The sequence below is a fragment of the Brachybacterium halotolerans subsp. kimchii genome, assembly GCF_020792675.1.
Classification (GTDB): Bacteria; Actinomycetota; Actinomycetes; order Actinomycetales; family Dermabacteraceae; genus Brachybacterium; species Brachybacterium halotolerans.
Window position 1 is genome coordinate 682610 of the sequence record NZ_CP086254.1, and the last position, 227850, is coordinate 910459.

Annotated in this window: 199 protein-coding genes, 8 tRNA genes and 3 rRNA genes (2 of these 210 only partly in view); 64 read left to right on the forward strand and 146 right to left on the reverse strand. The window is 71.8% G+C overall.

Annotated features, from left to right (window positions below; genetic code table 11):
- Both Bra3105_RS03085 and Bra3105_RS03090 read right to left on the reverse strand, forming a co-directional pair.
- Positions 1 to 462, reverse strand: the start of a protein-coding gene (locus Bra3105_RS03085) for an APC family permease (RefSeq protein WP_228358554.1). The gene continues 1749 nt to the left of window position 1, outside the view; the window shows 462 of its 2211 coding nt (coding positions 1-462); it begins with the start codon at positions 460 to 462; the stop codon falls past the left edge of the window.
- Positions 463 to 528: 66 nt separating this feature from the next.
- Entirely contained in the window at positions 529 to 1287 is a 759-nt protein-coding gene (locus Bra3105_RS03090) for an SDR family NAD(P)-dependent oxidoreductase (protein ID WP_228358555.1), read from the reverse strand.
- Between the two features lie 145 nt (positions 1288 to 1432).
- Here Bra3105_RS03090 and Bra3105_RS03095 point away from each other — a divergent pair, with 145 nt between their 5' ends.
- From Bra3105_RS03095 to Bra3105_RS03105, 3 genes are all read left to right on the forward strand, one after another.
- Complete coding sequence (locus Bra3105_RS03095; RefSeq protein ID WP_228358556.1) at positions 1433 to 2056, forward strand: TetR/AcrR family transcriptional regulator; 624 nt, start codon at positions 1433 to 1435, stop codon at positions 2054 to 2056.
- A 173-nt stretch (positions 2057 to 2229) separates the two neighbouring features.
- Positions 2230 to 2952 (forward strand): potassium channel family protein, encoded by a 723-nt coding sequence (locus tag Bra3105_RS03100; RefSeq protein ID WP_228358557.1) that lies wholly within the window; start codon positions 2230 to 2232, stop codon positions 2950 to 2952.
- Entirely contained in the window at positions 2949 to 3683 is a 735-nt protein-coding gene (locus tag Bra3105_RS03105) for a potassium channel family protein (RefSeq protein ID WP_228358558.1), read from the forward strand. Before Bra3105_RS03100 ends, Bra3105_RS03105 begins: the two co-directional genes overlap by 4 nt.
- 8 nt (positions 3684 to 3691) lie before the next feature.
- On the opposite strand, the gene Bra3105_RS03110 is transcribed toward Bra3105_RS03105, so the two are convergent.
- Genes Bra3105_RS03110 through dut form a run of 4 tightly spaced genes read right to left on the reverse strand, consistent with a single transcriptional unit; the run spans position 3692 to position 6315 of the window.
- Positions 3692 to 4432, reverse strand: coding sequence for a DUF3159 domain-containing protein (locus tag Bra3105_RS03110; protein WP_228358559.1), 741 nt, complete (start codon positions 4430 to 4432; stop codon positions 3692 to 3694).
- On the reverse strand, positions 4429 to 4887 hold the full coding sequence (locus Bra3105_RS03115) for a single stranded DNA-binding domain-containing protein (protein WP_214650966.1): 459 nt from the start codon (positions 4885 to 4887) through the stop codon (positions 4429 to 4431). The genes Bra3105_RS03110 and Bra3105_RS03115 overlap by 4 nt, the downstream gene beginning before the upstream one ends.
- 10 nt (positions 4888 to 4897) lie before the next feature.
- The gene (locus Bra3105_RS03120; RefSeq protein WP_228358560.1) at positions 4898 to 5758 is read right to left on the reverse strand and encodes a DUF3710 domain-containing protein; all 861 of its coding nucleotides are present in this window, start codon (positions 5756 to 5758) and stop codon (positions 4898 to 4900) included.
- A gap of 2 nt (positions 5759 to 5760) precedes the next feature.
- On the reverse strand, positions 5761 to 6315 hold the full coding sequence (gene dut, locus Bra3105_RS03125; RefSeq protein ID WP_200500575.1) for a dUTP diphosphatase: 555 nt from the start codon (positions 6313 to 6315) through the stop codon (positions 5761 to 5763).
- A 65-nt stretch (positions 6316 to 6380) separates the two neighbouring features.
- Here dut and Bra3105_RS03130 point away from each other — a divergent pair, with 65 nt between their 5' ends.
- Positions 6381 to 6881, forward strand: coding sequence for a DUF3093 domain-containing protein (locus tag Bra3105_RS03130; protein ID WP_228358561.1), 501 nt, complete (start codon positions 6381 to 6383; stop codon positions 6879 to 6881).
- Between the two features lie 155 nt (positions 6882 to 7036).
- Here the strand turns inward: Bra3105_RS03130 and Bra3105_RS03135 are convergent, their stop codons facing one another.
- Positions 7037 to 7333 carry a DUF4193 domain-containing protein gene (locus Bra3105_RS03135; protein ID WP_152353089.1) on the reverse strand — a complete coding sequence of 99 codons (297 nt, stop codon included), beginning with the start codon at positions 7331 to 7333 and terminating at the stop codon, positions 7037 to 7039.
- A gap of 261 nt (positions 7334 to 7594) precedes the next feature.
- Here Bra3105_RS03135 and sepH point away from each other — a divergent pair, with 261 nt between their 5' ends.
- A complete protein-coding gene (gene sepH, locus Bra3105_RS03140; protein ID WP_228358562.1) occupies positions 7595 to 9028 on the forward strand; it encodes a septation protein SepH in 1434 nt (477 codons plus the stop codon).
- A 75-nt stretch (positions 9029 to 9103) separates the two neighbouring features.
- Here the strand turns inward: sepH and Bra3105_RS03145 are convergent, their stop codons facing one another.
- The 3 genes from Bra3105_RS03145 to Bra3105_RS03155 form a co-directional block, all read right to left on the reverse strand.
- Positions 9104 to 10279: an alkaline phosphatase family protein gene (locus Bra3105_RS03145; protein WP_228358563.1), complete on the reverse strand. Its 1176-nt coding sequence runs from the start codon at positions 10277 to 10279 to the stop codon at positions 9104 to 9106.
- Positions 10276 to 10848 carry a DUF5998 family protein gene (locus tag Bra3105_RS03150; RefSeq protein ID WP_228358564.1) on the reverse strand — a complete coding sequence of 191 codons (573 nt, stop codon included), beginning with the start codon at positions 10846 to 10848 and terminating at the stop codon, positions 10276 to 10278. The genes Bra3105_RS03145 and Bra3105_RS03150 overlap by 4 nt, the downstream gene beginning before the upstream one ends.
- Positions 10849 to 10950: 102 nt before the next feature.
- Positions 10951 to 13716: a bifunctional acetate--CoA ligase family protein/GNAT family N-acetyltransferase gene (locus Bra3105_RS03155; protein ID WP_228358565.1), complete on the reverse strand. Its 2766-nt coding sequence runs from the start codon at positions 13714 to 13716 to the stop codon at positions 10951 to 10953.
- Between the two features lie 169 nt (positions 13717 to 13885).
- Between Bra3105_RS03155 and Bra3105_RS03160 the strand changes: the two genes are divergently transcribed.
- Positions 13886 to 16351, forward strand: coding sequence for a DNA gyrase/topoisomerase IV subunit A (locus Bra3105_RS03160; RefSeq protein WP_228358566.1), 2466 nt, complete (start codon positions 13886 to 13888; stop codon positions 16349 to 16351).
- Between the two features lie 136 nt (positions 16352 to 16487).
- A complete protein-coding gene (locus Bra3105_RS03165) occupies positions 16488 to 17399 on the forward strand; it encodes a D-hexose-6-phosphate mutarotase (protein ID WP_228358567.1) in 912 nt (303 codons plus the stop codon).
- Between the two features lie 81 nt (positions 17400 to 17480).
- On the opposite strand, the gene hisF is transcribed toward Bra3105_RS03165, so the two are convergent.
- The gene (hisF, locus tag Bra3105_RS03170) at positions 17481 to 18266 is read right to left on the reverse strand and encodes an imidazole glycerol phosphate synthase subunit HisF (protein ID WP_228358568.1); all 786 of its coding nucleotides are present in this window, start codon (positions 18264 to 18266) and stop codon (positions 17481 to 17483) included.
- Complete coding sequence (locus Bra3105_RS03175; protein WP_407650908.1) at positions 18263 to 20329, reverse strand: DNA gyrase/topoisomerase IV subunit B; 2067 nt, start codon at positions 20327 to 20329, stop codon at positions 18263 to 18265. Before Bra3105_RS03175 ends, hisF begins: the two co-directional genes overlap by 4 nt.
- A 301-nt stretch (positions 20330 to 20630) precedes the next feature.
- On the opposite strand from Bra3105_RS03175, the gene Bra3105_RS03180 reads away from it, so the two are divergent.
- Positions 20631 to 20849: a DUF7455 domain-containing protein gene (locus Bra3105_RS03180; RefSeq protein ID WP_152353098.1), complete on the forward strand. Its 219-nt coding sequence runs from the start codon at positions 20631 to 20633 to the stop codon at positions 20847 to 20849.
- A gap of 76 nt (positions 20850 to 20925) precedes the next feature.
- On the opposite strand, the gene Bra3105_RS03185 is transcribed toward Bra3105_RS03180, so the two are convergent.
- The 10 genes from Bra3105_RS03185 to Bra3105_RS03230 form a co-directional block, all read right to left on the reverse strand.
- A complete protein-coding gene (locus tag Bra3105_RS03185) occupies positions 20926 to 22302 on the reverse strand; it encodes an MBL fold metallo-hydrolase (RefSeq protein ID WP_228358570.1) in 1377 nt (458 codons plus the stop codon).
- A gap of 56 nt (positions 22303 to 22358) precedes the next feature.
- Positions 22359 to 23267, reverse strand: a complete 909-nt coding sequence (locus tag Bra3105_RS03190) for a carbohydrate ABC transporter permease (protein WP_228358571.1) — start codon at positions 23265 to 23267, stop codon at positions 22359 to 22361.
- A 73-nt stretch (positions 23268 to 23340) separates the two neighbouring features.
- Complete coding sequence (locus tag Bra3105_RS03195) at positions 23341 to 24744, reverse strand: ABC transporter substrate-binding protein (RefSeq protein WP_228358572.1); 1404 nt, start codon at positions 24742 to 24744, stop codon at positions 23341 to 23343.
- A 79-nt stretch (positions 24745 to 24823) separates the two neighbouring features.
- A complete protein-coding gene (locus Bra3105_RS03200; RefSeq protein WP_228358573.1) occupies positions 24824 to 25804 on the reverse strand; it encodes a carbohydrate ABC transporter permease in 981 nt (326 codons plus the stop codon).
- Positions 25797 to 26657, reverse strand: a complete 861-nt coding sequence (locus Bra3105_RS03205) for a MurR/RpiR family transcriptional regulator (RefSeq protein WP_228358574.1) — start codon at positions 26655 to 26657, stop codon at positions 25797 to 25799. The genes Bra3105_RS03200 and Bra3105_RS03205 overlap by 8 nt, the downstream gene beginning before the upstream one ends.
- Positions 26654 to 27409 (reverse strand): HAD family hydrolase, encoded by a 756-nt coding sequence (locus tag Bra3105_RS03210; protein ID WP_228358575.1) that lies wholly within the window; start codon positions 27407 to 27409, stop codon positions 26654 to 26656. The genes Bra3105_RS03205 and Bra3105_RS03210 overlap by 4 nt, the downstream gene beginning before the upstream one ends.
- A gap of 199 nt (positions 27410 to 27608) precedes the next feature.
- Positions 27609 to 28994: an RNA polymerase sigma factor gene (locus Bra3105_RS03215; protein WP_407650909.1), complete on the reverse strand. Its 1386-nt coding sequence runs from the start codon at positions 28992 to 28994 to the stop codon at positions 27609 to 27611.
- Between the two features lie 172 nt (positions 28995 to 29166).
- Complete coding sequence (locus tag Bra3105_RS03220) at positions 29167 to 29574, reverse strand: universal stress protein (protein ID WP_228358577.1); 408 nt, start codon at positions 29572 to 29574, stop codon at positions 29167 to 29169.
- Between the two features lie 103 nt (positions 29575 to 29677).
- The gene (gene metX, locus Bra3105_RS03225; RefSeq protein ID WP_228358578.1) at positions 29678 to 30862 is read right to left on the reverse strand and encodes a homoserine O-acetyltransferase MetX; all 1185 of its coding nucleotides are present in this window, start codon (positions 30860 to 30862) and stop codon (positions 29678 to 29680) included.
- Between the two features lie 84 nt (positions 30863 to 30946).
- On the reverse strand, positions 30947 to 32164 hold the full coding sequence (locus Bra3105_RS03230) for a hypothetical protein (protein ID WP_228358579.1): 1218 nt from the start codon (positions 32162 to 32164) through the stop codon (positions 30947 to 30949).
- A gap of 334 nt (positions 32165 to 32498) precedes the next feature.
- Between Bra3105_RS03230 and Bra3105_RS03235 the strand changes: the two genes are divergently transcribed.
- A complete protein-coding gene (locus Bra3105_RS03235) occupies positions 32499 to 33647 on the forward strand; it encodes a polyprenyl synthetase family protein (RefSeq protein WP_228358580.1) in 1149 nt (382 codons plus the stop codon).
- A 77-nt stretch (positions 33648 to 33724) separates the two neighbouring features.
- On the opposite strand, the gene Bra3105_RS03240 is transcribed toward Bra3105_RS03235, so the two are convergent.
- The gene (locus Bra3105_RS03240) at positions 33725 to 34102 is read right to left on the reverse strand and encodes an Rv2175c family DNA-binding protein (RefSeq protein WP_228358581.1); all 378 of its coding nucleotides are present in this window, start codon (positions 34100 to 34102) and stop codon (positions 33725 to 33727) included.
- Positions 34103 to 34209: 107 nt separating this feature from the next.
- Between Bra3105_RS03240 and Bra3105_RS03245 the strand changes: the two genes are divergently transcribed.
- Entirely contained in the window at positions 34210 to 36327 is a 2118-nt protein-coding gene (locus Bra3105_RS03245) for a Stk1 family PASTA domain-containing Ser/Thr kinase (protein WP_228358582.1), read from the forward strand.
- Between the two features lie 85 nt (positions 36328 to 36412).
- Here Bra3105_RS03245 and Bra3105_RS03250 read toward each other — a convergent pair whose 3' ends face one another.
- Positions 36413 to 37765, reverse strand: a complete 1353-nt coding sequence (locus Bra3105_RS03250; RefSeq protein ID WP_407650910.1) for a class II 3-deoxy-7-phosphoheptulonate synthase — start codon at positions 37763 to 37765, stop codon at positions 36413 to 36415.
- A 181-nt stretch (positions 37766 to 37946) separates the two neighbouring features.
- Entirely contained in the window at positions 37947 to 38675 is a 729-nt protein-coding gene (locus tag Bra3105_RS03255; protein WP_200500549.1) for a lysophospholipid acyltransferase family protein, read from the reverse strand.
- 73 nt (positions 38676 to 38748) lie between these two features.
- Here Bra3105_RS03255 and Bra3105_RS03260 point away from each other — a divergent pair, with 73 nt between their 5' ends.
- A complete protein-coding gene (locus tag Bra3105_RS03260; RefSeq protein WP_228358584.1) occupies positions 38749 to 39525 on the forward strand; it encodes an alpha/beta hydrolase in 777 nt (258 codons plus the stop codon).
- Complete coding sequence (locus Bra3105_RS03265) at positions 39522 to 39950, forward strand: hypothetical protein (protein ID WP_228358585.1); 429 nt, start codon at positions 39522 to 39524, stop codon at positions 39948 to 39950. Before Bra3105_RS03260 ends, Bra3105_RS03265 begins: the two co-directional genes overlap by 4 nt.
- A 6-nt stretch (positions 39951 to 39956) precedes the next feature.
- Here the strand turns inward: Bra3105_RS03265 and Bra3105_RS03270 are convergent, their stop codons facing one another.
- Complete coding sequence (locus Bra3105_RS03270) at positions 39957 to 40901, reverse strand: ROK family glucokinase (protein WP_228358586.1); 945 nt, start codon at positions 40899 to 40901, stop codon at positions 39957 to 39959.
- Between the two features lie 252 nt (positions 40902 to 41153).
- On the opposite strand from Bra3105_RS03270, the gene Bra3105_RS03275 reads away from it, so the two are divergent.
- Genes Bra3105_RS03275 through Bra3105_RS03285 form a run of 3 tightly spaced genes read left to right on the forward strand, consistent with a single transcriptional unit; the run spans position 41154 to position 45034 of the window.
- Positions 41154 to 42959 carry an AMP-dependent synthetase/ligase gene (locus Bra3105_RS03275; RefSeq protein WP_228358587.1) on the forward strand — a complete coding sequence of 602 codons (1806 nt, stop codon included), beginning with the start codon at positions 41154 to 41156 and terminating at the stop codon, positions 42957 to 42959.
- Positions 42960 to 43015: 56 nt separating this feature from the next.
- Entirely contained in the window at positions 43016 to 44704 is a 1689-nt protein-coding gene (locus Bra3105_RS03280; protein WP_228358588.1) for a DEDD exonuclease domain-containing protein, read from the forward strand.
- Positions 44705 to 44752: 48 nt separating this feature from the next.
- Entirely contained in the window at positions 44753 to 45034 is a 282-nt protein-coding gene (locus tag Bra3105_RS03285; RefSeq protein WP_152353118.1) for an Lrp/AsnC family transcriptional regulator, read from the forward strand.
- Between the two features lie 67 nt (positions 45035 to 45101).
- On the opposite strand, the gene trpD is transcribed toward Bra3105_RS03285, so the two are convergent.
- A complete protein-coding gene (gene trpD / locus Bra3105_RS03290; protein WP_228358589.1) occupies positions 45102 to 46202 on the reverse strand; it encodes an anthranilate phosphoribosyltransferase in 1101 nt (366 codons plus the stop codon).
- Between the two features lie 215 nt (positions 46203 to 46417).
- On the opposite strand from trpD, the gene ctaE reads away from it, so the two are divergent.
- The 4 genes from ctaE (at position 46418) to qcrB (ending at position 50757) form a co-directional block, all read left to right on the forward strand.
- Positions 46418 to 47134, forward strand: coding sequence for an aa3-type cytochrome oxidase subunit III (ctaE, locus tag Bra3105_RS03295; RefSeq protein WP_228358590.1), 717 nt, complete (start codon positions 46418 to 46420; stop codon positions 47132 to 47134).
- A gap of 68 nt (positions 47135 to 47202) precedes the next feature.
- Entirely contained in the window at positions 47203 to 48003 is an 801-nt protein-coding gene (gene qcrC / locus Bra3105_RS03300) for a cytochrome bc1 complex diheme cytochrome c subunit (protein WP_200500541.1), read from the forward strand.
- Positions 48000 to 49070 (forward strand): cytochrome bc1 complex Rieske iron-sulfur subunit, encoded by a 1071-nt coding sequence (qcrA, locus tag Bra3105_RS03305; protein WP_228358591.1) that lies wholly within the window; start codon positions 48000 to 48002, stop codon positions 49068 to 49070. The genes qcrC and qcrA overlap by 4 nt, the downstream gene beginning before the upstream one ends.
- 4 nt (positions 49071 to 49074) lie before the next feature.
- The gene (qcrB, locus tag Bra3105_RS03310) at positions 49075 to 50757 is read left to right on the forward strand and encodes a cytochrome bc1 complex cytochrome b subunit (protein WP_228358592.1); all 1683 of its coding nucleotides are present in this window, start codon (positions 49075 to 49077) and stop codon (positions 50755 to 50757) included.
- A gap of 561 nt (positions 50758 to 51318) precedes the next feature.
- On the opposite strand, the gene Bra3105_RS03315 is transcribed toward qcrB, so the two are convergent.
- The 11 genes from Bra3105_RS03315 to Bra3105_RS03365 form a co-directional block, all read right to left on the reverse strand.
- A complete protein-coding gene (locus tag Bra3105_RS03315; RefSeq protein ID WP_228358593.1) occupies positions 51319 to 51984 on the reverse strand; it encodes a hypothetical protein in 666 nt (221 codons plus the stop codon).
- Positions 51985 to 51998: 14 nt separating this feature from the next.
- Complete coding sequence (locus Bra3105_RS03320; protein WP_228358594.1) at positions 51999 to 52547, reverse strand: DUF6286 domain-containing protein; 549 nt, start codon at positions 52545 to 52547, stop codon at positions 51999 to 52001.
- Positions 52544 to 53005 (reverse strand): Asp23/Gls24 family envelope stress response protein, encoded by a 462-nt coding sequence (locus tag Bra3105_RS03325; protein ID WP_228358595.1) that lies wholly within the window; start codon positions 53003 to 53005, stop codon positions 52544 to 52546. Before Bra3105_RS03325 ends, Bra3105_RS03320 begins: the two co-directional genes overlap by 4 nt.
- A 2-nt stretch (positions 53006 to 53007) precedes the next feature.
- Positions 53008 to 53184 (reverse strand): hypothetical protein, encoded by a 177-nt coding sequence (locus tag Bra3105_RS03330; protein WP_193636253.1) that lies wholly within the window; start codon positions 53182 to 53184, stop codon positions 53008 to 53010.
- A 93-nt stretch (positions 53185 to 53277) separates the two neighbouring features.
- On the reverse strand, positions 53278 to 53802 hold the full coding sequence (locus tag Bra3105_RS03335; protein ID WP_228358596.1) for an Asp23/Gls24 family envelope stress response protein: 525 nt from the start codon (positions 53800 to 53802) through the stop codon (positions 53278 to 53280).
- 126 nt (positions 53803 to 53928) lie between these two features.
- Positions 53929 to 54225, reverse strand: a complete 297-nt coding sequence (locus Bra3105_RS03340) for a hypothetical protein (RefSeq protein ID WP_228358597.1) — start codon at positions 54223 to 54225, stop codon at positions 53929 to 53931.
- 163 nt (positions 54226 to 54388) lie between these two features.
- Positions 54389 to 54805 (reverse strand): aa3-type cytochrome oxidase subunit IV, encoded by a 417-nt coding sequence (gene ctaF / locus Bra3105_RS03345; RefSeq protein WP_152353128.1) that lies wholly within the window; start codon positions 54803 to 54805, stop codon positions 54389 to 54391.
- 3 nt (positions 54806 to 54808) lie between these two features.
- Positions 54809 to 56518, reverse strand: a complete 1710-nt coding sequence (gene ctaD / locus Bra3105_RS03350) for an aa3-type cytochrome oxidase subunit I (RefSeq protein WP_200500534.1) — start codon at positions 56516 to 56518, stop codon at positions 54809 to 54811.
- Positions 56515 to 57426 carry an aa3-type cytochrome oxidase subunit II gene (ctaC, locus tag Bra3105_RS03355; RefSeq protein ID WP_228358598.1) on the reverse strand — a complete coding sequence of 304 codons (912 nt, stop codon included), beginning with the start codon at positions 57424 to 57426 and terminating at the stop codon, positions 56515 to 56517. Before ctaC ends, ctaD begins: the two co-directional genes overlap by 4 nt.
- Positions 57427 to 57817: 391 nt before the next feature.
- Complete coding sequence (gene erpA / locus Bra3105_RS03360; RefSeq protein ID WP_200500532.1) at positions 57818 to 58174, reverse strand: iron-sulfur cluster insertion protein ErpA; 357 nt, start codon at positions 58172 to 58174, stop codon at positions 57818 to 57820.
- A 92-nt stretch (positions 58175 to 58266) separates the two neighbouring features.
- Complete coding sequence (locus tag Bra3105_RS03365) at positions 58267 to 59760, reverse strand: dipeptidase (protein WP_228358599.1); 1494 nt, start codon at positions 59758 to 59760, stop codon at positions 58267 to 58269.
- A gap of 201 nt (positions 59761 to 59961) precedes the next feature.
- On the opposite strand from Bra3105_RS03365, the gene Bra3105_RS03370 reads away from it, so the two are divergent.
- A complete protein-coding gene (locus tag Bra3105_RS03370; protein WP_228358600.1) occupies positions 59962 to 60528 on the forward strand; it encodes a DUF3043 domain-containing protein in 567 nt (188 codons plus the stop codon).
- 120 nt (positions 60529 to 60648) lie between these two features.
- Here Bra3105_RS03370 and aspS read toward each other — a convergent pair whose 3' ends face one another.
- Complete coding sequence (aspS, locus tag Bra3105_RS03375) at positions 60649 to 62508, reverse strand: aspartate--tRNA ligase (protein WP_228358601.1); 1860 nt, start codon at positions 62506 to 62508, stop codon at positions 60649 to 60651.
- A 166-nt stretch (positions 62509 to 62674) separates the two neighbouring features.
- On the opposite strand from aspS, the gene Bra3105_RS03380 reads away from it, so the two are divergent.
- Positions 62675 to 64597, forward strand: a complete 1923-nt coding sequence (locus Bra3105_RS03380) for a DEAD/DEAH box helicase (RefSeq protein WP_228358602.1) — start codon at positions 62675 to 62677, stop codon at positions 64595 to 64597.
- A 132-nt stretch (positions 64598 to 64729) separates the two neighbouring features.
- Here Bra3105_RS03380 and trxA read toward each other — a convergent pair whose 3' ends face one another.
- Both trxA and hisS read right to left on the reverse strand, forming a co-directional pair.
- The gene (gene trxA / locus Bra3105_RS03385) at positions 64730 to 65098 is read right to left on the reverse strand and encodes a thioredoxin (protein ID WP_152353135.1); all 369 of its coding nucleotides are present in this window, start codon (positions 65096 to 65098) and stop codon (positions 64730 to 64732) included.
- 100 nt (positions 65099 to 65198) lie between these two features.
- Complete coding sequence (gene hisS / locus Bra3105_RS03390; RefSeq protein WP_228358603.1) at positions 65199 to 66554, reverse strand: histidine--tRNA ligase; 1356 nt, start codon at positions 66552 to 66554, stop codon at positions 65199 to 65201.
- A 329-nt stretch (positions 66555 to 66883) separates the two neighbouring features.
- On the opposite strand from hisS, the gene Bra3105_RS03395 reads away from it, so the two are divergent.
- Both Bra3105_RS03395 and Bra3105_RS03400 read left to right on the forward strand, forming a co-directional pair.
- Positions 66884 to 68500: a DUF349 domain-containing protein gene (locus tag Bra3105_RS03395; protein WP_200500527.1), complete on the forward strand. Its 1617-nt coding sequence runs from the start codon at positions 66884 to 66886 to the stop codon at positions 68498 to 68500.
- A gap of 106 nt (positions 68501 to 68606) precedes the next feature.
- Positions 68607 to 69488 (forward strand): hypothetical protein, encoded by an 882-nt coding sequence (locus Bra3105_RS03400; protein ID WP_228358604.1) that lies wholly within the window; start codon positions 68607 to 68609, stop codon positions 69486 to 69488.
- Here the strand turns inward: Bra3105_RS03400 and Bra3105_RS03405 are convergent.
- From Bra3105_RS03405 to Bra3105_RS03485, 17 genes are all read right to left on the reverse strand, one after another.
- On the reverse strand, positions 69431 to 71785 hold the full coding sequence (locus Bra3105_RS03405; protein WP_228358605.1) for a RelA/SpoT family protein: 2355 nt from the start codon (positions 71783 to 71785) through the stop codon (positions 69431 to 69433). The two genes, Bra3105_RS03400 and Bra3105_RS03405, sit on opposite strands and share 58 nt — an antisense overlap.
- Positions 71786 to 71922: 137 nt before the next feature.
- On the reverse strand, positions 71923 to 72435 hold the full coding sequence (locus Bra3105_RS03410; RefSeq protein ID WP_228359592.1) for an adenine phosphoribosyltransferase: 513 nt from the start codon (positions 72433 to 72435) through the stop codon (positions 71923 to 71925).
- A 125-nt stretch (positions 72436 to 72560) separates the two neighbouring features.
- Positions 72561 to 73628 (reverse strand): protein translocase subunit SecF, encoded by a 1068-nt coding sequence (secF, locus tag Bra3105_RS03415; protein ID WP_228358606.1) that lies wholly within the window; start codon positions 73626 to 73628, stop codon positions 72561 to 72563.
- Entirely contained in the window at positions 73625 to 75520 is a 1896-nt protein-coding gene (gene secD, locus Bra3105_RS03420; RefSeq protein WP_228358607.1) for a protein translocase subunit SecD, read from the reverse strand. Before secD ends, secF begins: the two co-directional genes overlap by 4 nt.
- 42 nt (positions 75521 to 75562) lie before the next feature.
- Positions 75563 to 76063: a preprotein translocase subunit YajC gene (gene yajC, locus Bra3105_RS03425; RefSeq protein ID WP_228358608.1), complete on the reverse strand. Its 501-nt coding sequence runs from the start codon at positions 76061 to 76063 to the stop codon at positions 75563 to 75565.
- A gap of 198 nt (positions 76064 to 76261) precedes the next feature.
- Positions 76262 to 77335 carry a Holliday junction branch migration DNA helicase RuvB gene (ruvB, locus tag Bra3105_RS03430; RefSeq protein ID WP_200500521.1) on the reverse strand — a complete coding sequence of 358 codons (1074 nt, stop codon included), beginning with the start codon at positions 77333 to 77335 and terminating at the stop codon, positions 76262 to 76264.
- A complete protein-coding gene (ruvA, locus tag Bra3105_RS03435) occupies positions 77332 to 77952 on the reverse strand; it encodes a Holliday junction branch migration protein RuvA (protein ID WP_228358609.1) in 621 nt (206 codons plus the stop codon). The genes ruvB and ruvA overlap by 4 nt, the downstream gene beginning before the upstream one ends.
- 26 nt (positions 77953 to 77978) lie before the next feature.
- Entirely contained in the window at positions 77979 to 78569 is a 591-nt protein-coding gene (ruvC, locus tag Bra3105_RS03440) for a crossover junction endodeoxyribonuclease RuvC (protein WP_228358610.1), read from the reverse strand.
- A gap of 52 nt (positions 78570 to 78621) precedes the next feature.
- Positions 78622 to 79380, reverse strand: coding sequence for a YebC/PmpR family DNA-binding transcriptional regulator (locus tag Bra3105_RS03445; protein ID WP_200500518.1), 759 nt, complete (start codon positions 79378 to 79380; stop codon positions 78622 to 78624).
- A gap of 62 nt (positions 79381 to 79442) precedes the next feature.
- Positions 79443 to 80714, reverse strand: a complete 1272-nt coding sequence (locus tag Bra3105_RS03450) for a PrsW family intramembrane metalloprotease (protein ID WP_228358611.1) — start codon at positions 80712 to 80714, stop codon at positions 79443 to 79445.
- Positions 80711 to 81358 (reverse strand): HIT family protein, encoded by a 648-nt coding sequence (locus Bra3105_RS03455; RefSeq protein ID WP_407650893.1) that lies wholly within the window; start codon positions 81356 to 81358, stop codon positions 80711 to 80713. The genes Bra3105_RS03450 and Bra3105_RS03455 overlap by 4 nt, the downstream gene beginning before the upstream one ends.
- Positions 81359 to 81367: 9 nt before the next feature.
- A complete protein-coding gene (gene thrS / locus Bra3105_RS03460; protein WP_228358612.1) occupies positions 81368 to 83368 on the reverse strand; it encodes a threonine--tRNA ligase in 2001 nt (666 codons plus the stop codon).
- Positions 83369 to 83569: 201 nt separating this feature from the next.
- Positions 83570 to 85099, reverse strand: a complete 1530-nt coding sequence (locus Bra3105_RS03465) for an OFA family MFS transporter (RefSeq protein WP_228358613.1) — start codon at positions 85097 to 85099, stop codon at positions 83570 to 83572.
- Positions 85100 to 85336: 237 nt separating this feature from the next.
- Positions 85337 to 85408 (reverse strand) — tRNA-Val (locus Bra3105_RS03470).
- Between the two features lie 30 nt (positions 85409 to 85438).
- Positions 85439 to 85509: transfer RNA gene (locus tag Bra3105_RS03475), tRNA-Cys, on the reverse strand.
- A 76-nt stretch (positions 85510 to 85585) separates the two neighbouring features.
- A tRNA-Gly gene (locus tag Bra3105_RS03480) sits at positions 85586 to 85658 on the reverse strand.
- Positions 85659 to 85684: 26 nt separating this feature from the next.
- A tRNA-Val gene (locus Bra3105_RS03485) sits at positions 85685 to 85756 on the reverse strand.
- A gap of 272 nt (positions 85757 to 86028) precedes the next feature.
- On the opposite strand from Bra3105_RS03485, the gene Bra3105_RS03490 reads away from it, so the two are divergent.
- The 6 genes from Bra3105_RS03490 to treZ all read left to right on the forward strand — a co-directional run bounded on the left by Bra3105_RS03490 (position 86029) and on the right by treZ (position 94099).
- Positions 86029 to 86101 (forward strand) — tRNA-Gly (locus Bra3105_RS03490).
- A gap of 25 nt (positions 86102 to 86126) precedes the next feature.
- A tRNA-Val gene (locus Bra3105_RS03495) sits at positions 86127 to 86198 on the forward strand.
- An 88-nt stretch (positions 86199 to 86286) separates the two neighbouring features.
- Positions 86287 to 87075, forward strand: a complete 789-nt coding sequence (locus Bra3105_RS03500) for an NAD-dependent epimerase/dehydratase family protein (RefSeq protein ID WP_228358614.1) — start codon at positions 86287 to 86289, stop codon at positions 87073 to 87075.
- Between the two features lie 61 nt (positions 87076 to 87136).
- A complete protein-coding gene (glgX, locus tag Bra3105_RS03505) occupies positions 87137 to 89407 on the forward strand; it encodes a glycogen debranching protein GlgX (RefSeq protein ID WP_228358615.1) in 2271 nt (756 codons plus the stop codon).
- 58 nt (positions 89408 to 89465) lie between these two features.
- Positions 89466 to 92066 (forward strand): malto-oligosyltrehalose synthase, encoded by a 2601-nt coding sequence (gene treY, locus Bra3105_RS03510; RefSeq protein WP_228358616.1) that lies wholly within the window; start codon positions 89466 to 89468, stop codon positions 92064 to 92066.
- On the forward strand, positions 92063 to 94099 hold the full coding sequence (treZ, locus tag Bra3105_RS03515) for a malto-oligosyltrehalose trehalohydrolase (protein WP_228358617.1): 2037 nt from the start codon (positions 92063 to 92065) through the stop codon (positions 94097 to 94099). The genes treY and treZ overlap by 4 nt, the downstream gene beginning before the upstream one ends.
- On the opposite strand, the gene zapE is transcribed toward treZ, so the two are convergent.
- Positions 94078 to 95124: a cell division protein ZapE gene (gene zapE, locus Bra3105_RS03520; protein ID WP_228358618.1), complete on the reverse strand. Its 1047-nt coding sequence runs from the start codon at positions 95122 to 95124 to the stop codon at positions 94078 to 94080. The genes treZ and zapE overlap by 22 nt on opposite strands.
- Positions 95125 to 95330: 206 nt before the next feature.
- Between zapE and Bra3105_RS03525 the strand changes: the two genes are divergently transcribed.
- Positions 95331 to 96077 carry a dihydrofolate reductase family protein gene (locus tag Bra3105_RS03525; protein WP_228358619.1) on the forward strand — a complete coding sequence of 249 codons (747 nt, stop codon included), beginning with the start codon at positions 95331 to 95333 and terminating at the stop codon, positions 96075 to 96077.
- Positions 96078 to 96141: 64 nt separating this feature from the next.
- On the opposite strand, the gene Bra3105_RS03530 is transcribed toward Bra3105_RS03525, so the two are convergent.
- Entirely contained in the window at positions 96142 to 97575 is a 1434-nt protein-coding gene (locus Bra3105_RS03530) for an alpha/beta hydrolase family protein (RefSeq protein WP_228358620.1), read from the reverse strand.
- A 99-nt stretch (positions 97576 to 97674) separates the two neighbouring features.
- On the opposite strand from Bra3105_RS03530, the gene msrB reads away from it, so the two are divergent.
- The 3 genes from msrB to Bra3105_RS03545 all read left to right on the forward strand — a co-directional run bounded on the left by msrB (position 97675) and on the right by Bra3105_RS03545 (position 100179).
- Entirely contained in the window at positions 97675 to 98097 is a 423-nt protein-coding gene (msrB, locus tag Bra3105_RS03535; protein ID WP_228358621.1) for a peptide-methionine (R)-S-oxide reductase MsrB, read from the forward strand.
- An 89-nt stretch (positions 98098 to 98186) separates the two neighbouring features.
- Positions 98187 to 98795 (forward strand): DUF3000 domain-containing protein, encoded by a 609-nt coding sequence (locus Bra3105_RS03540; RefSeq protein ID WP_200500505.1) that lies wholly within the window; start codon positions 98187 to 98189, stop codon positions 98793 to 98795.
- A gap of 4 nt (positions 98796 to 98799) precedes the next feature.
- The gene (locus Bra3105_RS03545; RefSeq protein WP_228358622.1) at positions 98800 to 100179 is read left to right on the forward strand and encodes an HRDC domain-containing protein; all 1380 of its coding nucleotides are present in this window, start codon (positions 98800 to 98802) and stop codon (positions 100177 to 100179) included.
- Between the two features lie 54 nt (positions 100180 to 100233).
- On the opposite strand, the gene Bra3105_RS03550 is transcribed toward Bra3105_RS03545, so the two are convergent.
- The 16 genes from Bra3105_RS03550 to Bra3105_RS03625 all read right to left on the reverse strand — a co-directional run bounded on the left by Bra3105_RS03550 (position 100234) and on the right by Bra3105_RS03625 (position 121860).
- Positions 100234 to 100812: an NUDIX domain-containing protein gene (locus Bra3105_RS03550; protein ID WP_228358623.1), complete on the reverse strand. Its 579-nt coding sequence runs from the start codon at positions 100810 to 100812 to the stop codon at positions 100234 to 100236.
- A gap of 5 nt (positions 100813 to 100817) precedes the next feature.
- The gene (locus Bra3105_RS03555; protein WP_228359594.1) at positions 100818 to 102536 is read right to left on the reverse strand and encodes a CTP synthase; all 1719 of its coding nucleotides are present in this window, start codon (positions 102534 to 102536) and stop codon (positions 100818 to 100820) included.
- Between the two features lie 211 nt (positions 102537 to 102747).
- Positions 102748 to 103854, reverse strand: a complete 1107-nt coding sequence (locus Bra3105_RS03560) for a glycosyltransferase family 4 protein (protein ID WP_228358624.1) — start codon at positions 103852 to 103854, stop codon at positions 102748 to 102750.
- A complete protein-coding gene (murJ, locus tag Bra3105_RS03565; RefSeq protein WP_228358625.1) occupies positions 103851 to 105491 on the reverse strand; it encodes a murein biosynthesis integral membrane protein MurJ in 1641 nt (546 codons plus the stop codon). Before murJ ends, Bra3105_RS03560 begins: the two co-directional genes overlap by 4 nt.
- Positions 105488 to 106399, reverse strand: coding sequence for a hypothetical protein (locus Bra3105_RS03570; protein WP_228358626.1), 912 nt, complete (start codon positions 106397 to 106399; stop codon positions 105488 to 105490). The genes murJ and Bra3105_RS03570 overlap by 4 nt, the downstream gene beginning before the upstream one ends.
- Entirely contained in the window at positions 106396 to 107445 is a 1050-nt protein-coding gene (locus Bra3105_RS03575; RefSeq protein WP_228358627.1) for a copper transporter, read from the reverse strand. Before Bra3105_RS03575 ends, Bra3105_RS03570 begins: the two co-directional genes overlap by 4 nt.
- Before the next feature lie 12 nt (positions 107446 to 107457).
- Positions 107458 to 108639, reverse strand: coding sequence for a putative cytokinetic ring protein SteA (steA, locus tag Bra3105_RS03580; RefSeq protein WP_200500498.1), 1182 nt, complete (start codon positions 108637 to 108639; stop codon positions 107458 to 107460).
- Complete coding sequence (recN, locus tag Bra3105_RS03585) at positions 108636 to 110366, reverse strand: DNA repair protein RecN (RefSeq protein WP_228358628.1); 1731 nt, start codon at positions 110364 to 110366, stop codon at positions 108636 to 108638. The genes steA and recN overlap by 4 nt, the downstream gene beginning before the upstream one ends.
- Positions 110367 to 110378: 12 nt before the next feature.
- Positions 110379 to 111323, reverse strand: coding sequence for an NAD kinase (locus tag Bra3105_RS03590; RefSeq protein ID WP_228358629.1), 945 nt, complete (start codon positions 111321 to 111323; stop codon positions 110379 to 110381).
- Entirely contained in the window at positions 111320 to 112315 is a 996-nt protein-coding gene (locus tag Bra3105_RS03595; protein ID WP_323188844.1) for a TlyA family RNA methyltransferase, read from the reverse strand. The genes Bra3105_RS03590 and Bra3105_RS03595 overlap by 4 nt, the downstream gene beginning before the upstream one ends.
- A 17-nt stretch (positions 112316 to 112332) precedes the next feature.
- Entirely contained in the window at positions 112333 to 113328 is a 996-nt protein-coding gene (locus Bra3105_RS03600; RefSeq protein WP_228358630.1) for an HAD-IIA family hydrolase, read from the reverse strand.
- Positions 113325 to 113948 (reverse strand): hypothetical protein, encoded by a 624-nt coding sequence (locus Bra3105_RS03605; protein ID WP_228358631.1) that lies wholly within the window; start codon positions 113946 to 113948, stop codon positions 113325 to 113327. Before Bra3105_RS03605 ends, Bra3105_RS03600 begins: the two co-directional genes overlap by 4 nt.
- 1470 nt (positions 113949 to 115418) lie before the next feature.
- Positions 115419 to 115535: ribosomal RNA gene (rrf, locus tag Bra3105_RS03610) — 5S ribosomal RNA — on the reverse strand.
- 114 nt (positions 115536 to 115649) lie between these two features.
- Positions 115650 to 118716, reverse strand: a 23S ribosomal RNA gene (locus Bra3105_RS03615).
- 366 nt (positions 118717 to 119082) lie between these two features.
- Positions 119083 to 120603: ribosomal RNA gene (locus tag Bra3105_RS03620) — 16S ribosomal RNA — on the reverse strand.
- The 16S, 23S and 5S rRNA genes sit together here, the layout of an rRNA operon.
- Before the next feature lie 558 nt (positions 120604 to 121161).
- Entirely contained in the window at positions 121162 to 121860 is a 699-nt protein-coding gene (locus tag Bra3105_RS03625) for a demethylmenaquinone methyltransferase (protein WP_228358632.1), read from the reverse strand.
- A 190-nt stretch (positions 121861 to 122050) separates the two neighbouring features.
- On the opposite strand from Bra3105_RS03625, the gene serC reads away from it, so the two are divergent.
- Positions 122051 to 123187, forward strand: a complete 1137-nt coding sequence (gene serC, locus Bra3105_RS03630) for a phosphoserine transaminase (RefSeq protein ID WP_228358633.1) — start codon at positions 122051 to 122053, stop codon at positions 123185 to 123187.
- A 103-nt stretch (positions 123188 to 123290) separates the two neighbouring features.
- On the opposite strand, the gene Bra3105_RS03635 is transcribed toward serC, so the two are convergent.
- The 15 genes from Bra3105_RS03635 to Bra3105_RS03705 form a co-directional block, all read right to left on the reverse strand.
- Positions 123291 to 123755: a MarR family winged helix-turn-helix transcriptional regulator gene (locus Bra3105_RS03635; RefSeq protein WP_228358634.1), complete on the reverse strand. Its 465-nt coding sequence runs from the start codon at positions 123753 to 123755 to the stop codon at positions 123291 to 123293.
- The gene (locus Bra3105_RS03640) at positions 123752 to 125245 is read right to left on the reverse strand and encodes an NCS2 family permease (RefSeq protein WP_228358635.1); all 1494 of its coding nucleotides are present in this window, start codon (positions 125243 to 125245) and stop codon (positions 123752 to 123754) included. The genes Bra3105_RS03635 and Bra3105_RS03640 overlap by 4 nt, the downstream gene beginning before the upstream one ends.
- A gap of 136 nt (positions 125246 to 125381) precedes the next feature.
- On the reverse strand, positions 125382 to 126167 hold the full coding sequence (gene nagB, locus Bra3105_RS03645; protein WP_228358636.1) for a glucosamine-6-phosphate deaminase: 786 nt from the start codon (positions 126165 to 126167) through the stop codon (positions 125382 to 125384).
- A gap of 277 nt (positions 126168 to 126444) precedes the next feature.
- The gene (locus Bra3105_RS03650) at positions 126445 to 127815 is read right to left on the reverse strand and encodes an NAD(P)/FAD-dependent oxidoreductase (RefSeq protein WP_228358637.1); all 1371 of its coding nucleotides are present in this window, start codon (positions 127813 to 127815) and stop codon (positions 126445 to 126447) included.
- 133 nt (positions 127816 to 127948) lie between these two features.
- Entirely contained in the window at positions 127949 to 128899 is a 951-nt protein-coding gene (locus Bra3105_RS03655; RefSeq protein WP_228358638.1) for a Ppx/GppA phosphatase family protein, read from the reverse strand.
- The gene (locus Bra3105_RS03660; RefSeq protein ID WP_407650894.1) at positions 128899 to 129483 is read right to left on the reverse strand and encodes a DUF501 domain-containing protein; all 585 of its coding nucleotides are present in this window, start codon (positions 129481 to 129483) and stop codon (positions 128899 to 128901) included. Before Bra3105_RS03660 ends, Bra3105_RS03655 begins: the two co-directional genes overlap by 1 nt.
- Entirely contained in the window at positions 129480 to 130184 is a 705-nt protein-coding gene (locus Bra3105_RS03665; protein ID WP_228358639.1) for an FtsB family cell division protein, read from the reverse strand. Before Bra3105_RS03665 ends, Bra3105_RS03660 begins: the two co-directional genes overlap by 4 nt.
- A gap of 19 nt (positions 130185 to 130203) precedes the next feature.
- Positions 130204 to 131484, reverse strand: coding sequence for a phosphopyruvate hydratase (eno, locus tag Bra3105_RS03670; protein WP_228358640.1), 1281 nt, complete (start codon positions 131482 to 131484; stop codon positions 130204 to 130206).
- A gap of 119 nt (positions 131485 to 131603) precedes the next feature.
- Entirely contained in the window at positions 131604 to 132380 is a 777-nt protein-coding gene (locus Bra3105_RS03675) for a MazG nucleotide pyrophosphohydrolase domain-containing protein (protein ID WP_228358641.1), read from the reverse strand.
- Entirely contained in the window at positions 132377 to 135991 is a 3615-nt protein-coding gene (gene mfd, locus Bra3105_RS03680) for a transcription-repair coupling factor (protein ID WP_228358642.1), read from the reverse strand. Before mfd ends, Bra3105_RS03675 begins: the two co-directional genes overlap by 4 nt.
- Positions 135988 to 136593 carry an aminoacyl-tRNA hydrolase gene (pth, locus tag Bra3105_RS03685; RefSeq protein WP_228358643.1) on the reverse strand — a complete coding sequence of 202 codons (606 nt, stop codon included), beginning with the start codon at positions 136591 to 136593 and terminating at the stop codon, positions 135988 to 135990. The genes mfd and pth overlap by 4 nt, the downstream gene beginning before the upstream one ends.
- A gap of 121 nt (positions 136594 to 136714) precedes the next feature.
- Positions 136715 to 137356: a 50S ribosomal protein L25/general stress protein Ctc gene (locus Bra3105_RS03690; RefSeq protein ID WP_228358644.1), complete on the reverse strand. Its 642-nt coding sequence runs from the start codon at positions 137354 to 137356 to the stop codon at positions 136715 to 136717.
- 231 nt (positions 137357 to 137587) lie between these two features.
- On the reverse strand, positions 137588 to 138568 hold the full coding sequence (locus Bra3105_RS03695; protein WP_152353240.1) for a ribose-phosphate diphosphokinase: 981 nt from the start codon (positions 138566 to 138568) through the stop codon (positions 137588 to 137590).
- The gene (gene glmU / locus Bra3105_RS03700; RefSeq protein WP_228358645.1) at positions 138568 to 140049 is read right to left on the reverse strand and encodes a bifunctional UDP-N-acetylglucosamine diphosphorylase/glucosamine-1-phosphate N-acetyltransferase GlmU; all 1482 of its coding nucleotides are present in this window, start codon (positions 140047 to 140049) and stop codon (positions 138568 to 138570) included. The genes Bra3105_RS03695 and glmU overlap by 1 nt, the downstream gene beginning before the upstream one ends.
- Before the next feature lie 76 nt (positions 140050 to 140125).
- Positions 140126 to 140197, reverse strand: a tRNA-Gln gene (locus Bra3105_RS03705).
- Positions 140198 to 140280: 83 nt separating this feature from the next.
- On the opposite strand from Bra3105_RS03705, the gene Bra3105_RS03710 reads away from it, so the two are divergent.
- The 3 genes from Bra3105_RS03710 to Bra3105_RS03720 all read left to right on the forward strand — a co-directional run bounded on the left by Bra3105_RS03710 (position 140281) and on the right by Bra3105_RS03720 (position 143490).
- Positions 140281 to 140943 carry a TetR/AcrR family transcriptional regulator gene (locus Bra3105_RS03710; protein WP_228358646.1) on the forward strand — a complete coding sequence of 221 codons (663 nt, stop codon included), beginning with the start codon at positions 140281 to 140283 and terminating at the stop codon, positions 140941 to 140943.
- A 104-nt stretch (positions 140944 to 141047) separates the two neighbouring features.
- A complete protein-coding gene (locus tag Bra3105_RS03715; protein ID WP_228358647.1) occupies positions 141048 to 141566 on the forward strand; it encodes a MarR family winged helix-turn-helix transcriptional regulator in 519 nt (172 codons plus the stop codon).
- 73 nt (positions 141567 to 141639) lie between these two features.
- Positions 141640 to 143490, forward strand: coding sequence for an ABC-F family ATP-binding cassette domain-containing protein (locus Bra3105_RS03720; protein ID WP_228358648.1), 1851 nt, complete (start codon positions 141640 to 141642; stop codon positions 143488 to 143490).
- A gap of 72 nt (positions 143491 to 143562) precedes the next feature.
- On the opposite strand, the gene Bra3105_RS03725 is transcribed toward Bra3105_RS03720, so the two are convergent.
- From Bra3105_RS03725 to Bra3105_RS03755, 7 genes are all read right to left on the reverse strand, one after another.
- A complete protein-coding gene (locus Bra3105_RS03725; RefSeq protein ID WP_228358649.1) occupies positions 143563 to 143970 on the reverse strand; it encodes an HIT family protein in 408 nt (135 codons plus the stop codon).
- A gap of 155 nt (positions 143971 to 144125) precedes the next feature.
- The gene (locus Bra3105_RS03730) at positions 144126 to 145850 is read right to left on the reverse strand and encodes an HNH endonuclease signature motif containing protein (protein ID WP_228358650.1); all 1725 of its coding nucleotides are present in this window, start codon (positions 145848 to 145850) and stop codon (positions 144126 to 144128) included.
- A 565-nt stretch (positions 145851 to 146415) separates the two neighbouring features.
- Entirely contained in the window at positions 146416 to 147270 is an 855-nt protein-coding gene (locus Bra3105_RS03735) for a PRD domain-containing protein (protein ID WP_228358651.1), read from the reverse strand.
- 221 nt (positions 147271 to 147491) lie between these two features.
- Positions 147492 to 149657, reverse strand: a complete 2166-nt coding sequence (locus tag Bra3105_RS03740; RefSeq protein WP_228358652.1) for a glucose PTS transporter subunit IIA — start codon at positions 149655 to 149657, stop codon at positions 147492 to 147494.
- A 200-nt stretch (positions 149658 to 149857) separates the two neighbouring features.
- Positions 149858 to 151339, reverse strand: coding sequence for an amidophosphoribosyltransferase (gene purF, locus Bra3105_RS03745; RefSeq protein ID WP_228358653.1), 1482 nt, complete (start codon positions 151337 to 151339; stop codon positions 149858 to 149860).
- Between the two features lie 98 nt (positions 151340 to 151437).
- Positions 151438 to 152385, reverse strand: a complete 948-nt coding sequence (gene rsmA, locus Bra3105_RS03750) for a 16S rRNA (adenine(1518)-N(6)/adenine(1519)-N(6))-dimethyltransferase RsmA (RefSeq protein WP_228358654.1) — start codon at positions 152383 to 152385, stop codon at positions 151438 to 151440.
- The gene (locus Bra3105_RS03755) at positions 152382 to 153362 is read right to left on the reverse strand and encodes a TatD family hydrolase (RefSeq protein WP_228358655.1); all 981 of its coding nucleotides are present in this window, start codon (positions 153360 to 153362) and stop codon (positions 152382 to 152384) included. The genes rsmA and Bra3105_RS03755 overlap by 4 nt, the downstream gene beginning before the upstream one ends.
- A gap of 245 nt (positions 153363 to 153607) precedes the next feature.
- On the opposite strand from Bra3105_RS03755, the gene rpmF reads away from it, so the two are divergent.
- Positions 153608 to 153778: a 50S ribosomal protein L32 gene (gene rpmF / locus Bra3105_RS03760; protein ID WP_152353254.1), complete on the forward strand. Its 171-nt coding sequence runs from the start codon at positions 153608 to 153610 to the stop codon at positions 153776 to 153778.
- A gap of 109 nt (positions 153779 to 153887) precedes the next feature.
- On the opposite strand, the gene rsmI is transcribed toward rpmF, so the two are convergent.
- The gene (gene rsmI, locus Bra3105_RS03765) at positions 153888 to 154739 is read right to left on the reverse strand and encodes a 16S rRNA (cytidine(1402)-2'-O)-methyltransferase (RefSeq protein WP_407650895.1); all 852 of its coding nucleotides are present in this window, start codon (positions 154737 to 154739) and stop codon (positions 153888 to 153890) included.
- Between the two features lie 86 nt (positions 154740 to 154825).
- Here rsmI and Bra3105_RS03770 point away from each other — a divergent pair, with 86 nt between their 5' ends.
- Positions 154826 to 156511 carry a dolichyl-phosphate-mannose--protein mannosyltransferase gene (locus Bra3105_RS03770; RefSeq protein ID WP_228358657.1) on the forward strand — a complete coding sequence of 562 codons (1686 nt, stop codon included), beginning with the start codon at positions 154826 to 154828 and terminating at the stop codon, positions 156509 to 156511.
- A 57-nt stretch (positions 156512 to 156568) separates the two neighbouring features.
- Entirely contained in the window at positions 156569 to 158710 is a 2142-nt protein-coding gene (gene malQ, locus Bra3105_RS03775; RefSeq protein WP_228358658.1) for a 4-alpha-glucanotransferase, read from the forward strand.
- Position 158711: 1 nt separating this feature from the next.
- Here the strand turns inward: malQ and Bra3105_RS03780 are convergent, their stop codons facing one another.
- The 3 genes from Bra3105_RS03780 to Bra3105_RS03790 form a co-directional block, all read right to left on the reverse strand.
- Positions 158712 to 159182, reverse strand: coding sequence for an S-ribosylhomocysteine lyase (locus Bra3105_RS03780; protein ID WP_228358659.1), 471 nt, complete (start codon positions 159180 to 159182; stop codon positions 158712 to 158714).
- 95 nt (positions 159183 to 159277) lie between these two features.
- Positions 159278 to 160009 (reverse strand): type 2 periplasmic-binding domain-containing protein, encoded by a 732-nt coding sequence (locus tag Bra3105_RS03785; protein WP_228358660.1) that lies wholly within the window; start codon positions 160007 to 160009, stop codon positions 159278 to 159280.
- Between the two features lie 28 nt (positions 160010 to 160037).
- Positions 160038 to 160643 (reverse strand): TetR/AcrR family transcriptional regulator, encoded by a 606-nt coding sequence (locus Bra3105_RS03790; RefSeq protein ID WP_228358661.1) that lies wholly within the window; start codon positions 160641 to 160643, stop codon positions 160038 to 160040.
- A 157-nt stretch (positions 160644 to 160800) separates the two neighbouring features.
- On the opposite strand from Bra3105_RS03790, the gene Bra3105_RS03795 reads away from it, so the two are divergent.
- Both Bra3105_RS03795 and Bra3105_RS03800 read left to right on the forward strand, forming a co-directional pair.
- A complete protein-coding gene (locus Bra3105_RS03795; RefSeq protein WP_228358662.1) occupies positions 160801 to 161820 on the forward strand; it encodes an aldo/keto reductase in 1020 nt (339 codons plus the stop codon).
- A 188-nt stretch (positions 161821 to 162008) separates the two neighbouring features.
- The gene (locus tag Bra3105_RS03800) at positions 162009 to 162290 is read left to right on the forward strand and encodes a metal-sensitive transcriptional regulator (protein ID WP_200503839.1); all 282 of its coding nucleotides are present in this window, start codon (positions 162009 to 162011) and stop codon (positions 162288 to 162290) included.
- A gap of 21 nt (positions 162291 to 162311) precedes the next feature.
- Here the strand turns inward: Bra3105_RS03800 and Bra3105_RS03805 are convergent, their stop codons facing one another.
- From Bra3105_RS03805 to Bra3105_RS03825, 5 genes are all read right to left on the reverse strand, one after another.
- A complete protein-coding gene (locus Bra3105_RS03805; RefSeq protein ID WP_228358663.1) occupies positions 162312 to 163757 on the reverse strand; it encodes an LLM class flavin-dependent oxidoreductase in 1446 nt (481 codons plus the stop codon).
- A complete protein-coding gene (locus Bra3105_RS03810) occupies positions 163754 to 165031 on the reverse strand; it encodes an acyl-CoA dehydrogenase family protein (RefSeq protein ID WP_228358664.1) in 1278 nt (425 codons plus the stop codon). The genes Bra3105_RS03805 and Bra3105_RS03810 overlap by 4 nt, the downstream gene beginning before the upstream one ends.
- A 183-nt stretch (positions 165032 to 165214) precedes the next feature.
- Positions 165215 to 165580, reverse strand: a complete 366-nt coding sequence (locus Bra3105_RS03815; RefSeq protein WP_228358665.1) for a VOC family protein — start codon at positions 165578 to 165580, stop codon at positions 165215 to 165217.
- A 65-nt stretch (positions 165581 to 165645) separates the two neighbouring features.
- The gene (locus Bra3105_RS03820) at positions 165646 to 166365 is read right to left on the reverse strand and encodes an SOS response-associated peptidase (protein ID WP_228358666.1); all 720 of its coding nucleotides are present in this window, start codon (positions 166363 to 166365) and stop codon (positions 165646 to 165648) included.
- A gap of 385 nt (positions 166366 to 166750) precedes the next feature.
- Positions 166751 to 167725 carry a phosphotransferase family protein gene (locus Bra3105_RS03825; RefSeq protein WP_323188845.1) on the reverse strand — a complete coding sequence of 325 codons (975 nt, stop codon included), beginning with the start codon at positions 167723 to 167725 and terminating at the stop codon, positions 166751 to 166753.
- A 246-nt stretch (positions 167726 to 167971) separates the two neighbouring features.
- On the opposite strand from Bra3105_RS03825, the gene Bra3105_RS03830 reads away from it, so the two are divergent.
- Positions 167972 to 168535: a tyrosine-type recombinase/integrase gene (locus Bra3105_RS03830; protein WP_228358667.1), complete on the forward strand. Its 564-nt coding sequence runs from the start codon at positions 167972 to 167974 to the stop codon at positions 168533 to 168535.
- Between the two features lie 63 nt (positions 168536 to 168598).
- Here the strand turns inward: Bra3105_RS03830 and Bra3105_RS03835 are convergent, their stop codons facing one another.
- Complete coding sequence (locus Bra3105_RS03835; protein ID WP_228358668.1) at positions 168599 to 169369, reverse strand: hypothetical protein; 771 nt, start codon at positions 169367 to 169369, stop codon at positions 168599 to 168601.
- 415 nt (positions 169370 to 169784) lie between these two features.
- Between Bra3105_RS03835 and Bra3105_RS03840 the strand changes: the two genes are divergently transcribed.
- From Bra3105_RS03840 to Bra3105_RS03860, 5 genes are all read left to right on the forward strand, one after another.
- Positions 169785 to 170060 carry a hypothetical protein gene (locus Bra3105_RS03840; RefSeq protein ID WP_228358669.1) on the forward strand — a complete coding sequence of 92 codons (276 nt, stop codon included), beginning with the start codon at positions 169785 to 169787 and terminating at the stop codon, positions 170058 to 170060.
- The gene (locus tag Bra3105_RS03845) at positions 170057 to 170443 is read left to right on the forward strand and encodes a hypothetical protein (protein WP_228358670.1); all 387 of its coding nucleotides are present in this window, start codon (positions 170057 to 170059) and stop codon (positions 170441 to 170443) included. Before Bra3105_RS03840 ends, Bra3105_RS03845 begins: the two co-directional genes overlap by 4 nt.
- Complete coding sequence (locus Bra3105_RS03850; protein WP_228358671.1) at positions 170440 to 170991, forward strand: hypothetical protein; 552 nt, start codon at positions 170440 to 170442, stop codon at positions 170989 to 170991. The genes Bra3105_RS03845 and Bra3105_RS03850 overlap by 4 nt, the downstream gene beginning before the upstream one ends.
- Positions 170992 to 171030: 39 nt before the next feature.
- Positions 171031 to 171186: a hypothetical protein gene (locus Bra3105_RS03855; RefSeq protein WP_228358672.1), complete on the forward strand. Its 156-nt coding sequence runs from the start codon at positions 171031 to 171033 to the stop codon at positions 171184 to 171186.
- A 188-nt stretch (positions 171187 to 171374) separates the two neighbouring features.
- Positions 171375 to 172472 carry a fatty acid desaturase family protein gene (locus Bra3105_RS03860; RefSeq protein WP_228358674.1) on the forward strand — a complete coding sequence of 366 codons (1098 nt, stop codon included), beginning with the start codon at positions 171375 to 171377 and terminating at the stop codon, positions 172470 to 172472.
- A 34-nt stretch (positions 172473 to 172506) separates the two neighbouring features.
- On the opposite strand, the gene Bra3105_RS03865 is transcribed toward Bra3105_RS03860, so the two are convergent.
- The 6 genes from Bra3105_RS03865 to Bra3105_RS03890 all read right to left on the reverse strand — a co-directional run bounded on the left by Bra3105_RS03865 (position 172507) and on the right by Bra3105_RS03890 (position 176204).
- Positions 172507 to 172758: a hypothetical protein gene (locus Bra3105_RS03865; RefSeq protein WP_228358675.1), complete on the reverse strand. Its 252-nt coding sequence runs from the start codon at positions 172756 to 172758 to the stop codon at positions 172507 to 172509.
- Between the two features lie 381 nt (positions 172759 to 173139).
- A complete protein-coding gene (locus tag Bra3105_RS03870) occupies positions 173140 to 173304 on the reverse strand; it encodes a hypothetical protein (RefSeq protein ID WP_228358676.1) in 165 nt (54 codons plus the stop codon).
- 186 nt (positions 173305 to 173490) lie between these two features.
- Positions 173491 to 173563 (reverse strand) — tRNA-Ala (locus Bra3105_RS03875).
- Between the two features lie 133 nt (positions 173564 to 173696).
- Positions 173697 to 174551 (reverse strand): inositol monophosphatase family protein, encoded by an 855-nt coding sequence (locus Bra3105_RS03880; protein WP_228358677.1) that lies wholly within the window; start codon positions 174549 to 174551, stop codon positions 173697 to 173699.
- A 44-nt stretch (positions 174552 to 174595) separates the two neighbouring features.
- Positions 174596 to 175540: a hypothetical protein gene (locus Bra3105_RS03885; RefSeq protein WP_228358678.1), complete on the reverse strand. Its 945-nt coding sequence runs from the start codon at positions 175538 to 175540 to the stop codon at positions 174596 to 174598.
- Positions 175541 to 175577: 37 nt separating this feature from the next.
- Positions 175578 to 176204: a GNAT family N-acetyltransferase gene (locus tag Bra3105_RS03890; protein WP_228358679.1), complete on the reverse strand. Its 627-nt coding sequence runs from the start codon at positions 176202 to 176204 to the stop codon at positions 175578 to 175580.
- Between the two features lie 52 nt (positions 176205 to 176256).
- On the opposite strand from Bra3105_RS03890, the gene Bra3105_RS03895 reads away from it, so the two are divergent.
- The 5 genes from Bra3105_RS03895 (at position 176257) to Bra3105_RS03915 (ending at position 179712) form a co-directional block, all read left to right on the forward strand.
- Entirely contained in the window at positions 176257 to 176871 is a 615-nt protein-coding gene (locus Bra3105_RS03895) for a 5-formyltetrahydrofolate cyclo-ligase (RefSeq protein WP_228358680.1), read from the forward strand.
- Between the two features lie 178 nt (positions 176872 to 177049).
- Positions 177050 to 177391, forward strand: a complete 342-nt coding sequence (locus Bra3105_RS03900; RefSeq protein WP_228358682.1) for an FmdB family zinc ribbon protein — start codon at positions 177050 to 177052, stop codon at positions 177389 to 177391.
- Between the two features lie 91 nt (positions 177392 to 177482).
- A complete protein-coding gene (locus Bra3105_RS03905) occupies positions 177483 to 178118 on the forward strand; it encodes an SAF domain-containing protein (RefSeq protein WP_228358683.1) in 636 nt (211 codons plus the stop codon).
- A 76-nt stretch (positions 178119 to 178194) separates the two neighbouring features.
- Positions 178195 to 178623, forward strand: a complete 429-nt coding sequence (gene mscL, locus Bra3105_RS03910; protein WP_228358684.1) for a large conductance mechanosensitive channel protein MscL — start codon at positions 178195 to 178197, stop codon at positions 178621 to 178623.
- Between the two features lie 177 nt (positions 178624 to 178800).
- On the forward strand, positions 178801 to 179712 hold the full coding sequence (locus tag Bra3105_RS03915) for an HhH-GPD family protein (RefSeq protein WP_228358685.1): 912 nt from the start codon (positions 178801 to 178803) through the stop codon (positions 179710 to 179712).
- Between the two features lie 15 nt (positions 179713 to 179727).
- On the opposite strand, the gene Bra3105_RS03920 is transcribed toward Bra3105_RS03915, so the two are convergent.
- The 4 genes from Bra3105_RS03920 to Bra3105_RS03935 form a co-directional block, all read right to left on the reverse strand.
- A complete protein-coding gene (locus Bra3105_RS03920) occupies positions 179728 to 180243 on the reverse strand; it encodes an amino-acid N-acetyltransferase (RefSeq protein WP_200503855.1) in 516 nt (171 codons plus the stop codon).
- Positions 180240 to 181133 carry a DedA family protein gene (locus Bra3105_RS03925; RefSeq protein ID WP_228358686.1) on the reverse strand — a complete coding sequence of 298 codons (894 nt, stop codon included), beginning with the start codon at positions 181131 to 181133 and terminating at the stop codon, positions 180240 to 180242. The genes Bra3105_RS03920 and Bra3105_RS03925 overlap by 4 nt, the downstream gene beginning before the upstream one ends.
- Before the next feature lie 103 nt (positions 181134 to 181236).
- Positions 181237 to 183876: an ATP-dependent Clp protease ATP-binding subunit gene (locus tag Bra3105_RS03930; protein WP_228358687.1), complete on the reverse strand. Its 2640-nt coding sequence runs from the start codon at positions 183874 to 183876 to the stop codon at positions 181237 to 181239.
- A gap of 138 nt (positions 183877 to 184014) precedes the next feature.
- Positions 184015 to 184929: an alpha-L-fucosidase gene (locus Bra3105_RS03935; protein WP_228358688.1), complete on the reverse strand. Its 915-nt coding sequence runs from the start codon at positions 184927 to 184929 to the stop codon at positions 184015 to 184017.
- Between the two features lie 215 nt (positions 184930 to 185144).
- Here Bra3105_RS03935 and Bra3105_RS03940 point away from each other — a divergent pair, with 215 nt between their 5' ends.
- Together Bra3105_RS03940 and Bra3105_RS03945 are read left to right on the forward strand one after the other, a co-directional pair.
- A complete protein-coding gene (locus Bra3105_RS03940; protein ID WP_228358689.1) occupies positions 185145 to 186632 on the forward strand; it encodes a malate:quinone oxidoreductase in 1488 nt (495 codons plus the stop codon).
- 20 nt (positions 186633 to 186652) lie between these two features.
- A complete protein-coding gene (locus Bra3105_RS03945) occupies positions 186653 to 187591 on the forward strand; it encodes an aldose 1-epimerase family protein (RefSeq protein WP_228358690.1) in 939 nt (312 codons plus the stop codon).
- A 91-nt stretch (positions 187592 to 187682) separates the two neighbouring features.
- Here the strand turns inward: Bra3105_RS03945 and Bra3105_RS03950 are convergent, their stop codons facing one another.
- The 15 genes from Bra3105_RS03950 to Bra3105_RS04020 form a co-directional block, all read right to left on the reverse strand.
- Complete coding sequence (locus Bra3105_RS03950; RefSeq protein WP_200503858.1) at positions 187683 to 188012, reverse strand: histone-like nucleoid-structuring protein Lsr2; 330 nt, start codon at positions 188010 to 188012, stop codon at positions 187683 to 187685.
- Positions 188013 to 188178: 166 nt separating this feature from the next.
- Positions 188179 to 188364 (reverse strand): hypothetical protein, encoded by a 186-nt coding sequence (locus Bra3105_RS03955; RefSeq protein WP_228358691.1) that lies wholly within the window; start codon positions 188362 to 188364, stop codon positions 188179 to 188181.
- A gap of 1 nt (position 188365) precedes the next feature.
- Positions 188366 to 189889 carry a lysine--tRNA ligase gene (gene lysS / locus Bra3105_RS03960; RefSeq protein ID WP_228358692.1) on the reverse strand — a complete coding sequence of 508 codons (1524 nt, stop codon included), beginning with the start codon at positions 189887 to 189889 and terminating at the stop codon, positions 188366 to 188368.
- A 50-nt stretch (positions 189890 to 189939) separates the two neighbouring features.
- Positions 189940 to 190794, reverse strand: coding sequence for a pantoate--beta-alanine ligase (gene panC, locus Bra3105_RS03965; RefSeq protein WP_228358693.1), 855 nt, complete (start codon positions 190792 to 190794; stop codon positions 189940 to 189942).
- A gap of 46 nt (positions 190795 to 190840) precedes the next feature.
- Positions 190841 to 191737: a Rossmann-like and DUF2520 domain-containing protein gene (locus Bra3105_RS03970; RefSeq protein ID WP_200503862.1), complete on the reverse strand. Its 897-nt coding sequence runs from the start codon at positions 191735 to 191737 to the stop codon at positions 190841 to 190843.
- Positions 191734 to 193434: a PH domain-containing protein gene (locus Bra3105_RS03975; RefSeq protein WP_228358694.1), complete on the reverse strand. Its 1701-nt coding sequence runs from the start codon at positions 193432 to 193434 to the stop codon at positions 191734 to 191736. The genes Bra3105_RS03970 and Bra3105_RS03975 overlap by 4 nt, the downstream gene beginning before the upstream one ends.
- Positions 193431 to 193934 (reverse strand): PH domain-containing protein, encoded by a 504-nt coding sequence (locus tag Bra3105_RS03980; protein WP_228358695.1) that lies wholly within the window; start codon positions 193932 to 193934, stop codon positions 193431 to 193433. The genes Bra3105_RS03975 and Bra3105_RS03980 overlap by 4 nt, the downstream gene beginning before the upstream one ends.
- 90 nt (positions 193935 to 194024) lie before the next feature.
- The gene (locus tag Bra3105_RS03985; protein WP_228358696.1) at positions 194025 to 194528 is read right to left on the reverse strand and encodes a DUF3180 domain-containing protein; all 504 of its coding nucleotides are present in this window, start codon (positions 194526 to 194528) and stop codon (positions 194025 to 194027) included.
- Positions 194528 to 195445 carry a 2-amino-4-hydroxy-6-hydroxymethyldihydropteridine diphosphokinase gene (folK, locus tag Bra3105_RS03990; RefSeq protein ID WP_228358697.1) on the reverse strand — a complete coding sequence of 306 codons (918 nt, stop codon included), beginning with the start codon at positions 195443 to 195445 and terminating at the stop codon, positions 194528 to 194530. The genes Bra3105_RS03985 and folK overlap by 1 nt, the downstream gene beginning before the upstream one ends.
- Entirely contained in the window at positions 195442 to 196359 is a 918-nt protein-coding gene (folP, locus tag Bra3105_RS03995; protein WP_228358698.1) for a dihydropteroate synthase, read from the reverse strand. Before folP ends, folK begins: the two co-directional genes overlap by 4 nt.
- A gap of 4 nt (positions 196360 to 196363) precedes the next feature.
- The gene (gene folE / locus Bra3105_RS04000; protein ID WP_200503868.1) at positions 196364 to 196966 is read right to left on the reverse strand and encodes a GTP cyclohydrolase I FolE; all 603 of its coding nucleotides are present in this window, start codon (positions 196964 to 196966) and stop codon (positions 196364 to 196366) included.
- A gap of 1 nt (position 196967) precedes the next feature.
- On the reverse strand, positions 196968 to 199064 hold the full coding sequence (ftsH, locus tag Bra3105_RS04005; RefSeq protein ID WP_200503869.1) for an ATP-dependent zinc metalloprotease FtsH: 2097 nt from the start codon (positions 199062 to 199064) through the stop codon (positions 196968 to 196970).
- 1 nt (position 199065) lies between these two features.
- Complete coding sequence (hpt, locus tag Bra3105_RS04010) at positions 199066 to 199617, reverse strand: hypoxanthine phosphoribosyltransferase (RefSeq protein WP_200503870.1); 552 nt, start codon at positions 199615 to 199617, stop codon at positions 199066 to 199068.
- Between the two features lie 62 nt (positions 199618 to 199679).
- The gene (tilS, locus tag Bra3105_RS04015; protein WP_228358699.1) at positions 199680 to 200780 is read right to left on the reverse strand and encodes a tRNA lysidine(34) synthetase TilS; all 1101 of its coding nucleotides are present in this window, start codon (positions 200778 to 200780) and stop codon (positions 199680 to 199682) included.
- Positions 200781 to 200793: 13 nt separating this feature from the next.
- On the reverse strand, positions 200794 to 202215 hold the full coding sequence (locus tag Bra3105_RS04020) for a D-alanyl-D-alanine carboxypeptidase/D-alanyl-D-alanine-endopeptidase (protein WP_228358700.1): 1422 nt from the start codon (positions 202213 to 202215) through the stop codon (positions 200794 to 200796).
- 100 nt (positions 202216 to 202315) lie between these two features.
- On the opposite strand from Bra3105_RS04020, the gene Bra3105_RS04025 reads away from it, so the two are divergent.
- A complete protein-coding gene (locus Bra3105_RS04025) occupies positions 202316 to 202828 on the forward strand; it encodes an inorganic diphosphatase (RefSeq protein WP_200503873.1) in 513 nt (170 codons plus the stop codon).
- Positions 202829 to 203016: 188 nt separating this feature from the next.
- On the opposite strand, the gene Bra3105_RS04030 is transcribed toward Bra3105_RS04025, so the two are convergent.
- Together Bra3105_RS04030 and Bra3105_RS04035 are read right to left on the reverse strand one after the other, a co-directional pair.
- Positions 203017 to 203808, reverse strand: a complete 792-nt coding sequence (locus tag Bra3105_RS04030) for a hypothetical protein (RefSeq protein ID WP_228358701.1) — start codon at positions 203806 to 203808, stop codon at positions 203017 to 203019.
- Positions 203809 to 203948: 140 nt separating this feature from the next.
- Complete coding sequence (locus Bra3105_RS04035) at positions 203949 to 204629, reverse strand: peptide deformylase (RefSeq protein WP_228358702.1); 681 nt, start codon at positions 204627 to 204629, stop codon at positions 203949 to 203951.
- Between the two features lie 256 nt (positions 204630 to 204885).
- On the opposite strand from Bra3105_RS04035, the gene Bra3105_RS04040 reads away from it, so the two are divergent.
- Entirely contained in the window at positions 204886 to 205965 is a 1080-nt protein-coding gene (locus Bra3105_RS04040; protein WP_228358703.1) for an ABC transporter ATP-binding protein, read from the forward strand.
- Positions 205966 to 206214: 249 nt separating this feature from the next.
- Positions 206215 to 207456, forward strand: a complete 1242-nt coding sequence (locus Bra3105_RS04045; RefSeq protein WP_228358704.1) for a DUF4032 domain-containing protein — start codon at positions 206215 to 206217, stop codon at positions 207454 to 207456.
- Positions 207457 to 207464: 8 nt separating this feature from the next.
- Here Bra3105_RS04045 and rlmB read toward each other — a convergent pair whose 3' ends face one another.
- The 4 genes from rlmB to Bra3105_RS04065 form a co-directional block, all read right to left on the reverse strand.
- Complete coding sequence (gene rlmB / locus Bra3105_RS04050) at positions 207465 to 208481, reverse strand: 23S rRNA (guanosine(2251)-2'-O)-methyltransferase RlmB (RefSeq protein ID WP_228358705.1); 1017 nt, start codon at positions 208479 to 208481, stop codon at positions 207465 to 207467.
- Complete coding sequence (cysS, locus tag Bra3105_RS04055; RefSeq protein WP_228358706.1) at positions 208481 to 209923, reverse strand: cysteine--tRNA ligase; 1443 nt, start codon at positions 209921 to 209923, stop codon at positions 208481 to 208483. The genes rlmB and cysS overlap by 1 nt, the downstream gene beginning before the upstream one ends.
- A gap of 42 nt (positions 209924 to 209965) precedes the next feature.
- Positions 209966 to 210451, reverse strand: coding sequence for a phage holin family protein (locus tag Bra3105_RS04060; RefSeq protein WP_200501295.1), 486 nt, complete (start codon positions 210449 to 210451; stop codon positions 209966 to 209968).
- 106 nt (positions 210452 to 210557) lie between these two features.
- Positions 210558 to 211760 carry a LacI family DNA-binding transcriptional regulator gene (locus tag Bra3105_RS04065; RefSeq protein ID WP_228358707.1) on the reverse strand — a complete coding sequence of 401 codons (1203 nt, stop codon included), beginning with the start codon at positions 211758 to 211760 and terminating at the stop codon, positions 210558 to 210560.
- A gap of 181 nt (positions 211761 to 211941) precedes the next feature.
- On the opposite strand from Bra3105_RS04065, the gene Bra3105_RS04070 reads away from it, so the two are divergent.
- From Bra3105_RS04070 to Bra3105_RS04080, 3 genes are read left to right on the forward strand one after another with little or no spacing between them, the layout of a single operon-like run.
- Positions 211942 to 213366 carry a sensor histidine kinase gene (locus Bra3105_RS04070; RefSeq protein WP_228358708.1) on the forward strand — a complete coding sequence of 475 codons (1425 nt, stop codon included), beginning with the start codon at positions 211942 to 211944 and terminating at the stop codon, positions 213364 to 213366.
- Positions 213367 to 213401: 35 nt separating this feature from the next.
- Entirely contained in the window at positions 213402 to 214055 is a 654-nt protein-coding gene (locus Bra3105_RS04075; RefSeq protein WP_228359597.1) for a response regulator transcription factor, read from the forward strand.
- Positions 214055 to 214879, forward strand: a complete 825-nt coding sequence (locus tag Bra3105_RS04080; RefSeq protein ID WP_228358709.1) for a DUF4097 family beta strand repeat-containing protein — start codon at positions 214055 to 214057, stop codon at positions 214877 to 214879. The genes Bra3105_RS04075 and Bra3105_RS04080 overlap by 1 nt, the downstream gene beginning before the upstream one ends.
- Positions 214880 to 214996: 117 nt before the next feature.
- Here Bra3105_RS04080 and acs read toward each other — a convergent pair whose 3' ends face one another.
- The 7 genes from acs to Bra3105_RS04115 form a co-directional block, all read right to left on the reverse strand.
- On the reverse strand, positions 214997 to 216973 hold the full coding sequence (acs, locus tag Bra3105_RS04085; RefSeq protein WP_228359598.1) for an acetate--CoA ligase: 1977 nt from the start codon (positions 216971 to 216973) through the stop codon (positions 214997 to 214999).
- Positions 216974 to 217135: 162 nt separating this feature from the next.
- Positions 217136 to 218053, reverse strand: a complete 918-nt coding sequence (locus Bra3105_RS04090) for a hypothetical protein (protein WP_228358710.1) — start codon at positions 218051 to 218053, stop codon at positions 217136 to 217138.
- Positions 218031 to 218234 carry a ribbon-helix-helix domain-containing protein gene (locus Bra3105_RS04095; RefSeq protein WP_200501299.1) on the reverse strand — a complete coding sequence of 68 codons (204 nt, stop codon included), beginning with the start codon at positions 218232 to 218234 and terminating at the stop codon, positions 218031 to 218033. Before Bra3105_RS04095 ends, Bra3105_RS04090 begins: the two co-directional genes overlap by 23 nt.
- A 66-nt stretch (positions 218235 to 218300) precedes the next feature.
- On the reverse strand, positions 218301 to 219239 hold the full coding sequence (locus tag Bra3105_RS04100; RefSeq protein WP_228358711.1) for a hypothetical protein: 939 nt from the start codon (positions 219237 to 219239) through the stop codon (positions 218301 to 218303).
- The gene (locus Bra3105_RS04105; protein WP_228358712.1) at positions 219236 to 220258 is read right to left on the reverse strand and encodes a helix-turn-helix domain-containing protein; all 1023 of its coding nucleotides are present in this window, start codon (positions 220256 to 220258) and stop codon (positions 219236 to 219238) included. Before Bra3105_RS04105 ends, Bra3105_RS04100 begins: the two co-directional genes overlap by 4 nt.
- Positions 220259 to 220423: 165 nt before the next feature.
- A complete protein-coding gene (locus Bra3105_RS04110) occupies positions 220424 to 221818 on the reverse strand; it encodes an L-serine ammonia-lyase (protein ID WP_228358713.1) in 1395 nt (464 codons plus the stop codon).
- Positions 221815 to 223530 (reverse strand): DEAD/DEAH box helicase, encoded by a 1716-nt coding sequence (locus Bra3105_RS04115; protein WP_228358714.1) that lies wholly within the window; start codon positions 223528 to 223530, stop codon positions 221815 to 221817. Before Bra3105_RS04115 ends, Bra3105_RS04110 begins: the two co-directional genes overlap by 4 nt.
- A gap of 302 nt (positions 223531 to 223832) precedes the next feature.
- On the opposite strand from Bra3105_RS04115, the gene panD reads away from it, so the two are divergent.
- From panD to leuS, 3 genes are all read left to right on the forward strand, one after another.
- On the forward strand, positions 223833 to 224240 hold the full coding sequence (panD, locus tag Bra3105_RS04120; RefSeq protein WP_200501304.1) for an aspartate 1-decarboxylase: 408 nt from the start codon (positions 223833 to 223835) through the stop codon (positions 224238 to 224240).
- Positions 224241 to 224263: 23 nt separating this feature from the next.
- Positions 224264 to 225190, forward strand: a complete 927-nt coding sequence (locus Bra3105_RS04125; protein WP_228358715.1) for an AEC family transporter — start codon at positions 224264 to 224266, stop codon at positions 225188 to 225190.
- 211 nt (positions 225191 to 225401) lie between these two features.
- A protein-coding gene (gene leuS, locus Bra3105_RS04130; protein WP_228358716.1) for a leucine--tRNA ligase crosses the window boundary here: on the forward strand, positions 225402 to 227850 show its 5' portion. 470 nt of this gene lie beyond the right edge of the window; the window shows 2449 of its 2919 coding nt (coding positions 1-2449); the start codon lies at positions 225402 to 225404; its stop codon lies off the right edge, out of view.

A 227850-nucleotide genomic window follows, 5' to 3' on the forward strand; every position in this document is an offset into this window, starting at 1 on the left:
CAGCACGAGCGCGACCCACATCTCGTGGCTGTGCAGGAACGGCAGGATGCCCGAGGTGTAGTTCGCGGCCTGGGCGACCGAGACCGCGACGGTGAGCGCGTAGTCGACCAGCAGCGCCGATCCCACCAGCCGTCCCGCTCCCCTGTTGAGGTTCGTGCGCACGACCTCGTAGTCGCCGCCGCCCCCCGGGTACTCGCGCACCGTGTTCAGCCCGGTGAGGACCACGACGGCCATCAGCAGCACGACGGCGACGGCGACCCACCAGCTGATGACGTAGCCCGTCACGCCGGCGAGGGCGAGGGTCAGCAGGATCTGGTCGGGGGCATAGGCGACCGAGCTCAGCGCATCCGAGGAGAACGTCGGAAGCGCGAGCCGCTTGGGCAGGCGCTCCCGGGACAGTCGATCCGTCGCGAAGGCGCGCCCGAGGACGAGACGCTTGAACGCGCCGGAGGGGCCAGGCACGACGGCCATTCTACGTGCCCCTTCCACGTGCCCCTTCACGGCGCCCCCAGGCCGCCGACTCCCCTGTCAGGGGTACACCTGGACCTCGCCGCCGTCGACGAAGAGCTCGCTGCCCGTGATGAAGCTGGACTGATCCGATGCGAGGAACAGCACGGCGTCGGCGATCTCCGCCGGGTCGGCGGCACGTCGCAGGGCCGTGCCGTTCGCCAGCTCTCCGACGAACGCGTCCGCTCGGTCCGAGTCCTCGGCGAGGCCGCGGAGTCCCGGGGTGTCGGTGGTACCGGGCACCACCGTGTTCACGCGCACTCCGCGGGGCGCGAGCTCGGCGGCCCATACACGGCCGAACTGGCGGATCGCCGCCTTCGTGGCGGAGTAGACGCCGAAACCTGCCGTGCCGCGGCGCGCCGAGCTGGAGCCGGTGAGCACGATGCTCGCCCCCTCGTTCAGCAGCGGGAGAGCTCGCTGCACCGTGAAGACGGTGCCCCGCACGTTGACCCCGAAGGTGCGATCGAAGGCGTCCGGCTGCAGCGAGTGCAGAGGCTGGTTCGCCTCCCCGCCGCCGGCATTCGCGAAGAGGACGTCGAGCCGATTCCCATCGGCTGCGATGCGTGCGAACAGCGCGTCGAGGTCGTCCAGATCGGAGACGTCGTTCCGGACCGTGATCGCCCGGTCGCCCAGTTCGCCGGCGGCGGCCGCGAGGGCCTCCCTCCGACGTCCGGTGAGGTAGACGCGTGCTCCCTCGGCGATGAAGCGCTGCGCAGTTGCGAGCCCGATGCCCGTGCTCCCTCCGGTGATCAGGGCTGTCCTGCCTGCGAGCTGGCCCATGGCGGTCGTCCTCTCCAATGGTGCGGGTGAGATGCCGGAGCGGCCGAGCACTTCAGTGCCACGAGGGTGGACCGATCATTCTGGACCGCTCGGTCCACCATAAGCGTGGTGGACCGAGCGGTCAAGAACGGGTAACGTGCGGGGCATGGCGAGGCCACGACAGTTCGATGAGGACGCGGTGCTGGACGCCGTCCGCGATCAGTTCTGGAACACGGGTTACGCGGCGACCTCGGTCCAGGACCTCATGCGGGTCAGCGGCCTAGGGAAGGGCAGCCTCTACGCCGCCTTCGGGGACAAGCACGAGCTCTTCCTGCGGATCCTGCGCCGTTACGCGGACTCGCTCGTCCTCGGTGTGCGCGAGTCGATCGATGCGGCGCCCCGAGCGTTCGACGCACTGCGCTCGTTCGTGATAACACCGGTGGCCGGCGACCCCGCGGGCCGCAGCGCCCGCCGTGGATGCCTGCTCGCCAACAGCACCACCGAGCTGGCGTCCGCCGATCGCGCAGTCTCCGCGGAGGCGCGGCGCACCTACGGAGGGATCACCGACGTGCTCGCCGAGGGCGTGGCACGAGCCCGGGCCGAAGGCGACCTCAGCAGCTCCGGCGCCCCTGTCGATCTCGCCCGGGCGCTCCTGGCCGCGCAGCAGGGCCTGACCTTCATGGGGCGCACAGGGATGCGGTTCGAGGAGCTGACGACGACGGCCCGATCGCTGGCGGACCAGCTCCTGCCCACGACGACTCCCACTGATTCCCACGACGACTCCCACTGACGGGATCGTGGACGCACTCCGCGATCCGGGCTCCGGCAGCGGATGGGCGTGACGCACGGGAACCGCGGCGGCGTCGGGAGCCCTCTCGTCGGCTCGTCGAAGCACTTCTCCCCGCCGCCGGCGACGCGTCCTTCGTCTGCGTGCCGAGGGTGTCCGCGGTCTATCGTGGCCCTGTGCACTTCGTGATCATGGGCTGCGGCCGCGTCGGGGCGATGCTCGCCCACAAGACCCTCCGCATCGGGCACGAGGTCACGGTGATCGATCGCGATCCCGTGGCCTTCCAGCGCCTGGGACGGGACTTCCCCGGCCGCTGCGTAACGGGCATCGGCTTCGACCGCGAGACCCTCGAGGAGGCCGAGATCCGCTCCGCCGCGGGCTTCGCGGCAGTCTCCAGCGGCGACAACTCCAACATCATCGCCGCCCGGGTGGTGCGCGAGGAGTACGGTCTGCGCAACGTCGTCGCCCGCATCTACGACCCCCGCCGCGCCGAGGTCTACGAGCGCCTGGGCGTCGCGACGGTGGCGACCGTGCGCTGGACGAGCGCCCAGATGCTCGGGCGCCTGATCCCGGGCGCCGCGAGCCGCGAGTACCAGGACATCTCCGGGAAGGTCACGATGATCGCCGTGGTGCCCGACGAGTCCTGGATGGCCGCACCGCTGGCCAGGATCGAGCAGGAGACCGGGGCGCGCGTGGCGCTGCTCACCCGTCTCGGCGAGGGCGTGCTGCCGGGTCCCGCGACCCGCCTGCAGGAGGGGGACGTGCTGCACCTGATGGTGCCGACCCCGCGGCTGCCCGAGATCGAGAGCACCCTCGCCCATGCGCGCGGCGGCGACGAGGGCGGCCTGGGTCCCGCAGGACGGTCCGGGACGAACGGCGTCGAGGAGGAGACACGATGAGGGTCGTCATCATCGGCGCCGGCAGCGTGGGCCGCTCGATCGCCCGCGAGCTGCTGACCAAGGGCCGCTCGGTCACGCTCGTGGACCGCTCCGTCTCCCCGGAGAAGCGCACCTCGGTCAGCGGGGTGCAGTGGGTCGAGGGCGACGCGGCCGAGCTCGCCGTGCTCTCGGAGGCCGACGTGGCCTCGGCCGACGTGGTCGTCGCCGCGACCGGCGACGACAAGGTCAACCTCGTCGCCTCCATGCTCTCGAAGACAGAGTTCCTGGTGCCGCGCACCGTCGCGCGCGTCTCCCACCCCTCGAACGAGTGGATGTTCGGGGACATGTGGGGCGTGGACGTGGCGGTCTCCACGCCGCGCACGATGACGGCTCTCGTCGAGGAGGCCGTGAGCGTGGGCCGGATCGTGAAGATCTTCAGCTTCTCCGGGTCGCGCACCGACATGGTCGAGATCACCATCCCTCGCCGCAGCCCGATCGTCGGGCGCCTGGTGGGCTCGATGCGATGGCCCGCCTCGTGCGTGCTCGTGGGCATCATCCGCGACGGGCAGCCGATCGCGCCGTCGGCCCATGACGCGCTCGAGGCGCACGATGAGCTCATGTTCCTCGCCGAGTCGGAGCACCTGCGCGCCCTCGAGGAGCTGCTCGCCCCGCCGAGCGCCCCGCAGGATCCCGAGGAGCTGCCGAGCATCCGCACCGAGGAGATGCCCAGCGTGCGCCCCGAGGAGCGCTGAGCGCGGGCTCAGACCGTCGTGCCCGGCGTGCTCTCCGCCTCCGCCTCGAGGCGGGCGCGCACCGAGCGGTGCAGCATCCACACCAGCCACACCACGAGCGCGAACAGCGGCAGCCCCATGACGAGCTTCGCGACGCCGAGAGCGGCGACCTGCCCACTCAGGTACAGCGGGAGCTGCACGGCGAGCTTGAGCACGTAGAGGCCGACGAACAGCCACGTCGCCTGCGTGTAGGCGCGGCGGGCGAGGGGCTTCCCGCGCCAGGCGGAGACGCGCGGGTCCAGGAGGCCGACGACGACGCCGACCAGCGGGTACCGCGCGAGGATCGAGACCACGAGCACGGCGGCGGCCACCGCGTTCGTGATCAGCCCGGGCACGTAGAAGTCGGTGCCCTGTCCCGAGCGCAGCGCCCAGATCGCGCCGACGGCCACCCCGATCAGCCCGCCGAGCACCTGCGAGGGGTTCTGACGCTGCACGAGCCGCACCACGAGCGCCACGAGGACGACGGCCACGGCCGCCCCGCCCGCGATCGGGATCGACCGGGTGACCACGAACAGCACCACGAACAGCGCCGTGGGCAACACGGATTCGAGGATCCCGCGAGGACCTCCCAGGGCATCGCCCACGGAGAACTCCTCGCCCGTGAGCACGGCGCCCATGCCCGAGCGCGGCGCGGCGTGGCCCGGGCGCGCGGCAGCAGGCTCTTCGGCCCGCGGAGCGGCGCCCTCCTCCGGTCGCTGGGCAGAGCTCACGCGTCCTCCTCCTCGCCCGGCAGGCCGGTGATCTCGTAGCGCGGGTTGTACATGACCTTGTGGTGGCCGCGGCGGGCGGCCACGCCCTCGAGGACGAGCCGGGTGCCGGGGCCGACGCCGGGGATCCGCGACTGGCCCAGCCAGATCGCGGTCACGGTGCCGGTGCCGTCGAACACGTCGATCTCGAAGGACTGCGGGGCGCTCGTCGGCGGGATCACCATCGAGCTGACGAAACCGGTCACGCGGACCTCCCGTCGGCGCTCGATGTCCTGCGCGCAGTCGAAGCCGTCCTCACGGGCGCGCCTGCCGGCCTCGCGGGCGTCGAGCACCTCGCTGTCCACGAAGTGGCCGCGCAGGCGCTCGGCGAGCTGCTCGGCGCGGCCGTGGCGCTCCGCCGCGCGGGACCGAGCCTCCGCGGCCCGGTGATCCGGGTTCCGTGCTTCCCTGGTCCTCATCGGGTCCCCCTCAGCCGATCTCCGTGATCTCGGGTCCTCGCTCGAGCGGGTTCAGCGTGGTGTCCTCGGCGGGGACCAGGCCGGGACGCTGCCCGGGGAGGTTCAGCGGGATGAGCTCCTGGGGAGCCATGGCATCGCTCCCCCGCACCACCACGATGCGCGAGATCAGCGTCTCGAAGGCGCGCGAGGCCTCGGCGTCGCCGAGGGCCGGACCGGAGAGGATCGCGCGCAGCATCCAGCGCGGCCCGTCGACCCCGATGAAGCGCGCCGGCCGGTAGCCGACGCGGCCGTCGGACCGCTTGACGGGCAGGCGCGCGATGAGCTCGGTGCCGAAGGGGCCCGGCCGGGTCTCCGCGGTGCCGCCCTGCTCGACCACGGACCCGCGCAGCGAGGTGCGCACCTCGTCCCACAGCGCGCGGGACTTCGGGGCAGCGAACGCCTGGACCTGCAGCGAGGACCCCTCGATGACGAGGTTCGCCCCGGTGACGGCCCGAGTGCGCTGGTCCATCTCCATGCGCAGCTCCATGCCCTCGACCATCGGCACGAGGAGTCCGCCCAGGTCGATGCGGTCCTCCTCGGGGGCATCGGCCGCGTCGAGGGGTCCGTCCTCCAGGTGGTCTCCCCCGAGCGCCTCGTCCGCGGTTGCGGACTCCCGGGCCGACGAGGTCGCCTCGTCGGGATCGCTCGTCGCGTCGCTCGCGGCATCGCCGGACGCCGTCGTCGACGCGTCGTCGTCCGTCGCGTCCGTCGGCCGCGCCTGCGCGGCGACGTCCTCGGCCTTCGCCGCGCCCCTGCCGGTGTCCGCGGCAGTGTCCTCGGTCGTGTCCTCGGCGGTGGCCTTGCTCTTGTCCTTGCGGGAGAACAGTCCCATGCTCACTCCTTCCCGTCGGCGCCGGCCGCGCTCGCGGCGGCGTCCTCGGTCGAGATCACGGTCGCGCCCTGGCCCTCGACGCCCTGCAGGCCGCCGCTCGAGCCGAAGCCGCGGTCGGCGCGCTCGCTCTCCTCGAGGTCGGTGACCACCTCGAGCCGCGGAGCGACGAAGGGCACCACCACGAGCTGCGCGATGCGGTCCCCGCGGTGGACCGTGAAGTCCTGCTCACCATCGAGGTTCACCAGCGGCACCCGCACCTCGCCGCGGTAGCCGGCGTCCACGACGCCGGGCCCGTTGAGGACCGTCACCCCGTGGCGCACGGCGAGGCCGGAGCGCGGGCACACCAGGCCCACGGTGCCCTCCGGCAGGGCGAGGCTCACGCCCGTTCCGACCAGGGCCCTGCCCAGGGCGGGGATCACGAGGTCCTCGGAGCTGATGAGGTCGAAGCCGGCGTCGTGCGCGTGCGCGCGGTAGGGCAGCACGGCCTCCTCCGCGAGCACGACCGGCATGCGGGGCGCTCCCCCGGGCTCGGCCGCGGGCTGTTCGTCGATGGTCATGACTCCAGACTAGGCGCACCCGGGGACCGCAGAATCCTCTCCGGTGCGCGTGAGACGATTGGCGCATGCCCGACGCCTCCGCCGACTCCGCCCGTCCCCGCGCCCTCTCCGATGCCACCGCCCTGCATCGCGAGAGGCTCCTGCCCAGCATCGGCGTCTGGATCGTGGGGATCGCGTTCGGCAGCGTCCTGGGGGTCATCCTGGTGCCGCTGTCCCATGCGCTCTCGCTGGCCGTCGGGATCATCGGCATCGTCGGCGTGTGCGTGATGCTCGCGATGGCGAGCCCCGTCCTCGAGGTCTCGGGCGGCACCCTGCGGGCGGGCCGTGCGCAGATCCCCGTGGACCTGCTGGGCGAGCCCGAGGTCCTCGACAAGGACGGCTGGTCCGTCGCCATGTCCGTGGGCTTCGAGCCGCTCGCCTTCCACCTCACGCGCGGATGGGTGCACACGGGCGTGCGCGTGCCCGTGCTCGACGAGGCGGATCCCACCCCGGCGTGGGTGCTCTCCACGCGTCGGCCCGAGGACCTCGCCCTGGCCCTGCGCAGCGCGCGCTCCCAGCACTCCTGACCCGAGGGGCTCCCGACCCGCGAGGCCCCTGGCCTCCGAGGCGCGTCCCCGATCGCTCGCGCGATCGCGAGCGGACGAGAACGGGGCGGCACACCAGTCGGTGTGCCGCCCCGTTCTCATGAGCGCCCGTGCCGCAGGGCGCGGGATGCGTCCCCTCAGGCGCATTCCTTGCAGATGATGACCGTGCCCTCGACATGGTCGATCTGGCTGCGGTGCTTCACCAGGAAGCAGCTGCCACAGGTGAACTCGTCCGCCTGCCGCGGGAGCACGCGCACGGACAGCTCCTCGCCGGAGAGGTCGGCCCCCGGGAGCTCGTAGCCGTCGGCGACCTCGGCCTCGTCCTCGTCGACCGCGGGAGTCGCGGCCTCGTTCCGGCGGCCCTTCAGCTCCTCGATCGAGTCCTCGGAGGACTCGTCGTCGTTCTTGCGCGGTGCGTCGTAATCAGTGGCCATCGGAAGTGAATACCTCGATCAGGAGAAGTGTCGGGAGTCCGGGCACAAAAGGAGTGTCTGGCCTGCGTGGCTGTCAGCTCCCCCGGCGTGCCCCTCGGTGTTGTCCACGCCGGATGCGGCGCGATTATTGCAGAGCGGGTGCCATATCACAACACGGAGTATCCGACCGGCTCCGGCGGGCGCGTCCGCCGAGGTCGCGAGGCGGGCGCGATCTATGATCTGATCACGTCGCGGACCATGCTGCGACGGGAGAGGACCACGATGCGAGAGCTCGAGCTCGACGGGATCCATGACGACGGCGAGCACATCGTCCTGCGCGACCCCGACGGCGAGCAGTACACGCTGAGGATCGACGAGGCGCTGCGCGCGGCCGTGCGCCGCGACCGACCGGCCCTGGGGCTGATCCAGTCCTCGGAGGCGACGGCGCTGCGCCCGCGGGAGATCCAGGCGCTGCTGCGCGGGGGCCGGACGGCGGACGAGATCTCCGAGATGGCCTCGATCGACGTGGAGCACGTGCGCCGCTACGAGGGCCCCGTTCTCGCCGAGCGCGGCTTCACCGCCGAGCGCGCCCGCGGCTTCAAGGTCGATCGCTCCGGCGGCCCGGTCCTCGACGAGATCGTCACCGAGCGGCTCGCCGCCCGGCAGGCCCTCGAGGGACTGCGGTGGGACGCCTGGCGCCTGCCCGACGGCACCTGGAACCTCGAGCTGGTCTTCCGCTCCGGCGGCCGCGATCGCGAGGCGCACTGGATCGCCGACATGACCCGCCAGGTCGTGGTCGCGGAGGACGACGAGGCCCGCTGGCTGAGCCTCGACGACGACGCGCTCGACCAGCCCGTCGCGGGTCGCGCGCGTCTCACCTCGCTCAAGAGCTCCGTCTACGACCAGGAGTCCGACGCCGACGGCGCCTCGGCGCGTCCCCGCCGCACCGCGCCGCGCAGCCTCGGCCGGCAGGCCCCCGACCGCGGGGACCATCCCTCGCGCGGCGGACGGGGCGATGCCATCGATGAGGACGCCCTGGACGCGCTCAACGCCCGCCGCGGCCTGCGGTCGGTCCCTGCCTCCCTGGACGACGAGCCGACCTGGTCCACCCTCGAGGAGGACGAGGAGCGCAGCACCCGCTCGGCCGACGAGGAAGCGCTGCGCGAACACTCCGACGCCCCTCGCGCGGACCTCCCGGAGGATGTCGACGAGGACGACGTCGACGGCGGCGCCCAGGCCGACGACGACGATCTCGAGGTCACCGGCGGCCCCGAAGGAGACGTCGACGCGGAGCGCTCGGACCCGGATACGGACGGCGCGGGCGCCGAGCCGGAGCCCCTCGTGGTCCCGGGTCGCACGCTCGAGGAGTCCGTCGCCACCGGTGATCGCGCGGCGGACGAGGAGCCCTCCGCAGCCGCGGGATCCGAGGCCGACGACTCGGGCCGGGACACCGGCTTCGCCCCTGCGGCGAACGACACGGTGGACCTCACGCCCCTGCCCGGTTTCGACGATGTCGCGTATTCCCCCGCGGAGGACGCCGAGGCGAAGTCTGCGAAGGACGGCGACGGCGGACAGGCGGGATCCACCGCTCAGCGCTCCGGGGGCAAGGACGCGAAGAAGTCCGGCAAGGGTGACAAGAAGCCCTCGTCCTCGCGGGCGAAGCGCTCGAGCATCCCGAGCTGGGACGAGATCGTCTTCGGCTCGAAGCACGACTGACGTCGAAGCGCGGCTGATACAGGCGCCCGACTGACGTCGCGTCCGGCTCACAGGCGCCGTCGCTGCGGGTTCCGCTCACACCTCCACGGTGAGCAGCGGCACCAGGGACTCGGCACGGGTGAGCGAGCCGTGCACTCCGGTCTCGGGCCGGCGTGAGGGCGCGTGACGACGGGAGTCGTCGACGATCCATCGTCCGCGCGCCAGCACGATCGCATCGCCCAGCCGGCCCTCGAGGTGCGGAGCGATCGGAGCGGACGTCACGGGGCCCAGCAGCCCCGCGACCAGCATCTCCTCGCGCGAGAGCACGACTCCGCGCTCCCCCACCGCCTCCCGCGTCGCCTCGATCAGGTCGGGGGCGTCCTCCGGGCGGCGGGCGAAGAGCACGAGCGCACGCGGCTCCCCCGCGACCATCGCGAGGACGCGGCGCACCGCGGGCACGCGCGCGAGGTCTATCGTGCGTTCCGGGGCGGTGTCCACCATGCCGTGGTCGGCGGTCACGTGGACGCGCGTTCCCCCGGGCGCGCGCCGCAGCAGCGTCCCGATCAGGGAGTCCGCGCCGGCCAGCGCATCGCGCCAGGCGTCCGAGTCGACCCCGTGCTTGTGGCCGGCATGGTCGACGTCGTCCACGTGCAGGTGCACGAGCGCGTCCGGGCCGCCCGCGCGCAGGGCGGCGAGGGCCGCTCCCGCCCGGTCCCCGCGCTCGGCCTGCGCGAAGAACTCCCAGCCGCGGAACGCGCTCCCGGTGAGCAGGCTCCCGGCGTGCTTCGCGGGGGCGACCTGGAGGGCGGGTCGCCGCGCGCTCTCGGCGGGCACGGCGCACGGCATCCACTGCGCGGGATCGATGCCCGCGGCCCCCGTGAGCTGATTGACCGCGCGCCCGGTGCGCGGATCACGGGTGAGGTAGCCCAGGACACCGTGCTCGAGCGGTGCGAGGCCCGTGATCAGGGAGGTCATCGCGGTCGCGGTCGTCGACGGGGCGATGGTGCGCACGGTGCGCACCTGCTCGCGCAGCCGGCGCAGGGTCGGGGTGAGCGCGAGGTGCTCCTCGAGCAGGTCACTGCCCAGCCCGTCCACGAGGACCACGAGGTCGCGCCCGCCGTCGGCCCGCGCGAGCAGGGGCGGGACGATGTCGAGCTGACCGGGCCGGGCGCCGTCCGCGAACGGGGCGACGAGCAGGTCGGGGGCCGACGGGAAGGTCGTCCCGGCCGGATCGCTGCGGCGGGAGGCGGAGTTCTCGCCTGCCGGGGTCATCCGACGGCGTCGATCGCGTCCAGCAGGCGGTCGTGGAAGCGCACGGCCGCGTCGACGGCGTCCTGGCCGTCGGCGAGCGCGCTCACGCGCAGGGCCAGATCGGCGGGTGCGAGCGTGCCGCTCCAGCCATGCTCGGCCTGGCACTCGGGGTCGTCGCACCAGGCCCGCTCGACGTCCAGGCGCCGGCTGCCGCCCCAGGTGACCGCGAGGGTGACCTCGGCCTCGCTGCCGCGCACCCGCGTGCCGTCGGAGTCGAAGACCTGGGACATGCCCGTGGTGTGCACGCGGTCCAGGCGCACGCGCTCGGTGGTGGAGACGACCTGGCTGGGGTTGAGCTCGTCGGCCGGATCATCGTCGAGATGGGTGACCACGAGGTGGCGGTCGGTGATCACGAGGACCGTGAGGTGGCGTCGCACCTCGGGCCCGTCGAAGGTGGTCTCCGGCCGCACCAGGTGGGCGCGCACGGGCGCCGCGCGCAGCGCCCGCTGCACGCAGGCGGCGGCGGTCTGCGGGAAGTACCCGGCGCTCTCGAGCTCACCGAGGAGATCCGTGGGAAGTGCGGTGGACATGGGGTCCATCCTTCCACGCGTACACGGACCCCGTGACCGCGCGGGCCAGGCGAGGGCCGGGTGCGGACCGGGCGCGCGGAGCGAGCGGGGACCGGCGGGCGCTCAGGCGCTCGCGGGCCCGCTCAGGGTGCGGCGCAGGCTGTCGGTGCGGTTGGGCGCCTGGGCGACCTCGGCGCGGGCGCCGATGATCGTGCACCCTCCGCGGCCGACGACCACGGGGTGCAGCACGAGGGAGTGCAGCTCGGGCAGGTCCTCGGCCATGAGGCCCACGCGGATCACGAGGTCCTCGAGCCGCGCGCGGTCGGCGGCGGGGAGTCCCAGGTGGCCGCGGAGCTTCACGGAGGTCGCCGGGCCGTCGATGAGCCGCCTCACGGACTCGTCGTCGAGCGGCGGGATCGCGTAGGCGACGTCGTCGAGCAGGTCGGTCGCGTCCCCCGCCAGGGAGAAGGCGAGCACGGGCCCCAGCGACGGGTCCTCCACGCTGCGCACCACGACCGGGATGCCGGGGGCCGCCATCGCCTGGACGGCGAGGTCGGCGCTCGAGAAGGCGAGGTCGCGGCGCATGGCGGCGAAGGCGTGGCGCAGCTGCACGGCGTCGGGGATGTCCAGGCGCACCCCGCCGAGGTCGCTCCGGTGGCTGAGCACGGGGTCGGTGCTCTTGAGGGCCACGGGGTAGCCGATCTCCGAGGCGGCGCGCACGGCGTCGTCGGCGTCGGAGACGGTGCGGGAGGGCAGCAGGTGCAGGCCGTAGGCCTCGAGCAGGGCCCCGGTGCGCTCCTGGTCGAGCGCTCGCGGCGCGGCGCCCGGGGCTCCGGGCGCGGAGATCTCGGTCTGGCCGATGCGGCGGGCCGCCTCCCGGTCGATGCCCTCGCGCGAGGCGGGCTCGTCCCCGCCGACGGCACCGCGCCGGGCGGCGAGCATGCCCGCGGCCGCGCGCACGGCGAGCACGGGCGTGGGGTGCAGCGGCGGCATCTCGTCACTCCCGCGGGTGGCGCGCTCGAGGGACTCGAAGCGGTCGAGGTCGGTGACCACGCACACCACGAGGCGCACGTCGGCCCCGCGGGCGGTGCGCGCCATCCGCGCGAGGGAGGCGGAGAGGTCCTCGCCCAGGGCGTCGAGCACCGCGAGGACGACCACGTCCACCTCGCCGAGTGCGGCGAGCGAGGTGAAGGCGCGCTCGACGAAGCGGGGGTCCGTGCTCAGCAGCGCGCGGCGCTCGTCGCGCACCACGCGCAGTCCGGCCGCGTCGGCCGCGCCCCGCAGGGACTCCCCGAGCGCCGCCGTGTTCGCGAGCAGCCCGACGCGGTCGCCGGGCGGCACGCCCTGGCGGTCGAGGGCGTCGACGACGTCGGTGAGCTGGTCGACACTGAGGGTCGGCACGACCCCGGCGGAGAGGAGCACCTGGTCCAGCGCTCGTCGGGGCAGCTGGGAGGAGCGCACGTCGTGCCCGGGAGGCGCCGCCGTCGTGGTCCCGGGCGGGCGCAGGACGACGAGCGGCCTCTCGCGCGTGATGCGCCGCGCGATCCGCGTGAACTTGCGGGGGTTGCCCATGGACTCGAGCGAGAGCGCGATGACGCGCACGTCCTCGTCGTCCTGCCAGTGCTGGAGAGTGTCGTTGAGGGAGACGTCGGCGCGGTTGCCGACGGACACGAACTCGTGCACGCCGATGCCGCGGGACTCGACGCCGCCCAGCAGCATCGCCGAGAGCGCCCCGGACTGCCCGGCGAGCGCGACGCCTCCCGCGCGCGGGAGGTGCGGGACGAGGGAGGCGTTCAGGGCGTGCTCCCCGGTGCGCAGGAACCCGAGGGAGCCGGGCCCCAGGACGCGCACGCCCTCCCGGCGCGCCGCGCTGACCAGGCGGCGCTGCAGGGAGGGCCGCTCCGCGGCGCCCAGCGCGGGTGCCCCGCGGCCGCCGGCCGCCGCGGCGCCCGCGGTCTCGGCGAAGGCCTCGGTGGGCAGCAGCACGGCGCGCACCCCGGCGCGCCCGCACTCCTCGACGGCGGCGATGCAGTCCTCGGCGCGCGCGAGGGCGATGACCGCGAGATCCACGGGGCCGGGGACGTCGGCGATCCGGGAATGGGTGCTGTGGCCCTGCAGCTCGAGGGCGTCCCGGGCGACGACGTGCAGCTCTCCGTCGTAGCCGGCCTGCTCGATGTGCCGCAGGATCCGCCCGCCCATCGAGTCGCGATGCGAGGACACCCCGAGCACCGCGATCGAGGCGGGATGCAGCATGCGCTCCATGGCGCGGGCCTCCGCGCGGTGCTCGCGCTCGGCGATCACGGCGCGGAAGCGCTCGGTGGGGTCGATGCTGAACTCGACGACGACCACGCCGTCGTCGTAGGTGCGGCGCACGTCGAAGCCCGCGTCGGTGAAGACGTTGATCATCCGGCTGTTCTGCGGGAGCACGTCCGCCACGAACGTGGCGACGCCGCGCTCCCGGGCGGCGGCGGCCAGGTGCTCCAGGAGCACGGATCCCAGTCCCTTGCCCTGCTGGGAATCGGCCACGTTGAAGGCGACCTCGGCCTCGGCCGTCCCCTCGAGGCGGTCGAAGCGGCCGACGGCCACGATGTCCTCGCCGATCAGCACGATCAGGGCGACGCGGTCGCGGTGGTCCACGACCGTGAAGCGCGTGAGGTCCCGCGGGGAGAGCTCCGGCATCGGGGCGAAGAACCGCAGGTACCGGGAGTGCTCGGACTGCGCGGTGTGGAAGCGCTGGAGCGCGTCGGCGTCGCTCGGGAGGATGGGCCGCAGGTGGGCGGCGCTGCCGTCGCTGAGCGCGATGTCCGCCTCCCAGTGGGCGGGGTAGGCGGCGGAGGCCGCGGTCCCTCCGGCACCCGCGCCGGAGCCCGCGTCGCGTCGTGCTCCCATGCCCCGATCATACTGAGCGCCCGCCGTCCCGGGTGCGGGCCGATGGTCCCGCCGATCCCCGTCGGACGCCCTCGGCCCGCCGCCCGAGCGGCCCCGTGCCCGCGGCGTCGGCGACATCACCGCCCCCGCCTGCACGGTTCCTGGGCACGGATGCGGCAGGATGAACGTCATGGCACGACGCAGCAGCACCGCAGGCAGCGATGAGGACGAGAACATCGACGGCGTCGTCGTCGATGTCGACGTCACCAGTGAGATGGAGACCTCGTACCTCGAGTACGCGTACTCCGTCATCTACGCGCGCGCCCTGCCCGATGCCCGCGACGGCCTGAAGCCGGTGCAGCGCCGGATCCTGTACATGATGGACGACATGGGGCTGCGCCCCGACCGCGGGCACGTCAAGAGCCAGCGCGTGGTCGGCGAGGTGATGGGCAAGCTCCATCCCCACGGCGACAGCGCGATCTACGACGCCCTGGTGCGCATGGCGCAGAGCTTCTCGATGCGCATGCCGCTCGTGGACGGCCACGGCAACTTCGGCTCGCTCGACAACGGCCCGGCCGCCGCCCGCTACACCGAGGCGCGCATGGCCAGGGCCGCGCAGCTCATGACGGCCTCCCTCGACGAGGACGTCGTCGAGATGATCCCGAACTACGACAACCAGCTGCTGCAGCCCTCCGTGCTCCCCGCGCAGTATCCGAACCTCCTGGTCAACGGCGCCTCGGGGATCGCCGTCGGCATGGCCACGAACATGGCCCCGCACAACCTGGTGGAGGTCATCGCGGCGGCCCGCCACCTGATCTCCCACCCCGACGCTGACCTCGAGGACCTCATGCGCCTGGTCCCCGGCCCGGACCTGCCCACGGGCGGGCGAATCGTGGGCCTGGACGGCGTGCGCGACGCGTACCGCACAGGTCGCGGCTCGTTCAAGATGCGCGCGACCACCAAGGTCGAGAACATCACCAGCCGCAAGAAGGGCATCATCGTCACCGAGCTGCCCTACCAGGTGGGGCCCGAGCGCTTCGCCGAGAAGCTGCGCGACGCGGTGCAGTCCAAAAAGGTCCAGGGCATCAGCAACTACCAGGACCTGACCGACCGCCGCCACGGACTGCGCCTCGAGCTCACGGTGAAGTCCGGCTTCAACCCCGAGGCCGTGCTGCAGCAGCTCTACCGCTTCACGCCGATGGAGGAGTCCTTCGGCATCAACAACGTGACGCTCGTCGAGGGGCAGCCGCGCACGCTCGGCCTCAAGCAGCTGCTCGAGGTGTTCATCGCGCACCGTCTGGACGTCGTGCGGCGCCGCACCGCCCACCGACTGGGCAAGCGCAAGGAGCGCCTGCACCTCGTCGAGGGCCTGCTGATCGCGATCCTCGACATCGACGAGGTCATCCAGATCATCCGCGCGGCCGACGACGGCGAGCGCGCCCGCACCGCCCTGATGGCCGCCTTCGACCTCTCCGAGGCGCAGGCCGAGTACATCCTCGAGCTGCGCCTGCGCCGCCTCACGAAGTTCTCCCGCATCGAGCTCGAGACCGAGCGCGACGAGCTGCGCGCCGAGATCGAGCGGCTCGAGGAGATCCTCGCCTCCGAGGAGCTGCTGCGGCAGGTCGTCTCCGACGAGCTCGCGCACGTCGCCGCCGAGCACGGGACCCCGCGCCGCACGGTGCTCCTGGAAGCGGGCTCGCAGCAGGCGACCTCCCAGGCCGCCCCGCTCGAGGTCGCCGACGAGCCCTGCCGCGTGCTGCTCTCCGGCAGCGGGCTCATCGCCCGCACGGGCGACGCCGAGGACGTAGTCCGCGAGGGCGGCCGCTCCTCGCACGACGTGGTGGTCGCCGACGTCCTCACCACCGCCCGCTCGCAGGTAGGCGCGGTGACCAACCTCGGGCGCCTGCTGCACGTCGGCGTCGTGGAGCTGCCCGCGCTCGCCCCGACGGCGGGCCCGCCGAGCCTCGCGGGAGGCACGAAGCTCTCCGACCTGCTGACCCTGGAGAAGGGCGAGCGGGTGATCGGGCTCGTTCGCGCAGCCGGCGCGGATCTCGAGCGCGGTGGCAGCCTCGCGCTCGGCACGCGCCAGGGCGTCGTCAAGCGGGTGACGCTCGACTTCCCGCGCGGCGACGGCTTCGAGATCATCTCGCTCAAGGATCGCGACGAAGTCGCGGGCGTCGTCGACCTGCCCGAGGACTCCGCAGCGGGCGACACCGACCTGGTCCTCATCACCTCCGATGCGCATCTGCTGCACTTCCCCGCCTCGGGGGTGCGGCCGCAGGGCCGCGGCGCGGGCGGCGTCGCCGGGATCAAGCTCGCCGAGGGCGCGCACGTGGTCTCCTTCGGGGCGGTGGACGTCACCCGCGAGGCGGAGGTCGTGACGATCTCCGGGACCTCGGGCGCGCTGCCGATGACCCAGACGGGATCCCTGAAGGTCAGCGCCTTCACCGAGTACCCGGCCAAGGGCCGTGCGACCGGCGGCGTGCGCTGCCACCGCTTCCTGCGGGGCGAGGACGCGCTGATCGGCGCCTGGGCCGTCAACTCCCCCGCCCGTGCCTGCTCGGAGGCCGGCCAGCCCGTGGACCTGCCCGGCCCCGTGGGGCGGCGCGACGGCTCGGGCTCTCCGGTCGCGGTCCCGATCGCCGCCGTCGGCTGACGGGCCGGCCGTCGGGCCGTCGCGGGGGGGGGGGGGGGGGCCGCCGCGCGCGATCGGTCCCGGAGGAGCCGGAGGCCCCGGACCGATTCGTCCCCACCCCTGCACCCACGGGCCGAAACGGTGCGACCATAGGGGCATGAGCACCACGACCAGCCCCGAAGACCTGCCCCAGGGAGTCACCCTCGAGGACCTGCACGGCACGCCCGCGCTCGTGGTGGACATCCCCGCCTGCTCCGCCGTCATCCACCTCGACGGTGCGCACCTGACCTCCTGGGTGCCCGACGGCGAGGACGACGTCCTGTGGACGAGCCCCGACGCGGTCTACGCGGAGGGCGAGCCGATCCGCGGCGGCATCCCGCTGATCGGCCCCTGGTTCGGGCCCGGCCGTGACGGGCGCACCACGCCCTCCCACGGCTGGCTGCGCAATCACCGCTGGGAGGTCGTCGCGGGCGAGCACTTCCACGGCTGGGCCGACGAGGACGCGGACGTGGTGCATTCGGACTCCGTCGCGATCACCCTGGGCCTCGAGGGAGCGGACCCCTCCGGGCAGGGCATCGCCGCGCAGGTGCAGTTCGTGATCGGTGCGGATCACCTCCAGGTGCGTCTGGACGTGACCGCCGGCGACGAGCCCCTCGAGCTCGAGGCCGCCCTGCACACGTATCTCTCCGTGGGCGACGCCGAGGCGGCGCGCTTCACCGGTCTCTCCGGCGCCTCCTACCTCGACAACCTGCGCGACCTCGCCCCGGCCGTGCAGGAGGGCGAGCCCGAGATCGACGGCCCCGTGGACCGGGTGTACGAGGTCTCCGGTCCCGTCACCGTGCACGACCCGGTGCTCGAGCGCGACATCGTGGTGAGCCCGCACGGCTCGAGCCGCACCGTGCTGTGGAACCCGTTCAGCGACGGCGCCGCGCACCTCGACGACATGCCGCTCGATGCGTGGAAGCAGTTCGTGTGCGTGGAGACCGCCGTCGCCAAGGACGGCTTCGTCGCCCTCGCCCCCGGCGCGACCCACTGCCTCAAGGCGCGCTACGAGGTCGCCCGGAGCTGAGCCCGGACGCTCGGAGCGCCTGCTCGGCGGGCGCGGACGACCGGCCGTCGTCGGATCCGCGCGGTCACCCGACGGGTGCCGTCAGCGGACGGGCAGTCCGTCGGCCGCGAGGGCTTCCTTCGCCTGGCCGATGGTGAGGGTGCCGAAGTGGAAGACGCTCGCGGCGAGCACGGCGTCGGCGCCCGCCCGCACTGCCGGCGGGAAGTCCCCCGCGCGGCCCGCACCGCCCGAGGCGATGAGAGGCACGTCCGCCGCAGCACGGGCGGCGCGGATCAGCTCGAGGTCGAAGCCGCTGGTGGTGCCGTCGGCGTCCATCGAGTTCAGCAGGATCTCGCCGGCGCCGCGCTCCGCGGCCTCGGCGATCCAGGCGATCGCGTCGATGCCGGTGCCGCGGCGGCCGCCGTGGGTGGTGACCTCGAAGCCCGAGCCGGAGCGCGCGGGACCGTCGGGCGTCTCCTCGGTGACGCGGCGGACGTCGGCCGAGAGCACGAGCACCTGGTTGCCGAAGCGCTCGGCGATCTCGGTGATGACATCGGGCCTGGCGATGGCGGCGGTGTTCACGCCGACCTTGTCGGCTCCCGCGCGCAGCAGCTGGTCGACGTCCTCCACCGAGCGCACTCCCCCGCCCACGGTGAGCGGGATCAGCACCTGCTCGGCGGTGCGCCGCACGACGTCGAGCATGGTGCCGCGGCCGCTCGCCGAGGCGCTCACGTCGAGGAAGGTGAGCTCGTCGGCCCCCTCCTCGCCGTAGCGGCGGGCGAGCTCGACCGGATCGCCCGCATCGCGCAGGCCCTGGAAGTTCACGCCCTTGACGACGCGGCCGTCGTCGACGTCCAGGCAGGGGATGACGCGGACGGCGAGGCTCATGCGTCGATCCTCTCGCGGTCCAGCTCCTCGGCGCCCTCGATGATGAACTGCTTGCGCGGTGCGACGTCGCTGCCCATGAGCAGGTCGAACATCGAGGCGGCGGCCTCCGCGTCCTCGATGCGCACACGGCGCAGGGTGCGGTGGCGCGGGTCCATCGTGGTGTCGGCGAGCTGGTCGTCGTCCATCTCCCCCAGGCCCTTGTAGCGCTGGATCGGCTCCTTGTACCGCTTGCCGCGCTTGTCCAGGCTCTTCAGCAGGCGGTTCAGCTCGTTCTCCGAGTACGTGTAGACGTACTCGTTCTTCTTCTTGCCGCCGTGGATGATCTCCACGCGGTGCAGAGGCGGCACGGCGGCGAAGATCCGCCCGGCCTCGAGCATCGGACGCATGTAGCGGTGGAAGAGGGTCAGCAGCAGGGTGCGGATGTGGGCGCCGTCGACGTCGGCGTCGCTCATCATGATGATCTTCCCGTAGCGCGCCTGCTCGAGGTCGAAGGTGCGGCCGGACCCCGCGCCGAGCACCTGGATGATCGCGGCGCACTCGGTGTTCTTGAGCATGTCCGTGATGGAGGCCTTCTGGACGTTCAGGATCTTGCCGCGGATCGGCAGCAGCGCCTGGAACTCGGAGTTGCGCGCGTTCTTCGCGGTGCCCAGCGCGCTGTCGCCCTCGACGATGAACAGCTCGGAGCGCTCGACGTCGGTCGAGCGGCAGTCGGCGAGCTTGGTGGGCATCGTCGAGGACTCCAGGGCGTTCTTGCGGCGGGAGACCTCCTTGTGCATGCGCGCGGCGATGCGGGCGCGCATCTCGGAGACCACCTTGTCGACGACGAGCGCTCCCTGCTCCTTCTCCTCCTTCTTCGTGGAGGTGAGGAAGCCGGTGAGCTGCTGCTCGACGACCTTGGAGACGATCTGGCGCACCGCCGGGGTGCCCAGCACCTCCTTCGTCTGGCCCTCGAACTGCGGCTCCTCGAGGCGCACGGTGACCACGGCGGTGAGACCGGCGAGCGCATCGTCCTTCTCGATCTTCTCGTTCTTCGCGTTGAACTTCACGCGGCGCGCCTGGTTCTCGACCTGCTTGCGCAGCGTCCTCAGCAGCGCCTGCTCGAAGCCCGAGGTGTGAGTGCCGCCCTTGGGGGTCGCCACGATGTTCACGAAGGACCGCAGGGTGGTGTCGTAGTCGGCGCCCCAGCGCAGTGCCACGTCGACCTCGCACGTGCGGTCGACCTCCTTGGAGACCATGTGGCCCTTGGAGTCGAGCACGGGGATGGTCTCCGTGTAGTCGCCGCTGCCCTGCAGGCGGATCACGTCGGTGATCTTCTGGTCCTGCGCGAGGTACTCGACGAACTCGGAGATGCCGCCGTCGTAGCGGAAGGACCGCTCCTCGTCCTGATCGGGGCTGCGCTCGGGCCGACGGTCCGAGATCGTGATCCCCAGGCCCGGCACCAGGAACGCGGTCTGGCGCGCGCGGCGCACGAGCTCCTCGCTCGAGAAGTGGGAGCCCTTGATGAAGATCTGGGGATCGGCCCAGTAGCGCACGCGGGTGCCGGAGACGCCGCGCTTGACCTTCCCGACCCTGCGCAGCTCGGCGGGGCCGTCGGCGGCGGTGAACGGGGCGTCGGGCCCCGGGCCGTCGGCGCCGTCGGCGAAGTCGCCCGGGACGCCGCGCTGGAAGCTCATGGCGTATGTGACCCCGGCGCGGTCGACCTCGACGTCCAGGCGGGCAGACAGCGCGTTGACGACGCTCGCGCCCACGCCGTGCAGGCCGCCCGAGGCCGCATAGGAGCCGCCGCCGAACTTCCCGCCGGCGTGCAGCTTCGTGTAGACGACCTCGACGCCCGTCAGGCCCGTGCGCGGCTCGGTGTCCACCGGCACGCCGCGCCCGGAGTCCCGGACCTCGACGGAGGCGTCCTCGTGGAGGATGACCTCGATGCCCTCGCCGTAGCCGCCCAGGGCCTCGTCCACGGAGTTGTCGAGGATCTCCCACAGGCAGTGCATGAGGCCGCGCGAATCGGTCGACCCGATGTACATGCCGGGGCGCTTGCGGACGGCCTCGAGGCCCTCGAGCACCTGCAGATGGCGGGCGTCGTAGGCGGCCTGCTTGGAGGCGGACTTCGCCGGGGCCTTCGTCGAGCGCTTCGCGGCGGGCTTCGCGGATGACGACGCGGAGCCCTCCTGGGACGGGGACTCGGCGGCCGGGGACTCGGAGGACGCGGTGGTGTCTGACACGCGCGTCATTCTACGGCGGCGAGCCCGACGACCAGGGCCGACGGGCGTCCCCGGCGTGGCGGGGCGCACGGGCGTTGCGCGGTGAGCGAACCGGAGGCGCGGATCACGCCGCCGACGCCCGCGCGGTGCTTGAATGTGGGGCATGAACACGACCGTCGAAGCCCCGCGACTGACCGCGCACGACCGCTGCGACCGCTGCGGCGCCCAGGCCTACGTCAAGGTCTCCCTCTCCGCCGGTGGCGAGCTGCTGTTCTGCGGGCACCACGCCCGCGCGCACGAGGACGCCTTCCGTCCGCTCGCCTCGGAGGTCATCGACGAGACCGAGCGCCTGCACGCTCGTCCGGTGCCGGTCGAGGACTGATCCCGCACACTCCCTGACTCACGAGGGCCCCGCATCCGCCGAGGATGCGGGGCCCTCGTGCGTCCGGTGGGTCCGATCAGCGCGTGCCGACCTCGCGCAGCGGGATCGGCACGCCGATCTCGGGGAGGACCGTCCGCACGCCGTCGACCTCGAGGCGCTCGGGGTGGAAGCCGTGCAGGGCGATCACGCGGGCGGGGGCGATCCGCTCGACGATCTCGCGCAGCGCGAGCGGGCCGGCATGTCCCGAGGAGCCGGCCGGCACCGTCGCGAGTCCGAAGCGCTCGAGCCAGTCCTGCCACACGTCCCAGTCACGCATGAACGGCCCCAGCGGCTCGCCCTGCGAATGGATCCAGGCGCTCGTGGGCCCCAGCGGGAGGTCGAGCAGGGAGGTGAAGTCCTCCGGGTCGATCTGGACGAGGAAGCGATCGGGGGATTCCAGGACCTCGTCGATGCCGACCGTCCGCGCCGCGCTCCGCTCGCGACCGGCGGCGAGCTCCCCCGCCCGGCGCTGGCTCCCGGACTGGGGCCGCGTCCCGTCCCAGGTGACGACGCCCCCGATCCCCATCGCGGTGAGCACGGCGGCGTGGCGTCCCGGCCACACGAGCGTGCGCCCGGCGTCGGCGGCGGCGCGGACGAGCAGCGCGGCGCGGTCGACGTCCCGCTCGTACGCACTCAGCAGCATGAGGTCCTCGCTGCCGGCCAGCGCCTCGGTGACCACGCGCGCGATCACCTCCTCGCTGCGGGGCTCGAGGGGCGGCGGGTCGAAGCTCAGCATCGTCGTCTCGCACACGAGCACGTCGGCCCCACGCGCGGCCTCGAGGAAGGCGCGCGTGTGCACCCCGTCCTCACGGTGCAGGTTCACGTCCCCGGTGTAGGCGAGGGCTCCGTCGGGGGCGCGCACGATGGTGCCGATCGCACCGCGCACGTCGTGGTCCACCCGGTGCACAGTGACGGCGAGGTCCGCGACGGCGACCTCCTGCCCCTCCGCGATCGGGGTGAGGCGAGCGGAGGTGCCCGGCGTCGTGGCACCCGCCTCCTCGAGAGCGCGGTGCAGGGCGATGGTGTCGGGATGGGCGAGGACGCGGACCTCGGGCCGCAGGTGCGCCAGCAGTCCGTCGTGGTCGATGTGGGCATGGGAGAGGACGACGACGAGCGGTCGGTCATCCGCGGCCGCGAGCGCGTGCACCTCCTGCGCCCCGGGGCCGACGGCGTGCAGCTCCTCCGGCGCGAACAGCCCCGTGATCCACGGCGCCGCGCCGAGACGCAGGCGATCGGCGAGACCGTGGCCCCCGCGCGCACGGGTGCTGTCGCGAAGCAGGTCCGCCTCGTCCGGGATGTCCTCGCCGATGTCCAGCAGCACCCGGGCGCGCGCGGTGCTGATCAGCACCTTGGTGCCGCCGATGACGCGCACCCCGCCGTGGATCTCGATGCTTGTGCCCGTCGGGTCGTCCATCGGCTCGCTCCTCGTCGTTCCCGTCGGCCGGCTCCCCCACCCGCTCTCCCGCCCGCTCATCCGCGCACCGCCCCATCGGTCGAGAAGGCACCGCGCACGAAGTACTTCTGGAGGAACAGGAAGAGCAGGATCACCGGGATCGTCGTGAAGACGACCGCGGCGCTCATCCCGGTCCAGTCGTTGCCGTTCTCGGACTGGAAGGTCTGCAGTCCCACTTCGATGGGACGCAGCTGATCTGACTTCGTCATGAAGTACGGCCAGACGAACGAGTTCCAGGACCCCATGAAGGCGTTCAGGCCCACCAGGATCATCGTGGGCACGGCGAGCGGCCCGGCGACCTGCGCGAGCATGCGCACCGGGCCCGCACCGTCGAGCTCGGCGGCCTCGAAGATCTCGGCGGGCAGGGTCTGGAAGAACTGCCGCAGCAGGAAGATGCCGAACACGGACGCGCCCCACGGGAGGATCTGGATCGCATAGGTGTCGTAGAGGCCCATCTTCTGGGCGAGCAGGAAGTTCGGCACCAGCAGCACCGTCTGCGGGACCATCATCACGCTCATCACCAGCAGGAACAGCACACCGCGACCGCGGAACCTCATGCGTGCGAAGGCGAAGGCCGCGAGCAGTCCGGTGAGCAGCGTCAGAGCGACGACGCACACCGCGATGAAGACGGTGTTGCCGAAGTAGCGCGGCCAGGGCGCGGCCACCCACGCCCGCGCGTAGTTCTGCGCGGCGGCCTCGATGTAGTGGCCCCATTCGCCGGGCGGTCTGATCCGCGGCGGCAGGGTGTACACGTCGTCGGGCGTGGAGATCGAGGTGTACAGGGTCCACAGCAGGGGGAAGAGGAAGGCGAGCGCCGCGAGGGCGGCGAGGGCCGACAGCACCCGCTGGGCGGGGCGGGTCCGGCGGCGCCTGCGCGGGATCTCCTCCCCCGTGCTGTTGCGCAGCGTCGTGCTCGTGCTGCTCATCGGCTCGCTCGCCTCCTCGTCCCTCGTGTCGCCTGTGGGCCGTGTGGTCCTCGTGGTCCCTGCCCGCGCCGTCTCAGCCCAGCGCCCCGGCCTTCTTCTGCGCGTCGGCGAGGGCGTCGGCCGGCTTCGCCTTGCCCTGCAGGGCGTCCTGCAGGGCGACCGAGAGCAGGCCCGAGGCCTCGGTGACGCTCGTGACCGGCGGCAGGGCGCGCGCGGTGTCGAGCTGCTTGACGGCGTCGGTGATCCACGGGCGCTCCTCGACGACCTTCTTCATGGCGTCCTGCTCGAGGGAGGCGGAGCTGACGGGGAGGTAGCCGGTGGCGGCCGCCCAAGAGGCCTGCTGCTCCGGCGTGGTGATGAACTGCATGAACTCCCAGGCGGCGGCGCGCTCCTGATCGCTCGCATCGGCGAACAGGACGATGTTGGTGCCGGCCAGCTGGTTCGCCGCACCGGAGGGCCCCTCCGGGAGGGCGCTCACGCCCATCTCGAACTTCCCGCCGACAGCCTGCTCGTTGAACGGGAACGAGGCCACGGAGGAGACGTCGAAGGCCCCCTTCTCGGCGCCCAGGGCCTCCTGGCCGGGATAGCCCGAGGCGATCGCGAGCGCGCCCGCGTCCTTGAGGTCCACGAGGTACTCGAGGGCCTTCACGCAGCCGTCCTCGGAGAACTGCGGCGTGCCGTCGTCGGCGAAGACCGTGCTGCCCATGGACTCGGCGAGGATCTCGTAGAGGGCCGTGCCGCCGGCGGGCCCCTTGGCGCTGCCGGGGTCGATGGACAGGGCGACCACGCCGTCCTTCGAGACGTCCTTGCTGACCTTCGCGAAGTCGTCCCAGGTCTTCGGCTCCTCCTTCACCATCTCCGCGTTGCGGTAGACGACCACGACGGACTTGTTGAAGGGCCACATCCAGATCTTGCCGTCGGTGAGCTGCATGTCCTTCTTCACGGCCTCGGCGAAGTCCGCGTAGTCCTCGTTGGCCTTCGCGTACGCGTCCAGGGGCACGATGACCTTCGAGTCGGCGTACTCGCTGGCCCAGTTGCCGTAGGCCTGGGCGATCGTGGGCGCACTGCCGGCGCCGACCTGCGCCTTGGTCTTGGTCTGCAGGGTGCCGTAATCGGGCTGGTCCTGCAGCTCGATGGTGACGTTCGGATGGTCCTTCCCGAAGTCGGAGACGATCTTCTCGAGCGCGGTCTTCTGATCGCCCGAGGCCATGGCGTGCATGAACGTGATGGTGGTCTTCGCGTCGGGGTCGAAGGACGGCACGGCGTCGCTGCCGGAGTCGTCGCCGTCGCCGGAGCCGGAGGATCCGGACGAGCAGGCGGCGAGGGCCAGAGCGCTCGCCGAGGCGGCGGCGCCGGCGAGGACGGTGCGGCGCGTGGGCGCCGATGAGATGCGGGACGAGATGCTGTGTGCGGTGCGGGCGGAGGTGCGGCGCATGGCGGTCATCGGGTTCTCCTGGGTGAGAGTGAGGGTGGGCACGGCGGGGCGATGAGTGGCAGAGGTCGTCGGGAGCGGGGTGGTCGAGGGCACGGCGGGCCGGTCGGCGGAGGACGGCCGATCATCGCGAGAGCCTCGCGGAGATCCGCAGCTGGATGATCGAGAGCACGAGGGTGATGAGGAACAGCACCACCGCGAGCGCCGCCCCGTAGCCGGTGTTCCCGAGCACGAACGCCTGCTGGTAGAGCTGGAAGCCGATCGTGGAGGTCGAGTAGCCGGGGCCGCCGCCGGTGAGCACGAAGAACTGGGTGAAGGCCTGCAGGGACGAGATCGAGGAGATGATCACGACGAACGCCACGTACGGGATGAGCTGCGGAAGGGTGACCCGGCTGAACTCCTGCCAGGGGTTCGCGCCGTCGACCTTCGCCGCTTCGGACAGCTCCCCGCTGGTGGTCATCAGTCCGCCCACGAACACGAGGACCAGGAACCCGACCTCGTGCCAGACGGAGTAGACGATGATCGAGAGCATCGCGTAGCGGGAGTCGCCCAGCCAGTCGATCACCGGCAGGTGCAGGAGCGAGAGGACCCCGTTGGCGAGTCCGAAGCGCGGGTTGAAGATCCACAGCCAGATGAGGGCCGTGGCGACCCCCGGGGCGATGTAGGCGAGGAAGAAGCTGGTGCGGGCGGCCGCCATGAGCTTCGAGCCGCGCCGCACCAGCAGGGCGAGCAGCAGGGCGAGGATCGTGCCGACCACGACGTTGGCGATCACGAAGTAGCAGGAGACCCCGAAGGTCTGCCAGAACGACGGGTTGGTGCTCCCCGAGAGCATGTCCCGGTAGTTGCCCAGCCCGATGAACTCGCTCATCGCGGGGTTCAGCTGGTTCCAGTCGAAGGCCGAGACCCGGAAGGTGTACAGCGTCGGGAAGATCGTCCAGATCCCGAAGATCGCGATCGCAGGGGCGACGAACAGGTAGGCGATCGGAGAGGTCAGGGCGCGGCGGGCACGGCTTCGGCGGCGGGCGGGGCCGGTGCGGGGCGCGGGGTTCCCCGGCCGGCCGGCGCCGGTCCGCGGGAGAGTCTGCGGGAGGGAGCTCTCACTCATCGACATGGCCGCTCACCACCTCGAGGATCCGGTCCTGGACGGCTCCCGCGCCCTCGCCGAGCCGGCGCTCGAGGGCGCCTCCGAGCGCCTCGACGAGGGCATGCTGCGCCAGCCGCGAGGGGCAGTGGAACTCGTCCTGGTAGTGACGGTGCGGGAGCGGCGTGATGTGGGTGCGGCCGACGGCCTGCTCCAGCGGCGTGCCGAGGAAGGCAGTCAGCGCGATGGTGCGCGCACCCGCTCCCGCGGCCGCGCGCACGCAGCGCAGGGTCTGGGCGTTCACGCCGGAGGCGGAGATCGCCATGCAGAGGTCCTCGGGGCCCAGCGCGGCCGCGGCGATCTCCGCGTCCAAGGGGTCGGCCGGCGAGATCACGGTGAGCCCCAGGCGCAGCAGACGGGCGCTGAGCGCCGCGCCCACGGATGCGCTCAGTCCGCCGGCGACCACGAGCACCCGGCGGGCGGCGGCGAGCTCGGCGACGGTGCTCTGCAGCGGCTCCTCCTCGAGCATGTCGGTGGCCTGCACGGTCTGCTCGGCGAGGGCGCGGGCCGCGCCGATCACCGTGTCCGGGGATTCCTGGACGCCGCCTCGCTCGCCGGCGGCGTCGCGCACCGCGAGCACCCGCAGCTGCTGGAAGCCGGTGTAGCCGAGGCGCTGGCAGGTCCGCACGACGCTCGCCCGGGACGTGCCCGAGAGCTCTGCGACCTGTGCGGTGGACAGCTCCGGGAGCTCCTCGGCGTGGGAGACGAGCACGCGCGCCACCTGCTCCTCGGCGGGGCCCAGGGTGGGCGCGGCGGCGGCGAGGCGGGAGGCGAGCGTGGGGGCGCTCGCGCGGTTCGACGGCCGTGCGGTGCTCATCGGGCGAGGTCCCGGCTGGGGGCGAACGCCTCGGCGTCGGCGGCGAAGCGGCGCAGGGCGGGCAGCAGCTCGGACAGATGGTGGCCCCGCTGGACGGCCAGAGCCTGCGGAGGCAGCGTGCTGTCCCCCCACGCGCCGGTGATGAGCATGCCCACAGCGCCGAGCTCGACGGCGGGGGCGACGTCGTTGCGCCAGTTGTCGCCGATCGAGACGAGGTGGTGGGCGGGCTCGTCGCCGAGGAGGACGCGCAGGTGCTCGGGCATCCGGGAGGGCTTCTTCGCGCCGACGACGATCTGGTCGAAGCGTCCGCGCACGCCCAGGTGGACGAGGGTCTCGTCCATGCCGACGGCGGGCGAGTTCGTCAGCAGGGCGCGCCGCACCCCGGCCTCGGCGAGCTCGTCCAGGAGGGCGGTGAGGCCTTCCGGGGGTCGCACGCCCAGGTCGTCGTGGACGAGACGGCGCCGGGAGTCGAGGTAGGCCTCGGAGAGCTCGTCACCGAGGATCGGCCGGGCGAGCGCGGCGAGGGCGACGTAGGCGTCGGCGTGGTGCTCGGACGAGCGGCCCGCCATCCAGTCCTCGAAGCGCGAGCGGACGCTGCGTGCGTCGGCCGCGGGCATGCGTGCGCAGGCCGCCTCGGCGTAGGCGAGGACGGGACCGTCGCCCAGGCACACCGTGCCGTCGAAGTCGAAGACGACGACGGGTCCTGCGGCGGGGTGCAGGGAGGTCGACAGCGGCGGGGTGTCCGGGATCACGGTGCGAGCCTAGGCCGCGCTGGAACGGATGACCAGACTTTCCGGAACATCCGGAACGGATGTTCGTCGGGTGTTCACGCCCCGTCCGCGGTGCCGTGCGTCCGCGGCGTCGTGCCTCCCCGGCGCCGCGCCCGCGCCATGCACGACGGCCCAGCACCTGCGGGAGGTGCCGGGCCGTCGTGCGCTGAGCGGAGGAGTCTCAGTCGAGGTAGTCGCGCAGGACCTGCGAGCGCGAGGGGTGGCGCAGCTTGCTCATGGTCTTCGACTCGATCTGGCGGATCCGCTCGCGGGTCACGCCGTAGACCTTGCCGATCTCGTCGAGGGTCTTGGGCTGGCCGTCCTCGAGGCCGAAGCGCATGGAGACCACACCGGCCTCGCGCTCGGAGAGGGTGTCCAGCACCGAGTGGAGCTGCTCCTGGAGGAGGGTGAAGCTCACCGCGTCCGCAGGCACGATCGCCTCGGAGTCCTCGATCAGGTCACCGAACTCGCTGTCGCCGTCCTCGCCGAGCGGGGTGTGCAGCGAGATGGGCTCGCGCCCGTACTTCTGGACCTCGACGACCTTCTCGGGGGTCATGTCGAGCTCCTTGGCGAGCTCCTCCGGGGTGGGCTCGCGGCCGAGATCCTGGAGCATCTGGCGCTGCACGCGGGCGAGCTTGTTGATGACCTCGACCATGTGCACGGGGATGCGGATGGTGCGGGCCTGGTCGGCCATGGCGCGGGTGATCGCCTGACGGATCCACCAGGTCGCGTAGGTCGAGAACTTGTAGCCCTTGGTGTAGTCGAACTTCTCGACCGCACGGATGAGGCCAAGGTTGCCCTCCTGGATGAGGTCCAGGAAGAGCATACCGCGGCCCGTGTAGCGCTTGGCGAGGGAGACCACGAGTCGCAGGTTCGCCTCGAGCAGGTGGTCCTTGGCGGCGCGGCCGTCCTCGACGATCATGCCGAGCTCGCGGCCCTTCTTGGTGCGCACGATGCTCTCGTCGCGCTTGAGGAGCTGCTCGGCGAAGAGGCCGGCCTCGATGCGCTCGGCGAGCTCGACCTCCTGGGCGGCGTTCAGCAGTGCGACCTTGCCGATCTGCTTCAGGTAGTCCTTGACCGGGTCGGCGGTGGCGCCGGCGGTCACGACCTGCTGGGCCGGGGAGTCATCCTCGGAGGAGTCGATGACCAGGCCGCCGGACTCCTCGTCCGACTTCTGGTTCGCCTTGTGGACGCCCTTGGGGTCCTTCTCCTCGGTCTCCTCGCCCTCCTCCGGCGCCTGCTCGTCCTCCGCGGTCGCCTCGAGGTCCTCCTCGGACGCGGCCTCCGTCGCCTTCGAGGCCGTCTTCTTCTTGCCGGCGGTGCCGCCCGCGGCACTCTTGGCGGCCGTCTTCTTCGCGGCCGTCTTCTTCGCGGGGGCCTTCTTGGTGGACTTCGCGGACGAGGTCGCCGCCTTCCCCTTCACGGGCGCGGCTTCCTTCGCGTCATCGGTCACGGCGGTCTTGTCGTCGACGGTGGTGTGCGAAGCAGTCACTGAGTTCCTTCTTCCGCCGGTCCTTCGCAGGGCCGGACCGGTGTCTCGCGGGCGAACGATGGTGCACGGGCCGATGCACCACCCGACCCGAAGGATACCTGCGTGAGGGCGCACGAAGGGGCGGTGCCGTCAAGCCTCGGGGAGTGCAACGACGCCCCCTCGGGATCTATTCCCGTGTGACGGAGGTCTCCGCCAGGGGCGTGATCCTCGGCGCTCCGGGGCTTCGGTGCTCCGGGGGCTCCCGGACTCAGGCGGCGATCGCGTCGGCGTGCTTCACGGCGAGCACGGGGCACGTGCTCTCGAGGACCACGCGCCGAGCGGACGCCCCGAGGTTGAGCTTGCCGATGCGGGACTTGCGACGCAGCCCGATCACGATCAGGCGGGCGTCGGTCTCGTGCACGACCTGCAGCAGGAAGTCGCCCACGTCGAGGTCCTCCCCCGTGCGGACCTCGACCTGCGGCGGTTCGGCGATGCCCAGGGCGTCGATCGCGGCGCCGACGGCCTCCGCATCGGCGACGGCCCGTCCGGCCTCGGGGTCGTGGTACGCATGGGACGCGACGACGAGGGTGTCCCCGCCCCGCTTCGCCTCCCGGGCCGCGGCGGCGAGCGCCGCGTCCCCCTGGGCTGACGGGGAGTATCCGACGACGACGCTCATGGAGCACCCGGACCCTTCTGTCGGGACGTCCTGGCCGGTGGGCCCGCATCTGCGGTCCTGCCTGCCGGCCGAGGGACGCCGATGGCGTGGCTGGATCTGGAGCCTAACCCTCCAGGAGGTCGGCGATCCACTCGCGCAGCGAGGGGTGGGGCAGCAGGAAGCCGTCATGGCCCTGCGGGCTGTCGATCACGTGGTGGTGCACGTCGGGGATCTCCCGGGCGGCCTCGGCCACGAGGTCGGGCGGGAAGAGACGATCGCTCGAGATCGCGACCAGGAGCGTTCGCGCCTGCACGCGATGCAGGGCGGCGGCGGTGCCGCCCCGGCCGCGGCCCACGTCGTGGGTGCTCATGGACTCGGCGAGGCGCACGTAGGAGTTCGCGTCGAAGCGGCGGGAGAGCTTGTCCGCGTGGTGGTCGAGGTAGCTGGTGACCTGGTGGCGACCCCCGTCGAGCACGTCCTCCTCCCCCTGGGAGCGGTTGGAGAATCGCTCCTCGAGCTCGGTTCCGGTGCGATAGGTGATGTGGGCGATGCGGCGCGCCGCGCCGAGCCCCTGGTGCGGGCCCTCGCCGTCGGAGCGGTCGTAGTAGTCCCCGCCGTAGAAGCCGATGTCGGCCCGGATCGCGGCGATCTGGGCGCTGTTCCAGGCGATCTGGTCGGCGCTCGCCCGGGCGGACGAGGCGATCACGGCCAGTCGCTCCACCTGCTCGGGCGCGCTCACCGCCCACTCGAAGGCGCGCATGCCGCCCATGGAGCCGCCGATCACGAGCGCCCAGTTCTCGACGCCGAGCTGCGCGGCCAGGAGCTGCTCCGCGGTGACCAGGTCGCGCATGGTGACCTGCGGGAAGCGCGCTCCCCAGGGGCGTCCGTCAGGGGCGGCGGTGCTCGGTCCCGTGGAGCCCTGGCAGCCTCCCAGGGCGTTGGGGGCGACGACGAAGAAGCGATCGGTGTCCACCGCGCGTCCCGGGCCCACGAGATCGCTCCACCAACCGGCCGTCGCGTGGGAGGGCCCCGCCTCGCCGATCACGTGGGAGTCCCCGGTGAGGGCGTGGAGAACGAGCACCGCGTTGGAGCCGTCGGGAGCGAGCTCGCCCCAGGTCTCGAAGGCCAGCTCGACGTCGTCGAGGCGCTCGCCGGATTCGAGCTCGAGCGCGCCGACCCGGGCGAAGCGCCGGTGGCCCGGTCCGTGCTCCGGTCGCCAGGCGCCCGACGCGGGGACCTCGAAACCTGAGCCGTGGGCCGGCGATCCCGCCGGAGCGGCCGACGTGCTCGGGGCGGTCGAGGCGGTCATGCGATGCGCCCTCCAGGTGTCGTGGTGGTCGGGTTCCGTGCTCTCGCCCGGCGCCGTCCGCCGGGCGAGCGGCCCCGGGCCGCCTCAGGCGGTCGCGGGCCTCCAGGCGGGCCGGACCCTGGCGCGGGCGATCTGCAGTAGGAAGAGTGCCAGAACCTCGTCCTCCCCGCGCATCTCGATCTCCTGCGCGAGATCGTCGGCGGTCGCGAACCGGTGGTTCCACCAGGACAGGACGGCGAGCGCCGTCCCCAGTGCGGTCCAGGCGCCGGCGCTCGCCCCGACCATCGGGGCGCTCCCCGTCCCCTCGCATGCCATCCGCATCGCAAGGAGGGCCTCGAACCATTCCCCACCTGCACAGATGCGGGATGCGGGCCGGAGCGAAGGGTCGGCGGCGAGCCGCGCGACGAAACGCACCAGCCCCTCGATCCCGCCGTCCTCGCCCTCCTCCTCGAGGCCCGAGAGGACGTGCAGGAGCGAGAGCGCGGCGTCGGGCGCGGCGAGCAGATCCCGCATCCCGGCGAGCCGTTCACAGTGCGACATCGAGAGGTCGTCTCCCCCGGATCCCGGGGCCTCCCCGGTGCCGGGGACCTCCCCGGCGACGGCTCCCGGGATGCGCGCACGTCGCAATGCGCCCAGCAGGGCATGCCAGCGGGCAGACGTCTCGAAGGCGCCGGGTCGGGACCCCGGCACGCCCTCCCCGGAGGCGACATCCCGGAGGGCGTCCCCGATCATCCGCATCTCGCGCTCGGCGGCGGGATCGTCCTCGGGGACCCGGCGTCCGGCATGGATCTCCTGGACGCCGACGAGGGTGTCACGAGGGTGCGTCAGCGGCCCCGGCCACTCGAGGACGCGAAGGGCGAAGGCGCCGTCGTCCTCCGGGGTGAGGGCGAAGGATTCCGCGCACCCGCCTGAGACCACCCAGGCCTCGGGGACGTCGAACCCGTCGGGCCCGCGCAGAGCCGCCGCGCGCACCACCTCCAGGGCGATCCTGCGGGCGTCGTCGGTCCGGGACTCCTCGACCGATTCCCATCCGTCCCCCGCGAGCACGAGCACGAAGGCGCCGTCGCAGCCCGCGCGGTCCAGGAGCGCGAGATGCCGCGGCACGTCCACGCCTCCCGGCCCGTCGCCCACGTCCCGCAGGGCGATGCGCGTGGCCAGGGGCGAGAGGCGGCGGCCGCTGTGGCCGATCATCACCAGGCAGTCGCGCGGCACGCAGCCGAGCGTCACGCGCGCCTCGGCGAGGAGCTCGGAGGGGTCGTCCGCCCGCAGGGTGCGCGGGGGCGGATCCGCCGGGTCCGGCACCGAGGGCGGAGGCGGCGGAGAAGACGCACTCCTCGCGCACGACGCAGCGAGCCCCTTCGAGGTGCGCGCGGAGGCGCCTGACGACGGATCGGAGGGGACGCGGTGGGCAGGGGTTGTGCTCATGCACCGAGCGTCCCCGCCTGCGCTCGCCGAGACCACGCCGCCGGTCGGATTGGGGACAAGTCCGCGCTGGGGAGGACCGGCGAGCGACGGGGAGGGGACGATGGGGAGGGGACGATGGACCCCTCGAGGTGACCCGGGACGGGAGGGAGCGCGATCCTCCCGCCTGCGGACATGGGAGGATCTGGGGGTCCCGCCGAAGGAGCAGCCCCTGATGACCCGTTCCGATCTCCCGTCCGCCACGAGCCCGCTCGACGCGCGCTTCCATGAGGTGCTGCAGCAAGTGCTGACCGGTGAGCTCGACGCGCGACGCGCTCAGCTCACGGCGATCGCCCCCGAGGCCGCCGGGCTCGTGGACTCCCTGCGCGCCTTCCTCGTGGGAGGCAAGCTGCTGCGCCCGCGCCTGTGCTTCGGCGCGGCGCGCGCGTGCTCGACGTCGGCCGAGGACCCGGAGGAGCTGCTCGCCCTGGCCCGCCTCGGCGGCGCGATCGAGCTTCTCCAGGCGGCCGCCCTGCTGCACGACGACCTCATCGACCGCTCCCCCACCCGTCGCGGCCGCCCCGCCGTGCATGTGGAGATGGCGGATCGGCATCGCGCGGAGGGACTGCGCGGCGAGGCGGAGCGCTTCGGCGGCGCCGTCGCGATCATCCTCGGCGATCTCGCGCTGAGCTGGGCGCGCGACCTGGCCGATCTCGACGCCGACCCAAAGGCGCAGGCGCGCATGCGGGACGCGCGCGCCCAGTTCTCCTCGCTCGCGACGGAGGTCATGACCGGCCAGTTCCTCGACGTCCTGCATCAGGAGGGAGGCTTCCGCTCCCCCGCCGACGACGAGGCGGCGGCGCTCGCCGTGATCCGCTGGAAGACGGTCTCCTACTCCGTGCGGCGCCCGGTGCTCATGGGTGCCGCGCAGCAGGGCGCGGACGCCGCGGTGCGCGAACGGCTCGACGCCTGGTCGGAGGCGGTCGGCACGGCCTTCCAGCTGCGCGACGACCTGCTCAGCGTGGTCGGCGACGAGCACGCGACGGGCAAGCCCACCGGAGGCGACGTCCGCGAGGGCAAGCGCACCGTCCTCCTCGCGCGCACGCGGTCGGCCGCGTCGGCCCGCCAGGACGCACGGGGGCTGGACCTGCTGGACCGGGTGGTGGGGCGCGAGGACGCCGACGACGACGAGATCGAGGCCGTCCGCGACCTCATGCGCTCGACGGGCGCGGTCTCCTCCGTCGCCGCGGACATCCGCGCGCTCTCAGCGCGCGCAGAGGCGGTGCTCGCCGACGCTCCCGGCCTCGAGGAGGAGGGGCGCGAGGGCCTCGCACGACTCGGCCGTGCGGCGACCGAGCTCACCGGCCTCGACGTCGGCCGCTAGGAGCGACCGCGACCCGGCGCGCCGCGCAGTCGCGGGCTCCCCGCAGCGTGGGACCCGGGCGGCAGCCCCCGGTCGGGTCAGAAGCCGAGCGCCTGGGCGCGGCGGCGGACCTCTCCGCGTCGGCCGGCGCGCAGCTCGTCGATGGGACGGCCGGGCAGGGAGTCGTCCGGGGTGAAGAGCCAGCGCAGCAGCTCCTCGTCCGAGAAGCCCGCGTCGCGCAGCACGGTGATGGTGCCCGCGACGTAGGGCGTGAGCTCGCCGTCCTTGATGAGCTCGGCGGGCACGCAGCGGACCTTCGGCGTACCACGGCGGATCTCGACGAGGGAGCCGTCGTCGACCATGCGCCGCACGGCCGACACCTCGACGCCGAGCTCCTCGGCCGCGTCGGGCAGCGGCAGCCAGCTGCCGATCAGATCGTCCAGGGAGGTCTCGGGGGTCTCGTGCTGTGCGCTCACCCCTCAAGGGTGCCACGGCCCGCGGGCTCCGGCCGACAGCCTGAGCGCATCCTGAGTGCTCGTGTCGCTGCGCGGCGCGGTGCATGCACGGCCGTACAGTGAGCCTCGTGAGCGCGCCTGCCACTTCCCCTGACACCGGCGTGCTCCTCGACGACCGCTATGCCGTCGAGGAGCTGATCGCCCGCGGCGGTATGGCCACGGTCTATCGCGGACATGACGAACGTCTTGACCGCACCGTGGCCCTCAAGATCATGCATCCGCACCTCGCCGTCGACGAGCAGTTCCGCCGCCGCTTCGCCCGCGAGGCCCGCAGCGCGGCCCGGCTCGCCCATCCGCACGTGGTCGGAGTGTTCGACCAGGGCGAGGACGGGGACCGCATCTACCTCTCGATGGAGCTCATCGAGGGCGGGACGCTGCGCAACCGCATCACCGAGGCCGGGCGGCTGACCGTGCGCGAGGCCCTCGAGGACACCGAGCAGATCCTCGAGGCGCTCGATGCCGCGCACACCGCGGGCATCGTGCACCGCGACATCAAGCCCGAGAACATCCTGCTCGCCCCCGGCGGATCGGTGAAGGTCGCCGACTTCGGGCTGGCGCGCGCCATCGGCACCGCGAACACCTCGGCCAGCAGCACCCTGCTGGGGACCGTCGCCTACATCAGCCCCGAGGTCGTCACCCGCGGGCACTGCGATGCGCGCAGCGACCTGTACTCGCTGGGCGTGGTCCTCTACGAGATGCTCACCGGCGTCCAGCCGTACACCGGCGAGCAGGCGGTGCACATCGCCTTCCAGCACGTGCACGAGGACATGCCCGCGCCGTCGGCCCGGGTCTCGACCGTCCCCCGCGAGGTGGACTCCCTGGTGACCTGGGCGTGCGCGCGCGATCCGCAACACCGGCCCCGTGGGGCCGGTGATCTGCTCGCGGGCGTCCGCGACCTCCTGCGCACCCTGCCCGCCGCGGTGCTCGACGCCGCGCCGTCCGAGCTCCACGACGTCGACACCCAGGACGTGCCGCGCCTGACCGCGCACCTGGACGACGTGGACCTCGCCGGCGAGGCCGCCGCCCGCGCCTTCCCGCTCGCCGCCCGTCTCGAGGCGGACCACGTGCCGGACGCGGGCGGGGGCGCCGCCGACGGGGGCGCCGCAGATGGGGGCGCCGCAGACGGGGGCGATCCGGACCCGGCCGCGGACGACGAGGACGGACCGGCCCGGGTCGACCAGCACGGAGATGATGAGGCGTCCTCCGCGGAGGACGCCGGAGCCTCGTCCCGCGAGGTGGCCCTCCCCGCGGTGCGCCCGCGCCGCGGCCGGCATCTCGACCGGCCGCTGCGCGGCACCTCGCGCGGTCTGCGGGCGGCGGCCGTGCTCGCCGTCGTCGGCTCACTCGCCGCGGGCGGAGCGAGCGCCGGCCACTGGTACCTGCACGAGGGGCCCGGTGGGGATCGCACCGTCCCCGCCCTCGCGGGCACCGACCTCGATGCGGCCGACGCCTCCCTCACCTCGCAGGACCTCGAGACGGCCACGAGCGAGGCGTTCAGCGACTCCGTGCCCGCCGGGCACGTGATCTCCTCGACCCCCGCGGCCGGGACGCTCCTGAAGAGGGACGAGAGCGTGAAGCTCGTCGTCTCCAAGGGCGTGCAGACATTCCCCGTCCCCACCGTCACCGGGAAGAGCCTCGCGGACGCGAAGAAGGCCGTCGAGGACCAGGGGCTCACCCTCGTCCAGGACGAGGGCGAGTACTCCGAGAAGGTGCCCTCCGGCCAGGTGATCTCCCAGTCCGCGGCACAGGACGCCCTCCCCGAGGGCGGCGAGGTGCACGTGGTCGTCTCCAAGGGCCGCGTGCCGATCTCGATCCCGGACCAGACCGGGCGCAGCGAGGACCAGGCGCGCAGCGCCCTCGAGGACGCGGGCTTCACCGTGACCACGTCCACGAAGCACTCGGACGTCGCCAAGGGCAAGGTCGCCTCCCAGTCGCCGGCGGGCGGCAGCGGGCACCGCGGGGACACGGTGCAGCTCGTGATCTCCTCGGGACCGGAGATGGTGAAGGTTCCGAACGTCTTCAACAAGAGCGAGAAGGACGCGAAGGCGGCCCTGACCAAGGCCGGCTTCACGCCCAAGGTCCAGTACGACCGCGGAGCGCCCGTGCTGGGCACCGTCTACGCGCAGTCGACCAACGGCGGCGAGAAGGCCGCGAAGGGCTCGACCATCACGATCTCGGTGTTCTGAGACGGCAGGAGGGCCGACGGCTCCCCGCCGGCCCTCCTGCCGTCCTGCCGCGTCGTTCAGCGACGCCCGGCGCGATCCGCGGTCCTCAGCGGGCGTCCTGGCCGAGCATCTCGGCGACGAGGAAGGCGAGCTCGAGGGACTGCTGGTGGTTCAGGCGGGGGTCGACGAGCGTCTCGTAGCGGCGCTCGAGGCCCGCCTCGTCGATGTGTCCGGTGCCGCCGAGCACCTCGGTGACGTCGTCGCCGGTGAGCTCCATGTGCAGACCCGCCGGGACCGTGCCCAGCGCCCGGTGGACCTCGAAGAACCCGCGGACCTCCTCGAGGATGTCCTCGAAGCGCCGCGTCTTGTAGCCGTTGGACGAGGTGATCGTGTTCCCGTGCATGGGGTCGGTGACCCACGCGGGGGTGGCCCCCGCGTCGCGCACGCCCTCGACGAGGCCGGGCAGCACGTCGCGGATCTTCCCCGCGCCCATCCGGGAGATGAACGTGATGCGCCCGGGCTCGCGCTCGGGGTCGAGGGCGTCGATGAGGCGCAGCGCGTCGTCCACGGTCGAGCTCGGACCGAGCTTCACGCCGATGGGGTTGCGCAGGCGCGACATGAACTCGACGTGCGCGCCGTCGAGCTGACGGGTGCGCTCGCCGATCCACAGGAAGTGGCCCGAGCAGCCGTAGATCTCGCCGGTGCGGGAGTCGATGCGGCTCATCGCCTCCTCGTAGTCGAGCAGCAGCGCCTCGTGCGAGGCGTAGTACTCGACGCTCTGGAGGGCCTCGAAGTCGGCCCCGATGGCCTCCATGAAGCGCACGGCCTTGTCGATCTCGCGGGCGATCTGCTCGTAGCGGTCGTAGCCGGGGCCGCGCACGAAGCCCTGGTTCCAGCTGTGCACCTCGCGCAGGTCGGCGAAGCCTCCGCTGGTGAAGGCGCGCATGAGGTTCAGGCTCTGGGCGCTCGTGGTGTACATCTCCCACAGGCGCTGCGGATCGGGGCGGCGCGCCTCGGGGGTGAACTCGAAGCCGTTGACGGCGTCGCCGCGGTAGGTGGGCAGGGTGAGGCCGTCGCGGGTCTCGGTGTCCGACGAGCGCGGCTTGGCGAACTGGCCGGCCATCCGCCCCATCTTGATCACGGGCACGGACGCGCCGTAGGTGAGGACGGCCGCCATCTGCAGGATCGTGCGGATCTTCGCGCGGATGCGGTCCGCCGTCGAGTCCGCGAAGGTCTCGGCGCAGTCGCCGCCCTGCAGCAGGAACGCCTCCCCGCGCGCGGCATCGGCGAGGCGCGAGCGCAGCACGTCGACCTCACCGGCGAACACCAGCGGCGGGGCGACGCGGAGACGGTCGAAGACAACGGCGCGCTCGCCCTCGTCGGGCCACGACGGCTGCTGCACCCGGGGATACTCGCGCCAGGTCCCGAGCGCGGCGAGCTCCTCGCTCGTCGAGGACAGGGAGAAGGCGTGGGCGCGGGCCGGTGTGTGGTGCGTCGTGGAGGTCACCGGGTCACCCTACCGAGAACCCGGCTCCGTGCGCGCGGGCGCCCGTGCGCGGGATCCCGCCGCGCGGATCGTGCATGGAGGCACGACGGGGAGGGGAAGAGCGGCAGGGCCGACGGGGCCCGCGTCCCCGGGGTCAGCGGGAGGCGCGCGTCGTCGGCGGGGCGGCCTCGCCCCGCGCGAGCGCGGCCTTGACGTCGGCCGCATAGGTGTCGACGTAGTCCTGCCCGGTGAGCTGCTGGACGTGCAGCATGAGCCGGTCGGTGAGCGTGCGCGCGGCCTGCGGGTCCGCGCGTGCCGCCTCGAGGTCGCCGAGCACCTCGGCGGGGTCGATCGGGGCGCCGACGAGCACCTCGATGCGCGGGCGCCGGCGCGGGACGATGCGCCGCCCGCGCTGGGCCTCGAAGCTGCCGAGCATGCCGATCGGGACCAGCGGGGCCCCGGTCGCGATCGCGAGCCGCGCCGCCCCGGTCTTGCCGCGGTGCAGGCGCCCGTCGGGGCTGCGGGTCCCCTCGGGATAGATGCCCAGCAGCTCCCCGCTGCGCAGGATCCGCAGGCCCGCCTCGATCGCTCCCTCCGAGGCGCTGCCCCCGGTGCGGTCCACGGGCATCACGCCCAGGGAGCGCATGAGGCGTCCGAAGCCGCGGGAGGCCAGGGAGGTGCCGGAGAAGAAGTCGGCCTTGGCCAGGAAGTGCACGGTGCGCCGGACCTGGGCGGGCATGAAGACGGTGTCCGCGCCGGAGAGATGGCTGCTGGCGAGGATCGCAGGGCCCTCATCGGGGATGTGCTGGACGCCGGAGATCCGCGGCGCGTAGACCACGCGCAGCACGGCGGCGACCACGGGCTTCGCGACCTCGTAGAGCATCGGCGGTGTCCTCGTCGATCGTTCTGTCCTCGGGCTGGCCCCATCGGTGCGGGCCAGGTGCGACCATGGGGACATGGCCTTCAGCGAGCTGTCCCAGCCGTGGCGGAGCGCGCCCCACTCTAACCCGGCGGGCGGTCTCCTCCTGTGCCACGGCTTCACCGGGACGCCGCACGCCGTGCGCCCCTGGGCCGAGGACCACGCCGCCCACGGCTGGGACGTGCGCACCCCGCTGCTGCCCGGGCACGGCAGCACCTGGCAGGAGATGTCAGCCTCCACCTGGCAGGACTGGTATCGGAGCGTGCGCGAGAGCGCCCTGGAGCTGCAGCGCGAGCACGGCACGATCGCCGTGGGCGGGATCTCCATGGGAGGGACGCTCGCCGCCGCGCTCGCCGAGGACCCCGCCGTCGCACCGCGCATCGGCGCTCTGGTCCTGGTCAACGCCGCGATGGTCGACTCCCCCGTCTGGGCCGTCGCACCCGCCCTCTCCCGCCTCGTGCCCTCCATCGGCGCGATCGCCGGGGACATCCGCCGCGAGGGCGTCATCGAGGAGGCCTACGACCGCACCCCGCTGCGCGCCGTCGGCGAGCTCCGAGCCCTCGTGCGCCGCACCCGCGCGGACCTCGGCCGGATCACGGCGCCCGCCCTCGTGGCGGTCTCCCCGCAGGACCGCACGGTCCCGCCGCGCTCGAGCGATGTGATCGCCTCCCGCACCGCGGGCCCCGTGGAGAGGATGACGCTGGGCGCGAGCGGGCATCTGGCGACCCTCGACCACGACGCCGAGGATCTCTTCGCCCGGTCCCGCGCCCACCTCAAGCGCTGGGTGCCGACGAGCACGGAGGAGGGCCGATGAGCACGCCGAGCACACCGGCTCCGGAGCCGGAGGAGGCGGGCGACGAGGGCGGTCGCCGCGACTTCGACGAGGAGTTCGCACGGATCGTGGACGCCGAGGGGATCGCCCCGCGGCCGGAGATCCGTTCCGCGCCGACGCCTGAGAGCGCAGACGCCCCCGAGGACCCGGAGGACCCCGAGGACGAGGTGCTGCTCGGGGACTTCGAGCCCCCGGACCCTGATCTGCCCCAGGCCTCGGACTACGCGGTGTGGTCCTGGACCGCCCTCCTCGGAGGCGTCCTGCTCGCGCTGCTGGCCGCCGTGCTCGACTCGATCCCGACATGGGCGGGCGCGCTCGGCGGCATCGCCGCCGTCGGCGGCCTGGTGGCGCTGATCGCCCGTGTCCCGCCGGATCGTTCCGACCCGACGGACGGCGCGCAGGTCTGAGCGGGCTCAGGCGTCCTGGCGGGCGAGGTCGGCGGCGCCGATCATCCCGGCGCCGTTGCCCGTGCGAGCCACCGCGAATCGGGCGAGCGGCCGGTGCCCGCGCGCGACGAGCTCGGAGGCGTACGCGGTGCGGGCGGGGTCCAGCAGCAGGTCCCCGGCGCTGCTCACGCCCCCGCCGACCACGAAGATCTCGGGATCCAGCACGGCGCTGAGGCTCGCTGCGCCGTAGCCGAGCCAGTGGCCGAGCTCGGCGAGCAGCGCGAGCGCCCCCTCGTCACCCTCCTGGGCGGCATGGGTGACCATGGGCCCGTCGATCGCGGAGGCGTCCCCGCCCGCGCGCTTCAGCAGCGGCGCGTACAGCGGTTCGGAGGAGACGGCGCGGGCACGGGCGGCGCGCACGAGCGCCGTGCCCGAGGTGTACTGCTCGAGGCAGCCGCGGCGGCCGCATCCGCACCACTGGCCCTCGGGCACGAGGTTCATGTGGGCGACCTCGCCCGCGAAGCCCCCGCTGCCGCGCACCAGGCGGCCGTCGAGGACGAGCGCGCCGCCCAGCCCCGTGCCCACGGTGAGCATGAGCATGTCGGAGGCGTCCTGGGCGGCGCCGAAGCGGAACTCCGCCCAGCCCGCCGCGTTGGCGTCGTTCTCGACGACGACCGGGAGGTCGATCCGCCCCTCGATGTCGTCGGCGATCGCGGCATCGCGCCAGGCCAGGTTCGCCGCGAAGACGATCGTGCGGCGGTCGGCGCCCACGAACCCGGCCGCGCCGATGCCGACCGCGGCCACCTCGTGGTCCTCACGCAGCTCGTGCACGGCGTCCACGACCGCGGACTGGATGAGGTCCTGGTCCGTGGCCGGGGTCACGCGCCGGGTGCTCGCGACGATCCGTCCCTCCTCGTCCACGACGCCCGCGGCGATCTTCGTGCCGCCGATGTCGACGCCGATCGAGTGCATGGGACCCCTTCCGGTCTGTGCGGTGCGCGCGAGCAGCGCGGTGTGCATGGTGGACGCGGCCGGTGTCGCCGGGAGCGCCGCGGGAAGCGGCCCCGCGCTCCGCCGCGCCCGCCCATCGTACGGTCTCGCCTGCCGTAGGATGCAGGCCAGACCAGGTCCCGAGAGCGCCGGCGACGCGGCCGGCGCGCAGATGGGTCCGCCGACGAGAACGTCCGGGACCGCCCCACGGGGGTCCCGATCGAAGGAGCCTCCGTGAAGCAGTACGGCACCCCGGCCAATCACCGCAGCCGCGAGGACGAGAACACCACGGATCTGCTGCTGGAGCGCCACGCGCGACACTCCGGCACCCCGATCTTCGAGCTGCGCGAGGGCGACGGCCCCTTCCGCCCGCTGTCCTCCACCGACTTCCTGCTGCAGGTGCAGTCGCTGGCCAAGGGCTTCATCGCCGCGGGCGTGAAGCCGGGCGATGTCGTCGCGATCATGGCCCGCACGAGCTTCGACTGGGTGCTCGTGGACTGGGCGCTGTGGTTCTCCGGCGCCGTCTCCGTCGCGATCTACGAGACCTCCTCCCCGTCGCAGGTGCAGTGGATCGCGAGCGACTCGGGGGCGCGCTTCGCGGTCGTCGAGTCCGCCCGCCACCGCGAGGACCTCGAGTCGGTGCGGGGCGAGCTGCCGGACCTGGAGAAGATCTGGGTGATCGACGACGGCGCCCTCACGGAGATCGCCGACGGCGGTTCGGGGATCAGCGACGAGGAGCTCGAGGAGCGCAGGACCTCGCGACGCCTGGCCGACGTGGCGACCCTCATCTACACCTCCGGCACGACGGGACGCCCCAAGGGGGTCGAGCTCACGCACGGCAACTTCGTGGACACCTCGCGCAGCGCGGTCGCCTTCCTGGGCGACGAGGTGCTGCCTCCGGCGTCCCGCGCCCTGATGTTCCTGCCGCTCGCGCACGTCTTCGCGCGTCTCCTGCACGTCGCCCAGACGCTCGCGGGGGCGACCACCGCCTTCACCCCGGACACCAAGAATCTCCTGCCCGACCTCGCCGCCTTCCAGCCCACCTTCCTGCTGGCCGTGCCGCGCGTCTTCGAGAAGGTCTACAACGGCGCCGAGCAGAAGGCGATCACGGGCGGCAAGGGCAAGATCTTCGCCGCCGGTGCAGACACCGCGGTGGCCTACTCGAAGGCTCTCAGCGCGGGCCGGGTGCCGCTCGCCCTGCGCGCGAAGCACAAGCTCTTCGACCTCGTGCTGTATCGGACCCTCCGCGGGGCCATGGGCGGGCACGTGCGCTGGTCCGTCTCCGGCGGCGCGCCGCTGGGCGACCGTCTCGCGCACTTCTTCCGAGGCATCGGGGTGACGATCCTCGAGGGGTACGGGCTCACCGAGACCACGGCGCCCGTGGCCGTGAACCTGCCCTGGGACGTCAAGCCGGGCACCGTCGGCCCGCCGCTGCCCGGAGGGACGGTCGCCATCGCCGACAACGGCGAGCTGCTCGTCAAGGGGATCATGGTGTTCCACGGGTACCACGGCAACCCCGAGGCGACCCGGGCCGCCTTCGAGGACGGCTGGTTCCGCACCGGCGACCTCGCGACCCTGGACGACGACGGCTCCATCACGATCATCGGCCGCACCAAGGAGCTGCTGGTCACCGCCGGCGGGAAGAACGTCTCCCCCGCCCCGCTCGAGGACGCTCTGCGCGCGCACCCGCTCATCAGCCAGTGCATCGTCGTGGGCGACCAGAAGCCGTTCGTCGCCGCGATCCTCACGCTCGACGAGGAGATGCTGCCCACCTGGCTGAAGAACCACGGCCTGCCCGAGATGACGATCGCCGAGGCGGCGGAGGACGAGACCGTCCGCGCGGCTCTGCAGGAGGCGGTCGACGCCGCGAACACCTCGGTCTCCCGCGCCGAGTCGATCCGCGTGTTCGAGGTGATCGACACCGACTTCACCGAGGAGAACGGCTACCTCACCCCGTCCCTCAAGCTCAAGCGCAACGTCGTCACCAAGGATTACGCGGAGCTCATCGAGACCATCTACTCCCGCCCGAAGAAGGGCTGAGGCCCGGGAGGCGACGGCCGGCCCTGGATGTCCGCCCCTCGTCCTAGTCTTCGACCATGACCGCTCCCCTGCGCTCCGGTCGCCGCCGGCAGCTGAGCTTCGCCGATCTCGGCACTCCGCTCGAGGAGGCCGAGATGGTGGTCGTGGACCTCGAGACCACGGGCACCGACCCGTCGCAGGACGCGATCACCGAGATCGGCGCGGTCAAGGTGCGCGGCGGCGACGTGCTGGGCGAGTTCCGCACCTTCGTGGACCCCCAGCGACCGATCCCCGCCTACATCGCCTCACTCACCGGGATCTCCGACGCGACCGTGCGCGGGGCGCCGCGCATCGAGGCCGTGCTCCCGATGTTCCTGGACTTCGCGCACGACGCCGTGCTGGTCGCCCACAACGCCCGCTTCGACGTGGGCTTCCTGCGCTCCCAGGCGGCCCGGCTCGAGATCACCTGGCCCTCCCCTCCCGTGCTCGACACCCTGGCCCTCGCCCGCAGCGTCTTCAAGCGCGACGAGGTGCGCGACCACAAGCTCGGCACCCTCGCCGCGCACGTGGGCGCCCAGGTCACGCCGGATCACCGCGCGCTGTCCGACGCGCGCGCCACGGTCGACGTGCTGCACGCGATCATCGCCCGGCTGGGCGATCGCGGCGCGCGCACGGTGGAGGACCTCGCCTCGGCCCATCGGAAGGTCACGCCCGCGCAGGCCCGCAAGCGCCACCTCGCCGACACCGTGCCCCCGGTGCCGGGCGTCTACCAGTTCGTCGACCGCGAGGGAGGAGTGCTCTACGTCGGCACCTCGCACGACCTCCGCTCGCGGGTGCGCACCTACTTCAGCGCGTCCGAGACCCGCCGCCGAGTGCTCGACGTGCTCCCGCGCCTCCACGAGATCCGCACCATCGAGTGCGCCTCCCGCCTCGAGGCGGCGGTGCGCGAGCTGCGGATCATCGCCCGCGAGCAGCCGCCCGCCAACCGTCAGGGACTGAAGCCGGAGAAGGCGCTCTGGCTGCGCCTGGGCCCGGGGGCCGACGGACTGCGCGCGGCCCGCATCGCACGGAGCGAGGACGACGGATCGGCGCAGATCGGACCGCTGCGCTCGCGCCATGACGTGGAGCCGCTGCGCGCCCTGCTCACCGACGCCGTGATGGGCCGCGGCGCGTCGCTCGAGGGGGCGGGCGGCTCCGGCGCGAGCGGGACGGGTCGCCGCCTGGCCCCCGAGCCCCATGCGCGGATCCGGCGGGCGATGCTCGAGGACCCCTCACCGGTGATCGCGCACGCCGCGGCGCGGATGCGCGCGCACGTCGGCGCGCACCGCTTCGAGGACGCCGCGCGGATCAAGGGACAGGCGGAGGCCTTCCTGGCCGCGGCCCAGCGCGCCCAGCAGCTGCGCGCCCTCGCGGCCTGTCCGATGCTCGTGGCCGCGCGCCCCGCCGAGTCGCGGCGCCATCCGGCCGGCGCATGGGAGCTCCTGGCGGTGCGCGCGGGGCGCCACGCGGGCACCGCGATCGTGCCCCGGGGGACGGATCCCGTGCCGGTCGCGCGCGAGCTCGCGCGGCGCGGCGCCGAGATCCCCCTCGACGAGCCGCCCTCGGGACCGCTGTGCCACGGGCATCATCAGGAGTCCGAGCTGCTGCTCCACTGGCTCCAGGGCGAGGGGATGCGCGTCGTCGCCGTCGAGGGGACCTGGGCGGTGCCCCTGCGCGCCCGGTTCGATCCGCAGACGCTGCAGGCGGCCTTCACGACCGCCGACTAGGCTGGACGCGCACCCGTGCACAGCTCGGCCGACACCCTGGAGGACAGCATGATCACCGCGATCGTCTCGATCATCGCCCGCAGCGACCGCATCCCCGAGGCCGCCCAGGAGATCACCGCCGTCCCCGGCGTCGACCACGTCTACTCGGTCACGGGCGACGTGGACCTCATCGCGATCGTGCGCGTGCGCGAGCACGAGGATCTCGCCGGCGTCATCGCGGACCGCATCAGCAAGATCGACGGCGTCGTGGACACGTCCACGAACATCGCCTTCCGCACCTACTCCAGCCAGGACCTCGAGGTCGCCTTCGACCTCGGCTCCGACGGCTGAGACCGGGCGCCTCCCCGCGACCCGCCCCGCGTCATCCCGCCGACCTGCGTGAGCGCGCCGATCCGCGTCAGCGCGCCTCGCCGACGAGGCGCTGGGTGGTCTGCGCCCAGGCGTCGAGCAGACGGGCGGGGGCCCCGGAGTCGAGCACGGAGCGCGCCTCCTCGAGGGCCTCCCGGAAGCGATCCTCGAAGGACGCGCCGTCGGCGGCGCTCTCGGCTCCCGCGCCGATGCCGTCGTGCGCGAGCAGTCCGGCGGCGGCGTTGAGGAGCACCGCGTCCCGCACGGCCGGCGTCCCCTCACCCGCGTAGAGATCACGAGCCACCTGCGCGTTCTCCTCGGCAGAGCCGCCGCGCAGGGCATCTGCCCCGTGACGGGGGATGCCGAGCAGCTCCTCCGGGTCCAGCACGTGCTCGTGCACGCTCCCGCCGCGCACCTCCCAGACGTCCGAGGGCGCGCCCACGGTGAGCTCGTCGAGTCCGTCCTGGCCGCGGAACACTAGCGCGCTCGTCCCGCGCCCGGCGAACACGCCGGCCACGACCGGGGCCATCACCGAGCTCGCGACGCCCACCGCGCTCGCCAGGGGCTTGCCGGGATTCGTGATCGGGCCGAGCACGTTGAAGACCGTCGGGATGCCGAGGCCCTTGCGGGCCTCCGCGCCGAACCGCATCGAGGGATGGAAGACCTGGGCGAACAGGAACGCGATCCCGAGCTCGTCGAGCAGCTGCGCGGAGCGCTCGGCCGGCAGGTCGAGCCGCACCCCGAGGGCGTCGAGCACGTCGGCCGATCCCGATCGGGAGGTCGAGGCGCGATTGCCGTGCTTGACCACGCGGCGTCCGCTCGCGGCGATGATCACGGAGGCCATCGTGGAGATGTTCACCGTGTGCGCGAGGTCCCCTCCGGTGCCGACGATGTCCACGGCCCGGCGGTCCACGTCGAGTCCCCGCGCATGCGCGACCATCGCGTCCGCCAGGGCCCCGAGCTCGATGCTCGTGACGCCCTTCGACTCGAGCGCGACCAGGAAGCCGGCGAGCTGGATCGCCGAGGCGTTGCCGGACATGACCTCGTCCATCGCCCAGGCCGCCTGCGCAGCGTCGAGATCCTCGTGGCGGACCAGTCGGGAGGTCAGCGACGGCCAGGTCGGGGAGGGCGCGGATGCGGTGGCGGACATGTGCCGATCATCCCATCCCGGGCGCCCTCGTGCGCGTGCGCCCGGATGTCAGGATCCCCAGCTGAGAGGCCCTCGCCACAGAGCGTGTCCAGGTTCGTGACAGCGTGTCGTGAGGGTTATGCTGGCGGGGTCCGTCAGGGCCTCGCGCCCCAGCGGTTCCCCAGGTCGGCCGTGTACCCGGGGCATCGAATCTGACGACACGGCATAATGGTGACGTGACTACTGCGACTCTGCCCCAGCGCACAGGCCCTGCCCCCGCAGTCGGCCGCCCGAACTCCACGCAGATCGGCACGCTCGTCTGGCTCTCCAGCGAGCTGATGTTCTTCGCCGGTCTCTTCGCGATGTACTTCACGCTGCACGCGATGGTCCCCGAGACGTTCGTCGCGGGCGAGGAGCACTTCACCCACGACTTCGCGATCGCCAACACGATCATCCTGGTCCTGAGCTCCGTGACCTGCCAGATCGGCGTCATGGCCGCCGAGGGCGTGCTGCCCTGGGCCAAGGGCGAGACCCGCAAGGGGCGCACCGGCTCGATCTTCAACATCGCCGGGTGGGGCGTCATCGAGTGGTACACCCTGACCTTCCTCATGGGCGCGATCTTCGTGTCCGGGCAGGCCTTCGAGTACACCGAGCTGGCCGAGGCCGGCGTCTCCCTCAGCAGCTCGCCCTTCGGCTCGGTCTTCTACCTCGCCACCGGCTTCCACGGCCTCCACGTGATCGGCGGCCTCATCGCGTTCCTGTTCGTCCTCGCCCGGGCGTTCTCCGCGAACGAGTTCACCCAGCACGAGAAGATCAGCGCGATCTGCATCTCCTACTACTGGCACTTCGTGGACGTGGTCTGGATCGGACTGTTCTTCGTCGTGTACCTGATGGACCCGCTGCTCAACGGCACGGTCCCGTGGAACTTCGAGTTCTTCTCCTCCCTCTTCTGATCCTCTGGATCCCCCGGCCCCGGGGGTCCCTTCCCGCCCGCCCCGCACACCGAAACGAGGTCCTCATCGTGAAGGCACTCGCAGCGCGTCGACACCACCCTCTGGCGTTCGTCGCGATCCTGCTGCTCGCGCTCGTCGCGACCGGCGGCCTGTACGCCGCGTTCCAGCCGCGCAGCGCCCAGGCCGAGTCGTACTCCCAGGACGACGTCGACAAAGGCGAAGAGCTCTTCCTGGCCAACTGCGCGAGCTGCCACGGCACCAACGCGCAGGGCATGCAGGACGACTCGGGCAACACGCTCGGCCCGTCGCTGATCGGCGTCGGCGCGGCCGCCGTCGACTTCCAGGTCGGCACCGGCCGCATGCCGATGCAGAACTCCGGTGCGCAGGCGTGGCGCAAGCCCCCGCAGATGAACGACGAGCAGACCCGTCAGCTCGCGGCCTACGTCGCCTCCCTCGGCCCCGGCCCGTCGGTCCCCGACGAGGAGGCGCTCAGCTCGAAGGACGCCGACCTCGAGAACGGCGGCAACATCTTCCGCGTGAACTGCGCCATGTGCCACAACGCGGCCGGCGCCGGCGGCGCCCTGACTCGCGGCAAGTTCGCGCCGTCGCTCAGCGGCGTCGAGTCGAAGCACATCTACGAGGCCATGGAGACCGGCCCGCAGAACATGCCCGTCTTCAACGACGACAACATCTCCGCCTCCGACAAGCGCGACGTCGTCGCCTACCTCAAGGCGCTCGATGAGCAGGGCTCCCCCGGCGGCATCTCGCTGGGCTCCTTCGGTCCCGTGACCGAGGGCCTGTACGCCTGGACCATCGTGCTCTCCCTCCTCGTCGGCTGCGCCGTGTGGCTGGGGGCGAAGGCGAAGTGAGCGACCACGTGAACGAGAACCGCGAGTCGGAGGCCAGCACCTCCTCGGTGAGCACGATCGCCCCCAAGGAGGGCGGCGGCTTCCCGAACCCGGGTCTGCCTCCCCACATCCACCGTCAGGCCGACGAGAACCCGCGCGCCGAGAAGCGCGCGGAGCGCATGGTCGCCGCGATGTTCGTGCTCTCCGTGCTGGGCACGGTCCTGTTCGTCGCCAGCTACTTCATCTTCACTCCGCTGGGGACGAACCTGCTGGGCACGCCGGGCACTCTGCACGCGGTGCGCTGGTCCAACCTGTTCACGGGCCTCGGCCTCGCCGTGGCCGTGTTCTTCATCGGCGCGGCCGCGGTGCACTGGGCCAAGACCCTCATGCCCGACGAGGAATGGGTCGAGGAGCGGCACCACATCGAGGGCTCGGACGAGACCCGCGAGGTCGCCGCGTCGATCATCACCGACGGCCTCGAGGAGTCCGGCGTCGGCCGTCGCCCCGTGATCGTGACGGCCATGGTCGCCGCGCTCACCGCTCTGCCGATCGCGGTGCTCGCGCCGCTGTCGACCTTCGGCCCCCTCCCGGGCAACAAGCTCCACCACACGTTCTGGAAGAAGGGTCTGCGGATCACCCGCGACACCGACGGGACCCCGGTGAAGGCCTCCGAGGTCGCCATGAACTCGATCTTCCACGTCATGCCCGAGGGCCTGACCGAGGACATGGAAGACTACCTCGAGCAGCGCGCGAAGGCCGCTGCGGTGCTCATCCGCATCGACCCGGCGCTGGGGCAGAACCAGGAGAGCCTGGACAACGGGTACCAGGGCATCCTCGCCTTCTCGAAGATCTGCACCCATGTGGGCTGCCCGGTCGCGCTGTACGAGCAGCAGACCCACCACATGCTGTGCCCGTGCCACCAGTCGACGTTCGACGTCACCGACGGCGCGAAGGTGATCTTCGGCCCCGCGCACCGCCCGCTCCCGCAGCTCCCGATCGAAGTCGACGCCGAGGGCTACCTCGTCGCCGGCGGCGACTTCCCCGAGCCCATCGGTCCCAGCTTCTGGAACCTGCACAAGGACAAGTGATCTGATGGCGACCACGACTCCCACCCGTCCTCGCACGGAGGCCCCTGAGGGCTCCGGCTCCGAGGGCCGCATGCTCAAGCTCGGCGCCGTCGGCGGCGACTGGCTGGACCGCCGCGTCTCCGGCGCGGGCCTGGTCCGGTTCTTCGGGCGCAAGATCTTCCCGGACCACTGGTCCTTCATGTTCGGCGAGGTCGCGCTCTACAGCTTCGTGATCCTGCTGATCTCGGGCACCTACCTCACGATGTTCTTCGTCCCCTCGATGGACGAGGTCGTCTACAACGGCATCTACGCGCCCCTGCAGGGCGCCCACATGTCGAAGGCCTACGAGTCCACCCTGCACATCTCGTTCGAGGTCAAGGGCGGGCTGCTGTTCCGGCAGATGCACCACTGGTCCTGCCTCGTGTTCATGGTCGCGATCTTCGTGCACATGTTCCGCGTGTTCTTCACCGGTGCGTTCCGCAAGCCCCGCGAGCTCAACTGGCTCGTCGGCTTCGCCCTCATGGTCCTGGGCATGGTGGCCGGCTTCACCGGCTACTCCCTCCCGGACGACGTCCTCTCCGGCAACGGCCTGCGCGTGGTCGACGGCCTCATGAAGGGCATCCCGATCGTCGGCACCTACATCTCGATGCTGCTGTTCGGCGGGGAGTTCCCCGGGCACGACATCATCCCGAGATTCTTCACGATCCACATCCTGCTGGTCCCCGCAGCCATCCTGGGTCTGATCACGATCCACATGGTGATGCTCGTGCTGCACAAGCACACGCAGTACCCCGGCCCGGGCCGCACCGAGCGCAACGTCGTCGGCTTCCCGGTGTTCCCGGTGTACGCGGCGAAGGCCGGTGGCTTCTTCTTCCTGGTGTTCGGCATCATCACGCTGATCTCGGCGACCACCGCGATCAACTCGATCTGGGTGTACGGACCGTACGACCCCTCCCCCGTCTCGGCCGGCTCTCAGCCCGACTGGTACATGCTCTGGACGGACGGCGGCCTGCGCCTCATCCCGGGCTGGGAATTCACGATCTTCGGCTACACGGTGTCCCTGAACATCCTGCTGCCGATGGTGGTCTACGGCGGCCTGCTGGCATTCCTCGCCCTCTACCCCTTCATCGAGTCGTGGGTGACGGGCGACGACCGCGAGCACCACCTCCTGGATCTGCCGTACAACGCCCCTGTCCGCACCGGCATCGGCGTCGCCTGGATCACCGAGTACCTGATCCTCGCGATGGCCGCCACGAACGACCTCATCGCGGTGAAGCTCCACCTCTCGATCAACGACCTCACGTGGACGTTCCGCATCGCGTTCTTCCTGGCACCGGTGATCGTCTTCTACATCACCAAGCGACTGTGCCTGGCGATGCAGCGCCAGAAGCGGGACCTCGCCCTGCACGGCGAGGAGACCTCCAAGGTGGTCCGCATGGAGAACGGCGAGATGATCGAGATCCACGAGCCGCTCAACGAGTTCGACCGCTGGGTCCTGGTCCAGCACGACGACTACCGTCCACTCAAGGCGGGCAAGGGCGTCTCGGCCCTGCGCGCCGCGGCCACCTCGTTCTTCTTCAAGGACCAGCTCGCCCCGGTCACCCCGACCGAGCTCCGGGAGGCCCTCGAGCACGCGGGCCACGAGCGCCACAAGATCGACGAGCTCACCGGCGGCGACTACCGCACTCCGGACGTCCGTTCGCACTGACGCACGAGCTCCCCGATGTGAGAGGGCCCGGACGGCATTGCCGTCCGGGCCCTCTCACGTCCCGGCCGTGCTCCCCCGGGCCCCTCGCGTCCCGGCGCGATCGGCTGCCGTCGAGCGCTCCGCGCGCGGCGCCTCGCTCCGGGGGACCACACGGGTCATCACCAGGCCGCGTATGCCGTGATCAGCTCTCCCAGGACGAGCTCGGGTCGCGTCCCATGCGATCTCGTCCGAGAGGCGCGCTGCAGCCGGACCGACGACGTGCGCCGGTGACCGGGCGGCGTCGCGACGAGCGGTCCTCCCGCGGGGCCGCACTGCTTCCCGTGCTCGCCCGCCCTGAGAGCGCGTCTCCGCGTCCCCCGCGTCTCCGCGTCCCCGTGGCTCCGGGACTCCGTGGCTCCGCGTCTCCGCGCGTCCGCCCCGCCGCGACTCTCCCTGCGGCAGAACGACGAGAGCCCCGTCCGTCTGCCTGCCGGAGCAGGGAGACGGACGGGGCCCTCGAGTGCGGATCCCCGGTCTCGGGGGGGGGGCGTCGCACGGCACGGGGACGCGCGACGACGGCACTCAGCGAGCGGGGACGGGTGCGCCCTCCCTCACCGTGCCGGGGCCGCCCGAGGCGGTCGCCGGGCTCTCCTCGATCCGCGTCCTCGAGGACGAGGCCGCCGAGCGCAGGCTCAGGAGCAGGTCCACGTGACGAGGCGCCGCGCCGAGCACGGTGGAGACGTCGTCGGCGAGCAGCTGACGCGCGCCGGCGACGACCCACGCCGTCTCGGCGTCCTGGCTCGTGCTCACCGACGCCTGCACCCACGGCGAGGACGTCGCGCCGCTCACCTGGACGGAGGCGTCGAGGACGCCGGGGATGCCCTCGACGTGCTCCGCGAGCGCACGCTCGAGCACGGACGGCGCGAGGGTGCCCAAGGGCCTGCTGCCCTCCGCGGTGATCCTCAGCGGCACGGTGGGGGTCCGCCGAGGCACCTGGAGCACGGGCAGCCAGATCCCGACGATCACGGCGAGCACCGCGACGACGCAGGCGACCGGAAGGATCCACGCGTGGTGGGCCTCCGCGAGCGCGGCCGGTGTGGAGTCCCCGTGCGGGAGCACGGCGTCGGCCCCTGGCCAGCGCCCGGCCAGATCCAGACGGCCGGCGGCGAGCCAGAGGCCCGCCAGCAGGGCGATGATGCCCGCAAGGACGAGCAGGAGCCTGTTGCGGGCTCCGGAGACGGAACGCATACGCCCTCCTCCTCTCAGTCGATCCGACGCATCCGCACGCGGATGCTCGGCATGGTGTCGGGACGGAGCTCGGCGACGGCGGCCTCCGCGGCCTCGCGCACGTCGGACTCCACGGGTCCGACCTCGTCGACGACGGTGCGGGCGTGGACGCTGACCGTGCGCCGACCGACGTCGACCTGGGTGCTCTGCACGCCGTCGACCTCCTCGGTGCGCGCACGCACCCGTCCCGCCAGGTCACGGCGCGAGATCACGGTGCTGCCGGGGACATCGTCCTCGAGCAGCCGCATGCGCGAGCGCCCGCCGGGGAGGATCGCGGCGAGGACCATGAGCAGGCCCAGGACCGCGAGCACGCAGCCGGTGACGAGCACGGGGGTCGAGTCCAGCCGCAGGGCGCCGAGGTCGGCGATCGCGGCGGACGCCGAGGCGGGCCATGAACCGTCGATGACGAGGCTGCCGAGCGTCCAGACGCCGAGTCCGCCGAGGACGAGCAGGACGAGTGCGAGGAGCACGACGGGCGCCGTGCGGGCGGGCCGACGGTCGAGGCGGCGGGGTGTCGTCATCATCGCAGGGCCCTCCTCGTGGTCTCGGGGTTCAGCCAGGAGATCTCGACGTCCATGCGTCCGACCTCGAGGCCCGTCAGGGTGCTCACCGTGCGCTCTACATGGGAGCGCAGCTGCGCGAGCACGTCGTGCAGCGGTGCGGGGAAGGCGACGCCGACGTCGAGACGCAGCACGGCCGTGCGGCCGTACAGGTCGCAGTGGACGGAGGGCCTGGTGTCGAAGTCACGGCGTGCCCCCACGCCCAGCACTCCCCCGGCCGACGATCCGATGTGCGGGACCTCGCTCGCGGCCTGCTCCGCGATCCGCGCGACGACGCGTGCGGGCACCGTCGTGGTGCCGCGCGACTCCACGGAGCTCCCCATGGTGCCGGACGCCGCCCCGGTTGCGGAGGACGGATCGGTCTGCTCGTCCTGCGACCAGAGGTCGGTCCCCGATGTGGTCGCCTCCTGCAGGGACGTCACGGTCACCGCCTCCAGCGGTCGGTGAGCCCGCGGATCTCGATCCGTCCGTCGATGACCATGCCGACGGCGAGACCGATGGCACCGAACACGAGGACGAGGAAGAACTGGCCGAACGATCCGAAGGCGAGTGCGGCGCCGAGCAGGAGCCCGACGAGCACGGCGAATTGTGATGTCTTCATGTGTGCTCCTCGATCAGGGGCGGGCCGGGCGTCCTGCCCGGCCCGCCGAGGGTCTGCGCCCGACGCAGGTCAGCGTCCGGCGCGCAGGTGCGCTCAGCGCAGGTCGCTGCTGCGCTTCTCGCCGCCGGACTGCTCGTCGTCCTCGTCCGGGAGGTGGACGTCGACGACGTTGACGTTGACCTCGATGACCTCTAGGCCCGTCGCCTTCTCGACCTGCTCGATGACGTTGCGACGGATCGCGTTGCCGACCTCGACCACGGAGGCGCCGTACTCCACGACGACGGTGACGTCGATCGCGGCCTGGGTCTCGCCCTTCTCAACACCGATGCCGCCGGTGACGTTGGTCTGCGAGTTCGGGATGCGGTCGGTGACGGCCGAGAAGGCCCGACGCATGGCATTGCCCATGTCGTAGACGCCGGGGACCTCGCGGGCGGCCATGCCGGCGATCTTCGCGACGACCGTCTCCTCGACGGTGGTCACACCGCGGTCCGTCTGCAGGGGCCCGCGGGGAGCGGCGGTCTGCGCCTGGTCCTGCTGCTTCTCCTCGGCCTCCTGGGCGCGTGCGGCGGAGCGCTCGCGCTGCTGGCCGGTCTGAGGGATGGATGCGTTGCTCGCCATGAGTTCTCCTCGGTTCGAGCCCGGATCCTCCGGGCCGTTCTCAGTGGACACCAGGAGGACGTCACCGCCCGCCGGTCCCTCACGACGAAGCCTATGTGACGCCGCTCACCCGTGGGGCGCTCCCGCTCAGCGCAGCCGCCTCGATCGAGGCGATCGGCCTGCGGCGTCGCCGGGGTCCTTCTCGAGGTGGGCGACCAGCCAGCGCGCGGCAGCGGGCGTGAGGCGCGGATCCTCCGCTCGCAGCGCCCGGCTCGCGCGCAGCGGTGACCCCTCGGGGTCGAGACCTCGTCGCACGAGGACGCCCCGCGCCCATGCGCGCGCACGCTCGAGCGCTCCGTCGTCCGCGAAGATGCCCCGCACCACGAGTCCAGCGTCCTGGACCTCCCGCGGCAGGCCGCCGATCATGCGTCTGCGCAGCGCCATCTCGTGCCCCCGTTCCCCGAGCTCGTCGCATCGACCTTCCGTGCGCCCGGATCGTGCGGCCATGATCGCACGCACGCAGCACGACGGCCCGCCCACCATGCGGTGGACGGGCCGTCGAGGGGTGCGCGCCTCCCGGACCCTCAAGGGGCGGGGCGCCTGGTGATCAGTGGGCGTGCTGGCCGCGGGAGAACTCCATGACCCAGCCGACGACGCCGACGATCACGAAGACCGAGCCGATCGCAAGGATCCACCAGCCGGCCGCGACGCCCAGGAACGCGAGGCCGCAGCCGATCCCGGCCCAGAGCGGCCACCAGCTGTACGGGGCGAAGCTGCCCTGCACGCCGGCCTCGTCGGAGACCTCTGCCTCGAGGTTCTCCTCGGCGCGGTCCGGGAACCGCTTGGAGGCCCAGGTGAGGGTCGTGGCGATCATCGCCGCGAGCAGGGTCGCCATGAGCAGCGCGGGGAAGCCTGCGGTCTCGATGCCCAGCGGGGCGTACCCGCCGGTCCAGACGCCGTAGACCACACCGACGATGAGGAAGAACGCGGCGAGGATCCAGAAGATCAATGCAGTGGTGCGCATGTGTCAGTTGCTCCTCGGGTTCTTGATCGGCTCCTCCGCCAGCAGATGCGACTGGGCGCCGACCTCCGGGTGGTGCAGGTCGAAGGCGGGTCGCTCCGAGCGCACGCGGGGCAGCGAGTGGAAGTTGTGGCGCGGCGGCGGGCACGAGGTCGCCCATTCGAGCGAGGCGCCGTAGCCCCAGGGATCGTCCACCTCGATCTTCTTCTTCTGGACGTGCGTGATGACGACGTTCAGGAGGAAGGGCAGCGTCGAGGCGCCGAGGATGAAGGCGCCCACGGTGGAGAGCTTGTTCATCCAGTCGAACTGGTCCTCGGCGAGGTAGTTCACGTAGCGGCGGGGAGCCCCCTCCACGCCCAGCCAGTGCTGGATGAGGAAGGTCATGTGGAAGCCGATCATGAACATCCAGAAGTGGAACTTGCCGAGCTTCTCGTTCAGCTTGTACCCGAACATCTTGGGCCACCAGAAGTAGAAGCCCGCGAACATCTCGAACGCTACCGTCCCGAACACCACGTAGTGGAAGTGGGCGACCACGAAGTAGGTGTCGGAGAGGTGGAAGTCCAGCGCCGGGCTGGAGAGGATCACGCCGGTCAGACCGCCGAAGAGGAAGGTCGTGAGGAAGCCGAGCGAGAAGAGCATCGGTGTCTCGAAGGTCAACGACCCTCGGAACATCGTGCCCACCCAGTTGAAGAACTTCACGCCCGTCGGCACCGCGATCAGCATGGTCATGAAGCTGAAGAAGTTCAGCATCACGGCACCGGTCGTGTACATGTGGTGCGCCCACACCGTGACCGAGAGGGCCGCGATGGAGATCGTCGCGTAGACGAGGGTCTTGTAGCCGAAGACGGGCTTGCGGCTGAAGACGGGGAAGATCTCGGTCGCGATGCCGAAGAACGGCAGGGCGATGATGTAGACCTCGGGGTGCCCGAAGAACCAGAACAGGTGCTGCCAGAGCACCGCTCCGCCGTTCTCCGGGTCGAAGATGTGCGCTCCGAACTTCCTGTCGGCGCCGAGGGCGAACAGCGCGGAGGCCAGGGGCGGGAAGGCCATGAGCACCAGGAGCGCCGTGATCAGCACGTTCCAGGTGAAGATCGGCATGCGGAACATGGTCATGCCGGGCATGCGCATGCAGATGACCGTGGTGATGAAGTTGACCGAGCCCAGGATGGTCCCGAAGCCCTGGAGTCCCAGGCCGAAGACCCACAGGTCACCGCCGAGGCCCGGTGTGAACGTCGTGTCCGACAGCGGGGCGTAGGCGAACCAGCCGAAGGAGGCGGCGCCCTGAGGGGTGAGGAAGCCTGCGAGCACGATGAGCGAGCCGAACAGGGTGATCCAGAAGGCGAACATGTTCAGGCGCGGGAACGCCATGTCGACGGCGCCGATCTGGAGCGGCATGAAGTAGTTCGCGAAGCCGTTGAACAGCGGGGTCGCGAACATCAGCAGCATGATCGTGCCGTGCATCGTGAACAGCTGGTTGTACTGGTCCTTGGAGACGACCACCTGCAGACCGGGCTCCCAGAGCTCGGCGCGGATCATCAGGGCCAGCACGCCGCCGATGCAGAAGAAGCTGAACGCCATGGCCAGGTACATCAGGCCGATCACCTTGTGATCGGTCGAGGTGATGATCCGGACGAAGTTCTTGCCCAGCGACGTCTCACGGGTGGGCTGGTGAACGGCCGTCGCGCGCGCCGGCGCGGCGGGGACCTGGGTGCTCATTTCTGGACCTCATCTCCCGTGCGGCCGTTGGCCGCGTCGTCCTTCTCGCGCATGTTCCAGTCCTCGAGGTTCCTCGAGAGGTCCACGGAGAGCTGACCGGTGTTGCCCTCGTCGCGCAGATCCTTCATGTGCTGGTCGTACTCCTCCTGCGAGACGACCTTCACGTTGAAGAGCATGTCCGAGTGGTACTCGCCGCAGAGTTCTGCGCACTTGCCGGCGTAGGTGCCCTCACGGGTGGGGGTCACCTGGAAGGTGTTGGTGTGCCCCGGGAACATGTCCTTCTTGTAGAGGAAGTCCGGGATCCAGAACGAGTGCACGACGTCGCGCGAGTCCAGGTCGAAGCGCACGGTCTGGTTCACCGGCAGATAGAGCACGGGCAGCGACTCCGCGGCCCCGGGAGTGCCGGTCTCGAAGGACTGCACTCCCGCGTCCTCGTGGACGTCGGCGTCCACGTAGTTGAAGTCCCAGCTCCACTGCTTGGCGACCACGTTCACCGTGACGTCGGGCTTCGCAGAGGTGTCTTCGATCTCGCCCACGTCGCGCTGGGTGAAGTAGAACAGCGTCATGATCATGACGACCGGGACGAGCGTGAAGATCATCTCGATCGGCATGTGGTAGCGCAGCTGCACGGGGTAGCCCGTGTCGTCCTTGCGCCGGCGGTACGCGATCGCGCACCAGATCGCCAGGCCCCACACGACCAGACCGACGAGCACGAGAGCGGTCCAGGAACCGGTCCACAGCTGCGTGATGCGCTCGGTCTTGTCGGTGATCTGGACGCCGTCGTCGGCACCGGGGAGGAAGCCGCGCTTCTGCTCCGCGGTGCAGCCGGACAGCGCGAGCATCGCCGGCGCGAGTACGGCCGCCACGCGGCGCAGGCGCCGGCGGCGTTGTGTGGCCTGGGGGATCACAGGATGACCTTCCACTCGTCGGCCCTCCGGGAGGAGGCGCGGCGTGCTGCCCGCTGGGGGCAGCGCGTCGCACGCGCGGGGAGGGCGGGTGCTTCGCGGGTCGGGGCAGACCCGGGGACGTGCGTCGTGAGCGGCCCGGACGCGGCGGCGTCGAGCAGGCCGGCGGGGGCGGGACCCTCACCGTCGGCGACAGCTGATCGCATCACGCGGGACGAACATGACGGCACAGCGTCATCATACGTGTTTCCCGGACTCGGTTCAGCATTCAGGTTCCGGTGTCGTCTGGGGTGACGACGTGCACAGACGCCGACGGGCCCGCCCTCGCTCACATGCGGAGCGGGGGCGGGCCCGTCGTGCTCCCGCGCGATCGCGCGGGACGCCGACGCGGACGTCAGCTGAAGGAATCCCCGCAGGCGCACGAGCTGCCCGCATTGGGGTTGTCGATCGTGAAGCCCTGCTTCTCGATCGTGTCGGCGAAGTCGATCGTCGCTCCCGCGAGGTACGGGGAGCTCATGCGGTCGACGACGACCTCGACGCCGTCGAAGCCGACGGTCGCGTCACCGTCCATCAGCCGCTCGTCGAAGTAGAGCTGGTAGATCAGGCCGGAGCATCCGCCCGGCTGCACCGCGATGCGCAGTCGCAGGTCGTCGCGCCCCTCCTGCTCGAGCAGGGACGTGACCTTCGCCGCGGCCTCGCCGGTGAGCGTCACGCCGTGCGCGGGGGCCTCGGTGTCGATGGTGGTGGTCATCTGGGTTCCTCCTCACTGCAGGTGCCCCCAGGCTACGCCTCGCCGGGCGCGACCGGGGACAGCGTCCGTCACATCACATGGCGGGCGTCGCGTCAGCCGCGCCGCCTCTCGAGCCCCGCCGCGCCGCGCAGCAGCAGCGCCTCGGCGAGGCACACCTTGGCGAACTCGCCCAGGTGCAGGGACTCGTCGACGCCGTGGGCGCGGGAATCGGGGTCCTCGACGCCGGTGACCAGCACCTCCGCCCCGGGGAACACCTCGAGGAGATCGGCGATGAACGGGATCGACCCGCCGAGGCCCGTGTCCACAGGATCCGTGCCCCAGGCGTCGCGGAACGCGGAGCGCGCGAGCCGCATGGCCGGGGTGTCCGTGGGCGCGAGGAAGGGTCGGCCCTGCTCGCCCCGGGCGATCTCGACGACGGCCCCGCGCGGGGCATGGGACTCGAGATGCGCGACGAGCGCGTCCATGGCGGCCTGCGGATCCTGGCCCGGCGGGATGCGCAGCGAGATCTTCGCACGGGCCGCGGGCACGAGGGTGTTGGAGGCGTCGCGCACCGACGGGGCGTCGATGCCGATCACCGACAGCGCGGGTGCGGACCACAGGCGCGACGTGATCGATCCGGTGCCCGCGAGGTCCTGCCCCTCGAGGATCCCGGCGTCGCGCCGGTAATCCGCCTCGGGCATCTCGACCGCGGGAGCCTCCGCGCGCACGAGCCCCTCGACGGCGACGTCGCCGTTCTCGTCGTGCAGCGTGGCCACCAGACGTCCCATCTGGGTGAGCGCGTCCAGGACGGGCCCTCCGAACATGCCCGAGTGGACGGCGCGCTCGAGCACGCGGACCGTCACGGTGAGGTCGACCACGCCGCGCAGGCTCGTGGTGAGCGCGGGCGTGCCGACGGCCCAGTTCGCGGAGTCGGCGACGACGATCGCGTCGGCCTCGAGCTGGTCGCGGTGGGCCTCGATGAAGCGCCGGAAGGTCGGGGATCCGGCCTCCTCCTCGCCCTCGACGAAGACGGTCACGCCGACGCCGAGCTCGGAGAGCTCCTCCCCCACCAGGCGCAGCGCGGTGACGTGGGCCATCACGCCGGCCTTGTCGTCGGCCGCGCCGCGGCCGAACAGCCGGTCGCCCTCTCGCGCGGGCGTGAAGGGATCGGTGGTCCATGCCTGGGGGTCGCCCGTCGGCTGGACGTCGTGGTGGGCGTAGAGCAGCACGGTGGGCAGGCCCTCGCGGGCCGGACGGCGGGCGATGACGGCGGGGGCGCCCTCGTCGACGTGGGTGATGGTCACCTCGGGCATGCCGGCGTCGCGCAGCAGCGCCGCGACGGCCTCGGCGCTCTCGTGCACCGGGGTGCGGTCGTACCCGGGGAACGCGATCGACGGGATCCTCACCAGGGCGGAGAGGTCCTCGATCGAGCGCGGCAGGATCTCCTCGAGGCGCGCACGCAGTCCCTCGACCTGCTCCTGCGTCGCGGCGGGTCCGCCTGCGGCGTCAGCGCCGAGGGCGGAGTCGGCGCCGGCTGCGGGCTCAGAGGCCGCGGAGGGAGCGGACGGACGGGCGGTGTCGCCTTCGAGGGCGGGTTCATGGGACATGGCTCCCACGGTATCTCCGCGCGCGGCGACCACGGGCACCCGGCCGTGCGTCGCTCCGCCGGGCCGCGCCCGTCGTCGCGGATGGTCGGGGCCGGGCCGCGCTCCGCCTAGACTGGAGGGGTGAGTCCCCGCAACACGTCCGATGCCGACACGTCCCCCTCGCCGCGCCGCCGCGGCCGCAGCCGCGGGGAGGTGCCAGGCGTGACCTCGTCTCCCGAGGGCGACCCCAGCGGATCCACCGGGAAGGGCCGTCCCACCCGCACGCGGAAGGAGGCCGAGGCCGCCCGTCGGCGTCCCATCGTGGAGACCGACCGCAAGGAGGCCCGGCGCCGGGACCGCCAGGCGGCCGCGCAAGAGCGCCAGCGCTCCCAGCAGGCCCTGATGTCGGGCGACGAGGCCAACATGCCCGCCCAGCACCGCGGGCGGGACCGCAGCTTCGTGCGCGACCTGGTCGACGCGCGGCGCAACATCGCGGAGTTCTTCTTCCCGGTCGCCCTGATCCTGATGATCGTGGCGCTCGTGCTCCCGCTGGTCATGCCCGGCCTCTACACGTCCATGAGCGTGATCATGCTCGTCGTGCTGTGGGGCGGGATCCTGCTGTGCGTGGTCGACTCGCTCATCCTGCGCCGCAGGATCCGCGCGCGCCTGACCGAGCGCTTCGGCGAGGTCCGCCGGGGGCTCGTGGGGTACGGGATCATGCGTTCGCTGCAGATCCGCCGCTGGCGCCTGCCGCGCGCGCAGGTGCGCCACGGCGAGGATCCGCGCTGATCATTCCCCCTCCCCCGCCCTCGGCGGGCGGATGACCAGGCCGATCACGCACAGGGCGCCGGCACCCCGAGGGGTGCCGGCGCCCTGTGCTTTCCGCGGGCCGAGCGGACCGGCCCGGAGTCAGGCCCGCCCGGAGGGAGCGGCCCCGTCGGCGCCGTTCTTCGCCCCGGCGTCGCTCTTCGCCTCGGCGTCGCTCTTCGCGTCAGCACCGTCCTTCGCCTCGGCGCTGCGGGGCTTCGCGTCGACCCCCGCCTCCTTGCGCTGCTGGGCGGTGATCGGAGCGGGTGCCTGGGTCAGCGGGTCGAAGCCGCCGCCGGACTTCGGGAAGGCGATGACGTCGCGGATCGAGTCGGTGCCGGCGAGCAGCGCCGCGATGCGGTCCCAGCCGAAGGCGATGCCGCCGTGGGGCGGAGCCCCGAAGGCGAACGCGTCCAGCAGGAAGCCGAACTTCTCGCGCGCCTGCTCCTCGTCGATCCCCATCACGCGGAAGACGCGCTCCTGCACGTCCTGCTGGTGGATGCGGATGGAGCCGCCGCCGATCTCGTTGCCGTTGCAGACGATGTCGTAGGCGTAGGCCAGCGCGCTGCCCGGATCCGTGTCGAAGGTGTCCATGAACTCGGGCTTGGGCGAGGTGAACGCGTGGTGCACGGCCGTCCAGGCGCCCGAGCCGACCGCGACGTCGCCCGCGGCGACCGCCTCGCTCGCGGGCTCGAACATCGGCGCGTCCACGACCCACACGAAGGCGAAGTCGTCGTGGTCGATGAGGCCCAGGCGCTCGGCGATCTCGTTGCGCGCCGCGCCCAGCAGGGCGCGCGAGGACTTCGGCTCGCCGGCTGCGAAGAACACGCAGTCGCCCGGCTGCGCACCGACCTGCTTCGCGAGGCCCGCCTTCTCCTGGTCCGAGATGTTCTTGGACACGGGGCCGGTCAGCGTGCCGTCCTCCTGGACGAGCACGTAGGCCAGGCCCTTGGCGCCGCGCTGCTTGGCCCACTCCTGCCAGGCGTCGAGCTGGCGGCGGGGCTGGGAGGCGCCGCCGGTCATGACGACCGCGCCGACGTACGGCGACTGGAACACGCGGAAGGGAGTGTCCGAGAAGTATTCGGTCATCTCCGTGATCTCGAGGTCGAAGCGCAGGTCGGGCTTGTCCGACCCGTAGCGCCGCATCGACTCCTCGTAGGTGATCCGCGGGATCGGGGTGGTGATGTCGTGCCCGGCGACCTTCCAGACGTTCCTGAGCAGCTCCTCGGCGAGGGCGATCACGTCCTCCTGCTCCGCGAAGCTCAGCTCGACGTCGAGCTGGGTGAACTCCGGCTGGCGGTCGGCGCGGAAGTCCTCGTCCCGATAGCAGCGGGCGATCTGGAAGTACTTCTCCATCCCGGACACCATGAGCAGCTGCTTGAACAGCTGCGGCGACTGCGGCAGCGCGTACCAGGAGCCTGGGGCGAGCCGCGCCGGCACCAGGAAGTCCCGGGCGCCCTCGGGGGTCGAGCGCGTGAGCGTGGGCGTCTCGATCTCCACGAAGCCGTCGTCCAGGAGGGTCTCGCGGGCCGCGCGGTTGATGTCCGAGCGCAGGCGCAGAGCACGCGCCGGACCAGAGCGTCGCAGGTCGAGGTAGCGGTAGCGCAGACGCGCCTCCTCCCCCACCTCGGCGTGGTCGTCGAGCTGGAACGGGAGGGGGGCCGAGGGGTTCAGCACCTCGACGTCGCTCGCGGTGACCTCGATCTCGCCGGTCGGCAGGGCGGGGTTCTCGTTGCCCTCGGGACGACGGTCCACAGTGCCGGTGACCTTCAGCACGTACTCGTTGCGCAGGTGCATGGCCTCGTCCTCGCGGACGACGACCTGGGCGACGCCGCTGGCGTCGCGAAGATCCAGGAACGTCACGCCTCCATGGTCGCGGCGGCGGGCGATCCAGCCGGTGAGGGTGACGGTCTGGCCGATGTGCTCGCTTCGGAGCTCACCGGCATGATGGGTGCGCAGCACGGAAGAAGTCCTTCGTCTCAGGGATGCGGTCGCCCCGATGCTATCGCGGGGTGAGCGATCTCGCCCCCTGCGCCCCTGTGCCCGGGCATGCCCGCTCCGTATCCTGGATATCTGTCCCGACCTGCACCGCTGGCGGGTCCACCCCGCCCCGCAGTCGAAGGACACCATGAACGAAGCACGCCCCTCCGCCGCAGATCCCACACCCGAGGCCCCCGCGTCCGACGAGCCGAACGGCCCGGCCGCGGACTCCGCGACCGAGGCGCCGTCGGCCCCTGAGGCCCCCGCCACCCCCGAGGCCCCCGCGGAGCCGACCTTCGCCGACCTCGACCTGCCGCGCGTGCTGCAGGGCGCGGTGGACCGGCTCGGCTTCACGACCCCCTCCCCCATCCAGAGCGAGGCCATCCCGCAGCTGCTGGCCGGGCGCGACGTCATCGGCGTGGCCCAGACCGGCACGGGCAAGACGGCGGCCTTCGGCCTGCCGATGCTCACCGCGGTCGACCCCTCGGAGCGCGCGGCCCAGGCGCTCGTGCTCGCCCCCACCCGCGAGCTCGCCATGCAGGTCGCCGAGGCGATCAGCACCTTCGCCCAGGACGTCGACGGCCTCTCCGTGACCTCCGTCTACGGCGGCTCGCCCTACGGCCCCCAGGAGCGCGCGCTCTCCCGCGGCACCCAGGTCGTCGTGGGCACCCCGGGACGCGTCATCGACCATCTCAAGCGCGGCAACCTGCACCTGGAGACCCTCAGGTACCTGGTGCTCGACGAGGCCGACGAGATGCTGCGCATGGGCTTCGCCGAGGACGTCGACGAGATCCTCTCCCACGCCCCGCAGTCCAAGCAGGTCGCGCTCTTCTCCGCGACCATGCCGCCCGCGATCCAGCGGGTCGCCGAGGAGCACATGAGCGACCCGGTGCGGGTCTCCGTGTCGCGCCAGGCGAGCACCACGACCAACGTCTCCCAGCGCTACGCGGTCGTGCCCTTCCGTCACAAGACCGGCGCGCTCGCCCGCGTGCTCGCGACCTCCGACGCCGAGGCGGCGATCGTCTTCGTGCGCACCCGCTCGGCCGCCGAGGAGGTCGGCACCGCGCTCGTCTCCCGCGGCGTCGTCGCCGCGACCATCAGCGGCGACGTGCCGCAGAAGGAGCGCGAGAAGATCGTCGAGCGCCTGCGCGAGGGCTCGCTGCAGGTCCTCGTCGCGACCGACGTCGCCGCCCGCGGCCTCGACGTCGACAAGATCGGCCTGGTCGTGAACTTCGACGTCCCCGGCGAGCCCGAGGCCTACGTCCACCGCATCGGCCGCACCGGCCGCGCGGGACGCACCGGCGAGGCGCTCACCTTCGTCGCCCCGCACGAGCGCCGCAAGCTGCGCGCGATCGAGAAGACCACGCGCCAGACCCTGCAGGAGATCTCGATCCCCTCCCCGCGGGACGTCTCCGCCCACCGCACCGAGAAGCTGCTGGCCTCCGTGCCCGAGCGCGCCGAGCGCGGTCGGCTCGATCTCTACCTCGAGAAGGTCGACGCCTTCCTCGCGAGCAGCGGCATGGAGCCGCGGATGCTCGCCGCGGTGCTCGCCGCGACGGCCGTCGGCGACGACGGCCCCGGGGCCGAGGTCGAGGGCGACGAGGAGTTCACCGGCGCCCACCTCAAGGGCTCCGACCGGGATCGCGAGTCCGACGGCAAGGGCCGTCCCGCCCCCGGCCAGCCCGAGAAGGGCTTCACGAGCTACCGCGTCTCCGTGGGCCACTCGCACGGGGCGAAGCCCGCGGCGATCGTCGGCGCGATCACGGGCGAGGGCGGCCTGAACGGGAAGTCGATCGGCAAGATCGACATCTTCGGCTCGTTCTCCCTGGTCCAGATCCGCGGCTCCCTCAAGGACGACCAGATCGACCGCATCGGCCACGCGAAGATCGCCGGGCGCACCCTGCGCATCAGCGAGGACCGCGGCCCGCGCACGGGCGGCCGTCGCGAGCACGGATCGCGTCGACCCGACTCCCGCGAGGGCGGGCGCCACGAGGGCGGCCGGCGCTTCGGCGGACCCCGCCGTGAGGGCGGCCCGCGGCGCGACTCCGGACGCGCGCACGGCGGCCGCTGAGCGCGCAGCACCGCGCGTGCGCCGGCCCCGCGGACGCGGCGCGCCCCGGAACGGACGGAGAACGGCCCCGCACCCGATGGGTGCGGGGCCGTTCCGCGTCGTGGGACCGCCGGCGGCCTGCCGGCGGGAGGATCAGGACTGCTGGGCCTGCGCCTCGGCGTAGGCCTTGCGGACCTCGTCCATGTCCAGGCCCTGGACCTGGGAGATGAGGTCCTCGAGCGCCGCCTGCGGGAGGGCGCCGGCCTGCTGGAAGACGGGCACGCCGTCGCGGTAGGCGACGAGGGTCGGGATCGAGGTCACGCCGTAGCGCATGGCCAGCTCCTGCTGGTCCTCGGTGTCGAGCTTCGCGAAGGTGACATCGCCGTGGTCCTCCGAGGACTGCTCGAAGATCGGCGCGAAGCGCTGGCAGGGGACGCACCATCCTGCCCAGAAGTCGATGAGGACGACGCCGTCCTTGACGGTCTCGTCGTGGTTCTCGGACGTCAGCGTGACTGTAGCCATGCCCCCCACAACGCCCCGGGCCGTTCGCACATTCCCGTGCGAACGGCCGGTGACGCATGTCTCCCGGCGCCGGGGCGTCCGGCGGTGAGGTGCGAGGGCCTCAGCCCTCGCCGCCGGGGCCCGCGAGGACCTGCACGTGCAGATCCTCGCGCGGGGGCTGCCAGGAATCGGCGCGGGCCTCGACCTGCTCGCCCGAGCGGATGTCGCGCACCGCGTCCTCCTCGTCCTCGTGGGGGAACCAGACGAAGGGGATGCCGCGGCGGTCGGCGTGCCGGATCTGCTTGCCGAGCTTGGCCGAGGTCGGCGAGACCTCGGTGGAGATGCCCCGGGAGCGCAGGTCGCGGGCGACGGCCTCGCTGCGCCGCCGGGTCTCCTCGCTCTCCACGACGACCAGCACGCACGTGGGCACCGCGCGACTGGGCCGCGCGAGGTCGGCCGAGAGCATCCGCAGGACCAGGCGGGAGAGCCCGATCGAGAGGCCCACACCGGGGTAGGTGTGGCGGTTGTCCGCGGCGAGCCGGTCGTAGCGCCCTCCGGAGCAGATCGAGCCCAGCGCCTCGCTGCCCTCGAGGAAGGTCTCGAAGACCCCCGCCGTGTAGTAGTCGAGCCCGCGAGCGATGGAGAGGTCGGCCATCATCACCCCGGGCACGGCCGCCTCGACCTGCTCGAGGACGGCGGCGAGCTCGGCGATGCCCTCCTCGAGCAGCTCGCCCTCGCCGCCGAGATCGCGGACCTGCTGGGCGAAGGAGTCGTCGCGGGTGCGGATCGAGGCGAAGGCCAGGCAGGTGCGCGCCTGCTCCTCGCTCGCGCCGGCCTCCTCGACGATGAGGCGCGCGGTGGCCTCCTCCCCGATCTTCGGGAGCTTGTCGATGGTGCGCAGCACGCCGTCGAAGTCCTCGAGGCCGATCGAGCGGAAGAAGCCCTCGGAGAGCTTCCGGTTGTTCGCTCGGATCGTGAAGGCGGGCAGCGGGAGGCGCGAGAGGATCTCCGCCATCACCACGGCGACCTCGGCCTCCTGGTGGGAGGGCAGGGTGTCCTGGCCGATGATGTCGAGGTCCGCCTGGTAGAACTCGCGGTAGCGGCCCTCCTGGGGTCGCTCGCCGCGCCAGACCTTCTGGATCTGGAAGCGGCGGAACGGGAACGCGAGCTTCCCGGCGTTCTCGAGCACGTAGCGCGCGAGCGGCACGGTGAGGTCGAAGTGCAGGCCGAGCTGACGATCGGGATCGGCCTCGGACCCGTCGTCCTCCTCCGCGTGCAGGCGACGCAGGACGTAGACCTCCTTGTCGATCTCGCCCTTGCGCAGCAGCTGGCTCATCGGCTCCACCGCGCGGGTCTCGATCCCGGAGAAGCCGTGGAGCTCGGCGACCTGGCGGAACACGTCGATGACGTGCTGCTCGACGAGACGCTGCTCGGGCAGGTGCTCGGGGAATCCGGACAGGGCGCTGATCTTCGCCACGGGTGTGCTCCTTGCGTGGTGTGCGTGCGGCGGTCCGCGCGTGCCGGCGCGGTCCGTGCGGCGTGCGAGGCGCGAGAGCGATGCGTGCCCGCACGCCGAGCATCCATTATCGACCCACGAGCGCACCGCGCGGGACCGCGCCCGCGTGGCGGGCCGACGCGCAGGGCACGATGCGGGTGCCCTGCGGATGCGAGCCCCTGGGACGCGCGCGGATGGGTGAACGATCGGCGGTAGAGTTCCCTGGCGTGGTGTCCCGCGCCACGACCATGACGCCGTCCCGGCGACGGCAGTGACCCGCGATCCAGCGGAACGAGAGAAGGAGCTCCCCCGTGAGCGAGTCCGAGACTCCCGAAGCCACCGCGCCCGACGGCGCGACCCCCGACGCCTCGACGACCGAGGGCGCAGCATCCGAGGGCGCCGCCGCTGAGGGCGCGTCCTCCGAGAGCGCGGCCTCCTCGGCGACGACGCCGGACGGCACGACCGAGGACGCGACGCCCGACGCCGCGACCGACAGCGAGACGTCCGAGGCCCCTGCGCCCGAGTCCGCGGCACCCGCCGCCCCGACCCCGCGCCCGACGCCCCGGCCGACCCCTCGTCCCGGCACGCCGAGCCCGGCCGCACTCGCCGGCCGGCGACCGTCGGCGCCGCTGATCCCCGTCGCGCCTCCCGTGCAGGAGTACGACGAGGCGGCGATCCAGGAGGCGCTGGCCTTCGGGACGCTCGAGGAGGACGGCACGGTCAGCGTCCAGGACGGCACGCAGAAGCGCTCGCTCGGCCCCGCGGCCTCCGCGGAGCGCGAGGAGGCGCTGACGCCCTTCGCGCGGGCCTACCTCGACCTCGTGGCCTTCCTCGACGTCACCCAGCAGCGGCTCGCTGCGCCGCAGCTCACGCAGGCCGATCTGAACCGCCTGCTCGAGAACCTGCGCAAGAACATGAAGGAGCCGCAGGTCATCGGTGACATCCCGGCGCTGCGCGCACGGGCGTCGGAGCTGCGCGAGAACGCCAAGGAGAAGATCCACGCCCTCGAGGAGGAGCGCCTGCAGGCCCGCGACGCGGCGACCGCCGAGCGCACCGCGTTCGTGGAGTCGATCGAGCAGCTCGTGGAGACCGAGCCGGAGCGGATGAGCTGGAAGAGTGCCGGCGAGACCATGCGCGGCATGGTCGGCACCTGGAAGTCGATGCAGAAGGAGGGGCCCTCGCTCGAGCGGTCCACCGAGGACGCGCTGTGGAAGCGGCTCTCCGCGGCGCGCAGCGCCTTCGACCGCAAGCGTCGCCAGTTCTTCTCCCATCTCGACGAGCAGCACGCGGAGGCGGAGAAGATCCGCGAGGACATCATCCGTCGTGCCGAGGAGATGAAGGACTCGACCGACTGGGGTCCGACGGTCCGCGCCTACCGCTCCCTCATGGACGAGTGGCGCGCGGCCCCGCGCGGCAACCGCAAGAAGGACGACGCCCAGTGGGCTCGTTTCAAGGCGGCACAGGACACCTTCTTCGCGGCGCGCAACGAGGACCTCGCGGCCTCCGACGCCGAGCAGAAGGAGAATCTCAAGGTCAAGGAGGGTCTGCTCGCAGAGGCCGAGGCCGTCGACCCGGCCGAGGATCTGGACGGCGCCCGCGCGGTGCTGCACAGGATCCAGGACCGCTGGGACGAGGCCGGCAAGGTGCCCCGCGGCGACATGCGGCGCATCGAGGACCGACTGCGCACCTTCGAGCGCTCGCTCAAGCAGGCGGAGGACGCCGAGTGGCGTCGCACCGATCCCCGCACCCGTGCCCGCGTCGAGGGGGCGTCCTCGCAGCTCCAGGAGGCGATCTCCAGCTACGAGGACGATCTCGAGAAGGCGCGCGCGACCGGCGACCCCGCGAAGATCGCGAAGGCCGAGGAGGCGCTGCGCGCACGGCGCGAGTGGCTCGAGGTCATCGAGCGCTCCGCCCGCGACCTGGGCTGATCCCGCGCGGCCTCCACGCGCCGCTCCCTTTCCTCCACAGCGCCCGCTCGTCCACAGGACGGGCGGGCGCCTTGATGCGCGGACGCCCGGCCGGGATGCTCGGCGCATGCCTCCGCCCGAGCCGCCCTCCCCCGCCGTCGCCCCGCCCGCATCGCCCGCCCCGCCCGGCCAAGTCGGCGCAGTCGGCGCGTTCGGCCCGGCCGGCGCCTCCCCCGCGGCTTCCGCCGAGGTGCACCCGTCCCTGCCCTCGGCCGACGCTCCCTGCGCGGCATGGTCGCAGCAGGCGGCCGAGCTCGCGGCCGCCCTCGAGCAGGAGGTCGCCCGCTGGCCGGCGACGCTCTCCCACTACGACGATGTGCGCACGGGGGCTCTGGTGCCCGTCGGCGAGGGTCGGCTGGTCCCCTTCTATCTCGCCGAGCACGCCTCGGACCGGGCTCTGCTGGTGGGCGGCGCCGTCGGCGCGAGGCTGCGCAGCGATCACGTGATCGCCCTCTGGTCGGCGCACTGGGTGCACACGGGCGCGGCGTTCCCCGACCCCATCGACCTCGTGACCTTCTCCCACCGCAGCGTGATCCCCGGGGTGCGCGTCCACCATTCCGGCGTCGCGGTCACCGACATCGAGCAGATCGCGGGCACGCCGGTCACCACCCCCGCCAGGACGGGCGCCGATCTGCTGCGCTTCGACGGAGAGGCCGCGATCGAGGGAGTGGAAGCGCTCGTGCGCACCGGGCTGTGCACGGGAGAGCAGATCGAGGAGCGGCTCTCAGCGGCACGAGGGAGCTCCGGGAGCAGGGTCGCCCGCAGGCTCCTCGAGCAGATCGTGCGGCGCTGCGCGTCCGCTCCCGCGGGGGCCGAGGACGCCGACACGCGCGAGCGCGCCGTGCTGCGGGTGCGGGAGGTGGAGCGCTGGGCTCGCCGAGGATACGGGGGTCAGGCCTCGACCATTCCTCGACCCTCGACGACCTTGCCGTCCGCCGTGACGCGATAGGCGTCGTAGACGCCCTCGACCTTGCGGACCTGCGCGAGGACGGCCTGCAGGTGCGAGGGGTCGGCGAGCTCGAAGGAGAAGTACGCCGTGGCCAGTCGGTCCCGATGCGACTGGCATGAGGCGGACTGCAGGCTCACCTGCTGGTCGGCGATCACCAGGGCGAGGTCCGTGAGCAGTCGATCCCGATCCAGCGCCTCGACCTTGATGTGCACGAGGTAGACCGAGCCCATGCGGCCGGACCAGTGGACATCCACGATCCGATCGGGCTGCTCCTCCTCCAGCTGCGTGGCGTTGGAGCACTGTCGATGGTGCACCGAGATGCCCGACCCGCGGGTCACGAAGCCGATGATCGGATCGCCCGGCACGGGTGCGCAGCACTTGGCGAGCTTGACCCACAGGTCCTTCTGCCCGTCGACGATCACGCCCTGGTCGGTCTCGCTGGTGTGGCGCTGCGCCTCGGAGGGGCGGGCGAGCACCTTCGAGGGCAGGGTCGTCTCGACCACGTCCTCCTCGGCCCCGGCGGTCCCGCCGAAGGTCGCCCGGAGCTTCTCGACGACGTTCTGGGCCCCGACGTGCCCCTCGCCGATCGCGGTGTAGAGGGCGTCCACGGAGTTCTGGTCGAGGTCCAGCGCGACCGACTGCAGGGTCTCGTGGGTGAGCAGGCGGCGCATCGGAAGGTCCTGGCGGCGCAGCGCCTTGGACAGTTCGTCCTTGCCCTTCTCGAGCGCCTCCTCGCGGCGCTCCTTGGAGAACCACTGCCGGATCTTCGTGCGGGCGCGCGGGGTCTTCACGAAGCCCAGCCAGTCCTGGCTGGGCCCGGCGCCGTCGGCCTTCGAGGTGAACACCTCGACCACGTCGCCCGTGCTCAGCGCCGAGTCCAGGGGCACGAGCTTGCCGTTGACACGTGCCCCGATGGTGCGGTGGCCCACCTCGGTGTGCACCGTGTAGGCGAAGTCGACGGGTGTCGCCCCCTGGGGAAGAGCGATCACATCGCCCTTCGGGGTGAAGACGTAGACCTCCTGGCTGTTGATCTCGAAGCGCAGGGAGTCCAGGAAGTCGCCCGAGTCGGAGGTGTCCTTCTGCCAGTCCATGAGCTGGCGCAGCCAGGCCATCTCCCCCGACTTCGCCGTCGGCGCCGGGTCGGGGCCCGCCATCGCCTTGTACTTCCAGTGCGCGGCGACGCCGTACTCGGCACGGCGGTGCATCTCGCGGGTGCGGATCTGCACCTCGACGGGCTTGCCGGTGGGGCCGATGACGGTGGTGTGCAGCGACTGGTAGAGGTTGAACTTGGGCAGGGCGATGTAGTCCTTGAAGCGCCCCGGGATGGGCGACCACCGGGCGTGCAGGATGCCCAGCACGCCGTAGCAGTCGCGCACGGTGTCCACGAGCACGCGGATGCCCACCAGGTCGTAGATGTCCGCGAAGTCGCGGCCGCGCACGATCATCTTCTGGTAGATCGAGTAGTAGTGCTTGGGGCGGCCGGTGACGGACGCCTTGATCTTCGCCTTGCGCAGGTCGTCCTGGATCTGCCCGGACACGCTCGCGAGGTACTGCTCGCGGGCGGGCGCGTGCTGGGCGACCAGGGAGACGATCTCCGCGTACACCTTCGGGTAGAGCACCTGGAAGGAGCGGTCCTCGAGCTCCCACTTCATGGTGTTCAGACCCAGGCGGTGCGCGAGCGGGGCGTAGATCTCGAGGGTCTCGCGCGCCTTGCGCTCCGCCGACGCGGCGGGCACGTACCGCCAGGTGCGTGCGTTGTGCAGGCGATCGGCGAGCTTGATGAGCAGCACGCGGATGTCACGGCTCATCGCCACGATCATCTTGCGCACGGTCTCGGCCTGGGCTGCGTCGCCGTAGGTGACCTTGTCGAGCTTGGTCACGCCGTCGACGAGCAGGGCGATCTCGTCGCCGAAGTCCTTCCGCAGCTGGTCCAGCGAGTAGTCGGTGTCCTCGACCGTGTCGTGGAGCAGAGCGGCTGCGAGCACCTCCTGCGGGCTGCCGAGCTCCGCGAGGATCATCGCGACCGACACCGGGTGCGTGATGTACGGGTCCCCGCTCTTGCGGAACTGTCCCTGATGGGCCCTCTCGGCGACGGCGAAGGCGCGCTCCAGCAGTCCCAGGTCCTCCTTGGGATGGACCGCGGTCACCGCCTGGACGAGCGGTTCGAAATAGGCCGAGGAGGGGTTCGGACTCGTCGGCGACGTGCGTCCGACCAGGAACGAGAACGGAGACCGCGAGCGCCGATGGACGGGCGCCGGGCGCGACTCCGACCGGGGGGTGGTCCCGTGTTCACTCATCCGAACCTCCTGCGCAGTCACCCGAGTCTACGACCCCGTAGGGAGTGGTGGTGTCCGGCGTCCGCCGACGGCGGAGAGCTCCGGATCCGGAAGGGTCCGGTCCCCGTGCGGCCGAGGGCCCGGAGCGGCCCAGAGCCTCAGTTCTGGACGGACTCGACGGTCACGACGGGGACGTCCGCGGGAAGGCGACCGCGCCCGCCCAGGCCCTCGAGCTCGAGGAGGAAGGAGACGCCCAGCAGCTCCACGTCGAAGCGGCGCACGAGCTCGATCGTGGCCGCGGCGGTGCCGCCGGTGGCCAGGAGGTCGTCGACCACCATCACGCGGGCCCCGCGCGGGAGCGCGTCGACCGCGATCTCGATCTGGGCGCTGCCGTACTCGAGGTCGTAGCTGATCGAGCGCGGGGTGCCGGGGAGCTTGCCGGCCTTGCGCGCGGGCACGAAGCCGGCGCCCATCTCGTAGGCCAGCGGCGCGCCCAGCACGAAGCCGCGCGCCTCGACGCCGACCACGAGGTCGACCTGCTCGGGCAGGATCGCGCTCCAGTGGCCGATCACGGCATGGAAGGACTCGGGGTCGCGCAGCAGCGGGGTGATGTCGCGGAACAGCACACCGGGCTCGGGGAAGTCCTGATAGGTGTCGATGTGCGAGGCCATGAGCTCCCGCACCTGCTCGGGGTCGAGCCTGCCGGTGGGCCCGGTGCCGGCACCGGCGGCGGTCGTGGCGCCGACGGTCGTGGTGCCTGCGGGCGTCGAGCCTGCGGGGCTCGCGAGGGCGGGGGTCATCGGCGTCTCCTGGTCGTGGTGGTCGTGGCGCCCGCTGCGCTCTCGAGGTCCCCGTCGGAGTCGTCGTCCCCGCCGGCTCCCTCGGTCCCGGCGCTGCGGGACTCGAGGACGCGCCTGCTGTGGGCTGCGATGTCCTTCTCGCGTCCGCGCAGGGTCACCACGAGGCCGGGAGCGAGGAACACCGAGGAGTAGGTGCCCACGAAGATGCCGATGAACAGGGCCAGGGAGATGTCCTTGAGCGTGCCGGCGCCGAGCACGAAGGCGCCGATCGCGAGGATCGAGCCCACGGGCAGCAGGGCGACGATCGAGGTGTTCAGCGAGCGCATGAGCGTCTGGTTCGCCGCGAGCTCGACGGCCTCCGAGTACGTCCTGCGGTTCTGGTCGGTCAGGTGGGCGGTGTTCTCGCGCATCTTGTCGAACACGACGATCGTGTCGTACAGCGAGTAGCCGAGGATCGTGAGGAACCCGATGACGGTGGCCGGGGTGATCTCGAAGCCGACGACGCCGTACACCGCGGCGGTGAAGAGCATGTCGTGCACGAGCGTGATCATCGCGGCGAGCGAGGTCTTCACGTTGCGGAAGTAGAGCGCCATCACGGCGGCGACCAGGAGGATGAACACGACCACGCCGCGGGCCATCTTCGTGGTGACGTCGCCGCCCCAGACCGGGCCGATGTAGGAGGTCGAGACGTCGGAGACGGGCACGTCGTAGGTGTCCGCCAGATCCTGGGCGACCTGCTGGGTCTGCTGGGTGTCGAGCTGCGCGGTCTGCACGCGCAGCGTGCTCCCGCCGATCATCGTCACCTTCGGCTCGTTGTCGCTGACGACCTCGCGCACGACGTCGCGGGCCTGCGACTCCTGGGACGAGCTGACGCCCGAGACCTGGAACTCGGAGCCGCCGGTGAACTCGATGCCCAGGTTCACCCCGCGCACCAGCGCGATGCTGCCGAGGATGACGACGACGATGACGCTGATCAGGTACCAGGTGCGCCGGCGGCGCACGATCGGGACGGAGACCGCGCCGGTGTGCAGGTCGTTGCCGAGATTCGCCGTGCTGAGCCTCATCGTGCGTCACTCCCGTCCTCGTCGCCCTGCGATCCGCCGTCCTCGCGCCCGGGATCCGGGCCGGGGTCCGCGCTCGTCCCCTTCTGGTCCGTCTCCCCCGTCGACGCCCCCTCCCGGGCCTCCCGGGCCAGGCGCGCCTTGCGCTGCGCGAGGGTCTCGCGGACGGGTGCCTCGTCGTCCGCGCCGTCGACCGGTCCGCGCTCAGCGGCGGAGCGGACCCGACCGCGGCCCGCGTAGGCGGGGACATGGCGGCCGAGCTGGGCGGGATCGAGCCCGCTCATGGGATGGCCCTTGCCGAAGAATCGGGTGCGCACGAGGGTCTGCAGCAGCGGGTGGGTGAAGAGGAACACCACCACGAGATCCATGATCGTGGTGAGCCCCAGCGTGAACGCGAAGCCGCGGACGCTGCCCGTGGACAGGACGTACAGCACGATCGAGGCGATGAGGTTCACCGTGTCCGAGGCGAGGATGGTGCGCTTGGCGCGGTTCCAGCCATGGTCCACGGCCGCGACGATGCCGCGGCCGTCGCGTATCTCGTCGCGCACGCGTTCGAAGTAGACGATGAACGAGTCGGCTGTGAAGGCGATCGCGACGATCAGGCCGGTCACGCCCGCGAGCGAGAGGCGGTAGCCGATCTCCGGGATGTGCGAGAGCACGGTGAGCGTGAGGTAGGTGAGCACACCCGTGACCACGAGGCTCGAGGTCGTCACGATCGAGAGCACCCGGTACTGCAGGGCCGCGTAGGCGACCACGAGGATCAGCCCGATGATGCCTGCGATGAGGCCCTTCTCGAGCTGGTCGCCGCCGAGCGTCGCGGAGATCTGCTGCTCGGACTGGATGTCGAACTGCAGCGGGAGCGCGCCGAACTTCAGCTGGTCGGCGAGCTGCTTCGCGGTGTCCTGATCGAAGTTGCCGCTGATCGACGCACCGTTGGAGGAGGGCGTCTGCACGTAGGGGGCGGAGACGACCTGGCCGTCCAGGACGATCGCGAAGGAGTCGGTCGCGCCCTTCTTGTTGTAGAGCGCGTTGGTCATGGTGCCGAAGGTCTTGCTGCCCTCGGAGGTGAACTGCATGTTCACCAGGTAGGCGCCGGTCGCCTGGCCCGAGGAGTTCGTGTCGCTGCCCACGCTGGCGTTGGTCACCACGGTGCCGGGCAGCACCTCCGGGCCCAGCAGGTACTTGGCCGAGCCGTCGTCGCTGCAGGCGACGACGGGCTGGGAGTTCGGCGCCGAGGAGGCGATCTCCTGCTGCGCCTTGGGATCGGAGCAGTCCACGGCGGCCGCCTGCGACTGCAGCGCCGTGGTCGCCCAGTCGGAGGACCAGGCGGCAGGCACGTCCGAGGACGAGCCGTCGCCCCCGCCGTCGGAGGCGCCGTCGGACGCATCGGAGGCGCCGGTCGCCTGCGCGGTCGAGGTCGGCGCATACGGGTCGTCCAGCGTGATCGCGCCGGAGAACACCTCGTCGGAGGGGCCCGATCCCCCGTCGTCACTGGCCTTGGCGCTGCCCGTCCCCGACGGGTCGAGGGTGGCGAGCACGGGCCGGAACGACAGCGCCGCCGTCGCCCCGAGCGCCTCGCGGGTCTCCGAGTCGAGGTTCCCCGGGACGTCGACGACGATGTTGGTGCCGCCCTGGACGCTGATCTCCGTCTCGGCGACGCCCATCGCGTTCACGCGCTGGGAGATGATCTCGCGGGCCTGATCCATCGAGTCCGCGTCGATGGCGGAGCCGTCGGTCGTGCTCGCCTGGAGGATGATCTGCGTGCCTCCCTCGAGATCGAGGGCGAGCTTCGGGGAGGCCTGCCAGCCGCCCTTCCAGACCCCGGCACCGACGATGCCGATCAGGACCACGATCAGGAGGACGAGCCCTCCCAGGGACGTGCGACGTGCGCTCATGCGATATGCGATTCCTCAGCGGGGCGACGTGTCAGGGGTGCTTCAGCGTGCGGCGTTGGGCTCGTCGCCCCGGGTGGTGACGCCGGGGATCTCGCCCTCGCGGGAGGCGTCGGCCGACGCCGGCGACTCGTCGCCGAAGTCGGGCAGGGACTCCGCGCGGTCCTCGGTGCCGCTCGCGCTCGCGTCGAGCGCGGTGGCGTCCTGCGCGGGGCGCGAGCTCTCGGAGCCCTCCGAGCTCTCGACGGTCTCGCCCTCGAGGGCGGGAGCATCGTTGTGCGCGGCGTTCGGGTCCGCAGGGCCGGCGATCGCCTGGCGGGCCCACTTGGTGTGCGCGCCGGACTCGGTCTCGAGGATGACGACGTCGTCGTACTCCTCGACGATGAGGCCGAAGAAGCCGGAGTGGGTGCGGACCTCGTCCCCGACGCCGAGCGCCTTGACCTTCTCCTGCTGGGCGGCCTGGGCCTTGCGCTGACGGCTGGACATCCAGACCATCAGCAGGATCATCGCACCGAACATCACGATGAGGGGGATCATGGACTGCATGGGGGTCCTTTCGAGCGCCGCCTGGCACCGAGGGGCGCGGGGCGCGAGCTGATCGACGGGTGCGGCGCAGCCGCACGGGCGGGCGCTGAGCGGCTCGGCCGCACGCGCACCCGCACCACTCTACCTGCCGACCCCGAACGTCCCCTCGGAACATCCTCGCGGCGGCGCGAGCGCCTCTGCCGGCGACCGCCCGACGCCTCAGAACCGACCGAGCGGCGGGGTCGTGCCCGATGCGGGCTCGGGGGCGGCGAGCCCCAGGTGCGACCAGGCGAGCGGCGTCGCGATGCGGCCCCGCGGTGTGCGGGTGAGGAAGCCCTCGCGCACCAGGTACGGCTCGACGACCGTCTCGACGGTCTCCGTCTCCTCGCCCACGGACACGGCGAGGGTCGACAGCCCCACCGGTCCCCCGGCGAAGCGCGTGCACAGCGCCGAGATCACGGCGCGATCGAGGCGGTCCAGTCCCCGCTCGTCGACCTCGTAGACGTCCAGGGCACGACGGGCGGCGTCGAGGTCGAGCCGACCGTCGCCGCGCACCTGCGCCCAGTCGCGCACGCGCCGCAGCAGGCGGTTGGCGATGCGGGGCGTGCCGCGGGAGCGGGAGGAGATCTCGCCGGCGGCCGCGTCCTCGATCTCGACCGCGAGCTGCCCGGCCGAGCGGGTGACCACGCGGTGCAGCTCCTCGGCCCGGTAGTAGTCGAGATGGCCGGTGAACCCGAAGCGGTCGCGCAGCGGCGCGGGGAGCAGCCCCGCCCGTGTGGTCGCGCCGACGACGGTGAAGGGCGGCAGCTCGAGCGGGATCGAGGTCGCGCCGACTCCCTTGCCGACCACCACGTCGACCCGGAAGTCCTCCATGGCGATGTAGAGCATCTCCTCGGCGGGACGGGCGAGCCGGTGGATCTCGTCGATGAACAGCACCTCCCCCTCCTCGAGGGCGGAGAGGATCGCAGCGAGGTCCCCCGCGTGCTGCACAGCGGGCCCGGAGGTGATGCGCAGCGGCACGGACAGCTCGGTGGCGATGATCATCGCCAGGGTCGTCTTGCCCAGTCCCGGGGGACCCGAGAGGAGCATGTGCTCGGGCGGACGCCCCCGGCCCTTGGCGGCGTCGAGCACCAGGGAGAGCTGCTCGCGCACGACCTCCTGGCCGACGAAGTCCGCGAGGCTCTTCGGGCGCAGAGCCGCCTCGGCGGCCCGTTCGAGCGCCCCCGACTCCGCGCTCGTGAGGGCGCGCCCGCCGTCGTCGGCCTCGTCGAAGTCGTCCGTCGAGGCGCTCACCGGCTGCCTCCGAGGCGGCGCAGGGCGGCGCGCAGCAGTCCGGCGGCGTCCTGCGGGGCGTCGGGCTCCTCGTGGACGCCGCAGACGGCGTCGGCCGCGGCCTTGTCGGGCCAGCCGAGGCCGATGAGGGCCGTGACCACCTGGTCGTCCAGCGGGTACGCGCCGACGACGGGGGCGCCGGCGTCGTCGACCTGCTGCTCCCCCGGCTCCGCGGCGGGCGGTGCGAGCTTGCCGCCGAGCTCGAGGATCATGCGGCTGGCGACCTTGGGCCCGATCCCGGGCGTGCGGGTGATGGCCTTGACGTCCTGCGCGGCGACCGCGCGGCGCAGATCCTCCGGGGACAGGACCGCGAGCACGGCGAGGGCGAGGCGCGGGCCGATGCCGCTCACCGACTGCACGATCCGGAAGGTCTCCGTGTCCTCCGCGGAGGGGAACCCGAACAGCGTCAGCGAGTCCTCGCGCACGACGAGCTCGGTGTGCAGGGTCAGCGGGGCGCCGTGCCGGGTCTGGGTGAGGGCGGCGGGCGTGGTGCGCACGAGGTAGCCCACGCCGTGGACGTCGAGGACCAGGGAGTCGAGGCCGATCGAGGCCACCGTCCCGGTGAGAGAAGCGATCACGGCACCACCCTAGAACACGTGTTCGATCAGAAGCGGGAGGTCGAGGACTCCCGGGCGCGCCGCGCGCTGCGCTCCGCCTCGGCCCAGACGGACTGCGCGCTCGTGCGGGCGCGGCCGCTGGAGTCGAGCCGCACCGGCCCGGGCCCGCGCCAGAGCTGGGTGAGGGCGATCGCGACGGCGTCGGCCGCATCGGCCGGCTTCGGAGGCGCCTCGAGGTGCAGCAGCTTGACCAGCATGGTCTGGATCTGCTTCTTGTCGGCGCGCCCGCTGCCGGTGACGGCGGCCTTGACCTCGGAGGGCGTGTGCATGGCGATGCGGATGCCGCGCTGCGCGGCGAGCAGGATCGCGACGCCGGAGACCTGGGCGGTGCCCATCACGGTCGAGGTGTTGTTCTGGCTGAAGACCCGCTCGATGGCGACGACGTCCGGAGCGTGCTCCTCGATCTTCTCCTCGAGCCCCCGGGAGATCACGAGCAGGCGCTGGTCGATGCCCTCCTCGGGGCTCGAGCGCACGACGCCCACGTCGACGAGGGTCGCCGAGCGGCCACGACCGGCGTCGAGGACGCCGTAGCCGCAGCGCGTGAGCCCGGGGTCCACGCCGAGCACCCGGAGCGTCATCGCTGCGACGCTCCGGGTGCGGACGGGGACTCCCGGCGCGGGGACAGCAGGATCAGTCCTCGTCCTCGAGCTGCGCGGCGACGTCCTCGGGGATGTCAAGGTTCGAGTAGACGTTCTGCACGTCGTCGCTGTCCTCGAGCGCGTCGATCAGGCGGAGCACCTTCTGGGCGCCGTCGAGATCGACCTCGGTGCGGATGTTCGGCACGAACTGCGCCTCGGCGCTGTCGTAGTCGACGCCCGCCTCCTGCAGCGCGCTGCGCACGGCGACCACGTCGCCGGCCTCGGAGATGATCTCGAAGGTGTCGCCCTCGTCGTTGATCTCCTCCGCCCCGGCGTCGAGCACGACCTCGAGCAGGTCGTCCTCGGTGTTCCCCTCCTTGGGGACGGCGACGACGCCCTTGCGGTTGAACATGTAGGCGACCGAGCCGGAGTCGGCCATGTTGCCGCCGCTGCGGGTGAAGGCCAGGCGCACCTCGGAGACCGCACGGTTCTTGTTGTCCGTGAGGCACTCGACGAGCAGGGCGACGCCGCCGGGGGCGTACCCCTCGTACATGAGCGTCTGGTAGTCGACGCCGCCGCCGTCCAGACCGCCGCCGCGCTTGACGGCGCGGTCGATGTTGTCGTTGGGGACCGAGGTCTTCTTGGCCTTCTGGATCGCGTCGTACAGGGTCGGGTTCCCCGCGGGGTCCGGCCCGCCCGTACGCGCCGCCACCTCGATGTTCTTGATGAGCTTGGCGAACAGCTTGCCGCGCTTGGCGTCGATCGCGGCCTTCTTGTGCTTGGTCGTCGCCCACTTGGAGTGACCCGACATGTGTCTCCTCGGCTGGTCGATCCTTCGGTCTGGACCCCGACAGTCTACGGCCGGCGCGGCCCTCAGCCGTCCGCGGCGGACGCGGAGGGGACGACGGGCCGGCTGAGCGCCCCGATCAGCCGACGGTCCGCGGTGATCCGCTCGAGCAGCTCCCGCTCGCGCTCACGGGTCTTGGCCGTCGGCTTCCCGTGGAGCACGCCGTGCCGGGTGATGGCGAGGTCCACCGCGGCGAGGATGAGGTCGTGCATCGCCATCCGCGGCACGGCCCCGTGGGCGGACGCCCACTTCTCGGCGCGGCGGCGGGCGCGGATCGAGACCAGCATGTCCACCTCGCGGGGCGCGAACCATCCCGCGCGCCCGTAGGCGGAGAGCTGGGTGCGCACGATCCGCTTCTCGCGCAGCCGCAGGAAGGTCATGATGCCCGCGAGCAGGAGGAACAGCGGGAGCTGGATCGTGAGGTAGTAGCGCAGGAAGCCGGCCATCGGCGCTGCCTGGTCGACCTGGATGAAGAAGGTGGAGCCGTTCCACAGGGCGTGCAGGCACATGCCCAGCGAGAGCCCGCCGACGCCCAGTCCGAAGTAGAGCATGAGGGAGCGGCGCTCGGCGGCGATCCCCAGGCCCAGTCCGCACAGCGAGGTGAAGCTCGCATGGGCGAACGGGGAGAGCAGGCCCCGCAGCAGGAAGGTCTGCCAGAAGGCGTCGACGGTGCCTGAGGCCTGCGCCTGCTGGAAGGCGCGCCCGAAGTAGAGCACGTTCTCGGTGAAGGCGAAGCCGCCGGCGATGAGCATGGCGTAGACGACGCCGTCGATCGGCCCGCCGATGAAGCGTCGACCCCAGATCAGCAGGGCGATGAGCCCGGAGGACTTCATCGATTCCTCGACGAGAGGCGCCTGGACCACGGCGGCGAGGAAGTTCGCGGTGTTCTCGCCCACGTCCTGCGGGGTGATCCACCAGGTCACGGCGCCGCCGATGACGAAGGTCAGCGCGACCGATCCGGCCGCGCCCCACACGAAGGAGTAGACGAGGGTGATCCGTGGCTGCGGCGTGTACCGGTCCAGCCACCACACGGCGGCGATCACGAGGCTCACGGGCACGAGCGCGGCGGTGAACGCGACCAGGGCCGTGCCCGTGCCGAGCGGCCGGATCGTGAAGAACCACACCCCGGCGGCGACCAGGATCAGGGCCGCGATCGCACCGCCCCAGACGAGCATCTGCACCCAGGGGCGCCGCCTGCGGGCGCGCCGGGCCGAGCCCGGGCGCAGGTGCCCGGGCGCCTGCGGGTCCGTGCGCTCGACGTCGTACCCGTAGCCGGCGGTGGTCCCCGGGGTGCTCATGCGCTCTCGCCCTCCCCCGCCCCGCCGGGCCAGGCCGCGGCGTACTGGGCGCGGGTGTCCGCGAGCAGGATCGGCAGCGCCTTGGTGCGCCCGACGATCGGCAGGAAGTTCGCGTCCCCGATCCAGCGCGGGACGACGTGCTGGTGCAGGTGGGCGGCGATCCCCGCCCCTCCCGCCTCGCCCTGGTTCATGCCCAGGTTGAAGCCGTCGGGACGGGAGACCTCGCGCACCACCCGCATCGCGGTCCTGGTGAGCTCCGCGACCTCGACGACCTCGTCCTCGGTGAGGTCCGTGTAGTCGGCGACGTGGCGGTACGGGCACACCATGAGGTGGCCGCTGTTGTAGGGGAAGAGGTTGAGGATCACGAAGGCGAGGGACCCGCGATGGACGATGAGCGCGTCCTCGTCGCTCTTCGCGGGGCCCGCGCAGAAGGGGCACTGCTCGCCGTCGTCGGGGTCCTCGGGCTTGCCCTCGCCCTGGATGTACACCATCCGATGGGGCGTCCACAGCCGGTCCATGCCGTCGTCCTCGCCCGCGAAGGCGCTCGGGGACTCGACGCGCACGGACTCATCGGTCCGCTGCTCGTCGGCGTGCTCGTCCTCGGCCCTCTGCTCCGCGGAGCCGTGCTGCTCGGGCGTGCCCATCGGACCTCCTCAGACCTGCGCGCGGGTGCGGATCGACTCGACGATGCGCTCGACGGCCTCGTCCACGGGGATGCCGTTGTCCTGGCTGCCGTCGCGGAAGCGGAAGGAGACCGCGCCGTTCTCCTGGTCCTCGCCGCCGGCGATGAGGAGGTAGGGCACCTTCTCCTTGGTGTGCGTGCGGATCTTCTTCTGCATCCGGTCGTCCGAGGCGTCGACCTCCACGCGCACTCCCCGCTCGCGCAGCCTCTGCGCGACCTGGTCGAGGTAGGGCGCGTACTCGGCGGCGACGGGAATGCCGACGACCTGCACGGGGGCGAGCCAGACCGGGAAGGCGCCCGCGTAGTGCTCGAGCAGCACGCCGAAGAAGCGCTCGATCGACCCGAAGAGCGCGCGGTGGATCATCACCGGGCGCTGGCGGGAGCCGTCGGACGCGGTGTACTCGAGCTCGAACAGCTCGGGCTCGAAGAAGTCGAGCTGGATGGTCGAGAGCTGCCAGGTGCGGCCGATGGCGTCCTTGGCCTGGACGGAGATCTTCGGGCCGTAGAAGGCGGCGCCGCCCGGATCGGGCACCAGGTCCAGGCCGGATTCCCGGGCGACCTCCTCGAGGGTGCGGGTCGCCTCCTCCCAGGTCGCCTCGTCGCCCACGGACTTCTCGGGGTCGCGGGTGGACAGCTCGAGGTAGAAGTCGTCGAGCCCGTAGTCGCGCAGCAGGTCCAGCACGAAGGTCAGCAGGCTCGCGAGCTCGTCGCGCATCTGCTCGCGGGTGGTGTAGATGTGCGCGTCGTCCTGGGTGAACCCGCGGGCGCGGGTGAGGCCGTGGACCACGCCGGACTTCTCGTAGCGGTAGACGCTGCCGAACTCGAACAGCCGCAGGGGGAGCTCGCGGTAGGAGCGGCCCCGGGAGCGGTAGACGAGGTTGTGCATCGGGCAGTTCATGGGCTTGAGGTAGTAGTCCTGGCCCTGCTTGGTGACGTTGCCGTCCGCGTCCTGCTCCTCGTCGAGGTGCATGGGCGGGTACATGCCGTCGGCGTACCACTCGAGGTGGCGGGAGGTCTCGAAGAGGTTCTTCTTGGTGATGTGCGGGGTGGAGACGAAGGAGTACCCGGCCTCGATGTGGCGCCGGCGGGAGTAGTCCTCCATCTCCATCTTGATCATCGCGCCCTTGGGGTGGAACACGGGCAGCCCGGAGCCGATCTCGTCGGGGAACGAGAACAGGTCCAGCTCGGAGCCCAGGCGGCGGTGGTCGCGGCGCTCGGCCTCGGCGATCCGCTCCTGGTAGGCCTTGAGCTCGTCCTTGGTGGGCCAGGCGGTGCCGTAGACGCGCTGCAGCATCGGGTTCTTCTCGCTGCCGCGCCAGTACGCGGCAGCGGAGCGGGTCAGGGCGAAGCCGTTGCCGATGTGCTTGGTCGAAGGCAGGTGGGGGCCGCGGCAGAGGTCGGTCCAGACCACGTCCCCCTTCTTGGAGACGTTGTCGTACATCGTCAGTCCGCCCGCGCCGACCTCGACGCTCGCTCCCTCGGCGGCGTCGTCGGCCGAGGACTTCAGACCGATGAGCTCGAGCTTGAAGGGCTCGCCGGACTCCTCGGCGCGGGCCTCGTCGTCGCTCACCTCGCGGCGCACGAACCGCTGGTTCTCCTTGACGATGCGCCCCATCTGCTTCTCGAGGTTCTTGAGGTCCTCGGGGGTGAAGGGGGTCTCGACATCGAAGTCGTAGTAGAAGCCGTCGGTGATGGGCGGTCCGATGCCCAGCTTCGCCTCGGGGTTCACGCGCTGCACCGCCTGGGCGAGCACGTGCGCGGTGGAGTGGCGCAGGATGGCCAGGCCGTCCTCGCTGCCGAGCTCGACGCCCTCGACCTCCTGGCCGTCGGCCACAGCGGTCGCGAGGTCCCGCAGCTCGCCGTCGACCCTCAGGGCGACGATCGTGCCCTGACCCTCGAACAGCTTGGTACCCGTGGTCCCCTCCTCGATCTGCTGGGGGGATCCGTCGAGGGTGATGGCGATCTGGGCCACGGAGTGCTCCTTGCTGGTCGGGTCGAGCCGGCCGACGATGCCGGCTCCGCGGACGATCGTATCCGGCCGCCGCCTCCCCGGAGAACCGCATTCGACCGGCGCGAGACGCGCACGACCCGGGACGGTCTCGACGCGCGACCGGCACGACCCGGGCCGGGCACGAGGCGCGCCCAGCACGACTCGCGACCGGCCCGCGCGGGATCAGCCGGTGAACAGTCCGACGGCGGTGATGAGCGTCTTCACGACGCCGTAGGCCAGCGCCGCGACCACGATGAGCCCGAGCACGCCGGCCGCGGCGGTGTGCGCACCGCTCGCGGACGCCGCACCATCGCCGTGCCGGGCGTCCGACGCCTTGGCCGCGGCCTCGCGGTCGTGCTCGGCCTTCTTCGCGACGACCTCCGGGTCCTCGAAGTGGCGCGGGTCGAGCCGGCGGATCAGGAGGTTCGCGACGAAGCCGACGACGAGGATGCCGATCATGATGATCAGCGCCAGGCGATAGAGGCCGAAGCCCTCCTGGCCCGAGCTCTTCTGGTGCTCGACCACGGAGTTCACGATCAGCGGCCCCACGATGCCGGCGGCGGACCATGCCGTGAGCAGGCGGCCGTGGATCGCGCCCACCTGGTACACGCCGAACAGGTCCTTGAGGTACGCCGGCGCCGTGGCGAAGCCGCCCCCGTAGAACGAGATGATCACGAGCGCCGAGAGCACGAAGATCGCGAGCGCCTGGGAGCCGACGGTCACCAGCAGCAGGTACAGGAGGATCCCACCGCCGAGGAACACCAGGTACGTGTTCTTGCGGCCCAGGTAGTCCGAGGCCGTGGACCACACGAAGCGGCCGCCCATGTTGAAGATCGAGAGCAGTCCCACGAAGCCGCCGGCGGCGACCGCGGTGATCCCGGCGAAGGATCCCTGGATCATCGGCGAGGCGGATTCGAGGATGCCGATCCCGGCGGTGACGTTGGTGAACAGCGCGATCCAGAGCAGCCAGAACTGCGGCGTGCGCATGGCTCCCCGGACGGAGACGTTCCCCGCGGACTGCATGGGCTTGGCCGTGGCCTGCGAGGCGTCGAACCCGGCCGGTGCCCAGTCGGGATGCGGGAGGCGGATGACGTACGCGCCGAGGGCGATGACGATCAGGTAGATCACCGCGAGGGTGAGGAAGGTGCCGGTGACCCCGTCACCGAGATGATCGGCGCCGCCGCCGTACACCGCCATCAGCGCGTTGGAGGCGGGGCTCGCGATGAGCGCGCCGCCTCCGAAGCCCATGATCGCGAGGCCCGTGGAGAGGCCCGGACGATCCGGGAACCACTTCATGAGCGTGGACACCGGGGAGATGTAGCCGATCCCGAGTCCGATGCCTCCGATGACCCCGTAGCCGACGTACACGAGCCAGAGCTGGCTGGTCGCGACGCCCAGGGTAGCCACCAGGAACCCCGCCACCCAGAAGGCGCCGGAGACCACCATCGACTTCCGCGGGCCGACCTTCTCGACCCAGGCGCCCGCGATGGCCGAGGAGATGCCGAGCATCGCGATCGCGAGGGAGAAGATCCACCCGGTCGCGACCTCGCCGCTGCCCTCGTCGAAGCCGAAGTGGTCGATCAGCGGGGCCTTGAACACGGAGAACGCGTAGACCTGGCCGATGCTCAGGTGGATGGCGAGGGCCGCGGGCGGGATCAGCCAGCGGTTGAACTTCACGGGCGCGACGATCGCGTCGCGTTCGAGCACGGACATGGCGGGCTCCTCAGCATCGAGCTCGGGGGAAAGGGGCGGGGCGATACCGGTCTCCTGCACAGCATCGTGAGGACCGGACGTGCAGACGCTACACGGTCCGCGCCGGCGCACGGACCATTCGGGCACGCGCCGCGGCGACACCACTTCGGGGCCGGCCGGGGACGGCCGGGAACGCTCGGGAACAGCCGGGACATGACGAAGGCCCTGACCGGATGCGCCGGTCAGGGCCTTCAGGGGTGGGCGATACTGGGATCGAACCAGTGACCTCTTTCGTGTCAGGAAAGCGCGCTACCACTGCGCCAATCGCCCTGATCGTCCTCCGCCCGGAGGCGGAAGCGGAGGTGGGTACGGGATTCGAACCCGTGTACACGGCTTTGCAGGCCGTTGCCTCGCCTCTCGGCCAACCCACCGGACGAGCGGCCGACGCGAGGACGACCCCTCATGAGGAACGGCGCTCCCGACAGTGTCGGGCGCGCCGCCTCCCGGAGCGGACGACGGGACTCGAACCCGCGACCCTCACCTTGGCAAGGTGATGCTCTACCAACTGAGCCACGTCCGCATGACGAGGATCCGAGGATCCTGTCGTGGGCGATACTGGGATCGAACCAGTGACCTCTTCCGTGTGAAGGAAGCGCGCTACCACTACGCCAATCGCCCGTCGGGCCACCCGTGAGCGGGCCCTCCGACGTCCTCTGCGGGAGCCGGGCTCCCGATCGGACCTGGACGAGATTACACCACCAGCGCCGCAGATCCGAACGTCAGAGACCACTTCGCGCTGTGGTGTGAGCCACCCCGGCCGAGGCCCCGCAGGGCTGGTGCCGCGCATCACGTGCATTTGCACGCGGCGCGCACACACCCGTAATGTGTCTCCTCGTCAGCAGGAACCACCTGCTCCGGGGCGACCCGGGAGCGATGGATCCGGCAGATGCGCGGACGTGGCTCAGTTGGTAGAGCATCACCTTGCCAAGGTGAGGGTCGCGGGTTCGAGTCCCGTCGTCCGCTCCGTCCCCTCGCAGCTCGGCTGCATGGGCGATTGGCGCAGTGGTAGCGCGCTTTCCTGACACGAAAGAGGTCACTGGTTCGATCCCAGTATCGCCCACGCTGAAGGCCCCGGTCATCGACCGGGGCCTTTCTCGTGTCCGCGCCCGGCTCTGGCCAGGCCGCCGAGCACGTCCCACAATGGCCCCATGAGCGATGACGCGAAGAAGCGGATCCTGCTGACCGGGGCGACGGGCGGCGTGGGCACGGCACTGCTCGCCCGGCTCGACGACGAGTACGACATCGTCCCCCAGGGCCGGCACGCACGCACCGAGGAGCTGCGCGACCGGCTGCGGGTCGCCGACGTGACCGACTACGACCAGGTCCGCGCGCTGATGGAGGGGATCGACGCGGTCGTCCACCTCGCGGGATCCGCCTCCCCCGAGTCCGACTGGGAGTCGGTGCTCGGTCCGAACATCGTGGGACAGCGCAACGTGCTGGAGGCGGCGCGGGACGCCGGAGTGCGCCGTGTCGTGCTCGCCTCGTCGAACCATGCGATGGGCGGCTACGACCGCCACGAGCAGTGGCCCGTGCACAGCGACATGCCGCCCTGGCCGGACTCCCTCTACGGGGTCTCCAAGGTGTTCGGCGAGGCCCTGGGCCGCCACTACCACGACGCCTTCGGACTCGAGGTGATCGCCCTGCGCATCGGATGGATGAGCGAGGACCCGCTGTCCACGGACGTGGACCTGTTGCGCGCCATGTGGCTCTCCCCGGACGACGCGGCCCGGGCCGTGCGCAGCGCCCTCGAGGCCGACGTCCCCTTCGGCATCTACTACGCGATCTCCGCCAACCCCAATCGCCGCTGGGACATCACCGACACCATGCTCGAGCTGGGCTACCGCCCGCAGGACGACTGGACCGCCCTCCCCGGAGCGCACGAGGAGGTCGTCGAGGGCGGGGCCGACAGTCCGGGCGACTGGCCGGAAGGGTCCTGAGAGGGCCGACGGCCCGCGCCGCGCCCCGTCGGCCCCAGGTGCGCCCGGGTACTGTGCACACATGCAGATCTGGACGGGACAGCCGTACCCCCTCGGCGCGACCTTCGACGGCGGCGGCACGAACTTCGCCCTGTTCTCCGAGGCGGCCGAGCGGGTCGAGCTGTGCCTGTTCGACGAGGACGGCACCGAGACCCGCGTGCAGGTCACCGAGGTCGACGCGTTCGTGTGGCACGTCTACCTCCCGGCGGTCCAGCCCGGGCAGCGCTACGGCTACCGCGTCCACGGCCCCTACGACCCCGCGGCCGGCCAGCGCTGCGACCCGTCGAAGCTGCTGCTGGACCCGTACGCGAAGGCGATCAGCGGGATGGCCACGAACCATCCCTCGCTCTTCTCCTACGACTTCGAGGACCCCGCGCGGCGCAACGAGGAGGACTCGGCCCCGCACACGATGCTCGGCATCGTGGTCTCCCCCTACTTCGACTGGGGCAGCGACCACTCCCCCGGCCACGAGTACCATGACACCGTCATCTACGAGGCGCACGTCAAGGGCCTGACCATGCAGCACCCGGGGATCGACGAGTCGATCCGCGGCACCTACGTGGCGATGGGCCACCCCGAGATCATCCGCCATCTGCAGTCGCTCGGCGTGACCGCCGTGGAGCTGATGCCCGTGCACCAGTTCGTCCAGGACGGCCACCTCGTCGAGAAGGGGCTGCGCAACTACTGGGGCTACAACACGATCGGGTTCTTCGCCCCGCACAACGAGTACTCCTACGCGGGGGACGCCGGCCAGCAGGTCCAGGAGTTCAAGACCATGGTCAAGAACCTCCACGCCGCCGGTATCGAGGTGATCCTCGACGTCGTCTACAACCACACCGCCGAGGGCAACGACAAGGGCCCCACCCTCTCCTTCCGCGGCATCGACAACGCCTCGTACTACCGGCTCGTCGACGACGACAAGGCGCACTACTACGACACCACGGGCACGGGGAACTCCCTGCTGATGCGCACCCCGCACGTGCTGCAGCTGATCATGGACTCGCTGCGCTACTGGGTCAGCGAGATGCACGTGGACGGCTTCCGCTTCGACCTCGCCTCGACGCTCGCCCGCGAGCTGCACGAGGTGGACCGGCTCTCCGCCTTCTTCGACATCATCCAGCAGGACCCGATCATCTCCCAGGTCAAGCTCATCGCAGAGCCCTGGGACCTCGGCGAGGGCGGCTACCAGGTGGGCGGCTTCCCGCCCCTGTGGTCGGAGTGGAACGGCCGCTACCGCGACACCGTGCGCGACGCGGGCCGCAGCGAGCCGGGCGTGCTCCCCGACTTCTCCTCCCGCCTCGCGGGCTCCTCCGACCTCTACCAGCACACGGGCCGCACCCCGATCGCCTCCGTCAACTTCGTCACCGCGCACGACGGCTTCACCCTGCGCGACCTCGTCTCCTACAACGAGCGGCACAACGAGGCCAACGGCGAGGGCGGCAACGACGGCGAGAGCCACAACCGCTCCTGGAACTCGGGGGCCGAGGGGCCGACGGAGGACCTCGCGATCACCTCGCTGCGTCTGCGCCGCGCGAAGAACTTCATGGCGACCCTCCTGGTCAGCCAGGGCGTGCCGATGATCCTCCACGGCGACGAGATGGGCCGCACCCAGCAGGGCAACAACAACACCTACTGCCAGGACGACGAGATCTCGTGGGTCGACTGGGACCTCGACGAGGACCAGCAGGACATGCTCGACTTCACCCGGCACATGATCGCCCTGCGCCGGGCGCACCCGATCTTCCGGCGCCGGCGCTTCCTGGGCGGCCAGAACCCCTGCGAGGGCGACGAGTCCCTGCCGGACGTGGTCTGGCTCGCGACCGACGGCACCGAGATGACGCAGGAGCAGTGGGACGACCCGCAGAACAAGTGCGTGGACGTGTTCCTCAACGGCTCCGCGATCCCGGAGCCGGACGCCCGCGGCGAGCGCATCATCGACGACTCCGCGCTGCTCATGTTCAACTGGGCGGGCAACGACGTGGACTTCCGCGTCCCGCCCGAGGACTTCGGCTCCGCCTGGTACGTCGCCTCGGGCACGGCCCACCAGCTCGATCTCGGCGAGCGGCTCGAGCCCGGCCAGACGATCACGCGGCCCGCCTACTCCGTGCTGATCCTGGGGCGCCACCCCGAGGATCCCGCCGCGGACGAGGCCGACGGCGCGCAGGCCGAGCAGGACGACTCCTCGCAGGCAGCCCTGCCGCCGCGCGAACGGGCGTACTCGAGTGCGTCCTCGCAGTCCCCCGGCCCGCTCGCCGCGCCGCGGATCACGAGCGCCTCGCACCCGCGGCGCTGACCCCTTCGGCCCACCACGGTCCCGCCCTGGTCCCGACCCGCGAAGGAGCACGCAGCACATGGTCACCCTCCCCGCCCCCTCCCGGATCGTCCCCACCAGCACGTACCGGCTGCAGCTGCACGCGGGCTTCACCTGCGACGACGCCGCCGCGCTCGTCCCCTACCTCGCCGACCTCGGGGTGGGCCACGTGTTCTGCTCCCCCGTGCTCCAGGCCGCACCCGGCTCCACCCACGGGTACGACGTCGTGGACCACACGCGGATCAGTGAGGAGATCGGCGGGATCGACGCCCTGCGGAGGCTGGCCGACGCCGTCCACGCGCACGGCATGGGGCTGATCGTCGACGTCGTCCCCAACCACATGGCGATCCCCACGCCCGTCTGGCACAACCGTGCCCTGTGGTCGGTGCTGCGCGAGGGGCCGGCCTCGCCCTTCGCCGACTGGTTCGACGTGGACATCAGCGCGCAGAACTCGATCCTCATGCCTGTGCTGGGGCGTCCCATCGGCCAGGTCCTCGCCGACGGCGAGATCGAGGTGTCCCGTGCCGACGTGCCCCAGCGCGACGGCGGCACGCGCGAGGAGAGCGTGGTGCGCTACTACGACCACGTGCTGCCGATCGCCCCGGGCACCGAGGACCTGGGCCTCGTCGACCTGCTCGAGCGCCAGTGGTATCGGCTGGCCTACTGGAAGGTCGCCGACGACGAGCTGAACTACCGTCGCTTCTTCGACGTCGACACCCTCGCGGCCGTGCGCGTCGAGCTGCCCGAGGTGTTCACCGCGACCCATGCGCTGCTCCTGCAGCTGCAGTCCGAGGGCGTCGTCGACGGATACCGGATCGACCATCCCGACGGCCTCGCCGATCCGCGCGGATACCTTCGCGACCTGCACGAGGCCTCCGGCGGCGCCTGGACCGCGGTGGAGAAGATCCTCGAGGGCGACGAGCAGCTGCCCGGCGACTTCCCCTGCGACGGCACCACCGGGTACGACGCCCTGTGGCGCGTGGGCGGCCTCTTCCACGACCCGCGCGGGGCGCTGGGTCTCACGCACGTCTGGCAGCGCACCACGGGCGACCTGCGACCGTTCGAGGAGATCGCCGCCGAGTCCACCGCGCTCATCATCTCCACGAGCCTGTGGGCGGAGGTCGAGCGCCTCACGGACCTCGTCCGCCGCATCTGCGCGGAGGACATCCGACTGCGCGACACCACGCGCCGCCAGATCCAGAAGGTGCTGGTCGCGATGCTCGCCTCGATGGACCGCTATCGCGCCTACATCGTCCCCGGGGAGAGCGCGAGCGGCGCCGAGCGCACGGTGCTCGAGGCGGCCGCCTCCCGCGCCCGCGGTCTCCTGGGCGAGGACCCGGACCTGGGGGCCGCTCTCGAGGTGGTGCTCGCGCTCGTGTGCGGGGACGAGGCGGGCAGCGCCGGCCGCACGGCGAGCGCGGACCGCGCCGAGCTGATCGTCCGCTTCGCCCAGACCTGCGGGCCCGTGCACGCCAAGGGCCTGGAGGACACCGCGTTCTACCGCTATCCGCGGTTCCTGCCGGTCACCGAGGTGGGTGCGGATCCCGACCGCATCGGCGTCGAGCCCGACGACCTCCACGACCATTGCGCGACGATGGTGCACACGCGCCCGGACTCCATGACGACCCTCTCCACGCACGACACCAAACGCAGCGAGGACGTGCGCGCCCGTCTCGCCGTGCTCACCGAGATCCCCCACGAATGGGGCCTCGCGGTGCTCGACCTCGAGCAGGCGGTTGCGGCGCGCACCGGGGACCGGGTCGACGGCGCCCTGCGCCTGCTGCTGTGGCAGACGCTGCTGGGAACCTGGGACCTGCCGGGCGCGCACAGCGACCGCATCGACGAGGACCGTCTCATCGGCTACCTCGAGAAGGCCATGCGCGAGGCGAAGACCCGCACGACCTGGACGGACCAGGACACCGAGTACGAGGACGAGGTCCGGGAGCTGGGGCGCGCGGCCCTCGCCTCCCCCGAGGTCGCGTCGATCCTCGAGGACCTCACCCGCAGGACGCTCGGCGCGCAGCGCGCGGCGATCCTCGGCCAGAAGCTCGTGCAGCTCACGATGCCGGGCGTGCCCGACGTCTACCAGGGGTGCGAGTCCATCGACCTCTCGCTCGTCGATCCCGACAACCGCCGCGAGGTCGACCATGCCGGGCACGCGGCGCGGCTCGCCCGCATGCGCGAGGGCGCGCGGCCCGACGGCGTGGCCGACGAGAAGCTCTGGCTCACCCATCGCGCGCTGCGCCTGCGCCGCGAGCGTCCCGAGCTCTTCCGCGGGCGCTCCGCCGTCTACCGCCCGGTGCCGACCTCGACCGCGCATGCGGTGGCCTTCGGCCGCGCCCTCGAGGACGGGCCGCTCGAGGTGGTCACGGTCGTCACCCGCCTCGCGCACGGCCTCGCCCAGCGCGGCGGCTTCGGCGAGGCGGTGATCGTGCTGCCCGAGGGCCGCTGGCTCGATCTGCTGAGCGGCAGGGAGACCGACGGAGGCCAGGTGCGCCTGGCGGCGCTGCTCGAGGACTGGCCGGCGGCGCTGCTGGTGCGCGCCGACGAGACGAACGGGCATGGGTCCTCCGAGGACGAGACCGACGGCGGGTCCGAAGGCGCGACAGCCGGCGGGACCGATGGCGAGGAGGCGGCATGAGCGAGCACGCGAGCGACACGACCGGGATCGGGACCGAGATCGGGACCGAGGCGGCGCGCACGGCGTCGTCATCCTCCCCGGCGAGCACTCCGTCGGGCCCGGCACCGCTGCCGGTGCGGGATGCGGACGACGTCCTCGAGGTCTGGGCTCCGCGCGCACGGACGGTGCAGGTGCGTCTGACGGCCCCACCCCGCGGCGAGGAGGTCGCGACCCTTCCCGGCTCGGCGCGCACGCACTCGCACGCGCACTCGCACACCCACGCCGAGGCGGACGCCGTCGTGCGCACGCTCGAGCCCGTCGGCGACGGCTGGCACCGACTGCGCGGCGACGGGCCCGACGCCGAGGACCCGGTCGCCGTGCCGAGCGCGGGCACCCGCTATGCGTTCCGCCTGGACGAGGACGGGGACTGGCTGCCGGACCCGCGCAGCCTCGCCCAGCCGGACGGGGTCCACGGTCCGAGCGAGGTCGTGCGCCCTCGGCTGTTCCCGTATGCGCCGTGGGAGGGTCGCTCCTTCCGCGGGGGCGTGGTCTACGAGCTGCACGTGGGCACCTTCGCGCCGTCCGCCGACGGCGGGACCGGCACCCTGGACACCGCGATCGAGCGCCTGGACCACCTGGTCGCGCTCGGCGTCGACGCGGTCGAGCTGATGCCGCTCGCGGCCTTCCCCGGCGAGCGCGGCTGGGGGTACGACGGCGTGGACCTCATGGCCGTGCACCCCGCCTACGGCGGTCCCGCCGCGCTCGCCCGCTTCGTCGAGGCGGCGCATGCGCGCGGCCTCGCGGTGGTCCTGGACGTGGTGCTGAACCACCTGGGGCCCGACGGCAACCACCTGGGCGCCTTCGGCCCCTACTTCACCGATCGCCACGAGACCCCGTGGGGCTGGGCCGTGAACCTGGACGACGCGGGCAGCGACCAGGTGCGCGCCTTCCTGCGCGGCGTCGCCCGGTTCTGGCTCGTGGACATGCAGCTGGACGGCCTGCGGCTGGACGCCGTGCACGAGCTGCAGGACGACTCGCCCCGGCACTTCCTCGCCGAGCTCGCCGACGCGGTCGACCACTGGGAGGCCGAGACCGGGAGGCCGCTGACCCTCATCGCGGAATCGGACCGCAACGACCCCGTGACCGTCACGCCCACCGCTGGCGGCGGGCTCGGCATGGACATGCAGTGGGCCGACGACGTCCATCACGCCGTCCACGCGTGGATCAGCGGCGAGCGCCAGGGCTATTACGTGGACTTCGGCAGCGCCGAGGTGCTCGCCCGGACCCTCACCCGCGTCTTCGAGCACGCCGGGACGCTCTCCACCTTCCGCGGACGGGTCTGGGGCGCGCCCGTCGATCCGTCGACCGACGCCTATGACGCGCACTCCTTCGTCGCCTTCCTCGAGGACCACGACCAGGTGGGCAATCGCGCCCGCGGGGACCGCGTCCACCAGCTGCTCTCCCCCGGCGAGCACGCCGCGGCAATCGCGCTGATCCTGCTGGGCGCGCCCACGCCGATGCTCTTCCAGGGCGAGGAATGGGCGTGCAGCGCCCCGTTCCGGTACTTCACCGATCATGCCGAGCCGCTGGGGTCGATGGTCACCGCCGGGCGGCGCGAGGAGTTCGCGCAGATGGGCTGGGACTCATCCGATGTGCCGGACCCGCAGGCACGCTCCACCTTCACCGACTCCTTCCTTGACTGGGAGGAGAGGGACGAGGGCACGCACGCCTCGATGCTCGAGTGGTACCGCACGCTCATCGGCCTGCGCCGCGCGCTGCCGGAGCTGACGGATCCGGACCTCGGGCACGTCGGGGTCGACGTGCTGGACGAGGAGTCGCTCGTGCTGCGCCGCGGGGACGTGCACGTGCTCGTCACCCGCGCGGAGGGCGGGGCCGGGATGCCCGCGTCGGGCACCGCCGACGGCCGGGAGGTGCTCGCCTCCTTCGGCGCGCTGCGCCGCGATGCCCAGGAGCGCGTCCTCGGGCTCGCGGGCCCCGGTGCGCTCGTCGTCCGCCGGAGCGCCGCCGCGGCTCAGTCGGCCGAGGCGTCCTGAGCGGCGCCTTCGAGGTCCTTCGCGCCGTCGCGCGCGAGCGAGGTGAGGCGCGAGAGGGAGCGGTAGTACTTCTTGCGGTAGCCGCTGCGCAGCAGCTCCTCGGTGAAGATGCCCGCCACGTCCTGGCCGCTCGCGAGCACCGGGATCTCCCGGTCGTAGAGCCGGTCCACGAGCACCACGAAGCGCAGGCCGTTGTTGTGGTCGGCGATCGTGGACACGTCGATGAGATGGGCGAACGAGACGTCGTCGAGCATCGCCCCGTAGCGGGAAGGGTGCACGGTCTTGAGGTGCGCGAGGAGGGCGGGGAGGTCGTCGAGCGTCGCGCCGGGCATGGCCTCGGCGTGCTCGCGCACGGTCTCCTCGGGCAGGGCGGGCGCCTCGGCGACGGCCTCGCGCCGCCGATAGTCCTCGCCGTCGATCCGCAGCACGTCGAAGCGCTCGGACATCGACTGGATCTCGCGCAGGAAGTCTTGGGCGGCGAAGCGTCCCTCGCCGAGCGCCTCCGGCAGCGTGTTCGAGGTCGCCACGATCGCGACGCCGCGATCGGACAGCTCACGGATCAGTCGCGTCATCAGCAGCGTGTCCCCGGGGTCGTCGAGCTCGAACTCGTCGATGCACACGAGCGAGGAGCCGCCCAGCAGCTCCACGGCGCGGGTGAAGCCGAGCGCCCCCACGAGGTTCGTGTACTCGACGAAGGTGCCGTAGACGGGGTTCCCGTCGGTGATGTGGAACAGGGAGGTCAGCAGGTGGGTCTTGCCCACGCCGAAGCCGCCGTCGAGGTAGAGGCCGCGCGCCGCCTGCGGGCGCTTGCGGAACATGCCCAGCAGGCCCTTCGACCCGCCGCTGCGGCCGATGCCGTGCGCGAACTCGGCGATCCGCTCCTTCGCCTCCTGCTGGGAGGGGTACTGCGGATCGGGCACGTAGTTGTCCAGCCGCGCCTTCGCGAAGCGCGGCGGCGGCACGAGGTCGGCGACCAGGCGCTCGAGGGAGGGGGCTGGGGTGCGCGCGGTGAGGGACTCGGTCACGGCCGCCCAGTCTAGGGGCGCGGGCGTTCGCGGCAGATCTCCTGTGGGCAGGTCCACGATCGCGCGCCGGCCCCGGGGTGCTCGGGACCCGGCGATCCCCGGCCTCGGCACGCTGCGGCCCCGGCGCGCTCCGACTCGCGGGACCGTCCCGGGTGCGGCATGATCCGGGGAGCAGGGAGGGCCCGCACGACGAGAGGATCGACGCCATGCAGCTGCTGTGGGACGACGGGCGGGCGCTGGCCGCGCCGCGCGAGATCACCGAGGACGCCGCCGGGGCACGCGCCCTCGCCGAGGTCTACGCGCTCCCCGCGGACCGCACCTGGGTGCGGGCGATGATGAACACGACGATCGACGGCGCGATCACCGGGGCCGACGGCACCAGCGGCCCCCTGCGCAACCCCACCGACTCCTTCGCCTTCGGCGTGCTGCGCGCCCTCGCCGACGTGGTGCTCGTGGGCGCCGAGACCGTGCGCGTCGAGGACTACCGCCGTCCCCAGGGCCGGTCGGACCTGCTGGCACCGTCACTGCGGCCGGCCGGCGGCGAGCGCCCGGCCCTGGCGATCATGTCGCAGTCCGGTCGGCTGCCCGCGAGCATCGACCCCGCGTGGCCGACGTACCTCGTGACCGACGCCGCGCACGGCGAGCGGGCACTCGCCGTGAGCGGTCTCCCGGAGGACCGGCTGGTCCTCGCGGAGGACCCGGCGGGCATCCGGCGCGCCCTCGCCGACCTCGGGTACCGCGGGATCCAGCTCGAGGGCGGCCCGAGCGCTCTCGCGCGCTTCGCCGGCTCCGGCGCGCTCGACGAGCTGTGCTTCTCGGTGACCCATCGGACGGTCGGAGGGGACGCCTCCCGGGTGATGCGCGGCGTCGACGCGGAGGGCGAGTGGGAGCTGGGATCCCTCACGGTCGGCGCGCACGCGACGCTCTCCCGCTACGTGCGCGGCAGGGCCTGAGCGAGAGGTTCCGCCCGAGCGCGAGGGCCGACCCCGGCTCGGGAGCCGACCCCGCGCACACGGATCACACCCGGGCGCCGATCGACCCCTCGAGGGGCGCGGCCGCGGGATCGCGCACGGGCAGCCGCATGGCCTCGACGTCGATGTCCAGGTCCAGCAGGTCCACGAGGTGCTCCGCGAGAAGCCGCTCGTACTGCGCGGGATCGCGGTTCCACTCGCGGGTGTGGCTCGCGCCGGCGAAGGGCACGAACCGCACGAGGTCGGGGCGCAGCGCGGCCAGGCGCGCGCTCGGCGCGGGCGGCACCGTCGTGTCCTCGAGGGCGTGGACGAGCAGGGTGCGGTGGCGCAGGTGCTGCGCATAGTGCTCGGCGCGCATCTCGGCGAGCGCGAGCGGCTCGTGCAGGCGCACCAGCCGCGCCCCGAGCGGACTCGTCATCATCCACAGGGCCAGGCGCCGCATGGGCGCGGGGGCGCGCAGCGCGGTCGCGTGGTACGTGAGGATGTCCTGCCAGTCCACGGCCGGCGAGTCCAGGACGAGCCCGGCGATCGCCTCGGGGTGCGCGGTGCGCACGGAGGTGCGCAGGGTGATGCCGCCGCCCATCGACCAGCCCATCAGCACGATCCGGCGGGCGCCGTGGGCGAGGGCGTACTCGATGCCCGCCTCGGTGTCCTCCCATTCGTCCAGGCCCAGATGGTGCATCCGATCGGCCGACGCGGGCGATCCGAGGTCGTTGCGGTAGGTCAGGGAGAGGCAGGTCAGACCCAGCTCGTGCAGCAGGGACATCGCGCGGAGGGTCTCCCCGCGCGTGGCGCCGTGGCCGTGCGTGAGCACGACCCAGGTGTCCCCCGTCGGCCCCGCTGCGCCGTCCTCGGCATCGGCATCGGCACCGGCACCGGCATCGGCATCGGCATCGGCATCGGCATCGGCACCGTCCGCCTTCGGCGCGCCGGAGCGGCCCGGCACCAGCCACGCCGGCATGGGGCCGACGGGCGAGGAGACCTCGACCTCCCGGGTGGGCAGGCCCAGCGATGTCTCGGGCGTGCCGGGCCAGAAGAACCCGTCGAGGCCGACGGGCCCGATCCCGATCGGCTCGTCGGTGTCGCGGGCGAGGATCGGTCGGGACACGGTGGTGGGCGTCGGCTCGCCGTCGACCGGTCCGAGGCGCACGTGGACGGCCCCGCCGGAGCGGCGCAGGGCGATCACGCCTCCCCGGACGGACTCCGCCGTCCGGTCGAGGTGGACGCGGTCCGGATACGCGGCGCGCACCACCTGGTCGAGCTTCCCGCGCTGGGACATCTGCGGGGTGAGCGGGACCCGCGCGAGCAGCCTCGCTCCCGCCGCGAGCGCCCCTGCGCTGAGGGCGAACGTCCCGAGTGCGCCGACGCCGCCGATGGCGAGCGCGCGACCCCATCGTCCCAGCTCACGGGCGGCATCGTGCCCGTCGGGCGCCTCCTCGGGGCGGGTGTCGCGGGAGCCGAGGGAGGTGAGGCGCATCATGACGCGCAGTCTACGTCCGCCGTAGGATCGCAGGTGACGCCGCGGGTGCGAGGCGATCCCCGCCCCGCCCGTCGGCACCCGAACCCGGAGGTATGAGCCATGAGCACCAAGCCCATCGGAAGCGGCGACTACGCCATCCAGCTGGACGACGCCGCGTGGCGGGAGAGGCTCTCGCCGGAGGAGTACCAGGTGCTGCGCCAGGCGGGCACCGAGCGCCCGTTCAGCGGGGAGTACGAGGAGGTCCGTCCGGCAGGGACCTACGCCTGCCGGGCGTGCGGAGCGGTCCTGTTCCGCGCCGACGAGCAGTTCGACGCGCACTGCGGCTGGCCCGCCTTCTGGGCCCCGCAGGACAACGACGCCGTGGAGCTGCTCGAGGACGCCTCGCTGGGAATGGTCCGCACCGAGGTGCGCTGCGCGAACTGCGGCTCCCACCTGGGCCACGTCTTCGAGGGCGAGGGCTTCGCGACCCCCACCGATCAGCGCTACTGCATCAACTCCCTGAGCCTCGTCCACGAGGGCTGAGGCCTTCTCGGAGGAACCTGCGGAGGTCCTCGGCGGGTCGACGGCGCGCCTCGGTCGGCGGTGACGGGTCGCGGGCTAGGCTCGCGGCCGTGCCCGTCCACCAGTTCCCCGCCGCCGCCCGCGCCTTCAGCACGGCGATCGAGGAGATGACCCGTGCGCCCCTGCGCCCCGAGGTCCACTGGACCTCGATCCCCGCTCCCGGCCGGATGGCCCCGCACACGTGGGCGGCCAACGGCGAGGTGATCCTGCACGACGAGGAGGTCGCGAGCGGCCGCCTGGTCGTCCTGCACGATCCCGCGGGCGAGGAGGCGTGGAAGGGCGAGTACCGGATGGTGGTCCTCGTCCAAGCCCAGCTCGAGCCCGAGTTCGCGATCGAGGCGATGCTCGGCGACGTGGCCTGGTCGTGGGTCACCGAGTCCCTCGAGCTGTTCGACGCCGAGTCCCGCGAGCTCGGGTGCACCGCCACCCGCGTGGTGTCCCAGAGCTACGGCGCGCTCGCCGGGCGCCCCTCGACCGTCGACGTCGAGATGCGCGTGTCCTGGACGCCGACGAGCTCCGACCTGGCCCCGCACTTCGCCGCCTGGACGGCGATGCTCGCGGCGGCCGGCGGCCTTCCGCCCGCTCCCGCCCAGGTCGCGCCGCTCGTCCCCTCCCATCGGGCCCGCCCCCGGCACGGCTCGGCGAACGGGGAGGACTGATCCGATGAGGACCCGCAACCGCTCCGCAGCCCGCGCCCGACGCACCGAGAACGGCGCATCCGCGGAGAGCACGAGCACGACGCGCGCCGCACGGGCGTCGACCTCGGACGCGACCCCCACGGGCACGGCCGGCGGCGACGAGCCCGGCGCCGACTCCCCCGCGATCGAGCCGACGCCTCTGGGCGCCCCGCGCGACGGCCTGGTGCCCGTGATCGATCGCATCCAGCCGCTGCTGGAGTGGTGCGAGCGCGCCGCGGGCACCCCCGAGGAGCCGATCGCGGTCGACGCCGAGCGCGCCTCCTCCTACCGCTACAGCGCCAAGGCCTATCTCGTGCAGATCCGCACCGAGGCCGCGGGCACGGCCCTCATCGACCCCACGGCCTTCACCCTTCCCACGAGCTTCGTGGAGCTCATGAACTCCCGCGAGTGGGTGCTGCACGCCGCCACCCAGGACCTCCCGAGCCTGGGCGAGCTGGGCCTGCACCCCGCGACGCTGTTCGACACCGAGCTCGCGGCGAGACTGCTGGGCATGCCCCGCGTGGGCCTCGGCGCGGTCGTCGAGGACACGGTGCACCTGCGCCTGGCCAAGGAGCACTCCGCCGCGGACTGGTCCAAGCGCCCGCTGCCCGAGCCGTGGCTCGTGTACGCGGCTCTGGACGTCGAGGTGCTCGTCGAGGTGCGCGACATCCTCGCCGCCCGCCTCGAGGAGACGGACAAGACCCGCTGGGCGCGCGAGGAGTTCGCGCACGAGGTCGCCCACCCGCTGCCCGCCGCGCGCGCCGAGCCGTGGCGGAAGCTGCACGGGCTGGGCGCCCTGCGCACCCCGCGCCAGCTCGCGGCCGCCCGCGCCATGTGGGAGCGGCGCGACCAGATCGCCCGCGAGCAGGACCTCTCCCCGCACCGCGTGATCAAGGACCGCGCGATCGTGGACGCCGCGAAGGTCTCGACCGCCTCGCACGCGGCCTTCCTCTCCGCCCTGCCCAAGCCCCTGCACGGCAAGGAGACCTGGTGGCAGGCGGCGCGCGCGGGCGTGAACCTCCCCGAGGCGCACCTGCCCTCGCGCTCGGAGCCCAGCTACCCGCCGCCCCACAAGCTCTGGTCCAAGAAGTGGCCCGAGGTGTGGGAGCGCTACCTGCCGATCCGCGAGGCCGTGGCCGAGCGCGCCGAGCAGCTGCACGTGCCCTCGGAGAATCTGCTCACCCCGGGCCTGCTGCGCCAGTGGGTCTGGGAGCACGAGGCCCCCGGCGCCGCGGAGGAGATCCGCGCCGAGCTCACCGGGCTCGGCGCCCGGGACTGGCAGGCGGAGATCGTCGCCCCCGTCCTCGCCGCCGCGCCCGTCGCATCCGGGCCGTCGGACGCGCCCACCGCGCAGTCCGCCGAGTAGACCCCGGCATCCTCGGCCGACGCCCGTCGCGCGACCGCGACGGGCCGGCCCGTCTCAGGCCCCGAAGGCCGCGACCGCGAGCACCGCGGCCACGAGCGTCGCGTTCGTCAGGCGGTCGTCGCGGATCGCGTCGAGCACCTCGCCCAGACGCACCCAGCGCTGCTCGATCTCCGATTCCTCGTCCTCGCGCACGAAGTCCGTGGCGGCCTCGCTGACGCCGGTCGCGAGGAAGATCCGGATCCGTTCGGCCGAGCTGCCGGCCGAGGGATGGATGTCCAGCAGGTGCCGCAGGTGCTCGGCGCGGTGGCCCGTCTCCTCGGTGAGCTCGCGCCCCGCGGCCTGCATCGGGTCCTCGCCCTCGTGGTCGAGAAGGCCCGCGGGCAGCTCCCAGAAGGTGCGCCCCGCGGGATGGCGGTACTGGCGGATGAGCAGCACCCGAGCATCGCGGACGTCGCGCGCGCCCGCGTCGTCGAGAGCGAGCACGGCGGCGGCGCCCGTGTGGGCGATGTACTCGCGGGTGAAGCGGACGCCGGACGCGAAGTCGACCTCGTCCCGCACGACGTCCCAGATCGCGCCGCGGAAGGCTGTGCTCCGGGAGAGGACCGGACGTGCGCCGTCCTCGTCCCGGAGCATGCCCGTCACTCCCCGGCCTCGTCGGCCCCGTCGGACTGCCCGGCCGAGTCCGCGCCGGATGCCGACTCGCCGGACTCGTCGGCCCCGCGCTCGGCGGGGACCTCGAGCAGGCGGGTGGCCTTCTGCAGGTCGACGGCGGCGCCGATCAGACCCGCGAACAGCGGATGGGACCTGGTGGGACGCGACTTCAGCTCGGGGTGCGCCTGGGTGCCGATGTAGTACGGATGCACGTCCGCGGGCAGCTCGACGAACTCGACGAGGGAGCGGTCCGCGGAGACGCCGGAGATCACCAGGCCCGCCGTCTCGAGGTCCTTGCGGTAGGCGTTGTTCACCTCGTAGCGGTGCCGGTGACGCTCGGAGACCTTGGTGGTCGCGTAGGTGCGGGCGGCGAGGCTGCCGGGGGTGAGCTCGTGGTCGTAGGCGCCCAGGCGCATGGTGCCGCCCAGATCGCCCTCGCCGGAGACGATGTCTGCCTGCTCGGCCATGGTCGCGATCACGGGGTGCGCCGTGTCGACCTCGAACTCGGTGGACTGCGCATCGGCCCAGCCCAGCTCGGTGCGGGCGTACTCGATGACCATGCACTGCATGCCCAGGCACAGGCCGAGGGCGGGGATGCCCTTCTCGCGGGCGAAGCGGAGGGCGCCGACCTTCCCGTCGACGCCGCGGATGCCGAAGCCGCCGGGCACCACGATCGCGTCGACGTCCTTGAGGGCCGCCTGGGCGCCCTCGGGGGTGGAGCAGGCGTCGGACTCGACCCAGGAGATCTTCACGCGGGCGTCGTGATTGAAGCCTCCGGCGCGCAGAGCCTCGGTGACCGAGAGGTAGGCGTCGGGGAGGTCGATGTACTTGCCGACGAGGCCCACGGTGACCTCGTACTCGGGGTGGTGGACCCGCTCGAGGAGGCCGTCCCACAGCGACCAGTCGACGTCGTGGCTGAGGAGGTCGAGGCGACGGATCGCGTAGGCGTCCAGGCCCTCGTCGTGCAGCACGTGCGGGATGTCGTAGATCGAGGGCGCGTCCGGGCAGGTGACGACGGCGTCGAGGTCGACGTCGCACATGGAGGCGATCTTCGCCTTGACCGAGGCGGGCAGGGCGCGGTCGGCGCGCAGCACGATGGCATCGGGCTGGATGCCGATCGAGCGCAGGGCCGCGATCGAGTGCTGCGTGGGCTTGGTCTTGAGCTCCTGGCTGGGGCCGATGAAGGGCACCAGGGAGACGTGCACGAAGAAGACGTTGTCGCGGCCCACGTCCTGGCGGACTTGCCGGGCGGCCTCGAGGAACGGCTGGGACTCGATGTCGCCGACCGTGCCGCCGATCTCGGTGATGACGACGTCGACCTCGTCGCTCGCCTGAGCGCGCATCGACTCCTTGATGGCGTTCGTGATGTGCGGGATGACCTGGACGGTGTCGCCGAGGTACTCGCCGCGGCGCTCCTTGGCGATGACGCCGGAGTAGACCTGGCCGGTGGTCACGTTGGAGTCGGCCGAGAGGTTCTCGTCGAGGAACCGCTCGTAGTGGCCGATGTCGAGGTCCGTCTCCGCGCCGTCCTCGGTCACGAAGACCTCGCCGTGCTGGAACGGGTTCATGGTGCCCGGATCCACGTTGAGGTACGGGTCCAGCTTCTGCATGGTCACCCGCAGGCCGCGGTTCTTCAGGAGCATCCCGAGCGAGGAGGCGGTCAGCCCCTTGCCGAGGCTCGAGACGACGCCGCCGGTGACGAAGATGTGCTTCGTGGTGCCGGGATTCCGGAAGGGCTTCGCTGCCGGGCCGGAGCCGGGGCGGGCGGTCGATGCGGACGGGGTTCGCGGGGGGTTCACGCTGCTGTCTGCCACGGAGTCTCAACCTAGCATCGAAAGACCCCTCGGCGCTCCCGACACCCGCGGATGTGCGAGGTGTTCCATGCGGACGAGGCGCCGTCGGCCACGGACGGTCGCGTCAGGGCAGGGTGAGCCGCAGGACCCGGGCGAGCTGTGCGAGCAGGTCGTCGGGTCCGCTCAGCTCGCGGGAGCGCTCGCGGGAGGCCCGCTCGGCGCTCCCCCGCGCATCCTCCTCGCGCAGGGACGTGATCGCCCGGGCGAGCGCGGCCGGATCCCCGACGGGGACCAGGTGCGCCGCCCCGCCCGTGACCAGGCGGGTGCCGCCGGCGTCGGTCGCGACGATCGCGCGGCCGGCACGCAGGGCCTCCTGCAGGAACACCGGCTGCCCCTCCCACAGCGCCGAGGAGACCACGAGGTCGCAGTCGGCGAGCAGGTCGGGCACGTCCTCGCGACGGCCGAGCAGCTCGACGGGCAGGCGCTCGGCGCGGATGCGCGCGCGCAGATGCGGCTCGAGGGGACCGTCGCCCGCGATCCGCACGCGCAGTCCGGGAGCGGCCGGGGCCGCCCCGGCGGCGAGGAGGCCCAGGGCGTCCAGGAGCACGTCGAGCCCCTTCTGCGGAGCGAGTCGGGCGACGACGAGCACCTCGAGAAGGTCCGGCGCGTCCCGGGCGGGACGCGCGGGCGCCGCGGCGGTCGCTCCGCTCGCGGCGGTCGCGCCGCTCCCGGGTCCCGCGGGGATGATCGCGTGTTCGACCTCCGGGACGCCGTGCACGAGCGGGTCGAGGTCCGGGGACACGGTGAGGACCGCGTCGGCGCGCGAGCGGATGACCCGCAGCAGCAGGCGCCCCATGGCGCGCACCGTGCGCGGGCCGACGACGCGGTTGTGCAGCGTCACCACCAGACGGGGCCCGCAGCTGCGCGGTCCGCGGGCGAGCGCGGCGAGCGCCCCGGCGCGCAGCCCGTGCGCATGGACCGCGTCGACCGCTGTGCGCGCTCCGGACCCGCGCATGCCCTCGCGCAGGGTGCGCACAGTGCGGGCGTCCGCCGGCGCGGGGCGCGAGGAGATCCGAACGCCTGCCTCGGGCAGCTCGACGCCTGCCTCCGAGAGCATGGCGCGCTCCATCCGCACGTGGGCCGCCAGTCCCCCGCTCGCGGCGGGTTCGACGATCAGCACGCGGGGCGCGGGGCCGACGGTCGGCTGCTCGCCCTCCCGCACGAAGCTCACGCCTTCTCCGTGCGCCCGCGGCGCAGGCGCGCGAGCAGCGAGGCCGCGGTGCGGCGGTCGGCGAGGGTCATGGCGACGAGGGCGAGGACCATGCCGATGCCGCCGGTGAGGAGGCCGATCAGCACGCACAGCAGCTCGGAGGTGCCCTGCGTGACCATCGCCCGCCCCAGGAGCAGCCCCGGGACGGCTGCGGCCACGGAGACCACGGCCCCGATCGGCACGACGCGCACCAGGGGCGCTCCGCCCTCGACGCCCTCGAGGAGATCGGCGACCCGGGCGAGGCCGGTGATGCCCGAGACCCACATGCCGGCGCTCAGGGCGAAGGCGAAGGCGGTCGCGGCCACGGCCGCGCTGCCGGAGTTCGAGAGCACCGCCACGAGCACGATGAGGATCCCTCCCACGACCCAGCCGACGGAGCCCACGAGCAGCGCGTCCCGCGCCCGCATCGCCGCGGACAGCACCCGGGTGCACTGCATGGTGATCGCGTACGGCAGCAGGCCCACGGAGAGGGCGGCGACGACCGCGCCGACCCCCACGGCGCCCGCGCGGTCGATGTGGTGGAAGAAGGCCTCGAGGGCCAGGCCGGCCGCGAACAGCGTCGCCGCGCCCACGGTGCCGATCACCACGACCGAGCGCAGGGATGCGCGGGCGGTGACGGCGAAGCCCCGCAGGTCCCCGACGAGGCGCTGCTCGGACAGGTGCGGGAACACGCTCGTGATCAGCGGGACCACGAGCACGGCGTAGGGCAGCAGGTAGATGGCCTGCCCGTACTGGAACACGGGCAGGGTGCCGGTGCCGCCCGTGCGCATGGCCAGCAGCAGCACGAGAGCGAGGGCGAGCTGCTGCGCGCCGACGGCGCCGAGCCCGGCTCCCGCGAGCCGCAGCGCCCTGCTGCCCATCCCGGCGGGCATCCGCAGGGTGGGGCGCAGGCGCAGTCCGGCGCGAGCGGCCGGCACGAGCACCGACAGCGCCATCACCACGACCCCGGCGGTGGTGCCCCAGGCGAGCACCCCGCGCGCGAACGGGGAGATCGTCGAGGCCGTCGCCACGGCGGGCACCGCGGCCGCGTACACGCGGTAGGAGATGATCACGACGAGCGAGGACAGCAGCGGCACCAGGGCGGGCCACAGGAACCGCTTGCGGGCCTGGAGGTAGGCGCCGAGCACCACGGTCACCCCGTACATCGGCAGCTGGAGCGCGAAGATCCGCAGCATCGACGCACCGAGCTCGACGACGGACTCGTCGGAGTCGCCGCTGGTGAGGACGAGCGAGGCGATAGGGCCGGCGAGCAGGCCGACGAGGAGGGCGAGCGGGATCGTGAGCAGGAGCATCCAGGTCAGCATCGCGGAGATGATGCCGTCGGCCCGTCGCCTGCCCTCCCCGGTCTCGTCGTTCTCGACCAGGCCGGCCACCAGCGGGACCACGCTCGCGGCGAGCGCGCCGCCGGCGGCGACCTCGAACAGCAGGTTCGGGACGAGGTTCGCGCTCGAATAGGCGGTGCCGACGTCCCCGGCGCCCACGCTCGCGCCGAAGACGAGATAGCGCAGGAAGCCGACGATGCGCGCGACGAGGGTGACCACGAGGATCACCGTCGCCCCGCGCACGATGACGCGTGCGGTCGAGGACGGTGCGCTCATGACCCAGTGCTCCCTTCGTCGCCGGCTCCCGCGGGAACGGCTGCGCGCCGGCCCCAGCGGTCGAGGCGGCGCAGCGCGGGCGTCGCGTCGATGACGGCGCTGAAGCTCACGCGCTCGCTCGCGAGGGTGAGGGCGCCGAGGCCGCCGAGCACGAGGAGACGGGGCCCCGCGGGGAGTCGGCGCGCGGCGGCCGCGCCCACGAGGGCGCCGAGGGCGTTCGCGCCGGTGTCGCCGAGCATGCCGCGCTCGGCGAGGTCCCCGGGCAGGGCGGCGAGCCCCGCGAGCGCGGCGATCACGGCGAGGGTCCTGCCCTCCTGCGCGCGAGGGCTGCGGGCGGGCGGGACGGCGAGCACGAGCGCGCACGCCGTGGTGGCCTTGAGCGCGCGCCCGGGGCGCAGGTCCAGGAGGTTCGCGAGGTTGGCGGCGCCCGCGGCGACGCCCGCGTCGGCCAGGGCGCCGGCCAGGTCGCCTGCTCCCGGGGGCAGGGCATGCGCGCCGGTGTGCGGGCCGACGCCGCTCGCCGTGCGGGCACGGGCCGCGGCGGCGTCGAGCAGGCAGACCACGGGGATCCCCAGGGCCTTCGCGGCGCCGGTGGTCAGGCGTCCGCGGCGCAGGGCTCCGAGGTGGCCGCGCAGCCCCTTGGTCGGGGTGATCCCGCGGGAGCGCAGCCAGGGCTCGAGGACGTCGTCGGCGAGGCCCAGTCCGCCGACGGCGGCGACGGCGAGCGCGTCGGCGCGCAGGCCGCGCGCGGCGAGGACGATCGCCGCTCCCCCGGCCACGGCGACGCCCTCCGCGAGGGTCACGCTCCGCCCCGCGTGGTTCGTGCGGCGCAGGGCTCCCGAGACGGCTCGGGTCGCACCCGTCGGGGTCTCCCCGGGCTCGCCTGCGTCCGCGCGCGAGGCGGTCATCCCTCGCCTCCGTCGCTCGCGCCGGATCCCGATCCGGAGCCGGATCCCGACGAGTCCCCGGACCCTCCGCCGGACCCGCCGGGGACCTGCGGCACGCGGTCCTGGGCGTCGGCGGCGGTCCCGTAGCTCCCCTGCTCGCCGCGCGCCTGCTCGGCGAGGGCGAGCACGGCGATCGTCGGCCCGTCGGGCTCCTGCAGGCGGTCGCCGCTGGAGAGGTCGCCGAAGCGCGAGTCCCCGCGCACCGTGCGCAGCAGGCCCGCGCTGTCGTCGTTCGAGGGGGTCGAGCCCGAGACCACCGTGGGGACCTTCGCGCTGACCATGCGCTCGAGCAGCCCGGTCTGGGCCTCGAGCAGCAGCTGGGCGCGCTCGGCGGCGGCCGAGGCGTCGTCCCCGCCCACGGTGAGGTCCGAAGGAGCGGCGCTCGCGAAGATCATGGAGTCCACGGGGGCGTCGGTGCTGCCGTCGACGTCGACGAGGCGGGCGTCGGTCAGCACGGACCAGAGCTTCTGGCGCTGCTCGGCCCCGATCGAGGTGTCCACGAGCAGGTGGCCGATGATCGTGGAGAGCGCGCCGGAGCTGGAGTCGGTGTCGGACTCGGCCGCCGCCACGAGCGCGCCGTCGGCGTCCCGCAGGGAATCGAGGGCCTTGGTGCGGGTGTCCTCCTGGTCGGGGTCCCACAGCGAGCTGTCCAGGCGCACGCTCAGCGGGGTGCTCGCACCGGCCTCGTCCAGCAGGGAGTCGAGGGTGCTGACCTGGTTGCGCACCGAGTCGTCGTCGGAGACCACGGCGGTGCTGCGTCCGCTGAGGGTGCCCGAGACGAGGTCGGGCGAGGTCTGCGAGATGAACGCGCTGAGCTCGTCGTTCTGCGAGGTCAGCGAGTCGTTGGCGGTGCGCAGGTCGTCCTTCTCCGTGCGCAGCTGCTCGACCTGGCCGGTGAGCTGGGAGCCCAGGTTCTCGCGCAGCGGTCCGGCCCCGAGCACGATCCCCACCGCGAGGGCGAGGAACACGGAGATCAGGGAGACCAGGTGGTAGCGGAAGTCGATCACGGACCGAGGCTCCTAGGTTCCGGTGGCGGGTCGGGTGGCGAACAGGGAGGTGAACCATGAGATGGCGTCGTCCCATCGTGCACCGAGGATCTGGAAGAGCGCCTGTCCGCCGGGCGTGGCCCACATGGCCACGGAGAGGGCGAGCAGGCCGGCGACGGCCAGCAGCACGAGCTGGAGGGTGGAGATCCGCTGGCGATAGAGCCGGGACACGCCCTTGGCGTCCACGAGCTTGGAGCCCACGCGCAGCCGGGTGAGGAAGGTCGAGCTCATGCCGGCGCGGCCCTTGTCCAGGAACTCCTCGAGGGTGCCGTGGGTGCCGACGGCCACGATCACGCTCGCGCCCTTCTCATCGGCCAGGAGCATCGCGATGTCCTCGCTGGTGCCGGCGGCGGGGAACACGACCGCGTCCTCGGCGAGATCGAGCTCCGCCAGGCGCTCCATGCCCGGGGCGCGGCCGTCGCGATAGGCGTGGACGACGAGCTCGGCGCCCGATGCCAGCGCCCTGTCGGAGACGGAGTCCATGTCCCCGATGATCATGTCGGGCTTCCAGCCGGCCTCGAGGACCGCGTCGGCGCCGCCGTCGACGCCGATCACCACGGGGCGGTTCTCGCGCAGGAACGGACCGAGCGTCGCGAGGTCCTCCTTGTAGTGGTAGCCGCGCACGACGATCAGCACGGGGCGGCGGTCCATGACGGTGCGCACCTCGGGCGCGCCCACGCCGTCCAGCAGCAGGTCCTTCTCCAGGAGCATGTACTCCAGGGTGTTGCGGGCGAACAGCTCGAGCTGCTCGGAGAGGCCCTCGCGGGAGGCCTCGAGGGAGGCGGCGATCGTGGCGGGGTCCTGGCGGGTGCCGCGTGCGAGCGTGCTCCCGCCCTCGCGGACGACGCCGTCGGCGACGGTGAGGCGGGCGCCCTCGCGGACCTTCTCGAACAGCTCGGGGCCGCAGTCGTCGACGAGCGCGATGCCGTGGTCGACGAGGATCTGCGGCCCGGCGTTCGGGTAGCGGCCGGAGGTGGAGCGGGCGGCGTTGAGGACGGCCGCGGGCGCCTTCTCGACGAGCGCCTCGGCGGCGACGCGGTCGATGTCCTCATGGTCGATGACCGCGATGTCGCCGGGCTCGAGGCGCTTGGTGAGGTCCTTCGTGCGTCGGCCGATGCGCGCGGTCCCCAGGACGGTGCCGACGGTCGTGCTCATCGCCCCTCCCCCGGTGCCGACGCCGATGCCGACGGGTCCGCCGAGTCGTCGAGCAGCTCGCGGGCGTGGGCGAGGGCGAGCTCGCTGGTCTCGCCGGAGAGCATGCGGGCGAGCTCGTGGATGCGGCCCTCGCGGTCCAGTCTCTGCACGGTGGAGCTCGTGCCGCCGTCCTCGCTGTGCTTGACGATCTGCAGGTGCGTGGAGGCGTGGGAGGCGACCTGCGGGAGGTGCGTGACGACGATGACCTGCGCGTTCTCGGCGAGCCGCTGGAGGCGCTGGCCCACGGCGAGGGCGGCGCGGCCGCCGATCCCCGCGTCGATCTCGTCGAAGACGAACACGGGAGCGGCGGTGCGGTCCTCGCGGGAGGAGCCGAGCGCGACCTCGAGGGCGAGCATGACGCGCGAGAGCTCGCCGCCGCTCGCGGCGGTCGCGACGGGCAGGTGGTCGGCGCCGGGGTGGGGCGCGAGCAGGAACGCCACGCGGTCGCGGCCGTGCGGACGGGGTGCGTGCGGGGCGACCTCGACCTCGAGGCTCGCCTGGGGCATCTCGAGGTGGACGAGCTCGGACTCGACGGCGCGCGCGAGGCGCGAGGCGGCCTCGCGCCGGGCGTCCGAGAGCGCCTCCGCGGCCTCGTCGAGGGCGGTCTCCAGGCCCGTCATCTCCTCGCGGGCGGCGGACAGCTCGGTCTCGGCGCCGTCGAAGCGGTCGAGATCGGCGGCGGCGGTGCGCGAGCTCTCGAGCAGCTCCCCGATGGTCGCGGCACCGCCGAGGGAGGGCCCGAGGTCCCGCACCAGCGTGGTCACCTCGTGCAGTCGCTCGTTGGCCTGCTCGACGCTGCCGGGCGAGGCGTCGATGCCGTCCGCGTAGCGCGAGAGATCGGCGGCCGCGTCGGAGAGCTCGAGGCGCAGGCTCTCGAGCCTGCCGAGGGTGCCCTCGAGCTCGGGATCGGTGCCGGAGGCGCTGCGCACCTGGTCGATCGCGAGGTCGAGGAGGGAGCCGACCGCGGGGCCGTCGTCCTGCCCGAGCAGCAGCGTGGACGCCTGCTCGGCGGCGGCCCGGAGGTCCACCGCGTGGTTGAGCCTCTCGAGCTGGACGCGCAGGCTCTCGTCCTCGCCGTCCTGCGGGTCGATCTCCTCGATGCGCTCGAGGGCCGTGCGCAGCTGGTCCCCCCGACGATCGCGCTCGGCGACGAGGCTCTCGAGCTCCTCGACGCGCCCGCGCAGCCCCTGCTGGCGGTCCCAGAGCTCGCGGTGGCGCTGGAGCAGGGGGCCGACGGTCTCGCCGGCGAAGCGGTCGAGGGCCTCGCGCTGCTGGTCGGCCTCTCGCAGGCGGGCCTGGTCGGCCTGTCCGTGGACGGTCACCGCGGAGCCGACGAGCCGGGCGAGCGTGCCGATCGGCACGGGCACCCCGCCGATCTGGGCGCGGGAGCGGCCGTCCTTGGTGACGCGGCGGACGACGAGCACCTCGCCGTCCTCGTCCTCGGCGCCGAGCTCGTCCAGGGCCGTCTCGAGCTCGTCGTGCCCGGCGAGCACGAGGGTGCCGTCGACGGTCCCGGCGGTGCCCGCGCGGCCGCGGTCGAGCCGCGCGCCCAGGAGCATCGAGAGGCCGGTGACGATCATGGTCTTGCCGGCACCGGTCTCGCCGGTCAGCGCGGTGAAGCCGGGCCCGAACTCGAGGGTGGCGTCGTCGATCACACCGATGCGGCGGATCCGGAGGGTGGAGAGCACGGCGGCTCCCGCTCAGACGTCGCGGCCGACGCGTCCGCGCCAGCCCACGACCGGCAGCTGGAACTTCTCCACGAGGCGGTCGGCGAACGGTGTGGTGGTGAGACGCACGAGCCGCACGGAGCGCGGGGAGAGCCGGCCCTCGACGCGCATGCCGGGGGTGATGTCGATGGTGCGGCGGCCGTCGAGGGTGAGCACGCCCTCGTCGCGGTTCTCGACGGTGAGCTCGATCGCGGCCTCGGAGGAGCGCCCCAGCACGAGGGGGCGCGAGAACAGGGCGTGGGCGGCGAGCGGGACGACGAGGAAGGCGTCCACCTCGGGCCAGATGATGGGACCCCCGGCGCTGAAGCCGTAGGCGGTCGAGCCCGTGGGGCTGGTCAGCAGCACACCGTCGCAGCCGAAGGAGGAGACGGGGCGGCCGTCGATCTCGATGACCACGTAGATCATCTTCTGGCGGTCGGCCTTCTCGAGGCTCGCGTCGTTCAGCGCCCAGTCGGTGTGGAGGATCTGGTCCTTGGGGCCGCGGATGACGATGTCGAGGGTCGCACGCTCCTCGATGTCGTAGTCGCCGTCCAGAAGGCGCCGCACGGTCGTCGAGAGCTCCTCGACCTCGCTCTCGGCGAGGAAGCCCACGTGGCCGAGGTTCACGCCGTGCACGGGGATCTCGGCCTCGCGCACCACTTCGAGGGCGCGCAGGATGGTGCCGTCGCCCCCGAGCACGATGCCGAGCTCGACGAGGTCCGCCGCGGAGACGGCGTCGACGACGTCGACCTCCTCGGAGTCGAGGATGTCCAGGAGCCCCTCGGGCAGGCTCGCCGGGGGCGACATGCGGATCTGGTCGTACTGCTCATCGGTGATGACGGCGCGCACGCCGCGGTTGCCGAGCTCGGCCAGGACGGTCATCAGCGCCTCGAGGGCGGCGGCGCGCCCTGAGTGCGCGTACAGCAGGAAGCGCCTCATGCTCGGCGGTCCCCTTCCCTCGTCCTCGGCTCGGTCCTGTGTCCATCGGCCCGGTGCGGGCCCAGGTCATGCTCCGTGACGTGCGCCGCGGCCTGCGCGCGCCGACGTCCGGCGCGGGAGCCTGCGCGCGTACGCGGGAGCACCTGCTCGATCATGTCATAGGCGGCGCGCGGGATCCTGCGCGCCGCTCCGGCGGGTCGCGGATCGTCTGGTGGCGCGTCCGCTCCGCGGGGCGCGGCGTCACGGCGGTGCAGGTGCAGAAAGTACTCGTGGTTCCCGTCCTGCCCCGGCAGCGAGCTCTCGGCGGCCCCGCGCAGCTCGAGCCCGCGAGCATCGGCCTCCTCGACCACCCCGAGCACGGCGTCGCGGCGCAGGGCGGGATCCGCGACCACGCCGGAGCGCGGTAGCCTGCGGCGGCCGACCTCGAACTGGGGCTTCACCATGAGCAGCAGGTCGCCGCCGGGCGCGGTGAGCGCGGCGAGGTCCGCCATGAGGGTGACGAGGGAGATGAAGGAGAGGTCGCCGACGACGAGCTGCGCCGGCCCGCCGACGTCCGTGGGGTCCAGTCCGCGGATCGAGGTGCCCTCGTGCACTGCGACGCGCGGGTCCTCGCGCAGGCGCGGGTGCAGCTGGCCATGGCCGATGTCGACCGCGCGCACCTCACGTGCTCCGCGGCGCAGCAGGACGTCGGTGAACCCGCCGGTGGACGCGCCCGCGTCCAGGCAGACGAGACCGCACGGGTCCAGTCCCGTCGCGTCGAGCGCGCCCAGGAGCTTGTGGGCGGCCCGCGAGGCGTACTCCCCTCCCTCGGGGGTGCCGGTCACCTCGAGGACGGCGTCCGCGGCGACGATCAGGGAGGGCTTACGCGCGGGGCGACCGTCGACGCGAGCCCGGCCCTCCTCGACGATCCGGCGGGCATGGGTGCGGGAGGAGGCCAGGCCCGCGGCGGCCAGGGCCACGTCGAGCCGTCGGTCTCCGCCGTCCGCAGTCACGAGTCCAGCGTGCCCGGTCACGAGTCCTGCGTGCGCACCGCGCCGGACACGGCGGTCTCGGGCAGGCGCGCCGCGAGCAGCCCGAGTCCCGCGGTGAGTGCCTGCGGGGACTGCGTGCGTCCGGTCAGGACGAGGTCCTCGCCCTCGAGCCGTGCAGAGGCTGCTCCGCAGCGCGCCGTCTCTCCGTCGACCACGGCCTCGGGCGCGGGGTCGGTGAGCGAGGAGAGGTCGGGCAGGATCCACGTCGGCCGACGGACGGGCTCGGCGCGCAGCGCGGTCTCGACGCTGTCGACTCCCGTGAGGACGAGGAGGGTGTCGATGCCGGCGCGGTTGCCGCCCTCGATGTCGGTGTCGAGACGATCGCCGACGGCGAGCGGACGCCGGGCTCCCAGCGCCTTCGCGGCGAGGGAGAACATGGCCGGCTCGGGCTTGCCCGCCACGAGCGGCGTGCGACCGGTGGCGTGCACGAGCGCCTGCACGAGCGCGCCGTTGCCCGGGGCGATGCCTCGCTCGGTGGGCAGGGTCGCATCGGTGTTGGTGGCGATCCAGGGGATCCCGCGGCGCAGGGCGTAGCCGCCCTCGGCGAGCTGGGCCCAGCCGAGGTCCGGGGAGAATCCCTGGACGACGGCCGTGACCTCATCGCCGTCCTCGCGCACGGGGGTGAACCCCGCGGAGGCGACGGCCTCCATCAGTCCGTCCGCGCCGAGCACGAGGATGGTGGACCCGGCCGGTGCGTGCTCCGCGAGGAGCTGCACCGCGATCTGCGGGGAGGAGGCGATCTCCTCGGGCGCCGCGTCGACGTCGACCGTGGCGAGGTGCGCCACGGCCTGCTCGGGAGTGCGGGAGGCGTTGTTGGTGACGAAGCCGATCTTCAGGCCCCGAACGCGCGCGGTGCGCACGGCCTCCGCGGCGTGCGGGATGGGCCGCGAGCCGTGCATGAGGGTGCCGTCGAGGTCGAGGAGGAGGGCGTCGTACCGCTCGAGCATGCTCAGGTCGTGTCGGCGCGCGCTCATACCTGTCGCTCCTGCTGATCGTCGGCCTGATCGCTCACCGCAGCGTCGTCACGGGGCTCTTCCGCCTCGCTCTGCGCATCCGCCACGGGCTCCGGGCCGTCGTCCTCGAGGTCGGCGCTCTCGGATGAGGCGTCCTCCTGCTCCTCGGAGTCGTCCGACTCGTCGGAGTCCTCGAAGGCGTCGAGGACGCTGAGCTCCTCGGAGTCGTCCCAGGGCGGATCATCGACCTCCGGCTCCGGCACAGGACGGCCCAGGCGCTCGGCAGCGTCGGTCTCGTGGTCGGTGTCCGCGTCGGCGGCCAGCGTGAGCCAGCGGTGCGCCTCGTCGCCGCGACCCGCGCGCTCGAGCAGGTCGGCATAGGCGACCCACAGCCGCACCTGCCAGCGACCGTCGACCTTGCTGCGCAGGGCGGGGATGTCGAGGGTCCCGAGGGCGGTCTCGATGTCGCCGGTGTCGGCGTAGGCGCCGGCCACGACGATCATCAGCTCGATCGTCCCGGAGACGTCGAGCGTGGACGCATCGTCCGAGGCGGCGATCTCCAGGGCGCGCTCGGGACGGCCGATCCCCCGCTCGCAGTCGGCGAGCATGGGCAGCAGGTCCACGCGGCCGGAGATGCGCATCGCGGTGCGGAACTCCCGGGCCGCGGTGCGGAACTCCTCGCTGCGGTACGCGGCGATGCCGTAGATCTCGCGGGTGATGCCGACGCGTCCCCCGATGCTCGCGGCGAACTGGGCATGGGCGAGCGCGAGCGGCAGGTCGTTCTCGTCGAGAGCCGCGATGGCTGCGACGAGGTGGCGGCTCGTGCGCTCCGCGGTCTCCTTGCGAAGGGAGCGGAGCTCGTCGGAGATGTCCCGGTCGAGCTCGCGACCTGTGATCGCTTCGTCCAGAGGAGGCTCCGGCGGACGGGTGCTGCGAAGCGCCTCTCCCGGCCTCTGCGAGGACGAATCCCGCGGACCGCCGAAGCGCCCGGCGCCGCGCTGGTCGCGATCGGAGCGGGGACCACGACGATCGTCGTCCCTGCGCGGGCCACGCCGGCCATCGTCCTTCCAGGGACCTCGCCGAACATCGTCCCGGCGCGCGCGACGGTTCCCGTCAGGACGGCCATCACCACGGGTGTCGTCACGCCGGAAACTGCGCCTGTCGTCGTCCCTGCGGGGACCGCGCCGGTCATCGTCACGGCGCGGACGACCCCGATCACCATCACGACGTGCGCCATAGGACGAGCCGTCCCCACGAGGAACCCGCCGGTCATCGTCGCGGCCGTAGCCCCGACGATCGCCGTCCCGGCGCTGTGCGGAGCCTTCACCCTCACGACGGAAGGATCGCTGGTCGCCGTCGCGACGCGGGCCGCCGCGCTCATCACTGTTCCGAGAGGAGCCGCTCTGTCGATCATCGCGCTGACCGCGATACCCACCGCGCCGGTCGGACTCGCGCGCGAGGCCTCGACGATCCTCCTGCCGACGTTGGCCGGAGCGATCGTCGCGGCGCTGCGAGCGCCGCGCGTCGTCCTGGCCGCCGGAACGGGGACGGCCGGCTCCGCGGGGAGGACGGCCCTGATGTTGGGCGCGACCGGAGTGTCCACGATCTTCGTGCGAGCCGCCTGATCGGCTGCCTGTGCTCTCGTCCGCCACGTTCTCCACCCTCGAAGTTCTCTATGAGTACTGCCTAGGGCTCACAGGTTAGGTGACGCCGGCACCAGCACCGAGAGTTCTCCCGGTCGCGGTGACTGACTCCACGGGCGGAAGAGTGGGCGGCGTGGTGCACGTCGCCTCGGAGGCGACCGAAGCCCGCCCCCGCCCCCGGCAGCGGGCGAGAGGAAACTCGGGGCGGCGCCACCAAGGAGTCGCCGGCAGCTCGTCCATGAGCTCCCCCGGCTTCAAGGACCCGGCCCAGAACCTCCACAGCACTCCCGACCCCTCGTGGAGCCCGTGGGGCGGCATCACGCAACCACACCCAGCGGGGGCAGGTGAAGCGGCACGGCGTATGCACGCGGAAAAGGGTTGTGGCTCGTCACCGCGCTCCACCCGAACCCACAACATAGGTTCGGGGAGCTGCTCGTGACGAGCCACAACCCTCATTCACAAAGGAATGTCCGGCGGCGTCCTACTCTCCCACACCCTCCCGAGTGCAGTACCATCGGCGCAGAAGGGCTTAGCTACCGGGTTCGGAATGGAACCGGGCGTTTCCCCAACGCTATGACCGCCGTAACACCACGAGACAACACCAGCCCACCACACCCCTCACTATCGGAGGATGCGCGGGGTTGTTTCCCGAGAACCACACAGTAGACGCGAGCACAGCACACAATTCTCAAAATTTGTGTTGATAAGTCATCGGCCATTAGTACCAGTCAGCTCCACACATTACTGTGCTTCCACATCTGGCCTATCAACCCAGTCATCTCCTGGGGGCCTCCCACACCACAAGGGTGCACGGATATCTCATCTTGAAGCAGGCTTCCCGCTTAGATGCTTTCAGCGGTTATCCCTTCCCGACGTAGCCAACCAGCCATGCCCTTGGCAGAACAACTGGCACACCAGAGGTCAGTCCATCCCGGTCCTCTCGTACTAGGGACAGGTCTTCTCAAATATCCAACGCGCGCAGCGGATAGGGACCGAACTGTCTCACGACGTTCTAAACCCAGCTCGCGTACCGCTTTAATAGGCGAACAGCCTAACCCTTGGGACCAACTCCAGCCCCAGGATGCGACGAGCCGACATCGAGGTGCCAAACCATGCCGTCGATATGAGCTCTTGGGCAAGATCAGCCTGTTATCCCCGGGGTACCTTTTATCCGTTGAGCGACACCCATTCCACAATGAGGTGCCGGATCACTAGTTCCTGCTTTCGCACCTGCCCGACATGTCTGTCTCGCAGTCAAGCTCCCTTGTGCACTTACACTCAACACCTGATTGCCAACCAGGATGAGGGAACCTTTGAGCGCCTCCGTTACTCTTTAGGAGGCAACCGCCCCAGTTAAACTACCCATCAGGCACTGTCCCTGATCCGGATCACGGACCGAGGTTAGGAATCCAGAACGACCAGAGTGGTATTTCAACAACGACTCCACACGAACTAGCGTCCATGCTTCCCAGTCTCCCACCTATCCTACACAAGCCGTCCCGAACACCAATACCAAACTATAGTAAAGGTCCCGGGGTCTTTCCGTCCTGCTGCGCGTAACGAGCATCTTTACTCGTAATGCAATTTCGCCGAGTTCGCGGTTGAGACAGTGGAGAAGTCGTTACGCCATTCGTGCAGGTCGGAACTTACCCGACAAGGAATTTCGCTACCTTAGGATGGTTATAGTTACCACCGCCGTTTACTGGGGCTTAAATTCTCAGCTTCGCACCACAAGGGCGCTAACCAGTCCTCTTAACCTTCCAGCACCGGGCAGGCGTCAGTCCGTATACAGCGTCTTACGACTTCGCACGGACCTGTGTTTTTAGTAAACAGTCGCTTCTCCCTGGTCTCTGCGGCCCTCACAGCTCTCACTGCTCAGGCCCCCCTTCTCCCGAAGTTACGGGGGCATTTTGCCGAGTTCCTTAACCACGATTCTCTCGAACGCCTCGGTATTCTCTACCTGATCACCTGAGTCGGTTTCGGGTACGGGCGACCGTATTCGTCACGCCGGAACTTTTCTCGGCAGTACAGGATCACTCACCTACGCCCATACGGGATCCCCATCACGTCTCACCCCATACGGCACCGCATTACCGGTGCGCGGGCTGCACGCTTAGACGGACTATTCCATTAAGTCCGCGGAAGCTACCTCACTGCGTCATCCCATGCGCTGACCTACTACATGCTTGGTTCCCAGCCTCACCCCCACCCACATCCCGAAGGACATGGAGGAGACTCGGGTGGTTAGCATCACACGCCTCGGTATGGGTCCTCCTACGATCGGTTCGGGAATATCAACCCGATGTCCATCGACTACGCCTGTCGGCCTCGCCTTAGGTCCCGACTAACCCAGGGCGGATTAACCTGGCCCTGGAACCCTTGATCAATCGGCGGACGGGTTTCTCACCCGTCTTTCGCTACTCATGCCTGCATTCTCACTCGTGCAGCCTCCACCACTGGGTTACCCCGCAGCTTCACAGTCTGCACGACGCTCCCCTACCCACCCCGGCAAAAACCGGAGTGACACAGCTTCGGCGGTGTACTTGAGCCCCGCTACATTGTCGGCGCAGAATCACTTGACCAGTGAGCTATTACGCACTCTTTCAAGGGTGGCTGCTTCTAAGCCAACCTCCTGGTTGTCTCAGCAACTCCACATCCTTTTCCACTTAGCACACGCTTAGGGGCCTTAGCTGATGTTCTGGGCTGTTTCCCTCTCGACGATGAAGCTTATCCCCCACCGTCTCACTGCTGCGCTCTCACGTACCGGCATTCGGAGTTTGGTTAAGGTCAGTAACCCGGTGGGGCCCATCGCCTATCCAGTGCTCTACCTCCGGCACGAAACACGCAACGCTGCACCTAAATGCATTTCGGGGAGAACCAGCTATCACGAAGTTTGATTGGCCTTTCACCCCTATCCACAGGTCATCCCCTCCATTTTCAACTGAAGTGGGTTCGCGCCTCCACGCGGTCTTACCCGCGCTTCACACTGCCCATGGATAGATCACTTCGCTTCGGGTCTAGAGCCGGCGACTGAACGCCCCGTTCAGACTCGCTTTCGCTACGGCTACCCCACACGGGTTAACCTCGCCACCGACCACTAACTCGCAGGCTCATTCTTCAAAAGGCACGCCGTCACCCCGTAAGGCTCCGACGGATTGTAAGCACACGGTTTCAGGTACTATTTCACTCCCCTCCCGGGGTACTTTTCACCTTTCCCTCACGGTACTTGTCCGCTATCGGTCACGAGGTAGTATTCAGGCTTACCAGGTGGTCCTGGCAGATTCACACCGGATTTCACGGGCCCGGTGCTACTCGGGAACAGCGTCACGCCACACACCACTTTCGTCTACGGGAGTCACACCCTCTACGCCACCGCACTCACCACGGCTTCGACTAGCAGCATGCCAAACGTCGACCCTCCGGCAGAAGAATCAGACACGTCCCAACAACCCCGAACCTGCAACCCCTGCCGGGTATCACACAGATCCGGTTTAGCCACCTCCGCTTTCGCTCGCCACTACTCACGGAATCACTATTGTTTTCTCTTCCTGTGGGTACTGAGATGTTTCACTTCCCCACGTTCCCTCCACACCACCTATACATTCAGTGGCGGGTACCAGAGCATGACCCCTGGTGGGTTTCCCCATTCGGACATCCCCGGATCACAGGTCGGTTGTCACCTCCCCGAGGCTTATCGCAGACTCCTACGTCCTTCATCGGCTCCTCGTGCCCAGGCATTCACCGTGCGCCCTTGAAGACTTAGGCAACACAAAAAAATATCACAAAGACACTAAAAATTGCTTACAAGATGCTCGCGTCCACTATGCAGTTCTCAAAAAACAACCCCACACCACCACAACCCACCAACCGGCAGATCATGACGGGGAGGACCAGCCACACACCCACACCCCCCACAAGAGGGGCAGGGCTGCGTGCAGCCTCAAAACCCAATAGCGTGCCTCCACCTCAAACCCACCAGCCAGACCATCCGTTCCATCCCCCGAAGAGGAGTACTACGACAGCCACACGACCAGCGAGCGAAGCGCCCATCCGTTGATGTTCCACCCATGAGCAACCACCCCCACCACGAACGGGCAGGCAAGCGGCCACCAATACTGGTGATGCTCCTTAGAAAGGAGGTGATCCAGCCGCACCTTCCGGTACGGCTACCTTGTTACGACTTAGTCCCAATCACCGATCCCACCTTCGACGGCTCCCCCCACAAGGGATGGGCCACCGGCTTCGGGTGTTACCGACTTTCGTGACTTGACGGGCGGTGTGTACAAGGCCCGGGAACGTATTCACCGCAGCGTTGCTGATCTGCGATTACTAGCGACTCCGACTTCATGGGGTCGAGTTGCAGACCCCAATCCGAACTGAGACCGGCTTTTTGGGATTCGCTCCACCTCACAGTATCGCAACCCATTGTACCGGCCATTGTAGCATGCGTGAAGCCCAAGACATAAGGGGCATGATGATTTGACGTCGTCCCCACCTTCCTCCGAGTTGACCCCGGCAGTCTCCCATGAGTCCCCACCATCACGTGCTGGCAACATGGAACGAGGGTTGCGCTCGTTGCGGGACTTAACCCAACATCTCACGACACGAGCTGACGACAACCATGCACCACCTGTGCACCAGTCCAAAGAAGGCCACATCTCTGCAGCTGTCCAGTGCATGTCAAGCCTTGGTAAGGTTCTTCGCGTTGCATCGAATTAATCCGCATGCTCCGCCGCTTGTGCGGGCCCCCGTCAATTCCTTTGAGTTTTAGCCTTGCGGCCGTACTCCCCAGGCGGGGCACTTAATGCGTTAGCTACGGCGCGGAAAACGTGGAATGTCCCCCACACCTAGTGCCCAACGTTTACGGCATGGACTACCAGGGTATCTAATCCTGTTCGCTCCCCATGCTTTCGCTTCTCAGTGTCAGTAATGGCCCAGAGACCTGCCTTCGCCATCGGTGTTCTTCCTGATATCTGCGCATTTCACCGCTACACCAGGAGTTCCAGTCTCCCCTACCACACTCTAGCCTGCCCGTACCCACCGCACGCCCGAGGTTGAGCCTCGGGTTTTCACGGCAGACGCGACAAGCCACCTACAAGCTCTTTACGCCCAATAATTCCGGACAACGCTTGCGCCCTACGTATTACCGCGGCTGCTGGCACGTAGTTAGCCGGCGCTTCTTCTGCAGGTACCGTCACTCTCGCTTCTTCCCTGCTGAAAGAGGTTTACAACCCGAAGGCCGTCATCCCTCACGCGGCGTCGCTGCATCAGGCTTTCGCCCATTGTGCAATATTCCCCACTGCTGCCTCCCGTAGGAGTCTGGGCCGTGTCTCAGTCCCAGTGTGGCCGGTCGCCCTCTCAGGCCGGCTACCCGTCAACGCCTTGGTGAGCCACTACCTCACCAACAAGCTGATAGGCCGCGAGTCCATCCCCCACCGAAAAACTTTCCAACACCCACCATGCAGTAGGTGCTCATATCCGGTATTAGCCCCGATTTCCCGAGGTTATCCCGAAGTGGAGGGCAGGTTACTCACGTGTTACTCACCCGTTCGCCACTAATCCAGCCGTGCAAGCACGGCCATCATCGTTCGACTTGCATGTGTTAAGCACGCCGCCAGCGTTCGTCCTGAGCCAGGATCAAACTCTCCATCAAAAAATGAAAAACTATAATCCCGACAAAACAAACGACTAGCACATTCATATAAATCTGCTACATCATCCGTCATGCCAAAACAAAAAATTTGGCATCAACAAACAGACACGCTATTGAGATCTCAAACAACACGCGCACTCAAAGATCCGCACCCATCCGGGCCTTCTCTCCGAGGCAACCCCTAAAGCTTAGGAGCAATCGGTTCTCCATGTCAACTCGGCACCCTGTGATCTGGGCTACCACCGAAACTGACTATTGAATTAACCGGAGCACCCGAACCCATCCGAGAAACCAGAAACACTGTTCCCGATCCCCCGAACCTGTCGGCCGGGCACGAGGTAACAACTTACGCACCCCGAGCCCCCACGTCAACTCCACAGCCCCAGGTCAGAGCGTGTTCTGCACCACGTGCGCCCGGGCGGGCACCGCCGGTCGACGCCGGAGGCTCGCCGCTCGCTCGCTCGGAGCCCTCCGGTCGTGCCTGTGGGTGGTCCGTCATGAACTCGCGAGGGCGGCCCGGAGCCGTGCGTCGGCGCCCTGAGGACCGAGGGACGAGGTTCAGGCTGCCGGCACCACGCCGCGATGCAGGGCGACGATGCCGCCGGTGAGGTTGCGGAACTGGACCTGCTTCAGGCCCTCCTCGAGCATCCAGGTGCGCAGCTCCTCCTGGTCCGGCCAGTCGAGGATCGACTCCGAGAGGTAGTCGTAGGCCTCGGGGCTCTGCGTCACGCGATGGGCGACCGCGGGGATCGCGCGCAGCAGGTACCTGCTGTAGACGGTGCGGAACACGGTGGACGTGGGCGTCGAGAACTCGCAGATGACGACCCGCCCGCCGGGCCGGACCACGCGCGTCATCTCCGCGATGGCGGTCCGAGGCCGCTGCACGTTGCGCAGTCCGAAGGAGATGACAGCGGCGTCGAAGGAGTCGTCGGCGAACGGCAGCGCCTGCGCATCCGCGGCGACGAAGGGAATGTGCGGCTGGCGCCGTCGGCCCTCCTCCATCATGCCCAGCGAGAAGTCGGCGGCCACGGCGTCGGCGCCGGCGTCCACGAGCGCGGCGGTCGAGGTGCCCGTGCCGGCGGCGAGGTCCAGGACGTGCTGGCCCGCCGTGATGTCCAGCGAATCCACCATGGCCCGCCGCCACGAGCGCACCTGTCCCAGGGCGGCGAGGTCGTTCATGAGGTCGTACCTGCGCGCGATGCCGTCGAACATCCCGGCGACGTCGTAGGGGTTCTTGTCGAGGTCCGCGCGGTTCATGCCTCGATACTGCCAGAACTCGCGCCCCGGTTCGTCGCCGAGGGGACGTAGCGGGACCGTCCACACAGCGGAGCCGTCTCGCACGGAGGGGGCGCCCCGTCGGACAATGGCCGCGTCGGCGCCGGCGCGGCGCTCTCCTGTGCCGCAGCCGCCGCGCCCTGTCCACCACCGTCACCTCGCAGGAGGCCAAGTGCCCGCGCTCGACCGCATCACCATCCCCGACGAGCTGCTCCCGACCGACGGGCGGTTCGGCTCCGGCCCCTCGCGGATCCGTCCCGAGCAGATGGCCGCTCTCTCGGCGCTCGGCTCGAGCGTCATGGGGACCTCCCACCGGCAGGCGCCCGTCAAGGACCTCGTGCGCCGGGTCCGTGAGGGCCTCGCGGAGCTCTTCGCCCTCCCCGAGGGATACGAGATCGTCCTGGGCAACGGCGGCTCGACCGCGTTCTGGGACGCGGCCGCATTCGGTCTGATCCGCGAGCGCGCACAGCACCTGGTCCTGGGCGAGTTCTCCTCGAAGTTCGCAGCGGAGACCGCCGGCGCGCCCCACTTGTCGGATCCCTCGGTGCTGCGCGCCGAGCCCGGCAGCGGCATCGCTGCCCGGGCGGACGAGACGGTGGATGCCTACGCGTGGCCGCAGAACGAGACGTCGACCGGTGTCATGCTCCCGGTGCGCCGGCCGGAGGGCGCCGGCGAGGATCAGCTCGTCCTCGTCGACGCGACGAGCGCCGCGGGCGGAGTGGCCGTGGACCTCGCCCAGACGGACGCGTACTACTTCGCCCCGCAGAAGTCCTTCGCCTCCGACGGAGGGCTCTGGATCGCGGCCCTCTCCCCCGCTGCGATCGAGCGCGCCGAGCAGCTCGATGCCGGCGACCGCTGGATCCCCGAGTTCCTCTCGCTCACGGCCGCGATCAGCAACTCCCGCAAGGACCAGACGCTGAACACCCCTGCGATCGCCACCCTCGTGCTGCTGGCGGAGCAGATCGAATGGATCCTCGGCCAGGGTGGACTGGCCTGGGCCGACGCGCGCACCCGCGCCACGAGCGGTCTCCTGCAGGACTGGGCCGCGGCGCGCGAGGAGGTCTCCCCCTTCGTCGCCGACCCGGCGCTGCGCTCCCAGGTCGTCACGACGCTGGACCTTGCCGACGACGTCGATGCCGCGGGCATCGCCTCCCTGCTCCGCTCGCGCGGGATCGTGGACATCGAGCCCTACCGGAAGCTCGGCCGCAACCAGCTGCGGATCGCGACGTTCCCCGCCGTGCCGGAGTCCGATGTGCGCTCCCTGATCGCCGTCCTCGACCATGTCCTGGACGCGCTGCGGGAGGGCTGAGCGGCAGGCCGGTCACCACGAAGGACCGGACCGCCCGTGCGAAGGGCCCGGGCCGATCGCCGTCATGGCGTCGGCCCGGGCCCTTCGCGCGAGTCGGGCGCGGTCATTCCCCGGCACCCTCGCGCGGGGCGTCCAGGAGGACGTCGTGCAGCATGCGGGCGGCCGTCTCCAGCTGTCCGAGCTGGGCGTCGTCGAGGCCGTCGATCCGCTCGCGGAGCCAGGCGCTGCGGGCCCGTCGGCCCTCCTCGACGATCGTCGCGCCCTCCTCGGTGAGGGCGAGCAGGACCTGCCGCCGGTCGCTCGGGTGGGGACGCCGGGCGACCCATCCCGCCTCCTCGAGCCGGGCGATGATGCGCGTCATCACGGGCGGGCTCACGCGCTCGAAGTCGGCGACGCGCCCGGGCGTGGCCTCGCCCTCTCTGTGCAGGTAGGCGAGCACGGAGAACTGGGCCACGGAGACCTCCTCCGAGGCCGCGCGCGAGCGCAGGCGCCGCGAGGACACCAGCAGCACGCGGTGGAGATCCGCGACGATGTCGTCGACGTGCGCCTCGCGGGCCCGGTCGCTCACGTCAGCAGGCTCTCGAGGGGGCCGCGCAGGAAGTAGAGCACGAACAGGACGGCCACCACGTACATCAGCCAGTGGACCTCGCGGGCCTTGCCGCGCACGATCCGGATCACGACGTACATGAGGAAGCCCGCGCCCATGCCCACCGTGATCGAGTAGGTGAAGGGCATGAGCATGATGGTGAGGAAGGCGGGGATCGCCTTCTCGACGTCGGTGAAGTCGATCGAGGTCACCTGGGTCATCATGAGGAAGCCGACCATCACCAGCGCAGGTGTGGCCGCCTCGTAGGGCACCATCGCGACGAGCGGCGAGAGCAGCGTGCTGAGCAGGAACGCGAGGCCCGCGACGATCGCGGCCAGGCCCGTGCGGGCGCCCTCGGCGACGCCCGACGCCGACTCGGCGTAGCTCGTCGCGGAGGAGACGCCGCCGACGCCGCCGGCGATCGCCGCGAGGGAGTCGACCACCAGGATCCGCTGGGAATGGGGGATGTCGCCGTCCTCGTCGAGCATGTCGCCCTCGGCGGCGACCGCGACCATGGTGCCCATGGTGTCGAAGAAGTCGGCCAGCAGCAGCGAGAACACGATCGTGGTCGCGCCCACGGCGCCGGCCGCGGTGATGCCGCCGATGGGGTCCACGGTGAACAGCGTCGAGAAGTCGGGCATCTGCACGGGCGAGCCGCCGAGGCTCGGCACGTTCAGGCTCCAGCCGTGCGGGTTCGCGGCGCCGCCGTCGGACCCGTCGGAGTACGCGCCCACGCCGACGACCTTCTCGATGACGATCGCGAGCACGGTCGCGGCGACGATCGCGATGAGGATGGCGCCGGGGACCCTGCGCACGTACAGCGCGAACATGAGGACCAGGCCCACGATGAACACGAGGATCGGCCAGCCGGCCAGGGAGCCGTCCGCCCCCAGCTGGACCGGGGTGCCGTCGGCGGGGGTGATGAAGCGGGCGTTGAACAGGCCCACGAAGGCGATGAACAGGCCGAGGCCCACGCCGATCGCGGTCTTCATGAACGGAGGCACCGCGTTGAAGACGGCCCGGCGGAAGCCGGTGAGCACCAGGATCAGCACGACGACGCCCTCGATGACCACGAGGCCCATCGCGCCGGCCCAGGTCATGCCCGGCAGCGGCGCGACCGAGTAGGCGATCACGGCGTTCAGGCCGAGGCCCGCGGCGAGGGCCAGGGGGAACTTCGCCCAGGCGCCCATGAGGATCGTGAGCAGTCCGGCCACGAGGGCCGTGCCGGCGGCCACCGCGGGCAGGTTGGGCTCGGTGCCGCCGCCCAGGTAGTGCCCCGTGGAATCGGGGACGGTTCCGATGATCAGCGGGTTCAGCACCACGATGTAGCACATCGCGAAGAAGGTGACGATGCCGCCGCGCACCTCGCGGCCGACGCTCGACCCCCGGGCGCTGATCCCGAAGAAGCGGTCGATGCCTGAGGAGGCGCCGGTGGGGGCGGGCGCGGTCGTGCCGGGGGGCGTCGTGTGCATGTCCAGATGCTATCCGCGCGGGCGGGAGGACCGGTTCCCTGGCGGACGTCGTGGACGGCGCGCGGGAGGGCGGGGCGGTCGCGTGCCGCGATCTGCGGCGGGCGCTCGGCGCGCAAGTGCCGAGCGCACACAGGGCTCAGCTCGCCAGGCGGTCCTTCTGGGACTGGATGAAGCGGTAGTAGTCGGCGTGCGTGAGATCACGCGCCGCGGCCTCGTCGACGACGACGGTGACCGCGGGGTGCATCTGCAGGATGCTGGCCGGGCAGGCGGCGCTCACGGGGCCCTCGGCCATGTCGCGCACGGCCTGCGCCTTCCCCGCGCCGGTCGCGATGAGCACGATCCGGCGCGCCTCGCGGATGGTCTCCAGGCCCTGGGTGAGGACGTGGATCGGGACCTCGTCGGAGCTCGAGAAGAAGCGGGCGTTGTCGCGCACGGTCTGCTCGGTCAGGGTCTTCACGCGTGTGCGGGAGCCGAAGGAGCTGCTGGGCTCGTTGAAGCCGATGTGGCCGTTGGCGCCGATGCCGAGGATCTGGATGTCCACCCCGCCGGCCTCGCCGATGGAGGCGTCGTAGCGCACGGCCTCGGCGCGCGGGTCGGACGCCTCGCCGTCGGGCGAGAGCACGAGCTCATCGGGGATGTCCACGTGGCCGGTGAAGGTGTCGCGGATGAAGCGGTGGTAGCTCTGCTCGTGGTCGGCGCTGAGGCCGATGTACTCGTCGAGCAGGAAGGCTCGCGCGTGGGCGAAGCTCAGTCCCTGCTCGCGGTGGCGCGCGATCAGCTCGCGGTAGGTGAGGACCGGGCTCGAGCCGGTCGCCAGGCCGAGCACGGCGCCGTCCTCGCCGCGCTCGCGCAGGACCGCCTCGAAGCGGTCGGCGACGACCGCGGCCGCCTGCTCGGCGTCCTTCGCGATGATGATCTCCACGGGTCCTCCTGCAGTCCGTCGCCCGGCCCGGGAAGCACCCGCCGGACGGCTCATCGATGATCGAGCATGACCGGATCAGACGTCCAATGATCATGTCCGGTCACATCATAGAGCACGCGGGATGGCTCGCCGCACCTCCGGCGGTCCCGCTGTGCGCGACGGATCATCGGAGCCGCGGGCAGGGACAGCAGGACGACGACGGGCCCCGGGGATCACTCCCCGGGGCCCGTCGTCGTCCGCGCCGCGTCAGCGCCGCGTGCGCATGTCGGTCAGCGCGTCACTTCTTCTTCGGACCGGCCGCGAGCTCGAAGGCGCCGCGGGGGTTCGTCGACTGCGGGATGCCGATGATGTCGCGGCGCGAGATCGCGGTGCTCGCCCAGTCGGCGACGACGGCGGCCTTCCGGCCGATCGTCGGCATCGTGTACAGGTGGTACGCGCGAGCGGCGGCCCAGGCGGGGACGCCCTTGAGCTCGATGCGCTTGTCGCCGAGCAGGAGGTACCCCATGCCCTTGTACATGCCCAGGGTCGCCATGGTGCCCATGTTCTTGTGGTAGTAGTCCACGAGCGGGCGGCCCTGCACGGAGCGCGTGATGTTGTCCGCGATCCGCTTGCCCTGGCGCACGGCGTGCTGGGCGTTGGGCGGGCAGATCTTGTCCTCGCCGGAGGCCAGGTCCGGGACGGCCGCGCAGTCGCCGCCGGCGAACACGTCGTCCATGGCGCCCTCGGCGCCCTTGACCCGGAGATCGGGGAGGCACTCGAGCTTGCCCATCTTCGGGCCGCGCTCGGAGAGCACGGGGATGTCGAAGGCCTCGGCCTCGCTCAGCAGCGGGTTCGGCTTCACGCCCGCGTTCCAGACGATGAGGTCGGTCTCGAACTCGTCGTCGTCGCTGGTCTTGATGACGTTGTTCTCGCAGGAGTTCACGAACGTCTCGAGCTTGACCTCGACGCCGCGCTCGCGCAGCTGGTTGAGCGCGTAGGCGCGCTGCTCCTCGCTGACCTCGGGGAAGATGAAGGGCGCGGCGTCGATGAGGACGAAGCGCACGTCCGAGGAGTGCAGGTCGGGGTAGTAGCGCAGGGCGTCGCGGACCATGTCCTCGGCCTCCGCCACGGCCTCGCCGCCGGCGAAGCCGCCGCCGATGAAGGTGAAGGTGAGCAGCCGCTTGCGGGTGCGGGGATCCTTGGTCGACGCGGCCTCGGCGAGGTTCGCGAGGATGCGGTCGCGCACGGCCACGGCCTCCTCGACCCACTTGAAGCCGATCGCGTTCTCGGCGAGGCCGGGGATCGGCAGCAGGCGCGGCACGGAGCCCAGGCCCAGCACGAGGTAGTCGTAGGAGATCTCGAGGTCGTCGCCGTCCTCGGTCTCGACCGAGACGACCTTCTCGGAGCTCTTCACGCCGGTGACGGCGCCGGTGACGACCTTGGTGCCCGAGAGCGCCTTGCGCAGCGGGGCGAGCGCGTTGCGCGGGTCGATCGAGCCGGAGCCGACCTCGGGGAGGAAGGGGGCGAAGGTCAGGTACGGGCGCGAGTCCACGACCGTGATCGCGATGTCGGAGCCGAGCGACTTCCGCAGCTCGCTGGCCGTGGTGAGCCCGACGGACCCGCCGCCGAGGATGAGGACATGGGGCTTTCCGCCGGTGATGGTGTTCATACCGACAGGATAGGGCCAAGGAGCTGTGCGGAGAAAAAACCTCCGCTCGGCAAGACATGGGCGGCTCCGGGGCGTTTCTGCCCCACTGCCCGCACGTTCGTGCAGGTCGCCGCTCCACGCGCGGTGGCTCAGATCACAGCAGGGAGAGCGCGATGCCGTCGAGGATGTCGTGCTCGGAAGAGCGCACCTCGGAGATCCCCGAGGCCTCCTGCACGCGCGCGAGCACGCGCTCCCAGATCAGCGCACCTGCGCCGATGACGTCGATCCGCCCGGGGTGGATGATCGGGCGACGGCGGCGCTCGTCCGTGCTCATGGCGAGCACCTCGAGGCAGACCTCGCGCATGCGTGCGATGTCCAGGCGCGCGCCGTGGGTGGCGTCGGGCGTGTAGACCTCGAGGCCCTGCGCGAGCGCGGTCAGCGTGGTGACGGTCCCGGCGACGCCGACGAGGGTGCGCGTGGGTGGCAGCGGCACAACCTCCTCGGCCTGGTCGAGCAGGGAGTCGATGTCCGCGCGGGCGGCGTCGATCTCCGGCTCGCTCGGCGGGTCGGAGCGCAGGTGGCGCTCGGTGAGACGGACGGAGCCCATGTCCAGGCTGATGCGGTGCTCGGGCGCCTCGATGCCGGCGACGAGCTCGGTGGAGCCGCCGCCGATGTCCACGACGAGGCGCGGCCCCGGGACGAGCCCGTCGAGGGTGCTCACGGCGCCTTGGAAGGACAGCTCCGCCTCGACATCGCCGGGGACGACCTCGGGGACGACCCCGAGGATCTCCCGGACGCCGTCGATGAACTCCTCGCGGTTGGAGGCGTCGCGCGTCGCGGAGGTGGCGACGAAGCGGATCCGTTCGGCGCCGTGCGCGGAGACCGCCGAGGCGTAGTCGCGCGTCGCCGCGAGCGTGCGCTCGATCGCGGCGGGGTCGAACCGCCCGGTGCGGTCGACGTCGAAGCCCAGGCGCACGACCTCCATCCGGCGCTCGACGTCCACGAGGCCGCCGTCGCCCGCGCCGCGGGCGATCAGCAGGCGGATCGAGTTCGTGCCGCAGTCGATCGCGGCGACGGGGGCCGTGGAGGGTCCGTCCGTGCTCATCACTCGTCCTCCCCCGTGGTGCCCTCGAAGCTCTCGCAGCGGCAGACGGAGATCTCCGTGTCCGGGGCGATCTCGGCGAGGACGAGGTCGGCCACGGGGTTGACCCCGGGGCCCTCGGCCAGTCCGTGGCCGATGATCGCGTGCAGGCACTTCACGCGGCCGGGCATGCCGCCCGCGCTGATGCCCTCGATCTCCTCGACGCTCCCGAGCTCCGCGCGGCGCTCGAGGTAGCGCTCATGGGCGCGGCGGTAGCCCGCGGCGAGCTCGGGGTCCTCGCCGAGCTGCGCGGTGAGCTCGGTGAGGCGACCCGCGGCCTCGAGGTGCGAGGCGGCCTGCACCATGCTGGGCAGGGTGAGGTAGAACGAGGTCGGGAACGGCGTGCCCCCGGGCAGGCGGGGCAGGGTGCGCACCACGGCGGGGCGACCGCACGCGCAGCGGCGTGCGACCGAGTGGACGCCGCGCATCTCGCGGCCCACCTGGTCCTGCATCCGCGCGAGGTCGTCCTCGCTCGCGGGCGTCTCGTACGGCAGCGGCGGGAGCGTGCCGGGGAACGGTGTGGGAAGGGGCTGGGGAAGCGTGGTCACTCGTCGTCCTGGTCGCTGGGTGAGTCGGAGCCGCCCGCGTCGGAGGCGCCGGATCCGTTGTTCTTGCCCGTGCCGGGGGCCTGCGGGTCGTCGGCCCTGCCGTCGGCCGGCGAGACCGACGTGGTGCCGGGGTCGGCGCGGCTCGCGCCCTCGACGCTGCTCCACAGGGTCGTGTACCAGTCGCCGGAGGAGGCCTCGGCCTGCTTCTGCTGGGCCTCGGTGAGGGGGACGTCGTTGCCCGAGGAGTCCATGAGGCGGTACTGGGTCTCCCCCGGCATCGCGTAGAGCAGGCGCTCGCGGGCCTGGGCGGCCACGTAGTTCGGATCGTCCCAGCGGTCGACCTGGGCCTGGAGGTCGGCGACCTCGTCCTGCTGGCCGGAGACCTGATCCTGCAGGGAGGCGAGCTGCTGGCGCTGGGCGATGAAGGTGTTGAGCGTCGGCACGAGCGTGGCGAGGGCCACGACGATCACCGCGATGAGGATCAGCGCGCGCCGCGTGATCGTGATGACCGGGCCGTCGGGCTCATCGGCCGGATCGGTGCCGCGGGGCGCGCTGCGCGGGCGGGAGGCGGAGGCGGGGCGCGAGGAGGCGCTGCCCGGTCGCCGATCGCCGGAGGTGCGGGCGCGGTCGCCGCGTCGGCCCCCGGACGCGGCGACCGGGCGTCCCGCGGATCGTGGGGCGCCCGGTCGTCGTGCAGTCATGCGCTCGAGGGTAGCGCGCTCAGGCGGAGAACCGCGGGAACGCCGAGGCGCCGGCGTAGGTCGCGGCCTCGCCCAGCTCCTCCTCGATGCGGATCAGCTGGTTGTACTTGTTCACGCGCTCGCCGCGGGCGGGGGCGCCGGACTTGATCTGGCCGCAGTTCACGGCGACCGCGAGGTCCGCGATCGTGGTGTCCTCGGTCTCGCCCGAGCGGTGCGACATCATGCAGCGGTAGCCGCTGCGGTGCGCGAGGTCGACGGCGTCGAGGGTCTCGGTGAGCGAGCCGATCTGGTTGACCTTGACCAGGAGCGCGTTGGCGGCGCCGAGGTCGATGCCCTTGCCCAGGCGCTCGGGGTTGGTGACGAAGAGGTCGTCGCCCACGATCTGGACCTTGTCGCCTAGGGCGTCGGTGATGGCCTTCCAGCCGTCCCAGTCCTCCTCGTCCAGCGGGTCCTCGATGGAGACCAGCGGGTAGGCGTCCACGAGCTCGGTGTAGTAGTCGATGAGCTCCTGGCTGGACTTCTTGCCGCCCTCGAAGGCGTAGGTGCCGTCCTCGAAGAACTCGGAGGCCGCGACGTCGAGCGCGAGCGCCACGTCGGTGCCGGGGGCGTAGCCCGCGTTGCGGATCGCCTCGAGGATGAGGTCGAGCGCCGCACGGTTGGACTCGAGGTTCGGCGCGAAGCCGCCCTCGTCGCCGAGGCCCGTGGACAGGCCGCGCTCCTTCAGCACGGCCTTGAGCGCGTGGTACACCTCGGCGCCCATGCGGACGGCCTCGACGAAGCTGCTCGCGCCGATCGGCGCGATCATGAACTCCTGGATGTCGACGTTGGAGTCCGCGTGGGACCCGCCGTTGAGGATGTTCATCATCGGCACGGGGAGCACGTGGGCGTTCGGGCCGCCGACGTACTGGTAGAGCGGGAGGGCCGAGGAGTCGGCGGCGGCGCGGGCGACCGCGAGGGAGACGCCGAGGATCGCGTTGGCGCCCAGGGTGCCCTTGTTGGCGGTGCCGTCGGCCTCGATCATGGCCTGGTCGATGGCGCGCTGCTCCTGCGCGTCCAGACCCACGACCTCCGGGCCGAGGGAGTCGACGACGGCCTGGACGGCCTTGGTCACGCCCTTGCCCAGGTAGCGGCCCTTGTCGCCGTCGCGCAGCTCGACGGCCTCGAACTGGCCGGTGGAGGCGCCGGAGGGCACCTCGGCGCGGGCGAAGGTGCCGTCGTCGAGCAGCACCTCGACCTCGACGGTGGGGTTGCCTCGCGAGTCGAGGATCTCGCGGGACAGGACGGCGTCGATGAGAGCCATGTGGGTTTCCTTCCTTCGGTGAGGTCAGGTCCGGCGCCGCGCGGGCGGGCCGGTGTCGGCACCAGTCTAGTCGCCGACCGGCGACCGATCCTGGGCCGCCCACGACGGGCGCGGACCCCTCAGCGCGAGAGTCCCCGGGCCCTCGTGAGCAGGGTGCGCAGCGCGGATTCGGGGTCGACGTCGCGCGCCTCGGCCTCTCGCACCACGGCGAGCAGCCGCAGGGCGATGTCGGCGCCCCACTCCTCGGCGTCCGGGGCCGAGGCGGCGGACTTCGCGGCCGCGGTGAGCTCGTCGAGCCGGGCGTCGGACCGCGAGCGGTGGACGCTCTTCGCCGCCGCCTGGAGCGCGGGCAGGGCGTGCGGGATGCCGTCGAACCAGGCGGACGGGAGGGCACCGTTCGCGTCCGACCCGTCGGACTCCCCTGACTCCCCGGACCCGTCCTGCTCCGCCCGCTCCCGGGCCTTCACGGCATGCCACTGCGCGACGATCTGCTCGACGTCGCCGCGGTCGTCGAGCGAGTCCTCGCGGTCCGCGCCGAACACGTGCGGATTGCGCCGCTCCATCTTCCGGACGAAGGCCCGGGCCACGTCGTCGACGTCCCAGGCGGGGTCCTCCTCCTGCCCGAGACGGGCGTGGAACAGGATCTGGAAGAGCAGGTCGCCGAGCTCGTCGGGCAGATGAGCGGCGGCGGAAGGGTCCGACCCGTCGGTCCGCTCCTCGATCGCCTCGAGGACCTCGTGGGTCTCCTCGAGCAGGTAGCGGGCGAGCGAATGATGGGTCTGCAGCGCGCTCCAGGCGTCGCCCTCGGGGGCCCGCAGGGCGTCCATCACGGCGACCGCGCGCAGCAGCTCGCTCCCCCGCGCCGGGCTCCGGTCCTCCGACCCGTCCGCGCTCACGCCGCGTCCTCCGCCGGAGCCGGCTTCAGCACGCCGAGCACCTTCCGGGCCCAGGCGAGCAGCTCGTGGTCGCGCAGCTCGGTGCCGCCCACGCGCGAGGTCGTCGGCCGCGGGACGAGCACCTGGCGCACGGCGGGCTTGAGCATGGTGCCCGGGTACAGGCGCTTCATGCGCATGGCCACCGAGTCGGGCAGCTCGAGGTGGGCGAAGCGGATCATCTTGCCCTGGGCCTGGACCTCCTCGATGCCCGCGTCGCGGCACTCCAGGCGGAAGCGGGCCACGTCCAGCAGCACCTCGACCGCGGCCGGCGGCGCTCCGTAGCGGTCCGTGAGCTCGGCGCGGACCTCCTCGATGGTCGCCGGGTCGCTCGCGCCGGAGAGCTTCGAGTAGGCCTCGAGGCGCAGCCGCTCGGAGGCGATGTAGTCGTGGGGCACGTGGGCGTCGAGCGGCAGCTCGACCTTGACGTCCTTCGTGGGCGCGGTGGACTCGCCGCGGAAGGCCGCGACGGCCTCCCCCACCATCCGCACGTAGAGGTCGAAGCCGACGCCCGCGATGTGGCCGGACTGCTCGCCGCCCAGCAGGTTGCCGGCGCCGCGGATCTCGAGGTCCTTCATGGCGACCTGCATGCCCGCGCCGAGATCGGTGTTGGTGGCCAGCGTGGTGAGGCGGTCCGAGGCGGTCTCCGTGAGGGGCTTCGACCCGTCGTAGAGGAAGTACGCGTAGGCGCGCTCGCTCGAGCGGCCCACGCGGCCGCGCAGCTGGTGGAGCTGGGAGAGGCCGAAGCGGTCGGCGTTCTCGACGATCAGCGTGTTGGCGTTGGCGATGTCCAGGCCGGTCTCGACGATCGTGGTGCACACGAGCACGTCGAACTCCTTCTCCCAGAAGTCGACGATGACCCGCTCGAGCTGGTTCTCGTTCATCTTGCCGTGGGCGACCTGCACGCGCGCGTCGGGCACGAGCTCGCGCAGCCGCTGGGCGGTGGCGTCGATGTCCTCGACGCGGTTGTGGATGAAGAAGACCTGGCCCTCCCGCAGCAGCTCGCGGCGGATCGCGGCGGTGATCTGCTTGTCGTCCTCCGCGCCCACGTAGGTGAGCACGGGGTGTCGCTCCTCGGGCGGGGTCGCGAGCGTGGACATCTCGCGGATGCCGGTCACGGCCATCTCGAGGGTGCGCGGGATCGGCGTCGCGGACATGGACAGCACGTCCACGTTCGTGCGCATCGCCTTGAGGGTCTCCTTGTGCTCGACGCCGAAGCGCTGCTCCTCGTCGATGATCAGCAGGCCCAGGTCCTTGAACCGCACCTGCCCGGTGATCAGGCGGTGGGTGCCGATGACCACGTCGACGCTGCCGTCGCGCAGACCCTCGATGGTGGCCTGGGAGTCGGCGTCGGACTGGAAGCGGGAGAGCCCCCGCACGGTCACGGGGAAGCCCGTGAAGCGCTCGGTGAAGGTGTCCAGGTGCTGCTGGGAGAGCAGGGTCGTGGGCGCGAGCACGGCGACCTGCTTGCCGTCCTGGACGGCCTTGAAGGCGGCGCGCACCGCGATCTCCGTCTTGCCGTAGCCGACGTCGCCGAGGATCAGGCGGTCCATCGGGACGGCCTTCTCCATGTCGCCCTTGACGTCGTCGATCGTGGAGAGCTGATCGGGGGTCTCGACGAACTCGAAGGAGTCCTCGAGCTCGCGCTGCCAGGGCGTGTCGGGGCCGAAGGAGTGGCCGGGCGCGCTCTGACGCGCGGAGTACAGGCGCACGAGCTCGTCGGCGATCTCGCGGATCGCCTTGCGGGCCCTCGACTTGGTCTTCGCCCAGTCGGCCCCGCCCATGCGGTTGACCGTGGGGTCCTCGCCGCCGACGTACTTGGTGACCTGGTCGAGCTGGTCGCTGGGGACGTAGAGCCTGTCCCCCGGCTGCCCCTTCTTCGAGGCCGCGTACTCGATGACGAGGTACTCGCGGGTGGTCGCCTTGGCGCCGGAGCCGACGGTGCGGCTGGTCATCTCGACGAAGCGGCCGACGCCGTGGTGCGCGTGGACGACATGGTCGCCCGGGCGCAGCTGCAGGGGGTCCACGACGTTGCGGCGGCGCGAGGGGATGCGCCGCTCGCCCCCGCTGCGCCGCTGGCCGGTCTTGCCGGTGACGTCGCGCTCGGCGACCACCATGAGCCGCAGGGACTCGTCGACGAGGCCGTCGGCGAAGGGGCCGACGGTGACGATCGGCTCCCCCGGCGCGGGCGGCACGTCGAGCGGGTGGACGTAGCGGGCGGGCACGCCCTGCTCCTCGAGCGATTCGGCGGCGTGGCGGGCGCCGCCGCTGCCGGTCATCGTGACCACGATCCGCCAGCCCTCGGTGCGGCGGGCGCCGAGATCCTTGGCGATGTCCTCCCCGCGACCGGAGTAGCCGGGGTGGTTCACGGCGCGCGCGGTGAGGTCGACGTCGGTCTCGAGGCCGAAGGGCGCGAGGGTGTGCCAGCGCTGGCCGCGGGAGCGTGCGTGCTCCCGCACGTCCGGGAGCGGCACGAAGCTCGCCTCGCCCACGTCGATGGGCAGCCCGCCGCCGGCGGCGGCGCTCGACCAGGCGGCGGCGAGGAACTCGTCGGTCGTGGAGACCAGCTCCGCCCCGCGTGCGCGCACGCGCTCCGGGTCGATCACGAGGAAGCGGGAGTCCGCGGGGAGCACGTCGACGACCTGCTCCATCTCCCCCACCAGCACCGGGCTGAGCGACTCCATGCCGTCCACGGCGATGCCGGCGGCGATCCGCTCGAGCATGTCCCGCACGCCCGGGAGCTTCTCCGCCATGTCCCGGGCGCGCTCGCGCACGGTGTCGCTGAGCAGGATCTCGCGGCACGGCGCGGCGTCGAGCCCGTGGGGCACCGACTCCAGGGAGCGCTGGTCGGCGATGGAGAAGTACCGGACCTCGTCGACCTCGTCGCCGAACAGGTCCACGCGCACGGGGTGGGGCTCGGTGGGCGGGAAGACGTCGAGGATGCCGCCGCGCACGGCGAACTCGCCGCGCTTCTCGACCATGTCGGTGCGCACGTACGCGGCGTCGACGAGGTCCTGCTCGAGGCGCTCGAGCGGGTAGTCGTCGCCGACGCGGGCGCGCACGGCCCGCAGGTCCCCGAGGCCCTTCGCGATCGGCTGCAGCAGGCTGCGCACCGGGAGCAGGAGCACGCTGACGCCCTGCTCGGTCTCCGGGTGGGCGATGCGCCGCAGGGTCTGCAGGCGGCGGGCGACGGTGTCGGCGCGCGGGGACAGCCGCTCGTGCGGGAGGGTCTCCCAGGCGGGCAGCTCGGCCACGTGCGTCGTGCCGACCATCGCCTCGAGCGCGGCGCGGGCGTCCTCGGCCGCGCGGGTCGTGGCGGTGAGCACGACGAGGGGCGAGTCGGGGGTGGCGCTGCGCGCGAGGTCGGCGACGGCGAAGGGCACCAGGGAGGTGGGGGCGACGGTCGCCGAGTCCTCGACGGGGACGTCGGAGGCGGCCGGATCGGGGGCGACGAGCTCGCGCAGGCGCGTGAGGTCCTCACCGCTCGCGACGAGGTCGAGCAGCGGGGCGAGCGGGGCGGACGGGGCCGGCGGGGCCGACGGGGTCGGCGGGGTCGGCGCGTTCGAGGCGGTCATCGGGCCTCCCGGGAGTGGACGGTCTGCTGGGCGGCGGTGAGGCCCTCGAGGACGAGCAGCTCGAGCGCGTCGCCCGCCTCGTCGATCACGAGGTCGAGCTCCTTGCGCTCGGCGGGGCGGAAGGGCGCGAGCACGTGATCCGCGGTGTCCTGCCGGCCGGGCGGGCGGCCCACCCCGACGCGCACACGCAGGTACTCCTTGGTGCCGAGGGCCTTGGTGATGTCCCGCAGACCGTTGTGGCCGCCCTCTCCCCCGCCCCGCTTGAGCCGGAGGGTGCCGAAGGGGAGGTCGACCTCGTCGTGCACGACGATCACGTGCTCGGGATCGACGCCGTAGAAGGAGGCGAGGGCGGAGACGGGGCCGCCGGAGGTGTTCATGAAGCCGGTGGACTTCGCAAGGATCGTGCGGGCGCCCGCACCGGGCGGGCCCATGTGTCCCTCGATGACGACGGCGGGGGCGCGTCGCGCCGCCTTGAAGCGGCCGCCGGTCTGCGCGGCGACGTGGTCGAGCACCATCTGTCCGACGTTGTGGCGCGTGGCCGCATAGGAGGGGCCCGGATTGCCGAGGCCGACGACGAGGAACGTCTCGTTCGCGGTGGTCATGGGGCATCCTCCAGGGACGATGTGGGGCGGGGACCTGGGAGACGCTACCGAGGCGCCGCGCAGTGCGCGACGCCCCGGTGACGAGCTGTGAGCAAGCGATCGGAGGTGCGACCGCCCGGGCTCACTCCTCCTTCTCGGACTCCTCCGAGCTCTCCTCGGCGTCCTCCGAGGACTCCTCGCCCTCGGCGGTCTCCTCGCCCTCGGTCTCCTCCTCGGGCTCCTCCTCGACGCGCGGCAGCTGCACCGCGACGACGAGCAGCTCCGGATCGGTGATGAGCTCGGTGCCCTGGGGCAGGACGACGTCGCCGGCGAAGAGCTGGTAGCCCTCCTCCTGCTCCTCGACGGAGATCTCGATGCTCTCGGGCACCGCGAGGGCGTCCACGGAGAGGGTGAGCGACTGGGCGTCGACGACCGCGATCGCCGGGGAGACGGGCTCGCCGGTGACGTACACGGGGATGTCGACCTCGACCTTCTCGCCGCGGCGGACGAGGATCAGGTCGAGGTGGGTGATGTTGCGCGACAGCGGGTGGCGCTGGATCTCCTTGATGAGGCCCAGGTGCGACTCGCCGTCGGGAAGGGTCAGGTCCAGCAGCGCGTTGGCGTTGCGGGCCGCGAGCGCGGTCTCGTGACCGGGCAGCACGAGGTGCACGGGATCGGTGCCGTGGCCGTACAGGACGGCGGGGATCTTGTTCTCGGTGCGGATGCGGCGGGCAGCGCCCTTGCCGAACTCCTCGCGCTTCTCGACGTTCAGCTTCTCAGCCATGGGGATGCTCCTTGCGGTTTCCGGGCGGCGAGCGCACGCCGCGGAACCGGGCGCCCTCGCCGAGGGAGCCGTCCCGCACCGCGTCGATCACGGAGAGCGGATGCTCTCCCTCGCCGAAGTGACCCGGGGAGATTACCACGGCCGGGGCCGACGCGGGACGGCCGGGCGAGGGGCCTCACAGCCCCGCGCCCGGCCGTCCGCCGATGCGTCTGCCGATGCGTCCGCCCGGGGTCACACCTCGCCGTCGAAGAGGCTGGTGACGGAGCCGTCGTCGAAGACCGCGCGGATGGCGCGGGCGAGCAGCGGGGCGATCGAGAGCTGGGTGAGCCCGTCGAACCACTTCTCCTCGGGGATCGGCAGGGTGTTGGTGCAGATGACCTCGCGCACGCTGCTGCTGCGCAGACGCTCGGCGGCGGGGTCGGAGAGGATCGGGTGGGTGGTCGCCACGATGACGCTCGCGGCGCCGTTGGCCTTCAGTGCCTCGACGGCCTGCACGATGGTGCCGGCGGTGTCGATCATGTCGTCCACGAGCACGCAGGTCTTGCCCGCCACGTCGCCGATGACGCGCTTGGCGACGGCCTGGTTGGGCTTCTTGGGGTCGCGCGACTTGTGGATGAAGGCCAGGTTCACGCCGCCCAGGCGCTTGGCCCACTGCTCCGCCACGCGGATGCGGCCGGCGTCGGGCGAGACGACCGTGAGGTCCTCCTCCCCGTACTTCGAGCTCACGTAGTCCGCGAGGATCGGCAGGGCCATGAGGTGGTCGAGCGGGCTGTTGAAGTAGCCCTGGACCTGCGGGGCGTGCAGGTCCACGGAGATCATGCGGTCGATGCCGGCGGTCTCGTAGAGGTCGGCCATGAGGCGCGCGGAGATCGGCTCGCGGCCGCGATGCTTCTTGTCCTGGCGGGCGTAGGGGAAGGAGGGGGCGATCGCGGTGACGCGCTTGGCGGAGGCCCGCTTGAGCGCATCGATCATGATCAGGTGCTCCATCACCCACTGGTTGATCGGGGCGGGCGTGGACTGGAGCACGAAGGCGTCGGCGCCTCGCACCGACTCGCCGTAGCGCACGTAGATCTCGCCGTTGGCGAAGTCCCAGGCGTCCATCGGGAGCACGTCGACCCCGAGCTCCTCGGCGACCTCCTGGGCGAGCACGGGATGAGCCCTCCCGGAGACCAGGACCAGCCGCTTCTCGCCTGTCGCGGTGATACCGCTCATCAGTTCTCCTGTTCCTTCCCGTCCTCGGACGAAGACGTCTCCGACTCGCCTGCGCCGGCCTGGGCGGCGCGCGCCGCCTCGTCGGCGACGGTGCCGGGCCGTCGGCGCGAGGTCCATCCTTCCACGATCTTCATGGTGGTGTCGTTGACGGCCAGCGCCCCGGGCGGGACGTCCTGGAGGATCGTGGTGCCGCCGCCGGTCACCGCACCGTCGCCGATCTCGACGGGGGCGATGATCACGTTGTCGGCGCCGACCTTCGCGTGCCGGCCGACCCGCGAGCGGTGCTTGTCGACCCCGTCGTAGTTCGCGAAGATCGTGGCCGCCCCGATGTTGGTGCCCTCGCCGATCTCGGCGTCCCCGACGTAGCTGAGGTGCGGCACCTTCGCGCCGTCGCCGATCTGCGCGTTCTTGGTCTCGCAGAAGCCGCCGATCTTGCCGTCAGCTCCCAGCACGGTGCCCGGACGCAGGTAGGTGAAGGGGCCGACGGACGCGCCGGGCCCGATCTCGGCGAGCAGGGCGTGGGTGCGCACCACGCTGGCGCCGTCGTCGACCTCGGTGTCCTCGAGGGTCGAGTCGGGCCCCAGGCGGACGTCCTCGCCGATCGTGGTGGCCCCCAGCAGCTGCACGCCGGGCTGGATCACGGTGTCCTGGCCGATCGAGACCTCCGCGTCGACCCAGGTGGTCGCGGGGTCGACGATCGTGACGCCCGCGCGCATGTGGCGCTCGAGGAGGCGGCGGCGCATCTCGGAGCCGAGCTGGGCGAGCTGGACGCGGTCGTTGACGCCCTCGACGAGCGTCGCGTCCTCGGTGACCAGGGAGCGCACGGCGCCACCCTCGGCGCGTGCGATCGCGAGCACGTCGGTGAGGTACATCTCGCCCTGGGCGTTGTCGGTGGTGACCTGGCCGAGGGCACGGCGCAGCACGTCGACGTCGAAGGCGTAGATGCCGGAGTTGATCTCGTCGATCGCGCGCTGCTCCTCGTCGGCGTCCTTGTGCTCGACGATCGCGGCGACCTCGCCGGACTGCGCATCGCGCAGGATGCGGCCGTAGCCGGTGGGGTCGGCGACGCGGGCGGTGAGCACGGTGACGGCGCTCCCCGCGCCCTCGTGCGCGGCGACGAGCTCGGTGAGCGTCGCCGCGTCCAGCAGCGGGACGTCGCCGTAGGTGACGAGCACGGTGCCGGAGGCGGCGCCGACCTGCTCGAGGCCGCACTGCACGGCGCGGCCGGTGCCGGGGACGGCGTCCTGGTCCGCGATGACGACGTCCGGCGCGTGCTCGGCGAGGTGGCCGGCGACCTTCTCGCGCTCGTGGCGGACGACGGCGATCAGCTGCGCGGGCGAGGTGCCGCGAGCGGCCTCGATCGCGTGCAGCAGCAGGGAGCGGCCGCACAAGGGGTGCAGGACCTTGGGGATCCTGGATCTCATGCGGGTGCCGGCTCCTGCGGCGAGCACGATGACGGCGGCAGGTGCGGGGACGTTCACGCGGTTCTCCTCGGTGCGCTGGACGGGGCGCTGGCACGGTTCCGGATCCGGCGCCGACGCGAGCGCCGGCGGACCGTTCCGCCATCAGGACTCGAACCTGAAACTTCAGAACCAAAATCTGAGGTGTTGCCGATTACACCATGGCGGAGCGCCCCGGGGCGGGGCCATCGGGATCCTATCGGCCGACGTCGGGCGGGCGAGCGGCGGGGCGAGGCGTGGGAGACTCGCCTCATGGCCACCGCCTCCGAGAAGCCGTCCGCCCGCGCCGCCGGTCCCCGCGCCCGCGCCCCGCGGATGAGCGGGCGCGAGCGCCGCGAGCAGCTCGTGGTGATCGGCCGCTCGGTGTTCGCCCAGAAGGGCTACGACGCCACCAGCGTCGAGGAGATCGCCGCCCGGGCCCAGGTCTCGAAGCCGATCGTCTACGAGCACTTCGGCGGCAAGGAGGGTCTGTACGCGGTGATCGTGGACCGCGAGACGTCCACCCTGCTGGGAGCGCTGGAGGCGGCGCTGGACGATCATCGCGCCCATCCGCGCACGCTCATGGAGCGCGCGGCGCTCGCCTTCCTCACCTACATCGACGAGCGCGAGGACGGCTTCCGGATCCTGGTGCGGGACTCCCCCGCGACCCATCAGGGCGGCTCGTACTCGACGCTGCTCGGGGACGTCGCCGCGAAGGTCGAGTCGATCCTCACCGCGCAGCTGCGGCTGCGCCGCTACACCGCGGCCGACGCCGCCCTGTACGCGCAGATGCTCGTGGGCATGGTCGCCTTCACCGGCCAGTGGTGGCTCGAGACGCGCATCCCCGCGAAGGAGGACGTGGCCGCACGGATGGTGAACCTCTCCTGGTTCGGCCTGGGCGCCCTGCAGAAGGATCCGCAGCTGCGCGGGAAGTGAGGGCGGGTCTGGGGCGGGGAGTGAACGCGTGGATCCAAGGCGGGGATCGAGTTCCGCCCTGGTCCGCATCAGCTCCGCCCCGGCGATTCCGTAGACTCGCCCCCATGCCGCCTGCCGCCCCACGCACCGACGAGGTCGATCGGATCGTCGCCGGCTGGGCCCAGGCCCGGCCCGACCTGGACACCTCGCCCCTCGAGGTCTTCTCCCGCATCTCGCGCCTCGCCCGCCATCTGGAGTCCGCGCGCCGCGCCGCCTTCACCGCGACGGGCCTCGAGGGCTGGGAGTTCGACGTCCTCTCGGCCCTGCGCCGCGCGGGAAGCGAGCCCCTGAGCCCCGGCGCCCTCATGCGCCAGACGCTCGTGACCAGCGGAACCATGTCCACCCGCCTCGAGAAGCTCGCCTCGCGCGGGCTCGTGCGACGCGAGAAGGATCCGCGGGACGGCCGCGCCGTGCGCGTGAGCCTCGAGCCCGCGGGCACCGAGAAGGTCGACGCCGCCATGGAGATCCTCCTGGAGGCCGAGCGCGAGGTGCTCGGCGGCGGGCACGAGGGGCAGCGGGCCGACGGCGAGATGCTCGCCCGGGCGCTGCGCGAGCTGCTGCTGCCCTTCGAGACCGAGAACTGACGCACCAGAACCACCGACGCGAGCCCCTGCCACCGGCACGGGACCGCGGGAACCGACACGGGAGCCCGACCGCATGGCCCATCTGCTGGGAGCCGAGAAGATCCACGTCGCCCTGCCCGACCGCGTCATCCTGGACGCCGTCACCCTGGGCATCGAGGACGGCGACCGCATCGGCGTCGTCGGACGCAACGGCGACGGCAAGTCCACGCTGCTGCGCGTGCTCGCGGGGACGCAGACGCCCGACGACGGACGCGTGACCGTGCGCGGCGGTCTGCGCGTGGGCGCGCTGTCCCAGCAGGACGTCGCCGAGATGGGGGAGAGCGTCCGCTCGCGCGTGGTCGGCGACCGTCCCGAGCACGAGTGGGCCTCGGATCCCCGGATCCGCGACGTGCTCTCGGGCCTGCTGGGCGAGCTCGACCTCGACGCGGAGCTCACGAGCCTCTCCGGCGGGCAGCTGCGCCGCGTGCACCTCGCCGAGCTGCTGGTGCGCGACGTGGACGTGATGCTCCTGGACGAGCCCACGAACCATCTGGACGTCGAGGGCATCTCCTGGCTGGCGGGCCACCTGAAGAGGCGCTGGCCCTCGCGCAGCGGCGGCATCGTGGTCGTCACCCACGACCGCTGGTTCCTCGACGAGGTCTGCACCCGCATGTGGGAGGTGCACGACGGCGTGGTCGACCCCTTCGAGGGCGGGTACGCGGCGTACGTCCTGCAGAGGGTGGAGCGCGACCGCCAGGCCGCCGCGATCGAGGCCAAGCGCCAGAACCTCATGCGCAAGGAGCTCGCGTGGCTGCGCCGCGGGGCCCCGGCGCGCACGTCGAAGCCGAAGTTCCGGATCGACGCCGCGAACGAGCTGATCGCCGGCGAGCCGCCCGTGCGCGACGCGGTCGAGCTCACGCAACTGGCGACCTCGCGTCTGGGCCGCGACGTCATCGACCTCGACGACGTGACCGCCGGGTACGAGGGGCGTGCGGTGTTCGAGGACGTCACCCTCCACGTGGGGCCGGCGGACAGGATCGGCGTGCTGGGCCCGAACGGCGCCGGCAAGTCGACGCTGCTGGCGCTGGTCACCGGGGATCTGGAGCCGATGGCCGGGCGCGTGAAGCGCGGGAAGACCGTCACGGTCCAGCAGGTGACGCAGAAGCTCGAGGGCCTCGCCGATCATCTGGACGAGCGGGTCAGCGATGTCGTCGGCCGCTACCGCACCACGTTCCGGGCGGGGAAGGACGAGGTCACACCGGGCCAGCTGCTCGAGCGCCTCGGTTTCACCACCGCCCATCAGAAGGTTCGGGTGGGCTCCCTGTCCGGTGGGCAGCAGCGCCGGTTGGATCTGCTGCTGACGCTCCTGGACGAGCCCAACGTGCTGGTGCTCGACGAGCCGACGAACGACATGGACACCGACATGCTCGCGGCCATGGAGGATCTGCTGGACACGTGGCCCGGTCCACTGATCGTGGTCTCCCACGACCGGTATCTGCTCGAGCGCGTCACGGACCTCCAGTACGCGGTGCTGGACGGTCACGTGCGGCACCTGCCGGGCGGCGTCGAGCAGTACCTCGCGCTCCGTGCCGATGGAGCTGGTGGAGTTGGTGGGGTCGGTGGGGTCGGCGGAGCTGGTGGAGGCGGCGCAGGGGCGTCGTCGGAGGAGTCCGCACAGGCCACCGGTGCTCAGCCGACGGCGGCTTCCCCCGCCACGGGGCTCTCGGGTCGCGAGCTGCGGGAGGCCCAGAAGGCCCTGTCGGCCGTCGAGAGGCGGATGGAGAAGCTGACCCGGCGGGCCGAGGAACTCACCGCGCAGATGACCTCGCACGATCCGGGTGACGTCTCCGGCCTCCAGGAGCTCGGCGCGACGCTCCAGGGCGTCCAGGGCGAGCTCGCCGAGACCGAGGAGCGCTGGCTCGAGCTGTCCGAGCAGGTGGGCTGAGCGCGGGGCTCTCTCCGTGGAGACGGTGCCGCTGATGCCACCGGTACTGGCGTTGGACGCGCCCTGGTCGGGTCACTCGTAGAATCCCCGCCCGATCACGGCGTGCCGCACTCCCCCTGCCGGGTTCTGCACGTCGCCGGCGAAGCGCGGGATCAGGTGGAGATGGGCATGCGGGACCGTCTGCCCCGCTGCTCGTCCCGCATTGAACCCGACGTTGTAGCCGTCGGGAGCGAGTGCGCTGTCGAGCTCATCCTTGCAGCGATCGACGAGGTCCCACGCGGCGGCCCACTCGCGTGCGGCGGCATCGAACCAGGTCACGATCGGTCGGAACGGGATGATGAGTGTGTGCCCGGGGGACACCGGATGGGTGTCGCGGAGGGCGAAGACAAGAGAGTTCTGCGCGACTCGCTCCTCCGCGGGGACCTCGAGGAACACAGACGTCGGAGAGTGTTCGTCCGGCGCCGGACTGGGATCGCTCATACCGCCGATCCCACTCCCCCGGTCACCTCGCTGCAAGCTCGTTTCGAGGCGTGCTTGTAGAGGGGCACGGTGGTGTGCCCCTCTACAGGTGGGGGTGGTGCTGCTTGCGGGGTTGCTGACCTTGCCGCCTTGCGATGGCGGGTCGGGCTGGTGGGTCAGAAGGGTGGTGGTCCGGGGTCGAACTTCGGAGGCGGAGCCTGCTGCTTGCGTGGTCGTCGGGTGGTGGCGCTGATGGGGATGTCGCCGTCGTACTGGAACGTCGGGAGCGGTTGATATCGACGCCGGACGGGTTTCTCGACGGGGACTTCTTCGAGGTCGGGGGCGCCGGCGTGGTCCATGTCCATGCGGGGCCACGGGTCAGGTGGCCCGGGCCGGATCGGCCAGGGCGAGTCCAGCCGAGCGGGGTCGGGCGATGGCGCGTCTGCGCCGTTGCCGGTTTCGGTGTCGCGGCGTTGTTCGAAGTCGTCCTGCCTGCGTTGCATCGAGTCCCAGACGGCGTCGAGCTGTGCGACGGCTTGTGGGGTGAGGAGGTCGGTGTCGTCCTCGCGGAACACGCGGAAGCGTTCGTGCACCTCCCACACCGTGCCCGCGGTCCCTGCCGGCGACTCGTCCGCCTCCACACGGATCGGGTCGAGCTTGCCAGCGGTTTTCATCGCGTGGTGGAACCAGCACAGGAAATGCAGGTTCTCCACCGCCGTCCGACCACCACATACCGGGTCCGCGTGGTTGTACTCCACGATGTGATCCGCTTCGGAGGCCACCGAGGCGGTGCGTTCGCAGCCGGGGACGCCGCAGGATTGGCCGCGCAGTCTCAGGTGTTCGAGCATCGCCCCGGTCGGGCGGTACTTGTCCGCCGGCCGCGGCAAGAACTCCCCGCTCGAGGGATCGGTCAGGACCCGGAACCATTCCTCGCTCTTCCCCGCGATCTCACGGGCCATCTGCGCGGGGATCGGGGTCCCATCCTCGAGGACGCCCGGGGCGTCGTCGCCGCCGACGAGGGTGAGGAAGGGGACGAGGACGTTCAACCGGAACCTGGCCTCGGGCACAGTGATGCCGCCGGTGTCGAGCTGCGCGGCATGGGCGAGGTGGTAGCGGATCAGGTTCAACGACAGTGGCATGCCCTCGTTCTCCACCCGACGATCCGGATCCAGGGGGATCTCCGTGCCCTCCATGAGGGCGTGACGCTGGGCGTTCTGAATCGCCCGCGCCGCCTGATCGAACTTCCCCGCCAATGCCTTGATCTCCGGGGCCGGGCCGATGATCCGCAGTGAGGCGACGCCGTCGAGAGTTCCGGGGTCCAACACCAAGCGACGGCGCGTGGCGGAGACTTCTTCGGGTTCCTTCGGATGCCGCTGCTGAATCTTCGCCACCAGGAGTTCGAGGCATTTCGTGAACACCCTCGGCATGATCGCCAAACACCACGACGCAACCGTGACATCCACCAGCACCATCTCCGCCGGCGTGAAATACGCGGTCCGCCGCAACAGGGTCCGGAACCACTCCGCCGGGAATTTCCCCGCCTCCAACGCCTGGGTGCAGCGCGGGAGGAGGTCCACGGCCCGGTGGGCGTCGGTGATGGCTTTGGAGGCCTGCCCGCGGGTGCAGCGCATCGCCACAGCGACCATCAGGTCCTGCTGCTCGACCTCGAACGGGTCGGCGTCCATGTCCTCGCGCCCCGCCCAGAACGGCGCCAGCGCCACGAAGCGGCGGGAGAGTTCGTAGGACTCGTCGACCCCTTCGTCCCAGAGGGCACGGACCTGCGCAGTGAGCTCCGCATCCGGGCGGGCCTTCACCCTGCGCGCCACCACATCCCGGCAGACCGCCTTTTTGGGTTCCTTCACGATGAACAGAGGCTTCACGCCCTCCGGGGGCGCGGCCACGAAGCGGGGCGTGTGGGCGTGCATGTCCTCGCGCTGACGCTCGGTCATCTTCTCCAGGTCGTCGAGGACCGAGAAGGTCGACTCGATCGCCGGCTCCCCGGGAAGGTCCAGACGACCCTGCGACTCCGGCTGCTCGACTGCACTCACACCACCCACCCCCTTCCCTGGCTATCCATGAATCGGCACGCGCTCTCTCGATCGAGAACACTGATTCAACGGACGCATCCAGAAGATCCTTCGGCCTCACCCATGAAACCGTGATCCCCGTCGCCCGATCGATATGTCTGATTCTATCCCGCCGCGCCGCGGAAAACCAGACCTCTATCAAGAATGTGGATAAGCCGGAGAAAAACTTCCCCTCCTCCATGCCCACTGGCCCCTCAGTGGATAACCCCGTGGAAAACACCCCATTGTGGAGGAACCGATTCCCCGCCGAGGACTCGACGACGGCACCCCGACTTCCGGCCCGACCCACTGTGCTCGCACAGCAGACACGGTGCGCCAATGCGTCCTTCCATGCCGGGACCAACTCGCCACCTTGCCCGGGCCGCTGCCCCGGGACGCCTCAACCAGCCCCGTGGCCTCCGGCATCGAGTGTCATCCGGGCGACGTGCAGGGCGAGGTAGGAGACCTCGTCGGCGGAGAGCGCCTCCCCCAGACGGAGCTGGACGATCGTCGCGAGCTGTTCGGCGGTGCGGGTGGCCTCGGGATAGTTCTCGCGGATGCTGAGTCCGATCGTGGACTCCTGCCCGCCCAGCTGGCGTCGGGACTGGATGCGCACGAACAGGTAGCGCACATGGGTGATGAACCGGGCGGCGCTCATCGAGCGGCTGTCCAGGTCCAGGCCGAAGCGCTCGGAGACCACGGCGAGCATCTGCTGGATGACGCCGGTCATCGTGTAGGTGAAGGCGAGATCGCCGGACGCGAAGCCGGCGTTGACCAGATGCAGCGCGAGCGCCGTCGCCTCCTCGGGGCCCAACGCGGGGTCCACGTGCTCGTTGATGGCGTCGAGCAGGCCCCTGGCGCGCTCGTACTCCCGTCCGTACAGGGTCTGGACCTCGGCGCGCAGCGGGTACTCCATGACCTGGCCGCGGCGCGCGCGATCCAGCGCCCCCGCGACGTGGTCCGCCACGGCGATCGCGAGGGTCGGCCGGGTGGACTCGCGACCCTCGATGCCCGCGGTGCCCAGCGCGATGACGACGGCCCGCAGCACCTCCTCGTCGATCATCGAGAGGGCCTCGGCGAGGTGGTCGGGGTCGCGGCCGTCGACCGGGACGAAGACGCGCACGATCGCCTCGGCGTCGACCTCGTCGCCGGGGCGGGCTCGGAAGCCGAGGCCGCGACCGGTGAGGATGACCTCCTGGCCCTCGCCGTCGCGCGAGAGGACCACGTTGTTGTTCAGGACGCGGAGCACCTTCATCGCGGCTCCTCCCTTCCTCGCCCGTCGTCGATCTCCGACCTCGTCGTCGGCGGCTCGGCTCCGGGAACTCCTCAGGACGTCTCGGCGACCCCGGACCTTCTCCTGCTCCCTGCGCTCCATCCTGCCGGATGAGCCCGCCCCCTGCGCAGAGAAGAGGCCGACGGCCGCCGACGGCGCGCCCCCATGGGAGACGCGCCGTCGGCCTCTTCGAACCGCCCGACTCAGCGGCGCACGCGCACCATGGTGTCGCCGGCGGCGACCTCGCCGTCCCCGACGGGCTCGACGCCCGCGAGGGACGCCGTGTTGGTGATGGTCATCAGCGTGACCGTCGGGTGCCCGGCCGCGCGCACGGCGTCGAGGTCGACGGTGACCAGCAGATCCCCGCGCGAGACCTTCTGGCCCTGCGAGACGGCGACGTCGAAGCCCTCGCCCTTCATCTGGACGGTGTCGATGCCCACGTGGATGAGCACCTCGACGCCGTCGGAGGTGAGCAGGCCGATCGCGTGCCCGGTCTGCGCGACCGAGGCGACCGTGCCGTCGACCGGGGCGAGGATCCGCCCGTCGACCGGCTCGATGCCGACGCCCTCGCCGAGAGCACGGGAGGCGAAGACCGGATCCCCTGCCTCGTCGAGGCCGACGACCCTGCCGCCGACGGGAGCCGCGATCTCACGCAGCGCTCCGCCCGCGGTCGTGGTCGCGGTCGTGGTCGCGGTCGCGGTGGCGGCGCCGGTCACGGCGCCGCCACCGGCACCGGCGCCGACACCCGCACCCATCGGCACGGCCGCAGCGCCGACCTTCTCCTCCGCCCGCTCCTGCGCGCGCTCCTCGGCGCTCGCCTCGACAGCGCCCTCGGCACCGGCCGCGTCGCCGCGGTGGAAGGCCTCGAGCTCGTCGCGCCGGGCGTTGGCCTCGGCGCGCTCGGCCGGGTTCATGTAGTCCGAGAAGTAGACGAGGACCATGGAGATCACGAAGGCCGCGGCGATCGCGATGACGTAGACGCCCATGGGGTCGAAGACCGGGATGGTCAGCAGCGACGTGAAGGCGAAGGCGCTCGTGTCGACGCCGCCCAGCAGGCCCACGATGAGACCGCCCGCGAGGCAGCCCACGAGCATGCGCGGGTAGATGCGCTTGAAGCGCAGGTGGATGCCGTACAGCGAGGGCTCCGAGATGCCGCCGAACAGGCCCGCGAGCAGTGCGCCGGTCGCGGTCTGACGCATCTCGGTCTCGCGATGGCGCAGGGAGAGCAGCAGCACGCCGGCGGTCGCGCCGAAGCACGCGAAGTTCCACGTGCCCATGGGGCCCTGGATGAAGTCGTAGCCGAGGGCGTTGATGTTCTGCAGCATGAGCGCGTTCAGCGGCCAGTGCAGGCCCAGCGGGACCAGGAACGGGTAGAGCAGCGGGATGAGGATCGCGAAGACGATCGGCGCGTGCGAGTTCAGCCAGGAGAGGCCGATGCCCAGGCCGTTGCCGGCCCAGATGCCGATCGGGCCCAGGACGAAGGCGGTCACGGGGATCATGATGAGCATGGCGAAGAACGGCACGAACACGAGCTGCACGTTCTGCGGGAACACCTTCTGCAGGCCCTTGTAGAGCAGGGCGAGCAGGGCGACCATGATCAGCGGCACGAACACCTGGCCGCCGTAGTCGTTGAGCTGCATGGGCAGGCCGAACACGCTCGCCACGCACTGCTGGGTGCCGAGCGTCGCATTGGTGGTGCAGGTGACGCCGGGGATCCCGGAGTCCGCGTTGAGCATCCCGGTGAAGTTCGGGGTCATCACGGCGGCCATCACGGCGGCGCCGACCCACGGGTCGATCGCGAGCTTCTTCGCCGCGTTGTAGGCGACCATGACCGGCAGGAAGTACAGGACCGAGCGCCACATGGCGTCGACGAAGACCCAGGTCGCGGACTTGTCCTCGGCGCGGAAGTCGACGACCCCGAGGGCGTCGAGCACCGAGGCGATCGCGATGATGAGGGAGGCTCCGAGCAGCACGCCCATGAGCGGGCGGAAGGAGTCCGAGAGGTACTCGAAGAAGCTGTCGAGCCAGGCGAAGCGGCCGCGGCTCTTCGCGCGGATCGCGGCCTTGACCTCGGCGTCGGAGCGGGGACGTCCCGAGGCGCTGCTCATCACCGGCAGGTTCATGATCTCGGAGTAGACGCCGGCGACGGCGCCGCCGATGACGACCTGGAAGCGGTCGCCGGACTGCGGGACCGTGCCCATCACGCCGGGCAGGCCGTCCAGGGACCCCCGGTCGACCTGCTGGCCGTCGCGGAGCTGGAAGCGCAGCCTCGTCGCGCAGTGCGTGAGGCTCTCGATGTTCTCGGGGCCGCCCACGCCGCGGACGATGTCCTCCGCGATCGTGCCGGTCCCGCTGGGGGGTGTGCTCATGGCTGCGTCCTCGCATCCTCGGGGTGCTGCATTCGGGCATGAAAAAAGACCCGGGATGCGCCCCTGCGGGGTGCGTCCCAGGTCTTGCCTCCCCGTTCCCGGGAGCCTCGGGCCGACGGCCGCGGGCTCCCCGCGGGGAGTCACAATCCTGCGAACGAGATCGTTCGGCGAGGACTATAGCACCCCGGCCGCGCGGCGGGTCACGACGCCTGCGACGCCTGGACCCAGGCGAGGTGCTCCTCGTCGATGTCGCCGGTGACGTAGCGGCCGTCGAAGCAGCACATGTCCAGGTCGGTGAGCTCGGAACCCTCGACGATCGCGGCGCGCAGGTCCTCGACCTCCTGGTAGACGAGGTGGTCGGCGCCCAGCACCTCGGCGATCTCGGGGATCGAGCGCCCGTGGGCCACGAGCTCCTCGCGCGAGGGCATGTTGATCCCATACACGTGGGGGTGGCGGATCGGGGGCGCGGCGGAGGCGAAGGTGACGGAGGCGGCGCCCGCGCGGCGGGCCATCTCGATGATCTGCTGGCTGGTGGTGCCGCGCACGATCGAGTCGTCGATGAGCAGCACGTGCTTGCCGCGGAACTCGAGGGACATCGCATTGAGCTTCTGGCGCACGCTGCGTCGGCGCACGGCCTGACCGGGCATGATGAAGGTGCGGCCGACGTAGTGGTTCTTGTAGAAGCCCTCGCGGTACTCGATGCCGAGCCTGCGGGCGACCTCCATCGCGGCGGGCCGCGAGGAGTCCGGGATCGGCATCACCACGTCGATCTCCTCGACGGGCACGTGGGCGGCGATGGTGGCGGCGAGCCTCTCCCCCATCCGCAGGCGCGACTCGTAGACGCTCACGCCGTTCATCACGGAGTCGGGACGGGCGAGGTAGACGTACTCGAAGGCGCACGGGGTGAAGGCGGCGGGGGATGCGCCCTCGGCGGCCGCGCACTGGCGCATGAACAGGGCTCCGTCGTGGCGGATGAAGACGGCCTCGCCGGGCTCCACGTCGCGGACGATCTCGTAGCCGCCGTTCTCCAGGACCAGGGACTCGCTGGCCACGGCCCACTCGTCGTGCTGCTCGCCGGTCGCTCCCGGGCGCCGCCCCAGGATCAGCGGGCGGATGCCGTGTGGATCGCGGAAGGCGAGGAGGCCGTGGCCGGCGATCACGGAGATCACGGCGTAGGCGCCGCGGATGCGGGCGTGGGTGCGGCCGACGGCCTCGAAGATCGCCTCGGGCTCGAGGAGCTCGGAGGACGTGGTCTCCTGCAGCTCCCCGGCCAGGACATTCACGAGCAGCTCGGTGTCGCTCGTGGAGTTCACGTGGCGGCGGTCGTGCCGGGCCATCTCCTCGGTGAGCTCACGGGTGTTGGTGAGGTTCCCGTTGTGGATGAGGACGATCCCGTAGGGCGCGTTGACGTAGAAGGGCTGCGCCTCCTCCTCGCGGGAGGCCTCGCCCGTGGTCGCGTAGCGCACGTGCCCCAGGCCCGTCCCGCCGCGCAGGGCGCGCATGTCCCGCGTGCGGAAGGCCTCGCGGACCATGCCCTGGCCCTTGGCGATGTGCATCATCCCGTCCGCCTCGGCGGTCGCGATCCCGGTCGCGTCCTGCCCACGGTGCTGCAGCAGCAGGAGGGCGTCGTAGATGTCCTGGTTGACCGGCCCGTTGCCGACCATGCCGACGATTCCGCACATGGGGTCGCGTCCCGCTCCGTCCGAACCTTGCGCCCGCCCCTGCGGCGGACGGCACCGAGCTCACGCTACAGGCGACGCGCCGACGAGGCCGCGTGATCTCACGCCCGCGGCGCAGCCTCCCCACCACCGTCGCCGCCCCCGGCGCCGGCCCCGTCGCCGCCCTCGGCGCCGGCCCGCGCGACGGCGAGGAAGTCCTCGATCGCGAGCGTCTCCCCGCGGCGGGTGGGATCGATCCCGGCCGACGCGATGATCTCGCCCGCGCGGGCCGAGCTCCCGGCCCAGCCCGCAAGGGCCGCCCGCAGCATCTTGCGGCGCTGGGCGAAGGCCGCGTCGATCACGCGGAAGGTCAGGGCGCGCTCGTCCTCGGTACCGAGCGGCTCGGCGCGCCGGGTGAGCAGCACGAGCGCGGAGTCGACGTTCGGCACGGGCCAGAACACGCGACGGGAGATCCGGCCCGCATGCTCCCGCTCCCCGTACCAGGCGGCCTTCGCGCTCGGGGCGCCGTAGACGCGCGAGCCCGGCTCGGCGGCCAGACGGTCGACGACCTCGGACTGCACCATGACCAGGCAGCGCTCGATGCCCGGGAAGCGCTCGAGGACGGTCAGCAGGATCGGGGTGGCGACGTTGTAGGGAAGGTTCGCGACCAGGGCCGTCGGCTCCCCCGCGTCCCGCAGCGCGGGCAGCTCGGTCACGGCGAGCGCGTCGGCGTGGACCAGGCGGAAGCGGTCCTCGCCGATGCCGCGGCCCGCGAGCGTGCGCGGCAGCAGATCGGCCAGGCCCCGGTCGAGCTCGATCGCGGCGACGTCGGCCCCCGCCTCGAGCAGTCCCAGGGTGAGGGACCCGAGTCCCGGGCCCACCTCGAGGACCGCCTCCCCCGCGCGCACCCCGGCGCGCTCGACGATGACGCGGACCGTGTTGGGGTCCACCACGAAGTTCTGGCCGCGCTGCTTGCTGGGGCTCACGCCCGCGCCCTCGGCGAGCGCGCGGATGTCGCGGCCGCTGAGCAGGATCGAGCCGCTCTCCCCCGTGCCCGCGTCCCCGCTCATGCCGCCGGCCATCCGTAGACCTCCCGCGTGGTCGCGGCGATCCTTTCGCAGGCGGCGCCGAGGTCGGTGCCGGTGACCTCGGCGATCGTCGCCATCGTGTGCGGGATCAGGTACGAGGAGTTCGGGCGCCCGCGGTAGGGCACGGGGGTGAGGAAGGGGGCGTCGGTCTCGACCATCACGCGGCCCAGGCCCACGTCGGCCAGGGCGTCGCGCAGGTTCTGGGCGTTCTTGAACGTCACGTTGCCGGCGAAGGAGAGGTAGAAGCCGCGCGCGACGCACTCGCGCGCGAACTCGACGTCGCCGGAGAAGCAGTGCAGCACGGTGCGCTCGGGCGCGCCGTCGGCGTCGAGGATCTCCAGGACGTCCGCGTGGGCGTCGCGGTCGTGGATCTGCATCGGCAGGCCCGTCTCCTTGGCCAGCGCGATGTGGTGGCGGAAGGCGTCGATCTGCGCGGAGCGCGCCTGCTCGTCCTTCCGCGAGGTGCGGAACCAGTCCAGCCCCGTCTCGCCGACGACGACCATCCCGGGGCCGCGCACCAGGGAGTCGATCTCCGCGAGCGCCTCGTCCAGGCCGATGAGCTCCCGGCCCTCGTGGTCGTGGCCGCGGGCGTGCAGGGCGGCCTCGTTGGGGTGGACGGCGACGCCGCCGCGCAGGCTGGGCGGGCAGTCCTCGGCGCCCACGAGACGCGCGGTCCACCGGGCCGCCTCGCGGTCGGAGCCGATGGTGATCTGCGCGGTGATGCCGGCCCCCGCCGCGCGGGCGACGTGCTCGGAGATGCTCAGCCCCTCCTCGCCGTCGGCGAAGTCGAGGTGGCAGTGGTTGTCGATCACCGGTGCCGGCAGGGCCTCCGGGACCGGCGGCCAGGAGCGGTCGCGCGAGGAGCGCCGGGGATCGAGGTCCTCCCGGTGGTGCACGGGCGCGGCGGGGTCGGGCGCTGCGGACCCTGCTGCGCGCGGGTCCTCGGGGGCGTTCGGCATGGGAACATCGTAGGCGGGAGCCCGCGCGCGCCCGACGGCGCCCGCCGACGCCGACGGCGGGGCCGGTGGTGCATCTCACCTGCCCCGCCCGGGCCGTGGCCAGGGGAATGTGGCAGAATGATCGACCGTTGCGTGTCCTTCCGCGCGCCCGGCGACCCCGGGTCGCCTCAGTCCTCCGGGACGGGCCAGCCCGCTGGGCGGACACCCTCGCCGACCATCATCCAGGACCGTCAAGGAGCGTTCCCATGGCAGTGCCCAAGTTCAAGATGTCCCGGGCTCGCACCCACTCGCGTCGATCGCAGTGGAAGGCCCAGAACGCCGACCTCGTGCAGGTGACGGTCCGCGGTCGCACCGCGTCCGTGCCGCGCCGTCTGGCGAAGGCCTACCAGCGCGGCCTCATCGAGATCGACGACTGATCTCCCGCAGCAGATACCCACGAGAGGGCCCCGACCGCATGGTCGGGGCCCTCTCGCATGTCCGGGGACCGGCGCCGCTCCTCGGAGCGCGCTCGCTCCCCGAGCGCGCTCAGCCGCGCCGCTTCCGCGCCCCGTCGTAGAGCTCGCGGGCGCCCACGCCCGCGGCGCTGCGGGCGACGGCCTTGGCGGCGTCCTTCATCCGCTCGCCCGCCTCGGTGCGGCGCAGCACCTCCGCCACGAGGTCCTGCGGGTCCGCCTCGACGGTGTCCGCGCCCGCGACGACGATCGCGACCTCGCCCAGCACTTCGTGCTCGGCGGTGTGCGCGGCGAGCTCGGCGAGGGTGCCGCGCAGCACCTCCTCATGGGTCTTGGTGAGCTCGCGGGCGAGCACGGCACGGCGCGCGGGCCCGAAGCCGTCGCGCATCGCGGCGAGCGCGGAGGCCGTGCGGCGCGGGGACTCGAAGAAGACGAGGGTGCGGCGGGCATCGGCGAGCTGGGCGAAGAGGTTCTCGCGCTGCCCGGGGCCGCGCGGCACGAAGCCCTCGAAGGAGAAGCGGTCAGGGGCCAACCCGGAGACGGCGAGCGCGGTGAGGACGGCCGACGGGCCGGGGATGACCTGCACCGGGAGATCTGCGTCAGCCGCGGCGCGCACCGCGCGGTAGCCGGGGTCGGAGACCACGGGCATGCCGGCGTCGGTCACCAGCAGCACGCGCTGCCCCTCGCGCAGGGCGTCGAGCAGCCAGGGGGTCCGCTCGTCCTCGTTGTGCTCGTGGTACGAGATGACCCGGCCGGTCGGCTCGACCTCGAGCTCGCGGGTCAGGCGCCGCAGCCGCCGCGTGTCCTCCGCCGCGATGAGATCCGCCTCGCCCAGGGCGCGCACCAGGCGCACCGAGGCGTCCAGCGGGTTGCCGATCGGGGTGGCGGCCAGGACCAGGACTCCGGGGACGAGCATGCGCCCCATGATAGGGCGGGCGGACGGGCCGACGGTCGCCCCGCCCCGGCCCCGTCGACCGAGGATCCGCAGGTGGCATGCCCTAGCATGACCGCGTGCAGCAGACCACGCCAGCGGACGGGGCCGAGGGGCCGGAGGACCCCCGGAGTCCCGGAGCCGAGCCCGATCACGCGGATCCGCACCGGCACCTGCGCGACGCCCGGGAGGACGCCGTCGAGGCCGAGAGCGAGGGCGCGCCCCTGGCGGCGCTGCGCACGCGCCTGCACTGCATGGACCTCACCGCGCGCACGAAGCCCTGGCTCGGGGCGCTGCTCGTGTGCGCCCTCGCCCTGGTGCTGCGGCTCTATCACCTGGGCTCGATCCACGAGCTGATCTTCGACGAGACCTACTACGTGAAGGACGGCTGGACGATCGTCCACCACGGCGTCGAGATGAGCTGGCCCGACGACCCCGACCCCGCCTTCACCTCCGGCGACGTGAACTCCTCCGAGGACAGCGGCGAGTACGTCGTGCATCCCCCGATCGGCAAGTGGGTGATCGGGCTGGGGATGCTCGCCCTCGGCGGGGACTCCGCCTGGGGCTGGCGGATCTCCGTCGCGCTGCTGGGGGCGCTCTCGGTGCTCATGCTCGCGCGGATCGGGCGGCGCCTCTTCCGCTCCACGGGCATCGGCCTGATCGCGGGCCTGCTGCTCGCGGTCGACGGCCTGCACCTGGTCATGTCCCGCACCTCCCTGCTGGACCTCGTGCTCATGTTCTTCGCCCTGGCCGCCTTCGGGGCCCTGCTCATCGACCGCGACCGCTTCCGTGAGGGCCTCGCGCGCTCGGTCGCCGCCGCCCGCGCCCGCGGCGAGGAGCTCCCGCTGCTGGGCTATCGGGCCGGATTCCGGCCCTGGCGCCTGAGCGCCGGCGTGCTGCTCGGGCTCGCCTGCTCGGTGAAGTGGTCGGGCATCTACTTCCTCGCGGTCTTCGGCATCATGACCGTGCTGTGGGACTGGTGGGCCCGGCGCCGGGTGGGCGAACGGCGCTGGTGGGAGAACGGCCTGTTCCGCGATGCGGTCCCCGCCTTCGTCGCGATGGTCGGCACCTCGCTCGTGGTCTACGTGGCCTCGTGGTCCGGCTGGTTCGCGTCCTCGAAGGGCTACATGCGCCACTGGGCCGAGGAGAACGGCCACGCGGGCGGGAACCCTGTGCTCAATGCCCTGCGCTCCCTGTGGCGCTACCACGCGCAGGCCTACGACTTCCACATCCACCTGGACTCCCCGCACCCCTACCAGGCGAACCCGCTGGGCTGGCTCCTGCAGATACGGCCCACGAACTTCTACTACCGCTCGTACGACTACGGGGAGATGGGCTGCGAGGTCGAGAAGTGCGCCTCGCAGGTGCTCTCCGTCGGCAATCCCCTGATCTGGTGGTTCGGCGCGCTCAGCATCCTGATCGTGCTCGTGGTCGCGATCTGGAAGCGGGACGGCCGGGCATGGGCGGCGCTGACGGGCATCATCGGCGGCTACCTGCCGTGGCTGATGTACATGGACCGCACGATCTTCACCTTCTACTCCGTGGTCTACGAGCCCTGGATGATCCTGTGCCTCGCGTACGTGATCGGCCTTCTCGTCGGCCCGCGGTCGGCCGACGGCGAGCGCCGGCTCGCGGGGACCCTGCTCGCCGGCAGCCTGCTCACGCTGATCGTGCTGGTCTCCGCGTTCTTCTGGCCGATCTGGACGGGTCAGGTGATCGACGTCGACCAGTGGGAGTGGAGGATGTGGCTGCCCAGCTGGACCTGATCGGAGCCGCGCGGACCTGAAGGCGCCGCACGTGGCCGACGCCACTAGCATGTGGCCATGTCCCTGGATCCCGGAGCGCTGCGCTCCCTCGCCCGCGACCTCGGCGTCAGCACGGACTTCTGGGGGTGGGACGGCACCCGCAAGCAGGTGGCCGATACGACCCTGGTGCGTGTGCTGGCCGCCCTCGGCCACGAGGTCGCCGACGACGCCGACGTGCGCCGCATCCGCGCCGATCGCGCCCGCGCCGCCTGGGCGGCGACGCTGCCCCGCGTGGTCGTCCTGCGCGAGGACCGCGAGGAGTCGCTGGCCGTGCACGTCGTGGACGGCACCCCCGTCGACGTCGAGGCGATTCTCGAGGACGGCTCCCGTCGGCCCCTGACGCAGGTCGAGGACTTCACCGCTCCCTACGACCTCGACGGGACCCGGCGGGGCCAGGCCTCGTTCCGGATCCCGCGCGGCCTGCCCCTGGGGTGGCACACGATCCGCGCGCACACGAGCGAGGGCGCGCGCGAGTGCCCGCTCGTGGTGACCCCGGCGCGCATCACCGTGCAGGACGGGCTCGGCGATCGCCGGGCCATGGGTGTGCAGGCGCAGCTGTACTCGGTGCGCTCGCCCCGATCCTGGGGCATCGGCGACCTGGCCGACGCCCGCGACCTCGCCGCGATCCTGGGTGTGCGCCACGGCGCCGATTTCCTGCTCATCAACCCTCTGCACGCCTCCCGGCCCGTGCCGCCGATGCTGCCCTCCCCCTACCTGCCGGTGACCCGCCGGTTCACGAGCGCCCTGTACGTGCGCCCCGAGGACGTCCCCGAGTTCCGGGATCTGCCGGAGCACGCCCGTCAGCGGATCGCGATGCTGCGCGGCGAGGTCTCCCCCGCGAACACGCGAGCCGATCGTCTCGAGCGCGACCCCGTGCTCGCGAGGAAGATGGAGGCGCTCGAGGAGATCTTCGCCGCGCCCCGCACCCCCGCGCGGCAGGCCCTGTTCGACACCTATCGGGCCCGCGAGGGCAGGGGCCTCGAGGACTTCGCCCTGTGGTGCGCGCTGGACGAGCACCGCGAGGAGCTCCCCGACCGGACGCGGGAGGAGCTCGCCTCGCCCGATTCACCCGCCGTGCAGCAGGCTCGGACCGAGCTCGCGGACCGCATCACCTTCCATGCCTGGGTGCAGTGGGTGCTCGACGAGCAGCTCGCGGCCGCCCAGGCGGGAGCGCGCGAGGGCGGCATGCGGATCGGGCTCATGCACGACCTGGCGGTGGGCGTCACCGAGGTGGGCGCGGACGCCTGGCGGCTCGGGGACGTGCTCGCGCGGGGTGTCGGCGTGGGCGCCCCGGCCGACCAGTACAACCAGCAGGGCCAGAACTGGCATCAGCCGCCCTGGCATCCGGAGGCCCTCGCCGCGGCCGGGTACCGGCCCTGGCGCGACCAGCTGCGCACGCTGCTGCGCCATGCGGGCGCCCTCCGGATCGACCACGTGCTGGGTCTGTTCCGCCTCTGGTGGATCCCCGACGGTTCGCCCGCCTCGGAGGGCACCTACGTCACCTACGACCATGAGGCGATGATCGGCATCCTGGCCCTCGAGGCGCAGCGCGCCGGCGCGATCGTCGTGGGCGAGGACCTGGGGACCTTCGAGCCGTGGGTGCGGGACTACCTCACCGAGCGCGGGATCCTGGGCACCTCGATCCTGTGGTTCGAGAACGACGCCGAGGGGAACCCGCTGCCGCCCGAGGCCTACCGCCGCCTGTGCCTGGCCTCCGTGAACACGCACGACCTGCCGCCGACGGCCGGGTACCTCGCCGGTGACCACGTGCGCCTGCGCCACGAGCTGGGGCTGCTCGAGCGGGACCTCGACGAGGAGATCGCCGTGGACGCCGCCGCCCAGGCGAAGGTGCTGGACGCGGTGCGCGCGCAGGGGCTGCTCGCGCAGGACGCAGATCCCCGCGCGGACGTGGAGGCGACCGTCATCGCGCTGCACCGCTATCTCGCGAGGACCCCGTCGCTGCTCGTCGGGGTCTCCCTCGTGGACTGCGTGGGCGAGCGCCGGATCCAGAACCAGCCGGGCACGGACTCGGAGTACCCGAACTGGCGGGTGCCGCTGGCCGATCAGGACGGCGAGGTCGTCACCGTCGACGACATCGCCGCCAGCGCCCGGACGGCGCGCCTGCTCACCGCGGTGCGGGAGGCGATGGACGCGACCTGAGTCAGGCTCCGACGTCCTCCCACTCGTCGCGGCGGGCGAGGAACGACTGGGCGGCGTCCTTCGCTCCCGTGAGGGTGTGGTGGGCGCCCCAGCCGCACTGGACCTCGTTCGCGGCGGGGACCTCCTCGGCCTGCAGCAGGTCGTGGAGGGTGGCCTCGAGGACCGGCGCGAAGTCGGCGACCTCGTGCTCGCCGGAGAGCAGCGCGTAGAAGCCCGTACGGCAGCCCATCGGAGAGACGTCGATGACGTCCTCGGTGTGGTTGCGCATGTGCTCGGCCATCAGATGCTCGAGCGAGTGGACGACCTCGGAGTCGAGGTGGGCGACGTTGGGCTGGGTGAAGCGCACGTCGAACTTCGTGAGCACGTCGCCATGGGGCAGCGTCTTGCGGTCGGCGATGCGGATGTAGGGGGCATGCACGGCGCGGTGGTCGAGGTTGAAGCTCTCGACGTTCATGCGGGGCGACTCGGTCACGGCGTTCTCCTCGGGTGCGACGGCGGTGATACGACCCTAACGCCGCGCCCGGCAGCGCGCACGGGGCGTCCGGCGTGGTCAGACCGCTGCGGGCCTCAGCGGGAGGAGCGGGCGGTGCGTCCGCGCACGGCGCCCACGAACTCCTGGCGCACGGCGTCGTCGGCGGCTCTCGGCCAGGCCAGGGCGATCCGGGTGGCGGGCGCATCCGCGAGCGGCCGGTGCACGACCTCCTTGCGCAGGTGCAGACGCGCGAGGGACATGGGCAGCAGGGCGTGGCCGACCCCGGTGGCGACCACGGCGACCCGGTCCGCGGCGTCGTCGGGGTGCGCGGAGGGGATCTCCGGGTCCTCGGCGAGGTCGGCGACCGTGAGCTCCTCGTGAAGGGAGAGGATGTTCTCGCTGCCGACGACGACCATCGGGCGCTCCTCCCAGAGCTCGACGAGATGCAGCTCCCCCGGTCCGCCCGCCGTGTCCTCCCCGTCGGCCTCCAGCGGCAGGCGCACGAAGCACATGTCGACCTCACCCGTCCCGAGCACCTCGGCCTGACGGGAAAGCGGGACGGGGACCAGCTCGAGCCGGGCGGGGCGCTGCCCGCTGCGCCAGCGCCGCGCGAACCGGTCGGGCTCGACGCCCGGGATGAACCCGACGCGCAGCACCGGGAGCTCGGCGGGTGTCGTCCGCGCGGTGGTGGCGGCGCGTCCCGGGGCGCTCCGTTCCGGGGCGCTGCGTCCCGAGGCGGCGCGTCCCGTGGCACCGCGTCCCGTGCGACGCGAGGAGGCGGCGGTGCGGCCGGAGCGCGCGGCGGAGGGTCGGGGCCGACGGTTCATGCGCTCAGACTACGGCCGGTTCCGCCTGTCACCGCGCGGCGAGGCCGTCGAGCAGGACGTCGATCATGCGCGAGGCGTCGGCGTCCGTGCCGTCGGCGGGAGCCGCGTCGCTGAGCCGGCCGAGCGCGGGGATCAGGTCCTCGGCGCGGATGTCGCGGCGCATGGTCCCGTCGGCCGCCCCGAGGTCCAGGATGCGCTGGACCTCGGGTGCCAGCACCCCGAGGAACTGTGCGGGCAGAGGCGCGTAGGCGGGGTCGCCCGAATGCAGGGCGGTCGCGAAGCCCCGCTTCGTCGCCAGGAAGCGCGCCAGGCTGCGCGTCCACAGTCGCAGCGCCTCGCGCGGAGGATGCTCGTCGGCCAGGGCCCGCGCATCCTGGGCGGTGGCCTCGAGCTCGTGCCGGAACACGGCGATGATGAGGTCGGAGCGGAGCGGATAGCTGCGGTACACCGTGCCGACGCCGACCCCGGCGCGCGCGGCGATCTCGCGCATCGGGGCGTCGACCCCGGACTCCGCGAACACCTGCTTCGCCGCGTCGCGCACCGCCTCGGCATTGCGCACGGCATCCGCGCGCCGACGCCGTGGGGCTCCTTCGCTCTCCGGGCTCTCGGGGCTCTCCGGCCTCTCCTGGCTCACGCGCACCCTCTCTCGGATCGGAAGCGGGCGCAGGGTCCCGCGGCAGGACGTTGACAAACCGGAACGCCGTTCCGCATAGTTGTGGACGCAGGTTCCGTTTCTTCGGTCAGCCTACCCGGGATCCGCCCGGGCCCGGCTCCGTCCCAGGAGGACTCAGATGAAGCACCGCTCGCTCGGCCGCACAGGGATCCAGGTCTCGCCCTTCGCCCTCGGCGCCATGATGTTCAGCTCATTCGGCAACGGCGACCAGCAGGAGGTGGATGCGATGGTGGGGCGCGCGCTGGACGCGGGCATCAACCTCGTCGACACCGCCGACGCCTACGGCGAGTCCGAGGAGATGCTCGGGCGCGCGCTGCGCGGCCGCCGCGATGAGGTGGTCCTCGCCTCGAAGTTCGGGCGTCCGCTCGACGAGGACCCCAACCACCGCGGCGGGTCCCGCCGCTGGATCATGACGGCGATCGAGAACTCGCTGCGCCGTCTGGGGACGGACCATCTGGACCTGCTGCAGATGCACCGCCCCGACCCGGCCACCGACATCCAGGAGACCCTCTCCGCGCTCACCGATCTGGTGCGCAGCGGGAAGGTGCGGGCGATCGGGACCTCCGACATGCCGGCGTCCGAGATCGTCGAGGCGCAGTGGGTGGCCCGCGACCGCGGGCTCGAGCGCTTCCGCACCGAGCAGCCCCACTACTCGCTCCTGGACCGCACCGTGGAGCGCGAGGTGCTCCCCGTCGCCGAGCGCTACGGCATGGGCACGATCATCTGGAGCCCCCTGGCCAGCGGCATGCTCACCGGCAGGGTGCGGCGGGGGCAGCAGAGCGACCTGCGCCGCACGCAGATGTTCGGGGCGCTCCGGGACCCGCGGCGCATCGACGCCGTGGAGGATCTGCTCGCCCTCGCGCAGGACTCCGGGCTCACGCTGACGCACATGGCGCTCGCCTTCGTGATCGCCCACCCGGGCGTCAGCGCCGCGATCATCGGTCCCCGCACCATGGAGCACCTCGAGGACTCTCTCGCCGCCGCGGAGGTCGAGCTGACGGACGACGTCCTGGACCGCATCGACGAGATCGTCGCGCCCGGCACGGGCGTGGGGCGCATGGACCAGGAGTACAGCACTCCCCCGATCCTGGATCCGACGCTGCGTCGCCGCTCGGCCGGGAGCCGCGCCGCCGCCTGAGCCGCACCGCGTACTCCCCTCCCCGGATCGCCCCCCCTGATCGGATCCGGTCGGCCCGGCTCGGCTCGGCCCGGCCCGGCCCGGCTCGGCTCGGCTCGGGCTGACCGTCCGACCATTGCCCGGCATACCGGGGAGGGGTATCGTGCGATGCCGGGCCGAAGGACGTGCGGCCGACGGGGAGGAGCGCCATGAACGGGTACAGCGAGGACAAGGCGGCTCTCGAGCGCCGCATGAAGCGCATCGAGGGCCAGGTGCGCGGCGTCGCCAAGATGATCGAGGACGACCGCTACTGCATCGACGTGCTCACCCAGATCTCCGCCGTCAGCCGGGCGCTCGAGAACGTCGCCCTCGAGCTGCTGGACGATCACCTGGGCCACTGCGTCGCGGACGCCGTCAAGGGCGGCGGCGCGAACGCGGAGGAGAAGATCGACGAGGCCACCGAGGCGATCCGTCGACTCGTGCGGTCCTGACCCTCTCCCCCGCGACGCCCGTCAGGCGGTCGCCCGGCCGGGACCGGAGGCCGGGCCGGGTCTGCCCGTCCCCGTGACGTCGTCGATCGTGGAGAGCGGGCCTCCCACCCGGTACTGCGCACCGCGATGGTTCGCGGGCAGGCGGTCTCCCGCCCCGAGCAGCTTGTGGCGCAGCGTCCCCGGCGCGTACTCCTGCGGGTAGACCCCTCGGCGCTGCAGCTCCGGCACCACCAGGTCCACGACGTCCTCGAAGGTCCCCGGCGTGGTCGCATAGGCGAGGTTGAAGCCGTCCACCTCGGTCTCCTCGACGATGTCCTGCAGCGTGTCGGCGATCTCCGAGGGAGAGCCGACGAAGACCTGCCCCAGCCCGCCGATGCCGCCGAGCCGCACGATGTCGCGCACGGTCCATGTCTCCCCGCGCTCGTTGTCGCCCTGGAAGGCGGCGAGCGCGGACTGGATGGCGTTGGACTGCACGTCGCCCAGCGGCGCGTCCAGGTCGTAGCCGGCGAGATCGACACCGAGCCAGCCGGAGAAGAACACCTCGGTGCCCTCGACGCTCGCGTACGACAGCAGATCCGCGTGCTTCGCGCGCGCCCCGGCCGCCGTCTCGTCGGTGATGATCGTGCTGAGCAGGTAGATCTTGGCGTCAAAGGGCCCACGGCCGGCGTCCACGAGCGCCTTCCGGATGCGCTGGACGGTGCTGCGGGCGACCTCCTTGGTGGGGCCGCCGATGAAGATCGCCTCCGCGTTCTCGGCCGCGAAGCGCACACCGCGCGGGGAGGCTCCGGCCTGGAAGACCACCGGGGTGCGCTGTGGCGAGGGCTCCGAGAGGTGGATGCCGGGGACGTCGAAGAAGGTGCCGTGGTGCCCGATGTGGTGCACCTTCTCCGGGATCGTGAACACACCGGACTCGGCATCGCGGACCACGGCGTCGTCCTCCCACGACCCCTCGAGGAGCTTATAGATCACCTCGAGGTACTCGTCGGCGTGGTCGTAGCGCGCGTCGTGCTCGACCAGATCGTGCTGGCCCAGGTTCCTCGCCGCCGAGGGCAGGTAGCCGGTGACGACGTTCCATCCCACCCGGCCCTTGGTGAGGTGGTCGAGGGTCGACAGGCGCCGCGCGAAGGGCACAGGGTGCTCGAAGGCGGTGCCCGCAGTGATCCCGAAGCCCACGTGCTCCGTGACGGCCGCGCCGACCGCGGCGAGCTGCACCGGATCGTTCACGGGCACCTGCGCGCCCTGGCGGATCGCGGCCAGGTCGTTGCCGTCGAAGACGTCGTACGTGCCCAGCACGTCGGCGATGAAGACGGCGTCGAAGAGTCCGCGCTCGGCGATCCGCGCGATGTCCTGCCAGTACTCGATGTCCTTGTAGCGCCAGGACTGGTCCCCGGGACAGCGCCAGAGCCCCGGCGACTGGTGGGCGACGCAGTTCATGTCGAAGGCGTTGAAGCGGATCTGCTTGCTCATGCGCGGGCGACCGCCTCTCGGGCCTCGACGGGGCGAAGCACCGGATCGGGCTCGGCCCTCGTCCCCTCTCCGCCTGCCGCGGCGTCCGTGCCGACGCCCCAGAGATGGACGGGGTCCGCGCCGTTGACCAGGTGGTCGCCGATGATGCGCTGCTTGTAGATCACCGGGTTGTGGGAGGAGACCGTGCGGGTGTTGCGCCAGTGGCGGTCGAGGCCCAGGTCGGTGCTCGTGCCCGAGGCGCCGAGCGCGTTGAAGAGCCGGGTGACGGCCTCGGGGACGAGCTCGGCGAGCACGACCTGGCCCTCGGCGGTGGCGAGCTCGGCCTCGGCGAGGGCCTCCCGCTGCGCCTCGGACCCGCGCTCGGGCTCGAGGTCGGAGGCGCGCTGGAGCGCTTCGGCGGCGCGGTCGACGACGGCTTCGGCGGCGAAGGCCGCGGAGCGGACCTGTCCGATGACGGCGAGGATCTGGCCGTCGTCCCGCGCCCGGGAGGCGAGGCCGTGGCTGTAGACGCGGGTGCGGGCGCGGACGGCGTCGGCCGCATCCTCGGCGGCCCGGCGTGCGATGCCCGCCTGCACCACGAGAAGGACGAGCTGGTAGAGCGCCGTCTGGTAGCTGAAGCGGTCCGTGAGGACGATGACGTTCTCGGGGTCGACGGGCACGTCGTCGAACACGATCGTGCCGGTCCCGGTGAGCTGCTGCCCGAAGCCGTTCCAGTCGTCGCTCACGCTCACGCCGGGGTCGTCCGTGGGCACGAGCACGGCAACGGTCTCGCCGGAGTCGTCGGCCGCGGTGGCATCGGTCCACTGGGCGAAGATGCTGCCGGTCGTGTAGTACTTCCGGCCGCGCAGACGCAGGCCCTGCGGTGTGGAGACCAGGCGTGTCGAGGGGCTCGCGGTCGTGGAGCCCGAGGCCTCGCTCCAGGAGTTGCCGACGATCTCGCCGTCCAGGAAACGGCGCAGCCAGTCCTCGCGCGAGTCGTCGCTCGTGTGGACGCGGTCCTCCACGATCGCGAACTGGCCGCGGAAGATCTGCGGCAGGCTCGAGTCCGCCGCGGCGGCGTCCACCCAGATGCGGGCGGCGTGCGGGATGCTCAGGCCCGCGCCGCCGTCGGCGATCGGGACGCGCAGCGCGCCGAAGCCCAGGGCCGCGAGCTCGGCGACCTCCTCGCGCGGCAGCCGGTGCTCGCGCTCGCGCTCCACGGCGCCCGGGGCGATCCGCGCGAAGACCTCGCGGAACCTCTGCGCGATCTTCTCTGCTTCATTCGGTGAGGTCACGGCGGTAGGCACCTTCCGGCTCGGGAGACGTTCGTCCGGTCACGGCTTCACGGCCGCGACCTGTCCCGAACGTATGCGGCGCCCCGCGCCGCACGGAAGGGCCTCGTCACATGCGGAAATGCAGATTCGCGCGACGGCGCGGACTGACGCTCAGCAGAGCCCGCCGGGCAGTCGCGTGACGCGTCACGAGCGCGGCGACGCCGGCTCCCACAGCTCGATGCGGTTCCCCTCGGGATCGCGCACCCATCCGAAGCGCCCTACGCCCTCCATCTCCTGCACCGCGTCTTCGACGTTCGCTCCGGTCCTGCGGAGCCGCGCGCGCAGCGCATCCAGATCAACGACGCGCAGGTTGAGCATGGCCGTCTGCCCCGAGTCTCCGAAGTAGTCGGTGTCCTGGGGGAAGGCGGCGAAGACCGTCGGCCCCGCCTGCTGGTGCCACAGTCCGTTCTCGTCGATGTCGAGTCCCAGCACGTCGCGATACCAGGTGGTGAGGCCCTGCGGATCCGTGGCACGCAGGAAGAAGCCGCCGATGCCGTGCACATGTCCCATGGCGGCGAGTGTAGACGGACGCCGCATGCAGGCGGAGCGCGAACCGTGCCGTCTCGCGCCCGCCCTCAGTCCAGCTCGACGGGCTCGATGAGCGAGGGATCGGTGCGGTCAGTCTTCTGGACACTGTTGACCTGGCGGTCCACCGGATGGGTGACCAGCGTCGTGGCGATCTCGTCGGAGGCCTCGCCGAGCTCGTGCTGCAGCGCGTTCTTCTCCTCGCCCTCGAGCTTGTCGGGAGCGAGCCAGCGGCCGAGCATGTCCTCCGGGAGGTAGGCGGGCATGCGGTCGTGGACGTCGCCCGCGGCATCCTTCGCCTCGCGGGTGATGATCGTGAACGAGATCTGCCAGACCTCGCCGTCCTTGCGCGCGGAGGCGAGACCGGCCGCGTGCAGCAGACCGCCGTGCTCCGCGTGCACGTAGAAGGGCTGCTTGGCGCCGTCGGCCTGCTCGACCCACTCGTAGTAGCCGTTCATCGGGACCACCACGCGGGCGCTCGCGAAGGCACCGCGGAACATGCCGTTGGTGGTCACGGTCTCGAAGCGCGCGTTGATCGGGCGGGGCCCCTTGTCCTTCGCCCAGGAGGGGTGCAGGCCCCATCGTGCGGGCTCGAGGGTGCGGAGCAGCTCGCCGTCCTCCTCGAAGTGCTCGCGGACGACGGGCGCGAGGGTCGACGGGGCGATCGAGTAGGCGGGTGACCAATCGGGGCCGTCCTGGTCGGCCTTGGTGGCGACATAGGCGCGCAGCAGTCCCGCCTCGTCGAAGTCGAGCACGAACCGTCCGCACATGAGAGCCTCCTCGTCGGGTGGACTCGATGGTAGCCGGGCCACCGCAGGCGCGGAGCGGCTCCAGAGCGCACGAGAGTGGAGCGCATGCCCACGAACGTCGGAGGGCCCAGCATCATGACGATGAGGGGCCTTGCGACGATGTCGCCGGGATCAGAGGAACAAACCCCTGGGAGTGCCGAACCGACCTCGGCTTTCACCGCGAGCCACAGCTCGCGGACGTCACCTGCCGTGAAGTCCCGCTGGACCAGGTCGCCCCGGGATCAAGCCGGATCAGACGTCAGCCATCCGTGCGGCCGTCCCGTCGACGCCCGTGCTCATGACAATCGGCAGGACAGGCCCGTCCGACGCGTGGTGCGCGCACGGCGACCGACCAGGCGACCGCGCATTAGAAGAGCGGCGCAAGGTACCCGCGTTCAGCGGACAGCAGGCCGGCGAGCAAGAGGTCCGGGCGCCAACCCTCGATTGCTTCCCCGAACGAATCACGGTCCAACCAGAGGTCGACGTCGCGGAGCTGGTCAAGAACTGCGGCGCCGAGAATCAGCGTGCGCCCGTGAGCGGCGTCCATGCTCCGCCGAGCGATCTCCAGTGCGATCCGTTCCGCCTCCGAATCCACGTTCCTGCCTTGCGCAGACCCACGTGCTTCGAGCACGAGCCGGCACAGGTCGATCTCGACCGGCCCCAGGACAGAGAATTCGAAGTCCAACAGCGACACGACCTGGTCGTCCCAGAGTGCATTCATCAGAGCGAGATCACCGTGGTTGACGACGTGCCGCACACCGGACGCGGCATCGAAGAAGTCTTCGAGGACCGCATGCAGGCGGGCTCGGGCGGCGGCAGTCATCGACAGTCCGCGCTCTGCACGCCGTGCGATTGCCCTGGCGTCTTCGACCGCGGCAGGAACAAACCCTCCGTACGGCGGGACGAGGGACGAGAGCGAAGGTGTGGCCTCGTGCACCGCGCGGGCACGCAGCCAGAGTCCCTCTATTGCTTCACAGGCTTCATCCCCGGTCAGTGTCGGCCAGGCCTCCTGAAGATTGCGGCCAGCGACCTCCTTGGTGACGATCCAACCGTGCCCCTGGGAGCGCCCCTCACCGAGGACCTCGGGGTAGCCGACAACCCTGGGGAGCGCACGGACCAGATCGGCTTCGCGAGTCATCGGAACTGGGGAGTGCGCGATCCGTACTGCGATGCCATCACCGACCCACGTCGCGTTCGAGTACCCATTGGCCCGCCGCATCCGGCTGATGTCGCCTCCGAAACGAGCGGCTACGGCAGCGGCCAGATCCGAGGTCCGCGATCCATATGACTGGCCTGCAGATCGAACTGTGGTCGGCCCGCTGTCTTCTGTCGCCCCACCCATGCACGCATCCTGGCACCCTCAGGTGGCACGTTCCAGTCACTATCGGCCAGGGGGAACGGCATTCACGTGCAGTTGTGAAGCGCCCCGGGTCTGCAGTCGCTCACTCCGCGTACTGCTCCGACCGCACGTCGCCCCCGTCGAGCACGCCATCGCGCTCCTCAAGGCCTCTGACGACACCCCAGATCGTTCCCGCTGGGTCGCCGACCTACCACAGGGCATGCGGTAAGGCGCGTGCCAGGGGGTCACGTGGGACCGCGTCGACCTCCGGCCGACGTCATCGACACCGGCTGGCAGGCGCAGGAGCTCGTCGCCGAACATGGCTGCGACGGCACCTGCGGACGCAAGCGCGGCGGATGGTGCCCCGAGAAGCGGTTCCACATCCCCGAGGGCTACGAGGCCGTGCAGATCCACGGGCGCTGGCACTGGACCCGGCCGAAGACCCAGGCGGGCGAGCATCCCATCTCGCTCCTGCCGTGGATAGTTGTGGCGCTGCGCCAGTGGAAGGGCGAAGCGCCAGTATCACCACGCGGGCTCGTGTGGCCGTCCGCTGACGGCGGCGTGCGCGAGGACGCGGGGGCCCGGGATGCCTTCAAGGCCCTGCAGGAGACCGTCGGCGTGCGTCACCCGAACGAACGCGCCTACCACGTCCACGAAGGGCGCCACGCGACCGCGACGATTCTCCTCGCCCTCGGTGTCGACACGCAGATCATCATCGCGATCATGGGACACAGCAGCGTCCTATCGACCCGCAAGTACCAGCACGCCGGCCTCAAGATGATGCCCACCACCTTCGAAGGCGTCGCCCAGTAGCTCGGGCTCACTTCAAGAAAACACCACCGACTCCAATCGGAGCCGGTAGCGCTTCGTCGTGCCTCAGGAGATCTTCGGGAAGATCGGGAACGGGCTTCCTCCCGTCTCGCCGCCCTCCATCTCCATGTAGGTGAACGTTCCGGTGAGATCGGTGCCGTCATCGACAACCAAGTACTGGGTGTCCTTGGCGGTCGGCACGACCTCCTTCCACGAGGCTTCCTCGAACTCGTTCACGGCATCAAACGGCGGGTCACCGAGACCGGAGTTGTTCTCCTCCGCGTACTTGTCAGAGACATCGAACAGGTAACCGCCGAGCGCGAGCCACTCATGCTGGTCACCTCCCTCGGTCACCGCAGTGGCCCCATAGAGGGTCTCCGTACTGTTCCCCTCTGTGTTGTCGATCTCGACCGGTATGACCTTGATCTTCGCGAGGTCAGCTTCAGAGACGTCGATCCCCTTCAGAGCGTCGGCGACGTCAGCCGGCAGATCCTCTGGAGTCCCGAGCGTGTACGTCGCGCCCCCTTCGGAGAACCCGAATGCTCCTTCAACCATGATCGGCGGCATCGCCGACTCGTCCAGGCAGACCCCCTCGATCTCATCCCAGAGGTCGGGGGCGCACTCCTCCCCAGTGACGCCCGCCTGGGTCGGCAGTGCGTCAGGGTCTTCGACGCCGTTCGTGTCCGACAGATCTTCACCGTCACTCGAGGCCGCTCCCCCGTCGCTCTGCTGGGACTGCGTGGTCGCGGGGGCGGCCTGGTCTTCGGTACTTCCGCATCCGGCGAGGAGGAGTGCGGCAAAGACTGGGAAGGCGAGGGTACGGATAGTGCGGGTCATGGCGGGCTCCTGAGGAGTAGGTGGGGATGGGGTGACAGTAAGCGGCACGCCGGACATCAAGGGCGCGTCGTGATGGAACCGTGATGGTGATGCGCCCTACTGCGACCGGTGGACGTCGCGGAGACGCTCGACGAGGGCGGCGCGTCCGCGGTGGGTGAAGGCGTGGAGCCGGTCGACGACGGTCACCGGCATCACGTCGAGTTCCTCGGCGATCACAATCGGGTGCGGCGACCATGCGGCCGCCCCGCCGAGCTCGTCCCCGTGGATGAGGCCGCAGGCGACTTCGCGGTCGATGCCGTGCCCGACGACGGCGAGTCAGTGGCCAGCGTCGCCGCTGGCGTCTGGGCCCTCGTGTCTCCACCGAAGCCGTACGACGGCATCGGTCTCGCGCTCACGATCGCCTGGGGCGTCCGTCATGCTCGCCGCCGGGTCACTCCTCGTCACCCTCGGGCACATCCTGCGGACCTATCAGATCGAGCTGCCCGGGCTCACCTTCTCACTCGGCGGAGTCGGGCTCTACGGCTACCTGTCGTGGGAGGCGACGACGCTCACCGACTCGCCCGGTTCCGGGCCGCGCGCCTGCCTGATGATCCTCCTCGCCGCCTCCATCATCGCCAGGCTCCGGGCGCTGCTCTACATCGACCGCCGGGCACGACGCACCGTCGAGCTGCAGGAGGAGATCGAGGGATGAACGTCGACGCCGCGACCATCGTCATCGCCCTCACCAGTGGCGGCGGCGTCGCGGCGGTCGTCACCGCGATCACTTCCTGGCGCAAGGGTGTCCGGGAGGTCGACGTCGACAAGGAGCAGAAAGCCCTCGCTGGCTTCCAGGCCCGCGCCGAGTCCCTCCGCGCCGAGATCGAGCGCCTCAAGGCGGGGCGCGCCGAAGTCCAGGAACGCATAGACCGCATCGAGAAGGAGATCTGCCGGGAACGGGATCTCCGGTGGGTGGCCGTGCAGCGCATCCGTTCCCTGTACCCGTGGATCACTCAGCACATGCCCGGCGTGGACCGTCCCGCTGTCCCGGACGCCCCCTCCCACATCATCCTCACCCTGAAGAAGGACCAGACATGAGGTCCGAGCCCGTCATCACCACCGCCACCGTCACCGTTACCGCGCTGATCGCACTCCTCGTCGCACTCGGCCTCCCGATCTCCGACGATCTGCAGGTCGCGATCCTCGGCGTCGTCGCCGCACTCGCCCCGCTCGCCGTGATCCTCTCCCGCGGCAAGGTCGTCCCCTCCGCGAACGTCGTCGAGTCCGTCAAGGGCACCACCGTCGTCGCCGGCGAAGCATCCGAGCTCGAGACCGGCACCCCGGTGCGCGAGGCCGGGGACCCGTACGACGGGTACTCCGACCCTGAGGTCGAGGCTGCGCACGAGCAGGCGCACCGGGCAGATGGCCGAGTACAGCTGTCCCGCATGTGGCGCGGCATGGTCGTCCGAGCGCGCCCGGGATCTGTGCGCCTGGGAGGACGACGAATTCGACCGCGAGACCCGACGCCGCGCACGACAGCACGAGCGCGCATGAGAACGCCCCCACCTCCTTCGGGAGGTGGGAGCGCTTCCTGCTTCCGGGGGCGAGGCACCCGACCAAGGAAGGCCTCTATCCGCTACCGATGACGGACCCGGGCCGTACAGGCTGTGCGTAGCGTGCATCACATGAATGAACTCTCAGCGTCCCACATCATTGCGATCGTCATCCTCGTGGCCCTCGTACTCGCCTTCGTGATCAGGCTGGCCATCTGGGTCATCCGCCGCGGCGTCGCCGAGGGGCACCGCGACGCCTCGCGACGGGACCACCACGATCCGGAGTAACAGCGAAGCGCCCCCATCCTGACCTCACGGTCGGGGTGGGGGGCGCTTTCGTCTTTGCAGGTTCAGGCATGGGCCTCGCCGGAGGCTGCACAGCTCGTACGCAGAGAGGATCTGTACCGTCGAGTATTCCGGGGATCTCCTCGGCGAACTCGGCGTTGGTTCACGCGCCACTGCGAAGGTAGGCCGTCATGGTCACTCGCCCACTCGAGCAGAGCTCGACTCCCTCCCCGAAGTACCTGGATGCAGAGACCTTCCCGCCGCAACTGCGAGCATTCATGGAGGTCTCCAAGGACGTCAAAGCCGCCGGATTGCTCCATCGCGCGCGGTGGTACTACCTCTCGGTCGGCGCGGCCATCCTTGTTCTCCTCGCCATGTGCGTCACGGCGTTCCTGGCGCTGGGAAGCAGCTGGTTCCAGCTCATCGTCGCCGGTGCCCTCGGTATTGCCTTCACCCAGATCGCCTTCGTCGGCCATGAAGCCGGGCACCGCCAGGTCCTGGCGGGCGGGAAAGCCAACACGCACCTCGCCCGCATGCTCGCTGGAGTCGTAGGCCTCAGCTACACCTGGTGGGACTCCAAGCACTCACGCCACCACGGCAACCCGAACCAGGTCGGCAAAGACCCCGATGTCGCCGTCGACACCATCTCGTTCCTGCCCGAGGACGCCGCCAAAGCCCGGGGCATCCGACGTTGGATCACCCGCCGGCAGGGATGGCTGTTCTTTCCCCTGCTCACGCTCGAGGGACTGAACCTCCACCTCCACAGCTTCAAGCATCTCCTCACCGCGCCGAAGGTGTCGCACCGAGCCTCCGAGCTGACCCTTCTCACCGCGCGCTTCGTCGTGCTCGCAGTACCCGTGTTCCTCCTGCTCCCCCTCGGGATGGCCTTCGCGTTCCTCGGCGTGCAGTTCGCCGTCTTCGGCGTCTACATGGGAGCGTCCTTCGCTCCCAACCACAAGGGCATGCCGGTCATCGCACCCGGAGCGCGCCTGGACTTCTTCTCGAAACAGGTCCGCACCTCCCGGAACATCAGCGGCGGCTGGTGGGCTACAGCCTTGCTCGGTGGATTGAACTACCAGGTCGAGCACCACCTCTTCCCCTCCATGCCGCGCGTACACCTCTCCAAGGCACGCGAGATCGTCCGCGCCAAGTGCGCCGCGCTCAGCGTCCCCTACACCGAAGTCGCCCTGCACCGCTCGTACCTGATCGTCGTGCGATACCTCAACGACGTGGGCCTCTCCGCGCGAGACCCCTTCGAATGCCCCATCCTCGCCCAGTACCGCACCTGACATCCCGCGAGAGAAGTACCGTGCGCAGTGCGGTTCACGGACCGCTCGTGGTCACCCCGAAGTCTCCATGACGGACCATCTCCACAATCTCCATGACCACCGCATCGTTGGGGACGACCGCGGTGCCCCGACCGAGCACGAGGCGGGATCGCACCCGCCGCTCGAGGAAGGGGTCATCAGGGTCCATGCGACTCAGATCGCGATGAAGGATCTCCGCGCTCGTCGGGAACTCGAGGCGTAATCGCTGGAGCAGCGCGGCAGCCCCGTGGGTCATCTTGGCATCCATCAGCCGAGCTTAGGCGCGCGTTATGTACACCGCCTGACCCGGGCACACATCGAACAGGGCTCACCCACCGCCACGCCCGCACCCACCGGGGGTCCGGCCGCCACCCGTGGCCGCGCTGCATGCCCCCGAGGTGGATGCGCTCGATCAGCCACCGGCGCAGATGCTCCTCGAGCTCGCTATCGCGGCCGGCCCACACGAGCGCCGTGTAGACGATGGAGTCGTCCGGCGTTGAGACCCGCACGGAGTAGCGGGCAGGGTGTCGTCGCGGCCAGGGCATCGACTCGACGGGAGTGCCGCCGCCGATGGTGAGCCGGTAGCCGATGAGGACCGAGGAGACGATCTGCTCGATCCACTCCGCGGCCGCGTACTGGTCGAGCTCGCTCATGCCGCCTTCCAGTCGCCGGGGTCCTGAGACACCTCACCGCGGTGCGCCCACTCGTCCTCGGCCGTCGAGGCCGGCGGCTCGAAGAAAGGACGCGCCCGCTGCTCGATCCTCATCCGCACCCCGAGCGCCCACTCTGCGTCCCGCTCCCGCATGCTCCTCATGGGGGAAGTCTGCGCCCGGGGTGGGACGGTCGAGAGCTGTATGCGACGGAACAATGTCGAACAGGTGTGAGAGCAGATGTGTGCCCTGATGTGCATTTCTCGCGCTCGAGACCACCCGCCGCCCACTTTTCGTAGCATGCAAGAAAGGCCCCTCACCGTCCTGGTGAGGGGCCTTCTGTCGTGCCGTGGAGCTTAGGGGAATCGAACCCCTGACCTTTTCATTGCGAACGAAACGCTCTACCAACTGAGCTAAAGCCCCGTGCCGCGTGGCGACCTGGCAAGCCTAGCATCGCGAAGCCGGTGCTCACGACCGCCCGGAGCTGCCTTGACGAGGATCACAGCGACCGGTCACGGAGCCGGAGCGACGCCTCGGCACATGCCGTCGCCCGCTCTCACGCGCCGCGGTCGTCGCGGGCCGCCTGCACCTCGTCCATGAGCTCGTCGAGCACCGCGAGGCGCTCATGGCCGGTGCACGCGACGTACGCGGGCTGCTCCTGCACGGGCCGCCCCTGGCCTGTGGTCCCGGGCCAGGTGCGCAGGCTGCCGCCCGCGCTCTGGACCAGGTGGAATCCTGCGGCAACGTCCCAGGCGTTGATCGAGGGCAGCATCGTCGCATCGGCGCGGCCCAGGGCGACGTACGCGAGCTCGAGCGCGGCCGAGCCCAGGTGGCGGACCGCCGAGACACCGTCGGACAGGCGCCGCCCGTGCGCCGCGGACAGCTCGGGAAGCTCACGGTAGGCGCGGTACCCCGGGTAGCCGGTGAGCACGAGCGCGTCCTTCGCCGCGAGGGTCGGGCGCCCCGCGACCTCGACCCCGTTCAGCCGCACCGGCCCGTCGGCCGCGCTGATCACCTCGCCGAGCACGGGCGCGTCGACCACCCCCGCGACCAGCTCACCGCTGACGGCGACGCCGATCGAGACGCAGAACAGCGGCAGCCCGGCCGCGAAGTTGCTGGTCCCGTCGATCGGGTCGACGTAGAAGGTGATCTCGGAGTCGGAGGCCCCGCCGTCGGCCCCGGCGCCGGGCCGCTCGCCGCCCTCCTCGCCGATCACGCGGGCGCCCGGCACGCGGCGCGCGAGCTCGCGCACGATGATCTCCTCGCACGCGCGGTCGTGGGCGGTCACGATGTCGTGGCTGTCGTTCTTGTACTCCCGCTGCAGGGCGGTGCGATCCAGGCCCCGCACGTAGTCGGCGGCAAGGGACGCGGCGGCCTCGGCCGCCTCCAGAAGCTCCTCGGGTGCGGTCACTGCTGCCTCCTGTGGCTGGCGCGGGCTGGGGTCGGCTCGGGGTCTCAGGCGCGGCGGCGCGCGAGGATCTCGTCCAGGCCGAGATCCGAGGCGGGCGTGCGCTGCGGCTCCTCGCGCAGGGCCTCGTCGACCACGTCGTCGGTCTCGACCTCGAGCGCGACCTGCTGCGGGGCGACGCTGCTGCGGTGGGCCGCGTGGCGGGTGGCGAGATCCTCGACCTCTCCGCGCAGGGCGTAGGACGGACGCGGCACGGGACGCGGGATCCACTCTCCGGGCGCGGCGAGGGCGGCGCTCGCGGACTCGATCTCCTCGCCGAGCTCCGCGTGCTCCTCCGTCTGCGCGGCGGCGTCGGGCTGGGTACGCGCGGTCGTCGCGCTGGTGGAGCGCTCGTCCGACCGAGCAGTCGGTGTTGCGACCTGCGAGGCCTCTTCGGCCGAGGCGCTCTTCCGGGCGGGGCTCGATGCGGTGGCCGACGCCGTCGTACCGGCGTCTCGCAGCTCGGCGGCGCGGCGCAGACGGGACCGGCGGTCCAGCTCGGCGCGGCGCAGGCCCACCACGTAGGCGGCGAGGACCGCGAGCGGCAGCAGCACGCTCCACACCGGCAGTATCGAGACGCCGGCGAGCACGCCGACCCCGATCGTCACCAGGGCCAGGGCGAGCAGCACCACGCGCAGGGTGCGTCGCTGGCGCCCGGCCTCCTCGAAGGGGTCGACACGGGTGCCCGGGGACGCGTCGAAGCGCGGGCGGGCGGTCGGATCGGCGGGACGCAGCAGCAGACGGTCGTCATTCATGACGTGCACCTCACGGGCTCTCGGGCGGGAGTGGGCGGCCTCGGAGAGATCCCGCGCGGTGCGGGAGTCCCTGGAGCGCATCGCGTCGCGCGCTCTCGAGATCAGCTCCCGGCGCTCCGCGCTGCGCGGGACGGCATAGCCGACCCAGACGAGCAGCAGGAGGGCGAACAGGACAGCCCCGAGGTTGAAGGTCTCCACCTCGCCCACCCTAATGACACGGCTGTGATTCAGCTGGTCACGACGCGCCCGTGGCGCCCATGTGTTCGCGCCGATACCGCGCGAGCACTCCCCTGCCGCGCTCGTCGGTCTCGACCTCGTCGGCCGTGATGGCGAAGCTCAGGTGGTCGCGGAAGGCGCCGTCGACATGGATGAACCGCTCGCGCAGCCCCTCCTCGCGCAGGTGGAGCTTGCGGGCCACCCGCAGGCTGGCCTCGTTCTCGGGCCGGATGTTGATCTCCACCCGGTGCAGCCCGACCTCGGCGAAGAGATGGTCGATGAGCAGGGCGACGCCGCGCGGCGCATACCCGCGGCCGGCGCGCGCGTGGTCGATCCAGTAGCCGATCGTCGCCGAGGACTGCGCGCCGTACAGGATCGGTCCCGCGCTCACCTGCCCCGCAGGCCGGCCGTCCGCGCACAGCAGCAGGCTGAGGTGGCGACCGGCGCGCCCCTCCCGCTCCGCCCAGCGCAGGAGCTCCCCGTGGCTGGGCCGGGGCCGACGGCGCTCGGGGTCCGTGGCGTCCCAGGGCGCGAGCCATTCGCGGTTGCGCACCAGCAGCGTCTCGAAGGCGCGGCGGTCGCGACGGCGCAGCGGGCGCAGGGTGAGCTCCGCATCCGAGAGCACGAGCGGCCAGACAGGGGGCATCCGGGCATCGTAGCCATCGCGGAGGCGGCATCCGCGGTGCCATGCTGGGGCGGTGGAGGAGAACTCTCAGCAGACCCCCGCCGTGCGCAAGAAGGCCCTGCGCACGGGACTGCGCACCGAGCGCGCCGCGACCGGCCACCGCGCGCCCGACGAGGACGCGCGCCTCGCGGGCCGGGCCGACGAGCTGCTCGCCCTCCTGCCCCGCGCGACGGGACCGCTGCGGATCGCCGCCTTCGACCCGACGCCCACCGAGCCCGACGTGCGGATGCTGCTGCGCGTGCTCGCTGCCCGCGGCCACCGCATCCTGCTGCCGGTCCACGCGGGCGAGCGGATCGACTGGGCCGCATGGGACGGTTGCTCCCCGCTCGCGCCGCCTCCCGCGCGGGGCTTCGGCGGGGAGCCGTCGGGACCGCGCGAGGGGCCCGACGCCCTGGCCCGGGCGGATCTCGTGCTCGCCCCGGCCCTGGCCGTGGACCGCTCCGGCACGCGCCTCGGGCACGGCGGAGGCTATTACGACAGGGCGCTCGAGCATGCGCGCACGACGGCGGTCGTGGCCGTCGTCCATCCCTGGGAGGTGCTGGCGCCGGGCGCCTTGCCGCGCGAGGCGCACGACCGCCCGGCGCACGCCGTGCTCACCACGGATGGGGTGGAGCGGCTCGGTTCCTGACGGCTCGGTTCCTGACGGGCCGGGGTCATCGCCCGGGTGGTGCGCTCTCTGCGCGACGCTGTCGACGAGGGGCGCGGCGAGCATCACCCCGGGCGGCCCTGCTGGTCGGTCCCGCGCGGCGGTAAGCTCGTGCGGGCGCCTCGGGAGGCGCCGATCACCCTGGATGTGGAGGACCCTAGTGCCCACGTACGCGTACGCCTGCAAGAACTGCGGCCACCGTTTCGAGAAGTACCAGAGCTTCAGCGAGGACTCGCTGACCGTCTGCCCCGAGTGCGGGCAGTCCGCTCTGCGCAAGGTCTTCGACAGCGTGGGCGTCGTGTTCAAGGGCTCGGGCTTCTACTCGACGGACTCCGCGTCCTCGCGCACCGCTGCCTCGTCGTCGGACTCCTCGGGTTCGTCGAGTTCGTCCGAGTCCTCGAACTCCTCCGACTCCTCGAGCAGCGCCTCCTCGTCGAAGGAGTCCTCGAGCGCGTCGAGCGGCGCATCCGCGGCCCCTGCGGCCGCCTCCGCCGCGGACTGAGCGCTCCGCCGCCGTTCCTCCACCTCACCCCGTCGTCCACAGCGACGACGGGCGACGCCCGGCGCGCGTCAGCTCGCCCTAGCGTCGGAGCATGCTGCGACGACTGCACGACTCCCTCCCCCGCTGGCACCGGGCCGTCCGTCGGCGCCGGCGCCTGCTGAGCATCCTGCTCGCCGCGCTGCTCGCGGTCGCGGTCCTGCCCGGCCTGCTGCCCGCGTCGGCCGATGCGCGCGGCGTGCTCGTGGCCGCGCACGACCTCCCTGCGGGCACGGTGATCCGGTCCGGGGACCTGCGCGAGGCCGAGGTCGCCGATGCTCTCGTCCCCGACGATTCGACCTCGGATCCCTCTCATCTGGAGGGCCTGCGCGTCTCGCGGAGCGTGGGCGCCGGGGAGGTCCTCGCCCCGCAGAGGCTGCGTGAGGAGGCGCAGTCTCCGCCGCTCGCGGGACGGGCCGTGGTGGTCGTGCCCGTGGCCCCCGCGCTGCTGCCGCACCTCGCGCCGGGCGACAAGCTCAGTCTCGTCGTCTCGACCGAGATGCCCGGTGACACGCGCAGGATCGATGCGATGGTCGTCGAGGTCCCGGCCGACGCGACGGCGACGGGCCCGATGGGCGCCGTGTCCAGCACGGATGCTGTGGAGATCCTCGTCGCCGTGGATCCGTCGCACACGGGAGAAGTCGCTCACGCCGTGCGTGAAGGCTGGCTCGAGATCGCGATCATGTTCTAATCTCCCCAGCGGGTGGTTCCCCAGCATCCACTGTGTCACCCGATCCCCCGCGTCTCCGAGCAGTGAGGAAAGCACCGTGAAGGGCTTCAAGGACTTCGTCATGCAGGGCAACGTCATCGACCTCGCCGTCGGTGTCGTGATCGGCGGTGCCTTCACCGCTCTGGTCACCGCCTTCGTCACGTACATCATCAACCCGATCGTGGCCGCGGCCGGCGGCGCGGACGGCATCGGCCTGGGCTTCCACGTCATCGCCAGCAATGACAAGACGTTCGTGGACATCGGCTCGGTCATCTCCGCCGTCATCACGTTCCTCATCACCGCCGCGGTGGTGTACTTCGTGTTCGTGCTGCCGATGGCCAAGGCCCGTCGCATGGCCATGATCCGTCGCGGCGAGGACCCGGACGCGCCGGAGGCCACCCCGGAGGACATCGCGCTGCTCACCGAGATCCGCGACGCCCTCCAGAACAGGGACTCGAGCACCCCGGGGCAGACCCCGCAGCAGTGAAGGAACCCCTCCGGCCCGGCCGGAGGCTCCGCATGACGCCGTGAGAGCGGCGCACGGACGGGGCGGGACCACAAGGTCCCGCCCCGTCTCTCATGCCCGATCGCAGGGAAGCCCGCCCGGCGGCTCACCTCGAGCGGCGCAGACTGTGCGGCCCCGCCCGTGCGGTACCGTTCCCAAGTGCCCGCCGACTCCCCCGCGACCGTCCCCGATCCCGTCGGACTCCTCGACGGCAGCGGGATCGACGCGGTGATCGACTGGTTCGCCGACGCGGGCCGCGACCTGCCCTGGCGGGCGAGTGATGCGAGCGCCTGGAGCATCCTGGTCTCGGAGATCATGCTCCAGCAGACCCCCGTGGTGCGGGTCCTCCCCCGCTGGCAGGAATGGATGCGCCGCTGGCCGCGACCGCAGGACCTCGCCGAGGCGCCGACGGCCGAGGTGCTGCGCGCATGGGACCGCCTGGGCTACCCGCGCCGGGCGCTGCGACTGCAGGCCTGCGCCCGCGCGATCGTCGAGGAGCACGGCGGCGAGGTGCCCGTCGGGCTCGACGCCCTGCGCGCTCTGCCGGGGATCGGCGAGTACACCGCGGCCGCCGTCACCGCCTTCGCCCACCACGAGCGCGCGGTGGTCGCGGACACCAACATCCGACGGGTGCTCGTGCGCTGCGTACGCGGGGAGGCCTTCCCCGGCAGCACCTTCACCGCATCCCAGCGGGCGCTGGCCACCGAGGTCCTTCCCACCGGGACCGAGCGGTCGGTGCGCTGGAACCAGGCGGTGATGGAGCTCGGCGCGCTCGTGTGCACGGCCCGCTCCCCTCACTGCGAGATCTGCCCGCTGGCCCCGCACTGCGCATGGCTGGCCAAGGGACGTCCGGCGGACTCCGGGACACGTGCCCGCACCCAGGCCTTCGAGGGCACCGACCGTCAGATGCGCGGCAGGATCATGACGCTGCTGCGCGAGGGGCCCACGAGCCGGGAGCGGATCGCGCAGCTGCGCAGCGACGAGGCCGACGACAGGGTGCCGCGCTGCCTGGACTCCCTCGTCGCCGACGGGCTCGCGGTGGTCGAGGACGGGACCGTGCGCCTGCCCTGACGCCGGAGCCGAGGGTCAGACCGGTGCGTCGGCCAGGCGCAGGATCATCCGGGTGTTGCCCAGGGTGTTGGGCTTGACCCGCGCGAGGTCCAGGAACTCCGCCACACCCTCGTCGCTCGAGCGCAGCAGCTCGGCGTAGACCTCGGGCGGCAGCGGATCCGGGCTCATGGCGCGGAAGCCGTGACGGGCGAAGAAGTCGACCTCGAAGGTCAGGCAGAACACGCGCTCGAGCCCCAGGTCGCGGGCGCGCTGCAGGAGCGCCTCGAGCATGCGATGGCCCAGGCCTGTGCCGCGCGCGTCCTCGCTCACGGCCAGGGTGCGCACCTCGCCGAGGTCCTCCCACATCACGTGGAGCGCGCCGCAGCCGATCACGGTGCCGTCCTCGTCGACCGCGACGAGGAACTCCTGGATGGCCTCGTAGTAGACCACGAGCTCCTTGCCGAGCAGGATCTGGCGGGCGGCCAAGGGCTGCACAAGGCGGTCGATGGCCCGGACGTCGGCCGGGAGCGCGGGGCGCAGCTCGATGCTCATGCGGGGGATGCCGTCCTTCGGGGGTACGTGTCGGCGTCGCTCTCGGCCCCCGGGTTCTCGGCCGATCGGTCCTCGTCCGACGATTCGTGCTCCCCGACGCTACTCGCCCGGGCGCCGACGCCGTCGGTCGTCTCGCGCGGCGCCGCGGACGGACCGTCGCCGCTCTGCGCATCGACCTCGGCGCCGTCCGACTGATCGTCGGAGCCTACGTCCTCCCGCTGTGCCGCTTCCTGCTCGGCCTGCTGGGCGGCACGCTCGTGGCGGCTGTCCAGGAGATGGTTCATGAGGGAGACCAGGCGCTCGACGACGAGGGCCACGACGACCGCGATGACCACGGCGACCGTGATGGCCAGCAGATGATTGTCCTCGAACCAGCTTCCGGCCACGGCGCCGATGCCGCACGAGTACACGGCCCACACGAAGGTCGCCGCGAGCGAGCGGTGCCAGAACCGGCGCCAGGGATAGCGGACCGCACCGGCCGTGAGGTTCACGGCGGTGCGGCCGAAGGGGATGTAGCGGGCGGTCATGAGGAAGAGCAGGGCTCGCCGGTCCAGGCCGCGCTCCGCCGCCTGGACCGCCTTCAGTCCGCGTCCGCGGTGCAAGAAGCCGAAGCGCTGCCAGCCCACGGTGCGTCCGATGAGGTAGGCGATGTTGTCGCCCAGGAAGGCGCCGCCCCAGGCGGCGAGCACCGTCAGCCAGATCGGGGGCACGGAGGACGACGCCCACAGGGAGGACAGGGCGACGATGACCGATTCGCTCGGGACCGTGGGGAAGAAGGCGTCGATCGCGCACAGCGCGAACACCACCAGGTGCACCCACCAGGTATCGCCCGCGGCGACGATCCAGTCCTGAAGACCGGACATCCACGCCTGGAACGTGCCCACTCCCACGATCGCGCTCCGCCTCTCCGTCCGACTGCGCCGTGCCTCCGGCGACCGCGCCCGGCGCCCTCAGGGACGCCGGGCGCTCACTGCTGCTCTGCCGACCCGGAGGTCAGCGCGAAGAGCTCACATCGGTGTCCGCGGAGGACTCCGTGCCGGAGCCGGTGCCCGCGTCACTCCCGTCGTCGTTCCCGGAGGAGCTCTCGCCCTCCGGCACGTCCGGGTGGGCGGCGTCCTCGGTGCGGGCCTCCGTCATCGCGCTGACGGAGACGTCGTCCGAGAGGGGCTCGAGGGACCCGCCGTCGGTGCGGCGGCGGAACACGAGCTCGCCCAGCAGGCCCTCGCCCTCGGAGTCGACGACGATGTGGTCGCCCGCCGAGACCTGGCCGAACAGGATCCGCTCGCTGAGCGCGTCCTCGATGTCCCGCTGGATCGTGCGGCGCAGCGGACGCGCGCCGAGCACGGGGTCATAGCCCTTCTCCGCGAGCAGCTCCTTGGCGCCCTCGGTGAGCTCGATGTCCATGTCCTTCTCCGCGAGGCGCGTGCCGAGCTTGGCGACCATGAGGTCGACGATCTGCACGATCTCCTCCTGGGAGAGCTGCGGGAAGACCACCACGTCGTCGACGCGGTTGAGGAACTCGGGCTTGAAGTGCTGCTTGAGCTCCTCGTGGACCTTCGACTTCATGCGCTCGTAGTCGGTGGAGAGATCCCCGCCGGCGGTGAAGCCCATGGAGACGCCCTTGGCGATGTCGCGGGTGCCCAGGTTCGTGGTCATGATGATCACGGTGTTCTTGAAGTCCACGACGCGGCCCTGCGAGTCGGTCAGGCGGCCGTCCTCGAGGATCTGCAGGAGCGAGTTGAAGATGTCCACGTGGGCCTTCTCCACCTCGTCGAACAGCACCACGCTGAAGGGCTTGCGACGCACCTTCTCCGTGAGCTGGCCGCCCTCGTCGTAGCCGACGTACCCGGGGGGCGAGCCGAACAGCCGCGAGGCCGTGTGCTTCTCGCCGAACTCGGACATGTCCAGCTGGATGAGGGACTCCTCGTCGCCGAACAGGAACTCCGCGAGGGCCTTGGCGAGCTCGGTCTTGCCGACGCCCGTGGGGCCCGCGAAGATGAACGAGCCGCCGGGACGCTTGGGGTCCTTGAGGCCGGCGCGGGTGCGGCGGATCGCCTGCGAGAGCGCCTTGATGGCCTCGTTCTGCCCGATGACGCGCTTGTGCAGCTCGTCCTCCATGTGGAGCAGTCGCGAGGACTCCTCCTCGGTGAGCTTGACGATCGGGATGCCGGTCGAGGCGGCGAGCACCTCGGCGATGACCTCCTCGGAGACCGTGGTCACCGCGTCGGTCTCGCCGTTGCGCCATGCGTCCTCGCGCTCGTCGCGCTCGGTCTTGAGGGTCTGCTCCTCGTCGCGCAGCGAGGCGGCCTTCTCGAAGTCCTGGCCGTCGATCGCCTCCTCCTTGCGCTTGCGGACGTCCTCGATCTTCTCGTCGTACTCCTTGAGCTCCGGCGGCGCGGTGAGGCGGCGGATGCGCAGGCGCGCGCCGGCCTCGTCGATCAGGTCGATCGCCTTGTCCGGCAGGAAGCGGTCGTTGACGTAGCGGTCCGAGAGGTTCGCCGCGGCCACGAGGGCGCCGTCGGTGATGGTCACCTTGTGGTGCACCTCGTAGCGGTCGCGCAGCCCCTTGAGGATCTCGATCGTGTGGGCGATCGAGGGCTCGTCGACCTGGATCGGCTGGAAGCGGCGCTCGAGCGCGGCGTCCTTCTCGATGTGCTTGCGGTACTCCTCGAGCGTGGTCGCGCCGATGGTCTGCAGCTCGCCGCGGGCGAGCATCGGCTTGAGGATGCTCGCGGCGTCTATCGCGCCCTCGGCCGCCCCTGCGCCGACGAGAGTGTGGATCTCGTCGATGAACAGGATGATGTCGCCGCGCGTGCGGATCTCCTTGAGCACCTTCTTGAGGCGCTCCTCGAAGTCACCGCGGTAGCGCGAGCCGGCGACCAGCGAGCCCAGGTCCAGCGTGTACAGCTGCTTGTCCTTGAGGGTCTCGGGCACGTCGCCTCGCACGATCGACTGGGCGAGGCCCTCGACGACGGCGCTCTTGCCCACGCCGGGCTCGCCGATCAGCACCGGGTTGTTCTTGGTGCGGCGGCTGAGGACCTGCATGACCCGCTCGGCCTCGTGCTCGCGGCCGATGACCGGGTCGAGGTTGCCGTCGCGCGCAGCCTGGGTGAGGTTGCGGCCGAACTGGTCCAGCACGAGCGAGCCGGCGGGCTGGCCCTCCGCGGGGCCGCCCGCGTTCGCGGGCTCCTTGCCCTGGTAGCCGGACAGGCGCTCGATGACCTCCTGGCGCACCGCGGCGGGCTCGGCGCCCAGACGGGAGAGCACCTTGACCGCGGTGCCCTCGCCCTCGCGCAGCAGGCCGAGCAGGATGTGCTCGGTGCCGATGTAGTTGTGGCCCAGCTGGAGCGCCTCGCGCAGCGAGAGCTCGAGGACCTTCTTGGCGCGCGGCGTGAAGGGGATATGACCCGTGGGGGCCTGGTTCCCCTCGCCGATGATGTCCCGCACCTGGTCCCGGGCGGCGTCGAGGGTGACCCCGAGCGCCTCGAGGGCCTTCGCGCCCACGCCCTCGGCCTCGTGGATGAGGCCGAGCAGGATGTGCTCGGTGCCGATGTAGTTGTGGTTCAGCAGGCGGGCCTCGTCCTGTGCGAGGACGACGACGCGCCGCGCGCGGTCGGTGAAGCGTTCGAACATGTCTCTCCCCCATCGGGCGGTGGTGATGGATCGAGACTAGTCGGAACCCCACCATCGATCGATGGCTGTTCGCCGCGGGCGTGACGGCGCGCGACCGGGACCCGCAGATCAGTCCGGCGGCGGTCGCCCCGGCAGCGGTCACGCCGGCAGAGGTCCGTCCGGCGCCGTGGTCAGGGCAGGCCGGGCGCCGGAGAGGTCCGGGACGACGATTCCGCGGGCGTCGTGCACGCAGGCCGCATCGAGCGCGGCACCCTCCCCCTCGATCTCCAGCTGGAGCACCTCGGCGGTGACGGGCGCGGCGAGCCTGTGGATCCTGCGCACGCCGACGGTGCCGCCGGCCGCGAGCTCCCGGCACTCGGCGTCGAGGATCCGGTGGCGGCGGATGCGCTGGCCGTCCTCGTTCCCCACCCAGCGGATGGTCGCGCGCCCCATGGTGAACACCATCGCCCCCGGCTGCAGCTCGTCGACGAGATCGCCGATGGCCTCCCAGTCGTACTCGCGGCCCGCCGAGCCCGCGCCGTCGAACCAGAGCTCGTGGAGGGGCCCGTACCCCGCGCACAGCTCGCGCAGCTGCGCGAGGTAGAGGGCGTCGTAGCGCGCGGGATCCGCGTACTCGGGTGCGTGCCGGTCCCAGGGCGAGAGGTACAGACCCAGACCGAGTCCCCAGCGCTCGCAGGCCGCGGCGACCTCGGCGACGAGGTCGCCGCGGCCCTGCCGCCACAGGCTCGCGCGCACGCTGTAGTCGGTGGTCGCGGTCGGCCACAGGCAGAACCCGTCGTGATGCTTGGCGGTGAGCACCACGTAGGCGGCACCGAGGTCGTGCGCGATGCGCACCCATTCGTCGACATCCAGATCGGTGGGGTCGAAGATGCGGGGCGAGAGGGTCCCGTCGCTCCATTCCAGTCCGGCGAAGGTGTTCACGCCCACGTGGAAGAACACGCCCAGCCCCTCGCGCTGCCATGCAAGCTGCTCGGGCGTCGGCCGCAGGGGGTCGCTCGGCTGCAGCGGTGGGACGGGCTGCTGCGGGGCCTCGGGATGCACGTCGTCGGACATGCACCCACCTCATCAGAGTTCCGGCCGGGGCCCGGAGCGGCGCGCTGGTGCGCACTCGCGCGCCTCATCGTGCTGCGCTCGAACTCCACGGGCCCGGGCCGGACGACGCCCCGCCGTGCCGCGGACCACAACCCGCCCTCCGTCGGTCGAGCACCCCGCCCAGGTGGACCGGGGTAGCCTCTTCGGAGCACATCAGCGATGAGGACGGGAGTGTCATGGGCGAGCTCACGGTGGACGTGACCCGAGCGGATGCGGTGCTGATCGGGGGTGGGGTCGCCAGCGCGACCCTGGCGGCCCTGCTGACCGACCTCGAGCCGAGCTGGCGCATCGAGGTGCTCGAGAAGCTCGACGACGTCGCCCTCGAGTCCAGCCAGGGCTGGAACAACGCCGGCACCGGCCACAGCGCCCTGTGCGAGCTGAACTACACCCCGCAGGACATCGACGGCTCGGTGAGCCCTGCGAAGGCGATCTCGATCAACGAGCAGTTCCAGGTCAGCCGCCAGTTCTGGGCGCACCTCGTGGAGACCGGGAAGATCGAGGACCCCAGCGCCTTCATCAACCCGGTGCCGCACATGAGCTTCGTCCACGGCATGGAGAGCGTGGACTACCTGCGCCGCCGCCACGATGCGCTCGTGAAGAACCCGCTGTTCGACTCGATGGAGTTCACGACGTCCCACGAGCAGCTGCGCGAGTGGGCGCCGCTGGTCACCGAGGCCCGTCCCGAGACCGAGACGATCGCCGCGACCTACTCCCCCGACGGCACCGACGTCGATTTCGGGCGCCTGACCCGCGAGCTCCTGGACGTCGCGAAGGGAGCCGGCACCACGGTCTCCACCGGCTGGGAGGTCACCTCCCTGCGCCGCATGGGCAGCGACTGGGGCGTGATGGCCCGCTCGACCTCCGGCGAGGTGCGCGTGGTCCGCGCGCCCTTCGTGTTCGTGGGCGCCGGTGGCAACGCGCTGCCGATCCTGCAGGACTCCGCGATCCCCGAGATCCGGGGATTCGGCGGATTCCCGATCTCCGGAGAGTGGCTGCGCTGCACCGACCCCGAGATCATCGACCGCCACGAGGCGAAGGTGTACGGGAAGGCCGCCGTCGGCGCCCCGCCGATGAGCGTCCCGCACCTGGACACCCGCTACATCGACGGCAAGCGGGCGCTCATGTTCGGCCCCTACGCCGGCTGGTCGCCGAAGTTCCTCAAGACCGGCTCGAACCTCGATCTGTTCGAGTCGATCAAGCCGGGCAACATCGCGCAGATGATGGCGGTCGCCCCGCCGAACCTGGACCTCATGAAGTACCTCGCGGGCGAGCTCATCGCCTCGCCCGCCAAGCGCTTCGACGCGCTGCGCGAGTACATGCCCTCGGCCCGCGCGGACGACTGGGAGCTCATCACCGCCGGTCAGCGGGTGCAGGTCATCGCCCCCGATCCCAAGAAGGTGGGCGTGCTGCAGTTCGGCACGCAGCTGATCACCGCGGCCGACGGCTCGATCGCCGGCATGCTGGGTGCCTCGCCCGGCGCCTCGACCGCCACCACGATCATGCTGGGCATGCTCGAGAAGGTCTTCCCCGACCGCTTCGGCACCTGGGAGTCCCGGATCCGCGAGATCATCCCGAGCTTCGGCACCCACCTCGCCGAGGACCCGGCGGCGGCCTCGGCGTCCCTCGCCCGCACCGCCCACCTGCTGGGCCTCGAGGACAGCTGACCGCCATGGCCGAGGAGACGATGGACGTGACAACCTCCGGCAGCGTGCGCGATCGCGGCGCTCTGCACAGGATCGCCGCCGGCGAGTACGCGGCCGAGGTGTCCGAGGTCGGCGCGACCCTCGAGTCGCTCACCGTGGGCGGGCGCGACCTGCTGCTGCGCAGCCCCGCCGAGGGCCCGATGCTCTTCTACCGCGGCGCGGTCGTCGCCCCGTGGCCGAACCGCATCGGCGACGGCCGGTACACCTGGGATGGGCGGGAGCTGCAGGTCCCGATCACCGAGGTCGAGCGGAACAACGCCCTCCACGGGCTGCTGAGCTTCCAGGCCTTCGAGGTCGCCGAGCAGAGCACCGCGGCGCTCACGCTGCGCACCGTGCTGTACCCGACCACCGGGTACCCCTTCGCGCTCGAGCTGCGCGTCGAGCACCGGCTCGACGCCAAGAGCGGCCTGACCACCACGGTCACCGCCCGCAACGTCGGATCGGCCGACGCCCCCTACGGGGTGTGCCCGCACCCGTACCTGCTCGCGGGCCCCGAGCCGCTGGACGAGTGGACGCTGTCCTGCCCGGCCGCGACGGTCCTCGAGGTGACCCCGGACCGCCTGCTGCCCGTCGGCACCCGCGCGATCGAGGAGGGCTCGGATCTCGATCTGCGGCTGTCGCGCCCGATCGCCGGCCGCTTCCTCGACCACGCCTTCACCGATCTCTCCGCCGAGGCCGACGGCCGCTGGCGCGTCACGGCGACCGCACCCGGCGGGACCGGGGTGGAGATCTCGGCCGACGGCGCCTGCCCGTGGGTGCAGGTCCACACCGGCGACCGCCCGGAGCCGGAGAACGACCGCAAGGGACTCGCCGTGGAGCCGATGACCTGCCCGCCCGATGCGTTCCGCAGCGGCGAGGACCTGGTGCGGCTCTCCCCCGGGGCCGAGCACATGGCCTCCTGGAGCATCCGCGGCTGGTGACGCCGAGGGACGGCGCGACCGTCCGAGCATGCACGAGGGCCCCGGGACGCTGATGCGTCCCGGGGCCCTCGTGCAGGAGGCCGTCGCGCCGTCAGTTGGCGGCGTAGTAGGCCTGGCGGAGCTCCTCGGGGATGCGGCCGCGGTCCGAGACCTCGCGGCCGTTCTCGCGGGCCCAGACGCGGATCTTCGCGGAATCGTTCGAGGAGCTGGAGGTGGAGCCGCTTCCCGTGCCGCGGATGCGGCGCCCGGCCACGCGGCGCGCACGGGTGACCCACTCACCGATCTCCGCGCGCAGCTTCTCCGCGTTCTCGTCCGAGAGATCGATCTCGTAGGCGACGCCGTCCAGCGAGAAGCTCACCGTCTCCTCGGCCTTGGACCCGTCGACGTCGTCGATGAGTTCAACGAAAGTCTTCCGTGCCATGGGATGGTTCTCCTTGATGCGTGTGGAGCGCCTAACTCATGTTGGACGCGCCCCATTATCTGCACACCGCACCTGAGAATTCAATCCGAACGCGAATTCCTGCACCGCGCTGTTCGCCGGCCGATGAATCACGCCTCAGGCATTGTCCATCTCATAACAATCTCGGTCACGGCGCGTCCGGATGCTCTCCTGAGTTCCCCTGCTGGGCGCGGAGCTCGCGCTCCGCCTGCCGTTCCGCCTCGCGTTCGCGGCGGTCGGCCCTCAGGATCGCGCGCATCGTGAACCAGAACAGCAGTCCGACGCCGATCGGCGGGAGGAGGGAGCCTGCCTCGTAGAGGAATCCGCTGTCCATCTCAGGCCTCCGGCTTCACGAGCGGGAAGGTGATGGTCTCGCGGATGCCCAGGCCGGTGATCGCCATGAGCAGGCGGTCGATCCCCATGCCCATGCCGCCGGTGGGCGGGAGCGCGTACTCCATGGCCTCGAGGAAGTCCTCGTCCAGGCGCATCGCCTCGTCATCGCCGGCGGCGGCCAGACGCGCCTGCTGCTCGAAGCGCTCGCGCTGGACGACGGGATCCACGAGCTCGGAATATCCGGTCGCGAGCTCGAATCCGCGCACGTACAGATCCCATTTCTCCACGACGCCCGGCGTCTCCCGGTGCGCGCGCACCAGCGGGCTGGTCTCGACCGGGAAATCGCGGACGAACGTGGGGGCGTGGAGATGATCGGAGACCTGGTGCTCGAAGAGCTCCTCGACGAGCTTCCCGTGACCGAACTTCGGATGGTCGAGATCCAGATCGAGCGAGCGCGCGATCCTCCGCAGCTCCTCGGGAGTCGTCTCCGGCGTGATCTCCTGTCCCAGGGATTCCGAGAGGGACCCGTAGACGGTGATCCGGTCCCAGGTCCCCGAGAGGTCGTATTCCTCGCCGTCCGCGAGAGTGACGACCTGGGAACCGGTCGCGGCCTCTGCCGCCTCCTGGATGAGTGAACGGGTGAGTTCGCCGATCGTGTTGTAGTCCCCGTAGGCCTGATACGCCTCGAGCATCGCGAATTCCGGCGAATGCGTGGAATCAGCGCCCTCGTTGCGGAAGTTCCGGTTGATCTCGAAGACCCGCTCGAGCCCGCCCACCGCCGCGCGCTTGAGGAAGAGCTCGGGAGCGATGCGCAGGAACAGGTCCATGTCGAAGGCGTTCATGTGGGTGACGAACGGCCTCGCCGCGGCGCCCGAGGGGATCACCTGGAGCATCGGCGTCTCGATCTCCACGAAATCGCGGTCCTGGAAGGAGGACCGCAGGGAGCGCATGACCTCGGCCCGCTGGCGCACGGAGGCGCGGGCCTCCTCGCGCACGATGAGATCCACGTAGCGGTGGCGCACGCGGGACTCCTCGGAGAGGTCGGCGTGCAGCACGGGCAGGGGGCGCACGGCCTTGGCGGCCATCGTCCAGGAGTCGGCGAAGATCGAGAGCTCGCCGCGGCGCGAGGCGCCCACGCGACCGTGGAAGAAGACGTGATCGCCCAGGTCGACATCGGCCTTGAAGGCGCCGAGGCGCTCCTCGCCGACCTCGGCCAGGCTCAGCATGATCTGCAGTCGCTCCCCCGCGCCGTCCTGGACGGTCGCGAAGCAGAGCTTGCCGGTGTTGCGCTGGAAGACCACGCGCCCGGCGACGCCGACGACGTCCTGCGTCTCCTGTCCGGCCTCGAGGTGGCCGTAGGCCTCGCGCACCGCGGCGATCGTGGTGGTGACGGGCACGGAGACCGGGTAGGCCTCCTCGCCCCGCTCGATCAGCCGCTCGCGCTTGGCCTTGCGGACAGCGATCTGGTCGGAGGTGTCCAGGGCGTCCGGGGCGCGATGCTGATCGCTGGGGGGCTGTGCAGTCATAGGGGTGATTCTCGCATCACCGGCACGGAGTATCCCAGGCGGGGTGGTCTTCAGGACGGTGTCGCCTCCACCACAGCGGCGTCCAGCAGGCGCACCCCGTGCACGTGCGCGGCCATCACGACGAGCACCTCGCCGTCGTGCTCGTCGGCGATCTCCTCGAAGGTCACGGGGTCGAGGGCGAGCGCGTAGTCCCAGCGCACCCCGGGCGACCCCGCGGCGACGGCGTCCGTGAGGGCCGCGCGGATCCCGGGGGCCGACGGCGCGGCGGCCTCGGCGGCGCGCACGGCCCGCGAGAGGGCGAGGGCGTGCTCGCGGCCCTCGGCGTCCAGGCGCACGTTGCGGCTCGAGCGCGCGAGCCCGCTCGGCTCGCGGACGATGGGCGCCGCCTCGATGCGGACCGGGAGGTCGAGGTCGCGCACGAGGGCCTGGACGATCGCGAGCTGCTGGGCGTCCTTGCGGCCGAACACGGCAACCTCGGGAGCGGTGAGCTGCAGGAGCTTGGTGACGACCGTGACCACGCCGTCGAAGTGCCCGGGCCTGGCGGCTCCCTCGAGGGCGGTGCCCAGCCGGCCCGCGCTCACGCTCACGGCGGGCGGGAGCACCGGGTACATCTCCTCGACCGACGGGGCGAAGACGAGGTCGACGAGTCCGTCCACGAGCGCGAGGTCCGCGTCGAGATCCCGCGGGTAGGTCTCGAGGTCCTCGCCCGGTCCGAACTGGAGGGGGTTCACGAAGTCGGTGAGGATCACGTGGCGGGCGACCTCGCGGGCGCGGTGGACGAGGCTCAGGTGCCCCTCGTGCAGGGCGCCCATCGTCATCACCACCGCGACGGGCCCCTCAAGCCGCGCGCGGGCGGCGCGCAGGGCGTCCTTCGTCGTCACCAGCTGCGTGGCCGGCTTCGTCATCTGCTCCTCCTGGTCCCGCCCGTTCCGACGCGCGTCGGCCCGCAGGTCACTCCTCTGCGCCGGGCTCCCGCAGGATCTCACGGATCGCGCGCTCCTCGGCCGCACCGAGTCCCGCGCGGGCGAGCGCCGCGCGCGCCAGCGCCCGGTAGGTGCGGGCGCTGTCGCCCGGGGACAGGGCGCCCGCCGTCCCGTCGGCCTCGGCGAGCGCGGACAGGTGCGCCTCGACGGTGCCGGCGTCGCCGCGGGAGACCGGTCCGGTGAGGGCGTTCGCACCGCGCCGCAAGGACTCCTCCAGGGCGGCGGTCATGAGGGGGCGCAGGTACTCCCCCGGCTGGTCGATGCCGATCCTGGCGAGCAGCTCGCGCGCCTGGTCCACGAGCACCACCAGATGGTTCGCGCCGTGGGACAGGGCCGCGTGGTAGAGCGCGCGATCCCCCTCGGCAAGGGTCACCGGTTCGGCGCCGATCTCGACGACGAGGGCCTGGGCGATCGGCAGGAAGGCCTCGCGGGCGGTGACGGCGACCGGGCAGCCGACCAGGCGCGGGAGGTCCGCGGCGGTGCCGGTGAAGGTCATCGCCGGGTGCAGGGCGAGGGCGATCGCGCCGGTGCGCTCGAGCGGGGCGAGGGAGGTGATGCCGTGCAGGCCGGAGGTGTGGGCGAAGATCTGCCCGCCGGGGGCGAGGCCCGTCGCGGCGATGCCCGCGGCCAGCGGCGCGAGCTGGTCGTCGGGCACGGCGAGCAGGACGAGCTCGCTGCGCTCGACGATCCGGTCGACCTCGAGCAGGGGGACGTCCGGGAGCATCTGCGCGGCGCGCTCGCGGGAGGCGTCCGAGACGGCGTAGGCACCGGTGATCGCGTGCCCCTCGGCGCGCAGGGCGGCGCCGAGGGCGGCGCCGACGCGGCCGGCGCCGATGATGCCGACGCCCAGGCGCGGGGCGCTCATGCGTCGTCCCCCGGGGCCGGGGCGGGGGTCGAGACGGGGGCGGGCGCCGAGTCGGGAGCGATGGCCGGCGCGGGGGCCGACGGCGCGTGCGCGTCGGGCCCGAGCGGGGGCCGCGGCCAGTCGTCGCGATCACGGTAGCGGCGGCCCTGCGCGGCGTCCGGGCGCAAAGCGTCCTCGAGCTCGAGGACGTCGGCGATGTCGACGCCGGCGATCTCGGCGCGGGCCGCGGCGACGCCGACCGTGAGGGTCGCGGTGGAGGTCATGCGGCCGACGGGACCCTGCGCGAGGGCCAGGCCCTGGATGCGCTCGCGCGGGACGATCTGCACCTTCGCGGTGATCACGCCGCTGCGCAGCACGAGCGCGCCGCGCAGCAGCAGGACGCGGCGCGTGCGTCGACCGATGAAAAACAGCCGGTGGCGCGGCCCGATGCCGCCCAGATCCCGCGCGCGGGCGGTGAGCAGACGGTCCAGCAGCGCCGCGTCGTCCTCGGTGCCGAGGGTCGGCAGCAGGTGGCCGAGGGTGCGCAGCAGCTCCTCGCGCGTGCCCACGGGCAGGGCGCTGGTCGCGGCCGAGGAGTCGTCCTCGCCGATCCCGGCGACGCTCACCCGCGCCTCGGTCCATGCGGGACCGCGCCACAGCAGCGGACGGCGCAGCCGCAGGTCCTGCACGCGTCCGGCGCCGAGGTTGTCCGTGCGGGTGGAGAACAGGCCGCGGCGCATGCGCAGTCCGCGGTCGGTGTCGCGGGAGACGAAGCCCCAGCCGCCCTCGAGGCGGTGCAGCACGGCCTGCGGCACGGCGACGATCGCGGGCAGCGCGGCCGCGATCAGCCCGGTGCCCGCGCCGTCGGTGCGCCAGGCGATGATCGCCGTGACGATGATCCAGACCACGCCGACGACCAGCCCGATCAGCCAGCCGACGTCGCGCAGCATCGCGTGCAGGAGACGCGTGGTGGGGATCTGCGCGATGAGATCGCCGTCGGTGACGCCGTCGTACGCGACCTCGCGCAGGCTCTCGCGCAGACCGCGATCGCGGGCGGGAGCGCCTGGCATCCCGTCCTCCGCGCTCTTCGGAGCCTGCGCGGGAGTGCCGGGGGCGTCGCCGGCGGCCAGGTCGTCGGCGGTCGTCCCGTCGACGGCCGGACCGCCGTCGACCGGTCCGCCGGCGGCCGCGCCGACCACCCCTGTCGTCCCGGCCCGCCCGGCCGGCCCGCCGGCAGCCACGTCGAGGATCTCGGTGCGGATGGTCTCGGCATCGGCCGCCGTGATGTACGCGATGTCCAGATGGGACTCGGAGCCGCCCGCGAACTCGACGCGCACCTTCGCCAGGCCCAGCAGGCGCGGCACCGCGGGCCGCTCGACCGACACGGATTCGATGCGCTCGCGCGGAGCGGTGCGGCCGGTGCGGGTGAGCAGGCCCGAGCGCCGCGTGACACCGTCGGACGAGATCTCGTAGGTGGTGCGCCACCAGATCAGGGCGCTGACGCCGACCGCGACGACCAGGGCGACCACGAGCGCGCCCAGTCCCAGCAGCGCGCGCCGCACGGTGAACTCGCCGACGAGCTGTGCCAGGTTCTGGGCCGCGATCACCGCGATCACACCGGCGAAGATCTTCCAGCCGGTCAGCAGGGGCGTGAGCGGATGGGTGCGACGGGAACCGTCCTGCCCGGCCGGTCCGTGAGCTGCGTCCTCGGTGCTCACAGCGACTGCATCCTCTCGATGCCGCGCCGGGTGAGCAGCTCCTTGAGCTCCTCGGCGTCCTCGCGGGGGAGCCCGGGGATGGTGCCGTCGGCCTCGTCGGAAGCGGTCGAGTACGCCAGACGGGCGATCCCGAAGCGGCGCTCGACGGGGCCCTCGTGGATCTCCACGGACTGCACGCGGCCGTAGGGCGTGGTGGTGACCGAGCGGAACATGAGTCCGCTCGCGAGGGTCAGCTCCTCCTCCCCCGCCCGGTAGCCGATCGCCCGCACGCGGCGCGGCGTGAGCAGAACCCCGGGGAGGCACCAGAGGATCGGCACGATCGCGAGCACCTCGAGCCACCACCAGCCCAGCCGCAGTCCCAGCACGAGGCAGGCGATCGCGATCGCCAGGGAGATCACCCACCACGGGACCGCGGCGAGGTAACGGGCGGGCACGAGCCGCGGCGAGACCGGGGTGAGTCCCCGTCCGCCCAGCCGCTGGGGTCGCGTCGAATCGTCCATGGGACCATCCTCGCAGGCCGCCGGGCGCCGGGGCACCCGACGATCGTCCGAGGCGACCCCTGACCTGCGTCGCAGCGTCGCTCGCGAGGTTCAGGCGGCGGTCGAGCGGGCCCCGCCCTCGCCGTCGTCCGGAGGGAGGGTCCCCCAGCGCTCGACGATCACGCCGAGCACCGCGAGGGCGATGCCGCACAGGGCGCCGAAGCCCGTGGGCAGCAGGGCGCCGACGACGGTCCCCGTGCCCGAGGACAGGAAGAAGGCGAGCTGGCCGAGCTGGATGCCGCCGACGATCGACCCCGTGTAGGCGCACGCGCGGGCGAACACGATCGTGCGGAAGGCGGTGAGCATGTCGATCGAGTGGCGGCGCGGGGCCGTGCTCGGGTTCTCCCGCCTCTCCTCACTCTCCTTCGTGTAACGGCGCAGCGGGAGGCCGCACACGAGCAGCACGGCGCCCAGGGCGAGCAGCAGCAGCCCGGTGACCCAGCCGGTCACCGGCAGCACGGCGCCGCGCCCGGTCACGAAGTTCGCGAGCACCGCGCCGAACACGGTCGCGAGCAGACCGAGGACGACGAGCGTCGGCACCGAGAGCGGGCGCATCAGGCGCCGAACCCTCCGAGCGCGGGGCCGGGGCGCACGCCGTCGCGATCCTCGGCGCGCGCGAGGAGCGGGCCGATGGGGCCGTGCCCGGGCAGCTCCGCCGCGGGTCGGGCGGCATGCCAGGGCGCGAGCACGAAGGCGCGCTCGTGGGCGCGGGGATGCGGCAGCGTCAGCTCCTCGTCGTCCTGGACGAGGTCGCCGTAGGCGATGAGGTCGACGTCGAGGGTGCGGGGCCCCCAGCGGACCTCGCGCACGCGTCGGGCGTCCTCCTCGAGGGCGTGGGCGAGGTCGAGGAGGCGCCACGGCCCGCGCTCGCTGCGGATGCCCACGACCGTGTTGAGGAAGGCGTCCTGTGCGACGCCCCCCACCGGGTCGGTCTCGACGACCGGCGCGGTCCAGTCGATCTCGATGCCGTCGGCGGCGCGCAGCAGGGCGAGCGCGCGGGAGAGGTGCTGCTCGCGCGCACCCAGATTGGTGCCCAGTGCGAGCACCGCAGGCGTCGCGGGGGCGCTGCGCTCGATGCGCACGCGCACGTCGGAGAAGGGGTGCGGGATCGGGGCCGACGGCTTGTGGAGGGTGACCTCGATGCGGCGCACGAGGATCTGCTCGGAGAGGATCCGCCCGGCGATGCGCGCAGCGAGGGTCTCGATGAGCTGATGGGGACCGCCCTCGATCTCGGCGACGGCGGAATCGGCGACCTCCGCGTAGTTCACCGTGCGGCCCAGGGCGTCCGCCCGTCCGGCGGGCGCGGTGTCGACGTCCATCCTCAGGTCCACGAGGAAGTCCTGGCCGTCGCGGCGCTCGTGCTCGAGCACCCCGTGATGGCCGCGGGCCCGCAGGCCGATCAGCTCGATCGCGTCGGGCGGGCCCGGGTGCAGGGCCCGCGCGAGGTCCGGCGGGACGACGAGGGCGCTCATCGGGTGCCTCCCGTGAGGGAGGGTCCGTCGGCCCGAGGCGACCGGTCCGCGCTCATCGTGCGGTGCGCCGCGCGCTCGCTGGCGGCCCATCGGGCCCCCACCTCGACGGCGGCCACGGATGCCGCGACGTCGTGCACCCGCACCGCCCAGGCGCCCTCGCGCGCGCACAGGGCGCTGACGGACGCGGTCGCGACGTCGCGGTCCCCGGGCAGGGTGCTCAGGAAGCGCTTGCGGGAGGCCCCGATGAGCACCGGCAGGTCATGGGCGAGCAGGGCGTCCCAGTCCCCAAGGATCTCCCAGTTCTGCGCGCCGTTCTTCGCGAAGCCGAGGCCGGGGTCGGCGACCAGCTGGGAGTCCTCGACCCCTGCCTCGCGCAGCGCCGCCAGACGCGCCCCGAGCTCGCGCTCGACGTCCCGCGGGACGTCGGCGTACTCGTCGAGGTCGTTCATGACGTCGCTGTGGCCGCGCCAGTGCATCGCGATCACCACCGGCGGCGCTCCCAGACGGGTCCGGGCGCGCGCGAGCAGCCCGGGCATCGCGGCATCGGCGAGGCCCGCCGAGACGTCGTTGATGATGAGGGCGCCGGCCTCGAGGGAGGCCTCCGCGACGGCGGCGCGCATGGTGTCCACGCTCACGACCGCGCCGCGCGCGCTGAGCTCGCGGACCACGGGGATCACGCGGCGCAGCTCCTCGGCCTCCTCGACGCGCTCGGCGCCGGGCCGGGTCGATTCGCCTCCGACGTCGATGATCGCGGCTCCCTCGCCGAGCATCCGCTCGGCGTGGTCGAGGGCCTGCTCGGGGCGCATGTGGGCGCCGCCGTCGGAGAAGGAGTCCGGGGTGACGTTGAGGATGCCCATCACCAGGGTGCGATCCCGCGCGAGGTCCGCGGGCAGTCCGTCGGGGCGCGTCCGCATGGCGTCAGCCCCGCATGATGAGGGACATGGCCTCGGAGCGCGTGGTGCCCTTGCGCAGGATGCCGCGCACGGCCGAGGTCACGGTCTGCGCGCCCTCGGCGCGCACGCCGCGCATCGACATGCACATGTGCGAGGCCTCGAGGACGACGATCGCACCGGCGGCGCGCAGCTCCTCCATGAGGGCATCGGCGATCTGGGTGGTGATGCGCTCCTGGACCTGGGGCCGACGCGCGTAGACGTGCACGAGCCGCGCGATCTTCGACAGGCCGGTGACGCCGCGCGCGCCGGGGATGTAGCCCACGTGGGCCGTGCCGAAGAAGGGCAGCAGGTGGTGCTCGCACATGGAGTGGAAGCGGATGTCGCGCACCAGCACGAGCTCCTGGTGCTCGATGTCCCCGAAGGTCACCGAGAGGGGCTCGTGGGCGTCCATGCGCATGCCCTCGAAGACCTCGGCGTACATGCGGGCCACGCGCGAGGGGGTCTGCACGAGCCCGTCGCGGTCGGGGTCCTCCCCGATCGCGGCGAGGATCTCGCGCACGGCCGCCTCGATGCGTGGGGCGTCGACGCCGGGAGCGCCGGACTCCTCGGGAGCCAGCTCCTCGTCCATCTCAGCGGTCCTCGGTCGCAGGACCGTCGGTGCCCTGGAGACCCTCCGGCCCGGAACCGCCGGTCCCGCGATCGGTGCCTCCGGGGTAGCCGGGGATCTGGGGGCCGTCGCCGCCCGGGGAGGGCAGCTCGGGCGGGCCGGGGGTGAGCGGATCGCCCGCGTCGCCGTGCTCGCTGCTCGCATCGCCGGGGTTGCCGCCCACGAGCGGCGCCGTGAACACGGGGCGCTGCGCGGAGGACTGCCAGACGTCGCGCTGCGGGCGCTTGGTGACGCCCTCGAAGACCACGGCCAGCTGGTGCTCGTTGAGCGTCTCCTTCTCCAGGAGCTCGAGCACCAGGCGGTCGAGGACGGGGCGGTTCTCGGAGATCACGGCCCAGGCCTCGGAGAGCGCCTCGTCGACCAGACGGCGCACCTCCTCGTCGATGAGCTGTGCGGTCTCGTCGGAGACCTGGACGTCGCCGCCCTGCTGCATGCCGACGAAGACCTCGTCCTGGCCGCTGCCGTAGAACACCTGGCCGACCTTCGCGCTCATGCCCAGCTGGGTGACCATGGTGCGCGCGATCTTGGTGGCGTTCTGCAGGTCCGAGCTGGGCCCGGTGGTGACGTCGTGGAAGATGCCCTCCTCGACCGCGTAGCCGCCGAGCGCGTAGGACAGGCGGTCCAGGAGCTCGTTGCGCGACTGGTAGTTGCGGTCCTGTGTGGGCACGACCATCGTGTAGCCGCCAGCCTGGCCGCGCGGCAGGATCGTCACCTTGTTGACCGGCGCCGAGTAGTTCAGCGCGGCCGCCACGAGCGCGTGGCCGCCCTCGTGATAGGCGGTCATCTGGCGGTCGCGGTCGCTCATCACCTTGGAGTAGCGCTGCGGCCCCATGGAGACGCGGTCGATGGCCTCGTCCAGGGCCCGCGAGTCGATGATCTGGTTGTTCGAGCGCGCCGTGAGCAGCGCGGCCTCGTTGAGCACGTTCGCGAGGTCCGCACCGGACATGCCGATCGTGCGGCGCGCGACGATCTCGAGGTCGACGTCCTCCGCGAGCGGCTTGCCCTGCGCGTGGACGTTGAGGATGTGCAGGCGGCCCTTGAGGTCCGGCAGGCCCACGGCGACCTGGCGGTCGAAGCGGCCCGGGCGCAGCAGCGCGGGGTCCAGGATGTCCACGCGGTTGGTGGCGGCGATGAGGATGACGTTCTGGTTCTCGTCGAACCCGTCCATCTCCACGAGCATCTGGTTCAGGGTCTGCTCGCGCTCGTCGTGGCCGCCGCCCATGCCGGCGCCGCGGTGGCGGCCGACGGCGTCGATCTCGTCGATGAAGATGATCGCCGGGGCGTTCTCCTTCGCCGTCGAGAACAGGTCGCGCACGCGGCTCGCGCCGACGCCCACGAACATCTCGACGAAGTCCGAGCCGGAGATCGAGTAGAAGGGCACGTTCGCCTCGCCGGCGACGGCCTTCGCGAGCAGGGTCTTGCCGGTGCCGGGAGGGCCGTAGAGCAGGACGCCCTTGGGGATCTTCGCGCCGACGGCGTGGTACTTCTCCGGGTCGACGAGGAACTGCTTGATCTCGTCGAGCTCCTCGACGGCCTCGTCGGCCCCCGCCACGTCGGCGAAGGTGACCTGCGGCGCCTCCTTGTTGAACAGCTTGGCCTTGGACTTGCCGAACTGCATGGCGCGGCCGCCGCCCTGGCTGTTCATGATGAGGAACCAGAACACGCCGATGAACAGCAGCAGGGGCAGGAAGGAGACGAGCAGCGTCGACCACCAAGGACTGGTGGCGATCTCGTCGGTGTACCCCTTCTTCGGGTCGGCCTTGTCGACGGCGTCGACGACGGCGTCACCGCGCGCGGTGACGTAGGAGAAGTAGACCTTCTTGCCCTTGTCGTCGAAGTCCTGGCTCAGCACGAGGTCGACCCTCTGCTGGTTGCCGTCGATGATCTTCGCCTGCTCGACCTTGCCGTCCTGCAGGAGCTGGAGGCCCTGCTCGGTGTCGACCTGCTGGTAGCTGTCGCGTCCCAGGAAGGTGAACGCGAGGATGCCCAGGAGCAGGGCGACGGCGACCCAGATCGCGATGGACGCGCCCGGCCGCTTCTTCTTGGTGGTGCTTGCCATCTCAGTCCTCGTACACGGAGCGCTTCAGGACGCCCACGTAGGGAAGGTTCCGGTAGGACTCGTCGTAGTCCAGGCCGTAACCGATCACGAATTCGTTGGGAATGTCGAAGCCGACGTACTTCACGTCGATCTCGACGCGCGCGGCCTCGGGCTTGCGCAGCAGCGCGGCGACGTCCACGCTCTTGGGGCCGCGCGAGCGGAGGTTGGCCAGCAGCCACTTCAGGGTGAGCCCGGAGTCGATGATGTCCTCGACGATCAGCACCCGGCGGTCGGAGATGTCCGTGCCCAGGTCCTTGAGGATCCTCACCACTCCCGAGGACTTCGTCCCCGAGCCGTAGGAGGACACGGCCATCCAGTCCATGTCGACGTCGAGGTCGATCGTGCGGGCCAGGTCGGACATGACGATCGCGGCGCCCTTGAGGACTCCCACCAGCAGCGGGGGTTCGTCCGCATAGTCCTCGGCGATCCTGGCGCCCATCTCGCGCAGGCGCTCGTGGATGGTCTCCTCGTCGAGCAGGACGCGCTCGACGTCCTGGTGAGGGTTGACGGACACGCGGTCTCCTCCGTGGGTCGGCTTCGGCTCGGCGTCGCGCGGGTTCGGCGCCGGAGTGCTGTTCACGCGCGTGCGCCCCCGTCGCGGGAGCGTCGCCACACCAGCAGTCCGTCACGACGAGCGACCTCGATCCTACCCGGAAGGGGCGAGGCTGCCTGACCGTGCCATGAGACCACCAGCGCATCGGCCGCGAGCACGTGGCGGCGCAGCAGGGATTTGTCCGACGGGGCGCCGCCGCGCCGCTCCGCGAGCCGTGACGCATCGCGCAGCACACGGGTGCGCAGGGGCGTCGGCGCCGCGGCGAGGGCGTGCACGTCCAGGGCGAGCACGTCCCCCTCCTCCTCGAGCTCCCCGAGGTTGCGCTCGAGCGACTCGCGCAGCGCGGCCGCGTCGGCGTCGAGCATGTCGGAGTCGGGTCTGACCAGCGCCGCGCTGCGGGCGAGGTTCTGGGAGATCTGTTCGCCGAGCTCCTCGCGCAGCACGGGCAGCACCCGGTGGCGCACGCGGGCGCGCAGCAGGTTGGTGTCCGCGTTCATCGGGTCCTCCCACCACGGAAGGTCGTGCAGGCGGCAGATCTCCTCGGTGTCGGCCCGGGAGACGGCGGTCGTCTCGTCGCGGCCGTCGCCCAGGAAGGGCCGCAGCAGGGGGCCGCGGGCGGCCGGGATGCCCGCGAGCGCACGCGGCCCCGCGCCGCGGGCGAGCGCCATGAGCACCTGCTCCGCCTGGTCGTCGAGGGTGTGGCCGAGCAGCAGCGCGAGGCCCCCGCGCTCCTCGAGGAGCGTCTCGAGCGCCTCGTGGCGGGCGTCGCGCGCGGCGTTCTCGATCCCGCCCGGCGCGTCGGGATCGACATGCACGGCGAGCACGTGGACGGCCGACGCGCCGAGGCGCTCGGCCTGGGCGCGGGCGCGCTCGGCGACGGACGCGGATCCCTCCTGCAGGCCGTGGTCGACGATCACGGCCTCCGTCTCCAGGCCCAGCCGCGCACCGACCCAGCAGGTGGTGGTCAGCAGGGCGAGGGAGTCGGCTCCGCCGCTGAGGCCGACGAGGACGCGCGGCGAGAGCGCGCCCCCACCGGTCGCGTCGGCGAGGTCCGCCAGGCGCGCGAGGAGGGCGGCGCGCACGGCGCTGCGGGCGCGTGCGACCACGCGCGGGGGTCCTGCCATGGGGTGGGTGCTCCTAGGTCCGACGGGCGAGCTCGTAGGCGACGTCGTCCACGGCGGCCTTGGCCTTGTCGGCGTCGGCCCCGTCGAACCCGTGGACCACGATGTCGAAGACGACCGTGCGGCCGTCGGGGAGAACGGTCACGCCGGCGAGGGCCGACGTGCCCGCGAGGTATCCGGTCTTGCCGCGCACGGTGCCGCGGGCGCCCGCGACGTCCTTCGCGCCGAAGCGCTCCTCGAGGGTGCCGGTGAGGCCCGCGATCGGCACGTCGTACAGCAGCGGCTCGAGCTGCGGCGCACCGCCGGAGGCGACCTCGCCGAGGATCGCGCTGAGCAGCCGCGGCGGCACGCGATCGCCCGTCGAGAGGCCGCTGCCGTCGCGGATCACGAGCTCCTCGAGGTCTTTCTCCGGCACGCCGAGCTCGTCGGCGAGGGACCGCACCTCGGTGTCCACGGCCTTCGCGGCGTTCTTCGGCGTCGGCTCGAGGCCCTGGGCCCTGGCCGTGAGGTGCGCCATGAGCTCGGCGATCGTGTTGTCGGAGGTCTGCAGGGCGTGCTGGACGATGTCGGTGAGCGGCGCCGAGCGCGTCGCGACCTCGACGACGTCGCCGCCGACCTCGGGCGCCTTCGCCCCCTCGACGTGCGCGTCGGCCCCGCCGGAGACCTTCAGACCGTGCTTCTCGAGGTCCTTCGCGAAGAGCTTCGCGGCATCGCCCGCAGGGTCCGCGGACTTCCTGCCGTACTGCTCGCCGTCGAGCCAGCCCTCGTCGACCGCGAGGGCCGCGGTGGGCGTGACCCAGCCGCCCGCGCGGCCGTTGTCGCCCCAGGCCGGGTTCTCCCCTCCCGGCAGGGCGCTGGTGTCCAGGCGCAGGGCGACCTGGTCCTGGCCGTGCTCCTTGGCGAGCTTCGCCGCATCCTTCGCGAGGGCGTCCACGCGCTCGCGGGTCAGGGTCATGTCGCCCTCGCCGACGAGGGTCAGGGTCCTGCCGTCGAGCACGGCGTGCGTGGTGAGGCGCTGGTCGCCGTCGACGCTGCGCAGCAGGGCCGAGGCGGTGAGGAGCTTGAGGGTCGAGGCGGGGACGCGCGCGGTGTCGGCGTCACGCTCGGCGATGACGTCGCCGGAGTCGGCGTCGACGACGGAGTAGGACAGTCCCCCGTCGATCACGGGATCCTTCGCGTGGGAGGCGAGGCGGCCCGCGAGGTCCTCGTCGGCGTCCCTCGTCGAGGCGGTCGCGGGGGTGGGGACGATCGGATCGGCCTGCTCCCGGTCGTAGTCCTCGCCCTGCGCGCGCGGGCCCGCGTTCTCACCCTGCTGCTCGGTCGAGAGCGTGAGCACTCCGGGGAACGCGTCCGTGAGGTCGCCCACCACGTAGAAGCTGACAGGCACTGCGGCGCACAGCGTGATGGCGATCGCGCGCCAGAGCTTCTCGGTCCGCATGGTTCCCAGGATATAGAGTGTCGGGACCACTCTCCGCATAGAGTGTGAGGACCATTGACCGCGCCCACAGGGCGATGAGCACCGCAACGGAGCCGCAGACGTGGAGTTCGACGTCACGATCGAGATCCCTCGAGGGAATCGCAACAAGTACGAGGTGGACCACCACAACGGGCGCATCCGGCTGGACCGGATGCTGTTCACCGCCACCCGCTACCCGGACGACTACGGGTTCATCGAAGGCACGCTGGGCGAGGACGGCGATCCGCTGGACTGCCTGGTCCTCCTCGAGGAGCCGACGTTCCCGGGCTGCCTGATCCGCTGCCGCGCGCTGGGCATGTTCCGCATGCGCGACGAGTCCGGCGGCGACGACAAGATCATCGCCGTGCCGGTGGGCGACCAGCGCCAGGTGCGACGCCAGGAGCTCACGGACGTCTCCGAGTTCCACCGCCTGGAGATCCAGCACTTCTTCGAGGTCTACAAGGACCTCGAGCCCGGCAAGAGCGTCGAGGGGGCCCACTGGGAGGGCCGCAGCGACGCCGAGGCGGAGATCCGCCGCTCCTACGAGCGCGCCAAGGGCACCGAGCACGAGAACGAGTTCACGGTCGAGGTCTGACCCCGGCCCGGCCGTCGGCCGTGGCCGACTCGCCGGAGTCGGCCGACCGGCCGACCGGCCGACCGAAGATATGAGCGTGGCGCATCGGATCCGCTGAGATCCGGTGCGCCACGCTCATATCTGCATGGCATCTCCGCTGCGCGGTGCGCCTCGGGCACCAGCGCCGGTGTCAGATGCCAGCGCCGGTGTCAGGAGCTCTTCGCGTCTCCGTCGAGCGAGGCGTCGACGCGCTTGGGGTTCGGCGCGGACGAGGCGTCCGCCGCCCCTGCGGTGAGCTCGTGGACGTGGGAGAAGATCTCCCGCTCGGCCTTGATGATGCCGCCGGCGATGACGCGGTTGCCGACGCCGCCGATCACCGCGCCGACGCCGAAGGGGATCAGGCGGCCGGCCCAGACGCTGCCCATGCGCGCGGCGATCTTGCGGCGGATCCAGCGCTTGATCTGGTTGTTGACGGCCGAGACCACGAAGTCCGGGGCGACGCCGTTGAGCACCGCGCCCCACTGCAGCCCCTGGCGGCCCAGGGCCTTGGAGACGAGCTGCTCGCCCTTCTCCCCTCCCAGCACGCCGAGCACCACGGTCTTGCGGCTGGCCTGATCACCCATGTCCACGCCGCGCACGCGCGCCACGGCGAGGATGAGGAAGGCACACGCCTCGGCGAAGGCGGCTCCCTCGCCCGAGGTCAGCGCGATCGCCGCCACGGTGCCCACGCCGGGCAGGGCCGCGGCGCCGCCGACGCCGGCGCCGGAGACGGTCAGCAGACGGCGGAACTGCTTCTCGACATGTCCGACGAGGTCCTCCTCGGACATCTCGGGGTGCTTGCGCCGCAGCGAGTCCACGTACTTGTCGGCCACGGGCCTCTGGATCCGCAGCGCGTGGTCGACGATGCCGAGCACGCGCTCATCGGGTGCCTGAGGACCCTGTGCGTCCTCGCTGTCCTTGCCGCTCGTGGATGACTTGGACCCACCGTTCGCGTTCGCCACGTTCAGCTCCCCTTCTGCTGTCCTGCGCGCCGGGAGACCCCGACGCCGAGGCACACCATAGCGGGATCACCCGGGCACAGGATGGACACCGCGGCGCGGGACCGCAGGACCGCGGATCGACGGGCCGACGGGCCGACAGATCAGTCGAGCACCACGGTCCCGGGAGCGAGGCGCTCGATGGGGCCCGTGAGCCCGAGACCGTCGACGGCCTCGGTGACGTCGGCCCAGCGCGGCGCGTAGCGGGTGTCGATGATCGAGCGCGGCACGGCCAGGTCGTGGCAGAGCGTGCCGGCGAGGTGGTCGGTCTCGTGCTGCAGGATGCGCGCTGGCCAGCCCTGGTGCTCCTCGTCCACGTCCACGAGCGCGCCGTCCTGGTCCAGGAGGGCGCCGGTGAAGCGGATGCGCCGGCCCCGCGGCACGATCGAGCTCAGCCCGTCGTAGGAGAGGCATCCCTCCCAGGCGAAGACCCGCTGCTCGCCGAGGACCTCGTAGGAGGGATCGAGCACGGCGCGCAGGGGGAAGGGCCGACGCTCGAGCAGGTCGTCCTCGGGATCCTGGTCGGCCGCGGCGAAGCGGTCCTCGGCCACGAACAGGCGCAGGGGCACGCCGATCTGCGTCGCGGCGAGGCCGACGCCCGGGGCCTCGCGCATGGTCACCACCATGGCGTCCACGAGCTCGCGCAGCAGCGCGGGGTCGAGGCGGTCCCGCGCGTCGCGCACGGGCCCGCGCAGGGCGGGATGGCCCGCCTGCACGATGCGCAGGGGCTCCTCGGGGCGGGTGCGGCGGTCCAGGAGGCGCTGTACGTATTCGGTGAGATCCACACCCCCAGTATCCCCGCAGACGGCGTCCCCGCCCGCGCCGCCGCACCGTCGCGGGCGGCGCCCGGCGGCGCCGCCCGAGAGGCCCCGCGACGCGACGACGTGCACGGTGTCCTCCCGGGCCTGAGATCTGGGATACACTTCCGATCGCCGGTGCGACGTTGCACACAGCCCTCGGGGGCGGTGCACAGCGGCACCGGTGCTCTCAACACTTCACAACGGATCGTCCGGCACGTACCTGCCGGTGGAGGGAATCACCATGGCTACAGTCACGTTCGACCACGCGAGCCGCGTCTACCCGGGCCAGGAGCGCCCTGCGGTGGATGGCCTCGACATCGCCATCGAGGACGGTGAGTTCCTCGTCCTGGTGGGCCCCTCGGGCTGCGGGAAGTCGACCTCCCTGCGCATGCTCGCCGGTCTCGAGGAGATCGACGCCGGCCGCATCCTGATCGGCGACCGCGACGTCACCGACGTGCCGCCGAAGGATCGCGACATCGCGATGGTGTTCCAGAACTACGCGCTGTACCCGCACATGACGGTCGCCGACAACATGGGCTTCGCCCTGAAGATCGCCGGCACCCCGAAGGCGGAGATCCGCAAGCGCGTCGAGGAGGCCGCGAAGATCCTCGACCTCGAGCAGTACCTCGACCGCAAGCCGAAGGCGCTCTCCGGCGGTCAGCGCCAGCGTGTGGCCATGGGCCGCGCGATCGTGCGCTCGCCCCAGGTGTTCCTCATGGACGAGCCGCTGTCGAACCTCGACGCGAAGCTGCGCGTGTCCACCCGTACCCAGATCGCGTCGCTGCAGCGCCGCCTGGGCGTCACCACCGTCTACGTGACCCACGACCAGACCGAGGCCATGACGATGGGCGACCGCGTCGCGGTGCTCAACGGCGGCGTGCTCCAGCAGATCGACGCGCCGCGCCGCATGTACGACCACCCCGACAACGTCTTCGTCGCGGGCTTCATCGGCTCCCCGGCCATGAACCTGGTCGAGCAGAAGCTCACCGACCAGGGCGTCTCCTTCGGCGCCGTGACGGTCCCCGTCGACCGCGCGACCCTCTCGGACACCGACGAGACCTCCGTGACCGTGGGCGTGCGCCCCGAGGACCTCACCCTCGCCGAGAACGGCCTGGCCGTCGAGGTCGACGTGGTCGAGGAGCTCGGCGCGGACGCGTACGTCTACGGCCGCCTGGCCGGCTCGGACGAGAACTCCAAGCCGATCATCGCCCGCGTCGACGGCCGCAAGCCCCCGATGAAGGGCGAGACCGTGCACTTCCAGCCCAAGGAGGGCCACGTGCACCTGTTCGACGTCAAGACGGGCGCCCGTCTGGGCGACTGACGCGACCGCCCCGCTGCGCGGGGCCGCTCTCCAGCGGGCGCTCGGCCATCGGCCGGGCGCCCGTTGCCGTGTGCGCGACCGCTTTCCGTGCGTGCGTCCACATTCGTGAGAAGGGGCGCCGACGGCGCCGACCGGCCGTCCGTTTCGTCCGCCTTCGGCGCGTGCACTGCGGGAACGCCCCATGCCTCTGCACACCTCCTGCGCACTTCTCGCTTCACCGTGCGCGCGCGGGAGGGCAGAATAGTGCCTATGGCTTCCCTCGAGATCACGGCCTCGCGCCCCGACCCGGCACTGCTGGACCTGCCGTGGGAGGAGCCGCTCGAGGAGTGGCCCGAGTCGATGCTGGCCACCCTGCCGCGCGGCATCTCCCGGCACGTGGTGCGCTTCGTGCGCGTCTCGGGCCGCGTGCTCGCGCTCAAGGAGATCAATCGCGAGCTCGCCCAGCGCGAGTACGACATGCTGCGGATCCTGCGCAAGATCGACATCCCCGCGGTCGAGCCCTTCGCCGTGGTCAGCGGCCGCGTCACGCCCGGCGGAGAGCCGCTGGACGCCGTCCTCATCACGCGCCACCTGCAGTTCTCGCTCCCCTACCGTGCGGTCTTCTCGCAGGTCTCGAGCGAGGAGACGGCCCGGCGCCTGCTCGACGCCCTCGCGGTGCTGCTGGTGCGCCTGCACCTGGAGGGCTTCTTCTGGGGCGACGTGTCGCTGTCCAACACGCTGTTCCGCCGCGACGCGGGTGCCTTCGCCGCGTACCTGGTGGACGTCGAGACGGGCACTCTCCACGAGAGCCTCACCGACGGACAGCGGGCCTACGACCTCGACATCGCGCGCACGAACATCATCGGCGAGCTCATGGACCTGCAGGCCGGTGAGCTCATCGACGAGGAGTCCGATCCGGTGGAGGTCGGCGACCAGCTGGTGGCCCGCTACGAGGAGCTGTGGTCCGCGCTCACCGAGCGCGAGAGCTTCTCGGCCGACGAGCGCTGGCGCGTCTCCGCCCGCATCGAGCGCCTGAACGAGCTCGGCTTCGACGTGGGCGAGCTCGAGCTCACCACGGACCTGGACGGCACCACCGTCTCCATCCAGCCCAAGGTCGTGGACGCGGGACACCATGCGCGCCGCCTCATGCGGCTGACGGGGATCGACGCCCAGGAGAACCAGGCGCGCCGCCTGCTCAACGATCTCGACCAGTACGGGGCGATCACCGACCAGCAGGCCGAGGACGAGGAGTTCGTGGCCCACGAGTGGCAGCAGGAGCACTACGAGCCGATCGTGCGGGCGATCCCCCGCACCATGCGCTCGAAGCTGCAGCCCCCGGAGTTCTTCCACGAGGTGCTCGAGCACAAGTGGTTCCTCAGCGAGAAGCAGGGCCGGGACGTGCCGATGAAGGAGGCCGTCCAGGACTACGTGGAGAACATCCTCCCCCATCGACCCGACGAGAAGTCCCTGGTCACGACCGAGACGTCAGCCCTCCCGATCTTCGAGGGCTGACGTCAGCATCAGGCGATGCCCGTGCCCTCGCGGACCCCGGCGATCTCGTAGAGCGCGATCGCCGCGGCGACCGAGGCGTTGAGCGATTCGGTGCGCTCCCCCATCGGGATCGAGACGACCTGGTCGCAGGTCTCCCGGGCCAGCCGTGAGAGGCCCTTGCCCTCGGCGCCGACCACGAGCACGACGGGCTCCGTGCCCAGCGAGCGCTCCTGGCTGGCGAGGTCCCGCGTGGAGACGTCCCCCTCGGCATCGAGCCCGAGGGCGAAGACGCCGCGGGACTTGAGGTCGGCCAGGGTGCGGTTGAGGTTCGTGACCTGGGCGACGCGCACGCGGCTCGCGGCGCCGGCCGCCACCTTCCAGACGCTCGCGGTCATCGACACGCTGCGGCGCTCGGGAAGGATCACGCCGTGGACGCCGAAGGCGCCCGCGCTGCGGAGGATCGCGCCGAGGTTACGGGGATCGGTGATGCCGTCCAGCGCGACGAGGAGCGGCGGCTCGAAGGCGTCGTGGGCGATCTCCAGCAGCTCGTCGACGTCCGCGTACTCGTACGGCGGGATGGTCAGCGAGACGCCCTGGTGGACGGCGTGATCCGTGATGCGGTCGAGGTCGGTGCGGGTGGCCTCGGCGATCGGCAGACCGCGCGCGGTGGTCAGGCGCAGGATCTCGCGCACCCGCTCGTCGCCCTCGATGCGCGCGAGCACAGTGAGCGAGGTCGCCGGGATGCCCTCCTGGAGGGCCTCGAGCACCGCGTTGCGGCCGGCGACCTGGTTCTCGCCGGGAGCGGGGGCGTCCCCTCGGCGCTGCCTGCCGCCGTGGCCGCCCTTCCCCGAGCTGCCCTTGCCGCCCTGGCCGGAGCCGCCGGATCCCCCGGAGCCGCCCTGGTAAGCCTTGTGACCGGGGCGGTCGCTCGCCTTGGGCGTCGGCCCCTTGCCCTCGAGGCCGCGGCGGCGCACGCCGCCGGAGCCGGCGGTCGCGCCCTTCTTCGTGCGGCGCATGGCGCCGCGACGGGAGCTGTTCCCTGCCATCAGGAGTCCTTCCTGGTCGCGGGTGCGAGGGTCCATCGGGCGCCGTCGGCGCCGTCCTCCACCCGGATGCCTGCATGATCGAGTGCGTCGCGGATCGCGTCGGCCCGCGCCCAGTCCTTCTCCGCCCGTGCCTCGGCGCGCGCGGCGAGCTGGCCGCGCACGAGCGCGTCGAGTGCCTCGTGCTCCCCGCCGCCCTCTCCGGCGGTGTCGGCCCAGGACACGGGGTCCAGGCCCAGCACGTCGAGCATCGCGCGGAGCTCCGCGAGCAGCGCGGCGATCGTCTCCGGTGCGGCGCCGCGCTCGGCGAGGGCGGCGTTCAGCGCGGCGTGCGTGCGGTGCACGACGGCCATCGCCTCGGGCACGCCGAGGTCGTCGTCCATGGCGGCCGCGAACGCCTCGGGGAGCTCGACGGCGCGCAGGTCCTGCGCGAGCACGGCGTCCTCCCCCAGCAGCTCCTGGGCGCGCTGCGTGCTCGCGCCGAAGCGCTCCCAGACCACCTCGGCCTCGCGCATAGCGGCGGCGTTGTACTCGATGGTGGCGCGATAGTGCGCGCCCAGCAGGGCGAGGCGCACGGCGGGGGCGGGATGCGCGGCGAGGGCGTCCTCGACGGTGACGAAGTTGTCCAGGCTCTTGCCCATCTTCATGCCGTCCACGGTGAGCACCGCCACGTGCATCCAGGTGCGCGCGAAGCCGTAGCCGGCGCCGTGGGACTGGGCCTGCTCGTTCTCGTGGTGCGGGAAGCGCAGGTCCAGGCCTCCGGCGTGGATGTCGAAGGTCTCCCCCAGGTAGCGGCGGGCCATCGCCGAGCACTCGAGGTGCCAGCCGGGGCGTCCGCGCCCGAAGGGCGTGTCCCAGGCCGCGGTCCCGGGCTCCTCGGGCTTCGCCGCCTTCCACAGGGCGAAGTCGCGCGGATCGCGCTTCCCGGGCTCGGGCGCCTCGCCCGCGTCCTGCATGTCGTCGAGGTCCTGATGGGTCAGGGAGCCGTAGTCGGGCAGCGAGCGCACGTCGAAGTACACGCTGCCGTGACCGTCGGCGTAGGCATGACCGCGCTCGATCAGGCGCTCCATGAAGGCGATCATCTCGGTGACGTGGCCCGTCGCGCGCGGCTCGTAGTCCGGGACGCGGCAGCCGAGGTCGTCGAGGACCTCGTGGAACTCGCGCTCGAAGCGGTAGGACCAGGCCCACCAGGGCACGTCGTTCTGCGCCGACTTCGCGAGGATCTTGTCGTCGATGTCGGTCACGTTGCGCACATAGGTGACGTCGAGGCCGCTGCGCTCGAGCCAGCGGACCAGCACGTCCACGGCGAGGAAGGTGCGCAGGTGCCCGATGTGCGGCGCCCCCTGAGTGGTGGGGCCGCACGCGTACAGCGAGACCGCGCCCTCTCGCACGGGGCGGAAGGGCGCGGTCTCGCGCGTTGCTGTGTCGTACAGGTTCAGGCTCACGGGTCCAGGGTACGTGGCCGCGGGCCCTGCCCGGGACCCGGGTCAGTCGGAGACGCGGGCGCTGACCTGCTTGCCGTAGAGCTCGTCGAAGGTGTCGTCGTAGGAGACGGCGTTCGCGCGGCGCTTGCCCTGCACGGCGTCGACGGCGCCCTTGGCGGTCTCGATCGTGGTCTCGGGGGCGCGGATCTTCCGCACCACGAGGAAGGCCACGAGGCCGGCGATCACGGCGAGGACGATAAACACGCCCGCCACGATGAGGAAGGACGCCCAGGCCGGCAGGCCCGCGGCCTGCAGACCCCAGGCGGCGGCGAACAGCAGCATCACCCAGGCGGAGAGCAGCAGGAACAGCAGCACGGCCGCGCACGCCGCGACCACACCCGCCTTGACGGCGATGCCCGTGATCTCCTTCTTGGCGATGTCGATCTCGGAGTGCACGACACCGAGCACCTCGTCACGGATCGAGGCGACGAGTTCGCCGATCGACCGCTGGGTGGGCGGGGTCGTCGGGTCGTTCGTGGTGTTGATCATGGTCGGAGCCTATCGCAGGTGGGATGCCCGGACACGCGGTCCGTGCGCGAACGGGCGGAGGGACGTGACGGGTCAGATGCCCGACGGGCGGGCTCGCCCGCGCCGGTCAGTCGACGTGGACGCGCGTGCGCCGCTTGGACTCGGCGCGGGGGCCCGCCGCCGTGCTCTGGCGGGCGACGAGCGACGGAGCGACGGCCACGTCGCGCGCCTCCTGCTCATGGCCGGAGACGCGGTCCACGAGCAGCTGGGCGGCGAGTGCCCCCAGGCGGTCCGAGTTCGGGTCGACGCTGGTCACCTGCGTCACGCCCGAGGAGGAGAGCGAGGTGTTGCCGTAGCCGGCGACGGCCAGCTGCGTGGGCACCTCGTAGCCGGCGTCGCGGGCGGCGGCGAGCACGCCGAGCGCCGTGACGTCGTTCGCGCAGGTCACCGCCGTGGGCACCTGACTGCCGCGCAGCAGCATCGATCCCGCGGTCTGCCCCACCTGCTCGGTGAAGTCGCCGGGCTCGATGCGCGCGTGGTCGGCGAGGCCGTGGCGCTCCATGGCGAGCTGGAAGGCGTCGGCGCGCTCGCGGGCGACGGTCGAGCCGACCCCGCCCACGTGCGCGATCTCGGTGTGGCCGAGGCTCACGAGGTGATCGACGAGCAGCCCCTGGCCCACCTCGTCGTCGATGCGGACCGTGTCGAAGCGGCCGACGAAGGACCGCGAGCAGCCGATGCCCACGAAGGGGCGGTCGGCGGTGGCCTCGATGACGCTGTCGACGTCGTGGAGGTCGGAGACCATGAGGAAGCCGTCGACGCCGAGGTCCACGAGGGAGCGGATCGCGTCGGTGTCCGCGGCGATCGGGTACTCCGGGACGCGGCGGCGGGTCGGGACGACGATCGCCGAGCGGCCGGTGGCGGTGAGCTCGATGCGGATCGCGCGCACCAGATCGGAGATCCAGGTGTTGCGCATCGTGTTGACGAGGACCGCGACCACGCCGCGGTGCGAGGTCTCGTCGGCGAGCTCCTCGAGCGGGAAGTTCAGCCGCTCGGCGGCCTCGTGGACGCGCTCGCGCAGGCGGGGCCGGATGTCGGCCTGGTCGCGCAGCGCCCGCAGCGCGACGGCGCTGGAGATGCCCAGGCTGTCGGCGACGTCGCGGAGGGTGCCGCGGCTGGGCCCCTGGTCGGCGGCGATGGACGCGCTCACCGCGTCGCCCTGCTCGATCACCTGGTCCGTCGCGCCTGCTCCCTCGGCGCTGTCCGAGTTCGGGTCGATGCTGCCGGCATCCTGCATGTCGTCCGCTCCTTCGCTGATGAGGTCATCGCTCATGGACTCATTGAACCGCACCGCGGCTCTGCGGGGTGCGCGGCTCGTCCGGGCGGGACAGGTCTCACAGCCTCGTGCGTCCGCCAAGCGGCGAGCGATCCGTCGCGCGAGCGGGGGTTATCCCCCGCGGGGCACGGCGGCCGGCCCCGGTGTGCACCGCGACGCGCCCGCCTACGGTGATCCCATGACCTCCACCACGACGCCCGCCGGACCCGCGCCGGTGCCGCGGCCCGACGCACCGCGCCCCGACGCACCTCGTCCCCGCTTCCTGGTGGGGATGGCGAGCGTGCTGGTCTCGGGACTGCTCTCGATCACCTGGCTGTGGATCAGCCTGACCGTCCTGGTCACCGGGATCGCCTCACTGCCCGCCGTCCTCACGGGCCTCCTGCTGCTGGTGCCGTGGGTGCTCGTCATGCGTGCGGCGGCCGCGTTCGAGCGCCGCCGGGCCCGCGCGGTGCACGGCGTGGACGTCGTCGTCCCCTCGCGACGGGTCGCGCGGGGCACGGGCCTCGGCGCCGCGCTGCAGAACCTGGGGCTCGACGTCATCTCCTGGCAGTTCTGGCGCTCGGTGCTGCACCACCACATCACGATGATCGTGGGCTTCTTCCCGAGCCTCGTCCTCTACGTCGGACTGTGGGGCGCGTGGACCGCGGCCGAGCTCGCGATCATGGCGCCCGATGCCCAGCTGGGCTCCTGGCGCCCCGGCGCGCTCGTGCTCGCCCTGGGCGCCGTCCTCTGCCTCGCGATCGCGCTCGGCTCGCTCGCCGCCGGGGTGCTCGCCGAACGGGGGCTCGCGCGGGTGATGCTGCCCAGCAGCGACGACGGCCTGCGCCAGGAGGTCCAGGAGCTCTCCGTGCGCCGCCAGGGCGCGGTCGACGCCGCCGAGCAGGAGCGCCTGCGCATCGAGCGGGACCTGCACGACGGGGTCCAGCCCCGCCTGGTCGCGCTGGCCATGACACTGGGCATGGCGCGCTCGCGCATCGAGAAGGATCCCGCGGGCGCCGCCGAGCTCGTCGACGAGGCGCACGACGAGGCGAAGGCCGTCATCACGGACCTGCGCCAGCTGGCCCGCGGCATCCACCCGGCCGTCCTCGCCGACCGCGGCCTGGACCCCGCGCTCTCCGCCCTCGCGGCGCGCTCCCCCGTCCCCGTCGGCCTCACGGTCGCCGTGCCGGGGCGCCTGGGCCGCGAGCAGGAGGCCGTCGCCTACTTCGTGGTCTCCGAGGCCCTCACCAACGTCGCCAAGCATGCGAGCGCCTCGCACGTCCGCGTCGACGTGACGCTCGCGGGACCGGCCGATCGGCCGGGCGCGGCGGGATCCTCGCCCCGGCTCCCCGGATCACCCGCGCCCACGGCCCTGCGGGTGCGCATCGAGGACGACGGCCGGGGCGGCGCGCACGTGCGGCGCGACGGCGTCTCGACGGGCCTCGCGGGACTCACCGACCGCGTGCGCGCGACGGGCGGTCACCTCGTGGTCTCCTCCCCCGCGGGCGGCCCCACGATCCTGGACGCCACCATCCCAGCGTCCGCCCCGTCGACCCCTGCACGCGAGCCCGCCGGCGCGCCCGACCCCGCCCCCGACGACTCCGCGAAGGAGACCCACCGATGAGCACGACCCGATCCCCCCGCCCCGCGCGCGAGAGCCTGCGGATCGTCATCGCCGAGGACTCGGTGCTCCTGCGGGCGGGCCTCGAACGCCTCCTCGCGGCCGCCGGCCACCAGATCGTCGCCTCCGTCGAGGACGCGACGGGCCTGCTGGATGCGGTCTCCCGCCACAAGGTCGACCTCGCGATCGTGGACGTGCGGATGCCGCCCACCTTTACCGACGAGGGAATCCGCGCCGCCGTGCTGATCCGCGCCCAGAACCCCGGCGTCGCCCTGCTCGTGCTCTCCCAGTACGTCGAGGAGCGCTACGCCTCCGAGCTCATCGCCGACTCCGGCGGGGCGCTCGGCTACGTGCTCAAGGACCGGGTGGCCGACGTCGAGGAGTTCCTCCGCGTGGTGCGCGCCGTCGGCGACGGCGGGACCGCCCTGGACCCCGAGGTGGTCCAGCAGATCCTCGTGCGCTCCCGCCGCCGCTCGATCCGGGAGGACCTCTCCCCGCGCGAGAGCGAGGTGCTGCAGCTGATGGCAGAGGGACGCTCCAACGCCGCCATCGCCGAGCGGCTGCACGTCTCGGCGGGAAGCGTCGAGAAGCACATCTCGTCCCTGTTCGCCAAGCTCGGACTGCCCCCGGTCGACGGTGAGAACCGTCGCGTCATGGCCGTGCTGCGCTACCTGGAATCGGAGGACCGCTGATGCCCACCGCCCAGCTCCCGCCCCGCCCCCTGCCCGAGGGGACCGGACGCGACCGCACGATGCGGCGCGTGCTCGTGCTCATCGCCGTCGTCTGCCTCGTGCTCACCGCCGGAGGACTCGTGGCGCGCAGCATCGCCGCGGGCATCGAGCAGTCGCGCTTCCCCGAGGCGCCCGCCGTGCTGGCCGCCGGCTCGCCCTCGTCCCTCGAGGTGACCTCCTCGGTCTCCGACGTGACCGTGCGCGTGAGCGACGAGGTCGACCAGGTCACCCTCGTCCTCGTCGAGCAGGGCACGGACACCGTGCCCGCGGATCCCGCCCCTGTGAAGGCGCGCTGGGTGCGCAGCACGCACGACGGGACGCTGCGCGTGGACGTGCAGCGCCCCCGCCTCGAGGCGACCTCGAACTGGTTCGACGACGAGGACCGCGACCTGCTCGTGCTCGTCCCGCCGGACATCGCGCCCGATTTCTCGCTCGCGGTGAAGGCCGACGTCGGGAACCTCTCGGCCCAGGGCGCCCTGGCCGGTCTCGACCTGCGGACCCGCACGGGCGACGTCGACGCCGACGGCGTCTCCGCATCCGGCTCCGTCGCCGCGCGCACCGACATCGGCGACATCGACCTCGCGCTCGACGAGGACGGGGCGCACGAGGTCTCGGCGCGCACGACCACGGGCGACGTGTCCATCGCTCTCCCCTGCTGCGAGACCTGGGACGTGGACGCCCGCTCCGAGGAGGGCTCGACCGACGTCGACGCCGGGATCCGGGGCGAGGGAGCGGCGCTGCGGGCCCGCACCGACATCGGCGACGTGAGCGTCACGCGACGCTGAGGCCGACCCGGGCAGTACGCACCGCGGCGCCCCTCACCTCGATGGTGAGGGGCGCCGCGCCACGAGCGGGGTCCCGGCGGCGTCGGACCGCGGTCCGGCGCCGTCAGTGACGGAGGCTCACTTCTTGTCCTCGAGGCCCTTCTGGATGAGGTCCATGACCGAGGAGTCGGCGAGGGTCTGGGTGTCGCCGATCGTGCGGTGCTCGGCCACGTCGCGCAGGAGGCGGCGCATGATCTTGCCGGAGCGGGTCTTGGGCAGCTCGGTCACCAGCAGCACCTTCTTGGGCTTGGCGATCGGACCGATCTCCGTGCCGACGTGGGCGCGGAGGATCTTCGCCGCCTCCTCCTCGCCGCCGGCGGCCTCGACATCGCCCTGGGTGCCCTCACGGAGGATCACGAAGGCGACCACGGCCTGGCCGGTGGTCTCGTCGTCCGCGCCGACCACGGCGGCCTCGGCCACCCAGTCGTGGGAGACCAGCGCCGACTCGATCTCGGTGGTCGACAGGCGGTGGCCGGAGACGTTCATGACGTCGTCGACGCGGCCCAGGAGCCAGATGTCGCCGTCCGCGTCGCGCTTCGCGCCGTCGCCCGCGAAGTACTTCCCGGGGAAGCGCGACCAGTAGGTCTCCTTGAAGCGCTCCGGGTCGCCCCAGATGGTGCGGAGCATCGAGGGCCACGGCTCGGTGAGCACGAGGTAGCCCGTCTTCTCGTTCTCGATGGTCTCGCCGTCGTCGCCCACCACGTCGGCGCTGATGCCGGGCAGCGGCACCTGTGCGGAGCCGGGCTTGGCATCGGTGATGCCGGGCAGCGGGGAGATCATGATCGCGCCGGTCTCGGTCTGCCACCAGGTGTCGACGATCGGGCAGCGGTCCCCGCCGATCACGCGCCGGTACCAGAGCCAGGCCTCGGGGTTGATGGACTCGCCGACGCTGCCCAGAAGGCGCAGGGAGGAGAGGTCGAACTTCGCCGGGATGTCGTCGCCCCACTTCATGGCGGTGCGGATGGCGGTCGGCGAGGAGTAGAAGATGCTCACGCCGTACTTCTGGACGATCTCCCACCAGCGGCCCTGGTGGGGCGTGTCCGGGGTGCCCTCGTAGATGACCTGGGTGGCGCGGTTCGCCATGGGGCCGTACACGATGTACGTGTGGCCGGTGACCCAGCCGACGTCCGCCGTGCACCAGTACACGTCGGTGTCGGGCTTGAGGTCGAAGACGTCGCGGTGGGTGTAGCTCGCCTGCGTGAGGTACCCGCCGGTGGTGTGGACGATGCCCTTGGGCTTCCCGGTGGTGCCCGAGGTGTAGAGGATGAACAGCGGGTGCTCGGCCTCGACCCAGACGGGCTCGTGATCGGGCGAGGCCTGCTCGCGCGCCTCGTGCCACCAGACGTCGCGGCCCTCGGTCCATGCCACGTCGGCCCCGGTGCGGCGCACGACGAGCACGTTCGTCACGGACTCCGCACCGCCCGAGAGAGCCGCGTCCACCGCGTCCTTCAGCGGCAGTGCCTTGCCGCGGCGGAACTGGCCGTCGGCCGTGATGACGACCTTCGCCTCGGCGTCCTCGATGCGCGAGCGCAGGGCGTCGGAGCTGAAGCCGCCGAAGACCACGGAGTGCGGGGCGCCGATGCGAGCGCAGGCGAGCATCGCGAAGACGGCCTCGGGGATCATCGGCAGGTAGATCGCGACCCGGTCGCCGGTGGTGACGCCGAAGCCCTCGAGGACGTTCGCCATCCGGCTGATCTCGTCCTTGACCTGGGCGTACGTGAAGGCGGCATCGGAGCCGTCCTCGTACTCGGCGAGCAGTGCGACCTGCTCGCCGTGACCGGACTCCACGTGGCGGTCCACGCAGTTGTACGCGGCGTTGAGCTCGCCGTCGGCGAACCACTTCGCGAACGGCGGGTCGGACCAGTCGAGGGTCTCGGTGGGGGTCTTGTGCCAGCTCAGCGACGCGGCGCGGGACTTCCAGAAGCCCAGGCGATCGCGCGCGGCCTCCGGGTAGAGGGACGGCCGGGCATTCGCGTTCTGGACGAACGCCGAGCTCGGGGGGAAGGTGCGGTTCTCCGCGGGGTAGGTGCCGGTCGAAGTGGCGTCGTCGGACATCATCGCTCCTGCGTACGGGGTCCCGCGGCGCTGACCGCGGGGCGTTCGGTCTTCCGCCTCACCGTATCGCAGGAGACCCACGTCACGGGAATGCGCCCGCGCGTTCGGACACCGCGTGCGGACATCGGGATCGGCGCCCGCGGCGCGCGGGCGCCGAGCCGCTCAGGGCAGCGGATGGATCTCGACCTCGATGCCGTCGGGGTCGGGCACGTGCACCGCGCGCACGGCGCCCTCGACGAGACGCGCGTCGTGCCCGGCGGAGCGCAGCCGCGCCGTGAGCGCCTCGAGGTCCTCCGAGGTCTCGAGACCCAGGCGCACCTGGAGCGTGGGCGGGAGGTCGGGCATCTCCGGGGAGGCGCGGCGCGTGCGCTCGCGTCCTGCCATCGGCGCGTGGAGGCCGATGATCCCCGCGCTCCCGGGCCCGTGGAGCTCGAGCCATCCGCTGCGCTCGGCGGAGGCGATCGCCTTCTCCCCGTCGACCCCGTCGACCCCGTCGGCCCCGTCGGCCCCGCCGGGTCCGCCGGCCGCTGCGGGGGCGAAGCCGAGCCGGCCGAGCCAGCGCGCGTCGCGCCCGAAGTCCTCGCTCGACAGCACCGCGCACACGTGCAGGCGCGGATCCGGGGACGCGTCGTGCCCCTCGTAGCCGTAGAGGTCCACCTGGTCCTCGTTCAGCGAGACTCCCTCGCCGTCGGGCCCGGTGATCATGCCCTGCCTGCCATAGCTCTCGTCCCAGACCGTGACCTCGATGCCCTCGCGCTCGAGGGCCTCTGCGGCACGGTCGGCCGACGGCGTCGCCATGCACAGGTCCGTGGTGCCCGCCCGGGCACCCGTGGCGCTGGTGGAGGCGGCGTGCACCATGACGGCTCCCGCACCCGCGCGCAGCTCGCCGAAGCCGTCGTCGCCCGCGGTGATGCGGCGGGCCATGCCGAGCTCCACGAGGAAGGCGATCATCGCGCGCGGATCGGCCGTGAAGCGCAGGGGGAAGACGGTGAGCTCGGGCGCGCCGACGGCCGGCGCGACGGGCGCCGCGTCAGTCCCGGCGGCGGATGCGGCGTTCTCAGGAGTGGTCTCGGGCGTCATCGTCGACGCTCCTTCCGAGGTGCGCGCGCAGCGCCGACTCGACGAGCGCGCTGAGGGAGGACGACTCGTCGATCGCGCGATGCTTCACGGCGACCACGAGGTCCTTGGGCAGGTAGACGTTGAACTGCACCTTGCGGTCGCCGCCGCCGGTGCCGTCCGTCGTGGGTGAGCTTCCGGACATGCGAGCATGCTAGCACTCTCGCATGCTGTCCGGCGGAGGGTTCCTGCGCCCCGTCGCCGCGCGCCCTCACTCCCACTCGAGGACGCAGGTCGCGGCGACCACCTCGGCCATCACGCTCTGCAGCAGCGCGCCGCGCGGCAGGGAGCCCGCGTGCACCTCGTCGACGCGCCGCCCGGCGCGTCCCACGGTCGCGACGGTCCGCCGCACCGACCACGCGCGCTCTCCCGGTGCACTCAGCTCCCCCGGCCCCTCGCGCCGGGCCAGGTGCACCTCGGTGACGGCGAGATCCGCGGGGCGCATGTGCCAGCTGACGAACCGTCCGCGCTCCATCGCCCCGGGAAGGGGGAAGGCCAGCTCGAGCACCGCCGCCTCGCCCTCGTCGAGGGGGCGCGGCAGCACGACCTCGACGAGGGTCGCGCCGCCGGGAAGTGCCACGCGCCTCCCCAGGTCGGCGCCGACCACTCGCGCGTCCGACGAATCCAGCGGGCCCGGCGGCGCCTCGAGCACCGCGAGGAGCCGGTCCGCCCCACCGCGCTGGGCCGTGAGGACGACGTCGTAGTGCAGCATCGCCTCGCCGCCGGGAGCATCGAGATCCAGCGCCGTGCGCACGTACTCGCGACGCAGGCCGTCGTCCCAGCGCAGGCCCCACGCGCGACGGGCGTCCTCCGCCTCCTTCCCGCGCGGGAGCAGGCGGGCCGCCTCCGCCGCACTCCGGTAGCGCCAGGTCTCGGCGTCGATGTCCACGAGGTCCACGAGCTCGCCGTCCTCGAGGTCGAGACACTGCTCGAGAGCCTGCACCACCCCCAGGGACGAGCGGCGGCGAGGCCGGGAGCGCCCGCTCGCCCAGTACGAGAGGGTCGCGGGCGACGTCGGCGCGCCCGTGCGCGCGAGCATGCCGGCGAGCTCGGCGAAGCCGATGCCGCGCGAGATCATGGTCTCCCGCAGCCGCATCGCGAAGGCGCTGCCGGCGCCGAGTCCGCGGCGCCTGGGCACCGTGGCGGTCATGCAGCCCCCCAGGTCCATCCCAGACGCACGGAGCCCTCGTCGATCCCGTGGGCGACCACGGCCGCGATGCCGTCCCTGCCCACGTCGACCGGGTGCTCGGCGCTCGAGCGCGCGGTGGCCTCGCGCGAGCGCACGATCGACGCCGCGGAGGCGGGGAGCGCCCCGACGGGGAAGCGGCACTCGAGCACGATCGTCGAGACGGGGAACTCGGTGTGCACGATGTAACCGCCCTCGAGGTCGTCCGAGGGGGCAGGGCGCTCGAGGGGCCGGACCGTGTAGTCGAGAGCGCCGATCCTGCCGGGAGCGATCGGCACGTCCAGCAGGAGCTCGGTGAACAGCAGCCCGCGCTCGGGCCACGAGCGCTGGCGCCCCACGCGGCTGCCGTGCCCGGGCACCAGCTCGAGGGGGACGCCCTCGCTGCCGTGGGAGGTGACCCCGAGACGGGAGACGGTCTCGCGGGTCGAGCGCAGCACGCGGCGGATCCGCACCCCGATCGGACGGTGCTGCGGATCGATGTCGACGCGGTGATGGACGAGCAGCCGCTGCACGGTGTCCCCCTCGTCGAGGCCCATCTCCGCACGCACCCGCTGGACCGGGTCCTCCGTCTCCGTCCGGGCGCTCCAGTGATGGGCGGGGAGGCTGCGCACGAGGGTGTCCAGGAGGTACCCCCGCGGGGTGCGCAGCACGTTCTCGAGCTCGGCCACGGCGCGCATGGCCTCGTTGCGCCGCGGGCGGCTGCGACCGTGGCGCCACAGCGAGAGGGTCGACGGCGAGAGGGCGATCCCCGCTCCGCGCAGCCGCTCGCACACGCGCTCGAGAGCGAGCCCGCGCGCGTTGATCGCCGCGTCCAGTCGCGCTCCGAAGGTGTCCTCGGGCAGAGCTCCGGGCGGGTCCGGGGTGAGGGCCGACGGCGGGGTCGCCGGGGAGCGCAGCAGCGAGGCCGCACGGGAGGTCGACGTCGGCCCCGGAACCGGGTTCTCCGCCCCGCTCCGCTCGCCCCCGCTCCCGCTGGATCCCATCGACTCCCCCTTGCGATCGGGGCGCTCCCGCACGGGGCGCCCGACTCCGCCTCACCCTACCCACGCAGGCGAATACGGAGGAATCGGACATCGCGACGCGCGCGACGAGGACGTCGTGATGCGACGCGGCTCACGCGCGAGCGCCGGTCCTCGTCCGAGGGCCCCTCAGCACTCGGGCAGGGACACGGGAACCGCCGTCACGGCGAGCCCGCCCATGGCGGTCTCCTTGTAGCGCTCGGACATGTCCTTGCCGGTCTGGCGCATGGTCTCGATGACGGTGTCGAGGGAGACGAAGTGCTCTCCGGTGCCGCGCAGCGCGAAACGGGCGGCGGTGATCGCCTTCACCGCGGCCATCGCATTGCGCTCGATGCAGGGCACCTGGACCAGTCCGCCCACGGGATCGCAGGTCAGGCCCAGGTTGTGCTCCATCGCGATCTCGGCGGCGTTCTCGACCTGGCGGGGCTTCGCCCCCATCACCTCGGCGAGGCCCGCGGCGGCCATGGAGCAGGCGGATCCGACCTCGCCCTGGCAGCCCACCTCGGCGCCGGAGATCGAGGCGTGCTCCTTGTAGAGCGAGCCGATGGCCCCGGCGGTGAGCAGGAAGCGCACGGCGACGTCGTCGGGGTCGGCGTCGCGCAGGTAGTGGGTCGCGTAGTAGAGGACGGCCGGGATGATGCCGGCGGCACCGTTGGTGGGGGCGGTCACCACGCGCCCGCCGGCGGCGTTCTCCTCGTTCACGGCGAGCGCCGCGAGCGAGACCCATTCCAGGGCGGATTCGGCGCCGTGGCCGGGGTCCTCGGCGCTGAGGGAGTCGTACCAGGAGGCCGCGCGGCGCTGGACGTCCAGCCCGCCGGGGAGCACACCGGGTGTGCGCACGCCGCGCTCGATGCAGTCGCTCATGACGCCCCAGATGCGCAGGGCGCCCTCGCGGATCTCGTCCTCGCCGCGCCACTGCAGCTCGCGCCGCATCATCGCGGCCGACACGGAGATCCCGCGCTCCTCGCACACGCGCATGAGCTCGGCGCCGGTGGTGAAGATCGCCTGCCCCGCCTCCTCGGAGGCGACCTCGGCGATCGACTGGTCCATGTCCGCGGCATCGACGACGAAGCCGCCGCCCACGGAGAACATGGGCCGGCTCGCGATCACCTCGCCGGAGGCGTCGTACGCCTCGAAGGTCATGCCGTTGGAGTGCTGGGGAAGGAAGGTCAGGGGGTGCAGCACGATCGAGGAGGGCCGCAGGGCGACGGGGAGACGGCCGTCCAGCAGGAGCCCGCCCTCTTCCTCGATCCGCGCGACCCGCTCGCGACCGGCCACGGGGTCGACGGTCTCCGGGTCGGCGCCCTCGAGTCCCATCACGATCGCGTCGAGCGTCCCGTGGCCCTGGCCGGTCGCGGCGAGCGAGCCGTACAGGTGCACGCCGACGTCCGCGATGCGCGGACCGGTCTCCCGGTCCTCGAGCACCTCCCGGGCGAAGAGGCTCGCGGCCCGCATGGGACCCACGGTGTGGGAGCTCGACGGTCCGATCCCGATGCTGAACAGGTCGAACAGGCTGATGCTCATCGTCCGCCCCTGCGCGGGCCCGCTCCCCCGCCGCCACGGCGACCGCCGCGGCCGCCCTGGGAGCCTCCGCGACCCTGCGCGCCGCCGCGACCGCCCTGCGAGCCGCGACCGGACCGCCCGGAGGCGGGATCGCCGCCGGAGCGGGAGCCGCCCTGTGCGCCGCCGGAGCGTGCACCGCCCGATCGTGCACCCCCCGTGCGGTCCTGGCCGGTGCGGCCGCTCGTGCGGCCTCCGCTGCGCTGGCCGGTCGAGCGTCCTGCGCCGGAGCGTCCGCCGGACCCCCGTCCACCGGGGCCGCGCCCGCCGGAGCCGGCCGCTCCGCGCCGGCCGCCTCGACCGGCCGAGGGCCCGCCCTCGGCGGCTGCCTCCTCGTCCCAGGCGGCGCGGAGCTCCTCGTTCGTGCGGCGCTCCTCGGCGCGCGCGGCGTTCGCGCCCTCCCCGTTCGCCACGCCGCCGGAGAGGCGGAGCTTGCGGGGGGCGCCCTTGTGCTTGATCTTCGCCGGGTCGGGGGCCGGTTCGCCCGAGGGCGTGCGGCCGCCCAGGTCGATGAGGGCCTGGGCGTCGGCGCTGCGGGCCTCCTCCCATGCGGGCTCGACCTCGGCCGCCTCGAGCACGGCGCGGGTGCCGCGGGTCTGGTGCGGCAGGGCGAGGGTGACGACGCTGCCGGCGGCGCCCGCTCGCGCCGTGCGCCCGGAGCGGTGCACGTACTCCTTGGCGTCGGTCGCGGGATCGGCGTGGACGACCATGCTCACGTCGTCGATGTGCAGCCCGCGGGCCGCGACGTCGGTCGCCACCAGCACGGGGAAGTCGCCCTCGCGGAAGCCCGCGAGGACGTTGGTGCGCAGCCCCTGCTGCTTGTTGCCGTGCAGCGCCGCCGCCTGCACGCCGACCTCGACGAGCTCGGCCGCGACGCGCTCGGCGCCCAGCTGGGTGCGCGTGAACACGAGGGTGCGCCCGCGGCGCGCGGCGAGCTGCGCGATGACCTCGCGCTTTGCCTTGGGGGAGATCGCGAGCACGTGGTGGGTCATGGTCTTCACCGCGGCGGCCACGGGAGTGGTCTCGTGCTCGACGGGGTCGACGAGGAAGCTGTCGACGAGGGTCTCGACCTGCCCGTCGAGGGTCGCGGAGAACAGCATCTTCTGGGTGCCCATGGGGGTCGCGGCGAGGATCTCCCCGACCTGGTCGAGGAAGCCGAGGTCGGCCATGTGATCGGCCTCGTCCACGACGGTCGTCTCGATGCGGTCGAGGAAGAGGGCATCGCGGGCGGCGAGGTCGATCAGACGGCCGGGGGTGGCGACGACGATCTCCGCGCCCCGGCGCAGGGCCTCGGCCTGCTTCTCGATGTTCATCCCGCCGGCGACGAGCTGCGCGCGGATGCCCACCGCCCGCGCGAACGGGTGGAAGGTGTCCACGACCTGCACGGCGAGCTCGCGGGTGGGCACCAGCACGAGGCCGAGCGGGCGACGACGGTGGACCTTGCGCCCCCGGAAGCGCGCGCACATCGAGAGCGCGAAGGCGAGCGTCTTGCCGGAGCCGGTCTCGGCGCGGGCCATCACGTCGCGGCCCGCGAGGGCGTCGGGAAGGATCGCCTCCTGGATCTCGAAGGCGCGGGTCAGGCCCTGCTCGGCGAGGATGGCGAGCAGCTCCTCGCTGAGCGCCATGTCCTCGAAGCGGGACGTGCTGTGGGCGCTGCGGCGGCGTGCCTTGGGCATCGGGGGTCCTCCTGGGTCGGGGCGCCCCTCGGGGCCGATCGGTGTCCCGATCCGGCCGTGCATCGGGCTTGCGATCGGATCGTCGATCGGGCGGAGCGCCCGTCCATCATCGCGCACAGCGCGCTCGCGCGAGGCCGTGCGGGGCATGCGGGTGCGCAATGCCTCCCGTCGACCGGACAGCGCCGCCCCGCCGTCGGCCCGACGACGCCCGGGATCCGGGGCCGACGCGGCGCTCGTCACACGCCGCCCCACGGGGTGGTCGCACCTCGCCGGTCCGGTGCGCCCGTGGGACAATGGCACCGATGATGCGCACACTCATGACCTCGAAGATCCACCGCGCGACCGTGACCCAGGCCGATCTGCACTACGTCGGCTCGGTGACGATCGACGCGGCGCTCATGGACGCCGCCGGGATCCTCGAGAACGAGCAGGTCTCGATCGTGGACGTCACCAACGGCGCCCGGCTCGAGACCTACGCGATCACGGGCGAGCGCGACAGCGGCGTCATCGGCATCAACGGGGCTGCCGCGCACCTGGTGGTCCCGGGCGACCTCGTCATCCTCATCGCCTACGGCCTGTTCGATGCGCAGGAGGCCGCCGACCACCACCCCCGCGTGGTGCATGTGGACGGCGCGAACCGCGTGGTGAAGGTGGGCGACGACCCCGCCGAGCCCGTGCCCGGCATGCCCGACCAGCGCACCGGCCGCTGAGCCGCGCACGGGTGCGCTGAGTCGTGACAGGGGTCCTCTCCGGGTTCTTCATCGTCTGGTGCCTGATCGCGATCGGCTGGATCGTCGGGCGCACGGGCGTGCTCGGCGAGCAGGGGCGCTTCGTCCTGAACCGCACCACGTTCTTCCTGGCCTCCCCGTGCCTCGTGCTCACCTCGCTGCTCGAGTCGGACCTGGGGCAGGTGCTGTCCACGCCCATGCTCATCGCCGGGGTCTCCGGACTCGTCTCGGGCGGACTGCTCCTGCTGATCGTGCGCCTGCTGACGAAGCGCCGCGGAGCGGAGCTGGTGGTCACCGCGATCAGCGGCTCCGTGGTCAACGGCGCGAACATGGGCTTCCCGATCGCCGCCTACGTGCTGGGCGACACCTCGCACGCGCTGCCCGTGATCCTCTTCCAGCAGGCGATCTACACGCCGCTGTACCTGTTCGTGCTGCACGCCGTGACCACGAAGATGCGCCCCTCCCCCGCGGGCGTGCTGCGCAACATCGCCTCGAACCCGACGATCGTGGCCGCCGTGGTCGGGATCGTGCTCGTCGTGTGCGGGGTGAAGCTGCCGGAGGTGATCCTGCAGCCCTTCGGCTCGATCGCGGACATGGCGATCCCCGCCATGCTGCTGGCCTACGGGATCTCGCTGATCGGCTCGGCGCCGCTCGCCAAGGACGACGGCTACCGCGGGCTGATCGCGATCGCCACCGCCTTCAAGCTCGCCGTGATGCCCCTGATCGCGCTCGGCCTGGGAATGCTGCTCGGGCTCGGCGGGCATGATCTCTTCGCGGTCGTGGTGATGGCCGCGCTGCCCACGGCGCAGAACGTGTTCGTCGCCGCCTCCCAGTACAAGGCCGCCGAGAACCTCGCCCGGGACACCGTGCTGCTGACCACGGTCGGCACCGTGATCACCCTGCTGATCGTCTCCGGCGTGATGAGCGCGTGACCGGGTCCTCCGTGACCCCGACGACGGGTCGCGATAGGATCGCCCCGTGGCTCGTTCGCTCCTGCTTCCGTAGCCGCGTCGGACATGCGTCCGCCCCAGCCCTCGGCCCCGGGGATCGGACACCGACGCGGCTCCCCTCGCCTGTGCGGGGGTTTTTTTGTGCCGGAGCGGGCACGGGCCCCAGGACCACCACCGAGAAGGACAGACATCCATGAGCGAGGCACCCTTCCGCTACACGGCCGAGATGGCCCGGAGCATCGAGGAGCGCTGGCAGAAGCGCTGGGACGAGGACGGCACCTACGACGCCGTGAACCCCGTGGGGCCGCTCGCGGACGGCACGGCCCCGGCGGACCTGCCCGAGAAGATGTACATCATGGACATGTTCCCCTACCCCTCCGGGGTGGGGCTGCACGTGGGCCATCCGCTCGGCTACATCGCGACCGACGTGATCGCCCGGTACCAGCGCACGCTGGGCAGGAACGTGCTGTACACGATGGGCTACGACGCTTTCGGCCTGCCCGCCGAGCAGTACGCCGTGCAGACCGGCACGCACCCGCGCACAACCACCGAGGCGAACATCGCCAACATGCGCCGCCAGCTGCACCGCCTGGGCCTGAGCCACGATCCGCGCCGCTCCTTCGCGACCACGGACCCGGAGTTCGTGAAGTGGACGCAGTGGATCTTCCTGCAGGTCTTCGACTCCTGGTACGACCCGTCGGCCGCGAACGCGGACGGTGTGCGCGGGCGCGCCCGCCCGATCTCCGAGCTGGTCGAGGAGCTGCGCGCGGGGACCGTCGACCCCTTCGCACTGGCCGAGCGCCAGGGCATCGCCCTGCCCGAGAACTGGGCGGGACGCAGCACCGCGGACCTGGCGGGAGCCTCCGAGAAGGAGATCCGCGACCTGGCAGCTTCGTTCCGCCTGGCCTTCATCTCCGAGACGCCCGTCAACTGGTGCCCGGGACTGGGCACCGTCCTGGCGAACGAGGAGGTCACCTCCGAGGGCCGCTCCGAGCGCGGCAACTTCCCGGTCTTCAGGCGCACCCTGCGCCAGTGGAACATGCGCATCACGACCTTCGCCGACCGCCTGCTCGAGGACCTGGACCGCGTCCAGTGGCCCGAGGCCGTGCGCTCCATGCAGCGCAACTGGATCGGCCGCTCCCACGGCGCTCAGATCGCCTTCGGCATCGCGGGCCGCGACGGGGACGGCGCGGGATTCGAGGTCTTCACGACCCGGGCCGACACGCTGTTCGGCGCGACCTTCTGCGTGCTGGCCCCCGAGCACTCCCTGCTGAGCGACGTCGACTCCCTGCCGGAGGCATGGCCCGAGGGCGCGAAGGACGCCTGGACGGGCGGCGCCGCGAGCCCGCGCGAGGCCGTGCGCGCCTACCAGCAGCGCGCCGCCGCGGCGGGCGAGGAGGATCGCACCGCCGAGGACCGCGAGAAGACCGGCGTGTTCACCGGCCTGTTCGCCGTGAACCCCATGGACGGTCGCCGCCTGCCCGTGTTCACCGCGGACTACGTGCTCACCGGCTACGGCACCGGCGCGATCATGGCCGTCCCCGCGGAGGACGAGCGCGACTTCGCCTTCGCCGACCGCTTCGAGCTGCCGATCATCCGCACCGTCCAGCCGCCCGCCGACTTCGAGGGCGGCGCCTGGACCGGCGAGGGCGCGAAGATCAACTCGCGGAACGACGAGCTGGACCTGGACGGTCTGGACAAGGACGAGGCCAAGCGCCTGGCCACCGAGTACGCGACCGCGAAGGGCTTCGGGCGCGCCCGCACCACCTACCGTCTGCGGGACTGGCTGTTCTCCCGTCAGCGCTACTGGGGCGAGCCCTTCCCGATCGTCTACGACCCCGCCGACCCGGAGACGCCGATCGCGCTGCCCGAGAGCATGCTGCCCGTCGAGCTGCCCGAGGTCACCGACTTCTCCCCGAAGACCTTCGACCCGATGGACGCCGAGACCGAGCCGCAGACCCCGCTCTCGCGCGCGACCGAGTGGACGCACGTGACGCTGGACCTGGGCGAGGGCCCCAAGGAGTACCTGCGCGAGACGAACACGATGCCCCAGTGGGCGGGATCGTCCTGGTACCAGCTGCGCTACATCGACCCCTCGGACACCGCCCACGCGGTCGAGCCGGACAACGAGCGCTACTGGATGGGCCCGCGCCGCGAGGGCGACGTGGGCGGCGTCGACCTCTACGTCGGCGGCGTCGAGCACGCCGTGCTGCACCTGCTGTACGCGCGGTTCTGGCACAAGGTGCTGTTCGACCGCGGCGTCGTCTCCAGCCAGGAGCCCTTCCACCGGCTCATCAACCAGGGATACATCCAGGCCTTCGCGTACACCGATGCGCGCGGCATGTACGTCCCGGCCGACGAGGTCGTCGAGGAGTCCGACGGGACCTTCACCCACCGTGGGGAGAAGGTCACGCAGGAGTACGGCAAGATGGGCAAGAGCCTGAAGAACGCCGTCACCCCGGACGACATGTACGACGAGTACGGGGCGGACACCTTCCGCGTGTACGAGATGTCGATGGGCCCGCTCGAGGACTCCCGGCCCTGGGAGACCCGGGCCGTCGTGGGCTCGCAGCGCTTCCTGCAGCGGCTGTGGCGCCTGATCATCGACGAGGACAGCGGCGAGCTGCGCGTGAGCGAGGATC

What these genes read in the sequence shown, in the direction of transcription:
- Bra3105_RS03090 (WP_228358555.1), bottom strand. Translation starts at nt 1,287, where the DNA reads ATGGGCCAGCTCGCAGGCAGGACAGCCCTGATCACCGGAGGGAGCACG.
- Bra3105_RS03095 (WP_228358556.1), top strand. Translation starts at nt 1,433, where the DNA reads ATGGCGAGGCCACGACAGTTCGATGAGGACGCGGTGCTGGACGCCGTC.
- Bra3105_RS03105 (WP_228358558.1), top strand. Translation starts at nt 2,949, where the DNA reads ATGAGGGTCGTCATCATCGGCGCCGGCAGCGTGGGCCGCTCGATCGCC.
- Bra3105_RS03115 (WP_214650966.1), bottom strand. Translation starts at nt 4,887, where the DNA reads ATGAGGACCAGGGAAGCACGGAACCCGGATCACCGGGCCGCGGAGGCT.
- Bra3105_RS03120 (WP_228358560.1), bottom strand. Translation starts at nt 5,758, where the DNA reads ATGGGACTGTTCTCCCGCAAGGACAAGAGCAAGGCCACCGCCGAGGAC.
- dut (WP_200500575.1), bottom strand. Translation starts at nt 6,315, where the DNA reads ATGACCATCGACGAACAGCCCGCGGCCGAGCCCGGGGGAGCGCCCCGC.
- Bra3105_RS03130 (WP_228358561.1), top strand. Translation starts at nt 6,381, where the DNA reads ATGCCCGACGCCTCCGCCGACTCCGCCCGTCCCCGCGCCCTCTCCGAT.
- Bra3105_RS03135 (WP_152353089.1), bottom strand. Translation starts at nt 7,333, where the DNA reads ATGGCCACTGATTACGACGCACCGCGCAAGAACGACGACGAGTCCTCC.
- sepH (WP_228358562.1), top strand. Translation starts at nt 7,595, where the DNA reads ATGCGAGAGCTCGAGCTCGACGGGATCCATGACGACGGCGAGCACATC.
- Bra3105_RS03145 (WP_228358563.1), bottom strand. Translation starts at nt 10,279, where the DNA reads ATGACCCCGGCAGGCGAGAACTCCGCCTCCCGCCGCAGCGATCCGGCC.
- Bra3105_RS03150 (WP_228358564.1), bottom strand. Translation starts at nt 10,848, where the DNA reads ATGTCCACCGCACTTCCCACGGATCTCCTCGGTGAGCTCGAGAGCGCC.
- Bra3105_RS03155 (WP_228358565.1), bottom strand. Translation starts at nt 13,716, where the DNA reads ATGGGAGCACGACGCGACGCGGGCTCCGGCGCGGGTGCCGGAGGGACC.
- Bra3105_RS03160 (WP_228358566.1), top strand. Translation starts at nt 13,886, where the DNA reads ATGGCACGACGCAGCAGCACCGCAGGCAGCGATGAGGACGAGAACATC.
- Bra3105_RS03165 (WP_228358567.1), top strand. Translation starts at nt 16,488, where the DNA reads ATGAGCACCACGACCAGCCCCGAAGACCTGCCCCAGGGAGTCACCCTC.
- hisF (WP_228358568.1), bottom strand. Translation starts at nt 18,266, where the DNA reads ATGAGCCTCGCCGTCCGCGTCATCCCCTGCCTGGACGTCGACGACGGC.
- Bra3105_RS03180 (WP_152353098.1), top strand. Translation starts at nt 20,631, where the DNA reads ATGAACACGACCGTCGAAGCCCCGCGACTGACCGCGCACGACCGCTGC.
- Bra3105_RS03185 (WP_228358570.1), bottom strand. Translation starts at nt 22,302, where the DNA reads ATGGACGACCCGACGGGCACAAGCATCGAGATCCACGGCGGGGTGCGC.
- Bra3105_RS03190 (WP_228358571.1), bottom strand. Translation starts at nt 23,267, where the DNA reads ATGAGCAGCACGAGCACGACGCTGCGCAACAGCACGGGGGAGGAGATC.
- Bra3105_RS03200 (WP_228358573.1), bottom strand. Translation starts at nt 25,804, where the DNA reads ATGAGTGAGAGCTCCCTCCCGCAGACTCTCCCGCGGACCGGCGCCGGC.
- Bra3105_RS03205 (WP_228358574.1), bottom strand. Translation starts at nt 26,657, where the DNA reads ATGAGCACCGCACGGCCGTCGAACCGCGCGAGCGCCCCCACGCTCGCC.
- Bra3105_RS03220 (WP_228358577.1), bottom strand. Translation starts at nt 29,574, where the DNA reads ATGAGCGTCGTCGTCGGATACTCCCCGTCAGCCCAGGGGGACGCGGCG.
- metX (WP_228358578.1), bottom strand. Translation starts at nt 30,862, where the DNA reads ATGACCGCCTCGACCGCCCCGAGCACGTCGGCCGCTCCGGCGGGATCG.
- Bra3105_RS03235 (WP_228358580.1), top strand. Translation starts at nt 32,499, where the DNA reads ATGACCCGTTCCGATCTCCCGTCCGCCACGAGCCCGCTCGACGCGCGC.
- Bra3105_RS03255 (WP_200500549.1), bottom strand. Translation starts at nt 38,675, where the DNA reads ATGCTCTACGAGGTCGCGAAGCCCGTGGTCGCCGCCGTGCTGCGCGTG.
- Bra3105_RS03260 (WP_228358584.1), top strand. Translation starts at nt 38,749, where the DNA reads ATGGCCTTCAGCGAGCTGTCCCAGCCGTGGCGGAGCGCGCCCCACTCT.
- Bra3105_RS03265 (WP_228358585.1), top strand. Translation starts at nt 39,522, where the DNA reads ATGAGCACGCCGAGCACACCGGCTCCGGAGCCGGAGGAGGCGGGCGAC.
- Bra3105_RS03270 (WP_228358586.1), bottom strand. Translation starts at nt 40,901, where the DNA reads ATGCACTCGATCGGCGTCGACATCGGCGGCACGAAGATCGCCGCGGGC.
- Bra3105_RS03280 (WP_228358588.1), top strand. Translation starts at nt 43,016, where the DNA reads ATGACCGCTCCCCTGCGCTCCGGTCGCCGCCGGCAGCTGAGCTTCGCC.
- Bra3105_RS03285 (WP_152353118.1), top strand. Translation starts at nt 44,753, where the DNA reads ATGATCACCGCGATCGTCTCGATCATCGCCCGCAGCGACCGCATCCCC.
- trpD (WP_228358589.1), bottom strand. Translation starts at nt 46,202, where the DNA reads ATGTCCGCCACCGCATCCGCGCCCTCCCCGACCTGGCCGTCGCTGACC.
- qcrB (WP_228358592.1), top strand. Translation starts at nt 49,075, where the DNA reads ATGGCGACCACGACTCCCACCCGTCCTCGCACGGAGGCCCCTGAGGGC.
- Bra3105_RS03315 (WP_228358593.1), bottom strand. Translation starts at nt 51,984, where the DNA reads ATGCGTTCCGTCTCCGGAGCCCGCAACAGGCTCCTGCTCGTCCTTGCG.
- Bra3105_RS03320 (WP_228358594.1), bottom strand. Translation starts at nt 52,547, where the DNA reads ATGATGACGACACCCCGCCGCCTCGACCGTCGGCCCGCCCGCACGGCG.
- Bra3105_RS03330 (WP_193636253.1), bottom strand. Translation starts at nt 53,184, where the DNA reads ATGAAGACATCACAATTCGCCGTGCTCGTCGGGCTCCTGCTCGGCGCC.
- Bra3105_RS03335 (WP_228358596.1), bottom strand. Translation starts at nt 53,802, where the DNA reads ATGGCGAGCAACGCATCCATCCCTCAGACCGGCCAGCAGCGCGAGCGC.
- Bra3105_RS03340 (WP_228358597.1), bottom strand. Translation starts at nt 54,225, where the DNA reads ATGGCGCTGCGCAGACGCATGATCGGCGGCCTGCCGCGGGAGGTCCAG.
- ctaF (WP_152353128.1), bottom strand. Translation starts at nt 54,805, where the DNA reads ATGCGCACCACTGCATTGATCTTCTGGATCCTCGCCGCGTTCTTCCTC.
- ctaD (WP_200500534.1), bottom strand. Translation starts at nt 56,518, where the DNA reads ATGAGCACCCAGGTCCCCGCCGCGCCGGCGCGCGCGACGGCCGTTCAC.
- erpA (WP_200500532.1), bottom strand. Translation starts at nt 58,174, where the DNA reads ATGACCACCACCATCGACACCGAGGCCCCCGCGCACGGCGTGACGCTC.
- Bra3105_RS03365 (WP_228358599.1), bottom strand. Translation starts at nt 59,760, where the DNA reads ATGTCCCATGAACCCGCCCTCGAAGGCGACACCGCCCGTCCGTCCGCT.
- Bra3105_RS03380 (WP_228358602.1), top strand. Translation starts at nt 62,675, where the DNA reads ATGAACGAAGCACGCCCCTCCGCCGCAGATCCCACACCCGAGGCCCCC.
- trxA (WP_152353135.1), bottom strand. Translation starts at nt 65,098, where the DNA reads ATGGCTACAGTCACGCTGACGTCCGAGAACCACGACGAGACCGTCAAG.
- Bra3105_RS03400 (WP_228358604.1), top strand. Translation starts at nt 68,607, where the DNA reads ATGCCTCCGCCCGAGCCGCCCTCCCCCGCCGTCGCCCCGCCCGCATCG.
- Bra3105_RS03405 (WP_228358605.1), bottom strand. Translation starts at nt 71,785, where the DNA reads ATGAGTGAACACGGGACCACCCCCCGGTCGGAGTCGCGCCCGGCGCCC.
- Bra3105_RS03410 (WP_228359592.1), bottom strand. Translation starts at nt 72,435, where the DNA reads ATGGCCTCGCACATCGACACCTATCAGGACTTCCCCGAGCCCGGTGTG.
- secF (WP_228358606.1), bottom strand. Translation starts at nt 73,628, where the DNA reads ATGAGGCTCAGCACGGCGAATCTCGGCAACGACCTGCACACCGGCGCG.
- secD (WP_228358607.1), bottom strand. Translation starts at nt 75,520, where the DNA reads ATGAGCGCACGTCGCACGTCCCTGGGAGGGCTCGTCCTCCTGATCGTG.
- yajC (WP_228358608.1), bottom strand. Translation starts at nt 76,063, where the DNA reads ATGCAGTCCATGATCCCCCTCATCGTGATGTTCGGTGCGATGATCCTG.
- ruvC (WP_228358610.1), bottom strand. Translation starts at nt 78,569, where the DNA reads ATGACGCTCCGGGTGCTCGGCGTGGACCCCGGGCTCACGCGCTGCGGC.
- Bra3105_RS03445 (WP_200500518.1), bottom strand. Translation starts at nt 79,380, where the DNA reads ATGTCGGGTCACTCCAAGTGGGCGACGACCAAGCACAAGAAGGCCGCG.
- Bra3105_RS03450 (WP_228358611.1), bottom strand. Translation starts at nt 80,714, where the DNA reads ATGAGCACCCCGGGGACCACCGCCGGCTACGGGTACGACGTCGAGCGC.
- Bra3105_RS03455 (WP_407650893.1), bottom strand. Translation starts at nt 81,358, where the DNA reads ATGGGCACGCCCGAGCAGCACGGCTCCGCGGAGCAGAGGGCCGAGGAC.
- Bra3105_RS03465 (WP_228358613.1), bottom strand. Translation starts at nt 85,099, where the DNA reads ATGTCCGTGCTCGAACGCGACGCGATCGTCGCGCCCGTGAAGTTCAAC.
- Bra3105_RS03500 (WP_228358614.1), top strand. Translation starts at nt 86,287, where the DNA reads ATGAGCGATGACGCGAAGAAGCGGATCCTGCTGACCGGGGCGACGGGC.
- glgX (WP_228358615.1), top strand. Translation starts at nt 87,137, where the DNA reads ATGCAGATCTGGACGGGACAGCCGTACCCCCTCGGCGCGACCTTCGAC.
- treY (WP_228358616.1), top strand. Translation starts at nt 89,466, where the DNA reads ATGGTCACCCTCCCCGCCCCCTCCCGGATCGTCCCCACCAGCACGTAC.
- treZ (WP_228358617.1), top strand. Translation starts at nt 92,063, where the DNA reads ATGAGCGAGCACGCGAGCGACACGACCGGGATCGGGACCGAGATCGGG.
- Bra3105_RS03525 (WP_228358619.1), top strand. Translation starts at nt 95,331, where the DNA reads ATGCAGCTGCTGTGGGACGACGGGCGGGCGCTGGCCGCGCCGCGCGAG.
- Bra3105_RS03530 (WP_228358620.1), bottom strand. Translation starts at nt 97,575, where the DNA reads ATGATGCGCCTCACCTCCCTCGGCTCCCGCGACACCCGCCCCGAGGAG.
- msrB (WP_228358621.1), top strand. Translation starts at nt 97,675, where the DNA reads ATGAGCACCAAGCCCATCGGAAGCGGCGACTACGCCATCCAGCTGGAC.
- Bra3105_RS03545 (WP_228358622.1), top strand. Translation starts at nt 98,800, where the DNA reads ATGAGGACCCGCAACCGCTCCGCAGCCCGCGCCCGACGCACCGAGAAC.
- Bra3105_RS03550 (WP_228358623.1), bottom strand. Translation starts at nt 100,812, where the DNA reads ATGCTCCGGGACGAGGACGGCGCACGTCCGGTCCTCTCCCGGAGCACA.
- murJ (WP_228358625.1), bottom strand. Translation starts at nt 105,491, where the DNA reads ATGAGCGCACCGTCCTCGACCGCACGCGTCATCGTGCGCGGGGCGACG.
- Bra3105_RS03570 (WP_228358626.1), bottom strand. Translation starts at nt 106,399, where the DNA reads ATGACCGCCTCGCGCGCGGACGCAGGCGAGCCCGGGGAGACCCCGACG.
- steA (WP_200500498.1), bottom strand. Translation starts at nt 108,639, where the DNA reads ATGAGCACGACCGTCGGCACCGTCCTGGGGACCGCGCGCATCGGCCGA.
- Bra3105_RS03590 (WP_228358629.1), bottom strand. Translation starts at nt 111,323, where the DNA reads ATGAGGCGCTTCCTGCTGTACGCGCACTCAGGGCGCGCCGCCGCCCTC.
- Bra3105_RS03600 (WP_228358630.1), bottom strand. Translation starts at nt 113,328, where the DNA reads ATGAGCGCGCGCCGACACGACCTGAGCATGCTCGAGCGGTACGACGCC.
- Bra3105_RS03605 (WP_228358631.1), bottom strand. Translation starts at nt 113,948, where the DNA reads ATGCGCATCTCCGGCCGCGTGGACCTGCTGCCCATGCTCGCCGACTGC.
- Bra3105_RS03625 (WP_228358632.1), bottom strand. Translation starts at nt 121,860, where the DNA reads ATGAACCGCGCGGACCTCGACAAGAACCCCTACGACGTCGCCGGGATG.
- Bra3105_RS03640 (WP_228358635.1), bottom strand. Translation starts at nt 125,245, where the DNA reads ATGCACACGACGCCCCCCGGCACGACCGCGCCCGCCCCCACCGGCGCC.
- Bra3105_RS03650 (WP_228358637.1), bottom strand. Translation starts at nt 127,815, where the DNA reads ATGAACACCATCACCGGCGGAAAGCCCCATGTCCTCATCCTCGGCGGC.
- Bra3105_RS03655 (WP_228358638.1), bottom strand. Translation starts at nt 128,899, where the DNA reads ATGAGCACGGACGGACCCTCCACGGCCCCCGTCGCCGCGATCGACTGC.
- Bra3105_RS03665 (WP_228358639.1), bottom strand. Translation starts at nt 130,184, where the DNA reads ATGACTGCACGACGACCGGGCGCCCCACGATCCGCGGGACGCCCGGTC.
- eno (WP_228358640.1), bottom strand. Translation starts at nt 131,484, where the DNA reads ATGGCTCTCATCGACGCCGTCCTGTCCCGCGAGATCCTCGACTCGCGA.
- mfd (WP_228358642.1), bottom strand. Translation starts at nt 135,991, where the DNA reads ATGACCGCCTCGAACGCGCCGACCCCGCCGACCCCGTCGGCCCCGCCG.
- pth (WP_228358643.1), bottom strand. Translation starts at nt 136,593, where the DNA reads ATGACCACCGCGAACGAGACGTTCCTCGTCGTCGGCCTCGGCAATCCG.
- Bra3105_RS03690 (WP_228358644.1), bottom strand. Translation starts at nt 137,356, where the DNA reads ATGGCTGAGAAGCTGAACGTCGAGAAGCGCGAGGAGTTCGGCAAGGGC.
- Bra3105_RS03695 (WP_152353240.1), bottom strand. Translation starts at nt 138,568, where the DNA reads ATGAGCGGTATCACCGCGACAGGCGAGAAGCGGCTGGTCCTGGTCTCC.
- Bra3105_RS03710 (WP_228358646.1), top strand. Translation starts at nt 140,281, where the DNA reads ATGGCCACCGCCTCCGAGAAGCCGTCCGCCCGCGCCGCCGGTCCCCGC.
- Bra3105_RS03715 (WP_228358647.1), top strand. Translation starts at nt 141,048, where the DNA reads ATGCCGCCTGCCGCCCCACGCACCGACGAGGTCGATCGGATCGTCGCC.
- Bra3105_RS03720 (WP_228358648.1), top strand. Translation starts at nt 141,640, where the DNA reads ATGGCCCATCTGCTGGGAGCCGAGAAGATCCACGTCGCCCTGCCCGAC.
- Bra3105_RS03725 (WP_228358649.1), bottom strand. Translation starts at nt 143,970, where the DNA reads ATGAGCGATCCCAGTCCGGCGCCGGACGAACACTCTCCGACGTCTGTG.
- Bra3105_RS03735 (WP_228358651.1), bottom strand. Translation starts at nt 147,270, where the DNA reads ATGAAGGTGCTCCGCGTCCTGAACAACAACGTGGTCCTCTCGCGCGAC.
- Bra3105_RS03740 (WP_228358652.1), bottom strand. Translation starts at nt 149,657, where the DNA reads ATGAGCACACCCCCCAGCGGGACCGGCACGATCGCGGAGGACATCGTC.
- purF (WP_228358653.1), bottom strand. Translation starts at nt 151,339, where the DNA reads ATGTGCGGAATCGTCGGCATGGTCGGCAACGGGCCGGTCAACCAGGAC.
- rsmA (WP_228358654.1), bottom strand. Translation starts at nt 152,385, where the DNA reads ATGAGCGGGGACGCGGGCACGGGGGAGAGCGGCTCGATCCTGCTCAGC.
- Bra3105_RS03755 (WP_228358655.1), bottom strand. Translation starts at nt 153,362, where the DNA reads ATGCCGAACGCCCCCGAGGACCCGCGCGCAGCAGGGTCCGCAGCGCCC.
- rpmF (WP_152353254.1), top strand. Translation starts at nt 153,608, where the DNA reads ATGGCAGTGCCCAAGTTCAAGATGTCCCGGGCTCGCACCCACTCGCGT.
- rsmI (WP_407650895.1), bottom strand. Translation starts at nt 154,739, where the DNA reads ATGGGGCGCATGCTCGTCCCCGGAGTCCTGGTCCTGGCCGCCACCCCG.
- malQ (WP_228358658.1), top strand. Translation starts at nt 156,569, where the DNA reads ATGTCCCTGGATCCCGGAGCGCTGCGCTCCCTCGCCCGCGACCTCGGC.
- Bra3105_RS03785 (WP_228358660.1), bottom strand. Translation starts at nt 160,009, where the DNA reads ATGAACCGTCGGCCCCGACCCTCCGCCGCGCGCTCCGGCCGCACCGCC.
- Bra3105_RS03795 (WP_228358662.1), top strand. Translation starts at nt 160,801, where the DNA reads ATGAAGCACCGCTCGCTCGGCCGCACAGGGATCCAGGTCTCGCCCTTC.
- Bra3105_RS03800 (WP_200503839.1), top strand. Translation starts at nt 162,009, where the DNA reads ATGAACGGGTACAGCGAGGACAAGGCGGCTCTCGAGCGCCGCATGAAG.
- Bra3105_RS03805 (WP_228358663.1), bottom strand. Translation starts at nt 163,757, where the DNA reads ATGAGCAAGCAGATCCGCTTCAACGCCTTCGACATGAACTGCGTCGCC.
- Bra3105_RS03815 (WP_228358665.1), bottom strand. Translation starts at nt 165,580, where the DNA reads ATGGGACATGTGCACGGCATCGGCGGCTTCTTCCTGCGTGCCACGGAT.
- Bra3105_RS03820 (WP_228358666.1), bottom strand. Translation starts at nt 166,365, where the DNA reads ATGTGCGGACGGTTCGTGCTCGACTTCGACGAGGCGGGACTGCTGCGC.
- Bra3105_RS03825 (WP_323188845.1), bottom strand. Translation starts at nt 167,725, where the DNA reads ATGGGTGGGGCGACAGAAGACAGCGGGCCGACCACAGTTCGATCTGCA.
- Bra3105_RS03835 (WP_228358668.1), bottom strand. Translation starts at nt 169,369, where the DNA reads ATGACCCGCACTATCCGTACCCTCGCCTTCCCAGTCTTTGCCGCACTC.
- Bra3105_RS03840 (WP_228358669.1), top strand. Translation starts at nt 169,785, where the DNA reads ATGCTCGCCGCCGGGTCACTCCTCGTCACCCTCGGGCACATCCTGCGG.
- Bra3105_RS03845 (WP_228358670.1), top strand. Translation starts at nt 170,057, where the DNA reads ATGAACGTCGACGCCGCGACCATCGTCATCGCCCTCACCAGTGGCGGC.
- Bra3105_RS03850 (WP_228358671.1), top strand. Translation starts at nt 170,440, where the DNA reads ATGAGGTCCGAGCCCGTCATCACCACCGCCACCGTCACCGTTACCGCG.
- Bra3105_RS03855 (WP_228358672.1), top strand. Translation starts at nt 171,031, where the DNA reads ATGAATGAACTCTCAGCGTCCCACATCATTGCGATCGTCATCCTCGTG.
- Bra3105_RS03860 (WP_228358674.1), top strand. Translation starts at nt 171,375, where the DNA reads ATGGTCACTCGCCCACTCGAGCAGAGCTCGACTCCCTCCCCGAAGTAC.
- Bra3105_RS03865 (WP_228358675.1), bottom strand. Translation starts at nt 172,758, where the DNA reads ATGGATGCCAAGATGACCCACGGGGCTGCCGCGCTGCTCCAGCGATTA.
- Bra3105_RS03870 (WP_228358676.1), bottom strand. Translation starts at nt 173,304, where the DNA reads ATGAGGAGCATGCGGGAGCGGGACGCAGAGTGGGCGCTCGGGGTGCGG.
- Bra3105_RS03890 (WP_228358679.1), bottom strand. Translation starts at nt 176,204, where the DNA reads ATGCCCCCTGTCTGGCCGCTCGTGCTCTCGGATGCGGAGCTCACCCTG.
- Bra3105_RS03905 (WP_228358683.1), top strand. Translation starts at nt 177,483, where the DNA reads ATGCTGCGACGACTGCACGACTCCCTCCCCCGCTGGCACCGGGCCGTC.
- Bra3105_RS03920 (WP_200503855.1), bottom strand. Translation starts at nt 180,243, where the DNA reads ATGAGCATCGAGCTGCGCCCCGCGCTCCCGGCCGACGTCCGGGCCATC.
- Bra3105_RS03930 (WP_228358687.1), bottom strand. Translation starts at nt 183,876, where the DNA reads ATGTTCGAACGCTTCACCGACCGCGCGCGGCGCGTCGTCGTCCTCGCA.
- Bra3105_RS03935 (WP_228358688.1), bottom strand. Translation starts at nt 184,929, where the DNA reads ATGTCCGACGACGTGCATCCCGAGGCCCCGCAGCAGCCCGTCCCACCG.
- Bra3105_RS03940 (WP_228358689.1), top strand. Translation starts at nt 185,145, where the DNA reads ATGGGCGAGCTCACGGTGGACGTGACCCGAGCGGATGCGGTGCTGATC.
- Bra3105_RS03945 (WP_228358690.1), top strand. Translation starts at nt 186,653, where the DNA reads ATGGACGTGACAACCTCCGGCAGCGTGCGCGATCGCGGCGCTCTGCAC.
- Bra3105_RS03950 (WP_200503858.1), bottom strand. Translation starts at nt 188,012, where the DNA reads ATGGCACGGAAGACTTTCGTTGAACTCATCGACGACGTCGACGGGTCC.
- Bra3105_RS03955 (WP_228358691.1), bottom strand. Translation starts at nt 188,364, where the DNA reads ATGGACAGCGGATTCCTCTACGAGGCAGGCTCCCTCCTCCCGCCGATC.
- lysS (WP_228358692.1), bottom strand. Translation starts at nt 189,889, where the DNA reads ATGACTGCACAGCCCCCCAGCGATCAGCATCGCGCCCCGGACGCCCTG.
- panC (WP_228358693.1), bottom strand. Translation starts at nt 190,794, where the DNA reads ATGACGAAGCCGGCCACGCAGCTGGTGACGACGAAGGACGCCCTGCGC.
- Bra3105_RS03970 (WP_200503862.1), bottom strand. Translation starts at nt 191,737, where the DNA reads ATGAGCGCCCCGCGCCTGGGCGTCGGCATCATCGGCGCCGGCCGCGTC.
- Bra3105_RS03980 (WP_228358695.1), bottom strand. Translation starts at nt 193,934, where the DNA reads ATGGACGATTCGACGCGACCCCAGCGGCTGGGCGGACGGGGACTCACC.
- Bra3105_RS03985 (WP_228358696.1), bottom strand. Translation starts at nt 194,528, where the DNA reads ATGCGCCCGCTCTCGGTGCCGACGCTCGTCGTCCTCGGTCTGCTCGCG.
- folK (WP_228358697.1), bottom strand. Translation starts at nt 195,445, where the DNA reads ATGAGCGCCCTCGTCGTCCCGCCGGACCTCGCGCGGGCCCTGCACCCG.
- folP (WP_228358698.1), bottom strand. Translation starts at nt 196,359, where the DNA reads ATGCGGACGCGCCCCGACGGACTGCCCGCGGACCTCGCGCGGGATCGC.
- folE (WP_200503868.1), bottom strand. Translation starts at nt 196,966, where the DNA reads ATGGACGAGGAGCTGGCTCCCGAGGAGTCCGGCGCTCCCGGCGTCGAC.
- ftsH (WP_200503869.1), bottom strand. Translation starts at nt 199,064, where the DNA reads ATGGCAAGCACCACCAAGAAGAAGCGGCCGGGCGCGTCCATCGCGATC.
- tilS (WP_228358699.1), bottom strand. Translation starts at nt 200,780, where the DNA reads ATGGCAGGACCCCCGCGCGTGGTCGCACGCGCCCGCAGCGCCGTGCGC.
- Bra3105_RS04020 (WP_228358700.1), bottom strand. Translation starts at nt 202,215, where the DNA reads ATGCGGACCGAGAAGCTCTGGCGCGCGATCGCCATCACGCTGTGCGCC.
- Bra3105_RS04040 (WP_228358703.1), top strand. Translation starts at nt 204,886, where the DNA reads ATGGCTACAGTCACGTTCGACCACGCGAGCCGCGTCTACCCGGGCCAG.
- Bra3105_RS04045 (WP_228358704.1), top strand. Translation starts at nt 206,215, where the DNA reads ATGGCTTCCCTCGAGATCACGGCCTCGCGCCCCGACCCGGCACTGCTG.
- rlmB (WP_228358705.1), bottom strand. Translation starts at nt 208,481, where the DNA reads ATGGCAGGGAACAGCTCCCGTCGCGGCGCCATGCGCCGCACGAAGAAG.
- Bra3105_RS04060 (WP_200501295.1), bottom strand. Translation starts at nt 210,451, where the DNA reads ATGATCAACACCACGAACGACCCGACGACCCCGCCCACCCAGCGGTCG.
- Bra3105_RS04065 (WP_228358707.1), bottom strand. Translation starts at nt 211,760, where the DNA reads ATGAGCGATGACCTCATCAGCGAAGGAGCGGACGACATGCAGGATGCC.
- Bra3105_RS04070 (WP_228358708.1), top strand. Translation starts at nt 211,942, where the DNA reads ATGACCTCCACCACGACGCCCGCCGGACCCGCGCCGGTGCCGCGGCCC.
- Bra3105_RS04080 (WP_228358709.1), top strand. Translation starts at nt 214,055, where the DNA reads ATGCCCACCGCCCAGCTCCCGCCCCGCCCCCTGCCCGAGGGGACCGGA.
- acs (WP_228359598.1), bottom strand. Translation starts at nt 216,973, where the DNA reads ATGTCCGACGACGCCACTTCGACCGGCACCTACCCCGCGGAGAACCGC.
- Bra3105_RS04090 (WP_228358710.1), bottom strand. Translation starts at nt 218,053, where the DNA reads ATGACGCCCGAGACCACTCCTGAGAACGCCGCATCCGCCGCCGGGACT.
- Bra3105_RS04095 (WP_200501299.1), bottom strand. Translation starts at nt 218,234, where the DNA reads ATGTCCGGAAGCTCACCCACGACGGACGGCACCGGCGGCGGCGACCGC.
- Bra3105_RS04100 (WP_228358711.1), bottom strand. Translation starts at nt 219,239, where the DNA reads ATGACCGCCACGGTGCCCAGGCGCCGCGGACTCGGCGCCGGCAGCGCC.
- Bra3105_RS04105 (WP_228358712.1), bottom strand. Translation starts at nt 220,258, where the DNA reads ATGGGATCCAGCGGGAGCGGGGGCGAGCGGAGCGGGGCGGAGAACCCG.
- Bra3105_RS04110 (WP_228358713.1), bottom strand. Translation starts at nt 221,818, where the DNA reads ATGAGCATCAGCCTGTTCGACCTGTTCAGCATCGGGATCGGACCGTCG.
- Bra3105_RS04115 (WP_228358714.1), bottom strand. Translation starts at nt 223,530, where the DNA reads ATGCCCAAGGCACGCCGCCGCAGCGCCCACAGCACGTCCCGCTTCGAG.
- panD (WP_200501304.1), top strand. Translation starts at nt 223,833, where the DNA reads ATGATGCGCACACTCATGACCTCGAAGATCCACCGCGCGACCGTGACC.